Here is a 230,686-nt window from a genome sequence, read left to right as displayed (position 1 = left end):
TGCTTAATAGTTGCTTGCTTAATAAATAGGGCGATTCTTCTGGTCGGCAATGCCGCTTTTACGGTAGAAATACGTATTGATCCGATCCCGCCATTCTTTGGCATGCTCTGCCTGATGCTCCAGCCGCTCCAGCACCTGTACATACATGGCAGCATTCAGTTGCCCTCGTAGACTAACCCATGTGTCTCGGAGATGGGCCGCACGTTCTGCACCTTCAAAATGGGTATCATAAATGTGCTGTATGACAGTTTGGCCGGAGTGGAGCAAGTGTGTATAAGGAACATGGTGAAAGAATAAGAGCAGCTCATCCGGGCAGGTGTCCGTAGATTCGTAGATATCAGTATTGGGAGAAAAATATTGTCCTGCATAGCCCGTTCCGGTTGCGGTCGTGCGATCTACCCCGATCCCCCTGCAATCAGCAAAATGGTAGGTGCCCCACATGGAATATTCGTACCCGTCTACATCCGGCCCATAGTGGTGATCGGGACTGACCATCCAGCCGACCCCGAGAGGGGCGGTGTAGGATTCGTAGACATTCCATGAATCGAGCAGCATCTGCTTAAGGGTAGAAATTAAATCTGTGCCGCCGTCGCTATTCCCTTGTCTGCCAAACGTCAGCCGAACCCACTCATCAGCGATTTCGTCTGCGGACAGATCCGGGTCCCATGCCAGCCGACCATAGCCATAAAGATTGGATTGGGCGAGCAAATGTCCGGTCCAATTGGTGTCTGCACCAATATTGGATACAGCGGCTATTCCATAGTTGGTATGCTTGGGAGAATGCAGAGCGCCACTCACGATACGCTTGATGGTGGAGCCTTTTCCTTGGGCGTAGGTGTCAAAATCCAATACTTCCTTCCATTGGGGAACAAGGTAACATAGATGTTTCTGTTGCCCGGTGTACTCTTGCGCAATTTGAAATTCCAGCAGTATCTGAGTGGATTCCAGCGCACCGAACAGGGGGGAGACAGGCTCCCGCACCTGAAAATCCATGGGACCATTTTTGATCTGTAAAATGACATTTTCCCGAAATAATCCATCCAGCGGTTTAAAATGGTCAAAGGCTGCGCAGGCCCGATCCGTCTTGCGATCGCGCCAGTCCTGCTTGCAGTTGTAGACAAAGCAGCGCCAAATCACACGTCCGCCATAGGGCTGCAACGCATCTGCCAGCATATTGGCTCCATCGGCGTGATGGCGCCCGTAGCTGAACGGTCCAGGCCGATTTTCGGAATCGGCTTTGACCACAAAACCACCCAGATCAGGAACGGCGGCGTAAACTTCCTGGGCTTTGGTCTGCCACCATTCAGCTACAGCTGGTTCCAGGGGATCGGCGGTGGTTAACCCACCGAGCTGAATAGGACTGGCATAGTTAATGCTCAAGTAGATCTGTATGCCATAGGCGCGAAATACCGCAGCTACTTTAGCCACATCCGGTAGGAATTTATCTGTAATCAGCTCGGTCTCTACCTGATGGACATTCACGTTGTTAATGGATAGTGCTTGAATGCCTACAGAAGCGAGTAGACGGGCATAGTCTCGCAGGCGCTCCATATTTGTAGTAAAGGCATTATTATCATAGAAAATAGAGCCACCCGCATACCCGCGTTCAATACTACCATCCATGTTATCCCAGTGATTGATCATGCGGATGGAATTAGCAGGGTTGGATAATTGGTCTAGAATGGGGACGTGCACTGATTCGGTGGTGGGCTTCAACTTCCCGTCTAGTCCTCCCTGCAGGTAGCGCAGCAGATGAAAGACTCCGTACAATACGCCTTTGGAGGTCTGCCCCGCGATTGTAACGTACTGTCCCTTGATATCATCGTTACCGTGCGAAGCTGAATATGCCGGATCTGGCATCTCTATCCCGCGAATTCGGTAGCCTTCTGCGCTCACTTCTGCCTGTTCTTTTGCGCTGAATCGTTCTGCGACCAAAGGATGCTCTGGGAACGTACCCAGCGCAATGAATGGCGTATTCACAGGAACGGCGCTGATCTTCGGCTGCTGTCCAAACATAGAGGTCAATCCGTGCTGAAGCTCACTCGCAGCCGATTGAAGCACTTCATCTGTCCCATGGACCACGATGACCCTGCACCAAGCGGGCAGCTTTTCTACCTTACTATTGCGGCGGTAATGCAGCCAAGCCGCATAGCCGCTCTCTTTTGGCATATCCATAAGCTTGCTCATATTGGAGCCTCCTTTTGGGCAGGTGAAGATGATCCTCAGACATGCTGTTCCTGATCCTGACTCATATGCTCAGGGAGAGTCAGACGGTTGCCCTTGCCTTCATACAGCCACAAAATAGCGGTAACTCCGCGCGGATAATATTTACTACCGTGAGCAATACCGGAGAGTATCTGATCGCTCCAGCACCAATAGGATTCTTCAGGGTGAAGGAGCCATGAGGCATGGGCAGCGTCTGCGGCCTGCCCAGCTTCTTCCCAAGGCAGCTCCAGCAACTCGCGGGCAATAAACTGTGACAGATAGATTTTGCTCAGCCAGGAGTTGTTACTGGTCGAGGACAGCTTCCAGCCTCCGTCTTCAAACAGGCAAACTCCCGGTACCAGTACAGTTTCCAAATGACGCCGCAGTGCTTGGATATATCCACCGAACCGTCCATCAGGCTTAAGCGCAGCCTCACATCCTGTAAAATAAGGGAAGATCAGCCCCTCAATGGCAGGAATAATCTGCGAGTCATTGCCCTCCTTAATAACTGCAGGAATATAGCCTTTGTCTGTCATATGTGCTGTGATCGCTGCTGCGCATTTGTCCGCCTGTAAGCCAGCCTCCTGTGAGAGGGAGTTAAGCCCTTTTGAGGCAAATATCTTTTCCAGTGCAACATATACTGCCCAGCATTTGCTGCCTAGATAAATGTTGTTGCGAGACTGACCCAGAGATACGTCCAGACTGTCGTAGGTCGTAATTTCCGCGCCTCCCCGGGTTCTAGAGCTGTCCAAGCCCATCAAGCCGTTTCGTTGTGCCGGGTCGGGGTGATCCCGCCGCAGCATGCTTTCGAAGCAGTCACACAAGACAGGCAGCATACGTGTCGTAAATGACTGATCCTGTGTCTGCTCGATATATACCGTGGCACAGCAAAGCCAGTTCACCAGTTCCTCATGGCTCATGTAAGAGAAGCAGTCGTCAATCCCAGCCAGCTCATAACAGGAGTACCCCTGCCGGGAGAACACGTTTGCGACGCCCATATCATGCGTAAACGTGATACCACCGGTATAGGTCTGTTCCTCTCCTGGAAAGCGTACCTCATCCCGATAGCTGTACCTTTGGACAAACCACTCCAGCTCGTTGCGTACCGTCCATGGATTTAAAATCAATTCATAGTAGAGCTGATCTGCCGTCAAATCGAGTGTATTCATCATCCGATACTCGCCTTCGTTCACAACCCAGATCGGTTCTCCGTCCGCTTGGTGAATAAGCAGTTGGGTACTGCCATAGTAGCTGTGGATCGCCTGAGCGAGCATAAATTCCTGATCCGGGCTCAGGTCGGCCGACTCCATCCAGCGATTAGCCTGAACACAGGCTGCGGTCAGGTCTGAAAAATGCTTCAACGCATAGCTTCCCACGTCTTCAATATCCTTGAACAGCTGGGTATAGTAATACGACGCTTCGATGCCTGTTGTCACAATGCCGCCACGATAGAAGCATATGGCGAAGGAATATGTGCGCTTCTCACCTGCGGGAACGTCCATCAGAAGCGCACCCGTCGCGCCCAGGCCAAAGGATAAATTCTCGGCCATGGTCTCCCCAAGCAGCTTCTCCATTGCAAATCCGCTGGCAGGTACCGCTTCACTGCTGTTGGTCACAATGGCTGTGCTGCGTCCTTGGCCGATGCCTGTAAGTCTTTCTTCTAATTGGGTAGAATCAGTAGCGTCCCTGCGCGGATCTTCTCCTATAATGCGTATGCCGCTATACGGATCACTGCCCTGATATCCGAAAAAAGCTCTTCGCGCTGCAGTCCCCAGTGTGTTATCGACGGTTAGCTCGGCGAATACCGCCGGGACCAACGCTGCCCGCAGCTCATCCATACCCGCGGTTCCCGGCTCGGGCACTGGGCGAACAGGAGAGTACAGCCGGAACGTCAAATCGCCAGCCTGCCATGTATCCGTTCCTGCTTTTAGCTCACGGGTAATGTCTGAATCGGCAAAGGGCATAAGCTGCGGTTCAGTTCGTTTACCCTTTTTCTCCACGTCGTAGCGGGCACTTTCATCATGTGTGGATGTAAAAAAGGGAAGCGCCTCGTATACTCCGCCATCTCTGGATTGCAGCCCGATATATACATTTTCATCGGCAGGCTTGCCCAGCTCCAAACCAAGTCCGCCGCGATTGCCCTTAAACCCAAGCGTAAAGCTGGAAAAAGACCCGATAGGTGCATGCTGTGTGTTATAAAATATATTTTTCGACATATAATGAAACCCCTTTCATGATAAAGTTTAACTTTGAGTAACTTCACTTAGAGCCTAGCATGTCATGTGGTGGGGAACCATTGTCAAATCGCTCAACTATTTATCCAAATCGCGCTGAAAGCGATATACTGGAGTATATCCATGCAAGTAAGCCAGGAGGGAAAACATGTCGACATCACGTTTACCGAAGCGCCCCCATCATCCAGACCTTACAGTTGCCAGAGAGGAATTCTTTTTTCCCGATGTGCGAACCACAGTCAATTTGTTTGCTATTCATACACGAAGTGTCGGAAGAGAGTGGAGCTATCCGCTACACGAGCATCCTCAATATGAGATTAACATCGTGCTTGCGGGAGAACAGATCATGGTTGTGGATGGTCGCAGCTATACCCAGCGACAGGGTGATCTGGTGCTGCTGCGACCGGGGATTGTCCACTCCAGCCATAGTAACGGAGAGGGATTTACGTATTTTTGTATGCATTTCGATATTGATGATAAGCTGTTTCTCTCGCTCCTGAGTCGTCTGGAGCAGGTGCTGTTTCCAGCTGAAGGAACAGTGGCAGGGCAGATGGGACCAGCGCTGGGCAAGTTGCTCGATCTTTCAGCGCCGGAAGACATAGGAGTAGGTAGTGATTCGGTGGCAAAGCGAATGCGGATTCAATCTGCTGTGTTTGAACTGTTCGCAACGTTATGGGAGGCTGTATCCAGTGAAGCGGCCCATCTGCCGGGGCGTGGATATGTGCAGGCAGAGCTTGCCCATCAGATTGCCAGTCGTCTTCAGGGCAGAGTGAATCAGCCTTATGGACAGGCCGGCTCGGTGGAAAAGCAGGATGGGATCGAGGGGATTTCATCCGAGCTAGGTATTAGCGTGTCCCATTGTAATCGTGTATTCCGTAGCGTTTTCGGCGTATCTCCCCGTGTATATCTATCCGGGCTTGTGCTGCATGAGGCCAAGTTGCTGTTGGCTGATCCGCAATGGTCGGTGCAACAAATTGCCGATATGCTCGGCTATGGGGATATTGCGCATTTTAGCAGACAATTCAAGCGCTGGTCGGGCCAATCGCCGACATCCTATCGCAAAAGCACGGTGCAGGAAAGCCTATTCGAATAAAAATAAGTATGTCTTTAAAATAGTTATGATATAATCCTTATAAAGGAGCTGAGAATAATATGAATTTACATAATCAACGTGTCGTCGTGATTGGCGGCAGTGCAGGTATAGGGCTGGCAACAGCCATAGAAGCAGCAAAGCAAGGGGCAAGCATTGTGATCGCTGGGCGTTCCGCAGAAAAACTGGAGCAGGCGAAGAAGGTCATCCCTGCCGAATCGGTGGAAACCTTCCAACTGAATAATCAGATAGAGGAAGAGGTTCAAGCGTTTTTTGAAAAAGTTGGAGCATTCGACCATCTGTTTACACCGGGTGCCAGCTACACGCGTGGTCCGATCACGATAGATACGGAAAAGGCTAAAACCCCGTTCGAAGGGAAATTCTGGCCGCAATATTTTGCTGCCAAGCATGCGGTACCGCATATCTCCAAGGACGGCTCGATCGTCCTTATGTCCGGGGCTTTCAGTCAACGACCGATGGGGTTTGGTGCTACATATGGAGCGGCTAACGGCGCGATTGAAAGTTTGGGCAAGGCGTTGGCAGTAGAATTGGCCCCAGTACGGGTTAATGTCGTATCCCCTGGAACGATCAGGAGAGACGGCCCTGAGGGTGAGCAGCGGGCACAGGCTTTTGAGGAATACAAGGAAGTAACCTTGCTCCGTCGAGTGGGGTATAATGAGGAAATCGCACATACTGTGTTGTATCTGATGACGAACAAGTTTACCACCGGAAGCGTGCTGTTCCCAGATGGCGGTTATACGCTGATCTAATCCGACAGGCAGGAATCAATTTTTAAACAAAAACCGGTTCAACACCATACAAAGTGTTGAACCGGTTTTTTTATGATAACAGGCTTGCCTCTTGCAACTCTTTAGCTTTGCACATCTAACCCTTTATATTTTCGCAAAATACGTGGGTAAATCACTTTAGACCCGATGCATACCATCGCCAGCATGGCGAACAGCAAACCGCTCCACAGCGTCCCATGAATCCCCGCTCTGACCATAAACCACCCCCCTACCAGCGAGCCCAGTGAGACCCCTAGGTTAATAAACGAGATATAAAGACTGTTGGCAAACGCGGGAGCTTCTTTGGCCTCATCAATCACCCAAATCTGGGCGACAATCAGTCCGCTGGTATGAACGGCCCCCCACACGATAATGATGAAGAGCGTAGGGATAAATGAGGAACTGATCCCGTACAACAGCAAATAGGTGCCCCCCAAGGCTACTGGATGAAAAAGAGCGGTGCGTACCTTATGCAAGCCCATGAGCTTGCCAGCCAACAGATTGCCGAGCATTCCGCCGATGCCGAAAATAATAAGCAGAAAGCTGATAACATTGCTGCTCATCCCTGTATTTTGCCCCAAATATTCGGCAGAATAGCTATACACCGAGAACATGGCTGCAAAAATAAAAGTAGCCGCCCCGATATTGAGCCACAGCGATACCTTACGCAAAATGCCAAGCTGCTTCCGATAGGAGGACATTTCGGCTTGTCGTGTATCCGGCAGCATAAATAAAATACCGATCCCTGCAATCCCATTCGCTACCGCAGTAAACCAGAAGGAGGCCTCATATGAAAATTGATTGGCGATATAAGCCGTAATTGGAATACCGAGTACCATTCCCATGCTCGTGCCGAGGAAGGCTTTGGCGGAAGCTTGCGTTGCTTTTTCCGGGGGATACAACGCAGTGGCGGCGACAAAGGCAAGCGAGAAATACACCGGGTGAAACAGAGCCGGAATGATACGTAAAATTACTAGTAGATAAAAGTTGGATGTATAGGCTGACAGCAAGCTTGTTATGGCAAAAACAAACAACGACATTGTCATGATTCGCTTGCGGTTAAACCTGGACATCCATAGCACCATGAAGGGACCGAACAGCGCGATGATCAATGCAAATGAACTGACAAGAAACCCGGCCTGGGCTGCCGTAATATGAAAACGTTCAATGATGACTGGCAAAATGCCAACCACACCGAACTCGATCGTGTATACACCAAATAGGCCAAGCGCAATGAAAAGCAGGGGCTTACTATATTTCATTAGTTTCATTCCTTCTCCACTTCTTCCTGCTTTACGTCCTTGATTTTGCGTGCTAATATTTCATTAAATCATAAAATAATAAGGCGATATTCGGAATAATACATAATAATAATTGTGTTTTTGTAATATCACCTTGGACTTAAGGAGATGGATTTGATGGATCAAGTGGATCATAAAATTTTGTTGTGTCTACAAAACCAGGCGCGTATCTCCATGACCGAGCTGGGTAAGGAGGTTGGGCTTTCCCAGCCTGCCGTAACGGAAAGAGTGCGGCGCATGGAGGATAAAGGTATTATCGCCGGGTATCGTGCCATAGTTTCACATGAGAAAGTTGGAAAGCCGATCATGGCTCACGTGCTCGTGCATACGAATCAATGCAATTCATTTGTTGAGTTTTGCCAATCTGCACCCGAAGTCATTGAATGCCATAGAATCAGCGGTGAGCAAAATTACTTACTGAAAGTCATGGTTGAGTCTATGCTCCAGCTGGAGCAGTTCGGGGATGAGTGTGGAAAGCACGGGCACTCTACCACGTTAATTGTCCTGTCCTCGCCTGTAGACCATAAACATGTAACCCCCACTTTATTAGACCCTATTTGAGCTACCGTAAATGGCTTGGCAAAGCTCAGTTGTAAACGGACCTGACATCCCTTCGAATGCTGTATTGGTAAAGGCGACCACACTAAGTCTTAGTGTGGGATCAACGAACCACGAATGGCCGTAAGCTCCTCCGAGTCGCCACGTTCCGGGTGATTCTGCTGTTCCACTTTCGTCGGGATTTTGGAGTACGGTGAATCCTAGTCCAAAGCCCCGCCCCGGCCAGCCTGCCAAGGGAAGGTTCCCGGTCTGGATGGTGCCCATTTCACGGACCCATTCCTCTGAAAGTAACGGATTGCCGCCGTTTCGCAGTGTTTCCAGCAGCCGCAAGAAATCTTTTGCGCTGCCAATCATACCCGAGCCACCAGAGTGGAAAGCCGTGGAATCAAAGGCTCGTGCAGGCTGAAAACGAAGTCCTGCGGTGCCTTCAAAAACCTGCGCAACCTCAAGCTCACGCATCCGCCGGGGTTCTGATATATCGTTGACATAAGGAGCCGCAAGCCGTCCAGCATCCGCGACCGTGAAACTGGTGTCGTGCATACCGAGAGGTTCTGTAACGAGCTTTTTAACAGCTGCATCAAGGGTTGTGCCACATACACGGCTAATGATCGCGCCTAGCACATCAGTAGCAATCGAATATCCCCATGCTTTACCCGGTGCATATAACAGAGGCACAGAAGCCAAACGTTGCAAGTTCTCTTCCAGCGTAAGATTTGAAAAATCCATGCCATCTGATACGCCTGCACGATGATAGGGACCGCCGCCTTCTTCCTCTAAAAAGCCATAGGTCAACCCGGCAGTATGTGTCAGCAATTGGCGTACTGTAATGGAGGGCTGCTCACCACTGATTAATCGGGGGCGAAAGTCGGGCAACCAGCGTTCAATAGATTCATCGAGCTTAATCAATCCTTGGGCTGCCAAAACCAAAGCCGCAGTCGATACAATCGGTTTGGATACAGAAGAAAGCCGAAATAAAGCATCCTCATGCATAAGACGTTGTTCTTCTCGATCAGCCAGCCCCGCCGCTCGGACATACACGGGTGAACCATCCATATATATCATGACGACTGCGCCGACCAGGCGCTTCTCGGCAAGGGTTTGATCTATAACTGCATTTACACGTCCGTCCAGACCAGCTTGTATCGCAAAAACTCTATTATCCAAACTCATAAATATCTCATCCTCTCTATGATCCAGCGGTTATCGCTTGATGGAACTTAGTTTACAGGATGGGAAGGCGACATTACATAAGGTAACAAAGGTGTTCAGTGAGTATTAACGTTAAAATAAAATTATATTAAAAGAATGGCTTTGGATTTAAATGAATGGGGTTTTACAAAAAGTTATACCGCGTTTTACAGTGGCTTTTTAAGTTGAGATACGTTGAAAATAGGTGGTAAAATTTACAACAAAGGGGGTTTTATTTATTGAGGCTTGTATCGCGTAATAAGTTGGCTTGCTTGGTTGTCCTCGGAGGGATTTTGACTGTAATTGCTACAGGTTTTGGAGGGGATAAGGAACCTTATAAACTTCCCGATAAGCCCAAAGAGGCTGCTGTCTCGACATTTTCAGAATATATGAACGCTTCTATGAGTCGCGATTACGATAAGATGCTTTCACTGTCTGATGATTATCGCTTTAAAACAGAACAGGCACGGCTTAACTTTCTAAAAGCTCAGGGAACACCGATTGATTATCGTATCGTGTCTGTGGATGATTCTAACCCTTCCAAGATTGTTGTTTCGTCGGTAACGAAGTATGAGGATATGGAGTTACCTTCCATTAAACATGTTCTTGCTTTTGAGGAAGGAAAGTACAAGCTACAAATGAGAAATGTTGTGATCAATATGATTCCTTCATCACCTGACTACAGAACGATCGAGTACGAGCCTGAGAAGGTAGACAATATTTTGGAAGATAATTTCAAGTGATTTTAATTTTTCAATTTTCTAATCATACGGTCCAAAGCGTATCCAATGAGATACCAGAAAACTAGTGTAGTGAAGTAAACAATGGCTATGGGGATGTCTGCCTCTCGCACAAATCGAAATGATTCATACATCCAAACCAACGGACTAATAATAGCTAATAGTATATTATAGTCGTCGCACCTCGTAATATTTACAGTAATAACTAGACATGAGATTAGGACCAGCCAAAAACGAAAAGATTTCATTGCCTATACCTCCGCAAGAGTATTTGTTGTTATAGACGAATAAAAAAGCTGAAAGTAGCATTTATTCCAAATTTATTTATTAAAATGTATTAAAAAGAACGATATTTCGAACCTATTTACTTGTCACGATTTTTAGACGTACGGTATTCGTGTGGTTTTGAGTGACGCTGGATTCTTTCAGACTTTTCGATTTGTGATATACTCTCGATATATGAATTGTATGGGATGGTGATGACTGAATGAATCGTACACACGACCTAGGCAAGCTAATCAAACTAACTGGAGATAGAGCAAAACTGGACGCTAAAGCAAATGGCACATATATTGTCTACAAAACGCCGGATGGTCAATTTGTTAAAGAGTACAGTAATGGTCAAGTCGAACGAATTAAAGAACAGGATATTTTATCATGAGTGAGCCGTCAGCAGCTCAGATGGCGTGATTGTATTGGAATCAGATAGTGAAACGATAAAACACCATGTGGCGTTGTTACCGGATTGGGTTAAAATCATTGATAGTTACTTACAAAATAAAAATACTGATCAAGAATAAACCGACAACTGTATGATTCAGTGATCGGTTTATTCTATATTTACATCGTATTGTGTCCACAATGTCAATTCGATGTGTATTGCACCTCAAAATGGGACCCGTTAGTAATAGACTGTTATTATTTTTCAATAGACTTTAGCAAGACGATGAACAGCATCTGATCGTAGCGGCTTCTTCGGATTCTTTTTCTCTACACTTTTTTCACTGGACGTAACACTGCGTAGCCGTATCCTTCTGGGAAATGTCGCTGATAATCCTGCTTCGTTTCCTCATCCCATTCATACCCCAGGCTGCTAGGGTCAAAGTTCCAAGCCTTCTCCTCCACCATTCTCATAACGTCTCCATTGTTTTTTAAATAATTAAAGGGCGGGTGAAAAAACACCAGGTAATCTGATTCGGGGATGTCCCGGCACTTCATTCCTGCGGGAATCTCTCCGGCATAGTCAGCGGCGACCGGTATTCCATAGAGATAGCCCTTCTGACCATCCTGATAGAACCAGCCCGCAGTTTGGCCCAATTGTTCGGGAAGCTTGAGATGAGACATGCTTTCCAATGTTCCGCAAATTTCATCACAATTGTGACCGTTTCTCCAGAAATCACCGTAGTTTCGTGAAGAAGTATCCCAAATTCCAATAAATTTGTGTGCTGGTATACGCTCGATTTTGACTTCAGCTTCTTGCAAATGATCCTTAACCATCTTATCCCGCTCCTTCAAATGGTAATGATAAGGAGAGAACACCTCAACGCGAATGGCCAACGGGATAGGTCGGGGCTCCTTCTGGTATACAGCCGGAGTTACCTCAAACGCTTTTACAAATGCCCGTGTAAAAGCCTCCTGTGAAGAAAACCCATACTTTACTGCAACATCGAGGATGCGGACATTGCTATCCCGGAGTTCCAGTGCAGCACGGCTAATCCGGCGCATCCACACATAATCCCTTAACGTCATTCCTGTAAGAGAATGAAACTGTTTTGTACAGTAGTAAGGGGAGTAGCCTAACTGATTGGACATTCTCAACAACGAAGGTGCTGAAGTAAGATTATTATCAATCCAATCGATCATGAGCTGGACCATTTCGTTCCATTCGTACACGAGGGTTCCCTCCTTTCGACTCCATCTTAACAGCCGGAATACAGGAATATTTGACTTGAGTTGCATGCACTCTTTTGTATTCATGAAGCTTTAGTCAAGGGCTATGTTAGTCCTTGTTGTCTTGTTCTATTTTACTCCTCTACATAACGGATATATGGGCGTTGAAGGTACCTTTGATCAGACACGAAATAATATTGTTTGCCTATAACCAGAGGAGGGATCACAGACTTTGAGGAAATATATAATTCTTTATATTCACTTCCGTTAGAAGCATCTCTCTGTATGACCAAGTAATCATCTGTAGTTTTAACTAATTTAGCGGTTTCTGCTGAGTGATGACCTGAATAATAATAAATCCAGCTGAAAATCAGTGAAAAAAATATAATTCTTAAAATAGTTGCAGCCGTTTTATTCTTTGTAATCAACATTCGCGCAAACCTCCTATAATCCATTCTTTCATTTTATGTATGATTGGTTAATTAACCTGTTTATGTATATTGTAAGGTGTATGATCGGTTGACGAAAGTAACTTTCACACAAAAAGCCTATCTGCCAAAACAACGGCAGATAGGCTTTTATAACATAAACGTCCACTATACTTCGTGTTTATACGCAGTCTGTGCCTCTACATTACAATTGCACCGACCACATATTCCCTATTATCAGTTATCCCTACGCTGACGTGCGCGGGCTTCGCCGCCTTTACGGCCAGCTTCTTCCCTGCTCATTTTCCCGTCGCTATCACTCTGGTCTGAATTGCCACGGGCTTCACCGCCCTTGCGTCCGATTTCTTGATAGAAGTCCTTGCCATGATTTTTGGAAGTGGCTTCGCCACCTTTTTCGCCAATCTCCTGATAAAATTCTTTGTCGTGATTTTTAGCAGTAGCTTCTCCACCTAAACGTCCTGCTTCTTCGCGACTCAGTTTGCCATTTTGGTTGTTGTTAGCCATGTTCAATCACTCCTCATCGAATTTTAGTAAAGCGTGTTCGTGTATCTATTAACCTTCATGTCAGGAATTAAACATGTCTACTTTTTTATAGAAGCTGGTAAATAGCTGGATATATCCGCCTCGATCAGCGTTCCCATGCTTCTGTGTTCAATTGTTGCTGGCGGGTAAATAATGCCGGATAAATGAACAAGCTGAGCAGCACGCTGGTCAAAATAGCAGAGGTCATGGTAGTAAATACGATTAGCAATTGCAAACGCACGGCGGCAATCGGATTGGCACCTGCGATGATTTGTCCGGTCATCATGCCGGGAAGCTGGACAAGCCCCAGCGTTTTCTGCCCCTCAATGGTTGGAATCATACTGGAACGTATGCAATCCTTGAGTATAGGGAAGATGGCTTGTCTAGGCGTGCCGCCTAGCGCCAGAATGAGCATGATTTCAGGCTTGCGCAGCAGAACTTCCGACTTGAGCCGGGACACCAGCAGGCTGGACAAAATCATGGAGCTGCCAATGATCATGCCGCTAATCGGAATCATATATCGGGCTGTCGCCGGAATAATATGCAGGCCAATCAGGAACGCCTGCGTAACGATTTCCACACACAGCAGCGTCAGGAATGACTTCCACATGAGACCGGGGATAAATCGTCCTTTGCGCGCAACATTTTGTGAGGCTACGGTAATCATGAGCAGAATGAATAATACGATAAATCCGTAGCTTTGCATCCCAAAAATCAAATGCAATACATATCCAATCGCCAGCAGTTGAACCGATGCTCTGATCGTAGCGATGATAATGTCTCGGTCCAGACCGAGTTTGAAGGATTTGGACATGACGATGGCGATAAATACAAAACCGAGAGAGAGAATCAAGGCAACAATCGTCATACCCATTCTCCTGCTACAAACCTGCGGGTCTCACTATGCTGTGGAGTATTAAAAAATGTCTCCGTATCCGCTTGTTCTACCAGTCTTCCGTCGATCATCAGCCATGTCTCGTGGCCTACCCTGCGGGCTTGTTCCATATGATGCGTAATCCAGATCATCGTTGTTCCCTCTTCTTTGTTCATTTGCAGCAGCAGTTCCTCAACCTCTTTGACCGAGGAGGGGTCCAGTGCAGAAGTAATCTCATCCAGCAGTAAAATATCCGGGCGGTTCGCGAGCGTCCGCGCCAAGGCCAAGCGCTGTCTTTGTCCACCGGACAGTTCCTGCGCCTTTTGTTCCAACAGATCGTGGGTGAGTCCTACGCGTTCCAACAGGCCGGCAGGATCATCCAGCACTGTACCGTGCAGCCGTTCTACGGTTTGGAGATTGTACAGGACAGTTCCCTGAAGCATGGGGGCATCCTGAAAAACCAATGCTACTCTCCGTCTTAGTTCAGGGATCTCCCACTCCGATATCGGTTTGCCGAGGACACGGATGTCCCCTTCATCCGGTGTCATTAGGAGGTTGCACAGTGAAAGCAACGTGCTTTTACCAGACCCCGATGGACCGACCAACGTGGTGATTTTGCCGGGGGAAACTTTTGCCGTAATCCCGTTCAGAACAGCACGTTGCTGTCCAGACCCGGCGAAATATTTGATAATGTGATTGAATTCAATAGCTGGAAGTGGCTTGGATTCCATAGATATAGCTAGCTCCTTTGTAGGGGATCGAGAAAGGGATCAGATCCGTTCTATGATCTTATTTTTTTATTATATCAGTAATCACTGCTATGCTCTTCTATAAAGGTTCAATGCAGGCCGGCTGTTGTAAACGGCATCTTCTTTGTATAAACTAACAGGATTAGTTAAAATAGAATCTGGATCAATTCTGTATAGGTATAAGGAACCGGATTACATAGAAATTCGATGAAAGGAGACAGGATGATGTCACCTAGAAACGGAGTAAAGTTGCAAGATATCCTGCGGGCTGCCGAGGACATTGCCAATGAACAAGGGATGGGGGATGTCACGCTCACCACGCTGGCTCAAAAACTCCACATTCGCCCTCCGTCCTTGTATAACCACGTGAACGGATTGAACGGACTGCGCCAAGTACTGGCATTGCACAGCCTCGAACAGTTGGAGGAAGCTTTGATGAGCGCAGCGGTGGGTAGAGCGGGCGAAGATGCGCTGACCGCTATGGGGAAGGCGTATATGCGGTATGCTCGGGAGCGACCCGGTTTGTATGAAGCGATGCTGTATGCAACAGATCGAAATGATACCGAAATGAGGCAGGCTGCGGATCGCGTGGCCGAGCTGGTCATTACCGTCCTGTCCAGTGGTTATGGCTTCAAGGAAGAAGATTGCATTCATGCAGCGAGGGGATTCCGTAGTCTGCTTCATGGATTCGCCTCGCTTGAACAAAAGGGCGGCTTTGGTTTACCTGTGGAGGTGGACCGGAGTATTGAGGTGATGATGGCTACCTTTTTGGCAGGTCTGCGTGTGCGGCAAAAGCGAGATGTCGAGCTTACCAAAGAAGTCTGATTTCAACCTGATGCAGCTAACATGATTGCGTCGCAGACCCGAAGGGTAGAATACATCTGTATAATGTAGATGAGAGACTGCGAATACAGGAGGGGTATGAGTGAACGTACTGGTGATTGGTGCAAATGGAAAAGTAGGCAGACATCTTATCCGTCTATTGGGGCAAAATGAATCGCATCGCGTAAAGGCGTTGATCCGAAATTCGGATCAGGCCGAAGCGCTTGAACGTTTGGGAGCAGAAACGGTGGTAGCTGACCTCGAAGGGGCGGTTGGCGAAATTGCCGCAGCTATAAAAGGCAGCGATGCTGTCGTATTTACAGCAGGCTCCGGTGGGAAAACAGGTGCAGATAAAACGCTGCTTATCGACCTGGATGGAGCGGTCAAGGCGATGGAAGCCGCCGAACAAGCAGGTATCCAACGCTTCGTTATGGTCAGCGCCCTACATGCAGAGAATCGAAAGAAGTGGCCCGAATCCATTAAACCGTATTATGTGGCGAAGCATTACGCTGACCGCCTGTTGGAAGCGAGCAACCTAAACTACACGATTCTTCGCCCGGGTGGCCTGACGGATGATGTGGGCGCCGGCAAAGTTGCTACCGGTGAGGAGCTCACCAGCCAGACCATTTCCCGTGAAGATGTGGCGGCAGCGGTGGTAGCAGCGCTGGAGGAACAGCAGACGTATCATCGTGCAATTAATCTGGTGTCTGGCAGTACGCCTATTGCTGAGGCAATCAGGCTGTAATTACGGATGAAGTTGTTGCACAGAGGACGCTTATAAATGACAAAAAAGCGAGAAGACGGCCATCCATGGTCATCTTCTCGCTTTAATAATTTTACAGCTTGGTTGGATCAATTCCTTTTGGGAATGTTTCTTCAAAGCTATGCTTTTTCTCGTATAAGTTGTACCAAGCTTCTGCGATGATATCTGGATCTCCTGCCGTACCAGCTTGTATGAAAGTGCCGATTGAAAGGTGTCCTACAAAAACTCCTTTTTCTTTCAGTTCATTATGCAGGTTAGTCGCATAGTTTCGAAGGCCGGACATCACGATACCACCATTCCCAAGACTGGGCAAAGGGAACATGGCAGATATGCCCGTTGTAAATAGAATCGCGCCTGAACCATTGCTGATCATGTCAGGCAATACTTCATTGACGGATAGAACTGCAGGAAGCACAATGCTGTTGACTTGTTCCAAGACGCTTGCGGGCGTTGTTTCTAAAATATCTGTGAAATTACTCCATCCTGCATAAGGACTGAATTCGAGTACATCAATACTGCCTAAGTCTTTTTTAGCAGCCAGTAAGGCTTGTTTTAAAGCGTTCAAATCCGTAATATCCGCGACATAAGAGCGCGCTACAATATTCAGGCTTTTTAGTTCATTTGTGATGATTTCCAATTTTTCTGTATTACGAGAAACTAAAGCTACCTTAAACCCTTGCGCCCCGAATTTTTTCGCGATAGATAAACCTAACCCGAGTCCTGCACCAATTATTGCAATAGTTTTCATCTTATATGAACTCCTTATTTGTGGTATATTTTAAAGCAACATATGTTGTTTTAGTAAGTATAAGCCCGCTTAATATATGGAACAACCAACAATTAAATGAGAATGTTGTTATAGAAACAAAAATTGAAATGTGCCAAATAAGGAGGGCAGAACGTGGGGACAAAAGTAAAAAATATGCGAATGACACATACAAAGAGATCGTTGATTAACGCTTTTGTTAATTTAGTGAATGAAAAGGATTTTGAAAAGATAACAATAGCAGATCTAACAAAAGGGGCCCAAGTGAATCGTGCTACATTTTATGCACATTTTAATGATAAGTACGAAATGTTGGATTACATGATTGACGACTCTGCTTCGAACGTCATTGAAAAACGAACATTAGGAGTAGTAGAGTTCGATCAGGACACCATAAATCAACTCGTTCTAGCAGTATGTGACTTTCATCAACAACCGAAAATTCAATGTCGTCGTAGCTATTTAAGTCTTGCGCCTCTGTTGAAAGAAAAAATGTTAATTGAGCTGAAAAAATATTTAGTGAAAAGTTTAGATAACATATGTACAGACTCAGAGAAGAGTTTTTATGTACCTATTTATGCCAATATCATACATGAGGCTGGTTATTTATGGGCATCTGGAAATACTCCGTTTGATAAAGAGGAAATAGCCAAGAAGGCTTCGTTATTAATAACAGGAGGAAAAGGTTAATTCTTGTTGTGAGAGGCATCCCCGGGGGCAGAGTCCCGGGGATGCTTTTTGCTGTTTTCTCAGTATGATCGTCCCCGTAGCAGTTCCAGCTCCAACTCCGGCTGAATAGCAGCAAAAATATTTGCTTAAAACTAATTATATTATTTATAATACTAATATGATTAGTTTATAATTAAGACAAGGAGATGAGCTAAAATGCGTATTGTTCAGGTGCAGCATGTGTATCAATTGACGTTTATGCCCCGGCTGTTCCCAGTGAACTGTTATTTGGTGGAGGAGAAAGAGGGGCTCACCTTGGTAGATGCCGGATTGCCATACAGTACCCGTGGTATAGCGCAGGCTACGGCGCAGATCGGGCAGCCGATTATTCGAATTGTACTTACCCATGCCCATGGGGATCATGTGGGTGCGTTGGATAAGCTCAAGGCAAGGTATCCTGACGCGCAAGTGTTCATTTCAAGGCGGGACGCACCGCTGCTACAGGGCGATGTATCGTTGGAGGCAGGAGAACCGGATACTCCTATTCGAGGCGATGTACCGAAGCATATCCTTACCCAGCCTGACGTTTTACTGGAGGATGGGGATCATGTAGGTTCGCTGTTGGCGATCAGCGCACCAGGACATACGCCGGGCTCGATGGCATTTTTGGATACTCGTACCCGTGCGTTGATTGCAGGCGACGCCTTCCAGACCCGAGGTGGTATAGCGGTATCGGGAAGGCTTAAGCCGCTGTTTCCTTTTCCGGCACTGGCTACCTGGAACAAGGGAATTTCGCTGAAAAGCGCCAAAAAGCTGGTGAGTTTCAATCCATCTTTATTAGCTGTCGGTCACGGTAACATGCTGAAGCATCCACAATCTCAGCTGGAAAGGGCGATTATGGAGCTGGAACGACAAACTTCAGTGTGATGATTCGGTATTCAGCCAACATTCAGCCAGAACTCACAAAGTCCTAAGCTAAGGCAGATACAATATGGGAAAATAGAAACAGAGAGAGGTGCATCGGATTTGAACGTTTGGAAAGCGAACGGTCTGAAATATATACTTCTATTTAGTCTCATATTGTGTGCTGTCGCTAGTGTCGTTTCGTTATGGAGTTATTCAGGTAGTTCTGCGTCCCAGTCTGCGGCTGTTAGACAGGGCCCATCCGGCGGGTTCGGAGGAGGAAGCGGACCTGGTGGAGGTATGGGAGGACCGGGGCAACCTACCAACTCCTCCACTGAGGGAACATCGACATCGGGTGACAAAGGTACAACGGCCGGGAATGATACGTCTTCGGGCGGCAGTGGTGTTGCCAGAGACGGACAGCACAGAGGCCCCGGTGGCATGTCTGGTAACGGATCTGGTATGGGCGGTCCTGGCGGTGGTATGGGTGGTGGAAGAAGTGGCAACTCCTCATCTGCTTATGCTACTCCGCTGGCGATTTTCGCCGCTTTGTTCTTCGGTGCATTCGTGTTTATTGCATACCGTTTTCGGGCTCGTGAATGGAAGCTCGGGGAACGTAATCGGGGACTGATGCTGTGGACAGTGCTGGGTGTGGGGTTCTTTTTAAGAATGGCGATCGCCCCATGGATCTCGGGTCATATGGATTTAATGCTATTCCGGAACTGGGCTACGACAGCAGCGGATAGCTTATCGGGCTTTTACACGAACGGATCAAGTGATTATCCGCCGTTCTATATTTATATTTTATATGTGATCGGTCAAATCGGCTCTACGGATGCTTTCAGTCCCTACATGTCCGTACTGCTGCGGCTTCCCAATATATTAGCCGATATCGTGACAGCGTACATGCTGTACCGGTTGGCAAGCAAACGGGTCGGCTATGGAATAAGCCTTGGATTGGCTATATTCTACGTGTTTAACCCAGCTGTATTTATCAATTCGACCTTCTGGGGGCAGGTGGATTCTTTCTTTACTATGCTGATTGTGGGCATGATTGTGCTGCTTGTGGAAAACCGGGTCGGCTGGTCAGCCGTATTGTTTACGGTAGCCGTATTGATGAAGCCGCAGGGAATTATTTATGGGCCTGTTTTGTTCTTTGAGCTGCTGAGACAACGTAAAATACAGCCTTGGCTGTTGTCCATTGGCGGTGCTGTTGTGACGACCATTCTGGTCATATTACCATTTTCGTGGGGGCAGGAGCCGTTATGGCTACTTGACCTATACAAGGGAACGGTCGGCGAGTATCCGTATGCTTCGGTGAACGCATATAATTTCTTTGCACTGATCGGTGGCAATTATACGCAGGACACTACAACATTGTTCCTGTTCAGTTACCATACATGGGGTATGATCTGCATTGTGCTGGTGACTCTGTTTACGTGGTGGATGTATATCCGCAGTCGCAAACCACAATTTGCAGCGGCAGCTGCACTGGTGCTCATTGCAGGTGTATTTACCTTCGCTTCCAGCATGCATGAACGGTACTTGTTCCCTGCGGCCGCGTTAGCTGTACTAGCGTATCTGCATTTGCGGGATCGCAGATTTTTGTGGCTTGCGGGTGGATTCAGTCTTACGATTTTCCTAAACACCTTCGATATTTTCTATAGCTCCAATTCTCGGGATCAATACGGTATTATTTTGTGTGTGACATCATTGTTCAATGTGTTGTTGTTTGGGTATTTGGTCAAAGTAGTGTGGGATTGCTCCAAATCGACCACGATTGAGACTGCTCCTTCCACAGACAGAGTTTCGCCAGAACTTCCTTCAGCGCGGCCTGCATGGGGAGCGTCTTCCCAAAGTGTGAACACAACAATTGATAGTTAGTGGAGTATAAAATACGGTAAAAACCGCCCTTTAACGAAATGGAAGTGGTTGATAGATCAACTACAATCCATAAGTTAAAGAAGCGGTTTTTTGTTGTCCTCATGTTAGAGTAACATTGTATCTATGTGTCTCAATCCATATATTCGTTCAGTTTCTGTACATCGCAGATGGTAATCTCTCTTGTACCCTTGCTATGAATAATCCCCAGCTGTTCAAATTTTCCGAATTTGCGACTGATGGTTTCGCGGGTGACACCCACATAATTAGCCATTTCCTCGCGTGAAAGGGGAAGGTTTATTTTAATGTAGGAACCATCCGGCTTGCCGTATTTATGTCCAAGCTCAAGAATCATGTAGGCGATGCGGATTTCCGGGTCTTTGGTAGCTAGGCTTTGAGCCAGGTTTTCGGTATGTGCCAAGCGTTTAGTAATGGTTTTGAGCAGCTTCAAAGAGATATCGGGATTGTCGCGGATCAACTGCTCCATATCATCCTTGGTGAGCATACAAATATCAGTATCTTTTAAGGCATACGCACTAAAGTTACTCAGCTCATCGCTGTTAAAAATATTCAACTCGCCAAAAAAATCACCAGTTGTCAGAATGTGCAGAATTTGCTCCTTGCCCTGAGGCGTCATCTTCAGCAGCTTGACATGCCCGCTTTTAATAATGTACAGCGTATCGGAAGCCTGCTCCTCCACAATCAAGGCCTCGCCTTTCTGATATTTTCGGTGTCGGATCATGGAGCTGACCTTACACAAATCTTCGCAGGACAAAGAGGAAAAGATAGGCACTTTGCGGGCACAGGGCTCCTTTTCGCACTGGCAGGGGCAGGACATCTCATTCACATTCATTCACTCCATTCATAAACCGGAAACTACAGGTTATAGCGCATGGTTGTTATTCTGTATCATCTATTGGGGCAAAATGACTTTGATCCTCACCACAGACTGGACAAACCCAGTCTTCTGGAAGATCCTCAAACGCTGTACCGGGCATAACGTCTTCATCGGGGTCACCGATAGCAGGATCATAAATGTATCCACAGGGCTGACATACATATTTTTTCATCTCTAGTTCTCCTTGTCATTCAAAATTTTTGTAAACTCTGGTGCGTCCGGTTTGAGTCCCTGCATGATGGCTGTTTTGTATGTTAGTGAAGCAAGGGCATCTCCAAAGCCAATCACGCCGCAGATAGAGCCGTTTTGTATGAACATACGTGTATAAGAAGCTTGATTTTTAGTAATCAGGCTGGTGTCGCAGACTTGTTCATCTACTAGACCGATGGAAAAGAGAGGAGATTCATAGCAGTTCGAAAGGGTTACAGGGAGGGGACGCTGATAGCTGACGGATGCGCCCGCCATATTAGCGCCTGCTATTTTTCCCTGCTCCATTGCGCTTTCCCATAGCCCATCTACTCTACTCTGAAATTCGGCTGCATCACCTGCTGCATAGATATTGGCGGAGCTGGTCTCCATCTGCGCATTCACCAGAATGCCTTGTCCAATATCAAGGCCGATTTGGCGAGCAAGCTCCGTATTCGGTACAATTCCGATAGAGTACACGACATGCTCGCAGGGGATAACAGAGCCGTCCTGTAGTTCCACACCTTCTACGTGATCTGTGCCTTTAATACGTTTTACGCCTTGCCCAAGGAGTACTTGAGTACCCTGTTCGGTCATCCGATCGGTCAAAATAGCGGAGGCCTTTTCATCTAGCTGACGGGGGATAAGCCGATGCGAAGCTTCCAGTATGGTTACAGCATATCCTGCTTGCTGGAAGGACCAGGCGGTTTCCACGCCTTGAATACCGCCGCCGATGATACATATCCGGTCTCCCTGTCGCAATTCCGCTTTAAGGCGATCCGCATCTTGTCGAAAACGGATATTGTGAACGTTCCTTAGAGAAGCCCCATCTAGCACAAGCTTACGGTTGTGAGCTCCTGTACACAGCAGTAGCTTGTCATAAGCAACGGTTTGTCCATCTATTGTTTTGATAGTACAATCCTCTGGATGTATCTCGGTTATCTTGATGCCGGAATACACATGAATTCGTTGATTGGCAAACCATTTTTCCTTTTTGATCAGGATTTTGTCACTGTGCAAATCAGTGAATAGTCCCTTGGAAAGTTTGACTCTGTTATACGGAAAGGATGCTTCCTCCCCGTAAATAGAAATTTCGGCCAGCTCATCATGATCTCTAATCGCTTTTGCCGCGTTGACGGCGGCGACACTGCCTCCGATAATAACGTAATGTTGGTTACCCATTCAGTATCTCTCCTATTCGCTATACGCTACTGTGTTTTAAATAACACTAAGCAGTAGATCTGAGACAAATTCAGCGGCATTTTTAATTTTTTTCACTTTTTCAACTTCTGTAGGAGAGAAACGAATACGCACCGGGAATTCCACATGGGTCATACCCGTTGATTTGATTACATCTGAAGTGCTTTGGACCTTCATATTAGTACCATTCAAGTAATCCTGTACAACTTCAATGGCTTCCCCGCTCCAGCCGTAGGAACCAAAGGCAGCAGCCAGCTTGCCTTCCAGATTCATCTTTTGCATTTGTTGCAATAGGTCTTCCAATTTGCCTGTCATGTCGGCATATTTGGTAGAGCTACCGACGAAAACAGCATCTGCTGAGGCAATACTATTCAATATTTCCGTTCCATCCGCTTTATCCACGTCCCATAGCTCCACCTTGATTTGGTTCTCCAAAAAGCAGTCCTTCAGGATGTTTGCCATTTTTTTAGTGTTATTTTTCAGGGTGGCATAGACAATCGCTACTTTTTTATCCTCCTTGGTTTCGGTACTCATAGAGGCGTACAAATCAATAAACTTGGCAATATCATGTCGGATCGCGAAGCCGTGGGAAGGTGCAATCATCTCAATTTCCAGATCAGCAACAGCTTCGATTAATGTGCGGACATATCTGCGATGTGGATGAATAATAGCCTGGTAGTATCCGATAAAGTCCTCGGTGATATCAAAACCAGCCTCATCAGCAAATAGATGCTCTACAGCCACGTGTGTACTGAAAATATCGCAAGGGAACAAGATTTTATCTTCTATACAATACGTAATCATGGTTTCTTCTGTATGCAGATAAGGAGTTTCTTTGAATAGCAGCGTTTTGCCTCCAATGTCCAGTTGATCCCCATCCTTGATTACGAGGAAGTTGCGATGCTGAAGCTTGTACATTTGTTGAATTTCCGGAACGGCAATCTCAGTGCAGACAATCGTAGCGTTCGTTGCCTTGGAAGCAAGTGCCGCCAATCCGCCCGAGTGATCTGGTTCCGTGTGATTGACGATGATATATTGAATATCCAATGGATCGATCAATTCGGTTACAGCTTCGGCAAATTCTCTACCGAACGCCATATCTACGGTATCCACAATGGTTGGTTTTCCAGTTTTCAATAGATATGCATTATAGGTTGTACCCTTTGATAGTAGAAGACGATGAAAGGGAACCTCACGATTATCAATTTTTCCTACCCAATAAATATCCTTTGCCAGCTTGAATCCAGGCTTCATATGGAATAACCTCCTGCTTGTTTTGTTTATCTAACACAATTTGATTCTAGTTGGATGTGTCGATGAAAAAGATGATTGAAATCAAATTTTTAAATATTTTAAAAGTATTTTTACTTAAATTTAGTTTTGTGATTGCAATCACAAGGCGAGCGAAATAATCCAATACAATAAAGGTATTAATCCATCTTAAGCAAATTTAATTTCAAACAGGAGCGTGAACTAATATGAAAAAATCAAACCTCATTCAATTTCAGGAATATAAAGAAGCTGGGTTTACAAAACGAATTGTGCATAAGGAAGCCGACAATGTAATTTTTATTCTCAACTTTACTCCTAATGCCGAGCTACCAACACATAATCACCCAGGAGCGAATGTATATTTGCTTGTTCTTGAAGGCAGCGGGACTGTAACTGTGAACGGCGAAGCAACGGAAGTTGTCCAAGGGGATATCATTCATGTTACGGGAGATGAGCACTTTTCCTATCGTGGTGGTGCAGAGGTGAATTCCAGCCTGCATGTGGTGTTGACCAAAACGCCAAGTGAAAGCTATGCGCAAAACATATAAAAGAGGACACAGCAGCAACATGCTCATAAAAAAAAAAGAAAATAGTTATTTTTTTTCACTCGTATTGATAATGAATATCATTATCAAATTTTAAGGAGAGGTGTTAATAGCCAATGCAGACAGTAGATTACAAACAGGTGCCAGGGCACTGGATATTAGCAAGTCTCGGTAAGCGCGTGCTTAGGCCCGGAGGGTTAAAAACAACACGTTGGATGATAGAGGGACTTGACGTAACCGGGCAGGATGAGGTTATTGAGTTTGCCCCCGGATTGGGTATAACTGCCCAAATCACACTGCGGCTTAATCCCCGTCGTTATATTGCGATTGAACAGAATGAGAAGGCGGCTTCTATTGTAAAAACGTATGCAAGCGGAGCAAACCGGGAAGTTATTATTGCCGATGCTGAACAGGTTCCGTTGCCGGATGCCTCTGCGACGGTGGTATATGGGGAAGCCATGCTGACGATGCACACAAGAGCCAAGAAAGCGCAGATTATTTCGGAAGCCAGGCGGCTTTTGAAAACGGGCGGGAAGTATGCTATTCATGAGATGTGCCTTGCTTCTAACCATATTGAGCCTGCGCTCAGAAAACAAATTTACAAGGATTTGGCTACAGCCATGAGAGTTAATGCGACACCGTTGACGGTGTCAGAGTGGGAACAGCTGCTGAAAGAGGAAGGCTTTAAGGTCGTTAAAATCTATACGGTTCCCATGCACTTATTGCATCTGCCACGTATCATTCAGGACGAGGGCTGGTTGAGATTTGGAAAAATCGCCTTTAACCTTATGCGTAACCATGCTGCCCGGACAAGGGTTATGGGTATGCGCAAGCAGTTTGTAAAGTACGCCGACCATCTGCAAGCGGTCAGTATCATCGCTGAGCGATAGCCTGAATTCACGAATAAGAGAATAATAAAAGCTTTTTACGCAATAGCAAAAAAGGAGACGAACCCCTATTCAGGGATTCGTCTCCTTTTTGTATATTTACTGCTTTGGCTTGGCTGCTGGAGTGCGCATGCTTTGCACCCCTCTATTCGTCATATAATAGGTATAACGAAAATTTCCAATTTCTGATGTTTTACATTACCATATTGACTGAGATCATTGGAATAGTTAACTAAAATAATAAAATAGGCATACTTCAAAAGGAGGAAGCGTGTTATGAAGCTGCATCGAGCCATTGTGGTGGATGATGAAACCTTTACTCGCAAAGGGCTGCTTCAACTCATGGATTGGCAAGCCTGTGGTTTTGAAATCGTAGGAGAAGCTGATAACGGTGAGGATGCGCTGGAGCTAATCAGCCGTATTCACCCGGACCTGGTCATTACCGATATTCGTATGCCTGTGCTGGACGGATTAGAGCTGATCCGGTCTGTGCTCGAACAGAGTACAGAACATCCCGCGTTTATTATCTTAAGCGGTTATAGTGATTTTGCTTATGCGCAGCAGGCAATCCGCTATGGGGTTCATGATTTTATGCTTAAGCCGATTGATGAGGGTGACTTTTCGGCTACACTGCGCAAGCTGAGTGAAAGACTGCATCGTGAACAACAGAATGCACAACGATATCAGAATCACCATGCAGGTGGGCTGTTAGAGACTGTGATGATGAACCCAGTGGATGATGTAGTGGTGACACAGTGGGAGCAGCAGCTGCGGCTTGGGGAAGCCACGTATATGTACTATGTACTCGTCGAGCTGAATGACCAACATCCCTGGCGCTCCGGTGACGATGGTGTCATGCTATCACTTTTTCAGTTCAGGGAGCTTATAGAGCAAGCGCTTCATCGTTTAATGGATGGTAAGTACCCTCTCTATGTTCATGAGCATCGTAACCGGATTGGTCTTATCGTACCGGACTTCTTTTTGGGGTGTTTTGAAGGCAAGGTCGAAGTTTTTATGAAAGCGCTACAACGAGAGATAGAGGGGATGAAGACACTAAAAGGTCAGCTGGGAAGTCGGGTTTTCGTTTATGCAGGAAAGCCTGTGAATCGGTTGCAGGATATCCAGCAGTCCTACGCCTGTGCAAAGGAAGCAGTGCTCCATAAATACATTTATGACAATAGCGGTATTGTTGTATATCTACGGGAGGGAATGCCACCACTTCACTATAAGACCATCCCTCAGGACGTACTGGATCGCTTGACGGAACAAGTTGAGGAACTGCGGTTGGATGAGCTGCGTGTGGCCGTGGATTATTTATTTAGCAGTTTTCGGGAGGAGTGTTATGCACCTGAGGCTATGAAAATGAGTCTGCATCAATGCTTACTTAGTATCGTTCGGGTCATTCAAAACATGCAGGGAGATGAGCGCTCACTTCAGTCACTAGAACCGATGATGAACTGGCAGGACATGAACCTGTCCCTCGGTGAACTACAGCGATTGTTTACAGCTTTTGCAGAGGAAAGTGGAAGGTATATTGGGGTTCTGCGCAAGGATTGTCAGCAAGGAGGCATCCAGCACATCCGTGCTTACATTGAGCAGCATGCCGCCGAGAATATAAGCCTGAAAAGTATTGCGGCTCGCTTTTACATGAACCCGGTATACCTCGGTCAATTGTTCAGGAAAACGTATGGTGTGTACTTTAACGAATTTCTGCTGAAATTGCGTGTTCAGGAGGCGAAACGCTTGTTGCGGCAGACGGATCTGCGGATTTATGAAATTGCTGAGCGCGTGGGCTTCGGCAGTTCAGACTATTTTGTTACCCAGTTTGAAAAGATGGCGCATGCCACACCAAGCGAATACCGCAACAGCCTGATTGTTGGCAACGAGTCAGAGAGGGCCGGCGAATGAAGATGCTGAGAATGACTCTTGATCATGTACGACTGCGAGATAAAATGCTGCTGCTTTATTTTCTCTGTGTTTTTACGCCTGTAGTGCTGACCAATCTTATTTTTTACCATGTCACCTCGCAAAACGTGAAGGAACAGCGTATGCAGGATATTTCGCGCGCACTGGAACAGATTAAAATTGAATTTTACCGTGAATTTGAAGATGCGATGGAAATCTCGTCTATCTTTTATACTGATCATCAGCTCAATGAGGTATTGGAAGAAACATATCCCCACCCTGCTGACTATATCGCCGCTTATGACTCTTATTTACGTCATATCTTGAACAACACTTACAGTCCTGCATACCATTCCGTAGGTGGAATTACGATCTACACAAATAATTCAACGCTGCTGAATTCCGGGGGAATCAGCTTTATAGATGAGGGAGTCAGAAGTTTGCCCTGGTATACCAAAATCTCGCCTGGACGCCAGTCCAAGCCTATATTTGTACGTACCGATGACAGCACAGGTGAACAGATGTACCCTTTTAGCCTGATTCGGCGGATGAACTACTTTTATTCCCAAAATGGTCGTGAAAAAATACTGAAAATAGAACTGCGAATGTCGTCCATTCGGGAGATTTTCAATAACCTGAATTTGCAGGGAAGTCTCTTTCTGCTGAACGAACGAGGGGGAATCGAATATACAACGGACCCCAAAGTGGATATAAACCACAAACATGTAGCCTATAACACTCTCAAGCTGCCCGAGGACACGATGGAGTTCAAGACGAATTATGTGCTTACGAGCAATCTGAATGGCTGGAGCATTGTGGCTGCGGTATCGAGAGATGCAGTGCTGTATGAAATGCAGGAATCTCGCAATTTTGTGCTCTTGTTAACCTGTGTAAATATGCTGCTGCCTACATTAATCATTATTTGGATTACACGTTCGTTGAACGTGAGGATTCATCGTATTTTAAAGCACATGAAGAAGGTGAAAAACCAGCATTTTGAGCTGATTCGCGGTACAGAGTCGCGAGATGAAATCGGGCAATTAACAGGTGAGTTTAATCGGATGACGCTGAAAATAAAGCGACTGATTAACGATGTCTATATGGCCGATATACAGCGAAAAAATCTGGAAATTCAGCGCAGACATGCTCAGTTGAATGCACTTCACAGCCAGATCAACCCGCATTTCCTGTTCAATGCGCTGGAGACGATTCGCATGCGGAGCTTGATGAAGCATGAGGATGAGACAGCGCGCATTATTCATAACATGGCACGGATTTTCCGCAATTCGCTGGTGTGGAACAAGGATCGGGTTACTTTACGGGAGGAGCTGGAGCTGATCCGTTGTTTTCTGGAAATCCAGCAATATCGCTTTGGTGAGCGAATACAGTACGAAGTGCAAGCGCGCTCTGAAGACCTGGACAATCTGCTTCCCAAAATGGTCGCGCTGACACTGGTTGAAAATGCAAGCATCCACGGCATTGAGCCGCTAAAGCATGGGGGACGCATTGAGATACATTTTGAGCATGAGGAAGGACAACTGATTCTAACGGTTCGGGATGATGGGGTGGGCATGTCTGAGGAACAGGTACAACGCTTATATGGTTACATGCAAAGGCAGGAAGAAATGGGTGAGCGTATAGGTCTACAAAATGTCATCTATCGTCTTAAACTTTACTACGGGAGCCGCTTTGAGCTTGCTATTCGCAGTGCACCCAGCGAGGGTACAGAGATTCGAATTAGGATTCCTGCGGATCGGGAGTGAGGTGGAGAGCAGTACCTATTTTGCTTTGAAGGACCTTTACCTATAGTTTTCTAAGTAACACCTTTAGATTGACAGGTGAACGAAATGAACGGCATTTTATAAAATGAAAGTGCTTACAATTTAGGGCGTACGGGATTCTCAGTGCTTGAGGTACGTGCGCACGATATTCACACACAATCGACAAAAGAGGACGAAAGGGGAGGGTCTGGCATGACAAGCAAAAGGTTCGGAATCATCACTCTGGTAATGGTTATGATGGCGTCTATGATCGCTGCTTGCTCAGGGAGCTCGGGCAAGGAGCCGGCGTCAGGAGATAGCAAGGAGAAGGTCACATTCACGTATTTTAATGCCACTGCGGGGAGGGACATTAATACCAAAGAAACGCGGATCGGCAAAATCCTGGAGGATCAGACGGGGGTAAACTGGAAGCTGGAGCATTTGGTGGGTGATTCCAATACGAAGATCGGTACATTTATTGCCAGTAACGATTACCCGGATGTGATAGTACCGGATGGCACGATCGATAAGCTGCTGGATGCCGGGGCTTTTATTCCCCTGAATGATTTGATCGACAAGTATGGACCGAATATTAAGCGTGTATATGGACCGTACTACAACTTGATGAAGGCGGAGGATGGGAACATTTACTTTCTGCCGCTCAGTGCGGTGGTAGGCGATTATTTACCTGCACCTAACTTAGAGCAAGGAGCCTTTTGGGTGCAACGCAGGGTATTAAAAGAAGCGGGATATCCAAAAATCAAAACACTTGACGAGTATTTAGCCCTGATTCGTAACTATGCGAAAAAGCATGCAGATGAGGGATTGACTGGGTACCTGGCGTTAACCACGCAGGATAGGTTTTATGCTCTTACGAACGCACCGATGCATCTGGCAGGCTATCCGAATGATGGCGGCACGATTATTGATATGAAAACACACCGGGCCATGGATTATGGAGATATGGAAATCACAAAGCGGTATCTGAAAGAGCTAAATCAGCTCAATGTAGAAGGCCTATTTGATAAATCGTCCTTTGTGGACAATTACGATCAATATCTGGCGAAGCTGACTTCGGGTAAGGTGCTGGGCTTTTTCGACTACCGCTGGCAGGCGGGGCAGGCCCTGAATAATCTGCAGGAGGCTTCCAAGCAATCGGGCAATGATGATATGGAGTATATAGGGCTGCCTGTTGTATACGACCAGAATATAAAGGATCAGTACATTGATCCGTCGTCATTCGTTAATAACCGAGGCATAGGAATTACGGTCAGTGCCAAGGACCCGGTACGTATCATCAAATTTTTTGACAACCTGCTGACCGACGAAAACCAGGTGTTATCCAACTGGGGAATCAAGGGAGAAACCTATGATGTAGATAAAAAAGGACGCTTTTACCGGACTGAGGAGCAAATTAAGCAGACTGGTCAGGACGCGTTCCGCGAATCATTCGGGTTCAAATATTTTGAATACAGTTGGCCGCGATACGGTAGCGGTTCTACCCTGCCTGACGGCAACTCCGTTGGTGCCGGACGGCAGCCGGAGGTTGCGCGTATGTCCTACACCGAGGGAGATAAAAAGCTACTAAAAGTCTATGGTGTAGAGTCCTTCTCGCAAATGTTTTCCGCACCAGACGAGCGCCCATGGTATCCGGCCTGGAGTATCCCAATTGCTCAAGGTTCACCTGCGCAGCTCTTCCAGCAAAAGAAGGGGGACCTGCAGCGCAAATATTTCCCGCGTTTGGTGCTGTCTGCACCGGAGCAGTTTGATGCGATTTGGAGTGAATACACTACTGAATTTAACAAGCTGGATGTAAAGGCGTATGAGGAGCTGATCACGAAGGAGGTTGCCAAAAAAATCGAGAATCCCGGTAAAAAATAAAGGAGGAAGCAGCTATGGGCCACTCGTCACCACCAGCAGTCACGATCTCCCCGGATCAGTTGCCGCCCTCGCGGCGAACCGGCTTTAGGGGATTTATGCACAAGCTGAATCAGCAACGGGCACTGGTATGGATGTCCGTCCCTTTTTTAATCTGGCTGTTTATCTTCAAGTATTTGCCCATCTGGGGCTGGACAATTGCCTTTCAGGATTTTAAGCCTGCCCGCAAGTTGCTCGATCAGCAATGGGTCGGATTAAAACATTTCCATTTTCTATTTCAGGATGAACACTTTCTGCGGGTCATGCGCAATACGCTGGCGATGAGCTTTATTAATCTGGTGCTGGGCTTTGTCACCGCTATAACATTAGCGATTTTGCTGAATGAGCTTCGCCAGCTCGTATTTAAGCGGGTGGTACAGACGATCAGCTATCTACCGCATTTTATTTCGTGGGTGGTCGCGGCTAGCATCATCAGTACGGCGCTGTCTGCGGATGGCGGCATCATCAATGAGGTGCTGATGTGGCTGGGGTTGATTAAAGAGCCTATTCTGTGGCTGGGCGAGGGAAGCTATTTTTGGGGCATTCTCGGTGCATCGGAGGTATGGAAAAATGTCGGCTGGAACACCATCATTTATTTGGCCGCGATGACGATGATTGATCCCTCGCAGTATGAAGCGGCCGAGATGGATGGAGCAGGGCGTTTTCAGCGAATTTGGCATGTGACATTACCCGGATTGAAGCCTGTATTTATCATCCTGCTCATTATGAACATCGGCAATCTGCTGGAATCCGGCTTTGAGCCGCAATACTTACTGGGCAACGGTATGAACGTGGATTACTCGGAGAATCTGGATATTTTCGTGCTGAAATATGGGATCCAGATGGGTAATTTCTCGCTTTCCATTGCTGCGGGGATGTTCAAAACGGTGGTCAGCTTCATCTTACTGTTTAGCGCCAATCATATTGCGAAGCGGTTAGGGGAGGAGAGATTGTTCTGAGAAAAGAGTGAGTTATGGTGGGGGGACGGCCGCTTCGCGTGCGGATTGTTCTTCCGATCGCTGTTATCCCCGTATTCCTTTTTATCATAAAACATTAGAGGCTGGAATCCGGGGCTAGCTTATGCTTACGATGCGAGCTTTCCTCTGGAAAGCTTTTAGCCGAACGCTCCGCTTCTTCAGAACAATTCCGCCCGCTCCGCTGCTACCCGCCATAAAGTCACTTTTTTAAGAACTGAGGGTAGGGGCAGGGGAGAGCTTAAGGAAGGGGCGTGCTCATGCATACTACAGGTGCAAGTCAGTGGATTTTTAGCAGGCTGCTTCGCTGGCCTTACAACTTCTAATTGCCACTAATAATCAATAAGAGTCTGCTCAAATAGCTACTCAGATTTTTACTCGAATTCCTATCATTGTAGCCACTAATATAACCGTTTCAATTAATAGCACCAGCAGCTTCAACAATATTAATCGTATGAATTACAAGGCTGGGTGCTTAAGCTATTTTTTAGAAAGGAGCGGAAGTCATGGGCAAAGGGAAGGCCGTACACGGGCGATTTCGGGCCCCCTCGGATCGAATTTTTGATGCGTGCAATATCGTGTTTATGCTCTGCCTGATGGTGTTCACGCTGTATCCGTTTTTAAATACGCTGGCGGTTTCGTTGAATGAAGCGAATGATTCGATTCGGGGCGGGATCTATTTGTGGCCGCGTGAATTCACGTGGAGTAATTATGAATATGTGTTCAAGGAAGCGACGATTTTCCATGCTACGCTGATTTCTGTATTACGTACGGTTGCGGGTACGGTGACCTCTGTGTTTTGCTGCGCGATGGTGGCGTATACGATCAGCCGGCCGGAATATGTGCTGCGCAAATTTGTTTCGATTGCTTTTATTTTAACAATGTATTTTAGCGGTGGATTGATTCCGAACTTTCTCCTGATTCGTGAGCTTGGGATGCTGGGGACTTTCTGGGTGTATGTCGTGCCGGGATTGATCGGGGTGTTTAATGTGATTGTCATTCGCTCCTTTATTGAGGGATTGCCGGAAGGGATTTTGGAGTCGGCGCGTATTGACGGGGCTGGGGAGTTTGCCACTTTTATGCGCATCGTTTTGCCGCTGTGTGTTCCCGTACTGGCGACGGTGTCGCTGTTTACAGCGGTCGCGCAATGGAATTCCTGGTTCGATGTGTTTTTGTACAATTCGTCATATGAGCAATGGAGCACTCTTCAATATGAGCTGATGAAAATACTGCAAAATTCCAACACGTCTGTTAACACTCAGGACTATGCGAGCCAATTCGCTGGTTCGGAAAATCTGGCGAAGTCGGTCACGCCTACCTCGATTCGGGCCACGATGACGATTGTCGCTTCAGTGCCTATTATTTTAGTTTATCCTTTTTTGCAAAAATACTTTGTGAAGGGTATGACCTTGGGAGGTGTCAAAGGATAGTAACTGAAATCCAATGGTGCCCAATACGAATTCAAAAAATTTGAGTGCGGGAGGGATTGCTTTGCGGCCATGTTGGGTTAAGCCTTTTTGTCTGGTGCTGGCTGGAGCGCTGTTGTTATCGCCTGTTGGTTGGTGGGGAGCGTCTGTAGCGAAGGCAGCTACGTCTATAGAACATTCCCCGCCCGTTGCGGATACGGTGCTGTCAGCGGGTGATATCCATAAGACCATTGGAACGTATGGATTTGAGCAAGGAAACAGCGATGGCTGGAAGCCTCGGGGAACTTATACCCAAATTGCATCCGTCACGGAAGCAGCATATGGCGGCACGCACAGTCTGAAGGCAACCGCCCGCACAGCGGCTTGGAACGGGGCGGAGCTGGATGTGAAGTCGCTGTTGCAGCCGGATGTAGAGTATGAAATTAGTGGCTATGTGAAGCTAGATGGTCATTCTGCGGTTCCGAGCATGGTTAAACTTACAGTGGAGCAGCAGCCGACAGGTGGGACTACGACATGGAAGACGGTAGCGCAGACGGAGACGGCGGATACATCGTGGATCAAACTTCAGGGGAAATATACTTTTACCGGGGGGATGGATGCATTGAAGCTGTATGTGGAAAGCTCGAATCCCGCGCAGGCCTACTATGTGGATGAGGTAGAAATAACACAGGTATCGAAGACGCCAACGGAGCCGGCCAATGGTATCGTATCCGGGTTTGAAGATGGTACGGCTCAAGGATGGGTGTCCCGTATGGGAGCCGAGACCGTGCAGGTTTCGAATGCCGATGCACGAACCGGCTCATACAGTCTGCTGACAACAGGCAGACAAAAGACATATGCCGGCCCCAAGCTGGATGTGACTGCTACGATGCAAAAGGGCAGCCGATATACGGTCAGTGCCTGGGTGAAGCTGGCGCTGGGTGAGCAGCCTGCCAAGGTGAGGCTCAGCATACAGCGTGATCACCAAGGGGATAGTGCGTATGAAACTGTTGTAGGCGACACGGCTACTACGACAGGGGGATGGATGCATTTGTCTGGTACGTATACGCTTGCGCATGATGCAGACACCGTTTCTATGTATTTGGAAACGGCAGAAGGAACGTCTTCCTTTTATATGGATGATTTCGAGCTGTCACTTGTACCGCCGCTGGCTATTGAAAAGGACATTCCTTCTTTGCATGGATTATATGGGGGACAGTTTAGCATTGGCACGGCGATTGAAGCTTTCCAGACCGAAGGGGCTTACGGAGAGTTGGTACAGAAGCATTTTAACAGCGTCGTTGCAGGGAATGCGATGAAGCCAATCTCCTTACAACCGTCCGAGGGACAGTTCCATTGGGAGGAAGCAGAGCAAATTGTGCAGTTTGCTAGACAGCATGGACTAGAGATTCGCTTCCATACTTTGGTGTGGCATAACCAAACTGGAGATTGGATGTTCAAGGATAAGAATGGACAGCCGATGACGCCGACTGCTGAGAATAAAAAGCTTTTGCTGGATCGGCTGGAGACGCATATTCGCGCTGTTGCAGCCCGATATAAAAATGTCATCACCGATTGGGATGTGGTGAATGAGGTCATTGATCCTGATCAGCCGGATGGCATGCGCCGCAGCAAGTGGTATCAGATTACTGGTACTGATTATATTGAAAAAGCATTCCGTGTCACGAGGGGAGCGGCGGGCCCGAACGCACGACTATTCATTAACGATTACAACACACATGAGCCGAAGAAACGGGATTTTCTGTACAATTTGGTACGTGATCTGCTCGCTAAAGGCGTACCGATTGACGGGGTAGGCCACCAATCGCATATCCGCCTGGAGTTTCCCGCTATTAGCGAGATTGAGCAGTCCATAGAAAAGTTTGCTTCGCTTGGTCTGGATAATCAGATTACCGAGCTGGATATGGGTCTTTATTCCAATGACACAGATCGCTATGAAACGATTCCAGAATCTATGCTGATCCGGCAGGCTCACCGCTATCGGGCGCTGTTCGATATGTTTTCAAGGCAGCAGAATCATATCAGCAATGTGACGATTTGGGGTACGGATGATGGAAATACGTGGCTCAGCACGTTTCCGATAGCCCGGCTGGATAAGCCGCTACTATTCGACGAACGGTTAAAGGCCAAATATGCCTATTGGGCACTTGCTGATCCGTCCAAAGTCCCGCCGTTGCCAGCGGGGAATAACCAATGAATAGTTTGAATGAAACAGAGGAATAGAGCTGTTCAAAAGGAGAGCTGGAGCTATGGCTACCTTACGCTATACGAATCCGGTTGTCCCCGGATTTTATCCTGATCCGAGTGTGATACGCGTCGGAGAAGATTATTACATGGCGGCAAGCTCGTTTGAATACATGCCGGGCTTGCCCATTTTTCATAGCCGAAACCTGACCGATTGGCAGCAGATCGGGCATGCGTTGAACCGGCGCAGTCAGATTGATTTGTCCACTCGCAAAAGCTCGGAAGGCATATATGCGCCCACACTGCGCTATCATCAAGGTGTTTTTTATCTGATTACGACAGATGTGATGGGGATAGGTAATTTTTATATCACATCTGTGAACCCCGCTGGGCCTTGGTCAGACCCGATCTGTATTCCTTACGGGAATATAGATCCGTCTCTGCTATTGGATGACGATGGGAAAGTGTATGTGACCGTACAATCCGGGGCAGATGCCGAGTCGCATATTATCCAGTATGAGATTGATATCACTACAGGTCAGGCATTGACAGAGCCTATAGCGATTGCTCACGGGGATGGCGGCGTATGGACCGAAGGGCCGCATCTGTATCACATCGGCAGCCACTATTATTTGCTCTGCGCATGTGGCGGAACGGGGCGTGATCATCGAACACTCGTGTATCGTGCGGAGGGCCCTTACGGTCCGTTCGAGCGTATGACAGAGCCGATGCTCACGCATAACGCTCTCCCTGCACATCCGATTCAGAACACAGGTCATGCCGAATTGGTTGAGGACACTCGCGGGGACTGGTGGGCTTTTTTTCTCGGTGTCCGTCCGGTGGTGGACATCGAGCCTGTGGCTGACCGCTTGGAGGCTGTCGAGCCTCAGGCTGAGGTACCACCTTCGTATAGCGTGCTCGGACGCGAAACCTTTCTGGCCCCCGTCCGCTGGACAACGGACGGATGGCCTACGGCTGACAACAACGCAGGCACGGTGCAATTGCACATGTCTGTAGACCGTCAGCCATTCAGTCTGGCGGAGCAGGCTCGCCCGCCTGCTTCTGCGCCGCTCGCGCCTGCAAAGCGTCATAGCTGGCGCGATGACTTTGGTGGTCAGCGGCTGGACTTCCGTTGGGCTGCTCCGCGCAGGCTGTGTGAAGCCTGCATCAGCCTGGAAGCGCGCCCCGGATGGCTAACGCTCATCGGCAATCGCCACACGCTGCTGGACGAAGCGCCGAGCGTATTCCTCGGCACCCGGCTGCGGCATCATCAGATCGCCGTCCGTAGCCGGCTTTATTTTCAACCACAGCATGAGGGCGAGGAAGCCGGCCTTGCGGTACGACTTAATGAGCACGGTCACTTTACGCTGGGTATTCGTCGGGATGGAGAAGGCAACATGCTTACTGTAGTGGTCTCGGTCGCAGATCAGGGAAAACGAACCGAATGGGTCTCTGTACCGCTGGCGGCTCCTGATATACCAAGCGGTGAAGGTATGGAGCTTCGCATCCTATCCGATGCGTATCATTTCGCCTTATCTTATGCTGTGCGTCCAGGCAACTGGGTACCGCTCGCTACGGTTCCGGCTTTTGTAGTCTCATCTGAAAGCAATGGCGGTTTCACGGGAGCGCTGATTGGCATGTATGCTGTATCGACCGTCGCTGTAGATGAACCGGTATCTGTCGCCGCGACTCCCGCATACTTTCAATATTTCTCCTACGATGGCTTGGACTATATAAGCCATATAAGCCAAACCTGAAGAATAAACGTCCAAACGGTGTAGATAGGAAAGTCGCCTTATACAAGCATAAAAGCAGGCTGTCCTTCACATGTGACATGTAAAGGACAGCCTGCTTTGTTATCGTAAAGGAATTACATTTTTATTCCAAATTGGCGTGTTGGCCAAACATAGATTTGGAGGTCAGCTTGCGCAGCTCCATCGTTCTGAGTACCAATGCGTCACCGTATAACAGCAGGGTTTGCTCAAACAATGAGCCCATAGGCTGAATCGTTTGGTAGTCCTTGTTGGACGGGTCCTTGGCCGCACCAGGCAGCTTGACGATGATATCGGCCAGTTTGCCAATGGTGGAACCCGGGGAAGTGGTTAGAAGCGCCAGAGAGGCCCCAAGTTTCTTTGCTTTTTCTGCCATGGAGGTCAGGCTTTTGGTTTCACCAGAGCCTGAACCAATAATGAGTAGGTCGCCCTCGCCCAAACCAGGAGTTACGGTTTCCCCGACCACGTAAGCTTGAATCCCCATATGCATCAGCCGCATCGCCAGCGAGCGAATCATGAACCCTGAGCGGCCCGCACCTGCCACGAATACCTTATTCGCAGCGGCGATGGAGTGGATCAGCTGCTCCGATTCTGTATCACTGATCAATTGTGGAACCAATTGCAGCTCCTTGAGTACCTCGGATAAATATTGAGAGGTTTCCATTGGGATTAACCTTGTTTGATGAGCTGTTGCATTTGGGAAGCTACAGCCTTTTTGTCGTCCTCGCCAGTGATACCACCGCCGACGATAACCAGATCCGGTTGAGCCTTCACGACCTCAGCCAAGGTGCTCAGTTTAATACCGCCAGCCACGGCAGTTTTGGAGTTTTTCACGACTTTTTTGACGGTTTGCAGTGCTTCGAACGGGCTCTGTCCTTCAGCTTGCAGATCGTAGCCTGTATGCACACAAATGTAGTCAACGCCCAGAGCGTCGATTTCTTTCGCACGTTGCTCCAGGTTTTTAACACCGATCATGTCCACCAGGATTTTTTTGCCGCCTTGTTTTTTCGCTTCTTCTACTGCACCTTTAATTGTCGCATCTTCAGCTACAGCCAAAATCGTAACGATATCTGCACCAGCCTCGGAAGCTTTTAGCACTTCATAGCCCCCTGCATCCATAACCTTCAGGTCAGCCAGCACTTTCAGATTCGGGAATGCTTCTTTCATTGCTTTTACTGCATGAAGTCCTTCATTGATGACAATCGGCGTACCGATTTCTACGATATCAATATACGACTCTACTTCTTTTACCAATGCAATACCTTGCGGGATATCTACTAAGTCTAAAGCCAATTGAAGTTCCATGTTATTAACTTCACTCCTTAAGTGAATTTATATTTTGATGAACAGGTACATGCTCTGTTGAGTATTACTCTATACTTTGGTTTCATGTACAGGTTTGATTGTAAGGCCCCGATATCCGATTGAAAAGTACGCACTAATTCGTAACGTAGTTACCCCGACGATACTATAGCATCATAAAAACCATTCATGAGAGAGCCTGCATTTTGTCTTCTTTAGCATTATTTCTATAAGGGGAGTCGATTATTCGTAACCAAGGATTTTGCAAAAATCCCATAAGCGACTTCCAATGAACAAGATATAGATCGAAATGGTTTAGTTCGTCTATATCTTGCACTTCGGAGCGACTGGAATCGAATTTTGCAAAATCCATAACCATACACAGCAATGTAAGGTTGCAAAAAAAAGAAGGTAGCGATGATTAAATTGACTTCAAGTTAGGTTTTGACTATATTTGTAATATACTGGTATGCAAAAAATGGAGGCTAAGAGCATAACTACCCTGAAGAGTAGCCGCTGTGCTAAGGGGTAATCGCAATTTTCAGGATAGGGAGGCGGGTTTTAGTGGAAGAGGTCCTGAACCAAAGGGAAGCCATTTATTTGTTGTCGGACAGCCACGAACTCGATAAAGCTTGTGAGTTGTTTAGAATCAGCTACACACATAATGATTGGGATGAAGCGAACAAAGTAGCAGATTATCTGCATACGTTGGCTGAAAGCCTGTATCACACCCAACTGAGAAATGCTGCAGACGGCAAGTATGAGACATTGGACACCAAACACCCGCTAGTGTTTTATTATGCTTACAGTTATCTGGCGAAGTCTATTTACTATCAGAATATGGGAAAGTATGAGGAAGCCAGAAACTATATTATGAAGTATAGCGAAATGGGCTGGTTTATGGGGCTGGATCAGAGCGGTCACGAAGAAGTAGAGAGATTCCGTTTCCTCGCCAAGGCCAATTTATTTACGATTGAATTACTTTCGGGGAGAAGGGAACTTTTGCCTGAGTACGTTCAATTTCTTCACGACAATGAAGAGGAGCTACTTCCAGGATTGGTTGGTATTGCCGAAGCGGCTAACTTGAATAATTGGAATATAGACGACCTGCTGAACGATTTTGCTGATGATATTAAGATATTTGAAGGTTATGAAGATAGAGCAAACCGCGTATATTATTTAAAACTGGTCAACCAATTGGCCATTTACCATTTCAAGAAGAAGCAATACTCTGTTGCCTTAAATTATGTCCTTGATTCTCTGCAATTCTCTGCCAGTGTAGAAGCGGATGCCGATTTCAGGACATTGGTTGCTCTGTTTGAAACTTATCGAGATTTGGCAACACCATCACAGCAAGAGCAATACCAAACCATTTTATTAAGGGGGCTTCATAATGAAAAAGGCATTAATCTCGGTAACTATGGTCTTGGCGTTTCTTAGTATTGCTCTTCCAGTGGGAAATATTTTGGGAGGGTTAGACCCTGTGTTTCCTTCAAATCATGGTGTTTTTTCTTATACTGCTTGAGTTTCAGATTTAGACCATCAAGCCCGATAGGGCTTTTGTACATAAAGGGAGCACACTTTTACGCATTTTGCGATCAGTGTGCTCCCCTTTTTTATCCCAAGATTTATTTTATGGCATACGAAGTCAGGTCATTGGCCAGATGTTGCATCGTTTCACTCGCCTTTTGCATACGCTCCATCACTTCAGTGAAGGAGCCTACCAGAGTCGCCTGCTCCTGAGAAGAAGAAACAATTTGCTCAATTTCCTGCTCCATTTGACGAATGGAGTTTTGTACATCCTTAAGGGCTCCTTCAATATCGACCGTTGCCTTTTTGGATTCTACGGATAGCTTGCGCACCTCTTGAGCGACGATACCAAAGCCTGCTCCTGCTTCTCCTACACGTGCGGCTTCGATCGCTGCATTCAATCCAAGCAGGTTGGTCTGATCGGAAATTTCCTTGATGAACACAGCTACCTGATTGATTTTACCCGAGTTTTGTACGGCGATTTGAGTGTTTTTCAAAATCTGTTCACTGGTTGCCTGAAGCTCCTCGGAATGAGCCGCTACATGCTGTACCATATCAATGAGCTGCTCGGTGATGGAGCGATTCTCGGATACGATTTGATCCAGTTGATTTTTGTTAGTCAAATTATAAGAGGCCGCAAATGCTGCGATGACTTCACCTTTCTCGTCAAATACAGGGATACTGATCATATCAAGAGGAAACCCTAGAATTTCAGCAGGAATGTGGGTCAGGCTGGCCTCACGTCCATTTTTAAGCATGGCAAAATCTTTATAGTCCTCGAGCAGCTCCGAGCCTGTTTCAAAGCCGAGATCCATACCCTCCGATTGGGTATACATAAGGACATGAGTGCGGTCGAAGAGAGCAAGGGTCACTTTCTCACGCATAATCTGTTGTATGTAGGGAATGGCTGCAATTAATGCATCTATTGTATTCAAATAGATAACCTACCTTTCTTTACTAGATATATTTTTTATAGTCTCGTATATAGTTGTCGGTCTAAAGACGGATAAAAGTTATAAAGATATTGAAAATTTAAAGGGAAATGAAAGCTTCAGAAAAAAAGGCATACCGTTTCCATTACGGAACGATATGCCTTCTATTTAATCTTAACGTGTCAGTGCTGTGTATAGGTAGTTCACTTGCCGCGTTGCTCGAACAGTTGTGCGATTTCCACAATAACCTTGGTAGCAAGTACCATGTTGTCCACCGACACATATTCAAACTTACCGTGGTAGTTCTCCCCACCTGTAAAAATATTCGGTGTAGGCAGTCCCATGTAGGATAGCTGTGAACCGTCTGTACCGCCACGAATCGGCTTGATAATAGGTTCGATATTCAGCTTTGTCATTGCTTCATAAGCGACATCGACGATATGCTTGACTGGCTCTATTTTCTCTTTCATGTTGTAATACTGATCTCTCAGCTCCAGCGCAATACGGTTTTCTCCATAAGCGGCCTGCAGCTCTTTGACTACATTTGTTAAATAAGCTTTCCGGTTTTCAAAGCTCTCGCGGTCAAAATCACGGATAATATAGTATAGCTTAGCTTGTTCTGCCGTGCCTGTAGACTCCAAGAGATGATAGAAGCCATCATATCCGTCTGTATATTCCGGGGCTTCGTTTGCAGGTAACCGACTATGCAGCTCCATAGCGATTTTGGCAGCGTGGATCATTTTGTTTTTAGCCGTACCGGGATGCACATTCACACCGTGAATGGTAATATGGGCGGCTGCGGCGTTAAAGCTCTCATACTCCAGTTCTCCGAGCGGTCCGCCGTCTACCGTATAGGCATATTCAGCGCCAAAAGCGGCTACATCAAAGCGTTCCGGTCCTCTTCCAATCTCTTCGTCCGGTGTAAAAGCAACGCGAATTTTGCCATGTTGAATTTCTGGATGGTCAATCAGGTAGTGGATAGCTGTCATGATTTCTGCGATCCCGGCTTTGTTGTCTGCACCGAGCAGGGTGGTACCATCTGTTGTGATCAGGGTGTGGCCTTTATATTGAGTCAGTTCGGGAAACTCACGTGGAGAAAGAACCACACCAAGCGAAGCATTCAGCGTGATATCGCCCCCATCATAGTTTTCCGTCAATTGCGGCTTTACCCCTGCGCCAGTCAGCTCGGTAGCCGTATCGAGGTGAGCGAGGAAACCAATGACGGGAACCTCTTTATCCGTATTGGAGGGAAGGGTTGCCATCACATAACCATGATCATCAATGGTTACGTCTGTCATACCAATGGCTTTCAATTCGCCCACCAAAAGGTTGCCCAATGTGAGCTGTCCGGGTGTAGTGGGGCAAGTGTGGCTGCTTTCATCAGATTGGGTATCTACCTGAACATATGTAGTTAGGCGGTCAATCAGTTCCTGTTTCATGTGTGTATCCTCCTTGGTGTCATTTCTATTATGGTACGTATTTTATCATGATTAGGCTTATAATATGAAAAAAATGGTTGACCCTTTTCGGAATGACGGGTTGTGTTGCACAGGGGAGACGAGTAAGATAATAGTAAAATAAAAGTAAAAATAGAGTAAAACCATTAAAGGAGTCTGCAATGCCTACGTTAAAAGATATCGCCCAGGAGGCAGAGGTTTCGATATCCACGGTCTCCCGAGTGCTGAATTATGATGAAACACTGTCTGTATCAGAGGAAACGCGACGTAAAATTTTTGAGGTTGCCGAGCGCATGAAATATACGACGGTTAAACGTAAAAATGGCGGTATTGGTCGTCAGCCCCGCAAGAAGGCAGAGGGACCCATCCGGTTGGGTATGGTGCACTGGTTTAGCGCGTACGAGGAACTGGAAGACCCTTATTATCTGTCTATCCGGTTTGGCGTGGAAAAAGAGTGCCGCCAAAGCGGGGCGCAGCTGGAGCGTATTTTCAGAAGAGAGGACCTGACTGCGCTGAAGGCGTCATCCGAAGGGCTACATGGGCTGATCGTGCTGGGGCATTTTAGCAGCGAAGAGGTAGAACGTATGCTGGAACTGCCCATTCCTTGCGTCTTTCTGGATCATCCGGTAGAGCGAACAGGGGCAGACTATGTGGTCATTGACCTTGCTCACGCTGCGGCTGATGCACTGGATTATTTGATGGGCGCAGGCCATCGTCACATCGGATATGTAGGTATGGGCAAGGATGAGCAGTCCCATGATTCCGAACGAGTCGAGTTAGATGCCCGCTATGAGACGTTTTTGCGGTATCAGGAACAGCACAGGCTGTGCACGTCGGATGATATTCATGTGTGCGGCGGAACGGCGGCAGACGGCTTCCGTGCGATGGAAGCGGCTATTCTGGCAGGAACAGAAAGCCTGCCTACAGCCTTCTTTGTCGCGAGCGATTCGGTGGCTATTGGGGTGTTGAAGGCGCTGGAGCAGCATCACCTTGCGGTGCCGGAACGTATCTCAATTGTTGGCTTCAATGATATTCCGACAGCGGAATATTTGACCCCATCTCTGTCAACGGTCAAAACGCACACCGAACTGATGGGAGAAACGGGCGTTCAGCTCTTGCTGCATACAGTACGCAACGGTGCAAACGAGGTGGGGCGCAAGGTCATCATTCCGACCGAGCTAATGATTCGCAACAGCAGTGCACCGCTACATACCGATACCAAATAAAATCGGCGTTATTGTTTTGGACAGCCCCGGCTTACCGGGGTTGTTTTTTTGATATAAAAAGATACAAAAATGGATTGACAATTACCTTGTAAATGCTTACATTGAACATATATTTATTTTACTAAGTTTTACTCGTTATTTTTACTTAAATATTTTACTATGGTATAAGAGTGGAAAATAAAAGGTTGAGGTGACTGCCCATGCGTACCATTTTGCCGTTGAATGACCAATGGTTTTATCTTCCTGAATATGTCGAGAGAGAAGTAAGTGCAGGCATTGATGCAAGTCGGTATGAGCCAATTCAGCTGCCGCACACCAATGTAGAGCTTCCGTATAATTATTTTGACGACAAGGCATTTCAGTTTATTTCTACGTATAAAAGAGAGTTGAACATTCCGGCAGATGCCAAAGGTAAGCGAGTGTATGTTGATTTTGAAGGAGTCATGACCTATGCCCAGGTATTTCTAAACGGGGTAAAAGCGGGGGAGCATAAAGGTGGATATACACCGTTCAGCGTTGAATTGACCGAACTTGCCGAATATGGCGGCCCCAATGTGCTCACGGTCATTGTCGATTCCACGGAACGGGACGACATCCCTCCCTTTGGGGCAGTCATTGACTATCTGACCTACGGCGGTATTTACCGCGAAGTGCAGCTACGAATAGTGGAGCCTGTACACCTCGGAACGGTATTCATTCAGACACCAGAGCCGCTTGCGGCAAGCAAGACGGTGCACGTGGTCGTGGAGCTGGAGGGTATCGGCGATCAGGAGGACGACTTGACGGTCGCGCTGCAATTGCTGGACGGAGCGAGCGTGAAGGCGGAGACCGAGCTGGCAGCGATGACGGCGGCGGAAGTAACGCTGGAGCTGAAAGAGCTGGGCGGCCTGCAACTTTGGGATATAGATGATCCCAAGCTATATGAAGCGAAGCTGACGCTGCTACGAAGCGGAGAAGAGTTGGATCAGGTGACCGTGCGCTTTGGCTTCCGCGAGGCCGAATTTCAGCCGGACGGTTTTTACTTGAATGGGCGGAAGATCAAGCTGCTTGGCTTGAACCGTCACCAGTCCTATCCGTACGTTGGCTATGCTATGCCTAAAAGAGCGCAGCGTCGTGATGCAGATGTGCTCAAGGAGGAGCTGGGGCTGAATATGGTACGGACATCCCACTACCCTCAGTCCCGTCATTTTCTAGACCGTTGTGATGAGATCGGATTGCTCGTTTTCGAAGAGATTCCGGGTTGGCAGCACATTGGCGGTGAAGCGTGGAAGGAGCAGGCGGTGAGGGACGTAGAGGACATGATTGTCCGTGATCGTAATCATCCCTCCATTGTAATCTGGGGGGTACGAATTAATGAGTCGCAGGATGACCATGATCTGTACACGCGTACCAATGAGCTAGCACGAAAGCTAGATCCGACCCGTGCTACGGGTGGTGTGCGTTATATTGTAGGCAGTGAGCTATTGGAAGATGTATATACGATAAATGATTTTGTTCATGATGGTGGGCACAAAAAATATTTGGCTAAGGAAATCCGCAATTTTGATACGTATGACGATACAGAAGGCGTAGATGGCGAAACGACAGGCTTGCGCCAGCCGTCTCTCGTTACAAAGCTGGATCATCCGGTCCCTTATCTGGTAACGGAATATAACGGGCATATGTACCCGACCAAGCGCTTTGACCAGGAGGAACGGGTAATGGAGCATGCACTGCGCCATACGCGGGTCCAAAATGCTTCCTATGCCGATGAGGGCATTGCCGGGGCGATTGGTTGGTGTGCTTTTGACTATAACACGCATGCTGATTTTGGTTCCGGTGATAAAATCTGCTACCACGGTGTCATGGATATGTTCCGCCTGCCTAAATTTGCAGCGAGTGTGTACCGGAGCCAGAAGAACGTCGAACAGGAAATCGTTATGGAGCCGGTCACTTACTGGTCGCGTGGTGAGCGGAATATTGGAGGCATCGTGCCGCTGGTTGTGTTCACCAATTGTGATGAGGTGGAGTTCATCTACGGTCATGAGCGCAAAGGTGTTTATCGTCCGAACCGAGAGAAGTACCCGGCGCTTCCTCATCCCCCTGTCGTGATCGACGAGCTGACAGGCCACTGGGGCATGAAGTGGGAAGACGCTGTATTCATTGGATACGTAGATGGGCAAGAAGTGACCCGCAAATACTATTCACGTAATCCGGTGCCGACAGAGCTGCGGGTAGCTGCAGATGATATGGTGCTGGAAGTTGGCGATTGGGACGTAACCCGAGTAGTAGTGGATGCGCTGGACGAATACGGCAACGTCTTGCCGTTCTATGCAGATCCAGTTTCGGTGGAGGTCGAAGGGGTGGGTGAATTGATCGGTCCTTCAAGCTTATCCCTAATTGGTGGACGCATTGCATTCTGGATTCGTACGAAGGGGGAGGCTGGACAAATTCGTGTGAAGGTTTCTGCGCCTTCCCGTTTCGGTCCGCAGGAATTGAGCATTCACGTGCAATAAGGGAGCAAAGGCAACATATAATCCTACTAGCCGCTTGTATACCGTTTGAGACTTCCATTATTTAAAAAAGGAGTTGTCCGCAGATTCTGAAAGGGATCTGAGAGGGCAACTCCTTTTTGGCATAGCTTAGGGTATGTTAATCTATCAGTCTTTTAAATTGTGTCTTATTACTGAGTCACTTAACGTTACGCTCATAGATTGGAAGCATAGAATACACTATCAAACGCAAGGGAGGTGAGTTTTATGGCGATCCTTTTACCTTCGCAAATCTACAATCTCGCTGCGGGTGTGGGTAAATCCTTTTTTGAAAATTTGAAAGGCGGTAATAATGCTACAATTACCGTGAATAACACGGGTGCCAATCCGGTGGATCTGGTTGTTACACGTGTCAATGCTCCCGTGATCACGTATGTTATCCCGGCAGCCAATAGTCTGACGTTAGAAGTGGCTTTGTTGCTGGTAGCTGCTCTCCAAGCTACTCCAGCTGGAGCTGTGACAGGCACCATCCAAATTGCTACGGCTGATTTTTAACCTGTAACGACCTGACCCTCTAACTCTAGCTTTGCCGTATGGCAAGGTTAGAGTTTTTTTGTTTGAAATTTTCTGAAACTTTTTTCATATTGTGCCGATATATACATATAGCATAGCAAACAACAACATCGAAAAGGAGTACCCTGTATGAGCTTTAGCAATCCAGTTTTACGTGATGACATCTTTTTGCGCGAAGATGAAAGAGAAGCTAGTGAACAACGCATGACCATCGGAGGAACGGTGAACAAAACGTTGCTTCTGCTGGTTCTGCTCATCGTCTCTGGCAGCATTACCTGGTACATGACCTACGAGGGAACCGTAGAGGTGCTATCCTTGCTGACGGCAGGATTTATTGGTATGGCAGGCGTAGCACTTGCGATATCCTTTTTTCCAAAAACCGCTCCATTACTCTCTCCTGTATATGCGATTCTGAGTGGTTTTGCTTTGGGTGGCGTTTCAGCTTTTATGGAGTATGAGTACCCTGGAATTGTAGCCAATGCCATTTTGCTGACCGTGGGTATTTTGTTCTTAATGCTCTTTATGTACACACAGCGAATCATCAAGGTGACACGCGGCTTTATCTCATTCGTTGTCCTGTGTACGATGGCAATTTTTCTGGTGACGCTGGTTGATTTTATTTTGAACTTTTTCGGTATGAATGTTCCGTATATCCATGAAACGGGTTGGCTGGGTATTGGTATTAGTTTATTTATCGTGATCATTGCAGCTTTGAATCTGCTGGTTGATTTCAATTTTATTGAAGAGCAAGCAGATCAAGGTGCACCCAAATATATGGAATGGTATGGTGCTTTTGCATTGCTGGTGACTCTAGTATGGCTGTATGTACGGATTTTGGATCTGTTGGCCAAGTTCAGTAAGAGGGACTAAGTGCAGGGTGAGAAGAAAAGGATGGCTGAATGCCGTCCTTTTTTGTATTAAATAGACGGTTTAAAAATTGCATTTTACGTTAAATACATAGAAGTTGGGTAAAACATAAAGACAGACAGGAGAGGAGTGAGTGTATGTATCAAGTGGTGCTGGTTAGGCATGGAGAAAGCGTGTATAACCGACAAAACCTGTTTACGGGCTGGACGGACGTGGACCTGACTGAACAAGGGACTCATGAGGCCATTGAGGCGGGACGTATTCTCAAGGAGGCAGGATATACGTTTGATTTGGCATTTGCCTCTGTGCTAAAACGATCTATCCGCACGCTGTATCACATCTTGGATGAGCTGGATCATCTGTGGATACCTGTGCAGAAGTCATGGAAGCTGAATGAACGCCATTACGGTGCTCTTCAAGGGCTTAGCAAGCTGGATTCCGCCGTGCAATACGGCGAGGAGCAGGTTCATATCTGGCGGCGTAGCCTAACAGTGCGGCCACCCATGCTGGATGAGAAGGACGAGCGGAGTCCGCATCGGGAAGAGCGTTATCGCAATATTAAGCCAGAAGAGCTGCCGCTTGGGGAAAGTCTGGAGGACACAGTGCATCGGGTCGGTGAGTTTTGGAAGCAACGGATTGTACCTTTGATTCTCAAAAAGGATCGAGTTATCATTTCTGCACATGGTAACACTTTGCGGGCCTTAATCAAGTATATGGAGAATCTGGACGAAACCGCATTGCTGGATTTGAATATTCCCACAGGCATTCCCCTGGTGTACGAGCTGGATGAGCATATAGATCCCATACGGCGCTTTTATCTCGGTGATCCGAGTCATGTAGAGGCTAAGAAGCAGGCTGTGGCCAACCAAAGCAAGGTAACGGAGTGACTTTCCATACACAAAGAGGACAGGGCGATTCCTCGCATCCTGCCCTCTTTGTGTTGGGTATAGATTAAGCGTTCGCTTCTTCTTCTGTTTCCTGGCTGTCTTCCTCTGCGGGAAGTGCCCACACCGATACACTGCCGGCACGAACGGGAAATATGCCGTAGCCATCCTGCTCAATCTTTACGGTATGATCGTGACGCCCGGTCAAATCTATCCATTCTTCCGCTGCATGTTGTTTGCCTACGAACATGCGCTTTTCTCCGTCATTTGCGTTGGTGATCACCACAGCACATCCGGAGCCTTCCAGCTCAGGCACGCCTTGACGAACCCATCCAATCGTATGGGGATCATCGAAATAATCTTTTTGCTCACCATAAGCTTTATGGTATCGGGCATATAGAAGCGGGTCTAGCTCAGCCTGCTTGCCTTTGACGGGCGTTTGTCCCTGGATGCCGTAGTAATCGCCATAGAATACGCAGGGATAACCGTCCTTGCGCAGCAAGATAAGTGCATAGGCGCTGGGCTTGAACCAGTCCTCCACCCAGGATTCAAGCGCTTCATGCGGCTGGGAATCATGATTATCGACAAAAGTAACCGAGTTCAGGGGATGGGTATGAACAAGCGTATCCTCGAAAATGGTGCTTAAATCGAAATCCTTGCCACCCAAGGAAGCGCTATGTAGTTTGTAGTGGAGGGATACGTCAAATAGGTCGATTTTATAATCAATGGTATCCAGGAACTTTTGACACGATTCCAGATCCGGTTTCCAAAACTCGCCTACCATATAAAAATCCTGTCCGCGTTTTTTAATCATTTCTGTAGCAAACTCTCGTACAAATTCATGATTAATATGCTTGATTGCATCCAGACGGAATCCGTTGCATTGCAGAGTATCTACCAGCCATTTGCCCCAGCGGATCATCTCTTTGCGCACATCCTGATGATTATAATCAATATTGGCGAACATTAAATAATCATAATTGCCGAATTCATCATCTACATTTTCGCTCCAGCTTTTATTTTTACCTAAAATACGATAGATTCCTGTCCGGTCCTGGCTTGCATCGTAATCGGTTCCGTTAAAATGTTCAAAGTTCCATTGAAATGTGGAATACTGACCTTGACGGCCGGGGAACGTAAATTTAGTCCAGCCCTCGATATCAAAGGGCTCGGAAATGACCTCATTGCGGTTATCCGGATTGACCTCGACGACCTTGAACACTTCGGTTTCATCCGCGCCAGCCTTATGGTTCATAACCAGATCGACATAGACGGCCACACCGTGGCGAACGCAGGCGGCAACAGCCTCCAGCAGGTCTTCCCTGGTTCCGTATTTGGTGCGCACCGCACCTTTTTGGTCAAATTCGCCCAGATCATAAAGGTCATAGACGCCGTATCCCGTATCCTCGGGCGATTGGCCTTTGGTGACAGGTGGAATCCATATCGCGTCAATTCCTTTGGCTTTCAGTTCCGGCGCCAGGCGGGTAAGCTTCTTCCAGTGAGAACCGTCAGCTTCGACATTCCACTCGAAAAATTGCATCATCGTATGGTTCCTTTTCATGTGCGTCCCTCCTTCATATATAACAAGTTACCCACCAAGTGAGGGGGGCTAAACGTCAGACGGTCAATATGATGCTGAATGAAGAACAAGGATCGCTGTATAACGTATGCTAAATCATTAAAATTTGTTATACCTAAGTGTTCCCAACGACTCGGGTAGCTAGAAAAGGGAACGTGAAAACGGTAAAATGAATCTAACTTAACAATAGTTCGGGTTTTGGTGAAAACCGTAAAGCACGAGCAACAGAGGAAAGGAGGGGTGGACGTGACAGAACCGCAGCAGAACAAGGATGAAGCGAGCAAACCGCTGATTAAAAAATGTACGTATTGTCAGGAAATGAAACCTTTAACGGACTTTCAGCGCAGAACGGGTCGCCGGGCTGGTCCTTATTCACGGCGTGGTCCTTGCCGTTCCTGCCGAGGGTTGGCCCCGGCCCCGCAAGAACGTGCGGCTACGTCCGCTCCTTCCGGCGAGGAAACGAACCCCTCGGCTGCTCCCGTGACGCAGCATAGCCTTGAAGCAAATACGGCTGCGCACAGCCTGGAGGCGCCACTACCTATGGAGGCACAACGCCCCCGCAGGAAGCTGGTCACGGATAAAGCGCGTGAGCGCCACCGGCAACGGGTTCGGCATCTGCTTAGCAGGCTGAAGCCTGCGGATACCCGGGCATTGCGGCTCAATCGCAATGGCATGATTCGGCTAAGAGGCAAAACCGACCAGGGGAGACGCTGGCATCAAGAGATTGAGCTTGATCTGGCCATGACCCTGGTCAGAGAGCGTATGGCGGTGATTGTTAATCCATACACCGTGCGCAGACTGTATAGCAACAAGGAATTTCGTCAATATGTGCTTAAGCGTGACCGCTATACTTGCTTTTTTTGCGGAGACTACGGTGACACGATTGATCATTTACTGCCTCGGGCAAAAGGGGGGCACACGACGCCGGTCAATTGTGTATGTGCTTGCAATGAATGCAATCAAGTTAAGGCTGCCCGCGATGTAGATGAGTTCATTGAATCTGGTGTGCCGCAGCCGTCTCCTGATGATTTCGAAGCACCTGATAATCCTGATACTTCTGAAGACACCCTACGTACGTAGGGCGATTCTTGGAGCGTAGGTCCCTTAGTACAGTTCTACTTCAAAGCCGGATTCCTTCCAGGCTGTTGTTCCGCCTTCGATAAAAGCTACATTGGTAAAGCCCATCTGCTGGAGTGTATAAGCTGCCAATGCAGCTTGTCCGCCTGCCCCACAAGTGGTGATAATCGGGCGGTTGCGGTCACGTAGACGTTCGTCACGCAAATCCTGTGGAACCTCCAAGTCAGCGCGGATGGGCAGCATGCCCAATGAAATATTGGCGCTTCCGCGAATCAGACCGCAAGCGCCTGCATCATGGGAGTCCTGTACATCGATAACGAATGTATCAGGATTTGCCCCCATTCGCTGACGTGCCTCCTGTGAATCAATGCCTTGAACGTGCTGTCTCGCCTCTTGAACCATATCTCCAAATGTTTTAGCCATCGTTTTAAACCTCCGTATGAATATATTTTGTGTTATTTTCATATTATCGAACTGAAACGTACGCTCTCTATTACCCTCCTCTAGCATAAAATGACCCTTTTTTTAAGGGAAACTTGGACAAAAATCGAGCTTATTCTAATTTTTATCTAAAATAACAATAAAAATTTTGCAGAAATTTGTGCAAATTTAAAATTTCTTCGACGATTGTGTTGTGAAAGGTGTAATATAGAGGTATAGGGTTCCGTTTCGGCCTGTTGTAGTCACGAAGGAGCGCTTCGTGGGATATTCCGCAGCAGTAACAACAGAATACCGTCTAAGCAATATACAATTGGCATCTGCGATAAATCAGTCTTGCCCTTTAGGGTATAGGCCGGTTTTAGCTGTGCTTCTTGCATGTTTAAGGGCGTGAATTCAATGCACGTTTTATTGCTAGAGTTTATGGATACAGGTTACGAGAAAGGAATGGACTTCTATTTTCACAGTAAAGGAGGACGTTCACGCATGTCTGAAAACCAACAAGAGGTGGCAGTAACACAAGAAGCTACCAAAGAGTCTCGGGATGTATTGGACCAATTGATGAAACCGGAGGTTCAGCAATCGCTGACCGTGCTGGTAGAAAATCTGCCCAAGTTGACTGAGATGGTTACTTTGATGACCGACGCTTATGATGTAGCTCGTAGTCTGGCGACTGACCCTGTCTTTATCGGAGATATGAAAAGCTCCATGGGAGAGTTTGTGAAGCCTGTTACAGTTTCGGCTAAAGGATTGGCTTCTGCTGCAATTGAAGCAAATGACCGTGTACAAACTACGGACGGCAGCGTAGGTCTGTTTGGCCTGCTCAAAATGCTTAAAGATCCGAATGTACAAAAAACGCTGCGTTTCAGCCAGGCTTTCCTGGATATTCTGAATGAGCGCCAACGCGAAAGCAAATAATTACCTGATCAAGAACGGAGGATGGACATGTCGAAGCAAATTTTGATCTTGGGCGGCGGATACGGCGGATTGCTGGCCGCTCTTACAGCACGCCAGCATATGGACGCTAGCCAAGCAACCATTACAGTGGTTAACCGCTTTGCGTCGCACCAAATTATTACGGAACTGCACCGTTTGGCGGCAGGTACAATTGCTGAAAAAGCTGTTGCGCTTCCTTTGGAAAAACTGCTGCGTAACAAGGAAATTATCCTGAAAGTGGATACTGTTTCCGAAATCAAGCCTGACGATAAAAAAGTAACCTTGGCCAGTGGCGCTACGTTGAGCTATGACGCTCTCGTTATTTCCCTGGGCAGTGAAACGGCTTACTTCGGTATTCCAGGACTGCAAGAGCATAGCTTCACGCTGAAATCAGTGGCAGAAGCCAATCGCATTCGCGCACATGTGGAAGCTCGTCTGGATGCTTACAAGCAATCCGGTAACCAAGCGGACGCTACAATCGTTATCGGTGGTGGCGGTCTGACTGGCGTTGAGCTGGTGGGCGAATATGCTGACAAATTGCCTGCAATTTGTCGCGAAAAAGGTATTAACTACGAAGATATCAACTTGTATTGCGTAGAAGCTGGACCATCTATTTTGGCAGGCTTCCCTCAACCACTGGTTGATCGTGCAGTAACAAGCCTTGAAAAACGTGGCGTTCAAATCGTAGCGGGTGTTCCGATTACAGAAATGAAAGCTGACGAAGTTCTCTTGAAAGACGGACGTTCGATCAAAACGAACACACTGATCTGGACAGGCGGCGTACAAGGTAATGCACTGGTTGGCGCATCTGGTATTGAAGTAAACCGTGGTCGCGCAACTGTGAATGGTGCGCTGCAATCGACTTCTCACGAAGACATCTTCCTCGCTGGCGACAGTGCAGTGGTGTTCCCGAGTGAAGGCGAGCGTCCATACCCACCAACTGCACAGTTGGCTTGGCAAATGGGCGAATTAGTTGGTTACAACATCTTCGCTTATTTCAACGGAGCGAAAATGGAACGCTTTACACCAGTATTCTCCGGTACACTGGGCAGCTTGGGCAGAACAGACGCGATTGGTACTGTAGGCGCGAATGGCACCCAACTGAAAGGCGCTGTAGCCACTTTGATGAAGGAAGGCAGTAACATCCGTTACTTGTCCCACATCAAAGGACTTTTTGCATTGGCCTATTAATATTTCTTACATTTTATATGGTTCATTGGAAGAGAGCGCTATTCAGCGCTCTCTTTTTTGTAGCTTTTCTTTTCGACACTAGCGATACTCACGATTCATTAGTCTTAATTCACTTTCATCTTCGCTAACTCCGCCACCTGTGCAGGGGGGAGCGCACCTTCAAATATACTCAGCTCATCAATAGATCCTTTGAACGCAGGGTCCCACCAGTTGACACCTAAGCTGAATGATCCAGATTTAGAGGTAAAGACATCTGGAAATCCTGAGCCGGTAAATTGAATCTTTCCATTCACATACACGGCTAACATTCCACGATCTACAGTGAAGGCGAGATGTGTCCATTCATTTGTTTTGATCTTTAGGCCGGTACTGCCAGTATACCAAGATGAGCTGCCGGACCAGACCATTGTGTTATCCTTCTCAGGTCCTCTGGGCAAAAGGCTAATCCAGTGATTACTATCCATAGCTCCAAAGAAAGTTGGTGTATGCAGAGTCAATTCGCTTGGTTTTACCCACAGTGACACGGAATATGCTGAGCTGGATATGAGTCCTTCAGGCAGAGCAATGCCCGACTTTCCATCAAGGACTACAGCTTGGCCTCTTACGCCTTCAGCGTAGGACACACTCCCTCCCTGGCGATCGATTCGGTCACCGATAACTTCGCCATTAGCAAAAGCATCTTGCTGATCCTCCAGATTATTTTCAAACGTGTATGACGCAGTCAATGTTGCCTTCTCATAAGGGGATACCGTGATGTTAAAAATTTTGTCCCGACTACGTTCTCCCTTGGTAATGGTAGCTGTCAAAGTGGCAGATGCAGCCTTTTCTCCGATTCCTGGACGCTTGATTTCACCTGTATCCGTAATGACGCTTTGGTCTGAAGTTTTCCAGGTAATCCGGGATTGCCGACTGCCTTCCTTCGGAAGATTCAGGCTAGCCGTCACCCGACTTGTATCGCCAAGATCTAATTCACGATACACACTGTCCACTACTGTCGTATCGGTCATATCAGGGAGCTTGCTGCCCCAAGCCATCTCACCTTTATTCGATAAAACTGTAAACGCCAGGATGTATTGATTCGTAACCTGATCCCATTGTCTTAAGAACACCCCATCCAATACAGCACCATCCAGTGTTAATTGGATATTCGAATCCCCCGACTTGCGCCATGTTCCTTGCACATCGCCTTCAATGGTATGATCTGCTTTAAGCTGAATGAATTGCGTATTCTTGATCGTAGCCGAAGAATCACTGCCATGATTAATATATTGATAATCGCCAATGAATTGTTTCTCATCTGGCTTTGTAAGCGTCTCGCCACCGTAACGATAAGGAGCTACGACGGGCCAGTCCTCCTGATTCATGAACATTTGGTGTACACGCAGCTCATGTGTCTCCCCCTGATGAGGGAATCGGGTATGAAAGACGACAAACATTTGTCCAGTAGCAGGATCGGTGTATACAGAATTGTGTCCAGGGGAAACATAGCCGTAGCCAGTGCCTGTACCGAGGTCACCTATTTTACTATCGAACAAGAAATTACCTATTAACTTGTTGCCATAAGTTATATTTTTGGTGTTTGCCGGCAGAACAGCATTCTGCCCTTTGGCATCTTTATAAGGTCCTGTCGGACTCTTGGAACGGAATAACCTCATGTTATACCCTCCGTCCGCTGCAAGGCCACCGTAGGTTACATACAAATAGTAATAACCCGTCTCCTGGTTGTATTCAATATACGGACCTTCCCCTGACTCACCGTATCCACCTGCGATCTTGGTGCCAAAATAACGATCAATGAGCCGACCGTCTTCTGTAGTTCCATCTTTCCCTGGGTACATGGGTTTGCCAGTTGCTTTATCCAGCTCCAGTAAAAATATTCCCCCGGACCATGATCCATACGTCATCCACAAGCGACCGTTTGCATCGTAAAAGACGCTTGCATCGATTGCATTTGGGAACATCCGATTCGCATAAGAACCATCGGTATTAAACCATCCTGGTCTGGGCCCCTCAAGCTTGCCTTCCTTAATAAGTTGTTGAATCGGCGTATTTGTCCATTTTTTATCTACCTTGCTATCTTTATCGAAAGCAGTCTCCTTCGTAAAACCAGTGTGTATAATGGTATCCACATATTGATATGGACCCTCGATTTTGGGTGCAACTGCAATGCCGATCGCGGAACGAATGTAGGTGGAAGATGCACTATAATAAATCATATATGCCCCTTTTGTCCCATCCTCATTGACATAATGCTCATTCCAAAATACATCGGGCGCCCATACCGAGAATCCTCCCTTACTATCCGCATCATTCTCACCCGCCCAAGCGAAAGATCCGGCCAGATTCTTCGATAAATCCCCGTAAAGTGTGTTCCCAGGCGTGGTGTAACCGTTTGCAAAAGAAGTCCAGTTTGTAAGATCTTTTGACTTCGCCGCAGAGATATGTGACCCAAATACATAATAAGTGTCACCGTCTTTGACAATGGAAGGGTCATGAACCGATACATTAGAGAAGGTTGGCGCATCCTGCTTTTTGTTTTGGTCTGGCACTGTTGCCGCCGCGTCTATTGCACCTAATGGTGCGCTTGCGATTGCTAATAATAATGTTAGTGTTATTGCAATGCTTTTCCTGACTTTACGTTTAACAAAACTTCTCATCATACACATTTGCCCCTTTCTAAATTGGAATACAGTGATATATTCTGCTTTCATTGCTAAATACCTTTCTATTTATAAATATTATTAATGTATTTATGAATTATATGGCTATAAGGAAGGTTTTAGCATCCAACACCGAGATATACCTGTAAGGTGAATCCTCATTATTATAGAGTGAGCCAACTGGATGGTATGATCTTTATTTAGGTAAAAATTATAAATTATGGTTGACGTTATGTTTTTGTGAGGATAAGCTAGTTATGAAAAATAAGTCGTAAGAACTGTTACTTGAACAAATTTTTGTTTTAGCCTAAACGCTAACAAAGGAGAGCATTATGAAAATCAGACTGTTGGTCTGCCTTATGATTGTACTAAGTTTTGCTACTACAAACTCGAATTTGGCATCGGCTCAAGATCATACCCCCATACACTTGAAGGTCAATGATCATTACGTTTTATACACCTACCCTGCATCCCCCTTTGTGGATAAGAAGGGAAGGCTGCTTATACCGCTCCAAGTGGCTGAGGATATACTGGGCGGTAAAGTAACTTATAATGCAGCGAACAAAACCGCTTCTGTTGATCTGTTAGACCGTAATGTAACGGCAACGATTGGATCACCCGATATATCGGTTAACGGCGAACCCATGACAATGGACACAGTCCCTATCATGCTAAGTAATGCAATGTTTTTACCGGTATCCATTTTGTTGAAAGATACAGATGCGAAGATGGAGTGGGATTCCAAGCGTGGCTTATTGAAGCTAAGGCATGATAGCTTTACGGAAAGTCCAGTTCTTATGAGGTTTAAGGGACAAGACTTGGCCCAAGTCATTGATGCGAATGCATTTGATCTTACATCCTTTGATTGGGATCGAAAAAAAGGGGTATTAAATATTTATGCTATGTACGAGAGTGGCTTATCACCTGCTTCCAGGCAAATCGACTTTAATCCTCTGATTGTGTATAGCAAAGGAACCTATAGTGTAAATCCTTATTCTAAACCCAGTATGTTTTACAAAGTGAAAATCACCACTCCTGGTAATTTGGTTTATACAAGAAATATAGATACGACCAATGCGGATAAAGATTATGTAAAATATATTACTTCCGTAGGAAGGTTGATTAACTGATTGTTCGGATTTCTAAAAATTGCAGTTATGAAAAAGAAGACAGGGAAGCTATTTTCCTTGTCTTCTTTTCTGTCAAGAAAGTCTATTTTTAGACTTCCTCTTATTTCTAGTATTTATTCAACTTAGTAGTTGAATGTCGCTAGTGTGCTATTGTTTTCGTTCGAATGAACAACACCTTTTACACGTGATACATTTTTATTTCTAATGTCTGAAATAATATCTTCTTGGATTCTATTTTTTTGGTAGTAAGTTAGACTGTTCCAATCATCGGCTTTTACATAGGCATCCACAGTGACTTCACTGGAGTCGCCCTTTACACTAAAATCGATGGAAACATTATTGTATTTGCGATCAAAGTCGCTGAGCAAAACTCTTTTGATCTCACTGAGATCAATCTTTGTAGACAGTTTCTCCAGATCCACGTTTCCTTTGCTATCGGATTCAAAGGTTGCAAGTTTGCTTCCATTATTGGAGTTTTTAACGGTTCCTTCAATATCAGCATCTTTAAAGGTTTTCAAAATATCTTCCGAAATATCTTCAAGATAAGATTTTTGTCTGCTACTCGAAATATCGTTCCATCTACTTTCTGTCAACTCAATGGTCACAGTAATATCGTTTTTATCACCTTTCAGGGTGATGTCTGCATTGGCGTTATTTGTATCGCGATAGTCTCTATTCAGTTGACGCTCAAGGTCCTTCAAAGTATCGGTGCTACTTTTACTGGCTGTATCTTTTAGCGTCTGATTGTCTTTTTGCAGTTGAGCGATGGTAGCATCTTTCGTCGTGTTTGCTGCTTTTGCTGTGTTGAGCTCTTGAGTCAGCGTCGTAATCTGGTTGTTCAACGCCGTAACTGTAGATTGATCAATCGGAACGCCGTTGTCGGCAATGACTACGCGTTTGTTTGTACCATCCCATGTTACCTTTTTATCCAAAGCTGTACCTGCCAGCTTCAGTGGGATATACGTTACGCCATCCAGCAGGAACGGTTCTGTTTTGGCATCATAAGGAACCTCGGTTCCGTTGTAGATGATTTTGATATTGTTATATACTGCTTGGATCGGCTTAGTCACTTGTGCGGCATATGTGGATTGGCTGAAAAGAGCCCCGGATATGGCCAAGGCGGATACGGCAGTGATGATGACAGGTTTTTTGATAGATTTCAGTGATTTCATTCGTTGGTCTACCCCTTTATTTAAGAATTATAGCCTGGTTCATAGACTAGAGTAACATTAATGCCTACAAAATCCAACAGGTTGGAGAGTCATTATGGGTTGTGCTTATATTGGTTAGACGCAACAGCAACCGTAAAAGTTGCCCTGTTTGCGCAAAAGTTTTTCCAAAAGTATCCGAACAACACAAAACAAGCCCGCTGCACAAGACAGCGAGACTTGTTGGTAAAACAGTGCGTCGAGGTTATCCATTCAGGATTATTTGCCGTCCTTCAGTTTGCCTGCTGTTTCCTGAAGATGGCCTTTGGCCTTATCCAGTTTACCTTCGGCTTGAAGGGACTTATTATTGGTAGCGTTCCCGATTTGGTCCTTGATTTCACCTTTGGCTTTGTTCACATTACCTTTGATTTTATCGCTAATTCCGTTATCCTTCATGTTGTAGCCCTCCTTATGTGATCGAACTTTCATTCAGCATGCTGTAGTTAGTCATTACCCGAGTGAGGGTAATACGAAACCAGAGGCTGTATATCACAGACGGGGGTATAATGTTGGATACGGGTTAAATCAGAACGTGAAGTGGGGAGTGAGCGCATGCTCAAAATTTTATTGTTTATTCTCGTTATTCAAATTATTTACGTATCGGCGTATACACTGCGCATGATTCTGACGCTGAAAGGACAGAAGTACATTGCTGCGCTCATTAGCACCGTGGAAGTTACGGTCTATGTGTTGGGCTTGAATGTTGTGCTTAAGTACCTGGATCAAGTGGCAAGTCTTGCAGTATACGCCATTGGCTATGCATTGGGCATTCTTATTGGAGCATGGATTGAGGAAAAAATAGCGCTTGGTTATGTCACTGTTAAGGTGATCAGCAATGAGATCAATGGAGGAATTGCCAATGCGCTACGGGACAAAGGATACGGTGTTACAGCCTGGCTGGGCAGTGGACGTGATGGAGAGCGCCTGGTGATGGAAATTTTGGCTAAACGGAAAAACCAGAATAAGCTGTATCAGTCCATTCTGGAGCTGGATCCTAAGGCTTTTGTCATTACGGTAGAGCCGAAGCAATTTCATGGCGGCTTCTGGACCAAGGCTATCCGTAAATAAACATTTTGGTAAATTGCGCATATTTTTTGGACGTTAGAGCATATTAATACCCGGACAGGTGGAAATTAACAGTAAGCCGACAGGGGATATTACCCTATAAAAACCGAGGGGGGATATAGATGTACAGACGCCAGGCCCCGGAAATCATTCCAGAGGAAAATACGGCTATTTGGTCGTGTACAAACGAGGGTTGCAACGGTTGGATGCGAACGGATTTCACCTTTTTGAACGAGCCTGCTTGTCCGCTTTGCCAAGCCTCGATGGGGCAAGAAATGCGGATGCTGCCGATTCTCAATCGGGCGGGCAATTCCTTTGTCGCCCAGCGCTCCTAATCCAGGATTTTGCAAAATCTACAATTGAATGTGAGTACGATGATCACACTGCAGAATTTATGAACGTCAAAAGCCGCTCCAGCGACATGCTGAGCGGCTTTTGGTTGTGGAACATTGAGAATAGCGGTGACCTCTCCCCAAGTAAGGTATGCATTGATCATGGTCTCTCAATGGGCTGCACGGAATCACGATATACAATATGTCCCTGCACCAGGACTCGACCAAAGCGGCTGCCGGGATGGCTTATTTTTTTCATCATCGAATCAATCGCGGTACGTGCCATCTGCTCGATGTCTACTCCGACCGTGGTCAGTTGCGGAACAATAAGAGTGGCGTATACATCGTTGTCAAAGCCGACCACAGAGCAGTCTTCAGGTACGCGGTATCCCAGACCAATGAGCTTATGCACCAGATTGTGAGCGACCTGATCGCAGTTACATACAAAGGCAGTTGGTAGCGGCTGAGGAAGCTCCATTTCAACATAAGTACCTTCGTCGTCCCGGTCACTGAGCACCCACTCGTTACGGAGGGGCAACCTGTGCTCCAGCAAGGATTTATAGTAGCCGAGGAAACGATCCTGAATACTACTGGTGGAATAGATATTACCCACATATGCAATATCCCGGTGTCCCTGGGCGATCAAATAGTTGGTCAGCTCGTAGGCTCCGTAAAAATTATCCGTCACCACGGAGTCGATATCGGCATGCTCATCATAAAAATCGAGAAACATTTTGGGTAGGTCCATGGTTTGTACAAGCTCAATATATGGCTTGCTCACTTGGCCCAGGAGAATGAAGCCGTCCACCTTGCGGTCGTAATAGATACGTGGCAGATTAAGCTGTTCTTCGTCTTCGCGATGGAGGATGTGAAGGATGCCGTAGTAGCCGTATGGCTCCAGTGCCCGTGAAATTTGCTGGTAGATGTGCAGATAAAACGATTGGCCAGGGCCGGTAAAACGTTCAGGGATGACAACACCAATGTTATAGGTGAGGCCCTCCTTCATGGACTTGGCAACGGTATTGAAACGATAACCCATTTCTCCTGCGAGCGTCTTAATACGCTCTTTTAGCTCCTCGCTAACCCCATCCTTGTCATTGAGCGCCTTCGACACGGTCACGCTGCTTACTCCCAGCTTATCTGCAATATCCCGCATCGTTACGTTGCTCTTCATTCCTGTTCCGCCTTCCAATTTTAAAAAGATAAGCATTTTGCCTAAATCCAAAAGAATGGATGCAAAATGCTGGGGGAATATATCAGTAGCTTAGCCGCCTGTACAGATACAAAGACTTAGCAGCAAAGTTGTCTTGTAAAGATACAAAGACTGGCAGCATGGCTGCCCATAGACAACTGTTAGCCTGCGGGTAACAGTTGTTCTATGGATAGTATACATGGTTCCGCAAGCAGGATAAAGCCTGCGGCTTATGTCCGCTGGGAAGGACGGGAGTGTGCTTGCAATAGCGCTTCATTGTGATGAATTAGCTCACGACGAACAGCGGCGCTGCTGAGAGAGCGCAACGGGTCGGATGGTGTATTGAAGGTGTAGTCCTCCAGTCGAGCGATGGTGGTCGTCGCTACGTGGATACGGGTATCACTGGATGCGTAGTAAATAAAGACTTCATCTTGTTCGTTAACGACTGCCCCATTGCAAAAAATAACATTCGAAACGTCACCCACACGTTCCTCATCATAAGGAGCCAGAAAGTGCCCGCCGGGCTTGGCGATGACGCGCGTAGGGTCTTCCAGACTGGTGGCAAAGGTATACAGCACATACCGCAGCCCAGCGGCCGTATTGCGTACCCCGTGAGCGATATGAATCCAGCCGCGACTGGTTTTGATCGGGGCAGGGCCCTGACCATTCTTGGCTTCGTACACCGTATGATAACAGCGCTCATCAATGACGGTTTCGTGTTCAATCACGGGTTGTGTAATATCTTTGCACAGGCCGAAGGCGATGCCTCCGCCCGAGCCGGTGGAAATAAATCCGTCCTGGGGACGAGTATAGAAGGCGTATTGACCGTCCACAAATTCAGGGTGCAGGACAACGTTGCGCTGCTGTGGGGACTGGGTAGTGATGTTGGGAAGCCGGGTCCATGTACGAAGATCACGAGTACGGACCAGTCCGGCCTGAGCGACAGCACTGGAGGTATCGTGAGGTGGTGCGTCAGGGTCTTTTTTCTCTGAGCAATAAATACCGTAAATCCAGCCGTCCTCATGCTTCACCAGCCGCATATCGTACATATTTGTTTCTTCTGGGTCGATATCCTCCCATACTAGGGGGGCGTCAATGAATCGAAATTGATCAATGCCGTTATCGCTCTCTGCTAAAGCGAAAAATGATTTTCGATCCAGTCCCTCGGTACGCGAAACAAGAATGTATTTTCCTTCATGATAGATTGCCCCTGGATTCAATGCCGCATTTACACCCAGCCGCTCCATGAAAAAGGGATTAGTTTGCGCATCCAGATCAAACCGCCAGTGAAGTGGAACATGATGGCGTGTGAGCACTGGATAGAGGTAGCGTTCGTAGATACCACTATAAAAGGTAGTTTTAACCTCATTGGGGCGTGTAATCAGTTCCTCTTGCTGCAACCGCAGCTCATTGTATTTGCTATGGATCATTGGTTTTCCATCCTTTCTAGCATTTCTATGCAAAATCGGCTGTTGTGATAAGGGCACTTCCAGGGTCCTGCAATCTCTCTCGCATCAGGCTTACCATCCGCTTGAACTGACCAGAACCATTCGCCTCCGGGGCGCGGATCGATGATATATTGCCGGGTATAGGACCATAGATTTTTCACAATTTGCAAAAAACGTTCGTCTTTTGTACGTTGAAACGCATTGTAAAAACCAACCATCCCCTCGGCCTGTACCCACCAGATACGTGAGGTGTCTACTCGCTCTCCTTCCCGCTCATTGATGAGCGATCCGTCTGGCTGAACAGCGCGCTCTGCTACCGCATTGGCAATATCCATCACCATATCCACGTATTCTGACGGGTAATAACCCAGCACACTCATAGCGTCCTCAATCAACCAGCTGGCTTCGATGTCGTGACCATATGAGGTCAGGTCAAGCAGAGAGCGCCATTCACGGTCGAAGAATACCCCCAATCGTCGGGCAGAAGCATCGTAAACACGATGATATAAAATATCCAGTACGTTCGTCAGCGCATTTCGAACCTCTTCATTTGGCCAGACGCGCAGCAATTGGGTATACGCCTCCAAAACATGAATATGCGTATTCATGGTGATATGCGCGGTAACCCCATTTTCGCTGAGTAGCTCATTAGGCTGCGTGTTCCACAAGCGGTCATATTGTTCGCCGTATGCCTGTCGGGTGCGATCATATCCTTTTTGCTCCAGCAGATGGAACAGCTCCATAGCTAGTGGTAATGCATTCGGGTCGTCTGTGGCACGTGCATACTCTGCTATCGCATAGATCGCAAATGCCTGCGCGTATACATGCTTGCACGTGTCCACGGGTTGCCCGGTGTAGTCCACCATCCAGTACATTCCTCCATGTAATGGATCAAGCAGGTGATTCCGCAGGAATGTGAATGCATGTCGTGCGGCTTCTGCATAGGTATTTTCCCTTGTTACACGGGCAGCCGCCGAGAATGACCAGAGTAGCCGTGCAGTGGCAATCCCGCCTTTGTCGGCTTGGTTATGAGTGTGCAGATCCACGTCCACCTCGCCGTAAAACCCACCGTGTGTCTCATCCTTCAGTCCAAGCCAGAATGGGAGTATGTGCTCCTTCCATTCCTGTCTAATTTCGTCCAGTAATGTTTCCAAGAGACAAAGCCTCCTTCGGAAAATGAATTATTAGGTTATCGTTAACTTTACAGGATTATCATATCTAGCTGTTTGTAAACTGTCAACCATGCTAAATTGGTGTTTTTTTATAAGATGTGACCCATTCCACTTTACAAAAAGAATATTGCAATTGACATAGTAAGCGCTAACATAATAAAATGATTTTGTTACTTTAACGATAACCTTATTCGAAAACAACAGGAGGAGTCGTCTCATGAAGTTGTCCAAGGTTTTGATGTCATTACTATCCGTGGTTTTGTTAGCGGGGCTGTTTACTGGCTGTACCTCAAAGAAGGATGAGCCAGCTGCCAGCTCTGATCCGAAGGGTGTGGAAGGTGAAATTACGGTTATCACACAGCGGACTGATATTGTGGATACCGTATTTCAGGATTACGCCAAGGAATTTAACAAACTTTATCCGAACGTGAAGGTCAATTTTCAGGCATTGGCCGATTATGAGGGTCAAATTAAAATCCGTATGGGGACCAGGGATTATGGAGATGTTTTGCTGATTCCTGGCAGTATTCCAGTTGAAGAGCTGCCCAACTTTTTCGAGCCGCTGGGTACTTATGAGGAGATGAAAAACAAGTATACCGGCCTTGAAGAACGTACGGTGGATCATAACAGCTACGGTATTCCAATTGCGATGGTTTACTCTGGTGTGATTTATAACAAAAAGGTGTTCAAGGACGCAGGAATCACGCAGCTTCCCAAAACACCGGATCAATTCCTGACAGCGTTACAGCAGATTAAGGACAAAACCAAGGCAGTGCCGCTGTTTACGAACTATGCCTCTGGTTGGGCACTGACCCAGTGGGAGTCTAGTCTGGCAACATTGGCGGGTACGAAGGAATATGTGAATGTCACACAACCGAATACAGATGACAATTTCACGAAAGGCCAGCCCCACTATGAACTGTATAAGGTCCTGTACGATGCAGCTAAAAAAGGCCTGATTGAAAAAGATCCAACGACTACGGATTGGGAGACCTCCAAGGCGGATCTCGCTCAAGGCAAAATCGGTGCGATGGTACTTGGCTCTTGGGCGATTGACCAGATCAAAAGCACAGCTCCTAACAAGGAAGATATCGGTTTTATGCCTTTCCCGACGAATGCCTCGAAGGTACTTGTACCGCTAGCGGGTGATTTTAATCTCGGTATTAACGTAAACAGTGAAAATAAAGCGGCGGCCCGTGCTTGGGTGGACTGGTTTACCGAAAAGTCCAACTATGCTGTAGAGCAGGCAGGCAGTATTAGTCCGCTGAAGGGTGCCCCAATGCCTAGCATTTTGAAGCAATACGAAGATCAGGGAGTCGTTTTTGAAACGCTTACTCCGTCTCAAAAAGGACAGGAAGGAATTGTTGATAAAATAGACAAAATGGGCGAAATTGGTTTGTGGCAGCCTGATTTCAAGAAACGCATTATTGAGGCAGCGGTTGGTAACCGCCCGGAATCGTATGACGCCATTATGAAAGACCTGAACGATGCATGGGTGAAGGCGCGTGCTGAAGTGGCTGCAAAGTAAGCAAAATAGCCATCTGAACTGACGAAAAAAAGGATCGACGTAGCAGTCGATGGACGGATAGCCAGGAGGTGCAGCATGTTAAAATTTTCGAATCTCAGCTACTCCAAACAAAGATTGGCGATTATTGTTGCCTTTTCATTTATTCCGCTAGCGCTGCTGATCACTTTTGCGTACTTGCCGGTGATCAATATGTTTAAATACAGCTTTTCGGACTGGAACGGCTATAGTAAGCGTCTGGAATATGTGGGTTTTGAAAACTATATCAAAATCTTTACCGACCCCGAGTATTTCTCGGTGTTTAAGGTCAGTCTGTATTACTTTGTAGCCACGTTTGTACAGATGGGTCTGGCCCTTTATTTTGCAACCATTCTCAGCTTTCAGACCTGGTTTAAAAATTTCTTTAAAGGCGTTTTATTTTTTCCTTCCCTAATGAACGGGGTGGCCATTGGTTTTATTTTTCTTTTCTTTTTTAAGCCAGACGGCACGCTCGATACCCTGCTTCAGGCAGTGGGGCTGGGTTCGTATGTCAAGCTGTGGCTGGGCAACCCGGAGATTATCAATATTTCGCTGGCTGGCACGTCGATCTGGAGATACATGGGCTTTAACTTTATTGTGTTTCTGGGTGCGATTTCTTCCATATCCAGTGATTTGTATGAAGCAGCCGATATCGATGGAGCCAACCGCTGGCATCAGTTCCGCTCAATTATTTTGCCGAGCATCAAGCGGATTTTGCAGTTGAATCTCATCTTGGCAATTAGCGGTGCGGTCAGTGCATTCGATATTCCGTATATTATGACCGGTGGCTCCAACGGTAGCGAAACATTCGTCATTCAAACGCTTGATGTGGCATTCAAATACAGCAAGGTCGGTTTGGCCTCGGCGATGGCGGTTGTTCTGCTGCTGATCGTAATCGCTGTTACGCTGCTTCAACGGTTGCTAATTCGGGGAGAGGAGGACTAATCATGTATAAGCTGAAAATAATACTGGCTAGCAGCATCAAGTATGCGGCGCTACTACTAGGTGCGTTCATTGCACTGCTGCCGATTGTCGTCATTTTGTTTGCATCTTTGAAGACGAAGACTGAATATGCGGCAACCAGTCCTCTGACTCCCCCCGTTAACTGGCTGAATTGGGCTAACTATACCAAAGCCTTTATTAACGGAAATATGCTGACCGGATTTGTGAACACAGCTTTTATCCTGTTGATTTCGATCATCGGAGCCACGTTAACGGGTTCCATGATCGCGTATATTTTGAACCGTTTTAAATTTAAGGGCAAAAGTCTTATGCTCGGAGCGTTCCTGCTCGCGACCCTCATTCCGGGGGTAACGACACAGGTATCGACATTTCAAATTATCAACAAACTGGAGCTGTTTAACACGCCTTGGGCGGCGATCTTGCTGTATTTGGGAACGGATATTATTGCAGTGTATATTTTTCTGCAATTTCTGGATTCCATTGCGGTGGCGCTAGATGAATCAGCCATGCTGGATGGGGCCTCCTATCTGACGATCTACTGGCGCATTATCTTGCCCCTGCTGAAGCCTGCCATTGTGACGGTGATCATTATCAAAGGCGTTAATATTTACAACGACTTTTACACCCCGTTCCTGTATATGCCCAAAACAAGCCTTCAGGTTATATCGACGGCGCTGTTCAAGTTTAAAGGGCCATATGGCTCGCAATGGGAAGTTATTAGCGCGGGCATTATCATTGCCATTATTCCGACGCTGATTGCGTTTTTATCATTACAAAAATATATCTATAACGGATTCGCGCAGGGTTCAGTGAAATAGAATAACGGCGAAATAGAAAAATGATGAGATCAAGTATCTCGGTGAGAGGAGAATATACGTATGAGTAAATTGAATGTGGATTTGGATGTAGGTGACGTACGAATTGTGGGAGAAAGTCTGTCGAAAATGCCGTGGCAGGATAAGCCGGAAGGTAGCGAGGCTCCGGTGTGGAGGCATACTGATAACCCAGTCATTGGACGCAATCCGGTGCCGGGTATTGCCCGTATTTTCAACAGTGCAGTAGCTCCGTATGAGGGACGGTTTGTAGGGGTATTCCGGGCTGAAACGATTAATGGACGTCCGCATTTGCATCTAGGCTGGAGTGACGACGGGTTGGCTTGGGACATTGAGACAGAACGTCTGCATTTGGTCGATGAGGAAGGAAGCGATTACCAGCCTAATTATGCTTACGATCCGCGTCTGGTCCGCGTGGAGGATACGTATTATATCATCTGGTGTACAGATTTTTACGGTGCAGCGTTGGGGATAGCACAAACAAAGGATTTTAAAAGCTTTGTACGATTGGAAAATCCGTTCCTGCCGTTTAATCGCAATGGTGTGCTGTTGCCCCGCAAGCTAAACGGAAACTTTATGTTGCTATCCCGTCCGAGCGACAGCGGACATACACCGTTTGGCGACATTTTTCTAAGTGAAAGTCCTGACTTGGTCTATTGGGGCAAGCACCGTCATGTCATGAGCAAGGGCGGACAGGGCTGGTGGCAATCGGTAAAGATTGGCGGCGGACCGGCCCCGATTGAGACGACCGAGGGTTGGCTGATGTTCTACCACGGGGTGACGGGCACGTGCAATGGGCTGGTATACAGTATGGGCGTAGCCGTTCTTGACCTGGATGATCCGTCTAAAGTTAAATATCGTTCCTCGAATTTCGTGCTGACCCCGGAGGAATGGTACGAAGAACGGGGCTTTGTGCCGAATGTGGTGTTCCCGTGTGCTACGCTGCATGATGCGGACACCGGGCGGATTGCGATTTATTATGGAGCCGCTGACACGTATGTAGGTATCGCATACACGACAGTGTCTGACATTATGAAGTATGTTATCGCAACGGATGAAGTGGTCGCAGACGACCGTGAGTCGGGCCGGATGTAGGAGGAACTTGAATGCCAGAGGATATGTCTTTACAGCAATTGCAGTCATATATGGGGAGTAACCCGAAGCCGCCGGACTTTGACGCATACTGGGAACGGGCATTACAGGAGCTGGAGCGGCAGCCGCTTGATTATACACTGGAGCCTGCTGATTTTGTCTCTCCGATGGTGGAGTGTTACCATCTATATTTTACTGGAGTGGGCGGAGCGAAGGTTCATGGGAAGCTGGCTCGTCCTAAGCACCTTACGGAACAAGGTCCAGCGTTGGCCATGTTTCATGGATATTCCTGCGACAGTGGTGACTGGTTCGACAAGGTGAGCTATGCGGCACACGGATTCACCGTGCTGGCTATGGATTGCCGGGGGCAAGGAGGGCTATCAGAGGACAATTTGCAGGTTCAAGGAACGACGGTTCGCGGCCATATCATCCGGGGGATTGACGACCCGGACCCGGATCGGATGTATTACCGCAATGTATTTTTGGATACCGTGCAGACGGTACGCATTCTGATGTCTATGGAGCAGGTCGACCCTGAACGGATCGGCACATTTGGCTGCTCCCAGGGAGGGGCCTTAACGGTTGCCTGCGCTGCATTGGAGCCACGTGTCCGTATGGCAGTTCCGGTATATCCATTTCTGTCGGACTATAAAAGAGCTTGGGCGCTGGATGCCACTACATCTGCATATGAAGAACTGGTTTATTATTTTCGTTGGTTTGATCCGAATCATATGCGCGAGGAGGAGCACTTTCACCGACTAGGCTACATCGATATTCAACATTTGGCAGATCGTATTCGTGGTCGTGTGTTGTTTGTGACAGGGCTGTCGGACACCATCTGTCCACCCTCCACGCAGTTTGCGGTGTACAATAAAATCGTATCAGACAAGGAAATACTCCTGTATCACGAATACGGTCATGAGTATCTACCCTATCTGTCGGATCGTGCCATGAGCGAATTTTTGCGGCTGTAGGGGGTTGAACTTAGCCACAGGCTCCTTTATAGTAATAGCTATAACCTTCGTGAATGCGTAATAAATGAATGCCCCATTTGTATAACCTCAATAATATGGTTTGAGGGTCTCTACCAGGAACCGATAAATCCTGATTACAAAAAGTGTACGTCTTGTACATTTCTTGTGGTCAGGATTTTTTTGCGTAATACGAGGGAATTTACATGACAGCAAAGGAGCTAATGTAATGAACTTCAAAGTAGTTATTTTAACGATTGCGACCTTTACGGTGGGTTTGGTAGAGCTGATTATCGGTGGCGTGCTACCCCAAATTGCGCAGGATTTGAATGTCTCCGTAAGCACGGCAGGACAGCTTATCATGATCTATGCGCTCGTGTATGCTATTGCTGGGCCAACTTTGTTGGCGTTGACCGCCAAAATTGAACGAAAACGACTGTACCTGTGGTCGATGTTTATCTTTATTCTGGGAAGTCTGCTGGCCTTCTGGAGTCCGAATTATGCGGTCTTGTTTGTATCCCGTATCGTTACCGCTGCAAGCGGGTCGCTGATCGTGACATTGTCACTGACCATTGCAGTCAAAGTGGTGTCCAAGGCTTATCAGGCCCGTGTCCTTGGTGTCATCTCCATGGGGGTTAGCTCCTCCATCGTTCTAGGTATTCCAGCCGGGGTGCTGATTGGAAATGCGTTTGGCTGGCGGGTGCTTTTCCTGATCATTGCCTTGTTGACGGTCGTTGCTATGATCGTTATCAACTTGTTTATGGAGCGGATTCCGACGGAACATGTTGTGCCTATGCGCGATCAGCTGAAATCCTTAAAAAATGTTAAAGTCATCAGTGCTCATCTGGTGACCACGCTGACACTGGCGGGCCATTACACGTTATATGCGTATTTCACTCCATTTTTAGAAAATATGATGGGCTTAAACGCTTCGTGGATTAGTGTGGCCTATTTTGTCTTTGGGCTGGCGGCAGTGAGCGGCGGATTTATTGGCGGCTCTTTGGCAGATCGGTTCGGCACAGCGAAAAGTATTCTAGTCGTCGTAGGCGTGTTTATCGCCGTGATGTTCTTGCTGCCATTCTCAATCCACTCGATTTATGTATTTGCGCCACTACTGATCATCTGGGGCATACTGAGTTGGGCCTTGTCGCCCCCGATGCAAAGTTATCTTATTGAAAATGCACCCGAATCGGGTAGTATTCAGCAAAGCTTTAATTTCTCCGCACTCCAGGTCGGGATCGCTCTCGGTTCTGCCCTGGGAGGAGTAGTGATTGAGAATAGTGAATCTGTTGCCACGAACGCTTGGGTGGGTGGGGCATTTGTGATTGTTGCTTTTGTCTGCGGCGTATTTTCGATTACCAGAGCGGGGACATCGCAGGCTGTCAGAGGGCACCACTCTGTTTCATAATTCGCTGAACCATCGCCCTCTTTTATAATGCGAGCAAACATGTTATACTACACACAATTATGAAGAAGGAGGTGAGGTAGGTGAATCACGAGATGCTGAACAACCGTATTAGCCAGCTGCCGATTGCTATGGCTGGCATTGTTCATGCTTTTCCATACAACGGGAGAAGTCTGTCCAATTTTAATCATACGGTTGTAAACATCGCGAGAAGACGCCTACCTTAACTCGAACGGATTGCTGTATCTTCCGAAGAGTCGCGGGGTTGCTCCTGCGGCTCTTTTTGTGTTACCCAGGTAAGGGTCTTCCTAAATAAAGGAGAGCCTGAACATGTATATAGTAAACGGTCAACAATTGAAAAAATACCACGCTGCCAATCTGATTTTGGATGGTGCATCGTTTGATATCCATACAGGAGAAAAGGTGGGACTCATCGGCCGCAACGGAAGCGGTAAAACCACCCTATTACGCCTAATCGCACGTTTGTCCCGCCCGGATGAAGGGCAGCTCGTCATCGCCAAGGATACGAAAATCGGCTATTTACCGCAAATTCCGGCGGAGTTTGAGAGTTTTACTGTGTACGAAACGCTGGCTTACGCCTATCGTGAGCTGAAGGATTGCCGCAATCAGATGAGCACACTGGAACGGGAAATGTCAGATCCGGTTGTGGCAGCAGACGTAGGCCTTCTGGAGAAGCTGCTGCAATCGTATGCTGCCTTGCAGGAACGGTTTGAGCGCAACGGCGGCTATGAAATGGATGCAAATATTGATCAGGTAGCGGATGGTCTGCGTATTCCCAAAGGAATGTATACGCGCAGCTTCGGCTCGCTGTCAGGTGGAGAGAAAACAAAAATAGCGCTGGCATCACAGCTCATCGGGCGGCCGGATTTGTTGCTGCTGGATGAGCCGACCAACCATCTGGATTTGAAGGGGCTGGAATGGCTGGAGCAATTTTTGCAGGGCTACACAGGTACATGTGTGGTTGTGTCCCATGATCGTTATTTTCTGGATCGGGTCGCCGTTAAAATGATTGAGCTTGAGGATGGCGAGGCGTTTACGTATTATACGAACTACAGCGGCTATGTTAAGGAAAAGGAAGAACGATTGCTACTGCAATTTGAAGATTATAAGGAACAGCAAAAGCGGATCAAAAAGATGAAAGAGGCCATTCGGCGTTTTGAAGAGTGGGGGCGCAATGGCGACAACGAAAAGTTTTTCAAAAAAGCAGCCTCCATTCGTAAGGCGTTGGAGCGTATGGAGCTGGTGAAGCGGCCTGTATTGGACCCGCAGGGGGCGGAATTTCACTTAAAGCTGGAGGATCGTTCCGGTCGCCGGGTGCTACAGTTTGAAGAAATCGTTAAAGCCTATGGAGAGCATCAAATATTAAACGGGGCAACGGGCAGCCTGGAATTCGGTGAAAAGGTGGCCTTGCTGGGCGATAACGGTTCAGGCAAAACGACGCTGCTCAAGCTGCTGCTTGGTCAGGAAAGCGCGGATGCAGGCTCGGTCCAGTGGGGTGCGCGCGTGGAGTATGGATATTTGGCGCAGCAAGAGAGAGAACGGAATAGCCGGGCGACTGTGCTTGCTTACTTCAAGGAGGAAGCAGGGGTGGAAGAAGGTGAGGCACGCGAGCTGCTAGCGAAGTATTTGTTTTACGGTGCCGATGTGTTTAAGCCCGTGAGCATGCTGTCCGGTGGCGAATGGTCCCGCTTGCGGCTGGCGTTGCTGGTCATGAAAAAGCCAAATTTGTTGGTGCTGGATGAGCCGACGAACCATCTGGACATTGACTCACGCGAGGCGCTGGAGGAAGCGTTAGACACCTACACGGGAACGGTACTGGCGATTTCACATGACCGCTATTTTGTGAATAAGCTGGCAGGACGCGTGTGGGAGCTGGAGGCTGGAAAGCTGACCTTTTATCTGGGCAGCTTTGATGAGTACCGAGCGAAGAAGCGGGAGCTGGAAAACGCTCGTCTACAGAGCGAGGGGGGTACCGGGACGCGCCCGACATCTGCAAGCAGAGCCGCATCCGGTGGCGGCTCAGGCTCGGGCACAGCTGCACATTCCAGTGCAGCGAGCAATGGCACGGGGCCGGCTGCGCATACGGGAGCGACTGCGGGAGCCGATGCGAGCCGTGCACGCTCAAATCGCTTGGGCTCGCCCGCTGCCGGGTCTGGAGCCCGCGAAGCGAAGGCCGCGAAGCCATCACGCACGCCCGCTGCATCCAGCGAGCGGTTGGAGCGGGCCATCGCCGCCAAAGAAGCAGAATTGGCGGCGGCGGATGCCGAGCTGGAGCTGCTCGGCACAAGCGGCGATACGATCCACATGGCGGAGCTGTGGGATGCGCGTGAGCGGTTGCAAGCCGAGCTGGACACGTTGCTCGGCGAGTGGGTTGAGCTGGAGTAGGTGACAGGCTAGTAGTTACTGGCTAGAAAACAGTTTATTTTATATAGAGGGTAGCCCTGAGGTAGAACGTTTACTGAAGGGCTACCTTTTTTGCAGTGAAAAGACAAAGATATCATCACAAAAATTAATGACCATTAATTAAGATAAATGGTATTGATATATTATTATTATTATATTTTACATATAAAGAAAGTTGTTTGCATTTCGCAACATATGATACTTTTTAAATTGAATAAATAATATGATTCATTGTTAAATGAAGTTTGTGTTATCCATCATGATCTTACATATCAAATGCACGCGTTGGAACTATGTTGTGATTTGTTATGGATGGAGGGAATAGTATGTCGGACTCCTTACTAGAGGTCAGTCAGGTAACGAAAAAAATGGGAAAAAGGCACTTGTTAGACCGTGTTTCTTTTAAGCTTCAGAAAGGGAAGATCTATGGATTCATCGGACCTAATGGAGCTGGTAAAACTACAATGATGCGAATCATGACCGGATTAATGCAGCCAACCAGCGGTTCTGTAAAGATAGCCTCATATGATGTACAGACGGATCGGGAAAAGGCGCTGTCCAAGGTGGGGGCTATTATTGAATCTCCGGTTTTTTTTGATTATATGACAGGCAGGCAGGTTTTGCGCAATTTGTCACGGTTACACTTTGAGATTGCGTCCTCAGATCGGGAGACACATATTGAAGAGTTGCTTACAAAGGTGAGGCTGGAAACACGGGGAGATGACAAGGTGAAAACCTATTCGCTGGGAATGAAGCAAAGGCTAGGTATTGCGCAGTCCATGCTGGGGACTCCTGAGCTTTTATTGCTGGATGAACCGTCCAATGGGCTGGATCCTATGGGAATGCAGGAGCTGAAAGATATTGTGCTTCAGCTACGTGATTCAGCGAATTATGCCTTTTTTATCTCCAGTCATTTGTTGGATGAACTGCAACAGATGTGTGATGAACTCGTTGTTATCAAAGAGGGCAGGCTAGTTTGGCAGGGACCTACTGATCAATTAGTAGAGGACGGCCAACGGCTAGAGGATGCTTTTATGGGATTGATGGGACTATGAAATCATTAATATACAGCGAGTTCGAGCGATTGTGGAGACGGAAGTGGTTCTGGCTCATGGTATTATGTACACCGATTCTAGCCTGTTCGACAGGAGTATATTTTTTGCGCACGATGAAGGTTCCTGTAGAGGTATTATCCTTAAACTTTGTCGTTACTGGTCTGCGTGAGAATTTGTTTTTAGTATGCAACATAGCTGTGGCTGCTTTAGCTGCTGCTGTATACACAGAGGAATTTCGAAGCGGGCAACTGCGGTTGTTATTTATGCGCCGATTTACCCGCGGGCAGATTTTCTGGAGTAAACTGCTGGTTTTAAATGCTACTATTTTGTTTCTTCTCATTGTATTTGCAGTATCATCGCAGGTGATCGTTGAAGTATGGACTCTTTCCTATGATGTAAGTGATGCGGGGTTGTCCGGATCTCAAGGACTGCAGATGCTTAAATACTATGGTTGGGCGCTTGCCTCATTATTAGCAATAAGCTCCTTTTATTGTTTTATCGCTATGTATAGCAAAAGTGTAACGTATGCTATCGGTGTTTGTATGGTTTACAATCTGGGCTCTTTGTTGTTTGATTCATTGTATTTAAAATTGGTCTCTTTTGTTTCTCATATCCCATACCTATACAATGTGATCGCATTTATGATTATTCCATATATGCAGCATACAGGATTAGATAGATCCTTAATCGGGAATTCGTCTGTGGATAGGGCGATTATCACCGTGGTTAGTCTATATCTTATCTTTTTTACTTGGGGTGCATACCGCCGTTTTGTGACTGATGATTATCTGTATTAGGGGCATCCGTAGCCTGAACATCATAAAAGTAAAAGAAAGATCCAATCGACCGCTTGAGGGTCAGTTGGATCTTTTATCGTTTCTTTTCCATAAGGGACGGGTATTAATTGTCTAGTCCCGCATAGATTGACATAGGGGAAAAGGAGGTATGAGCATGTGGAGTTGGGTCAAAAAGCTGTCTACACTGGCGGCGATCCTTTTGTTGGCTGTTTTTGTAAGCGCATGCAACAAGGGCGATGCTTCAGGTAAGGTGAAAATTGAATTTTTTCAAAACAAGCCGGAGGCCAAGGGTTCATTCGATAAGCTAATCTCTCAATTCAATCAGGAACATCCCGGTATTGAAGTGACACAGGTCAACCCGCCGGAGGCAGAGACCGTGTTATTGACCCGGGTTGTCAAAAACGATGTACCTGACATTGTGGGGCTTGGGGCCACAGATACCTACTCCATTTTGGCACAAAGCGGTATTTTTACGGATCTGGCGAATACAGAATTGCCACGTACGATTGACCCGATTTACCTCAAAATGCTTAAGGATGTGACCGGGGTCGATCCCGTGTATGGAATTCCTTATGCTGCGAATGCGAATGGTGTGATGTATAACAAAACGCTTTTTAAGGAAATGGGATTACAGGTGCCTAAAACGTGGGATGAGCTGATTGCAACGGCGCAAAAGATCAAGGCTGCTGGGAAAATCCCGTTCTATTTTACATATAAAGATGATTGGCAAACGAACCTCCCCTTTAATGCGCTGGGCCCGAATCTGGTGGGCATTGATTTTTTCCTGCAACGGCGTGAAAATCAGGTCACCTTTCAGGACAAGTACCGCGAGGTTGCTGAAAAGCAGCTGGAGCTATTGAAATACGGACATGGTGATAATTTTGGCAAAAACTATGCCGACGGTAATCGTGCCTTCGCTAACGGGCAGGGATTGATGTACATTCAGGGCTCGTGGGCCATATCTGAAATTCGCAAAGCCAACCCGAAAGTGGAGCTTGGTTTTTTCCCATTACCGACAGGGAATGACGAAAAGGCGGTCAAACTGGTGTCCGGTATAGATACGCTCTTGGCCGTATCGGAGAGCACTCCGCATAAAAAGGAAGCCGAGGAGTTCATTGCCTTCTTGTTGAAGCCGGAGAACAGCAAGCAATACATTACAGAGCAAACGCTGTTTTCGGCGGTGAAGGGAGTTACGCAGGATGATCCGAGTGTGGCGGAGCTGTTGCCTTATTTTAAATCGGGCCGCGTCATTGATTTTGCCGATCACTATATTCCCAAAGCGGTCCAATTGAATTCTATTGTGCAGGCCTTCCTGCAAAACAGAGACATCGACGCTTATCTGGCCAAGCTAGACAGTGAGTGGAATAAGGTAGCTAACCGCCGATAGGAGAGGAGGAGGAGACATGAATAAGCGACTAACGACTTTTTACTGGATGACGGTGCCGGCGGTGCTATTGTTTTTTGTATTTTTGACCTTGCCTGCCTTGCAGGGCTTTTATTATTCGCTTACGAACTGGAACGGCTTTGGTCATCAGTATCACTTTGTCGGGTTTAAGAACTATATTAATTTGTTTCAGGACGACAATGTGGGGAACGCTTACTGGTTTACTTTTAAATTTGCGGTTGTGGTTACCATTGCGACTAATATCCTTAGTTTGCTGATTGCGCTAGGGCTGAATGCTAAAATACGGTTTCGTAACTTTTTCCGCGGTATTTATTTTCTGCCTAATATTTTGAGCGTGCTAATCGTGGGTTACATATTCAATTACTTGTTCTCGAACGTGTTTACGATTTGGGGGCAAAATTTAGGTATTACCTCATTGTCGACGAACATTTTGGGCAGTGAACAACTGGCTTGGGTGGGGGTTGTCATCGTAGCTGTATGGCAGGGGATTGCCTTTAATACGATTCTCTATCTGGCCGGGCTGCAAACCATTCCGACAAGTCTGTATGAGGCGTCCAACCTGGACGGTGCGGGTAAATGGCGCGAATTCTGGAGCATTACCTTTCCGTTAATTGCCCCGTTTTTCACGATTAATATGGTATTGGCGATGAAAAATTCCCTGATGGTGTTCGATCAGATCGTGGCTTTGACGAATGGCGGGCCGGGACGAGCCACCCAGTCGATTTCCCACCTGATATACACCGGGGGATTTAAAGGCGGAGAATTTGCTTATCAGTCGGCTAACTCTGTTATTTACTTTATTGTGATCGCGATCATTTCCATCTTACAGCTGCGATTCCTCCAGAGAAGGGAGATGGATAACTGATGAAAACAAGCAGACGTACCAACTGGCCTGTGCTGTTTCTGGTAGCGTTGGGGACAATATTTATCCTGTTTCCCCTCTATATGACGGTAACGATAGCACTTAAAAATCCCGAACAGATGGCGCACTCCGCCTTTGCCTTTCCGACCGAGCTGCATTGGGGAAATTTTAGTCGTGCAGTAGAAATGACCAACTTCTTCAGCGCTTTTCAGAACAGTGTGATGGTCACGACATCGACGGTCATATTGACTTTGCTAACCAATTCGATGGTCGCTTATGCGATTGCCCGTAATATGCAGCGACGCTTTTTTAAGGGATTATATTTTTACTTTGTGAGCGCCATGTTTATACCGTTCCCGATCATCATGCTGCCGATTGTAAAACTGGCCTCGGGCCTTCATATGACTAATCTGTTGGGTCTCATTATGCTGCATACGGTGTATGGTTTGGCGTTTAATGTTTTCGTGTATGTCGGTTATATTCGTTCCATTCCGGTGGCATTGGAAGAGGCAGCCACGGTAGATGGTGCGACGACATGGGGTACTTTTTGGCGCATTATATTCCCGCTGATGGCGCCGATTAGTGCTACGGTGGGAATTCTCACTTGTCTGTCCACATATAACGACTTCCTGCTGCCGCTCATTATTATTAGCGAAGCGGAGCAATATACGCTACCGCTCGTCCAGTATGTATTTCAGGGGCAGTTCAATACCGACTTTAATCTGGCCTTTGCCTCGTATCTAATGGCCTTGCTGCCGATGATTATCGTTTATCTGCTGGCACAAAAATGGATCATCAACGGCGTTACGCAAGGCTCTGTGAAGTAAGGTGGGGATACAACAGCTTCAGGCAGACTGTGCTTTACTAGACAAATAAAAAGGGGTTCCCTATACCACGGTTCACACAGGTATAGAGGACCCTCTTTTTATAGCATTGCTATTTGGATGCTTCGCTGTTGCTTGTCAGAGGCTGTAAGGGTACGGTTGTCTCTGCTTCCGGGTCGTCCGTTGTATAGTAGAACATATAGATAGAAGCTTCCTTCCCTTTGAAGTTCTTGTAGACATCCACTGCCTTGTTATTGCCATCTCCGGCGAAATTGGCTGTGATCGGCTTGCCGATAATCCGTTCTTTACCCAGGCCAATATGTGTCTGGTTAATCCCTCCAAAGTGAGCGTCCTCGCTTTCGGTTTCTACGAATAAGTCTGATCCCTGTTTGTAGTAGGTCCACTTCACAGGATAGCCACCGATTTGCGTCGTTAGCGTCTGCTTTTGCTCAGAAATATCAGTTAAACGCTGTGGCGTTTTGTCGTCCGAATGGGTCGTAACTTTGTATTTGCCTGTAAAAGTAATAGGACTATCCTTGGTAATCACAAGATTGGACGGCCGTTCAAAACGGATTGTGTTCAGATCGTGTTCCTGATCAGGTGATGACCAACGACTACCCTCTAACGTTGTGCCGTTCACAGAAAGTAAGTACTTTTGATAAGGTAACATGGCGAATTTCTCCTTGCTTCTGATCGTGACACGGATTTGCGTAGGTGTGACAATCATTTGTTCTAGCAAAACATTTGGATTGCCTTTCTCCAGTGGGATATTCAGCACACTTTTAATCGTCCCGCTTTCCATCTTCTTCTTGCTTAGCTGCAGATCAAAGTTTATGGGTTCATGTATACTTTTCTCAGTTTGTGCATATTGCAGTTTGAAAGCAGTCTGTCCTTCCGGTATATCTGCTTTAGTAAAATATTGCTGTGCGGTATACTCCCCGTTATCTCCGGGTTTGCCAAAAGCCCCTCCAGGCTGCGACATCACTGGCTCGCCGCCTCTGTAAGCAACAATTTGCGGATTATCCCATCTCTTGGGCATCGACGAATCGAAGGTAATTGCCGAGGACAGCATCAGCTTATCCTTCCCTTGTTCAAATACCTGCACTTTCATATCTTGTAAGCCATTACGATCCAGCTTGAACGTCTGCATCTGAGACGATGTGATATCGAGCGGCAATTCCAGTTCTTGAACGCTGGTGAGCTCAATATGATCTACGTTCAGCCGCACGTTCTCTGTTTCTTGCTGCGGTGTCCAGTCACTTTCAAAGTACCCGTTGTACCGTTGATTTTTCGGGTCCCATTGCTGAAAGTTATATTCCCCTGCACTGCTTTCCCCCGCAGCACTTTTTAGCGATACGCCTTTGACATTCCAAAACTCGTTCTCTGCTCGTTTTCCGACCTCCAAGCTGTACAGAATCACGGTCCGGTTCTCATCGACAATAGCGGTATGTAGCGTCAGCTTCACTCCGTCTCTGGTTACGGATTGCTCCAAGGGCTGTCCAAGGTCTTGATTTAGTGCCGTCTGAATGCCGCTTCTTCCGTGCAGTAGATCGCCCCAATTATAGTGGATGGCGGCATAGACGGGAACGGCAACGAGAAGTGCACTCAGAGAGGCGGCGATAGCTATTTTGCGCCAATTTCTGTGTCGGTGGGGAGTGAATGAATTGGAAGTGTCGGTTAGCGTAGGGGCAGTATGCCCTGTCTGTTCCATCCGGTTCCACATCTCATCGAAGTCAGGATAGGCCATTTCCGAATCATCATTTAACTTGCGCTTCAATGCCTTTTCTATGTTGTTCATAGTTCTCTCCTTCCATCTCGGGAATTTGTACACCTGCATCCCGCAGTATTTTCTCCATTAACTTTAGTCCTTTGTGAGTCCTCGATTTGACGGTTCCCAGCGGAATTTCCAGCAGTTTGGATATTTCCGCCAGCGTGAAATCATGCATATAGCGGAGTGTCAGCACAGCGCGGATTTTGGCTGGAAGACGATTCATATAAACGGCCCATTCCTCTGCCGATTCGCGTTCTTCCACCAGCCTGTCTACAGGCTTACCTTCCACCCCGCTAAATAGATAGGGATTAGCCGATACCTTCAAATGCAGGCTTTTCTGGCGTTTAAGGTAATTCAGACAATGATTGACCGTAATCTTCATAATCCAGGCTTTTAGTTGTTCGATCTGTTCACGATTGCTGCGAAACAGGATGATAAACACTTCCTGTGTTAAATCCTCTGCATCCGATGCATTATGTACCATGTAGTAGCAGGTTCGGTATACATCTCGTTGATACAAATCAAACAACTCTCGATTACTCTCCAATGATGTGCTCTCCTTTCTCGTGCAGTTTATCTATATAACAACTGAGGTCCTCAAAAGGTTCATTTGGTTGCGAAAAGTAAACCGTCTGCTTCAAATGTACCATGATGTATCTATGTTGTTTGCTCATCTATGGATAAGGAAGTAGCAATAAACGAAAAGAAGCCTGTAAATCTCAAAAAATGCAGATTTACAGGCTTCTTACATTTTCCGAAGCTAGAGCTTACGGAATGAACATTCCTTCACGCGAAACCGCGTTAACGGATTAGCTTGCGGACCTACTCGCTTAGTCAACCAGTCGTACTAGCGTTCTTCCTTGCGAGCGGGCTGCAAGGATGTCTTCGAGCGCGCTTGGCAGGTCAGCCAATCCGACTTCGCGCTCAACGAGCTGCTCCAGCCGCTCCGGCTTCCATTCGCTGCCGAGTCGCTTCCAGATCGCTACGCGGGTGTCGTATGGGCAGAAGACAGAGTCTATGCCCAGCAGACTTACGCCCCGCAAAATAAACGGCAGCACCGTCGTAGGCAGCTTGGTGCCTGCCGTCAGGCCGCTCACGGCTACAGAGCCGTTGTAGGCGATTTGGCTGAGCAGCGAAGCGAGCGGCTTTCCGCCTACAGGATCAACAGCCGCTTGCCAAAGCTGCTTGCTCAGCGGGCGGATGCTCTCCGCACCGTCGTAGACCTCCTCGCGGGAAATGACCTCGGCTGCTCCGAGCGCCTTGAGGTAATCGTGAGCATCAGCCTTGCCACTGCTGGCTACGACATGATAGCCTCTCTTGTTCAGCAGGGCAATGGCTGCCCCGCCTACGCCGCCCGTCGCTCCGGTGACGAGTACCTTGCCCTGCTCCGGAGTAACGCCGTTTTGCTCCAGCCGATATAACGACAGGGCTGCGGTGAATCCAGCTGTCCCGAATATCATCGCCTCTCTCGGCGTGAGTCCGTCTGGAAGTGGAACCACCCAGTCCGCAGGCACACGTGCATATTGGCTGAATCCCCCGAATTGAGACACACCCAGCCCGTATCCGGTAACGAGCACCGCTTGTCCTTCGCTAAAGCGGCTATCCTCCGAAGAGACGACGGTTCCCGAGCAATCTATGCCTGGTACGAACGGATAGGATTTGACAATATTTCCATCCTTGTGGGCAGCAAGCCCATCTTTATAATTGATGCTGGAATAAGCGACACGAATCAATACTTCTCCAGCAGGTAAACTGCTAGCTTCCAGAGAACGTACCTCTGCTTGAACTTCACCGTCCTGCGTCTGATCGACGACAAGAGCTTGAAATGATTGAGTCATCTGTAAAAGCCTCCTTTATTACCTTTTAACCCTATGAATGTCCTATATATTCCATCTTTAATTCACAAATTATGCTTAGGAAGCATACAACAATCTTCACAACCTGTCAGCGGCAATGCTCACAGGCTCGTATTCTATTATACTCTTTAGCTCATAATTACGTCGAAAAGACCAGATTCCTGGTATATTCTTGCAATATTCTGTTTCAATAAAGTTCGATAATCAATTATAAAGAGAGTGATAAATGAATTCTTACGCATTTTGCAAATCATTTTACGTAAACGGGATGTATTTTCAGAATGACTGTGCTAACATACCTTTTGATCGTTAAATAAATCTATGAAGAAAGGTGAATGAATGACAACCAGAGCACTAAAAAAAGGTTCGGTATTGTCCGAAGCTAAGGAACTGAATTTGTTCCGTTTAACATGGCCTATTTTCCTTGAATTGTTTCTGTTTATGCTAATGGGGAGCGTCGACACGTTCATGATCAGTTCTGTATCTGATAATGCAGTGTCGGGTGTGGGCGCGTCCAATCAAATTATTTCAATTGCCATCCTTGTACTGGAGGTTATCGGCAACGGCGCTGCTATCGTCGTAGCTCAATATATCGGTTCTAAGAAACTAGTCGAAGCGGCCCAGGTTACAGGTACGGCCATTACGTTGAATTTGATGGTAGGTCTTTTACTTAGCGTAATTTTTCTTGTATTTGGTACGCACATGTTGCAATGGCTGAATGTCCAGGGTGAGATTCTGGCTTACGCGGAGTCGTATATGAGCATCGTCGGGGGTGCCATTTTTCTTCAAGCATTGATTAATGCGCTGGCCGCGACCATTCGTACACATGGTTTTACCAAAGAAACGATGTATGTATCGGTTTTTATGAACGTGATCCACGTGGTCGGCAACTATGTTTTGATTTTTGGGCATTGGGGAATGCCTGCACTTGGAGTAGAGGGTGCTGCTATTTCTACAGTAGGTAGCCGCTTTATTTGTCTCTTGATCTTCTTCTGGCTGATGTACCGGGTCACTGAGGTTCGTGTCGAGTGGAAATATTACGTCCAACTGTCCAAAAAGTTCATCTCTAAAATATTGCGCATTGGTGTACCATCCGCGCTGGAGTCCATTATGTATCAGTCGTGTCAGCTCATCTTCACACTGTACGTGACTTATCTGGGCGCAGAAGCAATGGCGACACGTCAATATGCGAATAATATTTCAAGCTATATTTACTTGTTCAGTATGGCAGTCGGTATGGGTACGGCTATTGTGGTAGGAAGGCTCGTGGGAGCCAGACAGAAGGATACTGCCTATAAACGTGTACTGACCAGTGTGAAATGGGCGTTGCTCGTGACCGTGATTATTGATGCGGTGGTCATCTTTTTCCGTGTTCCCTTGCTTGGTTTGTTCACGGAAAATCCTGAAATTATTCGTTTGGGAGCACAGGTCATTTTACTTAGCATTCTGCTAGAAACTGGTCGGACAACGAATATCGTCATTATTAACTCGTTGCGTGCTGCTGGAGATGCGAAGTTCCCGGTCTTTATGGGCCTGATCTCCATGGTCTGCATGAGCTTGCCGCTTGGTTATCTGCTTGTGTTCAAGCTGGACATGGGGCTCGCCGGAGTGTGGCTGGCGATTGCTGCTGATGAATGGACTCGTGCTGTCATCATGTATGCCCGCTGGAAAAGCCGGTTATGGGAAAAACATGCGCTGGTCGAGCACGATACACCAGATCAGTCTGCAACGCCCGTTCCAGCACACTGATCCGAGCAGTATTTATGGTTACGTGGAGGCAGTTCAAGAGAACATCTTGAGCTGCCTCTTTTTGCTGCTGGAGAACCATACTTCTACACGGTGGCACGATAGGCAACTTTGAAGTTCGACTTATATCATAATGGCATTCATAAATAGAAGTATGGTAAATTTACTAAAAAAAAGATATACTTTTGTTGCACTAACGCAGTACATGAAAGACAAGGAGTGTACCGATGAAGAAGCCGACGATTGAAGATGTTGCCCAGAAGGCAGGAGTGTCTAAAAGCACTGTCTCGCAATTTCTGAACAAACGATATAAATATATGAGCGACCAGACCAGAGACCGGATTGCCGAGGTTATTCAAGAGCTGAACTATCAGCCTAACGGGCTGGCCCGCAGCTTGAAGCAAAACCGGACGTTTATGGTCGGGGTCATTGTAGCCAACATTGACTATACCCTTTCGATCCAGTCTATCCGTGCGATTGAGGAGGAATTGCAGCGTTTTGGCATTCAGGTGATCATTTGCAACGCCGATGAAAACCCGGACAAGGAGGGCCAATATATTGAGATGCTCAAGGCTCGGCAGGTGGACGGCCTGATCATCTTCCCGACAGGCAAGCATGCAGATATTTACAACCAGCTCATTCGTGAAAAGTATCCGTTAGTGTTTTTGGACCGTTTGGTAGACGGGGTGAATACGCGCAGCCTGCTGCTGGATAACGAAATGGCGATTAAGCTGGCGATTCAGGAACTTGTGGCTCACAAACATGAGCGAATTGCGCTGATTACTTTGCCCCTTGGCTTGAATCGGATTACTCCACGGGTGGAGCGGCTCAGCGGATACAAAAAGGCGCTGGAGGAGCATGGCTTGCCATTTCGAGAAGAGTATATGCGCAGTGTGCCGAGAGAAGAAATCCAGCAGACACTGAAGGAGTTGTTCCAGCTGCCAGAGCCGCCGACTGCGCTGTTGGCCGGGAATGATATTGTGCTAGCAGAAGCGCTGAAATATGTGAATGCCCGTCGTATACGCATTCCGGTGGAGTTGTCTATTATCGGGATTGACGATGCGGAGTTTGCCCATATTTACAATCCGCCGATTACGACTATTACACAACCGATTGCGGATATGGGGAAGCAAGCGGCAAAGACGCTGCTGTCCAGCATTGAGGAGGGCGGCGAATCGGTTCCGATTATCTACCGATTTGTACCGGATATTAATCGGGGAGAATCCGTCAAAACGCTGTAGACGAGCAATGTGTCATGTATTATAAAAATAGCCCGTATTCCTTTGTACGATCTGAGTATGCGTATGCTGCTCAGATCGTACAAACGCGAATACGGGCTATTGGAAGTTAAGGCTGACTTTGGATTCGGCCTTGTTGAGCTTGCGCTAATAGCGGTGAAGGCTATGCGGGGAATAAAACCGGATTAATTCGTGCTGGCGCTGAGCAAAAAGGATTCCAGCTCGGCTCGTGTCGGATAGCCGTCCATATCTCCAGCTGACATGACAGCCAGTGCGCCAAGGGCATTACCGCGTTTGACGGCCTCTGCCAGGGGCAAGCCCTCCAGTAGCGCGCTGATAACACCTGCGGCAAATCCGTCACCCGCGCCTACGGTATCAACAACATGCTCTACGCGAAAGCGTTTGACGTATCCCTCAGCATCTGCGGATTTGTAATATGCACCTTCGGTTCCCAACTTGATGATGACCAGCGAGGTACCTCGGTCAAGATAGAAGGAAGCGATATCCTCCGGTGAGGTGTAGCCTGTCAATATTTTACCTTCATGAATGCCGGGTAGAAGCCAGTCGCACCCCTCAGATGCTTCGTTAATCGCCTCCACCATCGTTTGCGTGTCAGGCCATAACTTGGGTCTGAGGTTCGGATCAAAGGATACGGTTTTGCCAGCCTTTTTCATAAATTGCCGCGCATGTCGTGCGAAATCACGGCACTCAGGGGAGAGGGCGACAGAAATACCTGTAAAATGCAGATGGCGAGCTCCGGAAAAGTAAGCCTCGTTAAAATCAGCGATGCTTAGTGTGGAGGCGGCGGAATGTTTGCGAAAGTATTCCACCTCTGGGTCCCCACTTGTAACTTTGGATTTAATCAGCATGCCGGTAGAGTGGTCTTTGGTAAACATGACGTTCTGGGTGTCGATCCCTTCTTGACGTAGCGCACTAGCAATGAACTTGCCGAACGTATCCTCGCCGAGTTTGGTCACGAGTCCCGCCCGTAGACCCAAACGCGCCAAACCGGCTGAAACATTCGTCTCTGCCCCGGCCAACGCTTTGGTGAATGAACGCACCTCATCCAGAGAGCCTGCTTCATTGGCATAAAACATGGCCATCGGTTCTCCGAAGGTAACAGCATCCAATGTTGCGGTCATTTGTATTCCTCCTTATGTTTAGTAAACTTAATCCGTAAGCGCATGCACCAACTGAATAAATTGAAATTATCACATAAATCGGTTTTTCACAATGATGAAGTTGATATATTTGCTAAAAACTTTTTGGGTAATATAGATAAAAAAATCGATTCTGTTTATCAAAAGGTGAAAATCGTGTAAAACTTCGTGTGTATTAAGGGTTTTTCTAGGAATAGTGAAGTTTTGGGTTGACACCCTCTTAGATAATTATTACAATTCTAGCTAAGAAGTAGAGTTAGAAACCGCTTTTATAACAATTCCGTTGATAAAAAAGTTTATCTAAACAGGAGGAATGTTTTTATGGAAATGCGTTATTCAACTCATCCCGAACATGCCAAGCATTTTACGACTGAAGAGTTGCGTCAGCACTATCTGATCCAGGAACTGTTTGTACCTGAGGAGGTAAAGTTGGTCTATACGCATGAAGATCGTGTCATTATCGGGGGCATTTATCCCGTGAATAAATCTGTTGCACTGGAAGGTAACGATCAAATCAAAGCGGAAACTTTCCTGGAGCGCCGCGAACTGGGTATTTTTAATGTCGGGGGCAGCGGTACGGTCAAGGTGGACGGTGAAACTTACGAGCTGGCCACAAAAGACTGTCTCTACGTAGGTAAAGGTGGCAAGGAGTTGATCTTTGAAAGCGATTCCAGTGAAAAGCCTGCAAAATTTTATATCGTTTCGGCCCTGGCTCATACCACATATCCGACGACAAAGCAGTCTTTTGCCGATGTACCGTCTGAAAGTCTGGGTTCGCAGGAAACAGCCAACAACCGTACGTTGCGTCGCTTTATCCATGATGAAGGCATTCAAAGTTGCCAATTGGTTATGGGGATGACGACGTTGGAGAACGGCAGTGTGTGGAACTCCATGCCGACACATGTTCATGACCGTCGTATGGAAGTGTATTTCTACTTTGAACTGGATGAGAATGCGAGAATGTTCCACCTGATGGGTGAACCGAACGAAACGCGCCATCTGGTGATGAAGAATGATGAAGCCGTTATTTCTCCACCTTGGTCTATCCACTGCGGTGCGGCTACGGGCAGCTATACCTTCATTTGGGGCATGGCCGGTGAAAATAAAACATACAAAGACATGGATCAGGTTGCCATGAGCGAGTTGCGTTAATCCGATCAGTGTGTTGGAGCGTATACCTGCAAGCGGCTGAGGGTACATGATCATCCCATTCGTGGAAAGGATCAGGAACATGACGAAAAAGAAAGTTTTGGAACATATCACTTCAGTAGGTGTCGTCGCAGTCATTCGGGGAAACACGGCGGAGGAAGCATATCTAATGTCTAAAGCCTGCATTGAAGGCGGCTTGGATAATATTGAGCTTACATTTACGACGCCGGATGCGGATCAGGTCATTCGAAGATTGAGAGACGAATTTAAAGATCGGGCAGTGATTGGTGCAGGAACGGTATTGGAGTCACTGACGGCGAGAATTGCTATTCTGGCCGGAGCAGAGTTTGTCGTGAGTCCTTCTTTTGAAGAAGAAACAGCGAAGCTGTGCAACTTGTATGCGATTCCTTATATGCCCGGCTGTATGACGCTAAATGAGATCAAGGAAGCCATGAAATTGGGTAGTGATGTCGTGAAGTTGTTCCCAGGAAGTGCGATGGGGGCGGACTTTGTTAAGGCCGTCAGAGGTCCAATGCCTCATGTACAGATTATGCCAACCGGTGGCGTTGATCTGGACAATATGGAAACCTGGCTGCGTAATGGATGTGTAGCCGTGGGAATTGGGGGTAATTTGACGGCTCCAGCCAAGGAAGGTCGCTACGACTTGATCACAGAAAATGCAGCACGTTATGTAGCTAAATATAAGGAAGTACGCGCAGCGCTGTAGGCTTCAGGAAATATAGGTTTTTATACTAATTTGTGATGGAGGCGTAGACATGGGTCTGGACAATTTTTCATTGGATTTTTTCAGTCTAAAAGGTAAAACGGCGATTGTAACAGGAGGCAACAGTGGTTTGGGTCAAGGGTATTCCGTAGCTTTGGCCAAAGCGGGTGCAGACCTGTTCATTGTAGCTAACAATGATGATTATGAAGAAACAAGACGTCTGCTCGAACCTACAGGTGTGAAGGTTGTCTTTCATGAGGCGGATCTGACGCAAAAAGAATCCATTAAAAAAATTGTAGAAGAATGCGTCAATGAATTCGGTAAAATTGATATCCTTGTAAACAATGCAGGTACGATTCGTCGCGCCCCTCTGCTCGAGTATAAAGATGAGGATTGGGACGCTGTTATGGAGATCAACCTGAATGCCGTATATCATCTGAGCCAGGGAGTGGCAAAGGTGATGGTAGAGCAAAAAAGCGGGAAGATTATCAATGTCGCTTCTATGCTTGCTTTTCAGGGTGGCAAATTCGTTCCGCCGTATACAGCGAGCAAGCATGCGGTAGCTGGTTTGACCAAGGCATTTGCGAACGAGCTGGCAGTTCATAACGTTCAGATTAATGCGATTGCGCCGGGTTATATTGCTACGGCAAATACAGCTCCAATCCGTGCGGATGAAAGTCGCAATCAAGAAATCTTGTCGCGTATTCCTGCGGGTCGTTGGGGCGATCCGTCTGATTTGATGGGAGTTGTGGTTTTCCTCGCCAGTCAGGGTTCCGACTACATGAACGGTCATATCTTGGCGGTGGACGGCGGCTGGTTGGTACGTTAAGCAGCGCTGGTCGCATCGAAGTTTATGAACTGAAAGCTGCCTCCAAAGGAAACTATCCTTTCAGGCAGCTTTTATTTTTTCAATGAAGCTATATGGTGAACTTGAAGACTTGGGGCGCTGTGTCGATCCGTCCTATGCATATGGCACGAATGCCTTTATAATTTAATGAGATAAAAATTGCTAGGCTCCAGCCGTACACTTGGTTGGAGCCTTTGAGCATAATACAGATGGATTGGAGAATGGAGAGATGAGTTCACAGCAACACCAACGAGCTTTGGTATACAAATCTTTGTGGCATGCCGGTCCTTGGGTGCTTGCCGTAGGGATCATTCTGGTAGGTGCCAATCTGCGCGCCTCGATTACCTCGGTAGGACCTCTTATCGGTTTGATTAAGGATTCTTTGCATATTTCGAATACACTGAGTGGCCTATTAACGACATTGCCGCTGCTGGCTTTTGCCCTGTTGTCGCCTTTTGTAGCCAAACTGTCGCGCCGCTTCGGGTCGTCTCTTGTTATTTTTGCAGCCTTGCTGTTGTTGACCGCAGGTATTGTGGTGCGCTCAACGCTGGGGGTGACCGCATTATTTGTCGGGACCGCCATGTTGGGACTGGCTATTGCCGTGTGTAATGTGTTACTGCCCAGTCTGATCAAAGAGGAGTTTCCTCGCAACAGCGGACTAATGACCGGCGTATACTCAGTATCCATGAATGTGGTCGCAGCAACCGCATCTGGCCTGAGTATACCGCTGGCTATAAATGGAGGTATGGGCTGGCGAGGTGCTTTGGGAATATGGGGGATTGTGGGTGTCGTAGGTATTTTACTCTGGGTGCCCCAGCTCCTTAAGGCACGCAAAACAGCCAATAAAGCGGCAGTGTCTGCCCGAACCGTGAATGTATATACATCGTCTTTGGCTTGGAAGGTGACGCTGTTTATGGGGCTGCAATCTGCTCTGTTCTATGTTCCTGCCGCCTGGTTTCCAGAAATGATGAGCGGACAGGGAATGGATTCAGAGACTGCGGGATGGATGCTGTCTGTGCTGCAGTTTTCGCAAATGCCATTTACCTTTATTGTGCCTATTTGGGCGGCACGGGTGAAGGATCAGCGGGTATTGGTTCTGATTATGGCTGTGCTGTATTTTATCGGTCTGGGTGGATTTCTGCTTGGAGCTACACAGTGGAGTGTGATTTGGGTCATTTGTATCGGTATAGCGGGTGGTTTTGCTTTCCCGTTAGTGATGATGTTCTTTAATTTGCGGACGCGGACACCACAGCAGGCAGCAGAGCTGTCTGGTATGGCGCAATCCTTTGGTTATTTGCTAGCAGCGACCGGGCCGACACTGTTCGGTTATTTGCATGATGCGACACAAGGCTGGACAATTCCGCTGCTGCTGCTCTTGTGCCTGAGTGTTCTGCTTATGTTTATAGGGCTGGGTGCAGCCAAGAAACGATATGTCGGAGGCGAGGTGGATGATCAGACTGCAATTTGATGCAGACGGTTACAGTGTGATCTGTAGTGCAGGTCGTGTTATGTTGTTGGCTAAAGAGTTTGCGCTGTTGCGCTTTCTGTACGATAACCGGAATCAGGTGTTCACCCGGGAACAACTGCTGGATCGTGTGTGGCCGCTGGAGTATCCGGTGGAGCGTACGGTGGATGATCATATCTACAGATTGCGCAAAAAACTTAAATCATGGGATGTGCTCCGTATTCATACGGTCAGAGGGTATGGCTACAGCTTGACCTTGACTGACGTGCAGCCACAGAATCATCCGTCCTTGCACGATCAGGAGGTGCAGGACGCCGTACATGGACTATTCCGGAAATACCAGCTGTTGGGGCAGGGGAACTCCATCGTAGCGTTGGCTGCCCAGCAGGAGCAGATGGGTTTTGAATTGTCTGTCTTTTATCAAATGTATACCCGTTTTGTACAGGCGGATGTTTCCTGGTTCTTGGAGCGGGAGGACTTTACACGCGCAGACCGATTGTATTGGATGCTGCTGCTATATATGTGCACAGCAGGGGTGACGGATGAGGGGCTTGCTCTATGTGAGTGTGCGCTTTCCAGCAGGCTGCTGTCCAGTGATCAGGAACGGGAATTACGCATTCTCAACATCCTGGAGGCTTATGTGGAAAATGGAAAACCTGAACGCGCACAGGAAGGTCTACCACTGACCTTGAGGGTCATGGAGCGGGATGATCTCGATAAATTTGTGATGCCTGTTGCACTGATGGAGATGTACATGCATCTGGCTTCCAATCATATGGAAAAGGCTGCGGAACTGTCTGATCGTCTGGAAGGCATGCTGTCGGAAGCTCCGTATTTGCGCGAACTGGGCCGTTATCGCATGATGCGCGGACTTATGCTTTTACGTACTGGAGATGTGGGCAACGCCGAGCGGCTCATGGATGAAGGGCTGGGCACCCTTGATATGGCTAAACAGGAATTGCTAAAAATCAAAGCGATCTGCCAAATCCGCAGTTTTTTGAAGCTTTGCGGCTCCTATCCCATGCTGGAAGAGAAATATGCGGCTCAATATGATCGGCTTGACCGGGATAACAGTTTAACACTGCATCGTCCAGCGCTAAGGCGCTGGTTGGAACAAACACTTTCTGTCGTCTGATGTTTTTAGCTGTCTGATTTTCCTCTGATATAGACCCGCTAGAATGTTCTTATTGCTAAAGAAGCTGAAAATGAGAGCAGGGTGAGTAGATAATGAAGGAAAAGAAAGAACTGCAATCCACGCCTAGCATTTGGCGCAATGGCCGTTTTCGGCGGATGTTTGCAGCGCACACGGCTGCTTCCTTTGGCGATTGGTTTGATGCTATCGCCATTCAGGTGCTTGTTGCCTATCGCTGGGAAGCCGACCCTATGATGATTGCACTGATTCCGGTAGTGATGGCCCTACCGGGTCTGCTGCTGGGTTCCATCGCGGGCACGTTAGCCGACCGGGTACACAAGGCCAGGCTGATGATCGTCTGCGATGCAGCTATTGCCTTATTGACGCTGGCCATCCTCGCCGTCCCGGGCCCGGCGTGGCTGCTGCCTTTGCTTGGTCTGCGCGCGGCGGCTGGCGTATTCCAAATGCCTTCACAGCAAGGCTTGACCCGCACGGTAGTCACCAGCGACGACCTATTTCGGGCAACCTCGCTGAATGGGTTGGTCAATCAGGCCTCCAAAGTGGCAGGGCCATTACTGGGTGCTATGACCTTGACTGTGTTGTCCCCCCAGGCATGCATTATTCTCAATGCATTGCTGCGTCTCTGTTCCGGCCTGCTGCTGTGGCCGCTGCGCGGAATCGGTCCGGCGCTGGTCAGCGCAGACCAACAAGCTGTTGCAGCCGAGCAGCAAGGAAAGTCGGCTGCGCATACAGCGCCTGAGGCTGATGAAGCTAAGATGCGGGAGGAGCATGTCCGCGCATCTCGTTTTTTCAACCAATGGCGTGAGGGCTGGGCGTTCTTATGGCGCAGTCGAATGCTTTTGCATACGCTCATATTCGGACTTTTCGGCTTAATCGCCATTCTCATGATCGACTACCAGTTCCCTACATTGCTGCGAGTGCTCGCTCCAGGTAATGAATCGCTGCTTGGCTGGCTGGTTTCAGCCATTGGGGCTGGCGCCGTCGGCTGCATGCTTGTGCTTAATCGCTTGAATCGCATAAGCGCAGGCTGGGGGCTCGGTGGTGGATATGTGCTGGTTGGCGGAGCTATTGCTGCTTTAGGCTGGGCGCAACCTGGAACTGGATTGCCTGTACTGCTTATGATCGGGGCTGTGCTGGGCGTGGGCAACGGCCTGTACATTATCACCCAGAACTATATATTACAAGCCAAAACCCCTGCTGATATGGTAGGACGCGTCTTTGGTATCCAAAGTACCGTGATTGGAGCAATCATGGTCGTTTCACCGCTTGCCGGAGGAGTATTGATCCGAATAGCAGGGGCGGGCACGGCTTTTGTCTGGATCGGAATGACTGTTGGAATCCTGGGTTTGACGGGACTGCTGCTTCAATCTGTAATTTGGCGCGAGTCCCTCGCCGATTCTAGCCTGACTACGGAGCAAAATGCAGACCTTGCGTAGTCGATCTTGCGCAATAATTTGCTTTGATTTTCGTCATTTATATTTTTAGCATGGGAGAGATCATGATGACTCAACAAACTTCATCCTCTGAGCCTGTGGCACGGTTACTTGAAGGATCACGGGTATACTTGCGTCCCGTTAACGTAGAGGACACCGAGCTATACTATAATACATTGTTCGATCAGGATGTGCGGCGGCTGACAGGCACACAACGCAGCTTTACCAAGGATCAAATTGCCCGTTATATTGAAGCTAAAGGACAGGATGCCTCAAGCCTGCTGCTGTTGATTGCGCTTCGCGAAGGTGATCGTGTCATTGGGGATATTGCCTTGCAGGATATGGACAGCCTGAACCGCAGTGCCAACATCCGTATTGCGATCAATGAGCAGGGAAATCAGGGGAAAGGCTACGGCACCGAAGCGCTTGTACTCATGCTGGGTTACGGATTTGGTATCTGTAATCTGCATCGGATTGAGCTGAATGTATTTGATTTTAATGAACGCGCCATTCGTTGCTATGAAAAAGTAGGCTTTCAGCGCGAAGGTGTGCAGCGGGATGCTTTATTCTATAATTATGAATACCATGATTCGATTCTGATGAGTATGCTGGACCACGAATACCGCGACCACTATGTGAAAAAAGCAGAAAATTGATTCAATACGTTTACACGGGTTTACAGAAGAGATATAATTAAAGGATAAAGTTGCTTGTTTGCGCAAGTATGACCGACAACATCAAATGAATATATGAATTACCGGAGGAGCCTGTCACCAAGGCTCCTTTATGTCTTTTTTAGGGGAACCTGTGCTGTATCTCGGGTTCCCCTTTTTATTTTGCGAGTTGTCCGTTAAGGTCAGACACATATTTTGCACGTTTGTTTAGCATTTTATGATTATTAGTTTTCTTCAATATCGTGAATTATGCGCAAATAAGTTCAAGGATTAAACCAAAGGAGGTTATCAGCCTATGCAATTTATATTGTATCTACTGCTGATTCTGTTGTTCACAAAAGTCGCGGGTCATGTGTCTGTCAGACTCGGTCAACCAGCGGTGTTGGGAAAGCTGATCGCAGGAATTGTCCTGGGTCCAGCCGTATTGGGATGGGTTCAGAATGATTCGCTGATTCATAATATGTCTGAAATCGGCGTGCTGCTGCTGATGTTCATTGCTGGACTGGAGACGGACCTGGATCAACTTCGACGTAACTGGAAGCCTGCGGTAGCTGTGGCGGTTGGAGGTATTATTTTACCGCTAATTTGCGGTTTTGGTGTAGGGGAAGCCTTTGGATTCTCGGTGCATGAAGGCTGGTTTCTAGGAATTATTCTGAGTGCTACCTCTGTAAGCATTACGGTACAGGTACTCAAGGATATGAATAAGCTGAATACCCGGGAAGGCTCGACCATTTTGGGTGCGGCAGTGCTGGATGATGTGCTTGTCGTGGTGCTACTAGCGGTAGTAATGAGTATATTCGGTATGGGTGGAGAAACTTCGCTGGGACTTCTTGTTGGCAAAAAGCTAGTTTTCTTCGTAGTAGCTATTCTGGGTGGCTGGTTCGTTGTTCCGTGGATTATGAAAATACTTGCTCCACTCAAGGTGACTGAAGCAGTCATCACGACTGTGTTGATTATTTGCTTTGGGTTTGCGTATTTTGCGGATATGTTGGGGATGGCAGGTATTATCGGGGCTTTTGCGGCCGGGATTGCCATTGCACAAACCAGCTTTAAGCACGTCGTAGAAGAAAAGGTGGAGCCCATCGCTTATTCCATCTTTGTTCCTGTATTTTTTGTCAGCATCGGATTAAATGTTTCCTTTGAGGGAGTAGGGCAGCAGCTCGGATTTGTTGTTGTTTTGACACTGATTGCGCTGGTGACAAAGCTAATCGGGGGAGGTCTCGGGGCGCGGCTGACGGGCTTCGATAACCGTTCTGCCCTTGCGATCGGCTCCGGGATGATATCTCGCGGCGAGGTCGCACTTATTATTGCAGCTACCGGTCTACAGACGGGTCTGTTGGCACAGCAATATTTTACATCGGTGATCATTGCCATCATTCTGACGACCTTGGCTTCGCCTCCGATTCTCAAGCTGTGTTTTAGCGATAAGAGGGAGACTTCCGCTCACGATATAGAAAAGAAGGTCAGCACTGACAATTCATAACGAGAGTATCAACAGGTCATAACAAAAAGACCCTTCGGGTTCAGCTTCTCATAGCGTGCAGCATGAGAGAATGGGCGAAGGGTCTTTTTTATGCTAAATGTGCTGCAAGAATAGGGAAATTAGGATTCGGACACCACTGTGAAACGTTGGTTCAGATGTTGCGGTTTTTCGATTTCGTCCACTACGGCAACTGCATAATCTTCATAGCTGACATAGCTTGCACCTTTGGAATTAACCAACAGAGTGTCTTTTCCCACTTGGTAAGAGCCTGTACGTTTGCCCAGTGCAAATTCAGCGGAAGGACTAATGAAAGTCCAGTTCAGGTCGCGGGTACCACGCAGAATTTCCAGGTTTTTTCCTTGGTTATTTGCTGTAGGGTATACGAAATCCGGGAAGCCAGGAGTATCTTTTACCAAAAGTGTTTGGGATTCGTCAGTGAACAAGCTGCCTGCACCACCTACGACAATTAGGCGAGTACCGGATACATTACGCAGGGCTTCAATCAGTACGTTACCTGCATCGACATGCAGATGCTCTTGTCCGAGTGGAGCGGCAAAAGCATTAACGACTACGTCAAAACCTTTCAGATCATCTGTTTTTAGATCAAAAACGTCTTTTTGTACTACAGTAGCACGGCTTTCCGTTACTTTAGCCAAGTCACGGACGATTGCGGTTACTTCATGTCCTCTGTCTAATGCTTCTTTTACGATATTACTTCCTGCTTTACCGGTTGCACCAATAACTGCAATTTTCATAATAGATAGCCTCCTATAAATATGATGTGGATGATTCATTAGTTTGATCGTAAGTGTACCTGGTACATTTACGAACTTTAACATGTAACTATTATAGTTACAATATAAAATAAAAGTCAAGCTCTTCTGTTGGGCAAACTAAAGTCCTCCGATTGGAAAGAGAGGAACTCGTTTAAATATATAAGGTGAAACTGAATGAGCAAACTTAAGCCATATTGGATATATGTAGAGCACAGATAAGAAAGGAAGAGTGAAACGATATGATTAAAAAAGTACAGCTTGAACCCGCAGCACAGAAATTTGCAGATGATAATGCCAAGCCTCCGTTTCTATATGATTTGGGTCCTGAAAAAGGACGTGAAACGGTCAATGAGGTCCAATCCGGTCCAGCAGACAAACCCGCCGCAGATGTAGAAGATCTAACTATTCCAGGTGGGCCTGGCGGCGAGGTGAAGGTCAGAATTGTTCGCCCACAACAAGTGACAAGCGATCTCCCGGTCATTGTATATATTCATGGAGCAGGCTGGGTATTCGGTAATGCCCATACGCATGATCGTCTGATTCGTGAATTGGCAGTCGGCTCACAGGCGGCAGTTGTATTCCCGGAATACAGCTTGTCACCTGAAGCTAAATATCCGACGGCAATTGAGGAAATTTACGCGGTCGTTCAATGGGTGGCGCAGCATGGGCGCGAGCATGGATTGAAGCCCGATACGCTGACGATAGCCGGAGACAGTGTCGGCGGTAACATGACCGCGGCCGTAACGCTGCTGGCCAAAGAACGCAGTGGTCCTTCCATCCGGCAGCAGTTGTTATTTTATCCGGTGACGGACGCTTCCTTTGACACGGAATCATACCAGGAGTTCGCCACAGGATATTTCCTGAGCCGCGAAGGAATGCAATGGTTTTGGGATCAATATACGACGGATCCCAACGAACGAGCGCAGATCACGGCGTCCCCGTTACGTGCCACCACAGAACAGCTCAAAGGGCTACCGCGTGCGCTGGTCATTACAGGCGAGGCCGATGTGCTACGCGATGAAGGTGAGGCCTATGCGAACAAGCTGCGTGAAGCGGGGATAGATGTGACCGCTGCACGCTTTCAAGGCATCATCCACGACTTTGTGATGCTGAACCCATTGTCGGAAACAGCGGCCAAGCGCGGTGCGATCACGCTCGCTACCTCATGGCTGCGCCAAGGGTTTGAGGGCTAGATTAGCTTCAGGCTGAGAGGATAGCAGCGATCGTGCTGGGTAAAGGGGTACAGTTAGAGCATAACAGTAAGGGCAGAAATAAATCGGATCTGCATGAAGCCAAACACGCTTTACAGACGAGCGAAGGAATACGAAGCGAGTATGTAAGGAAGCGCCTCCCAGTTCATGTCTGGAGGTGCTTCTTTTGGTTCTGTATATATAATTCTAGTTGCGTTTACCATATAGTGGTTTTCTATTCTTGCCTAACTTACCTAATTTTCCAGGTGATTTTATAAAGCTGAACTTCCCTAATTTAAAATTGGCCTTTCTTTTTTTCGCCACTAGAGTACGTCTTGACTTAGAGGCACCTTGGGTACTATCTACAAGGTTTAGTGTGTAGTTTTCGAAATTACCAACATTAATCTCATCGAACCCCACACTTCTACAGCCTTGACCTTGGCAACCTGCTATCCAGCATCTTGTGAAAGCCTCTCTAGGAACATCTGTGTAGAAACCACCACCCCACCAATTACCAAAACTGTCATGTCCATAGACATAAAAAAATTGGTTTGCTGCTGATCCAGCTACAAGAAGTGCGCGTCTACCGGGTTCTATACGGTACCACCCTCTCTTAGCATAGGTGATAGGACTACAACCAGAATCATAGTATCCAACAGCAACCGAAATAGGGTTAGGTGTACTGTTACGAACATAAAAACCCATTCTATTCACTCCATTCTTTGAAAGATTAATATTAATTTATGCGAGTTTTTCGAATATGAAATAGACATATGGATGATTAAAAAGCACAAAAAAGAAAGCAATATCTCAATGTTTTTGTGGTAGGGAAGTAAAAGAGGCGGGAGTAATCGAGCGCACAGTTGGGGATGATGGGGAGCTCCAACCACAATATCCCAGGAACCTGGCAGATGTGGCAGCCAATAGAGATGATCCATGGATGTTGTTTAGAAATAAAGGCACATATGGAGTATAAAGGGGTATTCTTTTGAAACCGCTTCACCTTCGTCGAACAGAGTGATAATATAAAATTTGAACGAGTTTGACCGACATTCAGCTTTAAGGGGGATATCCATGCCATTTCAGGGACAACGCATTTTACCTGCAGCTAAGCATATGAAGCAGCTGGAGGGTATTTTGGACAGCTCTTATGAGTATGCGGTTTTTCTGGATACGCATGTAGCGCAGCTGCGCAACCTGTACCAGATGGCTAGGAGTCGCAACAAGCAAATGCTTCTGCATGCCGACCTGGTGCAAGGCTTGAAGAATGACGAGTATGCGGCTGAATATTTATGTCAGGAAATTAAGCCGTTTGGGATTATTTCGACCCGATCCGGGGTGATTGCAACCGCTAAAAAGAAGGGGATTCTTGCTGTGCAGCGGGTGTTTCTGCTTGATACGATTGCGCTGGAAAAAAGCTACGCGCTGGTGGAAAAAACACGACCTGATTATATTGAGGTGCTGCCCGGTGTTGTTCCACCGATGATTAGGGAAGTCAGCGAACGCACGGGCATTCCTATTTTGGCGGGCGGACTTATTCGCACCCCAGAGGATGTGGAAGCGGCGTTGGCTGCGGGAGCTACAGCAGTTACGACCTCCAATAAACAACTGTTCGAGCATTATAAGCAATAGCTTTTATTTGAATCAAGTGGGTAACAATACATAAATATGCAAGGAGGCTGGGAAACGATGGAGCAATACATTCTTGCCTTGGATCAGGGCACAACCAGTTCGCGGGCCATCTTGTTTGATCGGCAGGGAAAAGTGGTATACAAGGCACAACGGGAGTTCCCACAGTATTTTCCCCAGCCGGGGTGGGTAGAGCAAAACGCAAATGAAATATGGAGCTCTATTTTGGCCGTCATCGCCTCCTGCTTGTCGGAATCAGGTGTGAAAGCCAGCCAAATTGCCGGGATTGGTATTACAAACCAACGGGAAACCGTAGTGGTGTGGGATAAACATACGGGTCTGCCTGTATATCATGCGCTGGTCTGGCAGTCACGGCAAACAGCCGGGATCTGCGAGGAATTGAAAAGCCGTGGATTTGATCATATTTTTCATAGCAAAACGGGACTACTCATTGATCCCTACTTTTCTGGCACCAAGGTCAAATGGATACTCGACAACGTCGAAGGGGCACGAGCTCAAGCGGAGCGTGGGGATTTGCTGTTTGGTACGATTGATACCTGGCTAATCTGGAGATTGTCCGGTGGTAAAGCACATGTAACGGACTACTCCAATGCGGCCCGCACACTCATGTACAACATATATGAGCTAAAATGGGATGAGGAGCTGCTGGATATTCTCGGCGTTCCTGCGTCTATGCTACCAGAGGTGAAATCATCTTCTGAGATATATGCGCATACGGTGGATTATCACTTTTTTGGGCAGGAAATCCCTATTGCCGGAGCGGCGGGCGATCAGCAAGCAGCTCTATTCGGTCAGGGATGCTTTGACAAGGGCATGATTAAAAATACATACGGTACGGGATGCTTTATGCTGATGAATACCGGAGATGAACCCTGTGACTCGGAACATGGACTGATTACGACCATTGCATGGGGGCTGAATGGTCAGGTAAAGTATGCGCTGGAGGGCAGCATTTTTGTAGCTGGGTCTGCTATTCAGTGGTTGCGTGATGGGCTGCGCATGTTCCGCGAGGCCAAAGATAGTGAAGCGTATGCGGCGCGTGTGACCTCGACGGAAGGGGTATATTTTGTCCCGGCCTTTGTAGGTCTAGGCAGCCCGTATTGGGACAGTGACGTGCGCGGCGCGACATTTGGTTTGACGCGGGGAACGACCAAGGAGCACTTTATACGAGCGGTACTGGAATCGCTGGCCTACCAGACTAAAGATGTCCTAACTGCCATGGCGAGCGATTCGGGTGTACCTGTGCGTTCATTGCGTGTAGATGGAGGCGCAGTGATGAACGAGTTCCTGATGCAGTTCCAGAGCGATATTCTCGATCTGCCTGTAGAACGACCTGCTGTGAACGAGACAACTGCACTCGGTGCGGCGTATTTAGCGGGACTGGCAGTCGGGTTTTGGAGCAGTCTGGATGAAGTCCGGGGATATGCGCAGAGTGATCATACCTTTACTCCGTCCATGAGTGAGGACATGCGGACTGAGCTTTATGGTGGCTGGAAAAAGGCAGTTCATGCCGCAATGGCGTTCAAGTAGAGACGGTTTTGCGATAGAAGGGAGCCATCTGGCAACAGGCAGATTTCCCTTTTCATAGCGTACCGTGTGTGCTACGATATAGATAAGTTAATACTCGTCAGGAGACTTGGAGAGACCATGAACCGCTCGGCATCCGCCGCAGCGATGTTCGTGGTCTTTTTTTGTACCTTATGATGATTCGGTTGGCAGATTGCATCGTGAATATATACAAAGCTGGAGGGATAAATGATGGGAGAACAGGGATTTGCTGCGCAGGAGAGAACCGCTGTTTTGGAACGTATGGGACATGAGCATTTGGATATTTTAATCATTGGCGGCGGCATTACAGGGGCGGGTATTGCGCTGGATGCGGCGGATCGTGGTTTGAAGACAGCATTGGTGGAGATGCAGGATTTCGCAGCGGGTACGTCCAGTCGCTCGACCAAGCTAGTGCATGGTGGTCTTCGTTATTTGAAGCAGTTTGAAGTTAAGATGGTAGCCGAGGTCGGGAAGGAGCGGGCAATCGTATTCGAAAATGGTCCACATGTGACCATACCCGAGCGTATGCTACTTCCTTTTCACAAGGGCGGCACGTTTAACGCATTCACCACCTCTGTCGGGCTGCTGGTATATGATTTCCTTGCTGGTGTTAAGCGTAGTGAGCGCCGCCGCATGCTGGACATCCAAGCTACACTAGAGCGCGAGCCTTTGCTGAAGCGTGATGGACTGAAGGGAAGCGGCAGCTATGTAGAGTACCGCACAGATGACGCTCGCCTGACGATTGAGGTCATGAAGGAAGCTGTTACACGAGGGGCGCTGGCGGTGAACTATGCCAAGGCTGACAAGCTGCTGTATGACGAAGGACGAATAAGCGGTGCAAGCGTAACGGACCGGGTAACGGGAAAACCATACGAAATTCAAGCTTCGCTGGTTATTAATGCAGCCGGACCATGGGTAGACACGTTACGGGAAATGGATCGCTCCAAAGAGGGCAAGGTGCTTCGCCTGACGAAAGGTATTCACCTGGTGTTCGATGCTGAGCGCTTTCCGCTCAAACAGGCAGTGTACTTCGATACACCGGATGGACGCATGGTATTTGCCATCCCACGTGATGGAAAAACCTATGCAGGTACGACCGACACGGTGTATGAGGGGGATACGGCGCATCCCCGGATGACCGCCGAAGATCGGGCCTATGTGCTTCAAGCGATCAACGGAATGTTTCCGGATGTAAAGCTGACTGTTACGGATGTAGAATCCAGTTGGGCAGGGGTACGGCCGCTCATTTATGAAGACGGTAAAAGCCCTTCGGAAATTTCACGCAAGGACGAAATTTGGGAATCCCGTTCAGGTCTGATCACGATTGCAGGCGGCAAGCTGACGGGCTACCGGAAAATGTCCGAACTCGTCGTGGATCGTGCGGTACAGGAGCTGGGGCGCTTGCATGGGCAGAGCTTCCGGGCATGCCGCACCAGACATATCCCGATTTCGGGTGGCAGCGTAGGAGGCTCAGCGGGCTGGGACGCGTACGTAGGTAAGCAAACCGCAGCAGGTGTTGCGCTCGGCCTGTCGCCGGATATAGCTAGAGCATGGGCTACCCGCTATGGCTCCAACACAGAGCGATTGTTTGCCATAGCGGCACAGAGCATGAAGGAGGCTAACGAGAAGGAAGCGGCGCTGCCTGTGGAAGTGCGTGTCCCGCTCCTGTATGCGATGGAACAGGAAATGACAGTGACACCGTCTGATTTTTTTATACGCCGAACTGGGGCTCTGTTCTTCCAGATTGACGAGGTGAAGCGCTGGAAACAGCCCGCCATCGCATGGATGTCCGAACATGCAGGCTGGGGCGCCGCGCAAGAACGACAATATACGGCTGAGCTGGATGCTTACCTGTATGAAGCTGTAACGCCTGTAGAGGTAGAGGTGAAACCCGGTGACGTTAAAGCTATTTGAGGCCGCGAGGGATATATATCCTTGAGCCATCCATTGCTTTGAGACATGGACTGAAAGCAAAGAAGCAGCGATTCTTCATAACAAGAGAATCGCTGCTTCTTTGTATACAGATGGCTTACAGCATCAAGTGGAACAGGAACGGGGCAGCCGCCAAGGTAAAGAGAGCGGCGAGCACCATCGAGATGCTGGATATCGTCCCCGTCAGCGAACTGAACTCGAATGCTTTGGAAGTGCCTGTACCATGAGCACCGGTACCGAGCAGCACCCCACGTGAGACTTCATTTTCGATACGGAACAGCTTTACAATCATCGGACCGATAATAAGACCGCTCAATCCGGTCAGAATAACGAATACAGCCGTGACCGTCGGATTGCCGCCAATCGTTTGCGATACATTCATCGCAATGGGCGTCGTAATGGAGCGAGGAATCAGGCTGCTAAGCAGCGAAGAATTCAGGTGCATCCACTTGGCAAGCGCCATGGAGGACAACACGGCTACAACAGACCCAGACAGCACGCTAAGCACGATTTGGGTCGCATGTTTTTTTAACACAGGGAAATATCGGTACAAAGGGACAGCAAATGCAATCGTAGCTGGCTGTAGCAGCATGGACAGCAAGTGAGCGCCCGAATTATAAGAACGGTAGTTCACACCCGTCAGCGTTAAAATCAAAATGATAACAATAGGTGTAATGAGCAATGGAGACAAATACACCTTGGGTAGTGTGCGGTACATGCGTTTGGCCATCCAGTAAATAGCGAGTGTCAATACAATACATAGAAGACCGGTCATGATGATTTATGCTCCTTTCGTTTACCAAGCAGACTAGCGACCATACCTGTGCAGGCCATCACCAGAAAGGTGCCGAGCAACACGACCAGCATAATGCTCATACCATCGTGTTCCAGCATCGGCCAATAATTCATAACGCCGACAGCGGAGGGGATAAAGAATAATAGCAGCTCGGCCAGCAACCAATTTGCACCAACTTCAATCCAGCTTAGCCGGACCAAGCCGGTTTGCAGCAGAATAAAAAGGATCAGCATACCAATGATACTACCGGGTACAGGCAGGTGGAGCCAAGAGACTACCGCGTTCAGGATGAGCGAAAAGGCCATCAGGACGGCGATCTGGAGGACACCGCGTATGAAGCTTTTCATATATAATGGCTCCTATCTTTGAGATCGGTTATTTTCAAACTGTAATGAAATTTTACATCACAAGCTTTCATGAGTAAAATGCATATAAAGAATGTAATCTATTCCGTTTGTCTATGGGAGAAGGTGTAGCTTTGGATATCCGACATTTACAATACTTTTTGGAAGTCGCGCGGTTGCGTAGCTTTACAAAGGCAGCCCAGAGCATGTTTATTACCCAGCCGACGATCAGTAAGACAATTAAAAGTCTGGAAGATGAATTGGGGGTCGCTTTGTTCGACCGAATTGGCAAAAGAATCGAACTGACGGACGCGGGAAAGGTAATTGAGCTTCAAGCACAAGCGATTGTAAAGTCCTTTCAAAGCCTGTCCTCGGAGCTGAGTGATTTGATGAACTTGAAAAAGGGACATATCCGTATTGGCCTGCCCCCTATGGTCGGATCAAGCTTTTTTCCGCGTGTCATTGGAGAATTCCATAAGGCATATCCTGATGTGACTATTCAATTATTTGAGGACGGAGCGAAGAAAGTGGAACAGGACGTAGAAGCCGGGGCATTGGATATCGGGGTGATTGTGCTGCCTGCGGTTGGAGATATGTTTGAGACATTTCTGTTTGTGGAGGAAAAGCTGAATTTGCTCGTTCATCCTACGCATGCATTGGCAGAGTGCAAGGAGGTACCGTTATCTGCGTTGGCGGAGGAGGCGTTTGTACTGTTCCGTGAGGATTTTACGCTGCATGACCGTATCATTGCGGAATGTGTTCGTGCTGGCTTTCAGCCGCGTGTAGTCTACGAAAGCTCACAATGGGATCTGATTAGCGAAATGGTTGCTGCAAACCTGGGAGTAGCGCTGTTGCCGGAGGCCATTTGCCGAGATCTGGATTCCGAGCGCTTGCGTGTTCTTCCATTGGTGGACCCCGTCATCCCTTGGCATTTGGGGATGATCTGGCGGAACGATCGTTATCTGTCCTTTGCCGCCAGAGAATGGATATCGTTCACACAACAATTGTTGCGGACGGAATATGGCGGGAAGTAGTCAGTCAGCGAGAAGGTGAGTACGATGCAGATGTGTACCGAAGAAGGACGAATACTGCTTACATCATAAAAAAGCTGCCCTAAGGGGCAGCGATGTAGCTTGCTTCTATGAGTGTGTTTGGTTTATTGCACGCTTGGTGTGAAGGTACTTGTCCATAATACGGTCAAGTCTGGAGGATTTGTCCAATACACGTTCATCTTTTAATCCGTGTAAGTCAGCCATGCGATTCAGTTCACGGCGTTCTTTTTCCATGAGTTTTTCCAATTGTTCGAGGTTCACAAAGCCCACCCCCCATGTCGATTGTAAGGCATGTCTCCACTAGCGGCAGAAGTTTTTTTGATAACGATGTTATTTCCATTTTACCACTTTTTATTAACAATAATCCAGCTTTCCTGACATTTAGCGACTAATATTTATGGTTTTGCCAGTTTCACCTGATTGCGTCCTGAACGCTTAGCTTCATATAATGCCTCATCTGACTTTTCCAGTAAGTGCCTCGATGCAATGACAGGTGAACTGCCTGCTCCAATGGATACGGTTAGAGAGATCGAGGTTCCGTCATTCAAAAGAAAACGTTCATTTTCCACAGCTTTCCGAATCTTTTCGGCAAAGCTTGCTGCTTTCTGACTATCGCAATTTCCAATCAGAATGGCAAATTCCTCTCCGCCTTTACGGGAGGGGTACGCCCTCGTTGTAGATTCCCGGATTAACAGCATTCCTAATTGGCTTAAGACGGTATCTCCGTTCAAATGACCATACGTATCATTAATATTTTTAAAGTGGTCAATATCCAGCATCACGAGTCCAAAGGGCTGTTTTGTAGTCTTGGAAGTATGAAAGACCTCTTCAAATAGCGCATCGAAAGCACGCGGACTGTAGAGTCCGGTTAAATGATCCCGATTTGCAGCTTCTTCCAACAGATGAACAGCCCGTTCTGTTTTTTTGATATGGGACATCATAAAATAAGTGAACAGGCCGCCAAGTAACTTAACGGTTGTGATTATTATCATAGATTCATTATCAGGAGGATTAACCACATAGAAAGTAGATAACAGCGACACTATAGCAGCTCCAAGCACGGCCGACATCCACTTGCGGAGTGTTAGGCTTTTTTCTCGAATAAAGATAAGTGAAATGCCCAGTGTCATGAAGCAATTGACGGTAGCAGTCAGAGAAACATCTGTCCAACCACCTGTGATGTAAATACGGTACAGGCTTATGATCAAGGTAGTCAGCAGACCGGATATCGATCCTCCCATATAAACAGAAATGATAATCGCCAATTGGCGCAGATCGACCACAAAGTGCCCACGGATCCATAAACCGGTCATCATTAACAGAATGCCAAACAGACCCAGCATTAAACCGTTCATTACCCGATAAATGAATACATGTTTTTTTAGGTAACGCTCATATTTCCGGAAAAATAAATTTCCAAAGAATAAGAAGCTTGTTAATAACGCAAAATTGTTAATTAATTCTTTTAACATATCCCTATCCTTTATGCTGAAATGAGAGTTGTAGTATCGTGGGGAATAAAGCAAAAGGCCTCGTTTCTATATTTCGGTAAAAAGTAGGCATGAGTGAATACCAATCGACCACAAACGATTCTTATGTCCCTTACGTTTCGTTTATCTACGTGGTACAGTGAAAGGACTATGACCGGAACGGGTGATCGTATGAAGGAACCAATTCACATATCGGTGCGTCCACTTGTGGAATATGTGCATCGGAGCGGCAGCATTCATAGCGGCTTTCGCTCGAATAGCAGTATGCTCGAAGGAACTCGCGTGCATCAGGTTATCCAGAAAGGTTACAAGGAGCATGACCGCAAAGAGGTACATTTACGTACAGAAATTTCGTATAAGGACGAATTGTTTATCATTGAAGGTCGCTGTGACGGACTGATTGAGCTGGATGGCGTATGGACGGTTGATGAAATTAAATCGATCTCTTTGCCCCTCGAAGATATTCAGGGTGACGGTCAACCCGTACACTGGGCACAAGCATTTCTGTATGCCTATATGATTGCTCATGAGGAACAACAGCATTCCATGCAGGTCCAGCTTACTTATGTACAGGCACACAGTGAAGACATTCGCCGATTTAGGCGCGAGCTATCCTTTGCTGAGCTGGAAGCTTTCGCACAAGAGATGATTGCTGGTTATGCACCGTATGCATTCCTGCTGAGAGCACATGCGGAAAAGCGGGATGCCAGCATTGCTATGTTGAACTTTCCCTTTGACACGTATCGTTCGGGTCAGCGAACTCTCGCGGGTTCGGTGTACAAGACGATTGCCGAAGGGGTTAACCTGTTTGCCAAAGCACCTACAGGTATTGGTAAAACGGTATCCACCTTGTTTCCTGCGATCAAGGCTATCGGTGAGGGGCAGGTTAGGCGAGTATATTATGTGACGGCTCGTACCACGACTCGGGCAGCAGCCGAAGAAGCTTACGCCAGAATGCAGGCCCAAGGGCTGCACATGCATGTGGTGACTTTGACTGCGAAGGATAAAATTTGCTTTAAGGATGAAAATGATTGTGATGCTGGATCATGCAGCATGTGCGAGGGCTATTACGACCGGATCAACGGTGCGGTATCCGATATTTTGGCGAATGAGACGTTAATGACCCGGGCGGTGATTGAGCATTATGCGCGCAAGCATAAGGTATGTCCCTTTGAATTTTCGCTGGATGTGGCGTATGCCTCGGATGGTATAATCAGTGATTATAATTATGTTTTCGATCCACGGATTTCTTTGAAAAGATTACTGGAGGAGCACAAGCGAAAAGGTGTCGTACTGGTGGATGAGGCGCATAATCTGGTAGAACGCGGTCGGGACATGTTTTCGGCGGAAATTTTGAAATCTTCTTTTTTGGAACTGAAACGAGAATTTAAGTTGCTAAGCCCAGAGATTGCTGCGGCTGCGAGTGCAGTGAACGCACATATGATTATGCTGCGCAAGCAATATGCAGATACAGGAAAAGCAGTGGAGACAGCAGCACCGCAAGAGGTGCTGGAGCTGTTGGCGCCTTTTGTGGAAGCAGCTGAACGTGAACTGGTGACGGGGGGCAGTACAAGCCACGCAAGCGGTGAGGGTACGGCTTATGCATTGCTTCTAGATACGTATTTTACCGCTCAGAATATGCTGCGCATTGCTGCTTTATACGATGAACGATACGTTACTTATGTGGAAGCGGGGCGCAGTGAAGTGAGGGTCAAGCTGTTCTGCCTCGATCCTTCTCACTTGCTGGGACAAGCTATTAAGGGCTACCGCTCAGCCATTTATTTTTCCGCAACGTTGACACCGCTTGCTTATTACCGGGACATGCTCGGAGCAAACGAGGAAGATTATACGTTACAGGTTCCTTCCCCCTTCCATCAGGAGCAATGGGATGTACGTCTGCTGCCGCTCTCCATCCGTTATCGGGATCGTGAGCGTTCCAAAGGGGCGATTGCGGATATGCTGGCTGCATTGGTTGTAGAACGGAAAGGAAATATCCTTGTATTTTTCCCGTCCTATCCATATCTGCGTGAGGTATATGAGGAGTTCATGCTTCGGGACGTGTCCGCAAATACGTTGGTACAAAGTCCGGGGATGACCGAACCAGAGCGGGATCGATTTCTAGAGGCTTTCCAGCCTGGGCAAGAGCACACCTTGCTTGGCTTTGCCGTACTGGGTGGTGTGTTTGCTGAAGGTGTCGATTTACCTGGGGATCGCTTAAATGGGGTAGTGATTGTCGGCGTCGGCTTGCCGCAAATTGGAGCAGAGCGGGATGTGCTGCGGGATTATTTTTCCGAACAGGGACGGAATGGTTTCAACTATGCGTATGTATATCCAGGGATGAACAAGGTTCTTCAGGCAGGTGGCAGACTTATTCGCACAGAGCACGACGAAGGATTGCTGGTTCTGGTAGATGATCGTTTTGCCAAGGAACCGTATGCTTCTTTGCTGCCAGACGAATGGAAAAGCTACCGTCTGACGGAACAAGCGGGATTAAGGAAGGAATGGATAGACTATGAACTTTAATTTTCATAATGACTCCATACGCGGGGTGCTGCGTAGCTTTGGACATGAAGATGCCGAAGTGGATAATATAGAGACTTTTGTGACATTTGCGCGCTTGGCTAACGGTATTTTCAGAGAAATGGATACCGATTTTAGCAAGTTGGGGGCTTCTCAGGGCCGGATTATTGTTCTTAGCCTGTTGCATTGCCATTCGCCGCATCGCATGACACCATCAGAGTTGGCGGAAAAAGCTGATGTGACGCGTGGAACCATGACGGGGCTGATCGACGGATTAGAGCGAGATGGCATGATTGAACGTGTGGCTCATGAGAGTGACGGGCGGATGGTGACTGTCGGATTAAAGGAGGCAGGACGAGAGCTGTTAAGTAAGATAGTCCCTTATTATACGAAGTTGATTCGGTCGTGTATGTCTGAGTTTACGCCGCAGGATCATAAGATGATGAAGGGTTTACTGGGAAAAATGAAAGGCGGTTTTGAGCGGTCCTTGCCGAAATGCTGAATTCCTAATATAAGGAATAAGGAATAGGAGAGAGAACATGTTCTTTTATACAGATGAGGTCTATGAAGCCCGTGATTTTGGATCAATGGATGCCAGAGAAGGCGAGTGGAGAAATTGCGAGTTTACCCGATGTCGCTTTCGGGGTGTGGAGATGAATGAGTCCCTCGTGGAGGGCTGTACTTTTGTGGACTGTGATTTTACCGGAGCCATTCTGAATGCATCTCACTACAAGGAGTCGGCTTTTACCAATTGTTTGTTCACCAGCGCCAATCTGTTTGTAGTCCGGTTTGATAACTGCAAGCTGGTAGGTTCAGATTTTGCAGGGGCGAATATGGATGGTATCACAATTACGGGCGGAGACTGGTCTTATACGAATTTGCGTCATGCAGATTTAAGAAAACAAGATTTGCGAAAAATACGATTCAAGGAAGCTGACTTATCCGAATGCAATTTGGAAAAAGCAGATTTGCGGGAGGCGGATCTTACCCGAGTAAGACTGCACAAAGCCCATCTTCAAGGAACAGACCTGCGCGGTGCGAAGATGGATGGCGTGAATTTTAAAGATCTGGACATCACTGGAGCCAAGCTGGATATCGAGCAGGCAGTAGCGGTAGCTCGCTCCTATGGAGCCAAGGTGGAAGGCTAAAAAGCACGGGATACAGGAGCTGTCTCGATCTGCAGTACCCCGTGTGGGTGAAATGGATGATTGACTTGAATTTGAAGGACTTAATCTTTAGTGGATGCTGGCAGTAGTGGAATTGCTGCTTCCGGGTCCCGGTTTGGCAAATGATCAACTCCCACAGGTTCCAGAGGCTGCTGTGGAACCGTCCAGTTGCGCGCGATATCTGCCGCAGTTCGCTGCTCCAGCAAGCGTTTGGCTACTTCATAACATTGATCGACATGCCGATTGCCAATGGTTCGCATAGCAGTAAAGCCAATTGCCGCGGCTAGCCCTTGCCCCAGAAGGGGGACAAACTTGCTAACCTGCTTGGTAGCGATGCGAATGCCCATTTTTTGCAAAATCTGCACGATGGCTTCACGAGTAATGAGTCGCCCGATCAGCTTGCTGCCAATTGAGGTGATGAAACCATACACCATGGATTTTGTTTCTGCGTCCAGACCTTCCAGCTGCTTCTCAGATAATCCGAATTTTCCATTAATGGCTGGCAGTAGCTGCATCAAAATGCCAACATCAGCAAGAACGTCAGCCCCTGGAACTGGAACTAATACCGCTCCACCTGAAGCCGCAGCCCTTTTCGTCACCATGGATTTACATTCTTTACGGATCTGCTCCAACTCTTCTATTGTTCGGGCTGTCATATGCATCTCTCCTTCATACGCTTCCGATTAGGACCCACGATTCTACCCTGTTATTACACACATTTCTACCTTTCTTAAGCATGGAGTAAGCAAAAAATCCCTGATTCACGCACTATCCCACATTTACTCCTGTGAAGCGATCAGGCATAATGAAGGATGGTTGCCGATAAGAACAAGCCTGTTTTACGGGGATAAAGGAAGGAAGAGACAGATGAGTCAGACAAACGTTTATTTTAATCATGATGGTGGAGTGGATGATCTAGTATCCCTGTTTATGCTGCTTCAGATGGAGCAGGTTCATTTGACCGGAGTATCGGTGATTCCAGCAGATGGTTACCTGGAGCCTGCGACGGATGCCAGCCGTAAAATTATTGATCGTTTTGGACAAAATAAAGGGCCTGTGGAAGTCGCAAAGTCTAATTCACGCGGTAAAAATCCGTTTCCTGCCGCTTGGCGTTTACATTCCTTCTATGTGGATGCATTACCCGTACTGAATGAATCGGGGCGTATGGAAGCACCGCTTTCATCCCTGCCAGCTCATCAGCATCTGATCGAAAAGGTACGCGGAGCTGAAGGTAAGACGCTGTTGCTATTCACTGGACCGCTAACCGATCTGGCGCGAGCGCTGGATGAAGCACCGGATATTGAAGCAAAGATTGAAAAGCTGGTATGGATGGGTGGCACCTTTGAAAAAGGGAATGTAGAAGAGCCGGAGCATGACGGCACAGCAGAGTGGAATGTGTTCTGGGACCCAGAAGCGGCATATCGGGTGTGGCAAAGCGGCATTACGATTGATCTGGTAGCGCTGGAAAGCACAAGCAAAGTGCCATTAACTCCAGCAGTACGCAATCGTTGGGCTGCGGAGCGCCGATATGAAGGCGTGGATTTCTTGGGCAATTGCTATGCAGGATGTCCTCCGCTTGTTTATAGCGAAACGAACTCAACCTATTACTTGTGGGATGTACTGACCACTGCATCCGTAGGACGCCCGGACATTGTCAAGAAAAAGACGGTGCATTGCAGCGTTATCGCAGAAGGCCCAAGTCAGGGCAGAACGGTGGAACAGGCAAGTGGACGTCCTGTGAACCTGGTATACGATACAGATCCAGAAGCCTTTTTTACGTATATGGCGGATTTGGCCAAGCTGGCTGCTCCCAAACGTTACTAAGTCTGGCTATGCACAAACGTGCGGCATAGAGTGATCATACTGCCTAGTGACACGTACCCATAACATAAAGCCCGTGACGTTATGCGTCACGGGCTTCTATTATAGGATATGCCATATCATCACAAGCTAATCTCTGTTTTAGGCAGACTCCTGGTATATTTTCAGGGTGAACTGGAGCGTTATCTCCGTCCCGCTACCAGGTTCACTGCTCCCTGTCATCTTACCGTTCATTCGTTTTAATAGATGTTTGGTAATCTGCCAACCCAAGCCTGGATTTCCATATGAGAGAGAGTACCCACGGTCATGTTCAAGCCACAATTTCAATTTATTTGGAGATATACCGATTCCGGTATCCTTCACCTTTAATTCCAGTTCAACCTCAGGTGCATCGGTCACGGATTGGGTGGTTGCAGATAAAGTGACAGCTCCTGTGCTTGTAAACTTCACTGCATTATCTACCAAATTAATCAGCATACGGCGAATTTTAGCTTCATCCCCGATAAAAATAGGCGAGCTGGTGAGATTCCAGTCGAGCTTCAACTCGAGATTCCGCTGCGCGGCTACCTCTGTATACAGGCTCAATACATTTTCCATCATCGTTCTCAGATCAAACGGATCTTCAATATCATCAATCTGCCTGGATTCCATAGTGCTGTAATCCAAAATATTACTCAATAACGTCATGAGCGAGCGACTGCTCGACTCCATGATGCTCATATATTGCTGTTGTTCCTCTGTTAACTCCGTCGTCAGCATGAGATCGGTGGCTCCCCATATTTCGGTTAGCGAAAACCGAATTTTATTACTCAGGGAAGATATCAAATCCAGCTTGCTCATAGAAGAGATTTCAGCATCTATCTTGTCTTTCTCCAGTTCTACCACATAACCCAGAAATACAGCCATAGCCTGAAGGGCCTTCAGTTCGGATTCTGTCAAATGTACAGATGGCGCGTCCAAGATACAAATGGTTCCGTAAGCCTGACCATTTTTCATGCGAATAGGGATTCCTGTAAATGAGTGGTTTCCAATGGTTTTAGTCACATCTAAATCACATGTGTGCGGGTGAATAGTTGTTTCTGAAATCGTGAGGTGATCGGCAGGATGGTCCAACACCAGACTACAATAGCTAAGCTCAAAAGGGAGCACATCCCCTTCCTTAATGAGCACCTCTTCCCGGTTAAATGAATCTACAATCACATTCGTAATGCCGTCATTAGCGGCAATAAAAATGGTGTTTACATATAAAATACCACTTAGCACATCAATGACATGCGCGGTAGCCTCTTGAATACTATTATAAAAACCTGTAGGTGAAGTAATCATGTATCTCCAATCCTGATGCAAAGTGGTGGTTATCCAAAACTCTAGCAGTTTGTGTATCCCATTCCCGATCCTCTGAATGTGTTTTTGGAGCGTATCATTAATTATACATGATTATTTCATTATAAACCGATCTTTCTACTTCCATTTACCTATTCGCTTGCGCAAACCTTCATTTCTTAGGTCTAATGCTAGCCTTTCTTGGAGAGTTTTTGTTTATATCATTACATATTCACGAAAAAATGTGATTATTTTCATTCTATTTTCATAAATTCATATGTAATCTCATGATATGAAAATTGTGTAATAAAATAGGAGGATAGAACCAATAATATCATGTAAATATTCTATATAATAGGTTCAGAGGTGGAATTATGAATAGACTGGAAGCCCTAGAACACTTCCATAAGACCTATGCGGAAGATGTATTGAACCAGAAATTACATCAAGCAGCGTATTTGTATGAACAAAGAAAAGATGAGCTCATTTTTTCTTTTATTCAATCCTTTCAATCGATCTGTCTGCAAGCCCATTCCGGAGAAGTGGCCAAGACAAGGATCGGATACATTACTTATTCTATGAGGCGCACGTATCTGATGGATCGCAACTATAACTATGTCGTCGAAGCCTATGATAAAAATTGGTTCTTTGATCCTCAACCTTGTTATGGAATCTATGATGCAGGCTGGGTATTCAGCTTTTTAGCAGAAGTGGAGGATGAATTGAATCGGCTTCGAAAACCCTATATGAATAAGATTTTTCAGCCTGATGTGGAGCGATTTGTACTCCAGGCTACAGGGGAATTCCATCAATATATTCTGAAATTAGCGAAAGATGCTATTCAGCAGGCTGTACATTTACCTGAATTCAAGGCGTTGAAATGTGAGGACGATTTGGAAGTAAGAATAGGGGAGTATAAAGGAATCAGTGAGGTGGTGTATTCAACAGCTTATGGAGTACTACATGATTCAACAGGATAATCGTATTACGGAGTATATGTATCCAGTAGAGACGAATCGCAGGCAGTTATTGGAATGGGCAGAAAGCTCATCATGTACTGATGAAGAATCTATTTTACAATTTTATGTATCAGGTGATGCGGATTATATTGATTTTATAGAGCATCCGGTATCCATCGTTTCTGAACAACTAAAGGAAATCTTTGATATATATCAATCCGGATTAAGCTGGAAGTTGGTTGTTTTTGCCGATATGCAGCGAATGCAGCAAACAAGGTATTGGCTGGCAAATCCACCTAGCCTGATGTGTTTATCACCACGTAGTGAATATCATAGGGACGGTACACTGAAGAAAATCATTCTAGATGAATATGCAGTGGAGAATCATAAAATATTCAGGGTTCAGGATGCCAATCATCATATCATTGTAGACCTCGATGTGGCTGAATGTATTTTGAAGTTCAATCTGGCAGGCTTGAAATTACAAAAGGTCGATACAGAGGGGCCATCTATACAAAGGAGAGTCTAAGAATGAGTGAGAGCTATGTAGTGGATGGGGCACAGATACATTGCAGCTATGGAAGTCATACGGGAAGATTTAGTGTTTCAGCTAACAGGGGGATTAGTATTGGCGACAAACTGCAAGGGAATATTCAGGATTTTCACCCGCAGACGCATATCCCTTCTTTCGGAATGTGCCGTAGTATGCATAATCCTACAGTCTCTTCTGCTAACAAAGGAAATTCCGGAAAAATCATTCCGCTGCCCTGCAAACCGAGCGTTTCTATGCCTTGGTTGAATGGGAAAAAGGATGTATACGTAGATCAATCTCCGGCTCTTATGAGCTGCTCCACGAACTTATGCATGTGGTGTGGAAAAATCTCGTTCACCACAGACGGGCAGGAATAGTTAACAGATTGTAGGATTTGCATCATATGAAAAGCAAACGGGGGGAGTAAGATGGGACTGGCAGGAACTATGCTGACTTATGGAAATATTAGAGTGAATGCACCGTATGAAATTATCAGGCTGCTTGATTTTGAATTGACACAGAAGATAAATGAGCACGGCAAGGTGTACATCACTGCTCTCATACCGGATGAGGATCATGCAAAGTATGATGGATTAGCTTACGATGAAGATGTGCTAGAGGTATATGAGACGGATAAAGAGCGAGGGACAGTTAGCATCTTTAAAGGAATTGTCACCAATATTAGAATTGCATTCAAAAATGGCGTATATCACATGTACATAGAGGCTGCCTCTTTTACATATCTGATGGATCAACAACGGAAAAATCGTTCGTTTCAAAATAGCAACTTGACGTATTATCAACTGTTCCGCAAACTCATGGATACCTATCCACACGGGGATTTTATTGACCTGACGGACAGCGATCAAAAGCTGGGCGGCTTTACTATCCAGTATGGGGAGAGTGATTGGGAGTTTCTAAAAAGAATGGCCTCTCGTCTGCAAGCTGGACTCATTGCCGAGATCACATCCGTGTTCCCGAGACTATGGTTAGGTACCTCGAAAGAACAGGTGAAAGGTGAACTGCGCAGCATTAACTTTTCCCTCCAAAAAACAAAGTCAGGTCCAGAATATACATATGCTGAAGTGGAGGATACGAAGCGTTTTGAACTTGGGGATGTCGCCGTGTTTCAACGAAAGCATTGGGTTATTGATCAGATTCATGCAGAGATGAAGCAAGGCATCATGACATATGGCTACGTTCTCGTTCCGGAAGCAGGTATTCCGAGGGAGGCTATACATAACCCGTTAATCAAAGGTACCTCTATTGAAGGGAAAGTCATTGAGTTAGATGGTGAAAACGAATCCGTTAAACTTCACTTGTCCGTGGATTCTATGCAGTCCAAAGTTGAGGGGTGCTGGTTTTCTTACCCCACCATGTATACCAGTGATGGAATCGGTTGGCATTGCATGCCCGAGCTAGGGGATCATGTTCATTTGTATTTTCCATCCAACAAAGAAAAGGAAGCTCGTGTGGTTCAATCCCTGCGTAAGAGAGACTTCAAAGGAGATGAAATCAGCAAGCCGTCAAGAAAGCTATTTCATACCAAAACTCAAAAAGTGGCGAGATTCGACGACAAAGAAGTGGCACTTTCCACCCAAAAAGAAAAGATACTTGTGCGCTTAAATCCAGCTTCCGGTATTCACGTGTATAGTCATCACGATCTTACCTTTCACGCTGATACAGACTTGGTGCTGCATGGCAAAAAGGTACAGATGACCGCTACTCGCGAAATATCTCTGACGTGCAAAAGCAGTTATATCCGAACTGATGGAACGCTTCATATCAAGGCTAGTAAGCTCATAAAAAATCAGGTGCCTGATGCAGAGCTGAAAGCCTATAAATCCCTAGTTCAAGAATTGAAAGGGAAGGGATATCCGCAATGGGTACAGGACTTGCTGCTTCAATATAAAACGGACTACTACAAGGCCGTGGCAGCCGGGGACAAAAAGGGGGCCAAGGAAGCAGCGGCCAAGGCCAAGCAATTGCGTCAGCAGGTGGCAGAAATAGATCGTATGCCTGCCTGGGCCAGAGCGCAAATGCATGAATACACGTCCCAGTGGTGGGAAGCGTACGGTGCAAATGACAAGGCCAAGCAAAAGCAGATGCATCTTCTCGCGAACCAGTTGCGTGACAATGTGCTAATCAACGAGCTGATTCGTGGTCATTCAGCCAAATCCTATCTAGATGCGAATCGGCTGGAGGAGCTGTCCGGACAATACGCAGATGCGGCCCATAAGCTGACCATCGCCGATCAAAAGGCTATTGCTAAGGAAGCTGCCGCCTTGCGGAGTAAGTATGGCGTGAACAGCCTGCTTGCCAGAGATAATTTGAACAAGCTTGCCAAGAAGTATCCAGACAGCTTCTCGTACAAGCTTCCAGCTACAGGCGATTGGGATAAGGAGCTTAACGCCGCTTTGCATGATTTTGCGAAAAAATACGGCCTGGAGAATAAGGGCTATGGTCGTGATGTGCTCGCAGTGTACCTGCATCAAGTAGCCAATGGTATCCTTCCATGGCCTAAGGTTAGCAAGGCTGCAACGCCAACAATTCCAGCAACGACAACAACGAAAACGGAACCGGGCAAGAAGCCGCCGACTACTCCTGAAAAGCAGCCGAAGGAGGAACCAAAGCCTACTCCATCCAAAAGTTCTGCCGAGGAAAAAAGGAAAGCAATTGTAGAATTCGCTAAGAAGTTTTTAGGCAAGATTCCTTACTGTATGGATACTAAAATTACAACGATGAAGCTGGACCCCAACAATCCACCTATTTATATGGACTGTTCTGATTTTAGTTCCTCGGTGTACTTTACCATATTAAATGTGCGTATAGGCGGTACTACAAGCGATCAAATCCATCGGGGAACAGAGGTTGACTACAAAGCTTTACGATCCAGTGGGGATTATAAAAATTTGAAGTTAGGTGATTTAATCTTATTTGATTGGGGGAGTGGGGGGAAAACCAAATTCAAAGTAGATCATGTAGGAATATATGTGGGAGATGGAAAGTTCATTCACGAGCATGGTAATGCACAGACTCTTGCTGAAATGAAAAAGGACCTCAAGCCATCTCATAATGTAACAATAGATAAATTAAACACAAATTGGGGAAAAGGTTATGGTCTTATATATTCAAACGTTATCGCAATTAGACGTATTATACAAGATGATGGCTCAATAATTAACAAATAAGAAAATAAGAAAATAAGTAATAGCTTAAAACATCATAATAATATTTGATTCCAAGGTATTCTCAGGAGAAAATAGTACTGCCCCGTTTAGCTAGGTAGGCTTTATTGAGAACGGAAGAGGGAGTGGTAAGAAAGTGAATTTTATAGAAATCATATTGATTGTTACTTTTGTAGCCATTATATCGGCATGTAGTGGGTTTAAAGGAGAGGAAGCTTTCCCGTCTCCTCACCCCCAAGAAATATCATCACACAGGGTCACACAAGATAATAGAAATGTTACTGAAAAAGAAGCACGGTGGCTTTTAAATGGAGAAGAAGACCCATATCCGACTCAATTTTTGACCAATTTAGATGATCCTACAGGGAAGACCTATATACGAATCGATGACTTGGTAGATGCGATGCAAACTAAAGAAGAGCGAATAAAATATCGCGGCTCCCAAGTAACTGTCAGTAGAGTATCAAATGATGGAAGTCGAATGGCGATCGTAAGGACAATCTCTGATGTGGAAGAAGGGGACGAAAAACACATTCTTGAGGTATATGATCTGAACTCAGGAAAAAAAGAGTCCGAGTTTGAACTGCCTTCAACGTCTTACCCTGTAGTCTCTCCTGATTTAAATAAATATCTTTATGAGTTGAATGGGCAAGTGTATTTATATGATGCAGTAAAGAGGAAAACGACAAAAATAGACATTGGGAAACGTAAAATAGATTTAGGTATCATTAGTTCAGGATTATTTTCTCCAGATGGCACTAGATTCTGTTTTGAGGAAAATGACCAACCAGGCATCATTATGCTGAATCTGTCCGGTATTAGTGGAGTAAAACGTTTACTTACAGGGTCTATGGTTTCGCTTTTGCAATGGGATCAAGAAGATAAATTAATTTATACAATTTCTGAAGAGGACGACAATTACACAAAAGATGTCTATTCATTTGATATAGAGAGCGGAGAAAAAAGGTGGATAACTAAAAGTACGGCACCATTTATACTATCCCCTGATCAAAAATTGGCGCTGTCCGCAGAATACGAAGCATCAAAAATGTATCTGGTTCATCTGAGCGATGGAAGAAAGGAGGATATATCCTCTTTTACTAAAAACCAAGGAATAAGCACGGCTCCAATACAGTGGATCGAAGCAAAAACCAATTATATGAAGTATAGCAACAAGGTTAAAGTGAAAAGAATTACTGCCTCTTCTACGCTACCTGATCAGGGTATTCGTTCTTTTAATGTGGACAATTTAACGGATGGAAATTATTCAACCTCTTGGTGTGAAGGAACCAAGGGGGGCGGAGTAGGGGAAACGGTAACTATAGATTTGGGTTCAACTCAAGAGGTGAGAGGTATAGATATAACCGATAACTTCATGTGGGTTAATAATAAGTATTTAGACGTAAGTAAAATCAAAAAAATGAAACTTGATTTTTCGAATGGGCAATCTGAAGTGTTTGAGGGCAGTGAGGCACGTTTCAAATTTGATGAACCTATACGGACTTCTTTCGTTAAGATTACCATCCTGGAAGTGAAAAAAGGCGCGGACTTCCCAAATACATGTATAGGTGAGCTGAAGTTATTGTGATGAACAGTAGAAAACGGAAAAAAACTGCAGTATGGATAAGTAAAATTACGTTATTGGTCATGATCTTTTCCATGCTATGCGGGTGTATACAATCGAATGAGGAGCAAAAAGTAGGACAGGAGCGGAATGAAACTTATGCTTCTGTCTCTCAGTCCAAGAAACCTCCTCCAACAAAAAGGGCTGTAAATTGGTTGCTCTTTGAAGCGGAAAATGAAAACATGCCTGTGGACTATCTCGTTGATATGGATGATCCTACAGGCAATACGTTTATTGATACAACTGATATTATTGATCGGTTGTACGCAAGTGAGAAAGAGGATTTCCCTAGAAGTGAGCTGGAAATAATGCGATTTTCTAGTGACGGCAGGACTATAGCAGTGAGCAGATATACACATATGATAGATTACAGTGCCATTTTTATTTATGACTTATCCACATATAAAAAGTTGTATGAATTTAATATACCTGATAGGGAATACGTCGTAATATCACCGGATTTAAGTAAATGTGTGTACACCGATAATGGAGATTTTTTCCAATACAATATTCAGGGACGAGTCACTCAAAAACTATCTATTTCCAACTATACTGGTTCGGAAGAATCTATTGGATATAGTGTGTTTTCTCCTGATAGTTCAAAATTATGTATTGAAGATAATGGTACTCTATATATTTTTGATCTGATGGCGAATAAAGAGGTTCAACGAATCACAGTGACCAAGGCAATGCAGGTTTATCAGTGGCTTTATAATAATAAGATAGTTTACCGTTCTTATGATGACGAAAAGTGGTACATGTTGAATTTAGATGACGGAAAGAAGAGGATGTTGGCAGAATTCTCTGAGAACCCTGTTTTAACTTTAGATAACCACAGGGTTGCTTATGTGAATTCGAAGGGTGAAATGCAACAACGAAACATCCAAACAGGTTTGCCTATAAAATACTCCAATCTATTTCACAGGATAGGCTATAACGTGTCCCCTACACAATGGATACAAACAACAACGGATTTAATGAAATATCGAAAAAGTATCCCGGCACGGAAAATCATTGCCTCTTCTACACTTCCAGACCAAGCAGGAAATTCCTATGCTGCCCAAAACATCATGGACGGAGATGCGAGTACAGCCTGGTGTGAAGGAGTTAAAGGAGACGGGATCGGGGAGTGGATCAAAATTGATTTCGGCTCTATGCAAGAACTGAAGGGGTTTGAACTTTTTAATGGTTTAGCCAAGTCATCCAAAGCTTTCCAATCAAATAATAGAGTTAAACGAATGAAACTGGAGTTTTCAAACGGGCAGACCAGGGTGATAGATAATGATTTTATAAGAAACGAATTTCTTGATAACCCCATTCATACCTCTTTCGTGAAAATAACGATTGAGGCCGTAGAGCGAGGAACTAAATATCACGATACCTGTATGTCGGAGATACGATTCTTCTAGCATTTCTAACAAAGGAGAAGACATATGAAATGGAAAGAACCAACGTTTGGTGCAACCCCTATGTTGAAAGCTTTAACAACCGCTAATGCGCACAGGAAGGCAAAGGCATTTGATCTTGCAACAGAACAGAAAAAACAAAAACTAAATTACCCCGACTGGGCCCAGACCTGGCTGCGTAAATACAAAGAAGATTGGTATATTGCTCAAGCCAATGGTGACGAGGTTGGTATGCGTAAAGCGCAAAAGCTGGCAGAGGGGCTGCGAAGCAAATTACGTGAAATAGCTACGTTTCCCAAATGGGCTCAAGAGCAAATGCAAAAAGAAACTGTTCGTTGGATGACTGCGGAGGCAAGCGGAGATATCAGGGAAAGACTGGCTGCTGAGAAAGCGGGACGAGCTATTCGCGAGAAGCTAGGTTTGATCGATACGAGTACTAAAGCACCACCGGAAGTACCCGTTACCACCGAATCGAAAGATGAACCTACAAAAACGAACGTAAAGACTCCGGCTGGAAAATGGATACCTGCTGAATTCCAGTATAACGGTAGTTCTGAAGCTGAGAAATATTTCAAAAAGCGTTCAAAAAAATTTATTAAACAAAAATGGAATCAGGAAAAGCTGCACAGTTTGTGGGAAGCTACAAAAAGCATACAAGAAACGTATCATATTCAGATTGATCCACGTCTTTTGTTAGCTATTATTATTCAGGAAGGGACGGGAAGCTTTAATACGAGTAGTACAAATCGAGCAGCCGATGGTCAGCATGGTGTCGAGACTAATTATGCAAAGGATTTGGTGAAGGCACATAATTTAATATTTGGTAAAATGTTGGGATACATTTACTATGGTGAGGAATTTAGACAAGTTGTAGTTAAAAACAACAACTTGGAGGGGATTAAAGGTAAAGGTGATATATATCAATACTGCAATTGGATAACTCCGATTGTAAGAATGAATTCGAAGAGAGTAGATTGTGGGCCGTATGCTGGTCATGGTACATGGGGTGAAGATGTAAAATCCATTTATAACAAACTAAGTAATAAAGAGGCCGATAATTATGACTTATATCTATCAAGTGTGAGTAAAAGCACAGCTCAAAATATTGCTAGCTCAGAAGGTATAAAACTTCCTGCTATTACCTTCAAGGCACTCCGAAATGCTCAAGATAGTGGTGGTAATGAGATTAAAAAGTGGACGGTAACGGGCGAACGATAAGCTAAAATTCGAAAAGAGGAAAAGAAGTGTACAAGCCAAGTTACGGTTATTTTATTATATTGATTTTTTTGGCTTTAGGAGTAACCGCATGTAGTCTTTCAGATATCAATACTTATAACAATGGGAAAACAGCTACTGCTAAAGCTAAGCAAGAAAGCTCTAGCTACTATCCAGAGAAAGGAACAAACAAAGCCAAAAATGTTGTATCTGCCGATCCAAAGCCCCTTCAGGATGAGGACTTCACAATATCATATCGGTCGCACAAAATTGATAGGAATACGGATATTAAAGAACTTATCCATAAGTGGGGTTACAGTGAGGGATACGATAGCTTCAATCGAGGATATATTAGTGGGAATGGAACCTACCGAAGATGGAACTTATCTTATCCTAACTATGAAGATTCAGAAATTCGATTTGTAGTTCTATCTAAGATCGAATTTGAAGGGGAGGAACTGGTGGATGGTGAAAGCTATTTAGTAGCCGTGAGTTTGGAGAATCCCAAGTTTAAAACAAAAAGAGGCTTGAAGATCGGTGATACCCTTGGCAAAGTACTACAGCTCTATGGCAAACCGAGTACTGTAACAAATGGGAGTCTGCTTTATTCCAAGAATGGCTTACATTTGAGGATTCAGTGGGATACTAAAACAGAGAAAGTAGATAATATTTTTATCGAATATAACATGGAGAAATCCGTAAAGCAGCAACGTAGTGCTGATTATGTAGAAGAGGATGCTCAGCCCGACCCTGATCTAGAACCATATACTATTCAAAGGGAACAATCATTTACCACCACTCTTAATGGATGGGGAGATGTAAAGTTTATATCCACTTTAAAAGATGAGGATACGAATGATCTGATACACGCAAAGTTTTTTTTGGAAGTTAACAGTGACAAAAATGTGGAAAACAAGATCTTGTACGAATTCCCCGAATTTTATGGTAACAAAGGTAGAATGATCGACAGGATCAAAGCAGTAAGTTTTAAGGATTTGAATCAGGATGGACGTACAGATATTGTTATTATTGCTGATTATATCACCGGAGTTAATGCACACGGAATAGAAACGCTACCTGTCGCGGGGATCTACTTTCAGAAAAAGGACAACACATACACTACCTTGCCTGAATTGGATAAGAGTATCAATCAAACAGGCCACAATCGGACGCTTCAAAATGTCATTCAATACGTAAGCAAACAACGAATAAACGTACAGTGATTAATACAAAAAGGGAGTTTTTTGAAATCAACTTTATAAAACAAAATAAAATACTATTTTTAATATTGTTATTTAGTCTGCTATTGAATGGATGTTCTGAAAAGCCTACGAATGAGAAGAAACAGGCAGTTGAGCCCATCAAACCTAGCACTCAAGTGATAGAGCAAAAAGCTGTGATTAAACCAGAGCCTGCTGCTCAAAAACAAGATCAAAAAAGCAATATTGTTACTCCAATGAATAAAAGAAGTAGTGCTAGGGTTACAGATTCTGACACATTGGATGAGTTTATAAAGAAGATTCAACCCAAGGATGAGCACCTTCAGAAAATATTAAAAGCAGATTTGGACCTTGATGGAAAGCTGGAATACGTACTCGCTTTTGGATTAGAAAAAGAGGAAAATGACAACATATTTGTAGTCCGTGAGGATGCTGGCTATCATATCATTGGTGAATTAGAGGACCCCATTATAGTTGCGCATCTTAATACAGACATAAAAATTATGGAATTAGATCAAACAGAACAAAAATTTATTGTAGTATATTCAACTAGCGAAGTGAATGAGGCAGAAGGTTTCTCTATTTATGCTTTGGATCATAATCGAATTAACAATCTGAATTACAATTATCCAGAAGCAACAGGGCAAGGAAGCAGGAAGCTAGAGGACATTAATAAAGATGGTGTTTTTGAAGATGTGAGTTACTACCGTTTTCAGGATACTCAACAACATACAATCATGACGTATCAGAAATTTGACAGGACTGGACCAGAAAGATCAGAAGTATTATATGGAAATAAAGATAAAAAATTTGTATACCCTACGGTTCCTAAAGATATTATCCAAAATTATTTGGAAGATCATTATCTTATGAATCGCTTTTTGATACACTTGCCTGAAATGGCGGAATTCACTGCGTTGTCAGCAAGCCCGAAAAATCATTTTGAAGATATCATAGATTTTTCCGCTATGGACTATACAGGATTAGACTTGAATGTAAAAGAGATTGCTTATGAGGCTAATCAGCGGGTGTTTTTGGTAAAGAGTAGCTCAGAAGAAGAGGAATCAAACCAAGGACTTCTATTTACGTTAGAAAAGCAGTCAGGCAAGTGGAAGATTATGAGTATAGAGATGAACGATAAATTGTAGAAAGTGTGATATGCAGCATGAATTACTTGAAGTACGGGCGAGCTTCTTGCATCCTATTACTACTCATTTCCTGTGTAGTGCTAAATGGATGCATGAAGGAACAGGATTCTCCAGCAACTGAAACAAATCATGCGCTTTCTCTCCAAAATGACGATAAAACGATTTCCTATTCGAAAAAGCTGGACACGTTAGTGAAAAAACTTCATATAGTCAACAATGAGAATATGGATTATGATGTCAGACAAAACAAGCTTGAGGAGTTCACACAGGAATTTAATTTGTTGTTAAACGAGCCAAAAAGTGTAGAGATGAAGGATGGAGAATTAGTAGAAAAGTTTGATAACAAACTTACTGTGATAACAAAATCGTTTCCGTTAAAAAGCGGGCAGCTAAACGTTAGGGTTATGAATTATAGAGCACCTAAAACGCTGACAGGTACGATCGGAGATAAATACACATTTATTCAGTGGTGGAGTATGAAGCAACTTGTGCACGCCCAGATGATTGAGGATGGCGGGCCAGAATTGGCTACAGATTTTGTGGTTCGAGATTCAGAGCACGGAATGCAGTTGTGGTTAGGGGGATATGTTTCCATATATCATCCAGATCCCGTATTCGTTGCTTTATGGGAGTTGTCTGGACAAAAGTGGACGCAGAAAAGCATAAATGTAGGTAAGATGAAGCTCCCAGATACGTGGGAACTGAACAAGGATATGAATGAGCCTATTATTATCGAGAGTCGACAACATGATAGCATGAGTATCGGAGTTTTAGACCACGATGATGGTTTCTTAATAAACAGTGATGATTCTGAACAGAACTTTATCATTGAGTTCTCCAAAAGCGGGGAAGTCCGTATTGATTCCGAATATAGCACCGCCTTGAATACTCATAGTGAACGGCAAAGCTATGAACTCATTCAAGAGGAATATTCAAAAAATGGGATCGTGATTAAATACCCTCAAATTATAAAACTCAAGGATATTGCAAAGCAGAAATCTTTAAACAAAATTCTTAAGGCTGATGCTTTAGAAGGATTACAAAACTATGCGGATTCCAATTCTGGAGTCCATGTCGAAATTGATTATGAGATCAAACGACAAAGTGAACGATTCTTGAGCGTTCAATATACGGGTATTCGTTATGTGAAGGACGCAGCCTATCCTAGTCATATGTTTTATACGACGAACCTGGATATGAAGCAGGCTTCAAGAATAAGGTTGAGGGATCTGGTAAAGGTCGAGAAACCTTTTATTGAGCTTATAAAAAGCGGGAAGATTACAGCTGTTCAGCCGGAGCAACAAGGATTAATCGGTGATTTCACAAAAGATGATTTGATTCAATTGTTAACAAATGCGGATGTAACCAAAGGTTCGCCTGTGGAAGCAGGAATAGAATCATTTAGTTACCTCACAAGTGATTCATTAGGAATTAGTATTCCTGTGGCTCATGCAGTAGGGGACCATGCAGAGTATGAGATTCGTCTTGCGCAAATTCCAGATAATATCAAGCAAAATAAGGAACTATGGAGTGAGTTAAGTTTAGTTGTGGATCAGTCTGTTTCCGATGTTGGTGGTGGGAAATTGGATACTGACCAATATGAAGTTGCAGAGTCGCAGTCTTTTCAAACTACTCTCGAAGGCTTTGGGAAAGTAAGGTTTGTATCCACATATGGGTATCCGGAAGGTCTTCGTAAATTTTTTTTCTTCCTATTGGATGACCAAGGACATATTCTATATCCATTCCCTGATTTCTACGGGAACCGTGAGTGGGTTGCACGTTACGGAGGAGTAGAAGCAGTGGCCTTCAAGGATGTGAATAAGGATGGATTGAAGGATGTTATCATCATTGCCAATGTTGACAACGGGATTCATGGACCTGGTAGAGTTGATGAGTTCCCTATGGCCAGCATATATTTTCAGAAAAAAAATAAAACCTTTACCACGCTCCCTGCATTAGATCAGGCTCTCAACGATCAGGGACATAATCAAACCATTAAAGATGTCATTCAATACGTAAGCAAACAACGGATAAACGTAAACTAACCGACATAGAGGAGCGGTAACATGGGATATCCAATCATCAAGTATAATGGAACGGTTTTATCTCTTAAAAATCCGAAAGTTAAAGTTGTACAGAAAATGAATGAGCATGTGAAAGTCTTTTTGACAGGTGTGTTAACGGGTGCCCAAATGGAAGAGTACACAGATCATATGGAGGCAGGGGCGAAGTTAGTCGTTTCTTATGTGAATGATGATCAAAAGCAGAGTGTATTATTTAGGGGATTAGTCACGCAGTTCAGAATCAAGTTGGTGTCCAATGTAGCCTATTTGGTTGTCGAGGCCCTCTCCTATACAAGCCAGCTGGATGAAGTGCTTCATAGACAATCCTTTCAAAATGTGAAGATGAAGGTGCAGGCATTACTTGAACATGTACTCAAATCCTATCCCAAAGCCAATTGTACGAGCCGCTTAAAAGATCAGCTTTTACAGGAATTTACGATGCAATTCGACGAAACGGACTGGTCGTTTCTAAAACGTATAGCGTCTCGGCTTGGTTGGGGACTAATACCTGATCCGATTGGAGAAAAACCTCAGTTTTATTTTGGATTACCGGATGGTGTCAATCAAGGGGAGCTAAAGCAATATAACTACTCGATGACCAGAAAAACCAAACCAGGAGCCAGCAAGGATGACAATCTTTTATATTATAAAGTGCAAACGACAGGGGCTAGAGATGTCCTGCTGCAAATTGGGGCGGAGGTTAAATTTAAAGGGAAAGCTTTATACGTCCTGCAGTCTGTTGCGTTTATACGACATAGTGCTTTGTGGCATGAATATGTGCTGACTACAGCGGATGGAATGAAACAGGATTTGATTGTAAATGAAAGCATTCGTGGTATCTCGTTAAAATCGAAGGTTATTGGAATCGAGCAGGATCATGTGAAGGTTTTCTTTTATGAAATGGATAAGGTCAAGCCGAATGTCAAGGAAACCTACGCTTTCCCAACGGCTACATTTTATACATCGGAAGGGAATACAGGATGGTACTGCATGCCGGAGCTATTTGATTTTGTAGACATTTACTTTCCGACCGCTAAAGAAAAGGACGCCATTGTAACTCACTCGATCCGCAAGAGATCCAAAGGGGGCGACTTTATTCAGGACCCGTCCACGAAGATCTTTATGACCAAGTACCGCAAAGCTATTATTTTTGAGAAAAATGAAATTTTAATCACGGGGAACGACGATGAAGTGGTGATTCGACTGTTGGATGACCACGGCATCGAATTGCGGAGTAAAAAGGACATCCGTGTTAAGGCTGATGGAAATTTGGTATTCAATGCGGGGAACACAATTCAGGTCACCGCGAAGGATGCTATCGGTTTAAAATGTAAAACGAGTTTGGTAGAAATGGATGGTAACATCAAAATGACTGGAGAAAAGATAAAGACGCAATAACTAATCCATCGTGAGAGGGTAAAGAATATGGCTAAAGTAACTACAGGAGCAATCGTGAATGAGAAACCGCCTACCCAAGAAGATATGATTCAAGAATGGAAACGTAAAATTAGCAAAGGAGAATATCCTTTTATTCATGTAACTAAGCATAGCACCAAAGGTGAAGAGCGCTAAATATGACTAACGACGACTGGAAGAGGCCCCTAAGGGGCCTTTTCTGCAATCATGGTTCAATATTCTAATTCTTTTTAGGATTCCTACTATCGATGAACCAAGCAGGTCCTAATACATCTAGGACTTCTTTTTTTTCAAAATCGTAAGCGATGGATATCGAGTGATCTTCATGTCCTTTTATATAGCCGATTAGATAAATCGTGTTATTAACATAGCTACCTATATAGTCATAACTCTTAAATATGAAATCTGCCCTATAGTATTCCTTAATGTACTCTTTTCCAATAGGTATGCCTGTCCGAACGATTTCTTCCTTTTTGGCATTCGATGCGTACTGCATGTAATAGAAAACTCCTACCAGAATGACAAGTAATATAAAGACAAAAAGCCATAATTGTTTCTTTTTCAAGTTGAATTAATCTCCTTAGAATTGGAGTGAATATGCTACACGCTTTCTTAGGAATAAGGAGCATCCTCATCTATAACCCTACTATTAATAAACCAATAACAAACCAACCCGGTCCAGAAACCTTGATCACTTCATTAGTTTAATAAGTGTAGTGAATGGTAATTTTGCTGTTCCCGTGACCTCTAATATAGCGTAGTTTGTAGTGGATAAGGTTGATGCCGATGGGAGTTGCGACATCTATAACTCTTTTTCTTGAGGTACTGAGAAACCGAATCCTGTCAGAATAAGCGGCGTCATAGAAATATTAGACACAACTTAAAAGGTATGTTCATTTACGTAATCTTCTCCTAACATACAGCTATAAAGTCCTAAACGTTATTAGGTAAGAACTATCACCAAAATACAATCCTCTCCGACTTTGTCCTCATTTCTGTTCCGATTGATACTCGAAATAAATATAATACATTATAATGATATTGCTTCCTGAGAATGGAAGAGTGAACTTATTTACTGAATAAAGCGAATCTTATTTTATGGAACAGATACGTCCTTCTTGGGATCCTGACTATCGATGAACCAATCCGGTCCAGTTACGTAGAGTACCTTTTTTTTCTTATAGTCGTAATTTAGTGAGATTATCTGACCCTCATGCCCTTTTATATAGCCACGGAGATAAACGGTAGAGTTAACGTAACTGCCAATAAACTCGTTATTTTGGTAAATAAAATCGGCATTATAATACTTCTTAATGTATTCTTTTCCGATGGGTATGCCAGATTGAACGTATGCTTCTTTTTCTGTATTTGCTGTATATTGCATGTAACAAAAGATTCCGACAAGGATGGAAAGTAATATAAGGATGCTTCCCCAAACCTTTTTCTTCTTCAAGTTGTATTCTTCTCCTTATTATCCCCTTTTATATACCCAGGAACATTATTGCTTTGTTTGTTAATAATAGAATAGATCATTATAGCCAATATAAGGATTAGCTCAATACAACCTCTAAAAATTATGTTCATATACGCAAATTTCTTCTAACATCCAGTTACAAAGTCCTAATCGTTATTAGGTATGAACCACGACCAGAAATGCAGTAACCAACGACTTTATACTTATTTTCACCTTCAACTATACCGCAAGTAAACAGGAAGTATTATAATGATTTCACTTCCTTAGATTGGAAAAATATATTCTTGAACTGGAATGAATCATATATGCTTTTTTTTGCATACAAATCTTGATTTTTAAAATGGTGGAACATTCTTTTTAGGGTATCGACTGTCAATGAACCAATCCGGTCCGGTTACACTAAGCACTTCTTTTTTTTCAAAATCGTAAGCAATAGATATCGATTGACCTTCATGCCCTTTTATATAGCCGATTAGATGAACCGTATTATTAACATAGCTCCCTATATAGTCATAACTCTTAAATATGAAATCAGCCCTATAGTATTTTTGGATGTACTCTTTTCCAATAGGTATACCTGCTCTAACGGCTTCTTCTTTTTTTACATTTGATGCGTACTGCATGTAATAGAGAGCTCCTACTAGGATGAAGAATAAGATAAGAGCAGTAACCCAAATTTTTTTCTTTTTCAATTTTTGATGCTCCTTTTTTGAAAGTATCAACTTTTTCTAACTTTATAATATATTAGGTGATTAGACAAGGTGGGGTAATAGTTGCAGTATATTAGCGAAAAAACATACTGGAAGATAGCAGATGAGGCTTACCTATTGGATATTGATCCAAAGACTTATAAAAATGAAGATATTCCCGGTTGGAAGGTTGTTGATTTAGACGAGAAACTATTACATGACACGAACGGTTCTGGATTTGATGCGACCGTTTTTCACAATGAGAATAGCAATCAGGTGATTATAGGATATAGGGGAACTGAACCAGGGGGAAGACCAATATGGAGTAGAGCGATGGACATAGGAACGGACATTAGCGATGTTGTGGGCGGACGAGCAAAAACTTTAAATCAAGTTCACGATTATTATGCCAATAATCAAGAAGAGATAAAAAAGCTCCCCCCACAGGTACAAAGCTCATTTCAACATTATGAAGCCCAGTATCAAGATAATCAGTTTACAAAAGCCCAAACACTGTATGACGAAGTGAAGAAGAAGTACCCCGCTTCCGAAATTTCTACGACAGGCCATTCTTTAGGCGGTGCAGAAGCAGAATATATTGCAGTGAAAAATGGTTTATCATCCGTGAGTTTTGCTGCTCCGGGTATTGTACATTTATTGCCTGAAGATCTTCAAAAGAGGGTGAAAGCAGGAGAATTCAAGAAGACTAATGTGGCTTTTGCCCATCCCGGAGATAGCGTTGGTGGGGGAGCTACTAAAGCTAATCAACATGTGGGGGAAACGTATCATATTGGGAGTGATTATAAGACTGCCAATGCGGCCAAGTTTACTATTCCTGTTTCAGTTCCACTTAAAAAAAATAATGAATTAAGAGATCTTATTTTTGGTCCTCAATGGTCCCCAATTGTTTTTGTCCCGGTTACGCTGCCTATGATGCAGCAAGATGCATTCACCAAATTCTATAATTCTGTATTAGGTGGAGAGAACACTCATAGCATGGGAAACTTTACGTTTGATGAAAATGGCAATATTAGCAATCCACTGTACACCATGGACGGTCAATTGGTGGAAGGCAATCCACGGGTGCAGGCGTACGAGCAAATGCTGGCTGCGCGAGCAGAACTCAAGGAAGTCATGGGCGACCTGGTTGAACGCTACGGTGGACAAATGGGTGCTTTCGGGCAGTTTGCTGCTACTACACTGGGAGTGAATCTGATGGGAGAAGGACAGCAAAATGGTCGCACCCATGGTGGGGCATATTTTGTGGGCAACAAAAATGGGGGCACAATTCAATTAACACCTGAGGAGCTAAAGCATGCGGCTAACCAGATGCGTTCCAGCCTGCAAGGGTTCTCTAGCGATACCCGAGCATCCATCCAGTTATTTCAGGCTCATATCGGGACAAGTGAAAGTCAGTCTTTGACCCCAATTGCGCATAGTGCAACGGCAACGCTAGATCGGATTAATCGCTGGTATCAGGAATCAATTACGGAGATAGCAGAATATATAGATCGCAAGGGTCAGGAATTCACGATGGTGGATCAGTAAAAGATCAGCTGTAAGAACACAATAGGGGGCAAAAGAGATGGGCAGAATATCTTTGAGTCTGGGGGATCTGCGAAGGGCTGTACAGCAATGCGAACAGCTAAAGCAAAGACTTCAGCATCAGGAGCAGCAGATGAGAAATATATATGGTCGTCTGCAAGACTGGAGGGGCGAATCGGCTGCTGAATTAACACGTAAAATGGAGACGTTTCTCCAAGGCACAACTGTACGAATACAGGAATTGGACGATCATAAAGAGCAGTTGAAACGTTATATTCGGAAAATGGAAGAAGCTGATCGGCGTGAGGAGAGACGCAAACGGGCTGCACAATGGTGATGTAGAGCTCAACCATTAAGTCAGCTACATAACATAAAAAACCGCACAACCGCTAGGGGACTCCCGCGGGGTATGGTTAAATGCGTTTAAATAAAACTACATATATAGTAGAAGAAAAAAATATTCTCCCAGAGTGGTAACGATAACGACTTTGTAGTCTACTTTAATTTTCCTGCGGGGAATATAGCAGTGTTCGGAAACTTAAGGGTTAGACGAAAAAGTGTAAAAATGTTGAAAAGCTACAAAGTTCGACATATTGTTCGCTTTTTCGCATCATATGTTATTAGATTAGGGATTTTTGTTTGCTATTTATCGTATATTTATGTATAATCTATCGTGTTGAAAGATTGATTGTACGTAATATGCTGATGAGGGTGGGTTCATTGACGCTGCTCGACAGTAACGAAAGCAAGAAGCGGATGTGCCAGATTTACAATGAAGTTTCAAAGGAACTGTTCGGCTTCGGGACCACGCTGCTGCGGGCCACCGTTGAGAACAACATTGTTACCTTTGTGGCGAAGCACCGGCGTTCTCCACGCTCGGCGGCATTGGAAGTGGAAGCCCCCGGCTTGAAGCTGGAAGTGGATTTCCGAATGTCCATGCTGTACAAGAAGAGACTTCGCGAGAAGCTGATTGAGGATATGGAGCTCGATATAGAAGCTTTACTGCGCGATTATGATGCAGCAACGCAGTGGGCAATTACGAACATCATACTGAAAGAATCCTAATAAAATTGGATATTCGGCTTTTCGCTTCGGATCTATCTGAGGGGAGAACCTGTTATAACGCGCAGCGGGATCAACTTATTCTTTGTTTACGAAGAAAAGTATTCTTGTTTTACAAGAGTACTTTTCTTTTTTGTGTCATAAGGTGTGCAGAATAAAAAAACAGGGGGAGTTTCATATGAAAAAATGGTTTAAAGGATTTATGGCTGTGACCTTGGCATCTGTGGTACTGGCAGGTTGCGGCAGCAATGCTACTGGCGGGCAGACAGATGGAAAAGATGGCTCAGCTGATGGGAAAAAGAAACTAGTTATTTCAACATGGGGCTTTTCCGAGGACTTTTTTAACAAAGAAGTGTACGAGCCTTTTGAAAAGGAACATAACGTTGACATCGTAGTCGAAATTGGAAATAACGCAGAACGGCTGAACAAAATCAGTCAAGGTAGTACAGACGTCGATCTGATTTATCTGTCTGATTATTATGCTCAACAGGGAATTCAACAGGGATTGTTTGAGAAGCTGGATCGCAGCAAGGTGCCGAACCTGAACCAAATTTATGACATTGCCAAAGCACCGCTGGGTGAGGAGTATGGTCCTGCTTATACAGTTGGGCGTCTCGGTATTGCCTATAATCCGGAGCTGGTGAAAAAGAATGTGACCTCTTGGGCTGACCTGTGGGGCAGTGAGTTCAAAGGAAACGTGACTCTGCCGAACATTACGGCGACTGCCGGACCAATGATGGTAGATGCAGCCTCCAAAGTAGCGGGTAGTAAGGAGTTTAATGAAGACCAAGCCTTCGGAAAACTGAAAGAGCTGAGTCCGAATATCGTTAAGTTTTATAGTAAAACGTCCGAGTTCGTGAACATGTTTAGTCAACAAGAAATTGCGGGCGGTCCGATCATGGAAATGTACTTCAAAGATTTGCAGGCGGCTGTGCCAGGAGCGAAATTTGTAGCTCCTAATGAAGGTGCTTACGCAGTAATGAACACGATTAATGTAGTGAAAGGCTCCGACCAGAAGGAGCTGGCTGAGGAATTTATCAACTGGCAGCTGAGCAAGGAAGTTCAAGAAAAATCCGCCAAGGCAAAGGTTGATTCCCCGGTGAATACGCAGGTGGTACTATCTGGTGCGGATACAGAGGGAATTACGTACGGTGCGGATGTAGTGAACAAGCTGACCAAGCTGGATATGAAGTTCGTTAACGATCATATCAAGGCATGGACAGATCGCTGGAACCGGGAAGTTGCACAATAATGAAAAAGGTCATACTAGATGTAGATACGGGTATTGATGATGCGTTGGGTATTTTACTAGCGGCCAAAAGTGGTCAGCTGGATATTCAAGCGATTACTACAGTATGCGGTAATGTTTCACTTAAACAAGCAACATTGAACACATGCAAAATCCTCGACCTTTTGGATAGACCGGATATTCCGGTTTATCGGGGGGCAGAGGCTCCCTTAATACGTAAAGGTCTGCACGAGCACCGTGTCCATGGAGAAGACGGCATTGGAGGTGCATTGAGTGGAGTAGTACCAGCCATGTCTGCGTCCGAAGGTTTTGCACCGGATATCATCATTGATACCGTGATGGCTCACCGGGGGGAAGTGACGCTCATTTGCACCGGGCCGCTCACCAATTTGGCACTGGCGCTGCTGAAGTGTCCCGAACTGACGGATCACGTCCATGAGGTCATTTTTATGGGCGGTGTTATTCACGGGTGCGGCAATATTACACCTGTAGCGGAGTACAACATGTATGCTGATCCTGAAGCCGCACGAATCGTATTTCATGCAGGATTTGGCCGGTTGATACAGGTGGGACTGGATGTAACACGGAAGGCTCTGCTGACTGCGGATCATATTGCTCGTCTGACCCGCCCAGCAATTCGTAATTATGTAGCTGAAAGCACGGCCGTTTATACCAAGCGTTATGAAGAACGCAACGGGGTAAAAGCGTGTGCGCTTCATGACCCGCTTGCCGTGGGTGTCGCGTTGAATTCGAGGTTAGTAAATACCTCGCTGTTGTATGTCGACGTGGAAACCTCGAGTCGCATATGTGATGGACAAACAGTGGGCGATGTACAGAACCGCCTCAATCATAGCCCTAATATGAATGTGTGCGAACAGGTGGACAGCGAAGCTTTTCTGGAGCTGTTTATCCAGGTGCTGAATAAGGAATAACATTTTGATAACCGCAAGGAGCTACCCATGAAGAAAACATACTTGTATTGGCTGCTGCTGCCAGGTCTGCTCTTTCTGGCGGTGTTCATGGTCATTCCGATTGTGTTGACGATCGGTTCGACCTTCGTACAGAACAGCTCATTCACCCTAGAAGGCTATCTCCATTTCTTCAAGGACCCTTATTTTCTGAAAATATTGCTGACTACGCTGGAAGTCAGTGTCGTAACGACACTTGTGTGCGTATTACTCGGCTTCCCGACGGCTTATTATATTTCGCAAAAGGCCCCGCGTCGTAAAGGGATTTTGCTAGCGCTGGCTATCTTCCCCTTGTTGACGAGTCCGGTGGTGCGGTCATTCAGTTGGATGGTCATTCTGGGTCGCAAGGGGCTGTTAAATAACGTGCTCATCGGTTTAGGACTCGTGGATGAGCCGCTGAATATTTTGTATACTCCGGCAGCGATGATTATTGGTCTGGTTCATTTGTTTTTACCGCTGATGATTATTTCACTGATTGGTGTACTCGAAAATATCGACGGTGATCTTGTTCATGCTGCTCAGAGCCTCGGGGCCTCCAGATTTAGCGCATTTCGTAAAATCGTATTTCCGCTGTCTGTGCCGGGCCTGATCATTGGAAGCATTCTCGTTTTCGTGGGCAGTCTGACTGCATATACGACACCAGCACTACTTGGAGGAAAACAGCGGGTTATCGCTACATTTTTGTATCAGAACGCGATGACGCTAAACGACTGGTTTTTAGCTTCTGTTATTGCAACAATTATGATTGTTATTACATTTATCGTGGTCGGTCTCTTAAATAAGGCGGCCCATAAACTCAATCCGAAGGGGTAGGTGGATATGCGGGAGAAACATTACGGACTAGGCTTCTTTAGCCTGCTGGTCTTCATCTTTCTGCTCGGTCCGCTGTTGATCATATCGGTCACTTCTTTCGAGCCGGGCACGGTGTTAAAATTTCCTCCGCAGGGCTTTTCTTTGCGCTGGTATGAAAATATTTTTGAAGTGGATTTGTTTATGTCCACGTTCAAAACGTCCATTGTCGTTTCTCTGCTAGGCAACATCTTGGCACTGTTGATCGGTATGCCTGCCGCCTATGCACTTAGTCGTTTTTCGTTTCGCGGGAAGGATGCGCTGAATGCTTTGTTCCTTTCCCCGTTGCTTATACCGGGTATTGTTCTTGGTTTTACACTGCTGCGCTATCTGATCATTGTTTACCATTTACCAGTATATGCTGGACTATTGATCGGACATACGGTGATTATGCTGCCGTTCATTATTAGAGTCATTGCATCCAGTTTGTCTAACTTTGATTTTGCGATTGAGGAAGCAGCGCTTAGTTTGGGGGCTGGACGGCTGGAAACCTTTTTCAAGGTGGTTCTGCCCAACATCCGCTCAGGTATTATTGCGGCTATCCTGATTGCCTTTCTGGAATCATTCAACAATGTCGACATTTCCGTCTTTATGACAGGACCGGGCTTCAGCACCCTGCCCATTCAAATGCTGACTTACGTCGAAAATTATTTTGACCCGACGATTGCGGCGATTTCGGTTATGCTGATGATTTTGACCGGTATCCTGATGTTCTTGATTGAACGACTGATGGGATTGTCTTACTTCACTAAAAGGTAATGGAGGCTTCAACCTTATGGCACTGCTTACTCTGGATCGCGTATCGGTCGCTTATGACAACCAACTGATCTTGCAGGATTTCGATTTGCAGCTCGAACGGGGGCAATTGCTCTCGCTGCTCGGACCGAGTGGTTGTGGCAAAACGACCACACTTCGTCTCATTGCAGGATTTCTCGAAGCTAAACAAGGAACATTTTTGTTTGGCGATAAGGATTATACTCGGGTTCCGGTAAATAAACGGAACTTCGGCTTTGTATTCCAAAGTTATGCACTCTTCCCGCATTTGTCCGTTTTTGATAATGTTGCATTTGGTCTGCGGTTACGCAAGGTAAAGGAAGATGATGTAAAGCGCCGCGTTATGACCATGCTGGATACGGTTAGCCTGGGGGGATTTGAAAAACGTTTCCCCGGTGAATTGTCAGGCGGACAGCGTCAACGTGTTGCGATTGCGCGAGCGCTTGTGATTGAACCCGATCTGCTGTTGTTTGATGAACCTCTGAGTAACTTGGATGCTAACCTGCGTGTAAATATGCGTGTGGAAATCCGCCGTATTCAACAGGAACTGGGCATCACTACCGTATATGTATCGCATGATCAGGAGGAATGTTTTTCGATTTCTGACCAGGTTGCGATTATGAATAAGGGGAACATCGAACAATTAGATGCTCCATCGACCATTTTTAAATATCCGACGACCGAATTTGTCGCCCGTTTTATTGGGTTTAATAATTTTCTGAGTTTTGACGAGCGTACTGAAGAAGGGGATTGTATTCGACTGAATACAGGCGATCTTTCGTTCGGCGTAGCGCGTAATCAGGGTACTGCTCAGCCGGGTGCTCGTCAGGGCGCTATTCGCCCGGATGATTTGGTCATTCGAACAGAAGGCAACGAGACAGGGGAAAATGAGCTTCCCGGTATTATTAAGGTAAGTACTTACCTGGGGCGTAGCTATCAGTATGTGGTAGAAACGGCGAAAGGCAACTTTACGGCTAATCAGGAAATGGATACGCCTTACCTGAGTGGTCAGCGGGTTACCCTGCATTTTCCGGCAGATAAAATGGTGCTGGTCCAATAATCAGCGGGTTCGATGAAGGAGATACATCATGCGTGCAGACAAAATGATTTTACAAGTTAAGGTGTATAACAGTTACTACAAGACGTTCGAAGAAGGTAATGTAGCTATACTTGGCGGTAAGTTTATGTATATCGGTCAGCGTGGTCTGGAGTCTTTTGAGGTGGCTGAGATTGTAGAGGGGCATGGGAAATATATGATTCCCGGCCTGATTGACATCCATTTGCATATCGAAAGCACAATGGTGACACCGGCAACCTTTTCCTATGGGCTGATTCGCAATGGGGTAACGACGATTGTACCGGAACCGCACGAAATGGCGAATGTTTTCGGATTGGAAGGCATTCAGGAAATGATGGAAGCCAGCAAAGATTGCGTGGCTGATATGTTCTACGGTATTCCAAGCTCTGTCCCGGCAACGCCGCTCGAAACCTCAGGAGGCGAGATCGGTATTCCCGAGATTGATGCGCTACTGCAAACCGGCGAAATGATCTGCCTGGGTGAAATTATGAACTATGTGGATGTCATTCGTGATCCGGAAAGCAAGACGAATCGCATCTTACGCCATGTTCGTGAGCATTACCCGGAGCTGATCATTGAAGGCCATACGCCGCAGCTGCTTGATCTGGACCTGCATCAGTTGATCTATGCGGGAATAGGCTCGGACCATACTCACCAAAGTATTGAAGGTATGAAGGCGCGAATGGCTGCCGGAATGTTTATTGAAATCCAGGAAAAATCGATGACCCCTGAAGTGATGGACTATCTTATTCAGGAAGATGTGGCACAACATTTTTGCTTCGTAACGGATGATGTGATGCCAGACTCTTTCGTAGAACGAGGGCATCTGAACCATATTGTAAGTAAAGCTATCGGAATGGGCATGAAGCCTGAGGATGCCATTTATGCAGCTACGTTTACTCCTGCTGCACGGATGCGAATGCATGACCGCGGAACAATTGCACCGGGAAAAATAGCTGACTTTGTACTGCTATCCGATCTTGGTCAGTTTGATGTGGAGCAAGTCTATAAGGACGGACTCAAGGTATTCGATAAGTTCGAGGAATACCATCAAGCACCGATAAAAAGCCGCTTCCCCGCCCATTTTTATCAAAGTGTGAAGCTCAATCCGCTCACGGAGCAGGATTTTACGGTAAAGATGGATGTAGCTGATGGCACACATCAATGTCGTATTATGATGGTCAAGGATGGCTCAACTTTTACGAGCGAACGGATTGCACCTGCACATGTGGAGCAGGGTGAACTGGTATGGGAACATGGTGAACATGGACTCATCGCTACGTTTGAACGGTATGGAAAGAATGGCAACCGTGCTTACGGTTTGATCGGGGGAGATACGATTAAACGTGGGGCAGTGGCAACCACCTATTCGCACGATAACCATAACTTGCTGGTCGTAGGGCATAACAAGCAAGATATGATATTGGCTGCGAATACGGTTTTATCCAGCCAAGGTGGCTTTTGCGTAGTTGAAAATGGCAAGGTGCTGTCCCATTTGCCGTTAACCGTAGGCGGGATTTTAACAGAAGGACCGCTGGAAATGGTTGCAGCCCATGTGAAGGAGCTGCGTTCAGCCTTGTTGTCGCTGGGTTACCGCCATTACAATCCAATCATGTCGCTGAGTACGCATTCTTTGCCGGTCAGCCCGGCCCTGAAAATTACCGATCATGGTCTGATTGATGTAAATGCTGGCAAGGTTGTATCCTTAATCGTGGAACCTTCAGAGATGCAAGAATAATAAAAGAGCCGACCCTCTTACGGGCCGGCTCTTTTTTGTCGTGGCTAGGTATGAGGTAGTAGGTTATGGACTTTGGACTTTGTCTACAATACAGATACTTTAGCAGACAAAATTAACATCTTCTTTACTCCTATTGATGTAACCTATGTATAAAAGATAAATAAGTCTTGATTGTGGATGTCCTATTGCATATAGAGTTTGATTTACAATCAATTCACGTAATCTTCATGATTAAAACCGAATAAAGACTTGAAAAACATCGACACAGTGTTATAATTAAAACAGGATTTAGATTAAGTCTAAATTAATTAATAAATATTTATTGGATTCACGCATGGGATTTTGAAGAAAATCAGACACTACTGTTAACGAGTATCCAAGCTTTACACCAACTATATTTTGAATGAAAACGAGAGGGGATTTTAACATGAGTACATTAAATCATACGAACGCACCTACACAAGAGGCCATTCAAGAATTGCACAAGGCATTGAATCGTCAGGTAGCTACCTGGTCTGTATTGTACACGAAATTGCATTATTTTCACTGGTATGTGAAAGGACCTAAATTCTTCACACTGCATGCTAAATTTGAAGAACTTTACAATGAAGCAACAGCTAATCTAGATACGATTGCTGAACGTTTGTTGGCTATTGGTGGCCGTCCGGCTGCGACCTTGAAGGAGCATTTGCAACTTTCAGCTATTCAGGAGTCCGCAGGTGAGCAGACAGCTGACGATATGGTGAAGTCCGTTGTTGCTGATTTTAAAACCATCACTGTTGAACTGGCTAATGGGATGGAAGCAGCGGAAGCAGCACAGGATAAAGCGACAGAGGATCTTCTTAACGGCTTGAGAGAAGCAATGGATAAACATATCTGGATGCTGAGTGCGTATTTGGGATAAGATATTGGGATATATTTCCACGTATATGGAGATCAGGTGAACAAGATACACATCCCGTTGGTTCCACTCTGCCACTGGAGTATAATAACGTGAAGGCGTGGAAGACCACAGGCTCTTGAGTCATAGAGTTGCCGGGATGGGGTGTGTGTTATGGAAGTGAAACAACAGCTTTTGCATGAAGCGGAGCAGTTTATATATACATGTTATGAGGAGCTGGGCCGAAGCCGCGATGAAGCGGAAGCCCGGCTTCTTCATATTCGTCACGACATAGAGACAACTGGAACGTATGATCATACGTACGAAGAGCTGGAGCACGGAGCACTCATGGCTTGGCGCAATAGCAATCGTTGCATCGGGCGCTTATTTTGGGACAAGCTTTTGGTCAGGGATGCGCGGGGCGCGTCAGATGCGACGGAGGTGGTCTGCGAGCTCCTGGAGCATATGCGCATAGGAACGAATGGCGGTAAAATTAAGCCAACGCTTACTGTATTTCGCGCCTCCAAGCCGGGGCGGCCGAATATCCGCATCTGGAACCATCAACTCATTCGTTACGCTGGATATGAAACCGATCAAGGGATCATCGGGGACCCGATCTCGGTGGATTTTACCAATGCTTGTAAAGATATGGGCTGGCAAGGAGCGATGACTCCTTTTGATATTTTGCCACTGGTTGTGGAAGCAGGCGGGCGGCCTCCCGAGCTATTTGATATTCCTGAGCATTTGGTGATGGAGGTAGCCATTGAGCATCCAGAACTTTCGGGTTTCGCTTCCTTGGGATTACGTTGGTATGCCGTGCCTATGATTTCGGACATGACGCTGGAGATTGGCGGTATCATCTATACGGCGGCTCCCTTTAACGGCTGGTATATGGGAACAGAAATCGGCGCCCGTAATTTTGCGGATACCTTCCGCTATAATATGTTGCCACAGGTGGCTAAGCTGATGGGGCTGGATACGACGAGTGAAACAACGCTTTGGCGTGATCGGGCGCTGGTGGAATTGAATATTGCTGTGCTGCATTCTTTTAAAAAAGCGGGAGTCAGCATTGTCGACCACCATACCGCAGCGGCACAATTCAAGCTGTTTGAGGAACGGGAGGCCAAGGCTGGGCGCGCACTGACAGGCAATTGGACATGGCTGATCCCTCCGCTATCCCCGGCGACAACGCATATTTTTCATAGTTCCTACGATAATCGGCTTGTGAAGCCGAATTTCGGAGTTCAAGAGAAGCCGTATATGTCGAGACAGGCTAATACAGCATCAGATGCAGTGCTTCAGCAGAAGCGCCAAGGTTGCCCTTTTCATTCCGGATAATGATGGGAATGACCTAATGGCTGGATTAGGATTCCAGCTTATCCCATGCAACGATAAAAAGGGTAGCCAGTGGCCCTATTAATAGGGAGAGCAGAAACCAGTTTAGCCCGCTCCGATTTTTGGACTGTGCCAAGCCGGCATTAATCAGGGCAAGCGTTCCCCAGCCTATATAATAATCTTCTGACATGGTATTCTCCTTTGTAAAAAGGTATAATATCGTACTGTGTATGGTATGAACACATCCATGATTTCATAAGTTTAAAGTAAATATAACTTTATATATCCTGGTTTGAGGAGCGAAGCTAAGTTGGAAAGATATCAGGCAGAGCGCGTTGTCGCTGAGCTTTTGGAACGGGCTGCTATAGGTGTGACAGTTAAGCTGGAGAAACGTTTTCCTGGTGGAAGGCTGATTGGGGGCAAATATGCCATGAATGCTCACGCTATTACCATGTATACGGACGTTATTGAAACACAGTGTTTACAAATGTTCGGCAGCGTTGATCGAGTTGAGGAGTATTTTACGGTTGTGCTTGCACATGAGATCGGGCACGCCGCCGATACGGAATTAGTGGACCTCTCCGATGCTTTGGAGCAAGAGAGCGGGATAGGGACCCGGCAACGACTTGCGCTGCAAATTGAAGAAAACGCATGGAATTATGCGCTTAGATTGGTGCCTGAAATAGAAGCAACGTTTATTTCTGCCGTAATAGACGAGTCCTTGCTGGCCTATCGAGTCCCGGTTATGGAGCATTCTGACATTGCGTAACGATGATGATCCGAGAGCCGTCAGGCTCTTTTTTTGTTGATAATAACAGACGGATCGGCAGGATTATCTAAAGGAGTAGCTTTTTAAGCTGTGACACGCGTCCCTGGGATAGTTCGAGCATTTCGGCTAATTCTTTTTGAGATACATTAGGATGCTCCTGCATGAGTTGTTTTAGTTTATTCAGGAGATCATTCTGATTTCTGTAACTCCTTCTTTTCTTGGGCTGGACAGGACGGGATTCACTCAAATGACTGGAAGGATTATCGCTCTTCAGATTTTCAATACAACTTTTACATATCAGATGATCCCTAAAATAGCTCAAATGATCTACGGCACCACAAAAATAGCAAGAAACCCCCGTATACTTGCGAATCATCAGTCCCTCTGGGGTAATAAAAAAATCGAGGGCATCTCCAATATTAATATTCATAGAATTGCGCAGCTCCTTGGGCAGCACAATGCGGCCTAAATGGTCTAATGGCCGTGTCATTCCTGTGTTCTTCATCATTTTTCCCCTTTCCTGAAATGCGCTTATAGTTGTAGGAATTGTATGTATATATGCTGGAAGTACAAAGCGCTTATATTACAGTTTGTTTTGGTATAGCTCTGCTGAAAAAAAAGCTCCGGCATGACGAACAATTACGTCTGCCGGAGCATTGTACAGCCAATGAATCTAAGATGTCGTGTCGAATTACTGTGGGTTGGTTGTCCAAATACCGGCTACTTTTAATTGAACCCGTGGAGGCAGTTTCAATGCGGCTAATGTCAGATCGGCCAAATCTTGCGGTTGAAGCATGCGATCTTCATCACCAATAGGCAATCCTGCATTTGCCGCCAGTTCTGTATTGACAGTGCTTGGAGTCAGCGCGGTAACGCGAATGTTAGATTTGCGAACTTCCTGCATCAGTGCTTCCGTGAAGCCCATCAAAGCAAATTTGGATGCGCAATATGCCGAGCCTGTTGCAAAACCTCGTTCTCCTGCCGTCGAGGAAATATTAATAATGTTTCCGCTTTTTTGTGCCAGCATGCTTGGAAGAGCAGCATGTGTGACATAGTAGGTTCCCATCAGGTTTACGCGAATAATACGTTCCCACTCTTCGGGGTCCATATCTGCGACTGTGCCAAAGGTAGCAATGCCTGCATTGTTGATCAAAATATCGACAGCGCCCAACTCGTGTTCCAGTGAAGCTACAGCGGCAGCGGCCTGTGCGCGATCCGATATATCTGCAACAGCACTCACCACTTTCACACCGTATGTACTCCCCAGCGAATCCTGCAGCTTTTGCAGGTCAGTCAATGTTCGTGAGATTAATCCCAGGTTAACGCCTTCCTTAGCTAAAGTTTCGGCAATTGCTTTACCGATTCCTTTGCTGGCTCCTGTAATAATGGCTGTTTTATTCTTAAGTTCCATCCAGTCTCCTCCTTTTCACTCCATAACGTGGTTGTGCATGTGAGCACATGGTTACATTATACAAGGTTAAACTCATTGAACCAAACTTCGCCTCTGATGAGGTATTCATCTAGAGGTCTCCTATTTGGAAATATTAATATCCCCTGAGGTGGTTTCTGCCTTTATCACGTTCACACTACCGGGAACAGATTCGGGAGTATCTATACTCCCAGAGTCAGAGTGGACATTATAAACACCTTTAAAATCGGGAGCTTGTTTAATCTTCACGTCACCAGAATCAGCATTCACTTCCAAGTTGGCTACGGCACGTTGCGTAATATTTGTCTCCCCTGAGGTTAGGGAAATAAGGCCATTACCGCTATAATCGCGGATGGTAACATCGCCAGAAGTAAGCTTCAACTCCATATCTGCTGCAAGCTGACTGGCTGTAAAATTGCCGGATGTTAAATTTGCGATCAGGTGGGTACTTTGGAGGTTTGTAATCTCGGCAGTGCCTGAAGTAGCGGTGATGGAAGTATTCTGCACGGAGGCATCTTGAAGTTTTACATTCCCTGAATGTGCATCTATCTGTAGGTCAGTTAGTGTTTCGCCGGAGGGCATCTCTACGGTAATCGTTTGATCCACATCAGGGGTGATCGAAAGGAATGACAAGGAAGGGGCCGGCTCCGATTGAATCGTAAGCTTACCGTTCTCAATTTGGGCATTATGAATCTGGTCGGCTACTTTTGTCTGAACTTCTCCACTAATGCGTATCGTACCTTGGTCGCCAGAGCCGGGAGTAAACAAAATAGAGACATCATCAGAACTGTCCACTTTCAGCTTCTGTAACTGACCACGTGTGAACGTCCATTTTTTGTTAATCGCAGTTGTTTCCTTCATGACTTGTTGACTCCATGGGGCACCGTAGGCCACCATTCCGGCTGCGCCGATGACAATGCACAGACCTGCTGCAATAAACCACTTTTTATTCATGTTGTTAGTAAGCTCCCCTCAGGGTAGTCTGATTCCATTTCCAGTATCGTACTGTGCCCTTGACCATAAGGAGTAGGAGATAACGTACTCCAGGCAGCAGCAATAGACCTATACCCGTCAACGTGATAGAGAAAAAGAATTTGGCCGGGTAAAAGGTGCTGTTTAGTGCATAATCAGTAACGGCGAGAAGGGGGGCTGCAATGAAGCTGACCGATAGCACGGTCAATGAAGCCCATACTGCCCATAGGGTAGCCATAATCGGGATGGAGATTAGCAAATTGAGAAACAGTAGCCCTAAGAAAGTAAAAAGATTGCGTGCGAAGCTTCCCTGACGAAGCGGAGGAGAAGCGTTCCAGGCTGCATTGGGATCATCCAACGCTTCTCGGGCAATATCCTCCGGGTTACCCAGTTCATTGGCAATCTCACTTTCGCTTTTGCCATTAACCAACCCGTAGTCAAAATGCTGGCTCAAATCACTAAGCAGCTCATTGCGTACCTCTGCAGGGAGAGGAGAAAGAAGCTGCTCTACCTCTGTAAGAAACTGTTTTCTATTCATCGGAATTCCCTTCCTCCAGTAGGCTTGCGACATGATGGACAAAATCATTCCATTCCCGCGTAAGTATTCTTGTATAATGGCTTCCAGTATCAGTCAGCCGATAATATTTGCGGGGAGGTCCCTCGGTCGATTCCTGTAAATACGTTGTGCAGTATCCTTCTGATACCAGACGGCGGAGCAATGGATATAGGGCTCCCTCAGCTACTTCAATATGACGGGAGACGGCTTGAGCCAACTCGTAGCCATAACGGTCTCTGCGTCCAATTAGAACTAGAACGCACAGTTCCAGTACCCCTTTTTTGAATTGGATGTTCACATTCACGAGCGGTGCTCCCTTCCTGGATGTTATCAATAATTCATAGGTGTCGTTCGGAATAAGGGGAAGAAACGTGTGTTTGTGCATAATTTGTCACGGGTACTAATTATAGAACAGTAGTCAGGTATAATTTAACATCATGTACTGATTAATGCAAGGTACTAAATTTTTAATAATAAAATATTTGTGCCAAAATGGGCAGATTTTCTTTCTTGGAGGCTTTATTGAATAGCGAATGTTGTAGAAAAAAGTATTTTTATTTGGAAATTACTCGAAATATGGCTGGGAGCACAAATAGGATGCTACTTTAATTTCATTCATTAAAATGATAGATTGTAAAGTATTCAATAGGGTTAAATATTACTTTTTATGAAGAGGTGGGTAAAGGGTGGATTGGAAACATTGGTATATGGAACTGGAACAGGATGATGAGTCTTGGGATGTATCTGAGGAGATTGTTCTGCGTGGTGTAGTACATCTTAATTTTTGCGGGCAGCCCTCGGAAGTAGAAGTCGAATTTATCGTGGGGGCTGACTCCGAAGAACAGGCACAGACTATAGAAGAACCTACACAGTTGCAAAAAAACACATGGGAGCAGTATATGGAATATTCGTCAGCTATTCATCCTCAAGTGTTGGAGTCCATACACCATCATTATGCTGGCATAGTGGAAAAGTACCGGAATGCTTACAGTATATGGGGAGAGGACCCAGATGAATATGCGCCTTATGTGGAGCGGCCGGAACAATTGCTGGATCGAATACAGCTTGTGTCTATACTGATTTCCGACTCATCGGCAAAGGATGAACTGTATTTGAATTTTAGTTGCTCCTGGGATCAAGAACATGGCTTAGGCGTACATATGAAGCAGATGAAAATGGAGCATATTCAAGGCGTTTATACATTATATGACCTAGAATAAATCCCCCTTCCCGGCTTTTACCAAAAAGGGCCGGAAAGGGGAATAGGATATGGTGAAATGATGGTGCGATTCGATACGATAAAAAGATTAGTTGGATACAGCCAATGCAGCCCGGGCTGCTTGAGCCGCTTGTACCATTAGTCGCAAGGCGGCGATAGATTCCTCCTTGGTGCGGGTTTTCAGACCACAGTCCGGATTAACCCAGAACAAATCTGATGGCAGTACGCGCAGAGCACGCTGGATCATGCTTAGCATTTCAGATACATCGGGGATGCGCGGACTGTGGATATCGTACACGCCCAGACCGATGCCCTTGTCGTATACCTGATCTTCAAAGCTGACAATCAGTTCTCCGTGACTTCGCGAAGTTTCAATAGATATGACGTCGGCATCCATATCGGAGATGGACTGAATCATATGCTGAAATTCGGAATAGCACATGTGCGTATGGATTTGGGTCGCAGGTTCAACGGTGGCCGTGGTCACAAGGAAGGCTTGAACCGCCCAGTCCAGATAGGCTTGCTGTTGTTCTTTTTTCAGTGGAAGCCCTTCACGAATTGCAGGCTCATCGACCTGAATCATGCCGATGCCCGCTTGTTCCAGTGCCTCTACCTCTGCCCGTAATGCCAGAGCCAACTGTAAAGCAACTTGACTACGAGGAATATCGTTACGTTCAAAAGACCAGTTCAAAATGGTCACAGGGCCTGTAAGCATTCCCTTAACAGGCTTGGAAGTTAACGATTGGGCGAATGCCGTTTCTTCCACGGTCATGGGCTGATCGAAGGAAACGTCTCCGTATATAATCGGCGGTTTAACACAGCGGGAGCCGTAGGACTGCACCCATCCGTTTTGCGTAAAAGCAAAGCCGTTCAGCTTTTCGCCAAAAAATTCAACCATATCGGTCCGCTCAAATTCTCCATGAACAAGCACGTCAATGCCAATGTCCTCTTGAATATCAATCCATTCCTTAATTTGCTGTTGGATGAACGCCCGGTATTGCTCGGCTGACCATTCTCCTTTGCGATAGTGCAGGCGGGCCTTGCGGATCTCGGCGGTTTGCGGGAAGCTACCAATGGTCGTCGTAGGCAGTGGAGGCAACTTCAGCTTATTTTGCTGAATCTCACGACGCTCGGCGAAAGGAACGCTGCGTGACAGAGGCTCTTTTGCCAACAGGTCGGCCAGATCGGCAGCTGTCTGTACGCGTGCCGCTGAACTGTTGAAACGGGCTACCGCATCCGCACTTTGCTCAAGCTTGGCGAGTGCGGAAGGATCGTGTTTGCCAAGTGCAGCCGTCAGGACGGCGATTTCCTCCAGCTTTTCATCGGCAAAGGCCAGCGCTTGCACCAGCTCCTTGTCCAGCTTGTGCTCTGCCTCCAGACTGACTGGCACATGCAGCAGACTGCATGATGGCTGTACGATAAGCTGTGCGGCAGTGGTTTGTTCTGCTAACTGACCCAGCAGGGCAGCCACAGCGTTCAGGTCGCTTCGCCATATATTGCGCCCGTCAATAACCCCAGCGCCCAGCGTTTTTCCTTTAGGGAAGCCATGCTGCAATATATGCTGAAGATTTTCGCCATCATCATACACAAAATCAAGACCCAATCCCTGTACCGGAAGTGCGGACAGACGCTCATAATGGTCCAGGCTGCCAAAGTAGGTTTGCAGCATTATATTCAAGGAGGGCGCAGCTTGAGTCAAAGCTTCATAGACTTCCTGAATAATGTCCAAATCCTCTGCCGGGAATGAGGTGGTTAGGACAGGTTCATCGATTTGGACCCACTGAACGCCTTCTGCCGCTAGTTCAGACAGGATACGGGTGTACAGTGGCAGGAAGCTTCGTACGATGGTGGCCAAATCCTTACGATCATAGCCTTTGGATAAGGTAACGAATGAATAGGGGCCGATGAGGACCGGTTTCCCATCAATGCCTAGTTCTTGTTTTGCTTCACGATAAGCCTGTAAGGGTTTATTTTCAGTGAACACCGGGACTGCGTTTGCCAATTCAGGAACGATGTAGTGATAATTGGTATTCATCCATTTGGTCATTTCACTGGCGGTTGCTCCCTTCTGTCCACGAGCGATCCCAAAATACACGGACAGAGGAACCGGACCTGCGGGACGATGGTTGAACCGTTCGGGTACCAGACCGAACATTACAGATGTATCCAGCATGTGATCGTAATAGGAGAAGTCTCCGACAGGAATGCGATCAATCCCCTTGTCACGCTGCTTGCTCAGATGCTCCAACCGTAATCTTTTCATCTCCGTCTGCAGTTCGCTTTCGTTAATGCTGCCGTTCCAGAAGCGTTCCAGTGCTTTCTTCCATTCCCGGTTTTCGCCGATACGCGGATATCCCAGATTACTGCTAATCAAGCCGGACAATTCAGGCCATTCAATAATGGACATGTACTTTTCCTCCTAGTGGGTAGCTGTTTTATTTTTACGTACCAAAAAAGGCATTCTTCCCCCAGAGTTAAAAATAAGTAGGGGAAAGAATGCCTCCGTGATTAAAAAATCAAAAATACGGCGACTGCTCTTAACACCTCCCTATCTTCCGTAGGTACTTGCGATGTTGTTAAAATAGGCAGGTCTCCTGACTTACGGATCATGACTCTCAGCATTCCTTCCCGGTCTGTGGACCAGTGGATATATGAACAGCTGAAAGTTCCCCGTTTACAGTGGCGGGACCGTGCCGGATTTGCACCGGCTTCCCTTTTAAGCCTGATCTGAATAGAACAGACACCTATCTCCAAGCTATGCGGTTAAGGTATGACGAATAATTATGCACTCGTATACTTGTTCACCATCATAAGTGAAACTTACAGGATGCGCAATAGAAACTCCAATGGAAACAGTTAGCTATATGAAAAAAAGACAAGCCTTACCCATGATGGGGACTTGTCTTAGATATATAGCATCTTGCCGGGTAAACTTCGCGTTAAGCCAATGAAACGGTATAGCCTGCCTGAATACTGGCTTTTACATCTACCAGACGCTGGTTGCGACTGCCCCGGAAGGGAAGGGTCAGGTCCTTTTGCTGTTCTACAAAACGACCATCCACAATCACATCGCACAAAAGCGCTAGCTCCTGTCGCTCCTGATCTGTGAGTAAATCTTCATAGACAAAGCCAGTATAAGCCCACACGGTTCGGTCGGGACAGGCCTCGCGGAAGTCACGCACAAATTGCGAGCATTCTGCTGCTGAGAAAAACGGATCTCCCCCGCAGAGAGTCAGTCCGTCCAACAACGGATTATCCATGATGTCACGAATGACTTCCTGTTGTCGTTGGGGTGTAAATGGCTCACCTGCACGGAAGCTCCACGACGCTGGATTAAAGCATCCGGGACAGGCATGACGGCAACCGCTAATAAACACGACAGTGCGCAGGCCGTATCCTTCGTTCAGAGATTCCGGAATGTAGCCACACAAATTCACTTATGTTTCACCCGGTCTCGAACTTCTGCCTGTTTTGCAGCATTAAAGCGAACGGTATAATCTCCTGTCAGATATCCGGTTACCCGACGTAAGCGCTGAAAGTGTGTATGCTCCTCATCTGTGCCGCATTGGGGGCAGCTTGTCCCGATAATCCCTTCATAACCACATTCCGTACAACGATCCACCGGGTGGTTGATAGAGAAATAGCCGATGTTCTGATGCAGCGCGTACTGAACAATTTTAAGAAACGCATCCGGGTTATTCCGCGCGTTACCATCCAGCTCGATGTATGAAATCGCACCAGCGTTGCAGAGGTTATGGAACGGAGCTTCCAAGCTGATTTTACGAGCAGCCGGGAGCGTATAATACACGGGAATATGAAAAGAATTCGTGTAATATTCTCGATCATTTACCTCAGGGATAATCCCGAAATCACGTTGATCCAGCAATGTGAACTTGCCCGACAGACCTTCGGCAGGCGTAGCGAACAATGTAATATTTAAATTGTGATATTCACTCATTCGATCGCAATACACGCGCATGGAAGTGATGATTCGCTGTGCCTCGCGGTATACGAAATCATCCTCCCCGTGGTGTTTCCCGTATAGTGCCTTCATGCACTCAGCCAGCCCGATGAACCCGATCGAAAGCGTACCGTGCTTTAGTACGCTTCCCACCTTATCATCTGGCGCCAGTTGTTCTCCACCTTCCCATACCCCTTCGCGCATCATAAAGTCCGAGGCTTTGGCCGGTTGGCTGGTCTGGATTTGATAGCGATGGATTAGGCCATCCACCGCAATGCGCATAACTTCTTCCAGTCTCGCATCAAAGCGATCACGGTCAGGTGTCAGGCGTTTGCCTGTGCAAATACCATACTCAATGCCAAGCCGCACCAGATTAATGGTATTGAAGGAGAGATTTCCCTTGCCACTCTGCCGGTTTCTACCGAAACGGTCAGAAATGGTGCGGGTACGGCAACCCATTGTCGCTATAATGGTATCCGGGTCATCAGCACGGTAAAAAGGCAAGTTGAAGGTGGCATCCACATTCACAAAATTGGGATACATCCGTCTGCTAGAGCATTCTACTGCCCGTAAGAACAAATCATAATTGATGTCGCCTTCTGCCTGGTTGATTCCCTCTTTGCATTGGAAAATATGCTGCGGAAAAATAGGAGTTTCCCCGCTGCCCAAGCCGCGAATAGTGGCCTCCAGCAGCGATTGAGTAACAAGCCGTCCTTCAGCAGACGTGCACATTCCGTAATTCAGTGAAGTGAATGGAATCTGTCCACCCGCCCGACTGCTCATGGTGTTCAGGTTATGAATGAGCGATTCAGCAGCCTGCCGGGTTTCCGTTTCCGTTTCTTCGCGTGCGAATGCGTATGAACGAGGGCAGACTTCTTGCAAATGGGGATTGGCCATATGTAGTTCGTCGTCAGACAGATGGGATTCTATCTCTTCCTCGAACAACCGAAGTCCTTTCCGCAGATGTTTGCGGAAGGACCGGGCAACGTATGGGGCAAGGTCCCAATCTATTTTGTTGGCGGAGACACCTCCGAATTGGCTGTTTTGCTGAGATTGGAAAATAATGGCGACCAGTGCCATAGCGGACATAATCGTTTGCGGTGTGCGCACAGAGCCGTTGCCTGTATTGAAGCCGTCTCGCAGTAAACGACCAAAAGGGATAAAGATACAATTCGTAGTTCCGAGCGCATATTGGTCCAAATCGTGAACATATACATATCCGTGGTCAATCGCGTTCGTCAGTTCAGGCGGAAGTACCCGCAGGCGCGCATACCATTTGGCATACTCGGACCCAAGCTTGCTCATTTTGCCGCTGAACGATTCTCCATTCAAATTTGCATTCTCCCGCAGCATGTCCAGATCTTGTGCCCCAATGACCCGCTCGCCGATGTCGTATAATTGATGTTCCTCCAGCACCTTCATCGTAAAACCCTCCATATAGTAAAATATATATATTTTTCACAAAAACAACATATTGATGATATCTTGTGTTAACCAATTGTTTCGATCTATATATTGTATATACGTATACATTGAGAGTATGTGACTATTGTCACATTGGTAGGAGCGGGCAGCATAAAAAAGCCAGATACAGAGTAAGGGACACATCCGCGGATATGCACCTTACTCTATATCTGGCCATCGTAGTTGCGATGAAAATGATAGGCTTGCGAGTACATAGTATATGATCTTGGGATATTGTTTTGGGAAGGTTTAGAGTAGCTTTTTCAACTGGGACACCCGGCCTTGGGAAATATCTAGCATTTCGGCATATACTTTTTGTGGCAGGTTCGGGTGTTCCTGAATCAGCTTGCGTAGCTTTTTTACCATTTCACCTTGCTGCACTCTAGATTGCTTGGGTTGCCAGGTTGTATTGGTTCGGGTCGGCTTAGAATCTTCTTGAGCCTGGATAGCATCGGTGCTTGTGGCATGCACATTTTCATCGGTCTTTAATACCTGGATGCACTCTGCGCAAATAAAGCTGTCGCGAAAATAAGTTAAATGATCCACTGCGCCGCAAAATTTGCAGGAGACACCGGTGTATTTTCTTAGTACAAACCCTTCTTCATCTACGAAAAATTCAAGTGAATCACCGATATTGATATCCATTGTAGTGCGCATTTCCTTAGGGAGTACAATCCGCCCCAATTGATCCAGAGGCCTTGTCATTCCGGTATTTTTCATTAGCGCTTCCTCCTTCAGTGATATATCCTGATTATACCAAAAAATATTATTTTTAGCTTTGTATATTGAAGGTAAAATACAACTTTTTTTGTCTTTATGCTGCGGTCTCTCTTTCAAACAGTATAGGATGTTTTCGGTATTGTTGCCGGGGTACCCCTTTTTAGCTATGATATATTAAAACGCTTTCATAAAAGTACTTTTTATCATCTTAATTAAGCTAAGGAGATGACGGATATGAGTCATGAAACAACGGGTATCGAATATTTATTTCAAGATCCGAAGATTCATCTGGATGAGCGTGTACGGGATCTCGTTTCGCGACTAACCTTGGAGGAAAAGGTTGAATCCATGTTGCAATACCAGCCGGCCATTGACCGGTTGGGAGTCGCAGCTTATAAGCACGGTACGGAAGCGGCACACGGGATAGCGTGGTTAGGTGAGGCGACTTCATTTCCTCAGCCTGTAGGATTGGCATGTACTTGGGATACGGAATTAATGCGCCTCATCGGCTCTGTTATCGCAGATGAGGCACGTGTTTACTATCGTCGTGATCCAAAATTAAACGGTCTGACCCTGTGGGCACCTACGGTGGATATGGAGCGTGACCCGAGATGGGGACGCAATGAGGAAGCTTACGGCGAAGATCCGTATTTGACGGGAGAGTTGTCAAAGGAGTTAGTCAAGGGGATACAGGGGGATCATCCGGTATATTTGAAAGCGGTTGCCACTTTAAAACATTTTCTGGGTAACAACAATGAAGTGGACCGGGGAATCGGCTCCTCCAGTATAGATCCACGAAACCTGCGAGAATATTACCTAAGAGCCTTTGAGAAGCCTTTTACGGAAGGCGGCGCACAGTCGATGATGACTTCTTACAACCTGATTAATGGAACGCCTGCTACGTTATATCATGGGGTTAACGATATTGTCAGGGACGAATGGGGGATGGACGGCTTTGTTGTAAGTGATGCGGGTGATGTCATGGGGATTGTCAACGATCATCAGTATTACGATTCCCATACGCCTGGCGTGGCCGAATCTATTCGGGCGGGAATTGACAGCATTACAGATGATGCAGAGCTCTCCAAGCAGGCGATTCGAGAAGCTTTGGCGCAAGGAACGCTACAAGAAGAAGACCTGGATCGGGCATTGTTCCATACGTTCCGTGTCCGTTTTCGTTTGGGGGAATTTGATCCGGCGGCAGACAATCCTTATGCCTCAATCGGAGAGGAAGCTCTCCTGACAGAGCAAGCCCGTGAATTGTCGTTGCGTGCGGCGAGGGAGCAGATCGTATTGCTTAAAAATGAGCATGAACTCTTGCCTTTGAACCCTGCCCGGTGCGGCAAAGTAGCGGTCATTGGTACGCATGGCAATGAGGTGTACCGCGACTGGTATTCCGGTACGCTGCCCTACCAGGTTACACCGCTGGAGGCGATTCGTGCCAAGCTGGAAGGCGAGGACGCAAAGGAACGCGTCGTGTACCGTGACGGTAAGAATCGTGTGACCTTGACGGCGGTGAATGACGGAGCGAAGCTCACAGTCGATTCTTCCGGTGAGATGCGCCTGTCCCAGGATGGAGAGCCCACAGTATTGACCATGACGGATTGGGGCTATGGCAGTGTGACGTTACATGATGAGCATCTGGGTACTTACGTGACGAGTGATGAGGAAACGCTCCGTGTTACAGCTGATGAAGCGTATGGCTGGTATGTCAAAGAGGTCTTTGGGCTGACTCCTGTTGGACAAGGAGAGCATCTGTGGACAACATGGAATGGCAAACCAGTGATTGCCAGAACGGAGGGCTCATTAAAGGTAGTGGAGGCTGAAAAATCTGCACTTAACGCTGTAGAGAGTAACGCCTCGACAGTTTTAGGACAGAGCCACACATTCCAGGTAGAGACGGTGTCAGATGGTTTAGCGGAAGCGATAGCCGCTGCGCAAGCGGCAGATACAGCAATTGTATTTGTTGGAAATCACCCGCTCATCAATGGAAAGGAAGAGAATGACCGTCCAGGCTTGGAACTGGCAGCTTCCCAGCAACGGCTTATCGAGGAAGTGTATCGCGTCAATCCGAATACGATTGTGGTTCTGACGGGCAGCTATCCATTTGCCATCCCTTGGGTTCAGGAGCATATTCCAGCGATCGTATACACGTCTCATGCGGGACAAGAGCATGGTACAGCAATAGCGGATGTGTTATTTGGAGATTACGCGCCAGCGGGGCGTTTGAACATGACCTGGGTTCAGAGCGAGGATCAATTGGGCGACATCAAAGATTACGATATTATTCGCGGCGGTCGTACCTATCAATATTTTGAAGGTGAATCCTTGTATCCGTTTGGCCATGGATTGACGTATTCGCCTTTTGAATATAATGACCTGCGTACGGATGCCCCAAAGGATAGCGTAAAATCTATTGCTGCACTGGATGCCGTGGATACGCTCCAGGTGTGGGTAGAGGTGACGAATCGGGGTGTAGCTGCTGGTGAAGAGGTTGTACAACTCTATGTACGGCCCGGTGCCTCACGAGTAAAGCGACCACTGAAGACATTGTGCGGTTTTCAACGTATTCGCTTAGACGCAGGTGAGACGCGAACGGTTTCCTTTACGATTCGGATGAAGGATTGGGCGATTTGGGATGTTACACGGGATTGCTATTGCGTTGAAACGGGGGAATATACACTGCTGGCAGGCGCTTCCTCAGCGGATATTCGGTTGGAGCACCCTGTGTACGTTCGTGGCGAAGTTATTCCACCACGCCAAGCCGGACGAAGTATTCGCGCTGAAAACTTTGATAATTGCTCCGACATCGTACTGGATGAAAGCAAGGAGCAAAGGGAGGCCTGTGTACGTCCGCGCACACCTCAACGTTCCGGTTGGATTGCCTTTCATGGCGTAGACATGGATACGGTGAGTGTGGTCGAGCTTCAGTGTCGCGTGTCAGGCAACAGTAGCGATGCCACAATTGAGCTGCGTTTGGATGCACCGGACAGCGAAGCTGTGGCACGTGTGAACGTGGGCAATACAGGAGGGGCGCAAGCATGGGTTACGCTTTCGGAAGCGGTACATTCAGTCTCTGGCACACGTGATGTATACCTGTTGTTGAGCGGGGAAGTGCGGCTAGCTCATTTTACTTTGGGCGCTAATGCTACAGAGGATTCCGGCTTTCAGGCTTGAACTTACTTCTGACATCACGTACAATGCATTCAACGAAGTTTCTACAGCTTAGGGGTGTCATCTCATTTGAATAGTGAAAAACGACTACGCACCGCAACGCCCAAATGGCTTGGGGTGGCGGTAAAGGCGCTTGTCTATTTGGAAAAGCACGGAGAACTCTGTGCCAGCGGTTCTATTGCCCGTTCCATTGACTGCGAAGTCACTTTGGTGCGCAGGGTGCTGACGCGACTTGTACAGGCAGATTTGATTGCAGCACGCGAAGGTCGTGAGGGAGGCTATGTGCTTACCCGTTCGGCCGACCATATTACACTTGCCGATATATACCACGCCATTGAAATATGTGATCCGATTTTCCCGGGTATGATGCATGAACCGGAAACCAATCCTTTTTGTGAGGAGTTGGCGATAGCCGTATCCGAAATTTTAGCCGAGAGCGAACGACGTATGCTGGAAGTATGGGGGTCCCATACGCTGGCTTCGCTTGCCAATCGTACATCACTCGTGGTGGGAAAATGCAATCATAATGAAGATTCAAAATGATAATAGCCGATACGACTCTCAAAAGAGGGTTGTATCGGCTATTTCTATGAAATGGTCATGCCTCAAATTATGTTTCATATGAGCAAACCCGGTTACGTCCTGCATTTTTAGCTTCGTATAGTGCTTTATCTGCCTGCTCCAACAGGGCTGCCCCGGACATATCTTCCCCGGTACCAGGAAATGTCGTCACACCGATGGACACCGTGACCTTAAGAACAAGACCATCCGCTAAAATAAACTCGTGCTGATTTACTCCACTAAGAATCTGATTAGCTATTCGCAACGCTTGCCGAAAAGCACAATTTGGCAAAAGCACGGTGAATTCTTCCCCCCCGCTGCGGGTGACTACATCATTAGGACGACATTTTTCCATTAGAATCTGCCCAAGCTGGCGCAGCACTGCATCTCCTGCCGCATGCCCATAGGTGTCGTTGACTTCCTTGAAGTGATCAATATCCAACACCAGTACAGATAAGTGCTCATGACGTTGACGAGCTTGAGGGAGCTTCTCTTCCAATGAAAACTCAAGCTGTCTTCTGTTGCTTAAATTAGTGAGATGGTCTGTGTAGGAGGTATGCTCCAGTCGAAGTAATAGCTCATTGGATGTGTTGATAGATTCAGCAATGAGGTACAGAAGACATCCGCCGATCATGGATATGAATAATTGGAGCGGATAAACATGCAGAACATCATCAAGATTCTTCAAATTAATCATAAGGGAACAGAATATAATGCCCATAGCAAAAACGTTCATAATCATCAGCTTGGGTAAACGTGACCAGGACAGATGTGACAATAAAGCGCACCCCAGCCCAACGAGCATCATAAAAATAGCGCCTACGATGGCTTGAGTGTTGATACCAAACAGCAATAATCTACCTACACATATAAATAGGGTAGCCATGAGCGTTGCTGGGGCGCCGATGTACGTTGCGGTAGCTACGATGGCCAAATGACGAAGATCGGCAATCGTATTAAATCCTACTGGAATTGAATAGTACATCATAACAATGCCATAGCACCCAAAAAGGCCGCCTCCGATCCAATGTATCTTACGCTTCAAGGTGTGCAGACGGATTTTATATCTTTGTGATATGAGGCCAGTTATGTACAAAAAGGTGACAAGGATACAGGTATTTACAAAAAACGTACTGAACAAGATGCTAACCCTCCCGAGAGGCATATTTCTTCATTTTATCAAAAAAACTGACATTAAGCTTGAAAATGAAGAATTTATTGAAATTTATTACGCTGATGCGCTTATAACGTTTCGTTCACGTGTTTGGTGCATAACTGGGAATAGATTGAGCATACTCCAAAGATACAAGAATAAGGAAAAATAGGCGGTATCTATTGCTGCCTTACTGGAGATGAGGTTTGCTCATGATTCGCTATCCCTATCGCAAACATAATAAAAAGTCGGGTGCGGACAAGAATAATGAAAATTCTTCACGTTCTTTAAAAATCGATACTTGTTTGGAAACCAACTTGCAGCAAATTAAGAAATTGACATCAGATAGCCCAGACTTTCTGATTCGCCGCTTTAAATTAGGGCTGAGGGCGGATGTTCCCGCCGCTATTGTGTTTCTGGATAGTATGGCTAAAACGGATACGGTGAATGAACTCATCATGAGATCCATGCTTAGCCGCCCATCTGCTGAAGTGGCTGCTGAGGCGAAGAATGCAGAAGCGCTGTACGCAAGAATACAGAGTCATGCGCTTGCACTAGGAGAAGTGAAGGACTGCGATGATTGGAATTCCATGATGGAACAACTGTTAGTGGGGGACACGATCATCCTATTGGAAGGCTGCGAAAAAGCCATTGCGTGCGGCACACGTGGGGGAGAGACACGCGCAGTCAGCGAGCCAACAACACAGACAGTCGTCAGAGGACCGAAAGAGGGATTTGTAGAATCCCTGTTCACGAATATTTCTCTCGTCCGGCGACGGATTAAAAGCTCCGATCTTACACTGGAGATGTTCCAAGTGGGAAGCACGTCCCTCACAAATGTGGCCATGCTCTACATGAAAAATATTGCAAATCCACGTGTCGTAGATGAGGTTCGTAAACGGGTAGAAAGCATCAATATTGACGCTGTATTTGAGTCCGGCATGGTTGAGGAGATGATACAGGAAAATCACTTTACACCATTCCCGACGATTTTTAACACGGAAAGACCGGACACCATTAGCAGCAATATTATGGAGGGTCGAGTGGCTCTCATTGTAGACGGGACTCCGTTTGTACTGGTGATGCCTACAATATTTGCCCAATTTTTTCAGAGTTCTTCGGATTATGAAGAGCGTTACGATATGGCGACTGTTGTTCGGCTCATTAGATATATCAGCTTCATTATTCTTATTCTGGGGCCTTCTCTCTACATTGCCTTAACAACATACCATTATGAAATGATACCGACTCCACTACTGATCAGCATATTGGCTCAGCGGGAATCCGTTCCTTTTCCGGCATTTCTAGAGGCGTTTATTTTGGAGATTACCTTTGAGATTTTGCGTGAGGCGGGTATTCGAATGCCGCGTGCGGGTGGTCAAACGGTATCCGTTATTGGTGCGCTTGTGTTGGGTCAAGCGGCCGTGGAAGCCGGAGTCGTCACCCCGCTGCTCACAATTATAGTAGCCCTGACAGGAATAGCCAGTTTCGCAATCCCAGCCTATAACATGGCAGTGGCCGGGAGATTGTGCCGGTTTATTTTCATGATACTGTCAGCGTTTATGGGGCTATACGGCATTACATTGGGGCTGATTGCGTTGATTGCTCATATGAACAGTCTAAGTTCCTTCGGGGTGCCCTACATGGCGCCTTTCAGTCCTTTTGTGCTGGAGAGTCAAAAGGATGCCGTATTGCGACTCCCATTTTGGATGATGAAGAAACGTCCTAAAAGCATAACGTCTAAGAACCAAAAACGAATGAAGGATGGAAGCGGGAATTCCCCTTCTGATAAAACCACACCGATGCAGGAGGGGGGCAATCAGGGTGTATCAGGGGAAGAGGAATGAACAAAGGGCAGTAACCTTTAAGGGGAGTATAGGGAGACTGTGTTTGGTCCTGTTACTGTTCGCTCCCTTGTTATCCGGTTGCTGGGATTCTGTGGAGTTAAACCAGAGAGCAGTAGTAGCGGGGATAGGAATTGATATGGTTGGGGAGTCAGATTACGAAGTTTCCCTACAGGTGATCGTGGCAGATGAAATCGCCGGAGCCAAAGCGAGAGGAGATACTCCTGTCGTTTTGTATCGGGAAAAGGGAAAAAATCTGTTTCAAGCGCTCCGCAGAGCCTCACAAAAGGTTCCGAGGATCATTTCTTTGGCGCACACCAAACTGGTCGTTATTGGTGAAAAGCTGGCACGGGCTGGAATCGGCGATATGATGGATTCTTTGGAAAGGTCTACAGAAATCCGGTTGCCGGTGAAAATGCTGGTGGCACGCGGTAATACTGGGAAGGATGTACTGGCAATCATGACCGCGATCGGCCGTATTCCGGCCAATGATATTTCAGGAAAGCTGGAAACATCGGAGCGTTTGTATGCCGGGGATTACGCGGTGACTATCGACGATGTCATTCGCAGCATGTCTCATAAGGGTGGCGGTCCTGTGCTGACGGGCATAGGGGTCAATGGGAATTTGGAGCAGGCTGCAAGCAAGAACAATGTGGACAATATTTTACCGAAAGCCATTGTTCATATTAACGGAATGGGGGTATTCCAAAAGGACCGGCTTGTCCACTGGTTGGACGATGACCAGGCCATTGGACTGTCTATGATCAACAACAAGGTGAAAGGTGCCCAAACAACACTGAGCTGCGGTAAGAATAGGGAAACCATTGGCATCGAAACCTTGTTTTCTGCAACCAAGATACACACTCGGATGGAGCAAGGAGAGCCTATTTTTGTGATTAACTTAAAACAGACCGGGGCAGTACAGGAAGCCGAGTGCTCGATTAACTTACAGAGTCCGGAGGCGATGAAAAGACTGCAGGAGCAATGGACAGAGGAGACGAAAAAAGTAATCGCTTCAACAGTCAGAGACATTCAGCGTACCCGCAGCGATGTAATAGGCTTTGGCCTTGCGCTGGAGAGGAGCCATCCCCAACAATGGAAGAGGCTCTCTCACGATTGGAGCCGTTATTTTGCGGAAAGTACCGTTCGTATTCAAGTGACTTCTATACTGAAACACACTCAGTCGCGGACTAACCCATATTCCAAGGGGGAATCAGACTAGTGAAAAATAGAACAAGGAGGGAAGGCCATGAAAAAAAGGGTACAGATAGGTGCAAAAGAGATGATCTCTCTTATGGTGTTGTTTGAGATGGGTACATCCATGATGTCTATTCCCGGAAGGAATGCGGGCAAGGATGCGTGGATCGCCATCCTCATTTCCACAGTTTTGGGGGCAATGCTTTTTGTATGCTATGGCAGCCTTCACCGACGCTTTCCCGACTTGCTCATGACACAGTACTGCAGAGCCCTTTTGGGCAAGAAAGCAGGGAGTGCGCTTGCTTTTATATATATCGTGTTTTTTCTTTACGGCGGAGCACGGGATCTTCGGGACACGGGGATCCTGATTGCCGACCGGACACTTCAGCATACGCCGTTGACAGTCATTTGTGCCTTAATGATTGGACTTGTAATGTATGTGGTGTATTTGGGAATCGAGGTTGCAGGCCGGACGGCCATCATCATGTTGATTTTGCTACTGTTGCTGGGCCTAGCCACGAATATATTAATTTTGTTGGCAGGCATTGTAGATGTGGGCAATATATTGCCCATAGCCGAGCATGGCTGGCAGCCGATATGGCAAGTTGTTTATTCGCAAGCCGTGATGCTACCGTACGGCGAGATGGTTACGTTTGCGATGATTCTTCCCACATTAAAAAAGGGCTATCGTGCCAATGGGGTAGGGGTCTCTGCTATATTGTTCGGAGGGCTGCTCCTATCTATTGTTACACTGTCCAATGTGCTTGCACTGGGAGAGGATGTGTTTAAACGGGCGACTTACCCGCTACTCTCGATGATCAGCAAGGTCGAAATATCTGATTTTATCGACAGAGTCGATGTCATCGGCGTTATGAGCGTTATTATCTTTGATTTTTTTAAAATTTTCATCTTCTATTATGCCGCGGTTAAAGCCGCAGAGGATGTATTGAGAATGTCATACCATAAACTGATCCTGCCATTTGGGATTATCATGTTAGTCTCTTGTGTATTGATGACACTGAGCTATCAAGATCACCTTCAAACAGGCGAGTTAGTGCTGAAATGGCTGTTTCCGATATTTGCCGTGTTTTTTCCTATCTTGCTGCTAATCGTGTCGTGGCTGAGAAAGACCCGGAATAAAAAAGGAGAGGAAAATGTCTCATGAGACATCGTCTTGCCGACAAAACATACATCAGTACCGGTAAAATGCTCATTTTGATGTTCGATTTTATTCTTGGAAATGCGGTCATTATTAATATGGATAATGAATATGAACGGAATACATGGATTGCCACTTTGAATTTGGACGAATGTCCCTCATCTATGTCCATCCATTATTTGCTTGCGTTTTCCCTTGTTTGTTCTTTCTGATGACTCTCTTGCGGAGAATCAGAGGAAGAAGTAGAAACTTTGAGGAAACGTGACCATTGTGAGAACAGGAAGCGAAATGCGTTTCCTATTGGCTTTTTGCCCACATTTATAAAGAACACTATAAGCATTCCTGCCAGGACGACATATTCCGATGGTCGCATAGTGCGAAAAGCCAATGAAATAGGCTCCCAAGGATGATGAGCGCCGAAAAGCCATTTTATCGATATACTTGTTCCGAGCGTAAGCATCATAAAGAGAATGAATATCCACAGTATTTTCATAAAATATTCCTCCAATGTGTATGGGCTGAGATGTACCATGTATACATTGTGTTGCAAAGCCGTTCAATTTATCCGATCCCATTGACTTGAAATAAATTAAGATTTATACTTATTCTAAGTTGATCTTTATTGTGATTGTAATTTTGTAATTAATATAATCTGCGTTGGTTAAGGGAGATGCGGTATGAGAACTTTAAATTTAACTTCGCAGCGCCAAGCGGTATATGATGTGGTTCGTGAAGCCCACGATCATCCTACTGCGGCTGATGTTATGAATCGGTTGATGGAGCGCGGATATAATCTGGCCTATGGAACAGTATATAATTCCCTACGTTATTTGACGGATAAGGAATTAATCCGTGAATTGAAGCTGGGGGAAGCTGCTAGTCGTTATGATGGACGGATGGACGATCATCAGCATATTATTTGTCAGGTATGCGGCCGAGTAGATGAAGTAATGAGTGAAGTCCCACATGATTGGATTGACACGGTTGCGCATGAAACGGGGTATAATATTGCCCATGCCCATGTCGTATTCGGAGGAGTGTGTAAGGAATGTCAAAGCAAGCGAATCAGATAACGAATCGTTTCAAAGTGGCTGACATGCCTAGACGGGTGAAGGGCAGTTGGACATCGATGTTAGCAGCTCCCTCTACACCTACGGTGCAGACCGTTCCCTCCAATGAGCCTTTGTATTGTCCGACTACACGTCGTATCATTCTGATCAGTTCGGTACCGGGTGTAGTTCATGGGTTGGTGCGTACGTTGTCAGATGCGTGTTTTGATGTGATGGTTTTTCATCGCTGGGAGCCTGAAGTGCAGCGTCATCTGGGAAGCGATTTGTTGATTTACGATTTGACCGCCACCGAACCACAGAGTGAATTACTGGATATCCGCAATCGTCTTGAGGTAGAACATATGAAAGACACACCGGTTATGTATGTGGTACAGGATCGGATGTCTGTACATGCGCATGAGCTGCTTCCTTCGGAAGAGGTGCTGGTGTGGCCGCTGGCTGCCAATCATATGGTGCATGACATTGAACGGATGATTGTACGCCATCCTGCCGCTTCCCGTCAGGTAGCGCAAGCCAGCCGTCGTACGGTATTCAAGGACATCTGGATTGACCGAGATAAAATGCTGGTATATAAAGAAGAGAGTCAATTGAATCTGACTAAAACAGAATACGATTTGCTGCTGAAGCTGATTGATGCTCAAGGCAAAGTGATCTCCCGCGAGCAAATGATGCACGATATCTGGGAGACGGATTTTGTAGGAGGCAGCAACGTTGTAGATGTGCATGTCAAAAGTTTGCGCAAGAAGCTGGATGATCGACCTGCAGAACCAGAATATATTGCAACCGTAAGAGGTGTAGGATACAGATTGGCAGATTGAACTAAAAGCTATGAATACCGATGAATTTCCGCCGGATGGAGACATTCGGCGGTTTGTATATGATTCCATGAAGAAACTGACATTAGGTGTGACGGTTGACTTTATCCGGATATATACACTACAATCGGTAGTGTGAGGTGCTTCTTATGAAACGACTGAATTTTAAAGCTGGCGAAACCGGGCTTAACCGATTTTTCGGACCTCTGGAAGCCAAAATTATGGATATTTTATGGTCCACTTCGGATCGGAGTATCAAAGAAGTGCAGACCGCGTTGGAGGGGGATCGGGACTTTAACTTCAATACGGTAATGACCGTGATGAACCGTTTAGTGGAAAAGGGAATACTGAGTAAGAGTATACGTGGGAGAACGTCTTTATATCGTCCAGTATTAAGCAGGGATGAGTTCATGGATGAGCAATCCAAGGGACTGAGTCACGAATTGGTTGATGAATTTGGTCCGCTTGCTGTCAATCATATGATTGATGCTCTGGAGGTGGCCGATCCGAAGTTGATCGAACGTCTGGAACAAAAAATTAAACAATGGAAAAAGGATATGTAGACGATGTGGAAAACACGTTCTAAATTACTGTTTACAGCAGGCGCCTTGATTTCGGGTTTCGCCCTTATACAGATGGGTATGTACGCCGGGCAGCATGTTTTCGGCTGGAAATTGAATTATAACGTGTTTCAAATATGCAGAAGCTTGTTGCAGCACTACGGAATCGGCTATATGGTGGATGCACTCAGCGGGCTGGTTCTCGTTACCTTCACTATCGCCGGAGGAGAAGCAGTCAGACAGTGTATGGCTACCAGGGCAGCTTTTCGCAGACTGCACCGAATGCGTGACCTGCCGCTGACTGAAGCACTGGGTGAGCGATATCGTGAACTCGGGACCGATCGGATATGGGTCATTGATTATCCTAAGCCAGCCGCCTTCACCATGGGATTATGGAAGCCACGTATTGTATTGTCCTCTGCACTATTGTCCGTACTGGACAAGCACGAGGAAGAAGCGGTCATATACCATGAAGCCTATCATATGAAACATTATGATCCGTTGAAGACCTGGTTGCTGCAAGTGTGTGCTAAACAGCTATTTTACTTGCCGGTTCTGCGTCACATTACCAATCATTATAAGACGGCCCGTGAAATTTTGGCTGATAACGAAGCGATTCATCGAGCCGGTTCACCAGTTGGGATTGGGAGCGCATTGCTCAAGCTTCTGAGTATGACGCCTGCCAATACTCGCCTGGTAAACTCCGCCGCTTGTTCCTCGTTTGCAGAAACGTCCATTAATTATCGTATTTCACGTATTTTAGACCCTCAGCAAGAACCTGTCATTCAAATGCCTTGGCGTTCGATTATGTTTTCCAGCTATGTGCTAGTGATGCTGACACTTATGTTCGCACTGGCGCTAATCTAGTTGGATAAGATGTTTCCTACGGGTGGCGCTTTTCGCGCTCCCGATTCTCGATGTACAATACACTACATTATGTAGTTTGTTACAGGATTTTTATACAACTTAAAAGGAGATGAGCAAATGAATCAAACGCTTATGAATATTGGATTGTTGTTGGTACGAATCTTTACAGGGGTTATTTTTATCGTTCACGGTGCACAAAAGTTTCAGGGATTAGACGGAACCTCTGGCTTCTTCCAAAGTATCGGACTCCCTGGTTGGATGGCCCCTGTGGTCGCTACGGTTGAGCTGGTTGGAGGAATTGCACTGGTTCTGGGTATCGGAACACGAGTGGCTGGAGCGGCATTGACCATTGTTATGATTGGTGTATTGCTAACCGCTAAAAAAGGACAGCCTTTTGGCTCGATTGAATTTGATCTGCTGATTCTGTTCACCAGCCTTCAGCAAGCGCTTGTCGGTGGACGTTTTCTGGCAGTGGATCAGTTATTTGGCCGTAAAAAGGCTGAAAACAGTAACGTACAGGTCTAAATGTTCATATAACCGCGTCCTTAGTCTCATAGGGCGCGGTTTTTGTTTTTCTCCTTTGTGAAATTTTATTGTAAATCATTTGTTACTTTCAACCGATATAACTAACACTGAATGTAATTCAAATATATCGTTTTATGAGCAAAGGGGAAAAAACATGGGAACAACGCGAAAGAGAAAAACTATATGGACACTCAGGAACAAGCTAAGTTTAGGCTTTTTGCTTGTTTTGCTGATTCCGAGCTTAAGTATTTCCATTGCGACCTATAAATCATCATATAATGCTATGGAAAAACAGCTCTACAGCAGTGCAAATCAGGGTGTAGCGACGGCTAACTCGATTATTGAATATGCAATCGCCAGTAAAATTAAAGATGCGAAGTATTTGGCGGAGCGTCTGGACGCCTCAATGATAGATGGTCGAAACAGCCCATTGATTCAGCCCAAACTGATTCAATACAAGGGCTTGCACGAAGATGCGACGGATATTTTTGTTGGAACACCGGACGGGCTGATGATTCGGGGGGTGCCCAAGGAGGACGAAGGGACATTTGATCCTCGCACACGGCCATGGTACATCGAAGCGATGAAGCAACCCGGTAAGGTAGCGATCACCCCTGTTATCATAAATTCATCGGGTATTCCTGTTGTGGTGGTATCTCAGACGCTTTCCGACCAGTCCGGGGTTATCGGGATTTCTCTAAATCTGGAAAGTGTACGCAAACTGGCCTCCATCAAAGTCGGCCAGGAGGGGTATATCATCATTTTGGATCATACGAAAAAATTTGTAGTCCACCCTACGGCTAAGCCGGGTACATCTCTTGATGCAAGCTTTATAAATGATATGTATGCTGCGCAGAGCGGGCAGTATACATATGTGTATGAAGGCCAAGAGAAGTACCTGAACTATGTAACGAATAAAGATACCGGCTGGAAAATAGCAGGTACCTTCTATCAATCCGAGATTAGCGATGCCACCGCTGCCATACGTTATGTAACCATTTTTGTGTTGGCTGCCTCATTGGTGATTGCGCTTATCGCGATTTTCCTGATCACCCGTTCTGTTCTGGTACCGATTCGTAAGCTGCAAAAATCAGCAGAACGAATCAGTGAAGGAGATTTGACGGGCGATTTGGAAACTGGAAAAACGGATGAGGTAGGCGAATTGTCTTCTCACTTCCAAACTATGGTCGATAGTTTGCGCACGATGATTCGAAGCGTACACGAAACGACAGATCGGGTAAGTTCTTCAGCGGAGGAGCTGGCTGCGGGTGCAGATCAGACGACCCAAGCGATTGAGCATGTCACCATTGCTATCCAGGAAGTAGCTGTGGGCAGCGAACGTCAGGTGCAGAGCGTCAAGCACGGCTCTGTACATATGGAGGAGCTTGCTCAGCAAGCAGCGAACGTATCCGAGCGTATGGTGGGCGTATCTGAACATGTGAAGATGAACGCCGAGTCGGCTCAGGAGGGTAGCAAGGCTGCTACGCAGGCTGTACAGAAGATGCATGACATCGACGAGACCGTTAACGATCTCGGACAAGCCATGGACTCCCTGAATGAGCGCTCCGGTGAAATCGTGAATATTATCAGCGTTATATCCGGTATCGCTAAACAGACCAATCTGTTAGCTCTGAATGCGTCCATTGAGGCCGCACGCGCTGGGGATCATGGTAAGGGATTTGCCGTGGTCGCTACGGAGGTGCGTAAGCTAGCTGAGGAATCAGCGAAATCGGCTACCTTGATCTCGGAGCGCATTGAAGCGATGCAGGTGGATATGAATCATGCTCTGGGTGCTATGCATCAAGCGCGGACACGGGTGACGGAAGGCATTGATTCGGTAACCACGTCTGAGCAATCCTTTGCGGAAATCAGCCAGGCCGTGGAACGAGCTATGGAGCATATCAATGACATTACCGGAGTGACTCAGGAAATGGCACGGGGGACTGTAGGTGTCGTAGATATTATGAGCGATATCTCCCACATTTCGGACGAGGCAGCGAGCAACACCGAGTCGATCTCAGCGGCAGCTGAGCAACAGCTCGCTTCTATCGAGGAAATTGCTTCATCTACAGCGGACCTGAGCCAAATGGCAGAGGAATTGCGCGAACTGGTTGGACGTTTTCAGGTTGAAGGAAAATCCTAAAATGATAAGAAGCGCCCGGATACAGGAGGCTATACTCCGTATCCAGGCGCTTTTTTTAATGTTTTTAGCAAATTTTTGGTTTGCAGGGTTAGAAGTTAACGTTGGAAGGACTTGCGGCGATCCAGACGGAAACGGACATCCCGTGAGCTGTCGGAAGGACGCAGCGAACTTCTCTGAAACATATTGTTCAGAATCAGTGCGAAAATGACTAACACTGTACCATATAGTTCAAAACGGCTAATAGCATAACCTTGGAAGTACATGAGTACCAGCGTGGTAATCGGTACAAAGTTAATAAATAGAATTCCGTTCAGTGGAGACAGCTTTCGGATTCCGGCATTCCAGCTAAGCAGGGCGGCTAGCCCTGGAAGCAGGATCATAAAGCTCATTTCGTATTTAACTGACCACACAGCCTGCCAGTCTGGTACCACAATCCAGTTGAAAGCAGAGGCAAATGTGACGACTACGAAGGAGACGAGAGTTCCGAGCAGGCAGGTTAGAGTTGAATACCGAAGAGTAGACCATCCTGCAAAATGGCTGCCTCCCATGGAATATACGACCCATCCGACGACGCCTACGAAAATAAGCAGCAGCGGTAGTAAATGTTGTCCGGCAAGCGTGAAAAAGGTCCATTTTCCGTTCGTGATCACTAGTAAAGCCCCAGCCAGCGCAATCACCATGCTGATTAGTGTATATTTCGGAGGCATTTTACGGGTCATGATCCACACCATCGCAATGGAAATCATCGGCATTAGAACTTCCATTATAGAGGCTACGAGAGTACCTGCTGCCCCCATCGCGTGCTGCCCCTGGAAAACGGCCATATTATAAATGGTGAATCCCATGGTCCCGAAGAATAACAACGTCTTACCCTTGCCCTCAAAGCGAAATGCAGTCCGTCCCTCTTTGAGCCACAATAGCACGACTAAAATGAGTGTAACCGATAAATAGCGCAAAAATGAAAAGTACAGTGGATTGATATGTTGTAATGCAATGTGCGAAACCGGAAACATCGCCCCCCAGGACATACTGGCGATTAGGCATAATAAAGATCCGGTCATGATTTGTCTGTTCATGGTGTACAAAAGCTCCTCCTTGCCGGTCTCAGCGGACATATCTTATGGACACATCATAAAGGATAGGAAGCTGTTGGTAAAATGATTGAAAATAAACATTATGATCATTTAAAATGATAATAAGTGACAAGGCGCGTCAATTTTGATGGCCCATTGTCCTTCACAATAAGGGGGAGCAGTAGTGGATCTGAACGATTTAAACATTTTCCAGACGGTGGCTGCGCATGGCAGTGTCAGCAAGGCTGCAGCCGAGCTTAGCTATGTCCAGTCCAATGTAACGGCCAGAATCAAGCTGCTCGAAAAGGAACTGCAAACGCCTTTATTTAATAGACATAAGCGGGGAATGATCCTCAATGCCGAGGGCAAGCGTCTGCTGCAATATACGAAAAGCATTTTATCGCAATTCGAGGAAATGAAACATGCGTTTCAGAATACCTCTGCACCTTCGGGGGTGCTGGAGATTGGCATTGTAGAGACTGTCATTGCCCTCCCGGCCATTTTACATGCTTACTATAGCAAGTACCCGGATGTCGAGTTGTCCCTCAAGGCCGGGGTTACAGAGTCTCTGGTGCAGGAGGTTGCAGAAATGCGGCTGGATGGAGCTTTTGTGACCGGGCCGGTGAAGCATCCGCTGATTGAACAGTTTGATGTATTTCAGGAAAAGCTGGTCCTCGTATCCCAAGGAGATGACTTTTCTGTTGAGGATCTTACAACCCGTCCACTCCTGCTGTATAAAAAAGGTTGCGGCTACCGGGGACGGCTGGAAACCTGGCTCAAGATGGAGGGGATTATTCCCAAGCAGATTATGGAGTTTGGGACATTTGAGACAATTATCGGCAGTGTGGCGGCTGGTATTGGAATGACCGTTTTTCCCGAATCTTCGATCAGCGGGCTGGTGGCTCAAGGCCTTGTCTGCGGTCATGCGATGCCTGAGCCGTACAATGAAGTAACAACGGTGTTTATCCGGCGTAAGGAAGCCTTTGTTACCAGTACTTTGCAGTCTTTTATAGACGAGATTATCACTCAGACAGAGGCGTAGCTTTATCGCTGGGGCTCGGTTACAATGAGAGGGATTTGATCTCATTTTTCTTCCTGAAGGAGGGCTATTATGTTTACAATATATCCGGCGGCTTCCCGATTCAGCTTCGATAAGGGCTGGCTGCGGGGGAGTCACAGCTTTTCATTCGCGGAGTATCAGGATGAGAACAATACAGAGTTTGGTCCTATGCGTGTCTGTAATGACGATGTCATCGCACCGGGACGGGGATTTGGGGCGCATCCGCACAGTGATATGGAGATTGTTTCGATTGTGCTGTATGGGGAATTGCGTCATGAAGACAACCGTGGACATGTAGCGGTGACCCGTTTTGGAGGCATTCAGCGAATGTCAGCGGGCCACGGCATCATTCATACGGAGCACAACGCTTCACAAACGGAGGATGTCAGTCTACTGCAATTGTGGTTTAGCCCGCATACGAGAGGCCTGAAACCGTCATATGAGGCTACAGCGTTCAATCCTGAGCGTCTTCACGGTCAGCTTCTGCCTGTCGTTGCCGGAAAGCGCGTACCAGGCACAGAGGGTGAAATAGCTGCAATCAATCAGGATTTAACGATTTATTTAAGCAAGCTTCAGCCTGGAGAGCAAGTAGAATTCACACAGGCCGAGGGTCGGCGCGTGTTCCTATTCGTCATCGAAGGCTCGCTGCGTGTGAACGGTGAACATATTCTGCAAGGACGCGATTCCGCTCGTATTGAGCAGGAGCCGAAGCTCTCACTGAAAGCAGAAGATTCTGTTTTTTATATGTTGATTGATTTGCCCTAAAAGGAGGTGCGCACAATGGCGCAGCAGGAAACATGGCTGATCAAGCATGCCGTCACGGGACGTAGCTTTGCTGACAGCCGCAAGCAGGTTTTCGATTGCCATTTGGAATCGGCGGACGGCGTGTTTCGCTTTACGCTTCAAGGACTGTCGCATGAGACGGCGGAGGCGATTGTGCGTTATAGCGGGGAGTTGAACGTATTTCGTTTTGTAACGCCGGTAGACGATGGACCCGTGGTGAAACATTGGTATTACGTCACCCCGGTAAGCGTGGAATATCATGATCAGACAGATGAGCTTACGTTCAAAGCTAGTTCTGAGATTGAATACCATCCCGAGGAGTATTGGGGAGATTAATCATTCCTTTATCATAAATTTTCAGATTTGTACTGGATTTCAGAAGGCCCTGCATCATTGCAGGGTCTTTTTGTTATCTGTTCAACATGTTGAGTTCATTGGATACATAATCCTTTGCAGGCTGGTACATCCTATATTTCATATTATCTGTTCGGCTCATTCGTAAAGGGGGAATAAGGATGAAGAAAGGGCGCTTTCCCAAGTTGCCGAAGCCGCCGTGGAGCCGGCGAGCGATTCCAGCCGCAGACCGCAAGACACGAAATTTCAATGTGCCTAAAGGACTGCCTGAGTCTTCATGGCTGGAACAGCCGCTGCGTAGCAGTGTGGAAGACAATTTGATTGCTTTGCGTGATATTTTCAAGGATTGCTCTGATATCGTCTATCGAGAGCTCATGATTTCCCCTGAACGCAAAGGGTTATTGGCTTATTTTGAAGGTACGGTAAAATCGGAGGATTTGCAGGACCATATTCTGCGGCCTGTCATTCTGGGCATGATGCTCAAGGACCCTGAAGTGAACGGCAAATTGGAGCCGCTGGATGAAACTCGTATCTCCATGTCCCAGACCAAAACGATGGACGAATGGAAGATGGTATCGGCAGCGATACTGGACGGCAATGCCGCCTTGTTTGTAGATGGCACGCCTCGTGCGTATATTTTTAGCGCCAAGGGGGGTGTCCGCCGTGGAGTGGAGGAACCGCAGACCGAATCGGTTATTCGTGGACCGCGTGAAGGATTCACAGAGACACTTCGCGTCAATACGGCACTGTTACGTTTCAAATTGAAAACCTCCAAGCTCAAGATGTACAGCATGACCATCGGAACAGAAACTCAAACGAGCGTCGTCCTTACTTATATTGAAGGGATCATAGATCCAAAACTGGTGGAGGATGTTAAAAAAAGGCTTAGCGATATTAAAATTGATGGTGTTCTGGAGACTGGATATATTGAGGAACTGATTGAGGATCACCCGTTTTCGCCGTTTCCGCAAATGGAATACACCGAACGCCCGGATACCGTCACTGCGCAATTATTGGAAGGACGTTTTGCTATTTTTGTAGACGGAACGCCCTTTGCCCTGATTGGGCCAGTCACGATGTGGCAGATGATGCAAGCGAGCGAAGACTATTACGAGCGCTTTTTTATCAGTAATATGGTGCGCTGGATTCGTTTTCTTTTTCTCATATTGGCTCTCTTTCTGCCTGCATTATATGTAGCGGTGACGACCTATCATCATGATATGCTGCCGACGACGCTTATTTTGAGTATTGCGGCAGCGCGTGAGTCTATCCCTTTCCCCGCTTTGGTGGAAGCACTAATGATGGAAATTTCCTTTGAAGCGTTACGAGAAGCGGGGATTCGTCTCCCCAAAACGGTCGGTCAGGCTGTCAGTATCCTTGGAGCGCTAGTCATCGGTCAGGCCTCTGTACAAGCAGGGATTGTATCGGCCCCGATGGTCATTATTGTGTCGCTCACAGGTATTGCGTCGTTTACCATCCCACGTTTTAACTTTGCCATCACAGTTCGTCTGCTACGATTTCCAATTATGCTGATGGCGGGATTATTCGGATTGTTTGGGATCATTATTGCGACAACGCTGATTGCTACGCATCTAACCAAGCTAACATCGTTTGGTGTTCCTTATATGAGCGGATATAGCCCATACAAACATATGGATCAAAAGGATATCGTCGTTCGTGCGCCTTGGTGGAAAATGACTAAACGTCCTTCCTGGATTGGTAAAGACAACAACAAACGAGCGAAGGAAAAGATGAATGGATCGCCTACAACCGAGGAGGGATGGTGATGAAGCCCAAATCCGATGCACAACAAATACGTAAAGCGGCTGTGCTCTGTTGTCTGCTGCTTTGTTCTGTTCTTTTGGGAGGATGCTGGGATCGCCGTGAAGTGAACGATGTGGCCTTTGTGATGGGTACGGGTCTGGATAAAGAAGGCGATCAATATCGGGTAACGATGCAAATCGCTTTGCCCGGACAACTTGGATCTTCGGGCAGTACAGGAGGAGGGGGAGGTACAAGTGGTACGAAATCCTACTACCTGGAGTCCAAAACAGGCCCAAGCTTCCGGGGAGCAAGCACCGAGGAACAGCGTGCGGTTTCGCGAACGCTGAATTACTCCCATCGACGGGTGCTGCTGTTCGGTGAGACGCTGGCGCGGGAAGGGATTAACAAAATGATGGATGTACTGGCGCGTATTCCGCAAAACCGTCTGTCTTCCCTGGTTGTTATTACGAAGGGATCAGCGATGGAAGTGCTTCAGGCAGATGCCCCGATTGAGCAATATCCGGCAGAAATGGTGCGTGAGCTCAACTATTCCTATATGAAAAAACCTCGTTCTGTTAAGCTGCTGATAAATTCCGTCCTGCTGGATGGTATTGACCCGGTGGTGCCGGTGATGTCTCTGGTGAAGAATGGCCCCTCTAATCTTAAAGACAAGAAGACAAATATTCAGGTCGATGGGCTAGCTGTATTTCGGAAAGACAGGTTAACAGGGATTATAGATAACCACCTCAGTCGATTCCTGCTTTTGGGTATGGAGCAAGCCAAGGAGACAGAAATATTTATCCACCCTCCCAAAGGTAGAGGCTACATATCTGTACACCTCATCGAAAATAATGTCCATATCAAGCCATATATTCGTGGGAACGATATTCGCATGACCGTTCATATGAACTGTAACGGGAATGTGAAGGAAAATGAGACGGATTTCGATATTTCCAACGAGGAAAATTTGAAGTGGCTGGAACAGCAGACAGCCGAGGAAATTAAGAGGGAGCTGGGAGAGGGTGTCAAGGTGATCCAGCAAAAATATCACTCAGACGTACTTGGTTTGGGCCGGGCTATTATTACGAGTCATCCGGATGAATGGGAATGGATTAAACCTCAATGGGATCAACTGTATCCCAAGGTGGAGGTCACTATAGATCCGGTCGTGCATATTGAAAATATCGGTGCGGTCACCAAACCATTCGGGGTCAAAAAGGAGCAAATCCAGAATGAATAAAGTATTTCTATTACCTTTATTGCTGGCTATGCTCTTCATGTATCTGATTGACCGCAAAAGTATTAGGGATGCACCTGCCGTCAATCGCTGGATCTCACGCGTATTGTATGTCATTAGCATTGGTGTCTGGATTTACGGAACATCAACGAAGAGCACTGTTTATGTGGCTACATGGCTGGCCCGTTTTATTGACATGTGGCTCCCCCCTACGTTGTAAATCGTGTAATGGATGCCTGCGGGCAAAAGGAGGATGTACCTGCATGAGACAGTTCACAACCAGACAAATCGTGCTGCTTGGTGTATTGATGGAGGTCGGTATTACCCTTGTACATGCTCCGGCGCAGGCAGCAGATTACGCGAATCAACATGCCTACTGGACCTGTGTAATTGCAGCTATCGTGCTATGCTTGCCGATCTGGGCCATGTTGAGACTCAAGCGGCGTTTTCCTGATCAGGACCTGATGCAGGCCATGGTGAGCTCTCACCCTGTGCTAGGACGTATGCTGCTTGCAGTCTACCTTATTTTATTTCTGATCATTTTTGCACGGGATTTGAGAGTTATCACGGATTTGGTGGAGGTTGTACTTTTGCCGCTGACTCCGATTGTTGTCGTATCTCTTATTTTGCTTTTGACTCTGGCGTTTATGGCCAAAGGCGGAATAAGCACCATCGTGAATATGACCGAGATTTTTGTACCTTTGTTGATTCTGACGCTGCTGACCATGCCGCTTTTTTTCGGGCGTAATATGGATTTTTCGGTATTGAGACCCTATTTACATCCGGAAGTAGATGGAGTGATCAAGGGCAGTTGGCGCATGCTGGGATATATGGCCGATATCATGATGGTTCCCTTTGTGATTTCTGGGAAGAGCTATAATGGGCGTAGTGCGTGGTATGGGCATTTGCTCGGAACCGCATTTCTGACCATGCTGATGTTGCTGTCGGAGTTGGTTATTGGTGTTCCTATCTTGTCCCGGCTATTTTATCCATCCTATGAACTAGTGCGTCAATTGCAGCTAACGGACTTTCTGGATCGGTTCGACTTGTTCGTGGCCGCACTGACTGTACCGACCTTTCTTACGAAGATTGGGGTTGACCTGTACGTTACCAGTTTGGCAGTAAAGCGTATGTTTGCCCATGCATGGGGAAGTCTGATGGTTTGGCCCGTAGGTTTGTTGGGTTACGTCTGTTCGTTTATGCTGTTCTCCAACATCGTGCAAATTTATGATTTCAGCCGGGAGTGGACCGCGGTGATGATCATTTTTTTTGTTATCATGCCCTTGTTGCTATGGATGTTGCTCCGACCCAAATCTAAAGGGAGAGGCGGAGATGATAAGGCATCTAACGGAGAGCGGGATAGCAGTAGTCAGAAAGAAAGCCAGCATGGAGGCAGAACAGGACACGACCACTTATAAGATTACTGTATTTATCGGAAAAGTAATTCTTATTTGTCTTTTACCCCTCTGATTGTATACTTGGTAGAAAGAAATACGACTTCTACAAGGGAGGCAACAGAATGGCACAACGCATGGCAGGTAAGAGAGTCGCTCTTGCTGGTCCCCGTAAAGCAGAAGAAATGGCGCTGCTAGTTGTGAAGATGGGGGGTGAGCCAGTACAGCGCCCGGCCCAGGGCACCGTTTTTTTGGATGATATCGAGCTGCGCAACGCTGTTGTATCGTGGGTGAAGCACCCTCCGGACTGGTACATCTTCACGACAGGTATGGGGCTGGATGCCCTGTTTGATATGGCAGAGGATATGGGCGTGGCCGAACAGATCATGGAGTTGCTGCAATCTTCCAACATTGCAGCGCGGGGCTACAAGACGGTCAATGGACTCAAAAAGCGTGGCTTTACGCCAGCAGTACGAGACGAGGACGGAAGTTTGATCGGATTGACAGGAGCTTTCGCCCCATACGATCTGAAGGGGAAGGAAGTACTGTTGCAACTGCATGGCGATCCAGCTCCACGGTTGGTAAAGTGGCTGGACGAGCAGGGGGCAGTGACCCGCCAGGTACTTCCTTATAAGCATATCCCACCTGAGGAAGCAAAATTGCAGGCGTTACTGGAGGATGTTATCCATCGTAATGTTGATGCTGTTACGTTTACAAGTGGTCCGCAAATCCGATTTTTGGCCCAATATGCCAGAGAGCAAAATCGAATCGAGGAGTTACTGGAAGCTTTTCGTGAGGATGTGATTGCTGTATCCGTAGGGAAGGTGACTGCACAGTCCATTGTGGAAGAAGGGATTGATCGAGTCGTGTTTCCAACCGAAGAGCGCATGGGCGCGATGATGGTGGAGCTGGGCAAATATTTTGAACATAACGATTCGGTGCATGGCTGTGGTCTGAAGATCGTGAATGGTCATTGAAATGAGATAGAAATTATAAATGCAGTATGCTAAAAAATGAACTTATATTTTGGGATACAGAGTAAAATAAAGATAAGGGCCTACGAGGTCTTTATCTTTTTTTGTTGGACATGCATCGACAAAGATTTTTGTTATAGCGAAAATGTTTATCTAATATAATGAATAAGTTTCGATGCATGATACTTAGGACAGGAGCTGAGACGTTAATGAATTCTATTTGCGTATTTGCCGGGTCCAGACCTGGACATTCATCGGTATATGTTGAGGCTGCAGGCAAGCTGGGGGAAGCCATGGCTCGCCATCATATCCGTCTGATCTATGGTGGCTCTAGCAGGGGGCTGATGGGAGAGGTGGCGGATGGAATGCTGGCGGGTGACGGTCAGGTCACTGGCATTATGCCCACCCTGTTATTTGATGCAGAGATCATTCATCGGGGAGTTACCGAATTTATTGAGGTAGCAAGCATGCATGAGCGTAAAGCGGCAATGAGCGAGATGGCCGATGCGTTTATCGCCCTTCCGGGTGGCTTGGGAACCTTCGAGGAGCTATTCGAGGTATTGTGCTGGGCGCAAATCGGGATTCATCGCAAGCCGATTGGGCTGCTGAATGTGAATGGATATTTTGACCCGTTAGTAGAAATGGTGCGTCATAGCGTGCAAGAAGGGTTTACCGGGGCTGAGCATCCAGCGTTATTAAGTATCTCTGCGGACCCGGACGAATTGCTACATATGTTAAAAAATAAAGCAGAGAACTTGAAATAAAGCGTTTTTCGTGCTTGCACAACTGATTGAGGCAAGGTTATGATAAGACCCATAATCAAATAGCGGACAGACAAGGTGCCTTTGCGGTTGAGCAAAGGGTAACAGGGAATCGGGTGCAAATCCCGAGCGGTCCCGCCACTGTAAGGAAGAGGATTTTTTAAAATGGTCACTCGTGAAAAACGGGGAAGACGAAAGAATCCGTTGATGCCAAGCCAGGAGACCTACCTTGATCTGTATGCACCGTTAACCTTCGCGGAGAGGATGGGTGTACGAAATCAGGAAATCAGGCACACGTTGCTTTTTCCATGTTGGCTAGAGGTTTGCGTGGATTTGAACGTGCAGCAGCGTTTGAAGCGTAAACAGTCAGATGGAAAACAACGGCAGGCTGGAGGAAGACAAATAGTGTCTTCTTACGCTGTTTGTTCGTCTGATGAGAGATGCGTACATAGAAACCCCATCCGGGCAGGATGGGGTTTTTTCGAGTTACACGATGTGCATAAATCATTGAAATAGATAGCATAGCTGCCCTGAAAAGGATGAATAGGAGGAGCACGATGAGCCCATTAGGAAAATTGCTGGTGATTGGATTTGGACCAGGAGATATGGAACATATCACAAAACGGGCGCTGGATGCGCTGGCCGAAAGTGAGGTCATTATCGGCTACAATACCTACGTTGATTTGATCCGTCCGTTGTTGAACGGACAGGAGATTGTACGCACAGGAATGACAGAGGAAGTGAGCCGTGCACAGGAGGCGGTTCGCCAAGCAGAGATGGGCAAGAAGGTAGCTGTCATTTCCAGTGGAGATGCGGGAGTCTATGGTATGGCAGGGCTGGTGTATGAGGTGCTGATGCAAAAAGGCTGGCGACGCGAGGACGGGGTTGAGGTAGAAGTCGTACCGGGGATCTCGGCTATTCAGTCCTGTGCATCACTGTTGGGGGCGCCAGTTATGCATGATGCGTGCACGATCAGTCTGAGTGATCATCTGACCCCATGGGAAACGATTGTGAAGCGCGTAGAAGCAGCGGCTTCGGCCGATTTTGTGATTGCATTATACAACCCGCGCAGTGGTCGGCGTACCCGCCAGATTGTGGAGACGCAGTCCATTTTGCTGCGTTACCGCGATCCGCAAACTCCAGTCGGGTTGGTGAAAAGTGCTTATCGTGAACGTCAGCAAGTTATTGTAACGACGCTGGAAGATATGCTGAACCATGACATTGGGATGCTGACGACTGTAATCATCGGCAATTCCTCGACGACAGTGTATGACGGCTTGATCGTGACTCCGCGCGGATATCAGCGCAAATACACATTAGATGCGACCGAGCAGGCACTCAAGCCGCACCAGCGTCTCCGCACGGAAGCGGAGCCGTGGTCGCTGGGCGCACAAGAGGATACACCGCAGGCAAGCGCAGCCCCGACTACGCCCGCTGGACCCTCCGCGAGCGGCGCTGCGGTTGCGACGCAGGCACGCCCGCAAGCGATGGCTGCCGTGCAGGCAACGAATGCTGTGCAAACCGGCGCAGCCCCAGCATCGCTGGCGGCAGAGGCACTAAGCCGCCTCGCTGTCGGCGGCAAGCTGCCTGGCGCAGCCAACGCTCGCTGGAGCGGGCAAGCGCCTACCGCCGAGAGCACCGCCGGAACGTCAGCGGTGGCCGGAGCGGGGGCTACGGCTGGAATGGCGACAGGCGGCTTTGGCAAGCCTGCGCTGTTTGAGGTGGGCGTTTCCCCGGGTGTGGGAAACAAGAAGTTCACCGCTCGTCAGATGGCGCTGCTCGCCGAGGTAGCGGGTGATGACGGCGAGCTGGAATACACGCCAGATCATCAGATCGTGCTGCGCGTGCCGTGTGCAGACCCCGAGGAACTGGTCGGACGGCTGCGGGATGAACGATTCATTGTCATGCCGATTGGCGATGTGTTTAAGGTGAAGGCGTGCGACTTCTGTAATATGGAGAAGGATGACGCTGTACCTGTGGCTGAGCATCTACAGGTTGTACTTGGCGGATTACAGGCACCCAAGGAAACGAGTATTGCATTGAACGGATGCGGTATGGCTTGCTATGGAGCGGTGCTGGAGGATATCGGAATCGTCTATCGCAAGGGAGGATACGATCTCTTCCTCGGCGGCAAAAAATTCGGCCGCAATGCTCATGCTGCTCAGCCTGTAGCGGAAGGAATTCCGGGTGATCAGATTACTGATATCGTGGAGAACGTCATTGCTGAATATAAGGAAAAAGGGCATCCGAATGAGCGTTTTCATAAATTTTTTAAACGTGTAGGTGTCGTTGCGGGTTTCCGGCATGAAGATGCACCAGCAACGGTAGAAGTGAATGCGGTTTGTGGTGATTAATGGAATGAAGGCCTGATGAACTGGATACAAGCATATATATAAAATAGGGCGTCATGCAGGTTATCCCTATTAAAGAGGAGGAAAAAACAGCAGTGGATGCAATATTGTTGGTTGGACATGGAAGTCGGGACCCGGAGGGGAACCAGGAGCTGCTGGAATTTGCACAGGCAGTGGCAGACCGGGTACCGGATATGTGCGTGGAAACCTGTTTCTTGGAGTTGGCACGTCCCAGCATTGCTGAAGGGATGCAAACATGTGTGGAGAAAGGGGCGACGCGTGTCGTTCTTATTCCGATTATCTTGTTCGCAGCGGTACATGCCAAAATTGATATTCCGATGGCTATTGACCGGGCAAAAGCAAAATATCCGCAGGTGGAATTTGTATACGGACGCCCGATTGGCGTTCACGAGAAAATCGTCAGCATTCTGCAAAGCCGCTTGAAAGAGGCCCGTCCGGTTGCGATTCCAGCGGGAATGAATAGCGCTGTAGAGGCATTTCCCGAGGTATCCGACGAAGAAACGGCGGTACTTGTGTTAGGACGCGGAAGTAGCGATCCAGATGCGAACAGTGACTTTTTCAAAATCACCCGTATGCTGTGGGAGCAGCTTTCTTATACGTGGGTAGAGAGCAGCTTTATCGGTGTGACGCAGCCTTCTTTTCCCGATGGATTGGAGCGTTGTGTACGATTGGGGGCCAAAAAGATTATCGTGCTTCCCTATTTTCTGTTCACGGGTGTGCTGATTAAGCGCATCGGAGAAATGACCCAGGAATTTGCCGAGGCTCACCCTACATTACAAGTGGAGATGGGCGGATATTTTGGTTTCCATCCCCAATTGATTGAACTGGTGCTGGAGCGAGCTAAGGAAGGCTTGTTTGGCAAGGTTACAGCCAATTGTGATAACTGCCAGTTCCGTCTGGAGGCGCAGGAGCACCACCATCATCACCACGATCACCATCACGATCATGATCACCATCATGAGCATGAGCACGACCATGAACATCATCATCATGCACATGAGCACGATCATCATGATCACCATACACACAGCCACGATCACACTCATGAGCATGTCCATGCTCACAGCCATGATGACCATGATCACCATCACGAGCATTCACATACGCCATCTGTAGTGAACGGAAGCGGGCAGGTGAAGGGCTCATGATATTCATGCTATGCGGAACGAGCGACGCTCGGGAATTGGCGCTGCAAATCCGTGACAATGGCTTCAACGTATTGACCTCGGTCGTAACCGAAAGCGCGGCAGCCAGCTTGTCCGAAGTGGGACTAGACGTACGTACAGGCCGAATGACAGCCGATGAAATGGCTGCAATGATTCGGGAGCAGGGAATACTGGCCGTCGTTGATGCCAGTCATCCTTTTGCAGAAGAAGCACATGCGAATGCGATGACAGCCGCTCGCGTATCCGGAGTTCCTTATATTCGCTACGAGCGAACGGGACTGGTATATGACAATCATCCGTTGCTCCACATCGTGTCTTCCTATGAAGAGGCCGCATTAGAAGCGAAGCAACTCAAAGGCTCTGTAATGCTTACGACAGGCAGTAAGACGCTCGGCACGTTCACCAAGCATTTACTCGGAGACCCGGAGATTCGTCTGGTTGCACGCATGCTGCCGCGCTTGGACAATATGGAGAAATGCAGCGAACTGGGCATGGAGCAAAAGAATATTATTGCCATGCAGGGACCCTTTTCCCGCGAGATGAATGAAGCATTGTACAAGCACTATGGCACGACCGTGATGGTCACCAAGGAAAGCGGACGCACGGGAGCAGTGGATGAAAAGGTTCAATCTGCATTGGAGCTGGGGATTCACGTACTTTTGATTTCCAGGCCGGAAGTGGAATTTGGCACAGTATTTGATCATTTCGACGGAGTCATCGACGCACTGCGTATAGACAAAGAGGAGTCTGTGCTTTAAGACATAAGCCTATGAAGTTGGTCGGTCCAGTCAATCCGATGAATTCAGAACGATTTCTGGCGTGTATTTAAAATATAGTCATCTTAAAATGTGCAGTTTTTGTGTAGAGGTGTTTGTAACTCCTTAACATGAATGTCATTTTCCCTATATAAGACGAACTTGAAAAATGAACATAAAACGGAGTAGTCGGAATGGTGCTGTACAAGCGTAGCGGTCGCTTTTGTCCCCGGATTTCTACGCTGATCATAGGTTTTATTCAAGGAATCCGGGGGCGGTGGCGATGGGAAGCACCATCCGACTGCGTAGTGGAACAATAGGTAACTTTAATGTTCTAAGCTAATTTAATTTTCTAATTTTCCATAAGGGAGTGGTCGATACGATGGATTTTAAAACAGATTTCAAACCGCTAACGGTACAGCCGCAGGAGATTGAAGGCAAAAGCTTCGAGATGATCACAGAAGAACTGGGAGAGCATCCTTTTACAGCAGAGCAATATCCCGTTGTACAGCGTGTCATTCATGCATCTGCTGATTTTGAGCTGGGCCGCAGCATGGTGTTTCATCCAAAAGCGATTGAAGCCGGGGTTGCAGCTATTCGCGCAGGACAGCAGGTAGTGGCGGATGTGCAAATGATTCAAGCTGGGCTGAGCAAGGATCGTATCCGTCAATTTGGTGGGGATGTGCATGTGTACATATCTGACCCTGACGTCATGGAAGAAGCGAAAAGGCTGAATACGACACGCGCCATTATTTCGATGCGCAAAGCGATTCAGGCGGGCGAAGGCGGTATCTATGCCATTGGTAATGCACCGACAGCGTTGTTGGAGTTAATTCGTCTGGTGAAAGAAGGAGCGGCTAAGCCCGGACTGGTAATTGGCATGCCCGTAGGCTTCGTCTCGGCGGCAGAATCCAAGGACGAGCTGCGCAAGCTGGATATTCCGTTCATTACGAATATTGGACGCAAGGGCGGCAGTACAATTGTCGTAGCAGCATTGAATGCGATCTCCTTAATGGCTGTCCGCTAGATGCGGTTGTCCGTTTGCTGTATCATGAAATGAATTGGAACATGATCAGCAGAAGAGGTTAAGGAGGAATTGGCATGGAAAAGGAAGCGGCGTCCGTCGACAGGCCCAAACGGATGAAAAGCGGTGAAGCTCCCGCACCGGACAAGCCAATGCGGTCAGGCTTTACGACTGGAGCTTGTGCGGCTGCAGTGGCCAAAGGAGCGGTACAACTACTTATCACGGGCATTCCGCCGAAGGAAGCAGTGATATCGCTGCCCGCGGGCTTTGATCATGCGTTTGAGCTGATTGAGCCTGTGTTGGACGCGGACGAAGCTTCCTGCACGACGATCAAGGACGGTGGCGATGACCCAGATGCCACGCATCAGGCGAGAATTAGCGCCTCTGTTAGCTGGCGCGAGGAGCCGGGCATTGAGTTGGACGGTGGCATCGGCGTGGGGCGGGTAACGAAGCCCGGTCTGCCTGTGCCTGTCGGGGAAGCAGCGATTAATCCGGTGCCGCGCCGGATGATTACGGAGGCTGTGACAGGCGTGCTTGAAGAGCACGGATCGGCCAAAGGTGTCCGTGTCGTCATCAGCGTACCGGACGGTGAAGAAATTGCCAAGAAAACGTTGAACGGGCGACTTGGCATTCTTGGCGGTATTTCCATACTAGGCACGCGTGGTGTGGTCGTTCCGTTTTCTACGTCAGCTTATAAAGCCAGTGTCGTGCAGGCCATATCGGTTGCGCAAGCGATGAACTGCCAGGAAATAGTCCTGACCACAGGTGGCAGCAGTGAAAAATATGCCATGCAAATGTACGATCAGCTGACGGAAGAAGCCTTTATTCAGATGGGGGATTTTGTCGGCTTTGCCATTAAGCACGGGAAACGGCTGGGAATGAAAAAGATTATTCTCGTCGGTATGCCCGGCAAGCTGTCGAAGGTAGCTCAAGGTGTCATGATGGTTCACTCCAAGAGCGCACCGGTGGACTTTGGCTTTTTGGCTGAGGTCGCGCGTGAAGCAGGTGTGGACGAGTCGCTTGCAGCGGCAGTGGCAGAGGCGAATACAGCTACGCAGGTGGCAGATATGATGACCGAAGCGAATGCGCTGAGCTTTTTTGAAAAGCTGTGTACCTATGGATGTCAGCATTGTCTGGACCATGCAGGTGGTGGAATTGTCGTGGAAATGGTACTGGTAACGATGAAAGGGAACGTGCTGGGGAGGGCGAGAGTCGGTGAGTAGAGTGATTCGTGTCATTGGTATCGGTGAAAATGGAGCGGCAGGTCTGTCGCAGGAGACGCTGGAGCACATTGAGCGTGCCGACCTGCTGGTTGGTGGAGAACGCCAGCTAGCCTTTTTCAAGGCATTCGCAGGGGAAAAACGAACATTAAAGAGCGGCTTATCTGCCGTGGTAGAAGAATTGGGACGGTTGCGAAATGACAAGGATATTGTCGTGCTTGCGTCAGGCGATCCGCTTTTTTTTGGAATTGCAGGTTATTTGTCTGCCAAGCTGGGGGCTGAACATCTGGATATTTTGCCGCATCTCAGCTCGGTTCAGCTGGCGTTTGCGCGTCTCGGTGAAAGCTGGCAGGATGCGGTGCTGGAAAGCGTACACGGCCGTCCGATGACCGGATTGGCGCAGCGGATCGACGGACAGAACAAGGTCGCGCTGCTGACGGATGACCGAAATCATCCCGCCACAGTCGCTGCCTATTTGCTGCATTATGGCATGACGGAATATGATGCCTTTGTCGGCGAGCATTTGGGCGGACCGGATGAGGCGTATCAGCATTATACGCTGGAAGAGATGGCACAGAGAACGTTCCAACCATTGAATGTGGTTATTTTACGCCGCCGTAAGGGCGAAGACGTGCCTGCAATTCGTCGGGGATTTGGCTTCGAGGATGCGGAATTTCACCAGCGCAAGCCGGAAAAAGGGCTGATCACGAAGCGTGAAGTACGCGTATTCAGCTTGTCCGAGCTGCGTCTGACCGAACGAAGCATCGTATGGGATATCGGCGCAGGCTCCGGCTCTGTAGCGGTGGAATGTGCGCGGCTGGCCAGGTATGGGCAAGTATTTGCCATTGAGAAGAATGAAGGCGATCTGGCTAATGTCGAAGCAAACAAAATCAAATTCCGTACCGATTTCCCGGTCATTCATGCCAAAGCGCCTGCCGGATTGGAAGATCTGCCAGACCCGGATGCGGTGTTTATCGGTGGGAGCGGGGGAGAATTGGCTGAGCTGATTCGTCTGTGTGCTTCCCGTCTACGTAAGGATGGACGAATTGTAGTGAATGCTGCAACGATTGAGACGTTGCATGACGGTATGAAGGCGATGCAAGCAGCAGGACTCGATACTTCGGTGACGTTACTGCAAACAGCGCGTAGCAAGCCGATTTTGAATATGACTCGTTTTGATGGACTCAATCCGATATATGTTATTACAGGACAGCCGGTGGTGGACGTGGCTGATGAAGTAGCAGGGGAGTAAGCTGGTAATTCAAGAGGGGGAGAGAGACAGCATGAATACAGCGGCAACAGGAACACTTTACGGCGTAGGCGTGGGGCCGGGTGATCCCGAGCTGATTACAGTCAAGGCGTATCGCATGATTCAGGAATGTGCAGTTGTGGCTTATCCGAAGAAACGCCGGGGAGGTAAGTCGTATGCTCACGAGATCGTGGAGTTGTACGTCAACCCGGAGGAAAAGGAGATGCTGGGACTCATTTTTCCAATGACCAAGGACCCGGTTGTACTGGAGCGTGAATGGAACAAAACGGTGGTTGCTTGCTGGGAGGCACTGAGTCAAGGCAAGGATGTAGCCTTTGTCACAGAGGGAGACCCTAATCTGTACAGTACCTTTATTCATTTGGCACGGCTCATGAAGGATCTCCATCCTGAGGTGCCGATTGTATCTATTCCGGGCATTTCGTCTGTGTTGGGGGCGGCGGCAGCGCTGGAATTGCCTTTGGCAGACGGAGATCAGCAGGTCGGTATTATTCCGGCTACGGATGATCGGGAAGCGATGAAGCGGGCGATTGAGAATCACGATACGGTCGTGTTTATCAAGGTTGCCAAGGTGCTGGATTTGATTTTGGATGTGCTGGATGAACTCCATCTTGGGGACCGTGCTTCTGTCATTACCAAGGTCACTTCTCCTTATGAAATGGTATGGCGCAACGCACGTGAGCTGCGCGGACAGGAACTTGAATATTTGAGTTTAATGGTGGTGAGCAAATGACGTTGGAGCCCAAAGTATATATTGTAGGAGCAGGTCCCGGCGACCCGGAGTTGATTACTGTCAAAGGCTCCCGGATTCTACGCACGGCCGATGTGGTATTGTACACGGATTCACTCGTGAACGACGAGTTGATTGCCACGGCCAAACCAGAGGCGCAGGTACTGCAAAGCTCAGGCATGGACCTGGAGCGGCAGGTCGAGATCATGAGCGAGGCTGTGCAGGCTGGACGCAGTGTAGCTCGCGTACATACAGGCGATCCGGCAGTGTACGGTGCCATTTTGGAGCAAATGGTGTTGCTGAAGCAGCGCGGAGTAGCATACGAAATCGTGCCGGGCGTCAGCTCGGTCTTTGCTTCTGCGGCCGTGTTGGGTGCAGAGCTAACTGTGCCTGACCTGACGCAGACCGTCATTCTGACGCGTGCCGAAGGCCGTACACCTGTACCAGATCGGGAAAAGCTGCGTGATTTGGCTTCCCATCACTGCACAGTGGCCTTATTCCTCAGCGCAACGCTGGCGAAGAAGGTAGTTGTTGAGTTTCTGGCGGCAGGCTGGAGCGAGGACACGCCTGTAGCGGTTGTACAGCGGGCGACCTGGCCGGATCAAAAGATCGTACGCACGACGCTTGCCCAATTGCCAGCTGATCTGCGTGCAGCAGGCATTACGATGCATGCCATGATTCTGGCAGGCTGGGCGCTGGACCCGGGACTGGTGGACAAGGATGCGCATCGTTCCAAGCTGTACGACAAGTCGTTCACCCATGGCTACCGGAAGGGAGTGAAGTCCGGTGAGTAATCCATTTGCCGCTGTGGCGATCACGAAGCATGGAGTGGAAATGGTTCGCAATTTGGGAGCCAGCTTTCCGGGCACGGATGTGTATTACATGTCCAAGTTTGAGCGTGGCGACGAGCAGGAGCGTGGCATTCAGTTGTTCGAAGGCTCGGTCAAGCTGATTTTGCCGGATTTATTTAAACAATATAACGGTATTATTTTGTTTATTTCTCTCGGTGCAGTAGTTCGTATGATTGCACCAATTTTGGTGGATAAAAAGGTAGACCCAGCGGTAGTTGTCATTGATGATCGAGGCGAGCATGTCATTAGCGTATTGTCTGGCCATTTGGGTGGCGCCAATGAATTGACCCGCCATGTAGCGACTGTACTAGGCGCACGTGCTGTAATCACGACTGCATCAGACGTGCAGGGCACGATTCCGGTGGACATGTTTGGTCGGGAATTGGGATGGGTGGTCGATAGCTTCGACAAGGCCACTCCTGTGAGCGCCGCTGTTGTGAACGAGGAGCCTGTTGCGCTCATACAAGAGACAGGCGAACGGAACTGGTGGCGTTATGACAAGCCTGTACCTGGACATATCAAGGTATATGCTTCGACGGCAGAAGCATTACAAGAACCATTTAACGCCGCGTTGGTCGTGAGTGACCGTTTATTGGAGCCGGAGGAAGAGGAGCAGCTTCTTTCTAATGGCGTGCTGTACCGTCCGAAAAGCTTGGTGCTTGGCATCGGCTGCAACCGTGGGACTGCATTAGAGGAGCTGGAGGCGGGTGTGCTGGACACCTTGCAAGAACTGCGTTTGTCCGTGAAAAGCGTACGGAATATTGCCACTATTGATCTGAAAAAGGACGAAGAGGGCTTACTTGCTCTTTGCGCCAAATACGGTTGGGAACTGGTGACGTATACTCCGTCAGAGCTGAATACGGTGCAGCTTCCCAATCCATCGGAAACCGTCTTCAAATACACTGGCGCATATGGGGTCAGCGAACCTTCAGCCTTGTTGTCTTCTGGTGCAGACCATTGGCTGCTGGAGAAGAAAAAAAGCGGCAATATGACGTTGTCTGTAGCGCGGGTTTCCTATGACTGACGTCATGAAGCAGGCTGCTGTACAGTCTGATCCATCTGCCGCTACGCGCAGAAGCCGTATTGTTGTTGCTGGCACAGGCAGCGGCGCAGGCAAAACGACGGTTACCCTCGGGCTGATGAAGGCGTTCGCCGATAGCGGCCTGCGAGTGCAGGGTTTTAAGTGCGGACCGGATTATATTGATCCGACCTATCATACTGCCGCGACCGGGACTTCTTCCCGTAATCTGGATTCATGGATGACCTCACCAGATACGGTGCGTGAAATCTTTATCCGTGCTTCTGAAGGCGCGGATATTTCCGTGATTGAAGGCGTCATGGGGCTGTATGACGGCAAGGACCCGCTCAGCAACACCGGCTCGACCGCTGAGATCGCCATGCTGACGGACAGCCCTGTATTGCTGGTGGTCGACGTGCGCAGTATGGCACGAAGCGCCGCCGCTATTGTGCTCGGCTTTCAGCGCTTGGAGCCCAAGCTGCGCATTGTGGGCGTAATTGTGAATCGCTGCGGTAGCCAAGGGCACTATGGCATCGTCAAAAAGGCGATTGAGCAGGAGTGCGGCATCCCCGTGCTCGGCTGGTTAAAGCGTGATGACGGGCTGGATATTCCCGAGCGTCATCTGGGTTTAGTACCTGCTGTGGAACGCGGCGAGCTGGAGCCGCTTTTCCAACGGGCGGCAGAGCTGATCCGCGTGGGTACGGATCTGGATGCACTGCGGGCATTGGCAGATTCGGCTCCGCCGCCCAGCCCGCCTGATCACCCATTATTTTCCCCAGATCGGCTTCCATCAGTAGGGCATGAAGCTGATACCGGGGGACGTCCCGTCATCGCCGTCGCCAGAGACGCGGCTTTCAATTTTTACTACTCGGAAAATATGGATTTGCTACGTCAGGCGGGAGCGGAGATTGTCTATTTCAGTCCTCTGGCGGGAGAACGCGTACCTGAGCAGGCAAGCGGCCTATATCTGGGCGGCGGTTTCCCCGAAGAGTTTGCCGCAGATATCGCTGCAAATACAGGCTTTTTGGAAGATATCCGCAACGCGGTGAGCCGGGATATGCCAGTATTCGCCGAATGCGGCGGTTATATGGTACTGGCACGGACACTTACGGATCGTATGGGTAATGCCCATCACATGGCCGGGGTTATTCCGTCGGACGTCCGCATGCAAGAGAAACGGGCCGCACTGGGATACCGGGAAGCAACCGCTTTGCAGGATTGCTTGCTGCTGGAGGCTGGAGAGACCATTCGGGGACATGAATTTCATTATTCTGTCATGCACTATGATGAATCATCCGTCCCCTACTCCTACGCCTATCAAACCAAGGGGATGCGTGGTCTCCAGAGCGAGGGCTATGCGAAAGGGAACCTTTTGGCAGCCTACACGCATGTTCATCTCGCTTCTCTTCCCAAAGCGGCAGCACGCTGGGTTGAACAATGCCGGGCTTACGGTCAATAGTTTTGCAAACGAGTCCACTACTTCATAAAAACGAAAAAAAGCCGATTCCCCTAAAGGGTCCGGCTTTTCTAAATATCAATAGACTTAAACCTTACATAGTTTGGAAGCGTATACATTACTTTTTTGGTGATTCGCTTACATGAGCTTTTTCAGTTGGGAAATCCTTCCCTGACTCACACCAAGCATGGAGGCGAGTTGTTTTTGTGAAGATGCTGGATGTTCTTCCATAAGCTCTCTCATTTTCTCCAAAATAACGTCCGTGCGCTGATAAATTTTTTTCATATGCATATTTTGCTTAAGTGGGGATGAATGGGTTTCAGTCGCTGTGACCGGAAGTAAATCTTCCGTTTTCATCGAGGCTGCACATTCATCGCAGATAAACTGATCTTTAAAGTAGGTGTTGGTATCAACCGCACCGCAAAAAATACAGTTGGTTGATTTGTACTTACGGAGCATGAGTGTCTGGTCTTCAATAAAAAACTCTAATGGATCGCCGATGTCAATCTCCATCGTCATGCGCAACTCTTTAGGTAGCACAATTCGCCCCAAGCTGTCCAAGGGCCGGGTCATTCCAGTCCTTTTCATTCATGCAACCTCCCCGGTTTTTTAAGATTTATAGAATGTATAAGGTTTGAGGCAATTCTTATCAATTCTATAACCGCAAGCATAAATTCTTACAAAAAGCGGCCCTTTATTGTTAATCAAGCATGGACGCACTTTTTTTCTTACGAGTATACCATAAACAGGCCGAATCGCCATCGTTCAGATTTATAAATTTTGAATAAGTTTATCCCGAGCGAACATATATGCTATAATCTTCTGCTAAAGGATTTAATAGGCCGTCTGTAGAATTATTTATATATGCCGTAGCTCGGACAATGATGGCGGTGTTATGGGAAATGGATGAGGGCCAAACGGAATTTTCTGAGCGTTTTGACCCCACAAACAAGAATAAATGACACGGGTCCCGCCTTTAAAGTCCTTATATACAAGTCAGGCAAGGAGGATTTATCATGGAAAAAAGAAAAGCATTGTTGTTAGGAGATTATTCATATCCGGAGTTTCACCCGCTGCAAGGGGTGGACGAAGAGATTAGCCATATTTTACAGGATTGGATGACCGTACAATGCAGTGAGAATCGTAAAATGCTGCTCAAGGAAAATCTAACCCCATTCGATCTATGTATCTCGTACTGTGATAGCCGCAAGGAGGTCCTGTCTCCTCAACAAACAGCAGGATTGCTGTCCTATGTTAGCGGCGGGGGTGGATTGCTTGTGCTGCATAACGGAATCACATTGCAAGGACGGTATGAAATTGCACAATTAATGGGGGCGCGTTTTTTGCGGCATCCGGCTGCCGGACCGCTTTCCTTCAAAGTAACGGCGCCGGATCATCCGATTATGGAAGGAATCGAGCCGTTTGAGATCCAAGAGGAACCGTATCGTTTTGACTTTGATCCATTCACTGAAAAAACACTACTGATGGAATATGAACACGAGGGCGAGTGGTGGCCGGCGGCATGGTCACTGTCCTATGGCTTGGGTCGGGTCGTCTATTTGATGCCTGGACATAATCAGCCAAGCTTCCAGCACGAGGGATACCGTAAGCTGCTGCTTCAGGCTGCCAAGTGGGCTGGACGCTTTCCAGGTTAAACATAGATCATTCCATTCATTGAGGAAGGGGAGTTGCGAGCTTTATGCGGCTCCCCTTTTCAGGTTATACTATAGGTAATCACAGGTAGGGGAGGATATATTATGAGCGATTTGTTCAAAAAAGCCATCTCATTGGGGTGGGGCCTCACCGTTGTCAGCAAAGAAAAGGTGGAGAAAGCCGTCGAGGATCTCGTAAACCGGGGAGAACTTGCGCCCTCGGAATCCAAAGCGCTGGTCGATCGTCTGATCGAACGAGGGGCAGAGGAACAGGGACAATTCAAAACAGTGATCCGCGAACAGGTTAGCCGCATTTTGCAGGAGCTGGAAGTACCTACCGAAAATGATGTTACAAGTTTGGAGCAACGTGTGGCATTGTTGGAAAAACAGGTAGCGGAGCTGGAAAAAGAAAAGGCGGCGCTTACGGGTTCGAGCGACGCTGAAGAAGCGAACCGGCTGGATTAAAATGGCGGTTCGTATGAAGCACGCCGGTCGTTACCGGGAAATTGCCATGGCGCTGGCGCGTCATGGCTTTGGCTATATGGTGGAAGAAATGGGACTGTTCCAGCTGCTGTCATTGCCTCGCAAGTGGCTGACGAGAGAAACTCCCGAGTCCAAAACGTTAGGTGAACGGATTCGACTTGTGCTGGAGGATCTGGGGCCTGCATTCATCAAGCTTGGACAGTTGGCAAGCACACGTGCTGACCTGCTGCCGGAGCCTATTATCCGTGAGCTGGTTAAGCTTCAGGATCAGGTACCGCCGTTTTCATCTGAAACGGCGCGTGGCATTCTAGAGCAGGAGCTGGACACGTCATTAGAGGACATACTGGTTCGTTTTGACGATGTTCCGCTGGCCGCTGCTTCGATCGGGCAAGTGCATTTGGGCAAGCTGCACAGCGGCGAAATGGTCGCCATTAAAATCCAGCGTCCTGGCGTTAATCGCATTATTCGGCGAGACTTGGACATTTTGCGGGAACTGACCGCTATGGCAGCCAAGCGCTGGGAATGGGTAGAGCGGTATCAGCTTCGCCAGATGGTAGAGGAGCTGGGGAGATCGCTCATTCAGGAGCTGGATTACAACCATGAAGCCCGTAACACAGAGAAGATTGCGCTCCAATTTGAGCAGGACCCACATATCTATATTCCGAAAATATACTGGGATCATACCTCTTCCCGTATACTGACCATGGAGTTTCTAGACGGAACTCACTTGGGTAGTCGTGAAGAGCTATTACGCCGTGGATATAACTTGAAAGAACTGGCGCAGCGGCTGGTGAACAGCATGCTGCATCAAATTTTTATGGAGGGTTTTTTTCATGCCGATCCCCATCCGGGGAATTTACTCGTTCTGAAAAATGGCAGTCTCGCTTATTTGGACTTTGGCATGACGGGAAGGCTGAGCGAAGAGATGAAGAATCATCTCGCTTCCCTCATTATTGCCCTGATGCGCAAAAATACCGATGCCATGGTTCGGTCTATCGAACGTTTGGGTCTGGTCGAACCGGACACCGACCTGAATGCGCTGCGTGCCGATCTGGACAAGATACGCGAAGATTACTCAGACGTTCCTTTCTCACAGGTCAGTATTGGTGATGCTTTGAACGACCTATTTGGCGCAGCGCAGCGCCATCGGATTGGTTTGCCGTCGGACGTCCTGTTGCTAGGCAAGGCGTTGCTGACACTGGAGGGGGTCGTGGAGCATCTGGACCCTGATCTCAGTATTATCGCTTTGGCTGAGCCCTTTGGTAACAAGCTGTTGAAGGAACGCTTCAGTGGTCGTCGTATCCGAGGCAAGCTGCTGGGTGGTGCAACCGAGCTGGTGGAGACGCTGATGGAACTGCCAGGACAGGCGAGACATTTGGCCTCGATTATCAGCAAGGGCAAGCTTAAGCTGGAGGTTACTGTGCCGGAGCTGGAAATGCTTCTGCGCAGGCTGGATCAGATCAGCAACCGCCTGTCATTCAGTATCGTGTTGTTAGCGTTCAGCATTATTATGGTCGGACTGATTATCGGTTCATCGCTGAATCATCAGGCGACCATGCTGTGGAATGTACCTGCCATTGAAATCGGCTTTGTTGTAGCTCTCTTAATGGTTGCCTTTTTACTGTATTCCATTTTTAAATCGGGAAGGTTTTAGATACCGACCAGGAAGGAGGGGTTATGGATACACATAAGATGAATAATCTCCTAATTGCAGATGTGCCATGGCACCGCCTGACTACTCCTTATGGTAGGGGCACGGAGTTGCCACAATTGATATCCAACGGGGAGTACGCAGCAATTGCTGATCTGATAGAGCATCAAGGCACACTGTGGCAGGTTACGCCATGGGTGTTACTTTTCTTATTGCGTAATATGCATACGAGAAATTCGGATGATATCACGCTGAGTGAGTTGGAACTGTACCATGCGGTTGTTGGAGCATTGGACATGGAAAATGCACAGGAGGATTCACAGAAGTCTGTGGAATCTCTAACCATGCTGCTGGACGAAAAATATCTATGGCCGGCAGACAGCGATCCAGAAGAAGATGAACTGGAGTGGGAAGAGGAAGAAGCACGCGGTTATGATCCGGTAGCTTTTTGGAGTTATTATGACTATAGCTATCGATTATTGAAGAAAGCACTGCCTGACTTTGAAAGCCTACTTCAGCACCATGCGGACTCGGAGATTGCTGAAACCCTATCGGAGCTTGTACAGAAATTGCGGGGATTTTAAAATAATAAAAAAACGAATCTATCGAGCTATGACTGGAAACTAATCTTTTGCTAAGGAGTGATTTTAGTGGCAAAAAAATTAGCTGATATACATCGAATACGTCTCCTAAGTCTCCTTCGTGATATTGGGTTTGAACCATCAAAAGTTACTATAGAAAATAAACAGGGGGAAACTGAGGTTATTGATTTAGAGTCCCCGTTACCGAAAGGGTTGCAAGCTGTTTTAAATTCCCGAGGCAGCCTAAGTAAGGAGCAATTACTTGAGATCGAAGAGAGTGTTAAACAATCCAGAGAGGATTGGGATTAGAGGGGGTATTTATTTGATACGAATGCAGCTATTGCCCTTCATAGGCTTGACTCATCTTTGGATAGAGTGATACGACAAGCTGAGGAAGATAAAGAAAATATTTTCTTTTCTGTTATAACTCAGTCCGAGTTTATAGCCGGGTTGCCCACTGATACTGACTTAGATTCGATACCTTTTCTTGGCGGGGAATTTATTGCAGTTAATTCAGAGATCGCAGTTAAAGCGGGGCGTATCAGAAGAGAACAAAAAGATAAGTTTGCAAGAAAGCTCAAGACCCCAGATGCATTGATTCTTGCGACAGCCATTATAAACCAATTGGTACTGGTTACTGCGGATCAAGATTTACAGTTCGCGGAGTCTGAGTATGAAGTTAAGGTGATAAACTTTAGCAGGTTAGCATCTTAGTAATTGCGAAAATTTTAATTATAAGAAAACGAATAAGATGAAGATAATGATCGATATTTCAAGGAAATAGATGATTTCTTTCTGTAAACAGCCTTTTAACTCATTCGTCTCTGCGAATTCCTTACGTTATAATGATGGACTGAATGTAACGGACCGGGTTCGTTTGAGAGAGACGAGCTGAATGATAGGAGAGCCTTGGCGATTGGCAGCTGGACGGATGCCCGAAACACACGGGTTGCGAGTCAACACGCTACTCTCTGTAAATATAGGAGGCTGGAACGAGACAGTATGAATCTTAGACAACAATGGTTCGGTAATATCCGGGCCGATATACTTGCGGGCATGACTGTGGCGCTAGCACTAATTCCTGAGGCGATTGCCTTCTCGATCATTGCGGGGGTCAATCCCATGGTCGGACTGTACGCCTCCATCTCGATGGCAATTGTCATCTCTTTTGCAGGTGGACGTCCGGCGATGATCTCGGCAGCGACCGGGGCCGTAGCTGTATTGGTCGTTGGCCTGGTGAAGGATCATGGCGTGGAATATCTGTTTGCAGCTACCATTTTGGCAGGAATCATTCAAGTGCTGCTGGGTGTTTTGAAAATAGGTCGCTTTATCAGCTTTATTTCGCAGCCAGTCATGACCGGATTTGTGAATGCGCTGGCCATCCTCGTCTTTATGGCGCAACTCACCCACTTTCATGGAGCTAATTGGATCATGTACGCGATGGTAGCGGGGACGCTACTTATTGTGTATATTTTACCGAGATTTGTGAAAAGCATTCCTGCCCCATTGACGGCAATCATCATCATGACGATCATTACGTATGTATTTGGATTGAATGTGAAAACAGTAGGAGATATCGGTACACTAACCAGCTCGCTGCCTTCATTCCATTTGCCGCAAATTGAGTGGTCGTGGCACACTTTGCGGATTTTGCTGCCGTATTCCTTTACGATGGCACTGGTTGGACTGCTGGAATCGCTGCTGACAGCCAGTATTTTGGATGAAATGACCGAAACGAAAAGCAATAAAAACCGGGAAGCCCGCGGACAAGGGATTGCCAACTTTGTAAATGGCTTTTTTGGTGGTATGGGTGGCTGTGCCATGATCGGACAATCCGTCATTAATGTCAGCTCAGGCGGAAGAGGGCGTTTGTCCACTTTTACGGCTGGGGTATTCTTGGCCTTTCTGCTGCTCGTGCTTGGCGGGGTTGTAAAGGAAGTGCCAATGGGCGCATTGGTGGGAGTCATGTTCATGGTGTGTATCGGAACCGTGGATTGGAAATCGCTGCGAAACATTGCCAAGGTTCCGAAAGCAGATACGTTAATTATGGTAGTCACGGTGATCATCGTGGTGGCTACGCATGATTTGTCCAAGGGCGTGATCGTGGGCGTACTGCTGAGTGCCCTGCATTTTGGCTGGAAAATGGCTAAAATCCGCATCAGCGCAACGGAGAACAACGATGAAAAGGTGTACCATGTCAGGGGGCCGATGTTTTTTGCTTCAACGACTCATTTTGTCGATCATTTCGAACCTTCGGATGATCCAGAACGTGTCGTTGTGGACTTTAGCCATTCTCATATTTGGGATCACTCCGCGGTTACTGCCATCGGCAAGGTGCTGCAAAAGTATACGAAATCCGGCAAATCTATTACCCTGCAAGGGTTAAATGAGGAAAGCCGTTTAATTATAGAGAAGCTCGGCGGTCCTGTAGTTACAGAGCCACTCGTGTGATGAATCGTATAGCATAAATCAAAGCTTGAAATGAAATTTATTCATTTCAAGCTTTTTTTATTTATTTCTGAAAGAAAACAACACTTTTCTTCCTAAATCATAGATAATTATGACAAATTTTCGTCAAAGTATTGACGTAATAATTGGGCAGGAATACAATCATTGTTATTAAGCAGAGCAAATACATAGGAATAATTGAAAATCGAAAGGTATGCACATATGAACTTAGACTGGGAGTTTATTGTAGAGAGCTTGCCGTTATATGGAGAAGCTATGTGGCTGACGTTGAAGATCGCCTTTTTTGCTATTCTATTTTCACTAGTCGTCGGTTTGCTGTGCAGCACAGTACTGTATTACAAGGTAAGGGGAATTAGCGGCATCATTGTTGCCTATATTGAGCTTTCCCGAAATACGCCGCTGCTTGTACAGTTATATTTTCTGTATTATGGGTTTACGAAAATAGGTCTGCATATGAGCGAAATGACGTGTGCCATTGTGGGCATGACCTTTTTGGGCGGGGGGTATATGGCTGAGGCGTTCCGTGGGGGAATGGAAGCAGTGAGTAAAACCCAGACGGAATCCGGGCTGAGTCTCGGGCTGTCCAAGATACAACTGGCGAGATATGTTATTTTGCCACAGGCTTTTGCCATCAGTGTTCCGTCTCTGGGAGCGAATGCGATTTTTTTGCTCAAGGAGACTTCCATTGTTGGCGCCATTGCTTTATTAGATCTGATGAATGTGGCAAAAGACCTGATCGGCATGTACTACAAAACAACAGAATCACTAATTCTGCTGGTATTGGCATATCTCGTCCTGCTTTTACCTTTGTCGATACTGCTGACGTGGGTGGAAAGGAAGGTGCGATATGCTGAATTCGGGGATTAATGTGCTCTTTGAAGGTTCCAATTTCGAGCGTCTATTAGGGGGATTACTCGTTACGCTGGAGATTGCGCTACTTTCCATTATTATCGGTACTCTATTAGGCATTTTGATGGGGTTGCTGCGCACCTTAAAATCAAGACCGATTCGGTTTGTGCTGAAATTATATTTGGAGACATTCCGCATTATTCCAATTCTGGTGTGGTTGTATGTCGTATATTTTGGATTTACTCCTTTGTTGAATGTGAATATCAGCGGGGAATTGACGGCAATTATCGTATTCAGCCTGTGGGGAGCGGCCGAGATTGGTGACATCGTTCGTGGTGCATTGGAATCACTGCCCAAGCATCAGGTGGAATCCGGGCAGGCACTGGGACTGACATATAGACAGTTATACCGCCATGTGCTCATTCCCCAGGCGGTGCGCCGAATGCTTCCCGGTTCTATTAATCTGGCGACACGGATGATCAAAACCACTTCATTAGTGGTGCTGATCGGTGTAGTGGAAGTGGTCAAGGTCGGACAGCAGATTATTGAGCTCGGTGTAATCAAAGCGCCCTCGGCATCCTTCTGGGTGTACGGCTTTATTTTCATATTGTATTTTCTCGTATGCTATCCGTTATCCAGACTTTCCAAAAGATTTGAACGCAGATGGCAAAATTAGCAGGATGGGGTGGGTGTCATGGGAGAGGCTGTGGAGGTTTTACTCGAAATTCGAGGGCTGCACAAAAGCTTCGAAGACCGAAAAGTACTGCAACAGATTAATCTGGATGTAACGAAGGGGGAAGTCGTGGTCGTTCTCGGTCCTTCGGGATGTGGAAAAAGCACACTCCTCCGATGTCTCAATGGTCTGGAACCAGTCCAGAGCGGAGCTATCCGTTATAGAGGGCAGGACCTGACAGATAAGAAAGTGAATTGGCGCGAGGTGCGGCAGCATATCGGAATGGTGTTCCAGAACTACGAATTGTTTCCGCATATGACGGTCTTAGAAAATATATTGCTCGGCCCGCTTAAAGTTCAGCGGAGAAACAAGCAGGAGGCACTTGAGCAAGCGGAGCAGCTATTGGAGCGAGTGGGTCTGCTGGATCGCAAAGATGCGTATCCGAGACAATTATCAGGCGGGCAAAAGCAACGGATTGCGATTGTGCGCGCCCTGTGTATGAACCCGGAAATTATGCTCTTTGATGAAGTCACCGCATCCTTGGACCCGGAAATGGTCAGAGAGGTGCTGGATGTCATGCGAGAGCTGGCACAGCAGGGCATGACCATGATTATCGTGACGCATGAAATGGGATTTGCCAAGTCGGTAGGAGATCGTATCGTTTTTATGGATCAAGGACAGATATGTGAAATGACTACACCGCAGCAATTTTTTACCCAACCGGAAACAGAGCGTGCCCAGCACTTTCTGGATATATTTCAGTACGAAACGATATAAACAGGGGGATGAATACAGATGAGAAAAGGAATGAAGTTCACGACGTTATTACTGGCTTTAAGCTTGCTGCTTGTTGGTTTGGCGGGATGTGCAGGAGGCGGAAATACCAACGGTAGTTCAGGCTCGGCTAAATTTGCTTCGATTGAGGACATTAAAAAGAATGGCAAGATTCGAATTGGTGTATTTGCAGATAAGCCGCCTTTTGGCTACGTGGATTCGGAAGGGAAGAATCAAGGCTTTGACGTTTACATTGCGAAGCGGTTTGCCAAAGATCTCTTGGGTGACGAGTCCAAGGTGGAATTTGTCCTGGTGGATGCTGCCAGCCGGGTCGCCTATTTGGAATCCAACAAGGTAGATATCATCATGGCTAACTTTACGGTGACGGATGAGCGTAAAGAAAAAGTCGATTTTGCCAATCCATATATGAAATTATCCTTTGGCATTGTGTCACCTGACAGCGCTCCAATCACCACGATTGACCAATTGAAGAATTCGGAACAAAAGCTGATTGTCGCAAAGGGAACGACGGCTGAAACCTATTTCACGAAAAATTATCCTGACATCAAGCTGCTTAAATTCGATCAATACACAGAGATTTTCTCAGCCCTCAAAGACAAACGCGGCGCCGCCATTGCCAACGATAATACAGAGCTGATCGCCTGGGCCAAGGCCAACCCCGGCTTTACCGTAACCATCCCGGCCTTTGGTGGTCAAGATACAATTGCACCCGCAGTAGCAAAGGGAAATAAGGAGTTGTTAGACTGGATCAACAATGAGCTGGCTACATTAGGCAAGGAAAACTTTGTGCATCAAGCCTACAAGGACACATTGACCTCTGTTTATGGAGAAGGCTTTACAGATCAATTGGTTGTAGAGGGCGGCAAAGTGGATTAATCATAGTATAAGTTGTTGTTTTACCATAAAGAAGCGTTGGGACAACAAGCCCAACGCTTCTTTAATATGGGGAAAAGAGGGCCTTAGCAACCTCTTATTTTGTCATGGAAATGCCCACTGGGCTAATAGTAATCCTCATTCTCATGTTACAGTCTCACTGTCTCTCAATTCCATCTTCAGGAATGTATTCTATAATATCAGCGAGAGTAATAGCCCTTGTAAATCTTCGTTGGCGGGCAAATCTATTCAAAGCATCAAGTATATGGACAAGTGTTTCTAATTCAAGTCTTTTGGTTTTGCCATTTACCATATCTATTACAGTAGCTGGACGTATTTTTGCTTCTACGGCCAGTTTATTTCGGGAAATATCAAGTTCTTCTAGAATATCGCCAAGTTTAAAATGATATCTATTTTGAATCTCCATAATTTAGATTCTCCTTTTGTTTCTTAGTACAAGAAAATCATAAAATCTATTGAAGTTTTACTTTAGAAGTAATAGAATAGAACTTCAGAAGTAAAACTTGTGGTATGAATTCCGGTTTTTCGAGTGAATAGTTGTTAGTTTTCTTGCTTTGAATAATTAAAATCATAAGAGGGAGCTAAATCTAAATGAACAAAAGTAATTTTGAAAAAGTAAGTGTCATTCTTGGTCCCTGTGATCTTCCGCATATGTATGAGCTTTTTAAAGGCTATCTGATCAAGGACCGTTACGTCATGATGATCGACAATAGCGTGCTTACTCTTCGACATGTAAAAAAGGAAAGAAATCATTCGCATCTATATGTTGATGGTGACACGGGAGGAGTTCACTCTTGCAAGGCATGTACAACGTGAAGACATAGATGTGATTACTGAGTTGGTCGAACGATTGCGCAACATGGATGCATTAAGTTTTCTTACAGATGAATTGTTATGGAATACATGTCGGGAAGATATAGACTTTGATTTAGTTCGGAATAAAGGACTATGAAAATGGCGAACGTAAATCTGATTCGAATTTTTGTTCTCGTTTTACTTATATAATGTAACACAGAAGCGTAAAAGGGTGAAATGAACACCGTCCTAATAAAGATACATACTCTACCCAAAAGCTCTTGCATGCTAGTAGATTTCATTATATAATCTTAAATGATAATGATAATGAGAATCATAATCATTACTAACAGTCTTTAGGTGCATGCTCCCAATATGAGCCTAAGTGAATAGGATGGTGATGTGCACATGGCTAAAGCAGATGTGGCAACTGCCAGAAGACAGCTTCGGAGTCCGAACAAGGTAACTCGCAGACGAGCTTTGAGAACGATCAAAGCTGCGAAACGGGCAAAGTAGCAGGTTCCAAGTTAACTGCAAATGGCAATACCAGTGTCAAATTTTTCAGTCTCCTCGTTTTGATATTGCACCTGCTTTCCTGATGGTGGTACACAGGAAGGCAGGTGCCTTTTTTTGAATGATATGAAAAAGCGCCAGACGGGTATCGAACCGTTCTGGCGCATTATTTTTTATAGATATGAAAAACAATTTTATTTCTTTTGTGCAAACAGCCATTCAATCATATCCTGATTTTGCAGAGCCGGAACCCAGGAGAAGTGTCCTGTAGGTTTGATAATCCCTGCTTCGTATTCAGTGAAGTGAATGAGGTTTCCGTTTTGTGCTTTAATGGCAGCGACCATTTCTTGCGAGTTTTTAGGACTTACTGTGGTGTCGTCTGCAGCATGGAAGGCCCAAATAGGAACGTTTTTCAATACCTCGACGTGTGTAGGTTCAACAGGCGCGTACATGTTAACGGCTTTTTCATAGTTGGTCAAACCGGCAATCGGCACACCTGCGGCGAACAAGTCAAGATTTTTCTCCAACAATCTCCACGTCCCCATGGCTCCTTGAGAAATACCAACAATATAGATTCGGTTGGTATCGATCGGGTATTTTAACGCCGTTTCACGTACCAAATCGGCTACAGCGCTGTTGCGTGGCTCATCCGCCCAAATGAATTTATGCTCCAGGTCAATCGGGCTTTGTGGAGCGATTACGAAGGATGGGTGTTTGGCTTGCTGCTCAGGAGAAGCCCAAGTAACAGCTCCGGCATTTGCCAGCAGGTTTACTCCGTTTCCGTCGCCACGTTCGCCGTTTCCGTGCAGAAACACAACCAGAGGGTAGGTTTTGCCGGGCTCTACTTTAGGCTCAAACGTAAAGTAGTTCAGCTTGAAGCCTTCTTTATTTTCAAAGGTGTTTTTTTGGAAATCGTCCACGATCGGTGTAATTTTATCCGTTGCTTTTACAATCTGTGCAGAGGCTGGGATAACTATTTTCTTTGAAGTTGCAATATCTTTCTTTTGACTAATCGTATAATTCAACGTGTTGATGCGGTTAACTGCGCTTGTTGCATCGTAAGTAAGGGTACTTGCATTTTTATCTTGCGTATCCAGCTCAATCACGACATATTTACCATGAGTACTGCGGTTGGTGATGGCTCCAGTATCATTGGTATATACACCGGTTACGGTTCTGTCTGTATATACATCATTGAGTACAGATTGAACCTGAAAGCTAGAAGTGGATAAGGATGCCCCGTCAATATGGGTGCTGTATTTCAGTACAACAGCAGAAACGACTTCGCCCAAAGGCTGTACCTGAGTAAGCAGGGTAGCCTGTGGCGCTGGAACATCAGTTGCTGCGGCAGAGCTGGAGGATGGGAAAAAGATCGTAAGCAGGAACACGAAAGATAATAAAACAAGGGCAAAACGTCTTCTTTGCATGAGATTAATCTCCTTTGGTGTCATTTTTTAAAGCGCTTACTACATATTCGGGATGGTTGACTGTTTGCTGTGGAATTCATACAAATCAAAAAAAAGGCAAACTCCGGGTACACAAGTGTACTCGGGTTTTGCCTTTTCAGTAACAATCCCACTTGAAGGATAGCACCTTCATTGGAATCTGACAAGTGAAAGCGCTACAATTTTGGATGTTTTTTATAAAAAATTCTACTTTCGCAACTTAGAATTTTGCAAAAATCCATTGAAGAGATTTGTAATCAGCAAATAGATAGATCGAAAAGATTGTATTCGTCTATGACAGGAAGATAAGAAACCGAGGCTTTTCAACGGGAATGTTGTGGTATATAATCTCCTTAACTTAACACCGTTAACTTATATAACGATGTTAATAAAGGAGATGAAATCATGAACCAATATGATGCTATTGTCATCGGTGCAGGACTGGGTGGCTTGTCCTGTGCAGCAAGACTCTCCGCGCTCGGTTACCGAACAGCTGTTTTTGAGAGCCACACTCTGCCTGGCGGTTTCGCAACTGAATTTACAAGAAAGGGCTACACTTTTGATGTCTCCTTGCATGGTGTCGGTGGACTCGGGGAAGGCAGCTTCGGTCGGATGTTAAAGGACTGTAATGCGGACCAGCGAATTGTTCCTCTCCGCAAAAAGCACCCTTACTCCATTCGTTGGGAAGGGCAGACCATTGATATTCCGTCCGATGTTCAGGAGTATGTGCAGCTCCTCAAAAACATGTTTCCTGCTGAGGTGGCAGCCATCGATAGTCTATTCGCGGGCATTCGCCGTTTTGAAACAGGCTTCTCTGCTTGTTCTTCCCTCACTTCCTGGCGCAAGGCGGCTGGCCTGCTCAAAGCAGGAACCTTCTTCCGCTGGACGCAGATGACTACCTGGGAAGCTGTAAGCCAATTCGGGTTGTCTGACCGATTCACGGAATTTTTCACCGCGCTGTGGGCCTATTATGGATTGCCTCCAAAACGGCTTGCTGCCGTGTATTTTTTCATTCCCTGGATCGGCTACCACATGGAGGGGACGTATTACATTGAGGGAGGCGCACAGGCTTTATCCAATGCACTGGTTGACGCTATTAAGTCAGCGGGAGGAGAAGTTCATCTGCGCAGTCAGGTATCTGAGATTATGCTCGAACGCGGTAAAGCAGCTGGTGTCCGTCTGAAAAAAGGGGATGTATATAAAGCCAACTGGATTGTGTCTGGTATCAGTCCCCATCATACCTATGGCCGCCTACTGGAAAACTATGATGCTGCCCGTCGTGAGCTGGAAGCTGTCAGCAGTTTGGAGACTGGCACGTCTCTCACCCAGCTATATCTGGGATTATCATGTGAACCCCATAAGCTTGGCATCACCGAAGAAGACTTAATCCTACGTAATGAGCCGGATTCGGAGACAGATTATGAAGTTATGATGAGCGGCCAGTACACTAAAGGCAACTGGATGCTCACGAATTATAACGCTATGGACCCTAAGCTCAATGAACCGGGGAAGGGTGTCATTGCAATTACATTTTTGGACAGATTGGAGAACTGGCCTGCCGCACGTCCCGAATATAAAGCCAAAAAAGAAGCCGTGACAGAGCAGATACTGGGATGCCTAGAACAGCTGTATCCTGGTTTTCGCAGCAAGGTAGTGGTGGCCGAGTTGGGCACACCGCGCACGATGCAGCGTTATACCGCTAATCCCGACGGGGCCGTTTATGGCTACGCACAAACGGTCCGCCAGTCCGGCATAAAAAGACTGAAGCACAAATCAGCAGTAGACCGTCTGTCATTGGTAGGGGCGTGGACACAGCCTGGGGGCGGGTTTCAAGGGGCTATGAACTCGGGTATAATGGAAGCTGATCGTATCGCCGCCAAATTGGGGTAGGCAGAAGGGGCAAGTACATCTACTCATGAAACATATCAAACGCCGAGAACGTGAAAGCAGTGAGATCCGCCGGAAAATCATTGAGGCCGCCCGGTCGCTTTTCCTGAATCAGGGGTATGCCGAAGTCTCCATGCGCAAAATTGCGGATCAGATCGAATATTCACCAACGACTATTTATCATTATTTTGCCAATAAGGAAGCCGTTGTCCGTGAACTGCTGCTAGAAGGAAATACCTTGTTCCTGCAGGCTCTTCTGCAGCGTGTGGATGAAGCACAGGCAGCGGGATTGAATACGCTGGACACATTGAAAACGGTATCTGATGCGTATGTTCGTTTTGGAACGACTAACCCGGAATATTACAACATCCTGTTTATCAGCAACCTGGAATCTGTAAGCTTGGTCAGTCTTATAGACAGTGGGAGTTTTAAAGGCTTTGAGCTGCTTGAAGCGGGGCTCAAAGCTGCTATGGAGGAGGGCTGCATCATTCAAGGAGATGAGCACCTGATCGCCAGATCCGTATGGAGCATGCTGCACGGATTGACTTCTTTGCTCCTGAATTTTGAACTTCCTATGGCAAAATCCAATGATGAATTGATCGCATTCACTATAGATACTTTCCTCAAGGGGTTAAGCCGCTGACGCAGCGGCTAACTTTCTTTACCTCACACCACTGTACATGCGAATCCGCATACAACCATTCCGAAAGATTAACGAAGTTCCAAATCTGAAAGCTGCTTAAGCACGGCTTCAATACGACGTTTATCTTTTTTGAGCATAACGAGCTGCAAAGAAGCAAGAAGCAGATCTGAGATATTGGCCCAAGCGTCTGCTTCCAGAGCGGGAAGAAGATCCCGATGAATCATAATATCCAGCGCCTCGGTTGCAATTTTTTGATGAAGCTCGCTATCGGATAGCCATTCAATCAACTGCTCAGCTGTAGGACGGGAGTGAGCGAAAAGTATTGCCCAGCCATCCACCGGATGATTGACCTTATCCCGCATCCAGTTAATGATCTGTGGTGAACGAAAATGTTGTAGCTGCCCATTAGCGGTGTATCCTTCTAATTTGTCTTCTGCGACCGAATGCTGTAGCAGGTGATTGCAAACACATACCAAGCCTTCCTGCTCGGGTAGGCAACGGGCGCTCAGATAAGCACGTGTGGACGCAAATGCACCCTTAGCATGTAGGGTATTGTTTTGCGCTAAAGATGTCCATGCTTGCGCGGTTTCCGGTTCCCACAAGGAGCGGACCCAATCAGCAGCCCCAATCCTCGCAGTCTCCCCTAACAAAACGGCCCAAGTAGAGAATGGAACCTGGCTATGTTGAATGTTCTGCCAGTGCTGCTCCCAGGCAAGAAAAATATCCTTTGGATCATAGGCTTGAAAAGCCTGCAACACAGCAGGATAATCTACGCCATGCATGGTGGTGTAATGGATTAGCGTCTCCAACGACTGTGCATCCTCCAGCTTCATCGTGCAAAACATGTTCAACCAGCGTTGCCACAGTTGCAGTGGTGGGCTGTTTAGCTGAATGCCATGCTCATCGGTCACTTTAAACCAATCCCATAGCCATAGCCCGTGCAAGGTGAGCATGGTGTCTATATAGGCGGGTAGATTTTCCGCGAGCAGCGTGAACTGATCCAGCTCGTGATGATAGCAGAAAACCGCTGGCTCTGTTGCGGATGTTGCCATATCAAGCAGTATCGGATCACCCGCACCATTATAATTAAGGATCAGATATCGTTGCTCGTCCGCTGCTGAGTCGGTATCTTCCCCATAGGATGTAAAATAGCCAATATACTCATGATTCCATCCAAACTCTCCTGTGATATCGTCTAGGATACACTGCTCTTGTTCAAGATCCTTGCTGTTTTTATATGAACACTCTGGTCCATCAGCTACAATACAGTGTTGGGGGAGACACCATAGCAAATTTAAGCTGCCACACCGCTTTATCAATTCAGACAGGGAGGCAGGCAAATGCATCTGCAGCCGTTCCTCCAGCTCAGTTAGTTCACCTGTAGAAATCCCTTCCGTCCATTGGTATACCACATCAGGCATCCCACTTTGTCTCAGACGATCAACGACTTGTTCCAGTTTTTCTAAGGTTTGTGTAAAATGTACTGTCATTCGTATTCGCCCTCCTCTTACTCTACAACCCGGCAATGCTCTTTTTGCAAGAATGATAAAATTTCATCACGAAGTGCTATCGCTTTGGATTCATAAATGATCGCCACTTCGCGTCCATATGCATAGTTAAAACGCACGTATCCGCCAAGAGTCTGAAGAAAAGCCATGCAGATATGCTCATTTTCAATCCATAGATTTGAGTTAAAATGCTGTTTAAATCGCTGAGCCAATGCTTGTAAGGATGCCGGAGCAAAATTCAGCGCCTGATCGCTCGGATTGGCTGGATTGTAGGCCTCGGCCGTATCCAGGGGACTAAACAGTAGGAATGTAGCGGTTTTGTCTTGGCTGACAGGTTCGAAATAACGGGGGAATGGCTCCATTCTTCCAAATTCATCCTGTAGTATATGTCCTAATGTCTCTGTGAATGGAACTTGAACATCTAAAGTCTTCGTAGTAATGATCTCCGAGTGTCGTGGCAGCCACATTAAGCCTTCAACCTGAGGGTGAATCGCTAGGAAGTCACCATCTATGGAACTGCCAATGACCACGCACTCGCCCAGCTGCTGTGCTGTAATTGGGCAGTTATCATCATGCGTCCACAGTTCGTAATCCGTATAGGATTGCAATAGTTGAGGATCAGGCATTTCAATTATCAGCAGGCCACAATAGGTGCCCGGCCCGTAGCGGGTGAGGAATGCTACATAGGGAGGTGGTAAAGTTATTCCATAGGTATGCTCAATATTTGTCAGTTCATCGGTAGCCACCGGTGTGTGCTGTGTGGAAACCCAATACATGTAGAATACACCTGCTTTCCGGCACTCTATCTATAGGGATAGAGCCCAAAAGTAAATGAGAGATATGCTATAATCAGGAAATAAAATAGTTATAGATTAGTCTATCTTAATTTCATAGGAACTACAATTTGTGAGGGGACGAAGGAGGAACACATCTTATGACATCAGGGGTACAAGCCTACATAGATCCAATTTTTGAGGCGATTGATGAGGCGTACGCTTCTGAGCAAAAGCGCATCGCCGAATTCCAAATCAAAAGTGTCCTTCACGAAGGGATTCATGAATACTTAAAAGTTACCTGTAAGAAGGATGGGCTGTGGGTGGATACCTACGAACCGTTTGATTGGGATCATCGTAGACCGGATACGAAAATTTCTGGGTTTACAGATGGGGTAACATTGCAGCAGGTACAGGACGAATGGATGCCTGTGTTTAGGGAACGGATAGAGGCTCTGTTTAAGTCGAAAGAATTTAGTTCCATGTTCTTTCGTTATCGGCTGGAATTTCATCTGGAAGTAGTCTTGGAGAATAAGGCTAGTCATTTTACATTCTCACTCCTGAACGAAGATAAGCGGCAGCAACTGTTAGCCACTATCCAACAGTTTGTAGAGCAGAAACTCAACCCCTCTAGTAAAGCTGTGCCGAAGGAAGAGGACGATTTTTTCTTAGTAAGGCACTTGCTTGATCCTCATTTGTACCCTGTAAACGCCCAGTGGATGAATGAGCTGCTGAATCGAATGGATGCCAAAGTGAAGGTCAGCCGCAAGCGTGAGGAAGCATGGAGGTATCAGCTCAGCAGTGGCTTGAAGCATTGGGCAGAGGATGAATTTTTGGCCAATTATACAGATCGGGAAAAAAGCTATGGGCTGGATTATAAAGTGAAGCCCGATATTCTCCCTTCGGAAATTCCTGCGCCAGCCATGGAGATGCTCCTGCTTACCGCGATGCGGGTGGGCTCGACCGATGCCGATGCACGGCAGAAGTATTTGGAGATTGCTGCACAGCTAGGCTCGGAGCAGGCTTCCGTGTGGCTTGAGAGCGGATCAGGAAGCATCCCAGCGTTATATACAAGTGAGCGAGTCATCTGCCAAGCCAATGATATTTTGCAAACGCTGGAGGTTCAGATTCGTTCAGAGGAAGAAGAGAGTTATAGAGAAGCACTCGTATATTTATGCGATATTTTAAGAAAGGGCTTTACCAAGGAATATCGGATGAAGTTCAAAAGCAAGGTGAAAAACTACCTGCCTGTACCCAAGTTGGCTAAATCTACGTTACATCGTTTCTTCGCCAATGCACTTGAATACCCTGCGCTGCATCCGTTGCTGGCTGAATATGCTGAGGTCGTGATGGAAGAGTTCAAGTGGTATAACGATGTAGAGCCCGGTGAAAAGTCGGCGATGCCGGGAACCTATGCGGTGATGGGACTGGGCCTAAAAGGAAAGAACTATTTCCCATTAGTGAATCGTTATATGAAGCTGGTGGACAGTGAACATCAGTCCGTACAGGACGGTTACGCCGCTGTATTTGCTGACGCACACGGACTGACACCGGACACGATCCCCGTTTGGACGAGGGTTCTACTGGCAGGCAACGAGTCTGCCAAACCACTGAAGTCATCCAGAATCGAAACTGTAGAGCAGGCACAGGTACTGGTGGAGGAGCTTGAGAAGCTGGAGGACTATGAACAAGAGGTGCTTGTTTATCGCATATGGGGTGGCGCGAAGAAACTAAAAAACAGCCTGAAGCAGGCTGCCCCTGAGGTAAAAGAGCTGCTGGAAACGCTTATTCCATAAAAGCATCATATTCATGATAATATCGCAGTCCCTGCGCAATGCGTTCAATATCCGGCTCGCTTCCGCTGTGGCGTAACACTTCAATGACATCCTGTACAGTCGCCACCTCCAACCAAGATTGCACGTGATGGTCTGGTAGAGATGCAGGTATACTTTCATCACGATGATTGGTGACGGTGAGACCGGCATCCTCCAGTTCCCACAATTCTTCCTCGGGGATGATGTAATAGGTAGAATTGAGCGGATTACTTTGAACACGTTCCAGATTGGCAAATACCCATTCATTGATCTCTGTTTGGCCAACGGCACGAATCAATGCTTCAAGGCTGTCAAAAGTTTGTATGCTCATGTATGGAGGCCCCTCCCTTAGTCGCTGGCTTATGCTGTAGCTTTTGTAATATTCTCAAGATGGCCTGTCGATTCTTCGCATCCTTAATGTACTTGGGAATGGAATGGGAAGCCGTACGCATCATACCGGATGTAGGCTTTTCTCGCAACTCGGCAGAGATATAGGAGAGCAGGTAATTCAGGTGTATCCGGTTAAGAGCCCAGACAGGTTTCCCCCGGTAGTAATCAAGGAAGTACAGCTGAAGCTGGAAAATAGGGTCTTTTCCGTTTTGGACCACGTCTGTATGCCATTCGTGTGATTGAACACGATGCACCGGAACCTGATTGCGTGTCTCACAGTGCGGACAGTTTATATTCGTATTTTTATGGAGTTTCGTTCGGTCATCATGGATTTCGATATTAAAATACCGCTCGCAATGGTTGCATACGCCGCGTGCATAGAATGTATAAGATTCTGGCTGCTGATACGTGTAGTAACAATGAGAACATCGAACGACGTAATGACAGTCTTCCTTTGAGTTGGAAATAAAAGCTTGGCCCTGACAACGGGGACAGTGAACAGCTACTTGTTCTCCTCTCCGGATCACGGCGCTAAAGTCATATTTATATCCATGTTCATCTTTGAAGCGCTTTTGCTCCATATTCGTTCCTCCTTTTTCGAAAAGAGCGTAAAAACGTACGTTTTACGAGTCTTATGTTATAATATTCCTCAACAACAGAATGGCTTAGATGGGCGGTCGGCTAGTCTCCTGTAAAGGAGGTGAGGCCTGTGGAGGTTAAAGACACCCTAATGTTGATGATTCAATTCGCAACGTTGGTGATCCTAATTCTTTCCTTCCATAAAAAGAAATAGACCGCCCTCGACAAAGGCAAGCGGTCTATTTCAATGATCATCCTTTGACACGGCTACCGCCCTTAAAAGCGGCTGTTGCCAAAGAGTGAGGATGTTGACGCATCTTCACTCTTTTTTTAGAATATACATCTTATTCCCATTTTAACACTTGAAAATGGCCTTTTCAATGCGCCGAAGGGTGAAAAGGTGAATAGGACGTGCAAAAGGAGAGGGCGAACATGAGCATTTTTACAGGGCTGCAACGTCCGCAGTTTCAGGCTTATTATGATGAGGTTTTTCTAATAGAGCATCGTTTTAAAAATGGTATGGGCTTTCCGCCTTCTTATATAGATTATGTCAAAACTCTTGGTTACGGGCGACTATGTGGCTTATGGAACATTCATATTCCTCTTGGCGATCACCCGGATTCATGGCTTCATCGTTATCATAACTGGCGGGCCTGGTTTGATGATTTACTGGAATCGGAAGAGGTTCTACAAGAAGCGGCGCTGGAGCCAGATGGTTTTCCGGAGCTTTTGGAGCATGCGGTTCCCTTCGCTTCCAGTGAAGGGAATGACCTGCTGATTTGGGATATTCAATCGCCTGATGAACGGGGAGAATTCCCAATCTATGCTTTGAATCTATGCACATGGGGCAATTTTCGGTATGCAGCCTCGGATTTATATAGCCTCGTCGAAGCGTTGGTGGATGGAGAGCGCGTGAAGTCGGTATTGGGGACAGAGCGAACACCATTCCCGTATACGTTCGAGCCCTTTTAGCAGCGCAAATAACCACCTTGGCATTCAAACTTCAAGGTGGTTATTTGCGCTGCTATTCTTCTGCTAGTGGTCTTCATATTGGGCTAAATATCGCTGTACCAACTCATATCCAGCCACGCCCATTACAGTATATTGATTATATTCTTCCAGTTCCAGATTGCGTATATATTCATCCCCGCAATACAGATGGCCCGCACAATTAAAATATTTTAGCTGCTGTTGTTCCTCGGATAGAGGGCGCTGATCGATAATAGGCCATACTCCCTTCGTCAGATTTTGGGTGGCGGTGAATATAACTTCAAATCGGCCGCGATAATTTGTGAACGGAAGATATGTCTTTTCACCCTTGTACGCTTGATTCTGGCCTATGGATAGAACCCCGAAGGAGAACGCTTTTTTGAATCTACCATACAGTGCGCAGATCACCTGACATACCGCAAATCGGCCGTCATGCATGGGGATAACAAAAATATCGCCTTCCCGATGCTTGATTCTTTTGAACACCATCGTCAGGCCAGCTCTTCCTGAATGATCTCTGTTTTTAGACCTTTAGCGTTGGTAATCGTAATGCTGATCGCATCATAGCCGTTCCGCTTCGCATCTTCAAAATCGCATCGTTCGCCGTTGATCAGCTCTAACTGTCCATTCTCATCCACATCGTCTGCAAACTCGTCATCCCAATCAACATTATAAAAAGCGGTCAAGCTTACCTCGAAAGTATCTTCACCATCTTCGTCCAGATAGGGCAGCAGGGGAGTACGATTGTTCTGCTGTTCCTTGGTATAAACTTCGCATAGCAGAGCATCGTAACCATGGCGGGTTCCGTCAAAAATCACGATCTGTTCACCTGTGACTGCCTCTTCTGCAATAATGAGTTGGGGGGCAAATTCAGTTCCAGTGATCAGCTCGTCCATAAGTTCTCCATAATAAAAAATGTGGAATTTCGTATGTCCTGCCTGTGAACGAAGCGTACCTGTCCACTCCTGCTCGACCCATGCCTCTGGGTTTTCGGGTACAACCCAACCTTCTAAATAAGCCGGTCCCCAATTAGGGTTATGTATTTCTGTCATCAGTAGGCCTCCCTTTCTGCTCGTTGAGTCGTTCAATTACCTGATTAAAAAACGTTGTAAAGTCTGTTGCCACCAGATACAAATGTCCACATTCGTCCTGCTCTGCAATATCATAGTTCAGTTTGTCATCATAAGCATGAAGATGTGTGCGGTCCCAGTAGTACACATACGGGGTGTATTCATTACATATTAGAACGTAAAAATTGTCGCCCGCATCTGCACCAATCAACAAAGCGTTCTGGACATGATTGATTTCATCCAGAAATTCATCATTAATCGCTAGAAGGTCATGATTTTTGTTGGATACCTCATATCCGAAAAAACAAGTCAAATCAATGTCTCCGTTATCCACGCGATCGAAGGGCACATTGCAATAAAAAGGGGCGGCTACATAAAAACCGTTATATTGTGAAAGAAAACGTGTATAGCCAGCGGGCAATATATGCTGTATCTGTTCCTCCAATGCCGCGATCTGGGCAGGCGAAAGCCCTGATTCAATTGCGAATGACATCAACAACCAGCCTCCTTGATCCTAGTAAACCATAGACCTCTTTTTGGAAATGAGAAGACGCAGCGGTGCATCGTTTGTGAGATCATGTCATGGATAGGGTGACGATTTTGTTGTCCTCATCCACATCTACCTTCACATTCACTCCCAGCTTGTCCTTAAACAGCTTACTGATATTGATATAGTCATCCTTTACCGCACGGCTTGATCTACCGGTCGTGCGAGTCATCCCAGCGGTGATGATGGAACGGACGTATGTTTTATCGAGCTTGGCTTTGGGATTATAGGTATAAATAATCTGTTCCTGCTGATTGTAATAATGGGTTAATTCCGTGTAGTCGTTAGCATTCTCATACTGCTTTTCCTCACGCACATACTCAGGATGGTCCATGGTGTAGTGGACTCCCCCGTCCAGAAAAGGATTTTCCTTGGAGGGTCGGAGTTCATATTGTCCATACGCCAGTTGAAACAGATACTCTATGCCTGAGCCCTCCGCCTGATAGTAGAGCTGACGATTGTCCCCTTTTTTATCTATAGCGGTATAGCTGCTGATTAAAGGCCAGGCATCATACTTTTTATCCTTTACCTCAATGGCAAGCTTGTAATGTACAAGCACCTTTTCATTTTGAAATAATCCAAAGCTACTCATAATAAAATAGGCAGGCACACATATAATCCCGATAATCAATATGAATATAAATATTCTTACACGCATAAGTAGAGTGATTCTCCTTTGGTTGTCGATTATGTGGACAGCTCCCGTTTGGCAGATGCACCGAATTCTCATGCTGCGATAATTGCTTCAGAGCATGTTGTGCGAAAGGCATGCTTTTATGTGCGCGAAGCAGTGCAGAAGCGGCCTCCTTGACTAAGATATATGTATCACTGCGGATCAACTCTCATGTCTGTAGTTCGATAAAGCTTCTTCCCGTCCGCCACCCTCCAGCAGCACCATAACCGCATAGGAGATCGTATCAATCCAATCGTCGAGGGTGTTGATCTGCTCTACGGTCAGTAGGTTGTTTCGCTGCAGCATACTATCAGGATACAATGCCCATGCCCGTGTATATTGGCAAATCCCCCACAGAGCGGCAATCAGCTCCCGTTCTACGGATGGTTTCTCCAACTCATCTGCGAGAACTTCAATGATGGTCATCAGTTCATGGAAGTTGTCCTCGATCAGTTCTCCCTGAAAGGGGCGGAGCATCCCTAGAAATCCGTTTTGCATTTTGGGATGCTCCAGATCATCGTGAATAAAAGAATGACAACGTAACAGCTCGCGAGCCTCCTGTTTATTCATTCAGCTCCTTAATCTCTGCGCGGATACCTCTGCACAGAAAGCTACCTGACAGTCCCGACAAGGCATCGATATCAACGACCATGTCTGCTTCTTCATAGCGGAAATCAAGCTGCAAGATGATGTTTTCTGTTTCTACAGGAGTTAATACATGCTCTTTGGTTTCCAGAAATGTAAAAGTCACTGCATAGCGTGGGACGTCTTTTACTGGAGCTTCAGGGATTACAGGTGCCTCAGCCGAAGGCTCCAGATCCGGTGATTTAGGGACAAGCACGCTAGCGTAGGATAGCTCAATCGTCAGCGTAATCTGGTCTTTCGTCATATTAGCAGCTGTAATTCGGTCATAATGAAAGGGAGGGAAATAGCCGAGCTTCTCGACAATGCTGTCTGCTCCTTGAATAGAAACGGTTGGAGAGAAAGCCAGTTCCAGTCCGATGGATCCTGCCAGTTGGTCTTCATATTCTGGATTGATACGTACAAGGGCTTGTTCCGGCTCTACTTTCAAAATCGTGCCTATAAAATACTGTTTGCCATGGATCAGAACAATATCATGCGGAACGAACGGCAACGCTCCCCCGGCTTGATAATGAATGAGATATTCGTTCTCTTTTTTTTCAACCTTTTGAACTTGAATTTGCATAAATTGCAGCCTCCTGGGGTTAATGGTATGACGGATTGTTTAAGTGTGTGGTAAAGGGAACGGAGTCCACGTTTGAAAAACATACTTCATATCCGGGGTATCCTGTTCGAGCATAAATGGAAGAATATCCATAATAGCGCGTGCTTTACTGCCAGCATAAAAGTTACGCGAGCTGTGTAGCAGCTTGTTTGCCTTTAACCACTGGCTCAGCTTCATCATAACGTCTTCGACGATTGCTTGGTCGATACTTTCATAAACGTCCTGACGGATTGAAACGAGCATGCCGCAATGATTAGAAGATTGGCACATGGGGTCATTGGACAAAAGAATGTACACTTCCGGCGTTGTCCCTTTGTTATAGGATGATTTGATACTGGGAGCCTCGATAGCTAGCATCAACGGAATCAATTCATCATCGGTAACAATACGAAGCAACTCCTGCTTGTCCCAGCGAATCTTACCGTGTTTGGCCTTTTTAGCCCCGGATTGATAGACTGACACACGGGTATTGCGGATTCCTGATATATTCAGGAGCGTTTCAAAACAATCGAACAGGTTAGTAAAGCACTCTTCGGCAAACAAAGTGTGCTTCTCCGACAAGGAACCGGTCATTATGAAATTATAATGCAGGTTGTTAACCACAAGCATCCATCCTTTATTCATGAATTACCAATTCATATACCATAATATATGACATGAAGATCGAATTCACCTTTTACATTGACTGTGGTACTGTTCATTAAAATCGTTTGGAAACCAGTTCAACTTCGCGTATACTAGGAAAGTCATAGATGGAACGGGCCTGAGCCGCATTGCGGTCGTATGTTGGTTACATGAACAGATTCAACGATAACGGATAAGCTCCCTTCCTGAAAAGGGGAGAATGAGAACCGATACAAAAATGGGAATTCTGAACTATGGAACGATAGATGTCATATGGCACATGAACCTATTTTACGTGACACATATTGAATACAGAAAAAGGAAGTGAATACCACTTGAAGAATTTTGCAGCATTAGGCGTAGAGCAGCATTGGGTAGAAGCCTTGAAAGAACAGGGAATTTCATCCCCAACTCCTGTACAGCAGGAGTCGATTCCACTGTTGATGGAAGGTCAGGATGTTATCGCCGAGGCACATACGGGAACAGGGAAGACGCTTGCGTTTTTACTGCCGATTCTACAAAAGCTGAATTTGGATAAGCGACACCCGCAGGCGCTCGTGATTGCACCTACGCGTGAATTGGCGCTCCAAATTACAGAGGAAGCCAACAGATTGGCTGCGACGGAGCCAAGTTTGTCTTTACTGGCTGTTTATGGAGGACAGGACGTAGAGCGTCAGCTTCGTAAACTGAAAGGCGGCGCACAACTGATTATTGGTACACCTGGGCGACTGCTGGATCACCTGAGACGTGGCACGCTGGATCTGGGTGGCATTAAAATGCTGGTCCTGGACGAAGCCGACCAAATGTTACACATGGGCTTTTTGAACGATGTGGAGACGATTCTTCAGGAGGTTCCTTACCGGAGACAGACGATGTTGTTTTCCGCTACGATGCCAGCTGGTATTCGCAAGCTGGCTCGTGTATATATGAACGAACCCGTGGATGTCAAAGTGAAATCCGCTTCTTCCGTTCCGGTGAGCCAAATCCGTCAGGTCGTTGTGCAAACAACAGACCGTGGTAAGCAACAGGCATTGGTGGATATGCTGAATACGGATCGTCCGTACTTGGCTGTTATTTTCTGCCGTACGAAGCGCCGGGCTGCCAAACTGAACGAAGAGCTGCAAGAGATGGGCTTTGAGAGCGGTGAGCTTCACGGAGATTTGTCCCAGAACAAGCGGGAGCAAGTGATGAAGGCGTTCCGGGAAGCGAAACTCCAATTGCTCGTAGCGACTGATGTAGCTGCGCGCGGCCTGGATGTAGAAGGCGTCACGCATGTCTTTAACTATGACATGCCGCAGGATGCCGAAAGCTACATCCACCGCATCGGGCGTACCGGCCGTGCCGGAGGCAAAGGCGTGGCAGTGACGCTCGCTACGCCAAGAGATGTTCCAGAGCTTCGGAACATCCAGAAAGTTGCTGGCGTCACATTCACCAGCAGTGAGGGCGGCGGACAGCGTAGACCTGCTTCCGATACGGCTGATCGACAGGATCGAGAACGCCGTTCGGGCAGAAACGACCGCCGTTCCTACGGCGGCAACGACTCCGGCGGCGGACGCCGGGGCAGCGGCCGCGAACAGGCGGGCCGTCGTGATGCCACAGGCGGCGAACGTCGTTCTAGCCGCGGCAGCAGCGAGCGTGGCGGATATGACCGCAGCAGCAGTGGTTCTGCACGCGGAGGCCAAGGCCGCTCGGCAGGACAAAGCAGCGAGCGTGGCGGATATGACCGCAGCAGCGGCGGCGGTTCCGCACGCGGAGGCCAAGGCCGCTCGGCAGGGCAAAGCAGCGAGCGTGGCGGATATGACCGCAGTAGCGGCGGTTCCGCACGCGGAGGCCAAGGCCGCTCGGTAGGGCAAAGCAGCGAGCGTGGTGGATATGACCGCAGCAGCGGCGGTTCTGCACGCGGAGGCCAAGGTCGCTCGGCAGGACAAAGCAGCGAGCGTGGTGGACAAGCCAAAGGCGGCCCGCGTGGTGGTCAAGGACAAGGCGGCCGTCGCGGACGGTCCAGATAGATAAAACAGGAGTATTCTCATAGAATACTCCACTATGGTTATCATAATAGCCCCGGGGAGGCTCATCTTCCGGGGCTATTGTAATCTTCACCCATAACGCTTGAAGGAGCAGCACCATAAGATGACATGATCAGCGGAGCTACCTTGAAATAAATGATCAGCGTTCAGGATACATTTTTCAAAAGATAAATTTGGAGGGGTTATACATCATGCAGGAACAGGATATGGGCAAGCGCGCCATGGTCTCAGCATGGATCAGCCTGATTAGCAACATCCTATTAACCGGCATTAAAATTATTACAGGACTTATGTTCAACAGCAAGGTGCTGGTGGCCGATGGTGTGCATAATGCCGGGGACGTGATTGCCTCTGCAACGGCACTGGGGGCGATGCGCATATCCAGCCAGCCGCCGGATGAGGATCATCCTTATGGTCACGGCAAAGCAGAAGTGATCGGTGCAAGCGTGGTGGCGGTCATATTGTTTGGAGCGGGCATATTTATCGGCTATCATTCGATTGCAGCACTGTTCGAACCGATGCCACAGGAGCATATACTGGCATTGGTGGTCGCCATTATTTCCTTGCTCTGGAAACAGTGGTTGTATATCTACACGATTCGTATCGGGAGAGCGGCCAATAGTCAGGGTCTTATTGCAACGGCAAAAGATCATCTCGCTGATGTGTACGCCTCTGGGGCTGCTGTACTGGGTATCGGTTTGGGGCTGATTGGGGAGCACTGGAGCATTTCAATCTTATCCTACGGCGACCCTATTGCGGGATTCGTAGTGGCATTGCTAGTTCTGAAATTGGCGTGGGAAATGGGCCGTGAATCCATAGATGTGCTTATGGAAAAAGCGATTGCCACGGAGGAAATTGAAAGCTACGCCGCAGCCGCACTGAGTGTAGCCGAGGTTCAACGTATTGACCGTATCCGTGCCCGTGAGCACGGACATTATATTATCGTGGATATCCGCGCTTCAGTGGATGCCTCTTTGACGATTCAGCAGGGACACGATATTATCCGACTGATTAAGGGGGCTGTCATGAAGCAGGAACCGCGGGTTTATGAGGTGCTTGTCCATTTGAATCCATGGTATCCAGACGACCACTAGAACAGACGACGCGAATTGACAGATAACTTGCAGGGAGGGTATGCTTTTAAAAGCCGAACGATGATGAATAAAAGCGAGGTTACCCGAAAATATGCGAAAATTTTTAAAATGGTTAGGCATTTCTGTGACTGCGGCTGTTCTTTTAGTGGGCGGATATTATACGTATTCTATATATCATTTTACGAACCAAATTTCGGTTGCTTCCGGACAGGATTCGAAATTCAAACCGCAGGCACAAACTCAAACCAATGTACAACCAGTAGAGGTATCGCTCCCACCAGAATGGGATGGGTCAGAAAGAGTGAATATTCTGCTGCTAGGCGGCGACTCCCGTGGAGAGGATTCAGGGCGTTCTGACTCCGTTATGGTTGCTTCTATTGATCCGGTTACGAAAAAGGCTACACTTATGTCGATTCTTCGTGATACGTACGTCAATATCCCAGGTCATGGGCAAAGTCGATTGAATGCTGCTTTTTCCTACGGTGGACCGGATTTGACCAGACAGACCGTGAGCGACCTGTTGGGGATACCGATTCAATATTATGTATATACTGATTTTAATGGCTTTATTGCGTTGGTTGATTCTGTGGGTGGTATTGACCTGGATGTCGAAAAAGATATGCACTATACCTCCAAGGCAGATAAACACCAGTTTGATATTGATTTGAAAAAGGGAATGCAGCACATGGACGGTAAAACAGCCTTGCAATATGTACGCTTCCGTCATGATGCGACTTCCGATTTTACGCGTACGGAGCGGCAACGCAAATTCATTACCGAGCTTGGCGGTAAAATTCAGTCAACCTCATCTCTAATCAAACTGCCAAGTATTTTAAATAGCATTTCTCCTTATATTGAGACGAATCTCAGTACTACGGAAATGCTGCAATTGGCTTCATTGGGCTTTAATATCGATGCAACAACAGTAGCGAAGCAGCAAATCCCACCAAATGAATTGGTACGCGGGGAAACCATTAAGGGTGCGCAGGTGTTGGGTGTGGACGAAAGAAAGCTCAAGCGCTTCATACAGAATCTTTTTGAACAGGAGAACAAACCTGTGACCACGACGGTGGATGCTGCAACCACGATAAATGATACTCCATAACCCTCGAAAGCAAGCGAAGTTCGTACGATGACGTACAACTTTGTTTGCTTTTGTGTTTATTTGGGTATAACCTTGTATATTTTGTTCCAAAAATATATCGTATCTATGAAGAACGTATACTCAATTGTGTAAAGAGAAGGGGAATGTGGTGTGGAAATAACTCCGGCATGGAAAGACCGATTCAAGAAGTTTTTTCTGAACAACAAGTTTGTGTTATTCCTGCTGGTACTGCTGCTGATCGGCTTGAATATCTTGGTGCTTACCAAAATTTCATACATATTCACACCTGTCATGGTGCTGCTGAAAACGATAATTCTCCCTGTCATTTTATCCGGCGTCTTGTACTATCTGTTCAATCCGTTGGTTGATGTACTGGAGCGTAATAAGGTGAAACGAATATACTCCATTATTGTACTGTTTTTGCTCATTATAGGGGTTATTGCGATTGTGGTTACATCGGTGGTACCTGTAATCCGCGATCAAATACAGGGGCTTATCCAGAATTTCCCTGCCTATAGCGAGCAAGTACAACGACAATTCGAGAAACTGATCGGCAGCGATTTTGTAAACCAGTTCCAGAACACCATTCAAATTAATCCATCTGAGCTGGCCTCCAAAGCTTCTGAAAAGTTATCTAGCTTTATTAATAATGCATGGACGGGCGTGGGCAGCTTCTTGGGCGTGGTTACAGAAACGGTACTTGCGATTGCCACGGTTCCATTTATTCTGTTCTACTTGCTAAAAGATGGACACAAGCTGCCACAGTTTATCCTGAAAATGCTCCCGCCTATGTTTCGTAAAGAAACAGATCGCATTATGACTGAAATGAACCATCAGGTCAGTTCCTATATTCGTGGGCAGATTATTGTCAGCTTCTGTATTGGGGCGCTGTTGTATATTGGTTATCTAATCATTGGATTAGACTACTCTCTGACGCTTGCAGTCATTGCATCCTTTACGAGCGTTGTCCCCTACTTAGGTCCCGTTATTGCCATTACACCTGCGTTAATTGTAGCCTTGGTCACCTCACCGATTATGCTGCTCAAGATGGTTATCGTATGGACAGTCGTACAGCTCATTGAGGGTAAATTTATTTCTCCACAAATTATGGGCAAATCTCTTCGAGTACATCCGATCACGATTATCTTCGTTATTCTGACCGCAGGCAATTTGTTTGGTGTGGTGGGAATTGTACTGGCGGTTCCGGGATATGCTGTCTTGAAAGTAATCGTTACACATCTGTATAGTTTCTTTAAAAAGCGTTCGCATCTCTATGAGGCGGATAAAGAGAATGCAAGTCTTTACGAAAAATAAACTTTTTCACTATAAAATTGATATGGGTCCCCCTTGGGTAACTGTGGCTACGCGTGCTATAATTAATGCCTATCCTTATTCCAAAATAGAAAGGTCAGACTTTTATGATAAAACTCAGCATTCTTGACCAATCTCCGGTATCGGAAGGCATGACGCATGCGCAGGCATTACAAAAGACCGCTGAGCTTGCTATAGAGGCGGAACGCTTGGGTTATCATCGCTTTTGGGTATCAGAGCATCATTCTGCCGCAAATCTTGCAGGGTCCAGTCCGGAGGTACTGATTTCACATCTGGCCGCCCGGACTTCAACCATTCGAGTGGGGTCGGGTGGTGTGATGCTGCCTCATTACAGCGCTTATAAAGTAGCGGAAAACTTTCGTGTGCTGGAGGGGTTGTATCCGGGACGCATTGATCTGGGTCTGGGACGAGCGCCTGGAGGAATGCCCATTGCTACCAGAGCTCTGCAAGAAGGCAAAATGCGAGGTGGCGTAGATCTATACCCTGAGCAGTTGGATGACCTGTTAGCTTATTTACATGACAGCACAGGCAATGATCACCGTTTCGGTTCGCTACAGGCGATGCCGCTCATAGAAACTGTACCGGAAATGTGGTTGCTCGGCTCCAGCGGTGATAGCGCAGATCTGGCAGCCGAGCGTGGCGTGGGCTTTGCGTTTGCGCAGTTCATTAACGGTGAAGGTGGCACAGGGGCTATGAAGGAATACCAGGAAAGCTTCCAGCCTTCCCAGCATAGTGACCAACCGCGTTCGCTTGTTGCCGTATTTGCGATCTGTGCGGACACCGAAGAGGAGGCGAATCGGTTGGCTTCCAGTATGGACTTGTCTCTTGTACTATTAGAGCAGGGAATGCGCTCCGCTGGAACACCTTCCGTCGAAAAGGCACTGGCGTATCCGTATACGCCGTTTGACCGGATGCGTATTCGTGAGAATCGCAAACGTATGGTGGTCGGTTCGCCCGAACAGGTGAAGCGTCAGATTGAGCAATTAAGTAAGGACTATAATGCACAGGAGATCATGGTTGCGAGCATTATTCACGACTTTGATGCCAAAATGAAATCTATACGTCTCATGGCTGAAGCATTTGGACTGTCTTCTGTATAGTCATAATGCGATTCGCCGGATTTAAAAGATCACAGCTTCGAGGAGCTGTGATCTTTTTTTGAATTTTTTGAGGGAATATTGGATGATATGCACTGTATGATATAGGAAATAAACCAGTTAACACTTGATAATGATTATCAATATCTTTATTATATAAAGATAGAATGAAGTTTTGATGAAAGTCGTGCGTTAAGCCCGTGACTATATATATTGGATAAGGGAAAGGGATGATTCCAAATGTTTCGTCTGAAAACGGCAAATCTGGATATTGCTTATGAAGATCGATTGATTGTAGAAGATCTGAACGTAGAAATACCGCAAGGGAAAATCACAGCCTTGGTGGGCGCAAATGGTTCTGGCAAGTCCACCATTCTGAAGACGATGGCTCGCATCATGAATCCTAAGGGCGGCAGTGTTCTGCTTGACGGTAAATCCATTCATAAGCAATCCACCCGGGAAGTAGCTAAACAGCTGGCTATTTTGCCACAAAATCCGACTGCACCGGAAGGATTAACCGTGACGGAACTGGTATCTTACGGACGTTTTCCCTATCAAAAAGGCTTTGGTTCCATGAAAGCGGAAGATCGCAAAATGGTAGAGTGGGCCATTCAAGTAACGGGAATGAGTGAGTTCCACGATCGTCCGATTGATCAGCTTTCTGGCGGTCAGCGTCAGCGTGCTTGGATTGCTATGGCGCTTGCGCAGGATACGGATATTTTGTTTCTGGATGAGCCGACGACATTTTTAGATATGGCGCATCAACTGGAAGTGCTGCATTTGCTAGAGTATCTGAATACTTCGGCGGAGCGCACCATTGTTATGGTCGTACATGATTTGAACCATGCGGCCCGGTATGCTCAGCATATGATTGCGATCAAAAAAGGGAAGGCCGAGGCGGTAGGAACTCCAACTGAGGTTATGTCTCCTGATGTGCTGCGCGAGGTGTTCGGGATTGAGGCGGATATTGTAACAGATCCTCGTACGGGTGTACCGCTCTGTCTTCCATATGCTTTGGCTGGACAGCCAGCGGTAAGCCAAGCAGTAAAGGAAATGAATGTGGAAGAGAAGCAACCCGTGGGTTCTGTTGCCGAGCGACGTGATGCCAGACCACAAGTAGCGGCAAGAGGTTAAAGGGGACATACCATGAGACCACTGGATTACAATCAGCTTGAGCAATTAGCGAAAATAGTGAGAGTCACGCCGGAGGATGCAGTATATTCCGGCCCAGTGGCGGAATGGCTTGAACCAGAGAAGCTCCGCTCTGTAATGGAGTACTATAGCGATCTTCTGCGTGCTGAAGACGATTTGACCGCAGCTGTTTATTTTGTGAACCAGTTGCGTGGCCTCGTGTTTGCGCAGCATTTTATGGTGTCTCTGTGTGAACGCCGTCTGGACCTGTCCGTTTCCAATCTCAGATTTCATATTTGTTATGAAGGTCAATATCCCTCTATTAGCCTCCAGGTCATCGACCTAACAGAGCTGGACAATACGCGGAACAATGGGGATGACCATTCTTCCGGACAGGCTCAGCAAGCGTTACGTGACTTTTACAGTTTGCAGATGCGGCCCATATTGGAGGCAATAGCTGCAGTGGGGAGCGCATCTATTGGGCAAATGTGGGGACAGTTTCCGTTGACATTGCTGTATTTTAAGGATAGAGTACAGCCATCGTTGACTGATCCTCAGGATGTGGAGCGCTTTGAACAAGATTATATGTATGTGACACGTGAGCTGGAGGGAGAGGTATTCGGGCGTAAAAGAAATCCGTTTACGGTTCGTCTCATTGAATTAGACAATCCTTACCGCCCCGGTGAAAATACCTACATGAAACCGTCCTGTTGCCAATATTACAAGACAGGTGGAGGCCAGCGGTATTGTTATGCTTGCCCAAAAATGTCCGCTTCCGAACGCGAAGAACGCAGACTCGAAGTGATGGCATCACGGTAAAGTCACTGTGGATGTTGGCATGTCCGTCACGTTTTGGTTAAAATAGGTTATGTAACCTAAACCAAGCGACACGAAGGAGGATGCTGTATGTCTGTCTATTCACATAATGCCGTAACACCAGCGAATCAGGAGGTTTCTCTGGATACTTACACCGGTAAGGTGCTGGTTATTGCGAATACCGCCAGTAAATGTGGACTTACCCCGCAATATGGGGATTTGCAAAAGCTTTATGACGAATATAAGGATCGGGGATTAGTTGTATTAGGATTTCCTTGCAACCAATTTGGCGGTCAGGAGCCGGGCAGCAGCGAGGAAGCGGCTGAATTTTGCCAATTGAATTATGGGGTTAGTTTCCCGATATTCGCCAAAGTGGACGTCAACGGACCGGATACAGCGCCTCTGTTTGAATATTTAAAAAAGCAACAACCTGGAGAACAGGAAGATGGGACAATTCAGTGGAATTTCACGAAATTCATTGTGAATCGTGAAGGTGTACCTGTGGGTCGTTTTGAACCGAAGGAGTCACCAGAAGCGATGAAAGCAGCTATTGAGCAATTGCTATAGTAGCTTCGCTTTAATTCCAACGTATATGTTTAAAAAGGGTCTGATTTCCGGAATGTCTCCGGGAAACGGACCTTTTTTGTTCTCTACATATGCATTTGTCTAAGGTGTGTTGCGTTATGTGAAGGTCGATTCCAAGGGCATAATCAGGAGGCTTACAGGGAAAACTGGATGGAGCAAAGAAACATTTCAGCAAACGACTGAACTCGTATATCCTTTCTTTTTTAAATGTGGACAAATTGTGAATATCTTAAAAAGCTATTGTAATGTGAAAAATATCACACTATAATAAGCACATGAAGTGAAATAAATCACAAACGCTAACGAGCTGTTTACGTGAAACTATTCACAATTATTATACATTTTATGCCCACACACCAAGGAGGAATTTAACATGAAAGTAGCAGTTATCGGATGTACACACGCAGGCACGGCAGCTATCGTCAACACAGCTAAATGTTATCCAGATGCCGAAATTACCGTTTATGAGCGTAATGATAATATTTCATTCTTATCTTGTGGTATTGCTCTGTACGTAGGTGGTGTCGTCAAAGATCCGCACGGACTGTTTTATTCGTCTCCAGATCAACTGGCTGACTTGGGTGTAGAGACCAAGATGCTTCATGAGGTAACGAGTGTGGATACGGCAGGCAAGACGCTGCATGCACGTAATCTCCAAACAGGTGAAGAATTTACAGACACATTTGATAAATTAATTGTGACTACAGGATCATGGCCCATTATTCCGAAGCTGGAAGGCATTGAACTTGATCATATTTTGCTCTGTAAAAACTATAATCATTCGAATGATATCATTGAGAAAGCCCAGCACGTACAGAACATTACAGTCGTCGGAGCAGGATACATTGGTGTTGAACTGGTAGAAGCGTTCCAAATGAACGGTAAAAATGTAACATTGATCGACAGTGCTGATCGTATATTGAATAAGTATTTGGACCATGAGTATACAGACCGGATTGAAAGTTCCCTGAAGGAGCACGGCATTAAGCTGGTACTTGGCGAGACGGTGAGTCGTTTTGAGGGTACGAACGGTAAGGTAAGTAAAGTCGTGACCTCTAAAGGAGAATATGAAACAGAGCTTGTTATTCTCTGTATCGGTTTCCGACCTCAAACGGATCTGCTCAAAGGTCAGGTAGATATGTTGCCTAACGGTGCGATCATTGTGGATAACTATATGCAAAGTAGCTGCCCGGACGTGTTTGCAGCAGGTGACAGTTGTGCAATCCGCTATAATCCGACAGGCAAAACGGCTTATATCCCTTTGGCAACCAACGCAGTTCGTATGGGTACGCTGGTAGCACGTAATCTGGTACAACCAACCATTGCCTACATGGGAACCCAAGGAACTTCGGGTATCAAAATTTACGAAGACAATATTGCAGGAACAGGCATGACGGAAGCGGCGGCAACGGACGAAGGCATGACTGTAGAAGCTGTAACCATTGAGGACAGCTACCGGCCTGAATTTATGCCAACCTCCGAAAAGGTATTACTGAAAGTGGTATATGAGCAGGAGACACGGAGAATTTTGGGGGCACAAATTATGTCGAAGGTGGATTTGACGCAATCCATTAACACGCTATCCGTAGCCATTCAAAATCATATGACCATTGACCAGTTGGCCTTTGTCGATTTCTTCTTCCAGCCACATTATAACAAGCCTTGGAATTTCCTGAACGCAGCAGGTTTACAAGCATTGCCTACAATATCCGAACGGAACCCAGTTACTGTATAATTCGGTTTGTCTGTGACATTGTTCATAAGTTTGTCAACAATCTGAGACGTATGGACGAATCCTTATAGTACAATATAGAGTAGCATAAGGATTAGGGGGTAAGTAGCTTATGGATTTGTTTTATATCCTTTTTCTTGTAGTCGTAGCGCTGGTAGGCCTCGGTGGAGTTATTTGGTTCTTGAGAGCAGTTGAAAAGGAAGAATACAACTAAATGCAAAGCGCGTAGTAGCGCAGTAGATGTAATAATACAGAAAAGACAGTCCTTTTTCCAAGGGCTGTTTTTTTAATGCTTGATAAAGTGATTTTTTTCACAAACATAATCACTGATTTTAAATAAAATATGAAAGAAGAACATTTTAGTGAAAAGATATTAAAGGAGCGGGGACATATGGCGAGCTATAAACCGGGGCAAATTGCCGAAAAGACGGTGGAAACAGGAGTGGCCAAGGCGAACAACCCGTGGACTGTGGCGGTGGTACTGGGATTTTTGGCAGGTGCATTTATTGCACTCGGGTTTTTGCTGGATATACGTGTTATTGCAAGTGCGCCTAAAGAATGGGGAAGCATTGCCACCTTTATTGGAGCTGCGGTGTTCCCTGTAGGTCTGGTATTAGTTTTGATCGCCGGCGGAGAATTGCTGACCGGCAATATGATGGCGGTTCCTTTGGCGAGATGGGCAGGACGGATTAAGACAGGGGCCATGCTTCGTAATTTGGCGATTATTACGCTCAGTAATTTTGCGGGTGCGTTATTCGTTGCTTTTTTCTTTGGCCATGTGCTGGGTTTGACAGAAACGGGTCCTTACCTGGACAAAGTGGTGGATATGGCAGGACATAAGCTACATGAAAGCTTTTTGCAGTCTTTTATATCGGGTATAGGATGTAACTGGCTCGTAGCACTGGCTGTATGGCTGGCTTATAGCACAGACTCAATTGGCGGCAAAATTATGGGGATTTGGTTCCCGACCATGGCCTTTGTCGCTATTGGATTTCAGCACGTTGTTGCCAATATGTTTCTCATTCCGGCGGCTATCTTTGCAGGCCACTTTTCATGGGCAGATTATGTTATGAACTTCATTCCGGTCTGGCTGGGGAATTTGGTAGGAGGTAGCCTGTTTGTGGCTGGAGCCTACTGGTTGGCCTATTTGAAAAAGCCTCAAGCCAACGCACATCCAGTGAATGAATCTCCAACTACTTCTTCGGTTGCACATCAAATCCGTTGAGTGATCCTGCTTAATTACGGCACTTTAAACAGCAATAAACAAAGCAAATCCGCCATGACAGGCCCGGGGGAACGAAACCTGTCATGGCGGATTTTTTTTGGGAGTGGTCCATGATTTGGCATGGAGGATGAGTGTGCTCTCGTCCCATAATGCCTTGATCTCTTTTACCCTCGGTAAGATATGATGAAACAGGATGTCGAAAAAAATTATGATTCTTAAAAAAATCCGTTTTGCTCTATGCAGCAGACGGATTTTTTTAATATTTTGGAGAGCGGCTGTGTGGGAAAATCCTTCTCTTGCCATAGGTCAAAGCTGTGGATATGATAAGAGCAGTGTAATTTTTGGAAACGGTAACGGAAAGGAGCATCAACACTATGGATCATCGCAATAGCGCGCCTCCTGAGGCCACGCTTCAACAAGACTTACAAAGGGGACAGCGGATGACGGAGCAGCAGGACGGTATTTTTCCAGCTGTATGCCCGTTAGATTGCCCGGATACGTGTGGGCTCCTGCTTCACAAGGAAAATGGAAAGATAGTCAAGGTCACTGGGAACCCGGATCATCCTATTACCAAAGGCGCTATTTGTAACAAAGTTCGCAATATGACGGAGCGGGTATATGATCCTGATCGGGTGCTCTATCCGTTGAAACGTATAGGCCCCAAAGGAGAAGGGAAGTTTGAACGAATTAGCTGGGAGGAAGCGGTCGATACCATTACAGGTCGATTCAAGGAGCTGATACGTACGGACGGATCGGAATCTATTCTCCCCTACAGCTTTTATGGCAATATGGGCGTATTGAGTGTGGATGGAATGGATCGCCGATTTTTTAATGCGCTGGGTTCAAGCCAACTGGATCAGACGATTTGCAGCGTGGCTGGGAATGAAGGCTGGGCATCCGTTATGGGCTTTAAGGGCGGCACCAGCCCGGAGGACACGGAGGATGCAGACCTCATTATTGTGTGGGGTGGAAATGTCATTAGCACCAACATGCATCAGGTCGTTTTGGCTGAGAAGGCACGTAAAAAGGGTGCTAAGGTGGTCGTTATTGACGTTCATCGCAACCGGACGGCGCAATGGGCGGATTGGTTCATTCCGTTATATCCGGGGACGGATACGGCGCTCGCGCTGGGTGTTATGAATGTGCTGTTCGCTCAGGGACTGACGGACGCCGAATTTTTACATCGCTACACGGTAGGCCATGAGGAACTGCGCGAGCATGTTAAGACATATACACCAGAGCGAGTTTCGCGGATTACCGGCGTGCCGGAAGCAGATATTATCCGTTTAGCGGAAATGTACGGAACTGCGCGAGCAGCGTATATCAATATAGGTAATGGGCTTCAGCATCATGATAATGGCGGTATGAACGTACGTGCGGTTACATGCTTGCCTGCGCTCACTGGACAATGGCTAAAGCACGGCGGGGGAGCGTCACGCTCTAATGGCGCTTATGGCAAATTTAACGGCGCCAATCTGGCGCGTCCTGATCTGCGACAGAACCCGGATGCCCGGGTGATCAACATGAACCGGATCGGAGAAGCGCTGCTACAGAAGGAACAGCCGATTAAGGCGTTATTTGTATACTGCAGTAACCCGGTAGTTGTAGCTCCCGATTCGGAACGGGTGACTGAAGGATTTGAACGAGAGGATTTGTTCACAGTCGTACATGACCTGTTTCTTACGGATACGGCCCGTTATGCCGATATTGTGCTGCCTGCAGCGTCTTCCTTTGAGGGTACAGACCTATATAAATCCTACTGGCATCACTATGTCCAGATGCAGGAACCCGTCATTGCTCCACTCGGGGAAAGCAAAAGCAATTATGAGCTGTTTAGCCTGCTCGGACGGGCTATGGGCTTTGACGAAGCTGCCTTTACGGAAAGTGAAGCGGACATGATCGCAGGCGCGCTGGATAATCCAACGAACCCTTATCTCAACGGTGTAACCTTGGAAGCCTTAAAGAAGTCACCTTTTGTAAAGCTTGATATGTCGCCAAAGGCCACTTATTTGGATCGTCTAACCACGCCTTCAGGCAAGATTGAGCTATATTCGAAAAAAATGAAACAAGCAGGTCTGCCCGCGATGCCTTCATATGTGCCGCTGATTGAAGGGTATGATGGAGAGCATCGACCGCAAGCGGACGAGCGGTTTCCATTAATGTTTATTTCACCGCCAAACCATAATTTTCTGAATTCTACTTTCGCTAACTTACCCAAGCATCAGCGGCTGGAGCGGGAGCCCTTGCTACAAATTCACCCGGAGGATGCTCAGACAAGAGGCATCGCGGATGGGGAACCGGTTACCGTATGGAATGATCGGGGGACGTATGAGCTGAAAGCCAAAGTCACCGATCTGATGCTGCCCGGTACAGTGATTAGCCAGGGATTATGGTGGGAAGGCAAAGGACGCAGACAGCGTGCCAATGTGTTAACCTCTGATCGGCTGTCGGATATGGGACAGGGGGCTACTTTCTTCTCAACGGTGGTGAATGTGAAGCGCCAATGAGATAATGCCATTTATGGCGTCAGATGCAAAAGGAGAAACAAAAGATATGAAATGGTTGGAGTCTTATCCGAAAGAAGTGAAAGTGTTTCTCGTTGCTAGCCTGATTAATTCCGCTGGAAGTTCATTGATGTGGCCGTTGGTCAGCATGTATGTGTTTGACGAACTGAACCGTAGTATGGGAGATGCAGGGATTGCGATTTTAGTGCAGTCTCTGGGCGGAATTTTTGGTCAAGTGCTGGGCGGAGCCCTCTATCATCGTATTGGAGCCAAAAAATTGATTGTTGGCTCACTGGCGATGAACGCGCTGGGACTTCTCACGCTTCCATTTACCAGTGGTCATTGGGTAGCGTTTGTCATCATGATGGGCTTTATCGGCTTTTTTAATGTCGTATCTGTGCCTGCGATTCAGGCCTTTGTAGGTTTTCGTTTCGCTGACCGTCGTGGAGAGCTGTTTAATATTATTTATGTCGCTAACAATATTGGGGTTGCAGTGGGTACGGGATTGAGTGGCGTTCTGGCTGACCTTTCCTATCAGCTCAGCTTTGTGATGAACGGGGTGACTTCTGCGGTATTTGCCGGGTTCTTCTGGTCTTATCTAAGCAGGGTAGATCGGGAAGAGGGAGAAGTACAGCTCAGCAAGTCCGTGAAGAAAAGAGAGGAAATACCAGCTCGTTTGCTGTTTCGTGATACCAGATTGTATCTCTTTGTGGGGGTAGGCTCGCTTTTTTTATGGTTCGGCAATTCGATCTGGAATACAGGAGTGTCTCCCCATATTATTGAGCAGGGCTTGCCTAAAACGATGTATGGGTTACTATGGACGCTGAATGGTATCCTTATATTTGCCGCACAACCCATTATTTTTTGGATAAAACGACTGTACGCTCATCACGCTTCAGCGCAAATGACATGGGCCGGAGGATTTTATTTGGCGGCTTATATTGTCATGCTGGGCACACAGAACTATACTGGGATGATATTCGCTATGGTTCTGGCGACCCTGGGAGAAATGCTGATTGCACCTGCGGTTCCAGCATTCCTGTCTGATCATGGAGGTCGGGGTGCACCCTTTTACATTGGGCTTGTGGGGGGTATTGGCGCAGCCGGACGGGTAATGGGGCCTTATATTATGGGGAAGTTGTATGATGGCGGTGGGTTACCGCCTACACTTTGGCTGGCATCAGGCGTAGCGGTGTTGTCGATCCTGTTTTTCGTCCTGCATAGCTGGTTGAACCGTTTCCGGCATCATTCGGATACTTTGGATACTACGACACCCAAGGTAGATGTTCCCAGTTCTTAAGTCCTAATAAAAGTGCAGTAATATGCTGTAATTATGGTACAATAAGTGACGAATGGTTGTAGTTATTGCTTCAGGAAAGCCTTCACAGGAAGGATTGAAAGGAATTGTTTACAAGTCAACCCTTGACAATACGTCATTCGGAGATGAAGGATGCTCCTGATCTGATTGCGCTGGATGAATTGGTATGGAATGAACGCACGGCTCCCGCTTCGCTGTCCTGGAAGTCGCGCGGAGAGTTTCTGCGCAATACGCCTCCAGGCTCTCAACTGGTCGCCATCGAACAGGAAGTACTCTGCGGGTATATTGGATTTCGTTCTCCAACGCTGTTGGCTAGTAATTGTCATGTACTCGAAATAAATATAGCTGTACATCCAGCTTATCATCGTAAAGGTATTGGGACGGCGCTCATGAACTCCATGAAGGACATTGCAGCTGCCGAGGGCATACGCAAGTTGAGTTTGCGTGTACTCTCATGCAACACGGAAGCCCTTATGTTTTATGAAAAAAGCGGTTTCGCGATTGAAGGACGTTTGCATGAGGAGTTTTACATAGCAGGCCAATTCGTGGATGATGTGTTAATGGCCTATTTCTTAAAATAGGCGGGAGGCTACAGACAGTAATATTCGGTTTTATGCCCGGCCTAAACAAACAACGCCGCAGACCTGATCAGGTCTGCGGCGTTGTTGTACATCAATATTACCGAAGTTGCTTCCATTCATTTTGGAGCATACCATACACTGCGTGGTTCATGTAGCCGTCGGGAAGCAATTCCGCTTCGCGTACAATGCCTTCGAGCACAAAGCCCAAACGTTCTGGAATACCGCGGCTGCGGCGGTTCGTAGTTGCGCAACGGATTTCGACCCGATGCAAGTCCAGCTCCATCAAAGCATATTCA

At 46.8% G+C, this 230,686-nt stretch carries 217 protein-coding genes, 1 pseudogene and 3 riboswitches (1 of these 221 only partly in view); of the genes and pseudogenes, 149 read left to right on the top strand and 69 right to left on the bottom strand.

The window, feature by feature from the left end; all coding sequences use genetic code 11:
• Positions 1-18: 18 nt before the first annotated feature.
• A complete protein-coding gene (locus tag ACM1ND_RS25970; protein ID WP_418026872.1) occupies positions 19-2,187 on the bottom strand; it encodes an alpha-glucuronidase family glycosyl hydrolase in 2,169 nt (722 codons plus the stop codon).
• Positions 2,188-2,222: 35 nt separating this feature from the next.
• Positions 2,223-4,421, bottom strand: a complete 2,199-nt coding sequence (locus ACM1ND_RS25965; RefSeq protein ID WP_418026871.1) for a glycoside hydrolase family 52 protein — start codon at positions 4,419-4,421, stop codon at positions 2,223-2,225.
• Positions 4,422-4,587: 166 nt separating this feature from the next.
• Here ACM1ND_RS25965 and ACM1ND_RS25960 point away from each other — a divergent pair, with 166 nt between their 5' ends.
• Both ACM1ND_RS25960 and ACM1ND_RS25955 read left to right on the top strand, forming a co-directional pair.
• Positions 4,588-5,532: an AraC family transcriptional regulator gene (locus ACM1ND_RS25960; protein ID WP_069081058.1), complete on the top strand. Its 945-nt coding sequence runs from the start codon at positions 4,588-4,590 to the stop codon at positions 5,530-5,532.
• 59 nt (positions 5,533-5,591) lie between these two features.
• A complete protein-coding gene (locus ACM1ND_RS25955) occupies positions 5,592-6,299 on the top strand; it encodes an SDR family oxidoreductase (protein ID WP_069081059.1) in 708 nt (235 codons plus the stop codon).
• Between the two features lie 101 nt (positions 6,300-6,400).
• On the opposite strand, the gene ACM1ND_RS25950 is transcribed toward ACM1ND_RS25955, so the two are convergent.
• On the bottom strand, positions 6,401-7,579 hold the full coding sequence (locus ACM1ND_RS25950) for an MFS transporter (protein WP_341056918.1): 1,179 nt from the start codon (positions 7,577-7,579) through the stop codon (positions 6,401-6,403).
• A gap of 156 nt (positions 7,580-7,735) precedes the next feature.
• On the opposite strand from ACM1ND_RS25950, the gene ACM1ND_RS25945 reads away from it, so the two are divergent.
• Positions 7,736-8,179, top strand: coding sequence for an Lrp/AsnC family transcriptional regulator (locus ACM1ND_RS25945; RefSeq protein ID WP_069081060.1), 444 nt, complete (start codon positions 7,736-7,738; stop codon positions 8,177-8,179).
• Here the strand turns inward: ACM1ND_RS25945 and ACM1ND_RS25940 are convergent.
• Positions 8,165-9,346 (bottom strand): serine hydrolase domain-containing protein, encoded by a 1,182-nt coding sequence (locus ACM1ND_RS25940; protein ID WP_418026870.1) that lies wholly within the window; start codon positions 9,344-9,346, stop codon positions 8,165-8,167. The genes ACM1ND_RS25945 and ACM1ND_RS25940 overlap by 15 nt on opposite strands.
• A 257-nt stretch (positions 9,347-9,603) precedes the next feature.
• Here ACM1ND_RS25940 and ACM1ND_RS25935 point away from each other — a divergent pair, with 257 nt between their 5' ends.
• Both ACM1ND_RS25935 and ACM1ND_RS25930 read left to right on the top strand, forming a co-directional pair.
• Entirely contained in the window at positions 9,604-10,107 is a 504-nt protein-coding gene (locus ACM1ND_RS25935) for a hypothetical protein (RefSeq protein ID WP_418026869.1), read from the top strand.
• A gap of 484 nt (positions 10,108-10,591) precedes the next feature.
• Positions 10,592-10,765, top strand: coding sequence for a hypothetical protein (locus ACM1ND_RS25930; protein WP_023990932.1), 174 nt, complete (start codon positions 10,592-10,594; stop codon positions 10,763-10,765).
• 329 nt (positions 10,766-11,094) lie between these two features.
• Here the strand turns inward: ACM1ND_RS25930 and ACM1ND_RS25925 are convergent, their stop codons facing one another.
• The 5 genes from ACM1ND_RS25925 to ACM1ND_RS25905 form a co-directional block, all read right to left on the bottom strand.
• Positions 11,095-11,997 carry an AraC family transcriptional regulator gene (locus ACM1ND_RS25925; RefSeq protein ID WP_069081064.1) on the bottom strand — a complete coding sequence of 301 codons (903 nt, stop codon included), beginning with the start codon at positions 11,995-11,997 and terminating at the stop codon, positions 11,095-11,097.
• 131 nt (positions 11,998-12,128) lie between these two features.
• Positions 12,129-12,425 carry a hypothetical protein gene (locus ACM1ND_RS25920; protein WP_071558062.1) on the bottom strand — a complete coding sequence of 99 codons (297 nt, stop codon included), beginning with the start codon at positions 12,423-12,425 and terminating at the stop codon, positions 12,129-12,131.
• A 234-nt stretch (positions 12,426-12,659) separates the two neighbouring features.
• Complete coding sequence (locus ACM1ND_RS25915) at positions 12,660-12,947, bottom strand: KGG domain-containing protein (RefSeq protein WP_209940642.1); 288 nt, start codon at positions 12,945-12,947, stop codon at positions 12,660-12,662.
• Positions 12,948-13,071: 124 nt separating this feature from the next.
• Positions 13,072-13,833 carry an ABC transporter permease gene (locus ACM1ND_RS25910; RefSeq protein WP_025724094.1) on the bottom strand — a complete coding sequence of 254 codons (762 nt, stop codon included), beginning with the start codon at positions 13,831-13,833 and terminating at the stop codon, positions 13,072-13,074.
• The gene (locus tag ACM1ND_RS25905) at positions 13,830-14,570 is read right to left on the bottom strand and encodes an ABC transporter ATP-binding protein (protein WP_418026868.1); all 741 of its coding nucleotides are present in this window, start codon (positions 14,568-14,570) and stop codon (positions 13,830-13,832) included. Before ACM1ND_RS25905 ends, ACM1ND_RS25910 begins: the two co-directional genes overlap by 4 nt.
• Before the next feature lie 243 nt (positions 14,571-14,813).
• Here ACM1ND_RS25905 and ACM1ND_RS25900 point away from each other — a divergent pair, with 243 nt between their 5' ends.
• Positions 14,814-15,413 carry a TetR/AcrR family transcriptional regulator gene (locus tag ACM1ND_RS25900; RefSeq protein WP_053326378.1) on the top strand — a complete coding sequence of 200 codons (600 nt, stop codon included), beginning with the start codon at positions 14,814-14,816 and terminating at the stop codon, positions 15,411-15,413.
• Between the two features lie 100 nt (positions 15,414-15,513).
• Entirely contained in the window at positions 15,514-16,155 is a 642-nt protein-coding gene (locus ACM1ND_RS25895) for an SDR family oxidoreductase (RefSeq protein ID WP_418026867.1), read from the top strand.
• A gap of 91 nt (positions 16,156-16,246) precedes the next feature.
• On the opposite strand, the gene ACM1ND_RS25890 is transcribed toward ACM1ND_RS25895, so the two are convergent.
• A complete protein-coding gene (locus ACM1ND_RS25890; protein WP_023990923.1) occupies positions 16,247-16,921 on the bottom strand; it encodes an SDR family NAD(P)-dependent oxidoreductase in 675 nt (224 codons plus the stop codon).
• Positions 16,922-17,074: 153 nt separating this feature from the next.
• On the opposite strand from ACM1ND_RS25890, the gene ACM1ND_RS25885 reads away from it, so the two are divergent.
• From ACM1ND_RS25885 to ACM1ND_RS25875, 3 genes are all read left to right on the top strand, one after another.
• Positions 17,075-17,629, top strand: coding sequence for a TetR/AcrR family transcriptional regulator (locus ACM1ND_RS25885; protein WP_023990922.1), 555 nt, complete (start codon positions 17,075-17,077; stop codon positions 17,627-17,629).
• Between the two features lie 195 nt (positions 17,630-17,824).
• On the top strand, positions 17,825-18,535 hold the full coding sequence (locus tag ACM1ND_RS25880; protein ID WP_418026865.1) for an MBL fold metallo-hydrolase: 711 nt from the start codon (positions 17,825-17,827) through the stop codon (positions 18,533-18,535).
• Positions 18,536-18,634: 99 nt separating this feature from the next.
• Positions 18,635-20,395, top strand: a complete 1,761-nt coding sequence (locus ACM1ND_RS25875) for a glycosyltransferase 87 family protein (RefSeq protein ID WP_418026863.1) — start codon at positions 18,635-18,637, stop codon at positions 20,393-20,395.
• 130 nt (positions 20,396-20,525) lie between these two features.
• Here the strand turns inward: ACM1ND_RS25875 and ACM1ND_RS25870 are convergent, their stop codons facing one another.
• From ACM1ND_RS25870 to ACM1ND_RS25855, 4 genes are all read right to left on the bottom strand, one after another.
• Positions 20,526-21,230 (bottom strand): Crp/Fnr family transcriptional regulator, encoded by a 705-nt coding sequence (locus ACM1ND_RS25870; RefSeq protein WP_028540837.1) that lies wholly within the window; start codon positions 21,228-21,230, stop codon positions 20,526-20,528.
• A gap of 61 nt (positions 21,231-21,291) precedes the next feature.
• Positions 21,292-21,462 (bottom strand): rubredoxin, encoded by a 171-nt coding sequence (rd, locus tag ACM1ND_RS25865; RefSeq protein ID WP_007432984.1) that lies wholly within the window; start codon positions 21,460-21,462, stop codon positions 21,292-21,294.
• A 2-nt stretch (positions 21,463-21,464) separates the two neighbouring features.
• Complete coding sequence (locus ACM1ND_RS25860; protein ID WP_076264551.1) at positions 21,465-22,658, bottom strand: NAD(P)/FAD-dependent oxidoreductase; 1,194 nt, start codon at positions 22,656-22,658, stop codon at positions 21,465-21,467.
• A gap of 36 nt (positions 22,659-22,694) precedes the next feature.
• A complete protein-coding gene (locus ACM1ND_RS25855; RefSeq protein WP_076264550.1) occupies positions 22,695-23,930 on the bottom strand; it encodes an FprA family A-type flavoprotein in 1,236 nt (411 codons plus the stop codon).
• Between the two features lie 224 nt (positions 23,931-24,154).
• Here ACM1ND_RS25855 and ACM1ND_RS25850 point away from each other — a divergent pair, with 224 nt between their 5' ends.
• The 9 genes from ACM1ND_RS25850 (at position 24,155) to ACM1ND_RS25810 (ending at position 37,304) form a co-directional block, all read left to right on the top strand.
• On the top strand, positions 24,155-24,496 hold the full coding sequence (locus ACM1ND_RS25850) for a cupin domain-containing protein (protein WP_076264549.1): 342 nt from the start codon (positions 24,155-24,157) through the stop codon (positions 24,494-24,496).
• A 113-nt stretch (positions 24,497-24,609) separates the two neighbouring features.
• On the top strand, positions 24,610-25,383 hold the full coding sequence (locus tag ACM1ND_RS25845; protein ID WP_028540834.1) for a class I SAM-dependent methyltransferase: 774 nt from the start codon (positions 24,610-24,612) through the stop codon (positions 25,381-25,383).
• A 273-nt stretch (positions 25,384-25,656) separates the two neighbouring features.
• Positions 25,657-27,288: a response regulator transcription factor gene (locus ACM1ND_RS25840; RefSeq protein ID WP_076264548.1), complete on the top strand. Its 1,632-nt coding sequence runs from the start codon at positions 25,657-25,659 to the stop codon at positions 27,286-27,288.
• Positions 27,285-29,048 (top strand): sensor histidine kinase, encoded by a 1,764-nt coding sequence (locus tag ACM1ND_RS25835; protein WP_076264547.1) that lies wholly within the window; start codon positions 27,285-27,287, stop codon positions 29,046-29,048. The genes ACM1ND_RS25840 and ACM1ND_RS25835 overlap by 4 nt, the downstream gene beginning before the upstream one ends.
• Positions 29,049-29,258: 210 nt before the next feature.
• Positions 29,259-30,926, top strand: coding sequence for an ABC transporter substrate-binding protein (locus tag ACM1ND_RS25830; protein ID WP_076264546.1), 1,668 nt, complete (start codon positions 29,259-29,261; stop codon positions 30,924-30,926).
• A 14-nt stretch (positions 30,927-30,940) separates the two neighbouring features.
• Positions 30,941-31,921 (top strand): ABC transporter permease, encoded by a 981-nt coding sequence (locus ACM1ND_RS25825; RefSeq protein WP_023990911.1) that lies wholly within the window; start codon positions 30,941-30,943, stop codon positions 31,919-31,921.
• Positions 31,922-32,442: 521 nt separating this feature from the next.
• Positions 32,443-33,366 carry a carbohydrate ABC transporter permease gene (locus ACM1ND_RS25820; protein WP_028540826.1) on the top strand — a complete coding sequence of 308 codons (924 nt, stop codon included), beginning with the start codon at positions 32,443-32,445 and terminating at the stop codon, positions 33,364-33,366.
• Between the two features lie 61 nt (positions 33,367-33,427).
• Positions 33,428-35,560: an endo-1,4-beta-xylanase gene (locus tag ACM1ND_RS25815; RefSeq protein ID WP_418026859.1), complete on the top strand. Its 2,133-nt coding sequence runs from the start codon at positions 33,428-33,430 to the stop codon at positions 35,558-35,560.
• Between the two features lie 52 nt (positions 35,561-35,612).
• Positions 35,613-37,304: a glycoside hydrolase family 43 protein gene (locus ACM1ND_RS25810; protein WP_076295214.1), complete on the top strand. Its 1,692-nt coding sequence runs from the start codon at positions 35,613-35,615 to the stop codon at positions 37,302-37,304.
• A gap of 121 nt (positions 37,305-37,425) precedes the next feature.
• Here the strand turns inward: ACM1ND_RS25810 and hxlB are convergent, their stop codons facing one another.
• Positions 37,426-37,983, bottom strand: a complete 558-nt coding sequence (hxlB, locus tag ACM1ND_RS25805) for a 6-phospho-3-hexuloisomerase (RefSeq protein ID WP_023990908.1) — start codon at positions 37,981-37,983, stop codon at positions 37,426-37,428.
• 5 nt (positions 37,984-37,988) lie between these two features.
• Positions 37,989-38,624 (bottom strand): 3-hexulose-6-phosphate synthase, encoded by a 636-nt coding sequence (gene hxlA / locus ACM1ND_RS25800; RefSeq protein WP_013312540.1) that lies wholly within the window; start codon positions 38,622-38,624, stop codon positions 37,989-37,991.
• 561 nt (positions 38,625-39,185) lie between these two features.
• Between hxlA and ACM1ND_RS25795 the strand changes: the two genes are divergently transcribed.
• The gene (locus ACM1ND_RS25795) at positions 39,186-40,061 is read left to right on the top strand and encodes a hypothetical protein (RefSeq protein WP_023990907.1); all 876 of its coding nucleotides are present in this window, start codon (positions 39,186-39,188) and stop codon (positions 40,059-40,061) included.
• A 188-nt stretch (positions 40,062-40,249) separates the two neighbouring features.
• On the opposite strand, the gene ACM1ND_RS25790 is transcribed toward ACM1ND_RS25795, so the two are convergent.
• Together ACM1ND_RS25790 and pepT are read right to left on the bottom strand one after the other, a co-directional pair.
• Positions 40,250-41,086, bottom strand: a complete 837-nt coding sequence (locus ACM1ND_RS25790) for a methyl-accepting chemotaxis protein (RefSeq protein WP_023990905.1) — start codon at positions 41,084-41,086, stop codon at positions 40,250-40,252.
• 200 nt (positions 41,087-41,286) lie between these two features.
• On the bottom strand, positions 41,287-42,522 hold the full coding sequence (gene pepT, locus ACM1ND_RS25785) for a peptidase T (RefSeq protein ID WP_023990904.1): 1,236 nt from the start codon (positions 42,520-42,522) through the stop codon (positions 41,287-41,289).
• A gap of 179 nt (positions 42,523-42,701) precedes the next feature.
• Between pepT and ACM1ND_RS25780 the strand changes: the two genes are divergently transcribed.
• From ACM1ND_RS25780 to gpmA, 5 genes are all read left to right on the top strand, one after another.
• Complete coding sequence (locus ACM1ND_RS25780) at positions 42,702-43,766, top strand: LacI family DNA-binding transcriptional regulator (RefSeq protein WP_028540823.1); 1,065 nt, start codon at positions 42,702-42,704, stop codon at positions 43,764-43,766.
• 200 nt (positions 43,767-43,966) lie between these two features.
• On the top strand, positions 43,967-46,261 hold the full coding sequence (locus ACM1ND_RS25775) for a glycoside hydrolase family 2 protein (protein WP_053326367.1): 2,295 nt from the start codon (positions 43,967-43,969) through the stop codon (positions 46,259-46,261).
• Between the two features lie 243 nt (positions 46,262-46,504).
• A complete protein-coding gene (locus ACM1ND_RS25770) occupies positions 46,505-46,792 on the top strand; it encodes a hypothetical protein (RefSeq protein ID WP_023990901.1) in 288 nt (95 codons plus the stop codon).
• A gap of 147 nt (positions 46,793-46,939) precedes the next feature.
• Positions 46,940-47,680: a Bax inhibitor-1/YccA family membrane protein gene (locus ACM1ND_RS25765; RefSeq protein WP_023990900.1), complete on the top strand. Its 741-nt coding sequence runs from the start codon at positions 46,940-46,942 to the stop codon at positions 47,678-47,680.
• Between the two features lie 134 nt (positions 47,681-47,814).
• Positions 47,815-48,564: a 2,3-diphosphoglycerate-dependent phosphoglycerate mutase gene (gene gpmA, locus ACM1ND_RS25760; RefSeq protein ID WP_025721385.1), complete on the top strand. Its 750-nt coding sequence runs from the start codon at positions 47,815-47,817 to the stop codon at positions 48,562-48,564.
• Between the two features lie 64 nt (positions 48,565-48,628).
• Here gpmA and ACM1ND_RS25755 read toward each other — a convergent pair whose 3' ends face one another.
• Positions 48,629-50,122, bottom strand: a complete 1,494-nt coding sequence (locus ACM1ND_RS25755; protein WP_023990898.1) for an alpha-amylase — start codon at positions 50,120-50,122, stop codon at positions 48,629-48,631.
• A 264-nt stretch (positions 50,123-50,386) separates the two neighbouring features.
• On the opposite strand from ACM1ND_RS25755, the gene ACM1ND_RS25750 reads away from it, so the two are divergent.
• Entirely contained in the window at positions 50,387-51,220 is an 834-nt protein-coding gene (locus ACM1ND_RS25750) for an HNH endonuclease (RefSeq protein WP_068939086.1), read from the top strand.
• A gap of 24 nt (positions 51,221-51,244) precedes the next feature.
• Here ACM1ND_RS25750 and ACM1ND_RS25745 read toward each other — a convergent pair whose 3' ends face one another.
• Positions 51,245-51,640: a rhodanese-like domain-containing protein gene (locus ACM1ND_RS25745; RefSeq protein WP_418026855.1), complete on the bottom strand. Its 396-nt coding sequence runs from the start codon at positions 51,638-51,640 to the stop codon at positions 51,245-51,247.
• Positions 51,641-52,141: 501 nt separating this feature from the next.
• Here ACM1ND_RS25745 and ACM1ND_RS25740 point away from each other — a divergent pair.
• Together ACM1ND_RS25740 and ACM1ND_RS25735 are read left to right on the top strand one after the other, a co-directional pair.
• Positions 52,142-52,573, top strand: a complete 432-nt coding sequence (locus tag ACM1ND_RS25740; RefSeq protein ID WP_418026853.1) for a DUF1641 domain-containing protein — start codon at positions 52,142-52,144, stop codon at positions 52,571-52,573.
• A 27-nt stretch (positions 52,574-52,600) separates the two neighbouring features.
• A complete protein-coding gene (locus ACM1ND_RS25735; protein ID WP_023990895.1) occupies positions 52,601-53,782 on the top strand; it encodes an NAD(P)/FAD-dependent oxidoreductase in 1,182 nt (393 codons plus the stop codon).
• A 104-nt stretch (positions 53,783-53,886) separates the two neighbouring features.
• On the opposite strand, the gene ACM1ND_RS25730 is transcribed toward ACM1ND_RS25735, so the two are convergent.
• Positions 53,887-56,442 carry a LamG-like jellyroll fold domain-containing protein gene (locus ACM1ND_RS25730; protein WP_418026851.1) on the bottom strand — a complete coding sequence of 852 codons (2,556 nt, stop codon included), beginning with the start codon at positions 56,440-56,442 and terminating at the stop codon, positions 53,887-53,889.
• A 332-nt stretch (positions 56,443-56,774) separates the two neighbouring features.
• Between ACM1ND_RS25730 and ACM1ND_RS25725 the strand changes: the two genes are divergently transcribed.
• The gene (locus ACM1ND_RS25725; protein WP_418026849.1) at positions 56,775-57,572 is read left to right on the top strand and encodes a copper amine oxidase N-terminal domain-containing protein; all 798 of its coding nucleotides are present in this window, start codon (positions 56,775-56,777) and stop codon (positions 57,570-57,572) included.
• 122 nt (positions 57,573-57,694) lie between these two features.
• Here the strand turns inward: ACM1ND_RS25725 and ACM1ND_RS25720 are convergent, their stop codons facing one another.
• Complete coding sequence (locus ACM1ND_RS25720) at positions 57,695-58,744, bottom strand: stalk domain-containing protein (RefSeq protein ID WP_418026847.1); 1,050 nt, start codon at positions 58,742-58,744, stop codon at positions 57,695-57,697.
• A 255-nt stretch (positions 58,745-58,999) separates the two neighbouring features.
• Positions 59,000-59,176, bottom strand: coding sequence for a CsbD family protein (locus ACM1ND_RS25715; protein WP_023990891.1), 177 nt, complete (start codon positions 59,174-59,176; stop codon positions 59,000-59,002).
• Positions 59,177-59,332: 156 nt separating this feature from the next.
• Here ACM1ND_RS25715 and ACM1ND_RS25710 point away from each other — a divergent pair, with 156 nt between their 5' ends.
• Positions 59,333-59,848 carry a DUF2179 domain-containing protein gene (locus tag ACM1ND_RS25710; protein ID WP_023990890.1) on the top strand — a complete coding sequence of 172 codons (516 nt, stop codon included), beginning with the start codon at positions 59,333-59,335 and terminating at the stop codon, positions 59,846-59,848.
• 119 nt (positions 59,849-59,967) lie between these two features.
• The gene (locus ACM1ND_RS25705; RefSeq protein WP_023990889.1) at positions 59,968-60,180 is read left to right on the top strand and encodes a cold-shock protein; all 213 of its coding nucleotides are present in this window, start codon (positions 59,968-59,970) and stop codon (positions 60,178-60,180) included.
• Positions 60,181-60,337: 157 nt separating this feature from the next.
• Here ACM1ND_RS25705 and ACM1ND_RS25700 read toward each other — a convergent pair whose 3' ends face one another.
• The 3 genes from ACM1ND_RS25700 to ACM1ND_RS25690 all read right to left on the bottom strand — a co-directional run bounded on the left by ACM1ND_RS25700 (position 60,338) and on the right by ACM1ND_RS25690 (position 63,971).
• Positions 60,338-61,351 carry a substrate-binding domain-containing protein gene (locus ACM1ND_RS25700; protein ID WP_418026845.1) on the bottom strand — a complete coding sequence of 338 codons (1,014 nt, stop codon included), beginning with the start codon at positions 61,349-61,351 and terminating at the stop codon, positions 60,338-60,340.
• Between the two features lie 248 nt (positions 61,352-61,599).
• On the bottom strand, positions 61,600-62,799 hold the full coding sequence (locus tag ACM1ND_RS25695; protein WP_418026844.1) for a glycosidase: 1,200 nt from the start codon (positions 62,797-62,799) through the stop codon (positions 61,600-61,602).
• Positions 62,796-63,971, bottom strand: coding sequence for an AGE family epimerase/isomerase (locus tag ACM1ND_RS25690; protein ID WP_418026842.1), 1,176 nt, complete (start codon positions 63,969-63,971; stop codon positions 62,796-62,798). Before ACM1ND_RS25690 ends, ACM1ND_RS25695 begins: the two co-directional genes overlap by 4 nt.
• 235 nt (positions 63,972-64,206) lie before the next feature.
• Between ACM1ND_RS25690 and ACM1ND_RS25685 the strand changes: the two genes are divergently transcribed.
• The 13 genes from ACM1ND_RS25685 to ACM1ND_RS25625 all read left to right on the top strand — a co-directional run bounded on the left by ACM1ND_RS25685 (position 64,207) and on the right by ACM1ND_RS25625 (position 78,166).
• Entirely contained in the window at positions 64,207-65,517 is a 1,311-nt protein-coding gene (locus ACM1ND_RS25685; RefSeq protein WP_418026841.1) for an ABC transporter substrate-binding protein, read from the top strand.
• 75 nt (positions 65,518-65,592) lie between these two features.
• On the top strand, positions 65,593-66,477 hold the full coding sequence (locus ACM1ND_RS25680) for a carbohydrate ABC transporter permease (protein ID WP_053326360.1): 885 nt from the start codon (positions 65,593-65,595) through the stop codon (positions 66,475-66,477).
• A 2-nt stretch (positions 66,478-66,479) separates the two neighbouring features.
• Positions 66,480-67,313 (top strand): carbohydrate ABC transporter permease, encoded by an 834-nt coding sequence (locus ACM1ND_RS25675; RefSeq protein ID WP_028540810.1) that lies wholly within the window; start codon positions 66,480-66,482, stop codon positions 67,311-67,313.
• A 60-nt stretch (positions 67,314-67,373) separates the two neighbouring features.
• The gene (locus ACM1ND_RS25670; protein WP_418026839.1) at positions 67,374-68,423 is read left to right on the top strand and encodes a glycosylase; all 1,050 of its coding nucleotides are present in this window, start codon (positions 67,374-67,376) and stop codon (positions 68,421-68,423) included.
• Between the two features lie 11 nt (positions 68,424-68,434).
• Entirely contained in the window at positions 68,435-69,394 is a 960-nt protein-coding gene (locus ACM1ND_RS25665; protein WP_418026837.1) for an acetylxylan esterase, read from the top strand.
• Positions 69,395-69,451: 57 nt separating this feature from the next.
• Positions 69,452-69,551: riboswitch (purine riboswitch) on the top strand.
• Positions 69,552-69,620: 69 nt separating this feature from the next.
• Entirely contained in the window at positions 69,621-70,799 is a 1,179-nt protein-coding gene (locus ACM1ND_RS25660; protein WP_023990880.1) for an MFS transporter, read from the top strand.
• Positions 70,800-70,879: 80 nt separating this feature from the next.
• A complete protein-coding gene (locus ACM1ND_RS25655; protein ID WP_016822706.1) occupies positions 70,880-71,023 on the top strand; it encodes an RAxF-45 family protein in 144 nt (47 codons plus the stop codon).
• Positions 71,024-71,126: 103 nt separating this feature from the next.
• The gene (gene abc-f / locus ACM1ND_RS25650) at positions 71,127-73,202 is read left to right on the top strand and encodes a ribosomal protection-like ABC-F family protein (protein WP_418026835.1); all 2,076 of its coding nucleotides are present in this window, start codon (positions 71,127-71,129) and stop codon (positions 73,200-73,202) included.
• Between the two features lie 344 nt (positions 73,203-73,546).
• Positions 73,547-74,275: an ABC transporter ATP-binding protein gene (locus ACM1ND_RS25645; RefSeq protein WP_023990878.1), complete on the top strand. Its 729-nt coding sequence runs from the start codon at positions 73,547-73,549 to the stop codon at positions 74,273-74,275.
• Positions 74,272-75,072 (top strand): ABC transporter permease, encoded by an 801-nt coding sequence (locus tag ACM1ND_RS25640; RefSeq protein WP_341056902.1) that lies wholly within the window; start codon positions 74,272-74,274, stop codon positions 75,070-75,072. Before ACM1ND_RS25645 ends, ACM1ND_RS25640 begins: the two co-directional genes overlap by 4 nt.
• A 154-nt stretch (positions 75,073-75,226) precedes the next feature.
• A complete protein-coding gene (locus ACM1ND_RS25635; RefSeq protein WP_023990876.1) occupies positions 75,227-76,459 on the top strand; it encodes an ABC transporter substrate-binding protein in 1,233 nt (410 codons plus the stop codon).
• 16 nt (positions 76,460-76,475) lie between these two features.
• The gene (locus tag ACM1ND_RS25630) at positions 76,476-77,342 is read left to right on the top strand and encodes a carbohydrate ABC transporter permease (RefSeq protein WP_068939062.1); all 867 of its coding nucleotides are present in this window, start codon (positions 76,476-76,478) and stop codon (positions 77,340-77,342) included.
• Positions 77,342-78,166, top strand: a complete 825-nt coding sequence (locus ACM1ND_RS25625; protein WP_418026832.1) for a carbohydrate ABC transporter permease — start codon at positions 77,342-77,344, stop codon at positions 78,164-78,166. The genes ACM1ND_RS25630 and ACM1ND_RS25625 overlap by 1 nt, the downstream gene beginning before the upstream one ends.
• Positions 78,167-78,275: 109 nt before the next feature.
• Here the strand turns inward: ACM1ND_RS25625 and ACM1ND_RS25620 are convergent, their stop codons facing one another.
• From ACM1ND_RS25620 to ACM1ND_RS25610, 3 genes are all read right to left on the bottom strand, one after another.
• Positions 78,276-79,961, bottom strand: coding sequence for a DUF4179 domain-containing protein (locus tag ACM1ND_RS25620; RefSeq protein ID WP_418026831.1), 1,686 nt, complete (start codon positions 79,959-79,961; stop codon positions 78,276-78,278).
• The gene (locus ACM1ND_RS25615; protein ID WP_418026829.1) at positions 79,921-80,481 is read right to left on the bottom strand and encodes an RNA polymerase sigma factor; all 561 of its coding nucleotides are present in this window, start codon (positions 80,479-80,481) and stop codon (positions 79,921-79,923) included. The genes ACM1ND_RS25620 and ACM1ND_RS25615 overlap by 41 nt, the downstream gene beginning before the upstream one ends.
• A 283-nt stretch (positions 80,482-80,764) precedes the next feature.
• Positions 80,765-81,772, bottom strand: a complete 1,008-nt coding sequence (locus tag ACM1ND_RS25610; protein ID WP_264454415.1) for an acryloyl-CoA reductase — start codon at positions 81,770-81,772, stop codon at positions 80,765-80,767.
• A gap of 357 nt (positions 81,773-82,129) precedes the next feature.
• On the opposite strand from ACM1ND_RS25610, the gene ACM1ND_RS25605 reads away from it, so the two are divergent.
• Positions 82,130-83,539 carry an MATE family efflux transporter gene (locus ACM1ND_RS25605; protein WP_023990870.1) on the top strand — a complete coding sequence of 470 codons (1,410 nt, stop codon included), beginning with the start codon at positions 82,130-82,132 and terminating at the stop codon, positions 83,537-83,539.
• Positions 83,540-83,763: 224 nt separating this feature from the next.
• Positions 83,764-84,777, top strand: coding sequence for a LacI family DNA-binding transcriptional regulator (locus ACM1ND_RS25600; RefSeq protein WP_023990869.1), 1,014 nt, complete (start codon positions 83,764-83,766; stop codon positions 84,775-84,777).
• A 182-nt stretch (positions 84,778-84,959) separates the two neighbouring features.
• Here ACM1ND_RS25600 and ACM1ND_RS25595 read toward each other — a convergent pair whose 3' ends face one another.
• Entirely contained in the window at positions 84,960-85,916 is a 957-nt protein-coding gene (locus ACM1ND_RS25595) for a sugar kinase (RefSeq protein WP_034095119.1), read from the bottom strand.
• Positions 85,917-86,255: 339 nt separating this feature from the next.
• Between ACM1ND_RS25595 and kduI the strand changes: the two genes are divergently transcribed.
• The 8 genes from kduI (at position 86,256) to ACM1ND_RS25555 (ending at position 94,862) form a co-directional block, all read left to right on the top strand.
• The gene (gene kduI, locus ACM1ND_RS25590) at positions 86,256-87,086 is read left to right on the top strand and encodes a 5-dehydro-4-deoxy-D-glucuronate isomerase (RefSeq protein WP_023990866.1); all 831 of its coding nucleotides are present in this window, start codon (positions 86,256-86,258) and stop codon (positions 87,084-87,086) included.
• A 79-nt stretch (positions 87,087-87,165) separates the two neighbouring features.
• The gene (locus tag ACM1ND_RS25585) at positions 87,166-87,810 is read left to right on the top strand and encodes a bifunctional 2-keto-4-hydroxyglutarate aldolase/2-keto-3-deoxy-6-phosphogluconate aldolase (protein WP_025683172.1); all 645 of its coding nucleotides are present in this window, start codon (positions 87,166-87,168) and stop codon (positions 87,808-87,810) included.
• Positions 87,811-87,859: 49 nt separating this feature from the next.
• A complete protein-coding gene (gene kduD / locus ACM1ND_RS25580; RefSeq protein ID WP_023990864.1) occupies positions 87,860-88,636 on the top strand; it encodes a 2-dehydro-3-deoxy-D-gluconate 5-dehydrogenase KduD in 777 nt (258 codons plus the stop codon).
• A gap of 247 nt (positions 88,637-88,883) precedes the next feature.
• Complete coding sequence (locus ACM1ND_RS25575) at positions 88,884-90,122, top strand: CynX/NimT family MFS transporter (RefSeq protein WP_418026826.1); 1,239 nt, start codon at positions 88,884-88,886, stop codon at positions 90,120-90,122.
• The gene (locus ACM1ND_RS25570; protein ID WP_418026825.1) at positions 90,103-91,254 is read left to right on the top strand and encodes a winged helix-turn-helix domain-containing protein; all 1,152 of its coding nucleotides are present in this window, start codon (positions 90,103-90,105) and stop codon (positions 91,252-91,254) included. Before ACM1ND_RS25575 ends, ACM1ND_RS25570 begins: the two co-directional genes overlap by 20 nt.
• 92 nt (positions 91,255-91,346) lie before the next feature.
• On the top strand, positions 91,347-92,708 hold the full coding sequence (locus ACM1ND_RS25565; RefSeq protein WP_209940618.1) for an MFS transporter: 1,362 nt from the start codon (positions 91,347-91,349) through the stop codon (positions 92,706-92,708).
• Positions 92,709-92,770: 62 nt separating this feature from the next.
• Positions 92,771-93,361 (top strand): GNAT family N-acetyltransferase, encoded by a 591-nt coding sequence (locus ACM1ND_RS25560; protein ID WP_413630609.1) that lies wholly within the window; start codon positions 92,771-92,773, stop codon positions 93,359-93,361.
• A gap of 313 nt (positions 93,362-93,674) precedes the next feature.
• A complete protein-coding gene (locus ACM1ND_RS25555; RefSeq protein WP_418026823.1) occupies positions 93,675-94,862 on the top strand; it encodes a cation:proton antiporter in 1,188 nt (395 codons plus the stop codon).
• A gap of 119 nt (positions 94,863-94,981) precedes the next feature.
• On the opposite strand, the gene ACM1ND_RS25550 is transcribed toward ACM1ND_RS25555, so the two are convergent.
• A complete protein-coding gene (locus ACM1ND_RS25550; protein WP_023990858.1) occupies positions 94,982-95,617 on the bottom strand; it encodes an NAD(P)-dependent oxidoreductase in 636 nt (211 codons plus the stop codon).
• Positions 95,618-95,877: 260 nt separating this feature from the next.
• On the opposite strand from ACM1ND_RS25550, the gene ACM1ND_RS25545 reads away from it, so the two are divergent.
• On the top strand, positions 95,878-96,831 hold the full coding sequence (locus ACM1ND_RS25545; protein WP_418026821.1) for an alpha/beta hydrolase: 954 nt from the start codon (positions 95,878-95,880) through the stop codon (positions 96,829-96,831).
• Positions 96,832-97,035: 204 nt separating this feature from the next.
• On the opposite strand, the gene ACM1ND_RS25540 is transcribed toward ACM1ND_RS25545, so the two are convergent.
• Positions 97,036-97,533, bottom strand: a complete 498-nt coding sequence (locus ACM1ND_RS25540; RefSeq protein ID WP_025721808.1) for a DUF1036 domain-containing protein — start codon at positions 97,531-97,533, stop codon at positions 97,036-97,038.
• Between the two features lie 369 nt (positions 97,534-97,902).
• Here ACM1ND_RS25540 and ACM1ND_RS25535 point away from each other — a divergent pair, with 369 nt between their 5' ends.
• The 3 genes from ACM1ND_RS25535 (at position 97,903) to ACM1ND_RS25525 (ending at position 101,940) form a co-directional block, all read left to right on the top strand.
• Entirely contained in the window at positions 97,903-98,460 is a 558-nt protein-coding gene (locus ACM1ND_RS25535; protein WP_272639411.1) for a glycerol-3-phosphate responsive antiterminator, read from the top strand.
• A 57-nt stretch (positions 98,461-98,517) separates the two neighbouring features.
• Complete coding sequence (glpK, locus tag ACM1ND_RS25530; RefSeq protein ID WP_103047288.1) at positions 98,518-100,008, top strand: glycerol kinase GlpK; 1,491 nt, start codon at positions 98,518-98,520, stop codon at positions 100,006-100,008.
• A gap of 228 nt (positions 100,009-100,236) precedes the next feature.
• Positions 100,237-101,940, top strand: coding sequence for a glycerol-3-phosphate dehydrogenase/oxidase (locus ACM1ND_RS25525; RefSeq protein ID WP_418028045.1), 1,704 nt, complete (start codon positions 100,237-100,239; stop codon positions 101,938-101,940).
• A gap of 115 nt (positions 101,941-102,055) precedes the next feature.
• Here the strand turns inward: ACM1ND_RS25525 and ACM1ND_RS25520 are convergent, their stop codons facing one another.
• Both ACM1ND_RS25520 and ACM1ND_RS25515 read right to left on the bottom strand, forming a co-directional pair.
• Positions 102,056-102,733 carry a CidB/LrgB family autolysis modulator gene (locus tag ACM1ND_RS25520; protein ID WP_013312486.1) on the bottom strand — a complete coding sequence of 226 codons (678 nt, stop codon included), beginning with the start codon at positions 102,731-102,733 and terminating at the stop codon, positions 102,056-102,058.
• Positions 102,730-103,101, bottom strand: coding sequence for a CidA/LrgA family protein (locus ACM1ND_RS25515; protein ID WP_013312485.1), 372 nt, complete (start codon positions 103,099-103,101; stop codon positions 102,730-102,732). Before ACM1ND_RS25515 ends, ACM1ND_RS25520 begins: the two co-directional genes overlap by 4 nt.
• A gap of 131 nt (positions 103,102-103,232) precedes the next feature.
• On the opposite strand from ACM1ND_RS25515, the gene cidR reads away from it, so the two are divergent.
• The gene (gene cidR, locus ACM1ND_RS25510; protein WP_023990853.1) at positions 103,233-104,132 is read left to right on the top strand and encodes a cidABC operon transcriptional activator CidR; all 900 of its coding nucleotides are present in this window, start codon (positions 103,233-103,235) and stop codon (positions 104,130-104,132) included.
• 105 nt (positions 104,133-104,237) lie between these two features.
• On the opposite strand, the gene ACM1ND_RS25505 is transcribed toward cidR, so the two are convergent.
• Positions 104,238-104,411, bottom strand: a complete 174-nt coding sequence (locus ACM1ND_RS25505) for an aspartyl-phosphate phosphatase Spo0E family protein (protein WP_013312483.1) — start codon at positions 104,409-104,411, stop codon at positions 104,238-104,240.
• 134 nt (positions 104,412-104,545) lie between these two features.
• Complete coding sequence (locus ACM1ND_RS25500) at positions 104,546-105,622, bottom strand: diguanylate cyclase (RefSeq protein WP_418026818.1); 1,077 nt, start codon at positions 105,620-105,622, stop codon at positions 104,546-104,548.
• Positions 105,623-105,790: 168 nt separating this feature from the next.
• Between ACM1ND_RS25500 and ACM1ND_RS25495 the strand changes: the two genes are divergently transcribed.
• The 3 genes from ACM1ND_RS25495 to ACM1ND_RS25485 are packed head-to-tail and all read left to right on the top strand — an operon-like array spanning position 105,791 to position 109,308.
• Complete coding sequence (locus tag ACM1ND_RS25495; RefSeq protein WP_028540786.1) at positions 105,791-108,163, top strand: ATP-dependent DNA helicase; 2,373 nt, start codon at positions 105,791-105,793, stop codon at positions 108,161-108,163.
• Positions 108,153-108,662 (top strand): MarR family winged helix-turn-helix transcriptional regulator, encoded by a 510-nt coding sequence (locus ACM1ND_RS25490; protein WP_013312480.1) that lies wholly within the window; start codon positions 108,153-108,155, stop codon positions 108,660-108,662. Before ACM1ND_RS25495 ends, ACM1ND_RS25490 begins: the two co-directional genes overlap by 11 nt.
• Before the next feature lie 37 nt (positions 108,663-108,699).
• Entirely contained in the window at positions 108,700-109,308 is a 609-nt protein-coding gene (locus ACM1ND_RS25485; RefSeq protein ID WP_028540785.1) for a pentapeptide repeat-containing protein, read from the top strand.
• A gap of 80 nt (positions 109,309-109,388) precedes the next feature.
• Here the strand turns inward: ACM1ND_RS25485 and ACM1ND_RS25480 are convergent, their stop codons facing one another.
• A complete protein-coding gene (locus ACM1ND_RS25480; RefSeq protein ID WP_053326339.1) occupies positions 109,389-109,982 on the bottom strand; it encodes a hypothetical protein in 594 nt (197 codons plus the stop codon).
• 211 nt (positions 109,983-110,193) lie between these two features.
• Here ACM1ND_RS25480 and ACM1ND_RS25475 point away from each other — a divergent pair, with 211 nt between their 5' ends.
• On the top strand, positions 110,194-111,150 hold the full coding sequence (locus ACM1ND_RS25475) for a nucleoside hydrolase (protein ID WP_053326338.1): 957 nt from the start codon (positions 110,194-110,196) through the stop codon (positions 111,148-111,150).
• 138 nt (positions 111,151-111,288) lie between these two features.
• Here ACM1ND_RS25475 and ACM1ND_RS25470 read toward each other — a convergent pair whose 3' ends face one another.
• Complete coding sequence (locus tag ACM1ND_RS25470; RefSeq protein WP_053326337.1) at positions 111,289-112,473, bottom strand: sensor histidine kinase; 1,185 nt, start codon at positions 112,471-112,473, stop codon at positions 111,289-111,291.
• 371 nt (positions 112,474-112,844) lie between these two features.
• Here ACM1ND_RS25470 and ACM1ND_RS25465 point away from each other — a divergent pair, with 371 nt between their 5' ends.
• The 12 genes from ACM1ND_RS25465 to ACM1ND_RS25410 all read left to right on the top strand — a co-directional run bounded on the left by ACM1ND_RS25465 (position 112,845) and on the right by ACM1ND_RS25410 (position 127,397).
• Entirely contained in the window at positions 112,845-113,450 is a 606-nt protein-coding gene (locus ACM1ND_RS25465; protein WP_053326336.1) for a hypothetical protein, read from the top strand.
• Positions 113,434-113,958, top strand: a complete 525-nt coding sequence (locus ACM1ND_RS25460) for a hypothetical protein (RefSeq protein ID WP_053326335.1) — start codon at positions 113,434-113,436, stop codon at positions 113,956-113,958. The genes ACM1ND_RS25465 and ACM1ND_RS25460 overlap by 17 nt, the downstream gene beginning before the upstream one ends.
• A 2-nt stretch (positions 113,959-113,960) precedes the next feature.
• A complete protein-coding gene (locus ACM1ND_RS25455; RefSeq protein WP_028540779.1) occupies positions 113,961-114,338 on the top strand; it encodes a DUF4280 domain-containing protein in 378 nt (125 codons plus the stop codon).
• Between the two features lie 51 nt (positions 114,339-114,389).
• Positions 114,390-117,152 carry an NlpC/P60 family protein gene (locus tag ACM1ND_RS25450; protein ID WP_418026815.1) on the top strand — a complete coding sequence of 921 codons (2,763 nt, stop codon included), beginning with the start codon at positions 114,390-114,392 and terminating at the stop codon, positions 117,150-117,152.
• Between the two features lie 133 nt (positions 117,153-117,285).
• Positions 117,286-118,737, top strand: a complete 1,452-nt coding sequence (locus ACM1ND_RS25445) for an NADase-type glycan-binding domain-containing protein (protein ID WP_418026814.1) — start codon at positions 117,286-117,288, stop codon at positions 118,735-118,737.
• Complete coding sequence (locus ACM1ND_RS25440; protein ID WP_418026812.1) at positions 118,737-120,182, top strand: NADase-type glycan-binding domain-containing protein; 1,446 nt, start codon at positions 118,737-118,739, stop codon at positions 120,180-120,182. The genes ACM1ND_RS25445 and ACM1ND_RS25440 overlap by 1 nt, the downstream gene beginning before the upstream one ends.
• A 24-nt stretch (positions 120,183-120,206) precedes the next feature.
• On the top strand, positions 120,207-121,397 hold the full coding sequence (locus ACM1ND_RS25435; RefSeq protein WP_418026810.1) for a hypothetical protein: 1,191 nt from the start codon (positions 120,207-120,209) through the stop codon (positions 121,395-121,397).
• 26 nt (positions 121,398-121,423) lie between these two features.
• Positions 121,424-122,617 carry a hypothetical protein gene (locus ACM1ND_RS25430; RefSeq protein WP_418026808.1) on the top strand — a complete coding sequence of 398 codons (1,194 nt, stop codon included), beginning with the start codon at positions 121,424-121,426 and terminating at the stop codon, positions 122,615-122,617.
• The gene (locus ACM1ND_RS25425; protein WP_418026806.1) at positions 122,614-123,762 is read left to right on the top strand and encodes a hypothetical protein; all 1,149 of its coding nucleotides are present in this window, start codon (positions 122,614-122,616) and stop codon (positions 123,760-123,762) included. The genes ACM1ND_RS25430 and ACM1ND_RS25425 overlap by 4 nt, the downstream gene beginning before the upstream one ends.
• A 17-nt stretch (positions 123,763-123,779) precedes the next feature.
• Positions 123,780-125,807 carry a DUF4163 domain-containing protein gene (locus tag ACM1ND_RS25420; protein WP_418026804.1) on the top strand — a complete coding sequence of 676 codons (2,028 nt, stop codon included), beginning with the start codon at positions 123,780-123,782 and terminating at the stop codon, positions 125,805-125,807.
• Between the two features lie 21 nt (positions 125,808-125,828).
• Entirely contained in the window at positions 125,829-127,223 is a 1,395-nt protein-coding gene (locus tag ACM1ND_RS25415) for a hypothetical protein (protein WP_023990840.1), read from the top strand.
• A 27-nt stretch (positions 127,224-127,250) separates the two neighbouring features.
• Entirely contained in the window at positions 127,251-127,397 is a 147-nt protein-coding gene (locus ACM1ND_RS25410; RefSeq protein WP_023990839.1) for a hypothetical protein, read from the top strand.
• A 64-nt stretch (positions 127,398-127,461) separates the two neighbouring features.
• Here ACM1ND_RS25410 and ACM1ND_RS25405 read toward each other — a convergent pair whose 3' ends face one another.
• From ACM1ND_RS25405 to ACM1ND_RS25395, 3 genes are all read right to left on the bottom strand, one after another.
• Positions 127,462-127,806 carry a hypothetical protein gene (locus ACM1ND_RS25405; protein ID WP_418026802.1) on the bottom strand — a complete coding sequence of 115 codons (345 nt, stop codon included), beginning with the start codon at positions 127,804-127,806 and terminating at the stop codon, positions 127,462-127,464.
• A 531-nt stretch (positions 127,807-128,337) separates the two neighbouring features.
• Entirely contained in the window at positions 128,338-128,694 is a 357-nt protein-coding gene (locus ACM1ND_RS25400) for a hypothetical protein (RefSeq protein ID WP_053326330.1), read from the bottom strand.
• A 356-nt stretch (positions 128,695-129,050) separates the two neighbouring features.
• Positions 129,051-129,407 carry a hypothetical protein gene (locus ACM1ND_RS25395; RefSeq protein ID WP_053326329.1) on the bottom strand — a complete coding sequence of 119 codons (357 nt, stop codon included), beginning with the start codon at positions 129,405-129,407 and terminating at the stop codon, positions 129,051-129,053.
• Between the two features lie 81 nt (positions 129,408-129,488).
• On the opposite strand from ACM1ND_RS25395, the gene ACM1ND_RS25390 reads away from it, so the two are divergent.
• The 11 genes from ACM1ND_RS25390 (at position 129,489) to ACM1ND_RS25340 (ending at position 140,885) form a co-directional block, all read left to right on the top strand.
• On the top strand, positions 129,489-130,952 hold the full coding sequence (locus tag ACM1ND_RS25390; RefSeq protein WP_069080083.1) for a hypothetical protein: 1,464 nt from the start codon (positions 129,489-129,491) through the stop codon (positions 130,950-130,952).
• A 37-nt stretch (positions 130,953-130,989) separates the two neighbouring features.
• On the top strand, positions 130,990-131,286 hold the full coding sequence (locus tag ACM1ND_RS25385; protein ID WP_028540769.1) for a WXG100 family type VII secretion target: 297 nt from the start codon (positions 130,990-130,992) through the stop codon (positions 131,284-131,286).
• A 383-nt stretch (positions 131,287-131,669) separates the two neighbouring features.
• A complete protein-coding gene (locus tag ACM1ND_RS25380; RefSeq protein WP_023990832.1) occupies positions 131,670-132,014 on the top strand; it encodes a hypothetical protein in 345 nt (114 codons plus the stop codon).
• Between the two features lie 175 nt (positions 132,015-132,189).
• The gene (locus ACM1ND_RS25375) at positions 132,190-133,263 is read left to right on the top strand and encodes an ABC transporter substrate-binding protein (protein ID WP_069080084.1); all 1,074 of its coding nucleotides are present in this window, start codon (positions 132,190-132,192) and stop codon (positions 133,261-133,263) included.
• On the top strand, positions 133,263-134,192 hold the full coding sequence (locus ACM1ND_RS25370; RefSeq protein WP_069080085.1) for a nucleoside hydrolase: 930 nt from the start codon (positions 133,263-133,265) through the stop codon (positions 134,190-134,192). The genes ACM1ND_RS25375 and ACM1ND_RS25370 overlap by 1 nt, the downstream gene beginning before the upstream one ends.
• Positions 134,193-134,219: 27 nt before the next feature.
• Positions 134,220-135,041, top strand: a complete 822-nt coding sequence (locus ACM1ND_RS25365; RefSeq protein WP_013312457.1) for an ABC transporter permease — start codon at positions 134,220-134,222, stop codon at positions 135,039-135,041.
• 6 nt (positions 135,042-135,047) lie between these two features.
• Positions 135,048-135,836 (top strand): ABC transporter permease, encoded by a 789-nt coding sequence (locus tag ACM1ND_RS25360; RefSeq protein ID WP_013312456.1) that lies wholly within the window; start codon positions 135,048-135,050, stop codon positions 135,834-135,836.
• Positions 135,837-135,852: 16 nt separating this feature from the next.
• Positions 135,853-136,911: an ABC transporter ATP-binding protein gene (locus ACM1ND_RS25355; RefSeq protein ID WP_069080086.1), complete on the top strand. Its 1,059-nt coding sequence runs from the start codon at positions 135,853-135,855 to the stop codon at positions 136,909-136,911.
• A 28-nt stretch (positions 136,912-136,939) separates the two neighbouring features.
• Positions 136,940-138,667 (top strand): adenine deaminase C-terminal domain-containing protein, encoded by a 1,728-nt coding sequence (locus ACM1ND_RS25350; protein ID WP_322171963.1) that lies wholly within the window; start codon positions 136,940-136,942, stop codon positions 138,665-138,667.
• Between the two features lie 427 nt (positions 138,668-139,094).
• Complete coding sequence (locus ACM1ND_RS25345) at positions 139,095-139,571, top strand: Dps family protein (RefSeq protein WP_023990827.1); 477 nt, start codon at positions 139,095-139,097, stop codon at positions 139,569-139,571.
• Positions 139,572-139,721: 150 nt separating this feature from the next.
• Entirely contained in the window at positions 139,722-140,885 is a 1,164-nt protein-coding gene (locus ACM1ND_RS25340) for a nitric oxide synthase oxygenase (RefSeq protein WP_316244374.1), read from the top strand.
• 25 nt (positions 140,886-140,910) lie between these two features.
• On the opposite strand, the gene ACM1ND_RS25335 is transcribed toward ACM1ND_RS25340, so the two are convergent.
• Complete coding sequence (locus ACM1ND_RS25335; protein ID WP_013312451.1) at positions 140,911-141,072, bottom strand: hypothetical protein; 162 nt, start codon at positions 141,070-141,072, stop codon at positions 140,911-140,913.
• A 120-nt stretch (positions 141,073-141,192) separates the two neighbouring features.
• Between ACM1ND_RS25335 and ACM1ND_RS25330 the strand changes: the two genes are divergently transcribed.
• On the top strand, positions 141,193-141,651 hold the full coding sequence (locus tag ACM1ND_RS25330) for a hypothetical protein (protein WP_053326325.1): 459 nt from the start codon (positions 141,193-141,195) through the stop codon (positions 141,649-141,651).
• Positions 141,652-141,718: 67 nt separating this feature from the next.
• Here ACM1ND_RS25330 and ACM1ND_RS25325 read toward each other — a convergent pair whose 3' ends face one another.
• From ACM1ND_RS25325 to ACM1ND_RS25305, 5 genes are all read right to left on the bottom strand, one after another.
• Complete coding sequence (locus ACM1ND_RS25325) at positions 141,719-142,156, bottom strand: AbrB/MazE/SpoVT family DNA-binding domain-containing protein (RefSeq protein WP_013312449.1); 438 nt, start codon at positions 142,154-142,156, stop codon at positions 141,719-141,721.
• Positions 142,157-142,342: 186 nt separating this feature from the next.
• The gene (locus tag ACM1ND_RS25320) at positions 142,343-143,062 is read right to left on the bottom strand and encodes a 3-ketoacyl-ACP reductase (RefSeq protein ID WP_076264523.1); all 720 of its coding nucleotides are present in this window, start codon (positions 143,060-143,062) and stop codon (positions 142,343-142,345) included.
• Between the two features lie 120 nt (positions 143,063-143,182).
• Complete coding sequence (locus ACM1ND_RS25315; RefSeq protein ID WP_053326324.1) at positions 143,183-144,034, bottom strand: DUF4097 family beta strand repeat-containing protein; 852 nt, start codon at positions 144,032-144,034, stop codon at positions 143,183-143,185.
• 4 nt (positions 144,035-144,038) lie between these two features.
• Entirely contained in the window at positions 144,039-144,590 is a 552-nt protein-coding gene (locus ACM1ND_RS25310; RefSeq protein ID WP_028540761.1) for a DUF1700 domain-containing protein, read from the bottom strand.
• The gene (locus ACM1ND_RS25305; protein ID WP_023990821.1) at positions 144,583-144,912 is read right to left on the bottom strand and encodes a PadR family transcriptional regulator; all 330 of its coding nucleotides are present in this window, start codon (positions 144,910-144,912) and stop codon (positions 144,583-144,585) included. The genes ACM1ND_RS25310 and ACM1ND_RS25305 overlap by 8 nt, the downstream gene beginning before the upstream one ends.
• 382 nt (positions 144,913-145,294) lie before the next feature.
• Between ACM1ND_RS25305 and ACM1ND_RS25300 the strand changes: the two genes are divergently transcribed.
• Positions 145,295-145,828 carry a DUF6985 domain-containing protein gene (locus tag ACM1ND_RS25300; protein ID WP_418026797.1) on the top strand — a complete coding sequence of 178 codons (534 nt, stop codon included), beginning with the start codon at positions 145,295-145,297 and terminating at the stop codon, positions 145,826-145,828.
• A gap of 87 nt (positions 145,829-145,915) precedes the next feature.
• On the opposite strand, the gene metE is transcribed toward ACM1ND_RS25300, so the two are convergent.
• From metE to ACM1ND_RS25280, 4 genes are all read right to left on the bottom strand, one after another.
• Entirely contained in the window at positions 145,916-148,234 is a 2,319-nt protein-coding gene (gene metE, locus ACM1ND_RS25295) for a 5-methyltetrahydropteroyltriglutamate--homocysteine S-methyltransferase (RefSeq protein WP_023990819.1), read from the bottom strand.
• 159 nt (positions 148,235-148,393) lie between these two features.
• Positions 148,394-148,590: riboswitch (cobalamin riboswitch) on the bottom strand.
• A 176-nt stretch (positions 148,591-148,766) separates the two neighbouring features.
• Positions 148,767-149,264 (bottom strand): anaerobic ribonucleoside-triphosphate reductase activating protein, encoded by a 498-nt coding sequence (gene nrdG, locus ACM1ND_RS25290; RefSeq protein ID WP_023990818.1) that lies wholly within the window; start codon positions 149,262-149,264, stop codon positions 148,767-148,769.
• Positions 149,261-151,210 (bottom strand): anaerobic ribonucleoside triphosphate reductase, encoded by a 1,950-nt coding sequence (locus ACM1ND_RS25285; protein WP_023990817.1) that lies wholly within the window; start codon positions 151,208-151,210, stop codon positions 149,261-149,263. The genes nrdG and ACM1ND_RS25285 overlap by 4 nt, the downstream gene beginning before the upstream one ends.
• Before the next feature lie 291 nt (positions 151,211-151,501).
• Positions 151,502-151,972, bottom strand: a complete 471-nt coding sequence (locus ACM1ND_RS25280; RefSeq protein ID WP_023990816.1) for an AbrB/MazE/SpoVT family DNA-binding domain-containing protein — start codon at positions 151,970-151,972, stop codon at positions 151,502-151,504.
• Positions 151,973-152,206: 234 nt separating this feature from the next.
• Between ACM1ND_RS25280 and ACM1ND_RS25275 the strand changes: the two genes are divergently transcribed.
• Complete coding sequence (locus ACM1ND_RS25275; protein ID WP_418026795.1) at positions 152,207-155,149, top strand: glycoside hydrolase family 3 C-terminal domain-containing protein; 2,943 nt, start codon at positions 152,207-152,209, stop codon at positions 155,147-155,149.
• 66 nt (positions 155,150-155,215) lie between these two features.
• Entirely contained in the window at positions 155,216-155,689 is a 474-nt protein-coding gene (locus ACM1ND_RS25270) for an Rrf2 family transcriptional regulator (protein WP_013312437.1), read from the top strand.
• Positions 155,690-155,756: 67 nt separating this feature from the next.
• Here the strand turns inward: ACM1ND_RS25270 and ACM1ND_RS25265 are convergent, their stop codons facing one another.
• Entirely contained in the window at positions 155,757-156,848 is a 1,092-nt protein-coding gene (locus tag ACM1ND_RS25265) for a GGDEF domain-containing protein (protein ID WP_023990814.1), read from the bottom strand.
• A 224-nt stretch (positions 156,849-157,072) separates the two neighbouring features.
• On the opposite strand from ACM1ND_RS25265, the gene ACM1ND_RS25260 reads away from it, so the two are divergent.
• Genes ACM1ND_RS25260 through ACM1ND_RS25250 form a run of 3 tightly spaced genes read left to right on the top strand, consistent with a single transcriptional unit; the run spans position 157,073 to position 161,066 of the window.
• The gene (locus tag ACM1ND_RS25260; RefSeq protein ID WP_418026793.1) at positions 157,073-158,707 is read left to right on the top strand and encodes a spore germination protein; all 1,635 of its coding nucleotides are present in this window, start codon (positions 157,073-157,075) and stop codon (positions 158,705-158,707) included.
• A 43-nt stretch (positions 158,708-158,750) separates the two neighbouring features.
• Positions 158,751-159,926 carry a Ger(x)C family spore germination protein gene (locus tag ACM1ND_RS25255; RefSeq protein ID WP_418026791.1) on the top strand — a complete coding sequence of 392 codons (1,176 nt, stop codon included), beginning with the start codon at positions 158,751-158,753 and terminating at the stop codon, positions 159,924-159,926.
• A 27-nt stretch (positions 159,927-159,953) separates the two neighbouring features.
• A complete protein-coding gene (locus ACM1ND_RS25250) occupies positions 159,954-161,066 on the top strand; it encodes a GerAB/ArcD/ProY family transporter (protein ID WP_023990811.1) in 1,113 nt (370 codons plus the stop codon).
• Positions 161,067-161,235: 169 nt separating this feature from the next.
• Here the strand turns inward: ACM1ND_RS25250 and ACM1ND_RS25245 are convergent, their stop codons facing one another.
• Positions 161,236-161,553: a hypothetical protein gene (locus ACM1ND_RS25245; protein WP_080751662.1), complete on the bottom strand. Its 318-nt coding sequence runs from the start codon at positions 161,551-161,553 to the stop codon at positions 161,236-161,238.
• 184 nt (positions 161,554-161,737) lie between these two features.
• Between ACM1ND_RS25245 and ACM1ND_RS25240 the strand changes: the two genes are divergently transcribed.
• The 6 genes from ACM1ND_RS25240 (at position 161,738) to ACM1ND_RS25215 (ending at position 167,040) form a co-directional block, all read left to right on the top strand.
• On the top strand, positions 161,738-162,133 hold the full coding sequence (locus ACM1ND_RS25240; protein ID WP_023990809.1) for a Fur family transcriptional regulator: 396 nt from the start codon (positions 161,738-161,740) through the stop codon (positions 162,131-162,133).
• A complete protein-coding gene (locus tag ACM1ND_RS25235; RefSeq protein WP_028540753.1) occupies positions 162,109-162,948 on the top strand; it encodes a winged helix-turn-helix domain-containing protein in 840 nt (279 codons plus the stop codon). Before ACM1ND_RS25240 ends, ACM1ND_RS25235 begins: the two co-directional genes overlap by 25 nt.
• A 146-nt stretch (positions 162,949-163,094) precedes the next feature.
• A complete protein-coding gene (locus tag ACM1ND_RS25230; protein ID WP_023990807.1) occupies positions 163,095-163,508 on the top strand; it encodes a BlaI/MecI/CopY family transcriptional regulator in 414 nt (137 codons plus the stop codon).
• 3 nt (positions 163,509-163,511) lie between these two features.
• Positions 163,512-164,372 (top strand): M56 family metallopeptidase, encoded by an 861-nt coding sequence (locus ACM1ND_RS25225; protein ID WP_023990806.1) that lies wholly within the window; start codon positions 163,512-163,514, stop codon positions 164,370-164,372.
• A gap of 117 nt (positions 164,373-164,489) precedes the next feature.
• The gene (locus tag ACM1ND_RS25220) at positions 164,490-164,897 is read left to right on the top strand and encodes a DoxX family protein (protein ID WP_023990805.1); all 408 of its coding nucleotides are present in this window, start codon (positions 164,490-164,492) and stop codon (positions 164,895-164,897) included.
• Between the two features lie 154 nt (positions 164,898-165,051).
• A complete protein-coding gene (locus ACM1ND_RS25215) occupies positions 165,052-167,040 on the top strand; it encodes a methyl-accepting chemotaxis protein (protein WP_053326316.1) in 1,989 nt (662 codons plus the stop codon).
• Positions 167,041-167,135: 95 nt separating this feature from the next.
• On the opposite strand, the gene ACM1ND_RS25210 is transcribed toward ACM1ND_RS25215, so the two are convergent.
• Positions 167,136-168,116: a DMT family transporter gene (locus tag ACM1ND_RS25210; RefSeq protein WP_226887718.1), complete on the bottom strand. Its 981-nt coding sequence runs from the start codon at positions 168,114-168,116 to the stop codon at positions 167,136-167,138.
• A gap of 181 nt (positions 168,117-168,297) precedes the next feature.
• Here ACM1ND_RS25210 and ACM1ND_RS25205 point away from each other — a divergent pair, with 181 nt between their 5' ends.
• The 19 genes from ACM1ND_RS25205 (at position 168,298) to ACM1ND_RS25115 (ending at position 188,302) form a co-directional block, all read left to right on the top strand.
• Positions 168,298-169,155 carry a LysR family transcriptional regulator gene (locus tag ACM1ND_RS25205; protein WP_023990802.1) on the top strand — a complete coding sequence of 286 codons (858 nt, stop codon included), beginning with the start codon at positions 168,298-168,300 and terminating at the stop codon, positions 169,153-169,155.
• A 69-nt stretch (positions 169,156-169,224) separates the two neighbouring features.
• The gene (locus ACM1ND_RS25200) at positions 169,225-169,938 is read left to right on the top strand and encodes a pirin family protein (RefSeq protein ID WP_418026787.1); all 714 of its coding nucleotides are present in this window, start codon (positions 169,225-169,227) and stop codon (positions 169,936-169,938) included.
• Positions 169,939-169,953: 15 nt separating this feature from the next.
• Positions 169,954-170,292, top strand: a complete 339-nt coding sequence (locus tag ACM1ND_RS25195) for a hypothetical protein (protein ID WP_418026785.1) — start codon at positions 169,954-169,956, stop codon at positions 170,290-170,292.
• A 179-nt stretch (positions 170,293-170,471) separates the two neighbouring features.
• Positions 170,472-172,097, top strand: a complete 1,626-nt coding sequence (locus ACM1ND_RS25190; protein ID WP_023990799.1) for a spore germination protein — start codon at positions 170,472-170,474, stop codon at positions 172,095-172,097.
• Positions 172,097-173,314 (top strand): Ger(x)C family spore germination protein, encoded by a 1,218-nt coding sequence (locus ACM1ND_RS25185; RefSeq protein ID WP_418026783.1) that lies wholly within the window; start codon positions 172,097-172,099, stop codon positions 173,312-173,314. The genes ACM1ND_RS25190 and ACM1ND_RS25185 overlap by 1 nt, the downstream gene beginning before the upstream one ends.
• Positions 173,307-173,531 (top strand): hypothetical protein, encoded by a 225-nt coding sequence (locus ACM1ND_RS25180; protein WP_023990797.1) that lies wholly within the window; start codon positions 173,307-173,309, stop codon positions 173,529-173,531. The genes ACM1ND_RS25185 and ACM1ND_RS25180 overlap by 8 nt, the downstream gene beginning before the upstream one ends.
• A 43-nt stretch (positions 173,532-173,574) precedes the next feature.
• Positions 173,575-174,729 carry a GerAB/ArcD/ProY family transporter gene (locus ACM1ND_RS25175; protein ID WP_418026781.1) on the top strand — a complete coding sequence of 385 codons (1,155 nt, stop codon included), beginning with the start codon at positions 173,575-173,577 and terminating at the stop codon, positions 174,727-174,729.
• A gap of 101 nt (positions 174,730-174,830) precedes the next feature.
• Positions 174,831-175,682 (top strand): uroporphyrinogen-III synthase, encoded by an 852-nt coding sequence (locus ACM1ND_RS25170; protein ID WP_068938986.1) that lies wholly within the window; start codon positions 174,831-174,833, stop codon positions 175,680-175,682.
• 206 nt (positions 175,683-175,888) lie between these two features.
• Positions 175,889-176,443, top strand: coding sequence for a TIGR00730 family Rossman fold protein (locus tag ACM1ND_RS25165; protein WP_023990794.1), 555 nt, complete (start codon positions 175,889-175,891; stop codon positions 176,441-176,443).
• Positions 176,444-176,499: 56 nt separating this feature from the next.
• Positions 176,500-176,687: riboswitch (cobalamin riboswitch) on the top strand.
• Between the two features lie 310 nt (positions 176,688-176,997).
• The gene (cobJ, locus tag ACM1ND_RS25160) at positions 176,998-178,794 is read left to right on the top strand and encodes a precorrin-3B C(17)-methyltransferase (RefSeq protein ID WP_053326311.1); all 1,797 of its coding nucleotides are present in this window, start codon (positions 176,998-177,000) and stop codon (positions 178,792-178,794) included.
• Between the two features lie 92 nt (positions 178,795-178,886).
• A complete protein-coding gene (locus tag ACM1ND_RS25155; RefSeq protein ID WP_279833572.1) occupies positions 178,887-179,960 on the top strand; it encodes a sirohydrochlorin chelatase in 1,074 nt (357 codons plus the stop codon).
• Positions 179,957-180,736: a precorrin-6A reductase gene (gene cobK / locus ACM1ND_RS25150; protein ID WP_053326309.1), complete on the top strand. Its 780-nt coding sequence runs from the start codon at positions 179,957-179,959 to the stop codon at positions 180,734-180,736. The genes ACM1ND_RS25155 and cobK overlap by 4 nt, the downstream gene beginning before the upstream one ends.
• A gap of 379 nt (positions 180,737-181,115) precedes the next feature.
• Positions 181,116-181,760 carry a precorrin-8X methylmutase gene (locus ACM1ND_RS25145; protein WP_013312413.1) on the top strand — a complete coding sequence of 215 codons (645 nt, stop codon included), beginning with the start codon at positions 181,116-181,118 and terminating at the stop codon, positions 181,758-181,760.
• 74 nt (positions 181,761-181,834) lie between these two features.
• Positions 181,835-182,980, top strand: a complete 1,146-nt coding sequence (locus ACM1ND_RS25140) for a cobalt-precorrin-5B (C(1))-methyltransferase (protein ID WP_023990789.1) — start codon at positions 181,835-181,837, stop codon at positions 182,978-182,980.
• Positions 182,973-184,229 (top strand): bifunctional cobalt-precorrin-7 (C(5))-methyltransferase/cobalt-precorrin-6B (C(15))-methyltransferase, encoded by a 1,257-nt coding sequence (locus ACM1ND_RS25135; RefSeq protein WP_028540742.1) that lies wholly within the window; start codon positions 182,973-182,975, stop codon positions 184,227-184,229. Before ACM1ND_RS25140 ends, ACM1ND_RS25135 begins: the two co-directional genes overlap by 8 nt.
• Positions 184,230-184,260: 31 nt before the next feature.
• Positions 184,261-184,977, top strand: a complete 717-nt coding sequence (cobI, locus tag ACM1ND_RS25130; protein WP_023990787.1) for a precorrin-2 C(20)-methyltransferase — start codon at positions 184,261-184,263, stop codon at positions 184,975-184,977.
• Complete coding sequence (gene cobM, locus ACM1ND_RS25125) at positions 184,974-185,768, top strand: precorrin-4 C(11)-methyltransferase (RefSeq protein ID WP_053326306.1); 795 nt, start codon at positions 184,974-184,976, stop codon at positions 185,766-185,768. The genes cobI and cobM overlap by 4 nt, the downstream gene beginning before the upstream one ends.
• Positions 185,761-186,849, top strand: a complete 1,089-nt coding sequence (locus ACM1ND_RS25120; RefSeq protein WP_075154872.1) for a cobalt-precorrin 5A hydrolase — start codon at positions 185,761-185,763, stop codon at positions 186,847-186,849. The genes cobM and ACM1ND_RS25120 overlap by 8 nt, the downstream gene beginning before the upstream one ends.
• On the top strand, positions 186,842-188,302 hold the full coding sequence (locus ACM1ND_RS25115; RefSeq protein WP_418026777.1) for a cobyrinate a,c-diamide synthase: 1,461 nt from the start codon (positions 186,842-186,844) through the stop codon (positions 188,300-188,302). Before ACM1ND_RS25120 ends, ACM1ND_RS25115 begins: the two co-directional genes overlap by 8 nt.
• A 135-nt stretch (positions 188,303-188,437) precedes the next feature.
• On the opposite strand, the gene ACM1ND_RS25110 is transcribed toward ACM1ND_RS25115, so the two are convergent.
• Positions 188,438-188,887, bottom strand: a complete 450-nt coding sequence (locus ACM1ND_RS25110; protein WP_071558108.1) for an AbrB/MazE/SpoVT family DNA-binding domain-containing protein — start codon at positions 188,885-188,887, stop codon at positions 188,438-188,440.
• Between the two features lie 428 nt (positions 188,888-189,315).
• Here ACM1ND_RS25110 and ACM1ND_RS25105 point away from each other — a divergent pair, with 428 nt between their 5' ends.
• From ACM1ND_RS25105 to ACM1ND_RS25055, 11 genes and pseudogenes are all read left to right on the top strand, one after another.
• Positions 189,316-189,954, top strand: coding sequence for a ThuA domain-containing protein (locus ACM1ND_RS25105; RefSeq protein ID WP_023990782.1), 639 nt, complete (start codon positions 189,316-189,318; stop codon positions 189,952-189,954).
• Positions 189,955-190,056: 102 nt separating this feature from the next.
• Positions 190,057-190,416: a phasin family protein gene (locus ACM1ND_RS25100; RefSeq protein WP_013312404.1), complete on the top strand. Its 360-nt coding sequence runs from the start codon at positions 190,057-190,059 to the stop codon at positions 190,414-190,416.
• Between the two features lies 1 nt (position 190,417).
• A complete protein-coding gene (locus ACM1ND_RS25095) occupies positions 190,418-192,088 on the top strand; it encodes an ABC1 kinase family protein (RefSeq protein WP_023990781.1) in 1,671 nt (556 codons plus the stop codon).
• A 23-nt stretch (positions 192,089-192,111) separates the two neighbouring features.
• Positions 192,112-192,669 carry a hypothetical protein gene (locus tag ACM1ND_RS25090; RefSeq protein WP_339201083.1) on the top strand — a complete coding sequence of 186 codons (558 nt, stop codon included), beginning with the start codon at positions 192,112-192,114 and terminating at the stop codon, positions 192,667-192,669.
• Positions 192,670-192,735: 66 nt separating this feature from the next.
• Positions 192,736-192,975 carry a hypothetical protein gene (locus ACM1ND_RS25085; RefSeq protein ID WP_339201081.1) on the top strand — a complete coding sequence of 80 codons (240 nt, stop codon included), beginning with the start codon at positions 192,736-192,738 and terminating at the stop codon, positions 192,973-192,975.
• 18 nt (positions 192,976-192,993) lie between these two features.
• Positions 192,994-193,380: pseudogene (locus ACM1ND_RS25080) on the top strand (PIN domain-containing protein); the annotation flags it as partial.
• Positions 193,381-193,668: 288 nt separating this feature from the next.
• On the top strand, positions 193,669-195,117 hold the full coding sequence (locus ACM1ND_RS25075; protein WP_028540738.1) for a SulP family inorganic anion transporter: 1,449 nt from the start codon (positions 193,669-193,671) through the stop codon (positions 195,115-195,117).
• 219 nt (positions 195,118-195,336) lie between these two features.
• Positions 195,337-196,002, top strand: a complete 666-nt coding sequence (locus ACM1ND_RS25070; RefSeq protein WP_023990776.1) for an amino acid ABC transporter permease — start codon at positions 195,337-195,339, stop codon at positions 196,000-196,002.
• Positions 195,983-196,660 carry an amino acid ABC transporter permease gene (locus tag ACM1ND_RS25065; RefSeq protein WP_023990775.1) on the top strand — a complete coding sequence of 226 codons (678 nt, stop codon included), beginning with the start codon at positions 195,983-195,985 and terminating at the stop codon, positions 196,658-196,660. Before ACM1ND_RS25070 ends, ACM1ND_RS25065 begins: the two co-directional genes overlap by 20 nt.
• Before the next feature lie 18 nt (positions 196,661-196,678).
• Entirely contained in the window at positions 196,679-197,434 is a 756-nt protein-coding gene (locus tag ACM1ND_RS25060) for an amino acid ABC transporter ATP-binding protein (protein WP_025721631.1), read from the top strand.
• An 18-nt stretch (positions 197,435-197,452) separates the two neighbouring features.
• Complete coding sequence (locus ACM1ND_RS25055; protein WP_023990773.1) at positions 197,453-198,328, top strand: cysteine ABC transporter substrate-binding protein; 876 nt, start codon at positions 197,453-197,455, stop codon at positions 198,326-198,328.
• 154 nt (positions 198,329-198,482) lie between these two features.
• On the opposite strand, the gene ACM1ND_RS25050 is transcribed toward ACM1ND_RS25055, so the two are convergent.
• The gene (locus ACM1ND_RS25050; protein ID WP_418026774.1) at positions 198,483-198,752 is read right to left on the bottom strand and encodes a helix-turn-helix domain-containing protein; all 270 of its coding nucleotides are present in this window, start codon (positions 198,750-198,752) and stop codon (positions 198,483-198,485) included.
• Between the two features lie 185 nt (positions 198,753-198,937).
• Between ACM1ND_RS25050 and ACM1ND_RS25045 the strand changes: the two genes are divergently transcribed.
• Positions 198,938-199,162 (top strand): hypothetical protein, encoded by a 225-nt coding sequence (locus tag ACM1ND_RS25045; protein ID WP_418026772.1) that lies wholly within the window; start codon positions 198,938-198,940, stop codon positions 199,160-199,162.
• A 387-nt stretch (positions 199,163-199,549) separates the two neighbouring features.
• Positions 199,550-199,657: a putative metal homeostasis protein gene (locus ACM1ND_RS25040; RefSeq protein WP_158451783.1), complete on the top strand. Its 108-nt coding sequence runs from the start codon at positions 199,550-199,552 to the stop codon at positions 199,655-199,657.
• A 191-nt stretch (positions 199,658-199,848) separates the two neighbouring features.
• Here the strand turns inward: ACM1ND_RS25040 and ACM1ND_RS25035 are convergent, their stop codons facing one another.
• Positions 199,849-201,081 (bottom strand): peptidase, encoded by a 1,233-nt coding sequence (locus ACM1ND_RS25035; protein WP_418026770.1) that lies wholly within the window; start codon positions 201,079-201,081, stop codon positions 199,849-199,851.
• Positions 201,082-201,504: 423 nt separating this feature from the next.
• Between ACM1ND_RS25035 and ACM1ND_RS25030 the strand changes: the two genes are divergently transcribed.
• Positions 201,505-202,989, top strand: coding sequence for a phytoene desaturase family protein (locus ACM1ND_RS25030; protein WP_076295248.1), 1,485 nt, complete (start codon positions 201,505-201,507; stop codon positions 202,987-202,989).
• 25 nt (positions 202,990-203,014) lie between these two features.
• Positions 203,015-203,629 carry a TetR/AcrR family transcriptional regulator gene (locus tag ACM1ND_RS25025; protein WP_023990768.1) on the top strand — a complete coding sequence of 205 codons (615 nt, stop codon included), beginning with the start codon at positions 203,015-203,017 and terminating at the stop codon, positions 203,627-203,629.
• A gap of 68 nt (positions 203,630-203,697) precedes the next feature.
• On the opposite strand, the gene ACM1ND_RS25020 is transcribed toward ACM1ND_RS25025, so the two are convergent.
• Both ACM1ND_RS25020 and ACM1ND_RS25015 read right to left on the bottom strand, forming a co-directional pair.
• A complete protein-coding gene (locus ACM1ND_RS25020) occupies positions 203,698-205,119 on the bottom strand; it encodes an SMI1/KNR4 family protein (RefSeq protein ID WP_418026769.1) in 1,422 nt (473 codons plus the stop codon).
• A gap of 17 nt (positions 205,120-205,136) precedes the next feature.
• Complete coding sequence (locus ACM1ND_RS25015) at positions 205,137-205,913, bottom strand: SMI1/KNR4 family protein (RefSeq protein WP_023990766.1); 777 nt, start codon at positions 205,911-205,913, stop codon at positions 205,137-205,139.
• A 158-nt stretch (positions 205,914-206,071) separates the two neighbouring features.
• Between ACM1ND_RS25015 and ACM1ND_RS25010 the strand changes: the two genes are divergently transcribed.
• Positions 206,072-207,706, top strand: coding sequence for a DUF6138 family protein (locus ACM1ND_RS25010; protein WP_418026767.1), 1,635 nt, complete (start codon positions 206,072-206,074; stop codon positions 207,704-207,706).
• Here the strand turns inward: ACM1ND_RS25010 and ACM1ND_RS25005 are convergent.
• Together ACM1ND_RS25005 and ACM1ND_RS25000 are read right to left on the bottom strand one after the other, a co-directional pair.
• The gene (locus tag ACM1ND_RS25005) at positions 207,696-208,055 is read right to left on the bottom strand and encodes a DUF7716 domain-containing protein (RefSeq protein WP_023990764.1); all 360 of its coding nucleotides are present in this window, start codon (positions 208,053-208,055) and stop codon (positions 207,696-207,698) included. The two genes, ACM1ND_RS25010 and ACM1ND_RS25005, sit on opposite strands and share 11 nt — an antisense overlap.
• Positions 208,036-208,695 carry a hypothetical protein gene (locus ACM1ND_RS25000; RefSeq protein WP_023990763.1) on the bottom strand — a complete coding sequence of 220 codons (660 nt, stop codon included), beginning with the start codon at positions 208,693-208,695 and terminating at the stop codon, positions 208,036-208,038. Before ACM1ND_RS25000 ends, ACM1ND_RS25005 begins: the two co-directional genes overlap by 20 nt.
• A gap of 119 nt (positions 208,696-208,814) precedes the next feature.
• On the opposite strand from ACM1ND_RS25000, the gene ACM1ND_RS24995 reads away from it, so the two are divergent.
• Both ACM1ND_RS24995 and ACM1ND_RS24990 read left to right on the top strand, forming a co-directional pair.
• Complete coding sequence (locus tag ACM1ND_RS24995) at positions 208,815-208,907, top strand: putative holin-like toxin (protein WP_219727865.1); 93 nt, start codon at positions 208,815-208,817, stop codon at positions 208,905-208,907.
• 218 nt (positions 208,908-209,125) lie between these two features.
• A complete protein-coding gene (locus ACM1ND_RS24990) occupies positions 209,126-209,665 on the top strand; it encodes a hypothetical protein (RefSeq protein ID WP_418026765.1) in 540 nt (179 codons plus the stop codon).
• A 63-nt stretch (positions 209,666-209,728) separates the two neighbouring features.
• Here ACM1ND_RS24990 and ACM1ND_RS24985 read toward each other — a convergent pair whose 3' ends face one another.
• From ACM1ND_RS24985 to ACM1ND_RS24955, 7 genes are all read right to left on the bottom strand, one after another.
• Positions 209,729-210,172 (bottom strand): immunity 26/phosphotriesterase HocA family protein, encoded by a 444-nt coding sequence (locus ACM1ND_RS24985; protein ID WP_068938959.1) that lies wholly within the window; start codon positions 210,170-210,172, stop codon positions 209,729-209,731.
• Positions 210,173-210,174: 2 nt separating this feature from the next.
• Entirely contained in the window at positions 210,175-210,735 is a 561-nt protein-coding gene (locus ACM1ND_RS24980) for a hypothetical protein (protein WP_023990760.1), read from the bottom strand.
• The gene (locus ACM1ND_RS24975; protein WP_049828352.1) at positions 210,719-211,246 is read right to left on the bottom strand and encodes an SMI1/KNR4 family protein; all 528 of its coding nucleotides are present in this window, start codon (positions 211,244-211,246) and stop codon (positions 210,719-210,721) included. The genes ACM1ND_RS24980 and ACM1ND_RS24975 overlap by 17 nt, the downstream gene beginning before the upstream one ends.
• Before the next feature lie 82 nt (positions 211,247-211,328).
• Positions 211,329-211,958, bottom strand: a complete 630-nt coding sequence (locus tag ACM1ND_RS24970; RefSeq protein WP_023990758.1) for a hypothetical protein — start codon at positions 211,956-211,958, stop codon at positions 211,329-211,331.
• A gap of 177 nt (positions 211,959-212,135) precedes the next feature.
• Positions 212,136-212,543: a hypothetical protein gene (locus tag ACM1ND_RS24965; protein ID WP_053326289.1), complete on the bottom strand. Its 408-nt coding sequence runs from the start codon at positions 212,541-212,543 to the stop codon at positions 212,136-212,138.
• Positions 212,536-213,180, bottom strand: coding sequence for an immunity 50 family protein (locus ACM1ND_RS24960; protein ID WP_023990756.1), 645 nt, complete (start codon positions 213,178-213,180; stop codon positions 212,536-212,538). The genes ACM1ND_RS24965 and ACM1ND_RS24960 overlap by 8 nt, the downstream gene beginning before the upstream one ends.
• Positions 213,181-213,219: 39 nt before the next feature.
• Entirely contained in the window at positions 213,220-213,828 is a 609-nt protein-coding gene (locus tag ACM1ND_RS24955; RefSeq protein WP_254348603.1) for a hypothetical protein, read from the bottom strand.
• A 350-nt stretch (positions 213,829-214,178) separates the two neighbouring features.
• On the opposite strand from ACM1ND_RS24955, the gene ACM1ND_RS24950 reads away from it, so the two are divergent.
• The 13 genes from ACM1ND_RS24950 (at position 214,179) to ACM1ND_RS24890 (ending at position 230,390) form a co-directional block, all read left to right on the top strand.
• On the top strand, positions 214,179-215,852 hold the full coding sequence (locus ACM1ND_RS24950) for a DEAD/DEAH box helicase (RefSeq protein WP_418026763.1): 1,674 nt from the start codon (positions 214,179-214,181) through the stop codon (positions 215,850-215,852).
• A 209-nt stretch (positions 215,853-216,061) separates the two neighbouring features.
• Positions 216,062-216,964, top strand: a complete 903-nt coding sequence (locus tag ACM1ND_RS24945; protein WP_418026761.1) for a cation diffusion facilitator family transporter — start codon at positions 216,062-216,064, stop codon at positions 216,962-216,964.
• A gap of 91 nt (positions 216,965-217,055) precedes the next feature.
• Complete coding sequence (locus ACM1ND_RS24940) at positions 217,056-218,069, top strand: LCP family protein (protein WP_418026759.1); 1,014 nt, start codon at positions 217,056-217,058, stop codon at positions 218,067-218,069.
• Positions 218,070-218,219: 150 nt separating this feature from the next.
• Positions 218,220-219,383, top strand: coding sequence for an AI-2E family transporter (locus tag ACM1ND_RS24935; protein WP_023990752.1), 1,164 nt, complete (start codon positions 218,220-218,222; stop codon positions 219,381-219,383).
• Positions 219,384-219,487: 104 nt separating this feature from the next.
• Positions 219,488-220,501 carry an LLM class flavin-dependent oxidoreductase gene (locus ACM1ND_RS24930; RefSeq protein ID WP_418026757.1) on the top strand — a complete coding sequence of 338 codons (1,014 nt, stop codon included), beginning with the start codon at positions 219,488-219,490 and terminating at the stop codon, positions 220,499-220,501.
• 237 nt (positions 220,502-220,738) lie between these two features.
• Entirely contained in the window at positions 220,739-221,632 is an 894-nt protein-coding gene (locus ACM1ND_RS24925) for an ABC transporter ATP-binding protein (protein WP_023990751.1), read from the top strand.
• A 12-nt stretch (positions 221,633-221,644) separates the two neighbouring features.
• Positions 221,645-222,448 carry a hypothetical protein gene (locus ACM1ND_RS24920; RefSeq protein WP_028540725.1) on the top strand — a complete coding sequence of 268 codons (804 nt, stop codon included), beginning with the start codon at positions 221,645-221,647 and terminating at the stop codon, positions 222,446-222,448.
• Positions 222,449-222,535: 87 nt separating this feature from the next.
• On the top strand, positions 222,536-223,012 hold the full coding sequence (locus tag ACM1ND_RS24915) for a glutathione peroxidase (protein WP_023990749.1): 477 nt from the start codon (positions 222,536-222,538) through the stop codon (positions 223,010-223,012).
• A 391-nt stretch (positions 223,013-223,403) separates the two neighbouring features.
• Complete coding sequence (locus tag ACM1ND_RS24910) at positions 223,404-224,765, top strand: FAD-dependent oxidoreductase (RefSeq protein ID WP_013312369.1); 1,362 nt, start codon at positions 223,404-223,406, stop codon at positions 224,763-224,765.
• A gap of 388 nt (positions 224,766-225,153) precedes the next feature.
• Positions 225,154-225,987 (top strand): formate/nitrite transporter family protein, encoded by an 834-nt coding sequence (locus ACM1ND_RS24905; protein ID WP_023990747.1) that lies wholly within the window; start codon positions 225,154-225,156, stop codon positions 225,985-225,987.
• Positions 225,988-226,361: 374 nt separating this feature from the next.
• Positions 226,362-228,494, top strand: coding sequence for a molybdopterin-containing oxidoreductase family protein (locus ACM1ND_RS24900; RefSeq protein ID WP_418026754.1), 2,133 nt, complete (start codon positions 226,362-226,364; stop codon positions 228,492-228,494).
• A gap of 46 nt (positions 228,495-228,540) precedes the next feature.
• Positions 228,541-229,791 carry an MFS transporter gene (locus ACM1ND_RS24895; protein ID WP_322155110.1) on the top strand — a complete coding sequence of 417 codons (1,251 nt, stop codon included), beginning with the start codon at positions 228,541-228,543 and terminating at the stop codon, positions 229,789-229,791.
• A 104-nt stretch (positions 229,792-229,895) separates the two neighbouring features.
• Positions 229,896-230,390, top strand: a complete 495-nt coding sequence (locus ACM1ND_RS24890; protein WP_023990744.1) for a GNAT family N-acetyltransferase — start codon at positions 229,896-229,898, stop codon at positions 230,388-230,390.
• Positions 230,391-230,487: 97 nt separating this feature from the next.
• Here the strand turns inward: ACM1ND_RS24890 and ACM1ND_RS24885 are convergent, their stop codons facing one another.
• Positions 230,488-230,686 carry the end of a GNAT family N-acetyltransferase gene (locus ACM1ND_RS24885; RefSeq protein ID WP_028540721.1) on the bottom strand. 350 nt of this gene lie beyond the right edge of the window, so 199 of the gene's 549 nt are visible here — the last part of the coding sequence; its start codon lies beyond the right edge, outside the window — the gene reads right to left on this strand; its stop codon occupies positions 230,488-230,490.

The sequence above is a fragment of the Paenibacillus sp. JJ1722 genome (assembly GCF_048282685.1).
Taxonomy (GTDB): Bacteria; Bacillota; Bacilli; order Paenibacillales; family Paenibacillaceae; genus Paenibacillus; species Paenibacillus polymyxa_B.
The sequence above is the reverse complement of the archived record's forward strand: the minus strand, read 5'-3'. Positions and strand labels throughout refer to the sequence as shown.

Bases quoted from the DNA above. Each gene is read 5' to 3' on its own strand.
- ACM1ND_RS25970 (WP_418026872.1), bottom strand. From the start codon at position 2,187: ATGAGCAAGCTTATGGATATGCCAAAAGAGAGCGGCTATGCGGCTTGG.
- ACM1ND_RS25965 (WP_418026871.1), bottom strand. From the start codon at position 4,421: ATGTCGAAAAATATATTTTATAACACACAGCATGCACCTATCGGGTCT.
- ACM1ND_RS25960 (WP_069081058.1), top strand. From the start codon at position 4,588: ATGTCGACATCACGTTTACCGAAGCGCCCCCATCATCCAGACCTTACA.
- ACM1ND_RS25955 (WP_069081059.1), top strand. From the start codon at position 5,592: ATGAATTTACATAATCAACGTGTCGTCGTGATTGGCGGCAGTGCAGGT.
- ACM1ND_RS25950 (WP_341056918.1), bottom strand. From the start codon at position 7,579: ATGAAATATAGTAAGCCCCTGCTTTTCATTGCGCTTGGCCTATTTGGT.
- ACM1ND_RS25945 (WP_069081060.1), top strand. From the start codon at position 7,736: ATGGATCAAGTGGATCATAAAATTTTGTTGTGTCTACAAAACCAGGCG.
- ACM1ND_RS25940 (WP_418026870.1), bottom strand. From the start codon at position 9,346: ATGAGTTTGGATAATAGAGTTTTTGCGATACAAGCTGGTCTGGACGGA.
- ACM1ND_RS25930 (WP_023990932.1), top strand. From the start codon at position 10,592: ATGAATCGTACACACGACCTAGGCAAGCTAATCAAACTAACTGGAGAT.
- ACM1ND_RS25920 (WP_071558062.1), bottom strand. From the start codon at position 12,425: ATGTTGATTACAAAGAATAAAACGGCTGCAACTATTTTAAGAATTATA.
- ACM1ND_RS25915 (WP_209940642.1), bottom strand. From the start codon at position 12,947: ATGGCTAACAACAACCAAAATGGCAAACTGAGTCGCGAAGAAGCAGGA.
- ACM1ND_RS25910 (WP_025724094.1), bottom strand. From the start codon at position 13,833: ATGACGATTGTTGCCTTGATTCTCTCTCTCGGTTTTGTATTTATCGCC.
- ACM1ND_RS25905 (WP_418026868.1), bottom strand. From the start codon at position 14,570: ATGGAATCCAAGCCACTTCCAGCTATTGAATTCAATCACATTATCAAA.
- ACM1ND_RS25900 (WP_053326378.1), top strand. From the start codon at position 14,814: ATGTCACCTAGAAACGGAGTAAAGTTGCAAGATATCCTGCGGGCTGCC.
- ACM1ND_RS25890 (WP_023990923.1), bottom strand. From the start codon at position 16,921: ATGAAAACTATTGCAATAATTGGTGCAGGACTCGGGTTAGGTTTATCT.
- ACM1ND_RS25880 (WP_418026865.1), top strand. From the start codon at position 17,825: ATGCGTATTGTTCAGGTGCAGCATGTGTATCAATTGACGTTTATGCCC.
- ACM1ND_RS25870 (WP_028540837.1), bottom strand. From the start codon at position 21,230: ATGTCCTGCCCCTGCCAGTGCGAAAAGGAGCCCTGTGCCCGCAAAGTG.
- rd (WP_007432984.1), bottom strand. From the start codon at position 21,462: ATGAAAAAATATGTATGTCAGCCCTGTGGATACATTTATGATCCTGCT.
- ACM1ND_RS25860 (WP_076264551.1), bottom strand. From the start codon at position 22,658: ATGGGTAACCAACATTACGTTATTATCGGAGGCAGTGTCGCCGCCGTC.
- ACM1ND_RS25855 (WP_076264550.1), bottom strand. From the start codon at position 23,930: ATGAAGCCTGGATTCAAGCTGGCAAAGGATATTTATTGGGTAGGAAAA.
- ACM1ND_RS25850 (WP_076264549.1), top strand. From the start codon at position 24,155: ATGAAAAAATCAAACCTCATTCAATTTCAGGAATATAAAGAAGCTGGG.
- ACM1ND_RS25845 (WP_028540834.1), top strand. From the start codon at position 24,610: ATGCAGACAGTAGATTACAAACAGGTGCCAGGGCACTGGATATTAGCA.
- ACM1ND_RS25840 (WP_076264548.1), top strand. From the start codon at position 25,657: ATGAAGCTGCATCGAGCCATTGTGGTGGATGATGAAACCTTTACTCGC.
- ACM1ND_RS25835 (WP_076264547.1), top strand. From the start codon at position 27,285: ATGAAGATGCTGAGAATGACTCTTGATCATGTACGACTGCGAGATAAA.
- ACM1ND_RS25830 (WP_076264546.1), top strand. From the start codon at position 29,259: ATGACAAGCAAAAGGTTCGGAATCATCACTCTGGTAATGGTTATGATG.
- ACM1ND_RS25825 (WP_023990911.1), top strand. From the start codon at position 30,941: ATGGGCCACTCGTCACCACCAGCAGTCACGATCTCCCCGGATCAGTTG.
- ACM1ND_RS25820 (WP_028540826.1), top strand. From the start codon at position 32,443: ATGGGCAAAGGGAAGGCCGTACACGGGCGATTTCGGGCCCCCTCGGAT.
- ACM1ND_RS25810 (WP_076295214.1), top strand. From the start codon at position 35,613: ATGGCTACCTTACGCTATACGAATCCGGTTGTCCCCGGATTTTATCCT.
- hxlB (WP_023990908.1), bottom strand. From the start codon at position 37,983: ATGGAAACCTCTCAATATTTATCCGAGGTACTCAAGGAGCTGCAATTG.
- hxlA (WP_013312540.1), bottom strand. From the start codon at position 38,624: ATGGAACTTCAATTGGCTTTAGACTTAGTAGATATCCCGCAAGGTATT.
- pepT (WP_023990904.1), bottom strand. From the start codon at position 42,522: ATGAAACAGGAACTGATTGACCGCCTAACTACATATGTTCAGGTAGAT.
- ACM1ND_RS25780 (WP_028540823.1), top strand. From the start codon at position 42,702: ATGCCTACGTTAAAAGATATCGCCCAGGAGGCAGAGGTTTCGATATCC.
- ACM1ND_RS25775 (WP_053326367.1), top strand. From the start codon at position 43,967: ATGCGTACCATTTTGCCGTTGAATGACCAATGGTTTTATCTTCCTGAA.
- ACM1ND_RS25770 (WP_023990901.1), top strand. From the start codon at position 46,505: ATGGCGATCCTTTTACCTTCGCAAATCTACAATCTCGCTGCGGGTGTG.
- ACM1ND_RS25765 (WP_023990900.1), top strand. From the start codon at position 46,940: ATGAGCTTTAGCAATCCAGTTTTACGTGATGACATCTTTTTGCGCGAA.
- gpmA (WP_025721385.1), top strand. From the start codon at position 47,815: ATGTATCAAGTGGTGCTGGTTAGGCATGGAGAAAGCGTGTATAACCGA.
- ACM1ND_RS25755 (WP_023990898.1), bottom strand. From the start codon at position 50,122: ATGAAAAGGAACCATACGATGATGCAATTTTTCGAGTGGAATGTCGAA.
- ACM1ND_RS25745 (WP_418026855.1), bottom strand. From the start codon at position 51,640: ATGGCTAAAACATTTGGAGATATGGTTCAAGAGGCGAGACAGCACGTT.
- ACM1ND_RS25740 (WP_418026853.1), top strand. From the start codon at position 52,142: ATGTCTGAAAACCAACAAGAGGTGGCAGTAACACAAGAAGCTACCAAA.
- ACM1ND_RS25735 (WP_023990895.1), top strand. From the start codon at position 52,601: ATGTCGAAGCAAATTTTGATCTTGGGCGGCGGATACGGCGGATTGCTG.
- ACM1ND_RS25730 (WP_418026851.1), bottom strand. From the start codon at position 56,442: ATGATGAGAAGTTTTGTTAAACGTAAAGTCAGGAAAAGCATTGCAATA.
- ACM1ND_RS25725 (WP_418026849.1), top strand. From the start codon at position 56,775: ATGAAAATCAGACTGTTGGTCTGCCTTATGATTGTACTAAGTTTTGCT.
- ACM1ND_RS25720 (WP_418026847.1), bottom strand. From the start codon at position 58,744: ATGAAATCACTGAAATCTATCAAAAAACCTGTCATCATCACTGCCGTA.
- ACM1ND_RS25715 (WP_023990891.1), bottom strand. From the start codon at position 59,176: ATGAAGGATAACGGAATTAGCGATAAAATCAAAGGTAATGTGAACAAA.
- ACM1ND_RS25710 (WP_023990890.1), top strand. From the start codon at position 59,333: ATGCTCAAAATTTTATTGTTTATTCTCGTTATTCAAATTATTTACGTA.
- ACM1ND_RS25705 (WP_023990889.1), top strand. From the start codon at position 59,968: ATGTACAGACGCCAGGCCCCGGAAATCATTCCAGAGGAAAATACGGCT.
- ACM1ND_RS25700 (WP_418026845.1), bottom strand. From the start codon at position 61,351: ATGAAGAGCAACGTAACGATGCGGGATATTGCAGATAAGCTGGGAGTA.
- ACM1ND_RS25695 (WP_418026844.1), bottom strand. From the start codon at position 62,799: ATGATCCATAGCAAATACAATGAGCTGCGGTTGCAGCAAGAGGAACTG.
- ACM1ND_RS25685 (WP_418026841.1), top strand. From the start codon at position 64,207: ATGAAGTTGTCCAAGGTTTTGATGTCATTACTATCCGTGGTTTTGTTA.
- ACM1ND_RS25680 (WP_053326360.1), top strand. From the start codon at position 65,593: ATGTTAAAATTTTCGAATCTCAGCTACTCCAAACAAAGATTGGCGATT.
- ACM1ND_RS25675 (WP_028540810.1), top strand. From the start codon at position 66,480: ATGTATAAGCTGAAAATAATACTGGCTAGCAGCATCAAGTATGCGGCG.
- ACM1ND_RS25670 (WP_418026839.1), top strand. From the start codon at position 67,374: ATGAGTAAATTGAATGTGGATTTGGATGTAGGTGACGTACGAATTGTG.
- ACM1ND_RS25665 (WP_418026837.1), top strand. From the start codon at position 68,435: ATGCCAGAGGATATGTCTTTACAGCAATTGCAGTCATATATGGGGAGT.
- ACM1ND_RS25660 (WP_023990880.1), top strand. From the start codon at position 69,621: ATGAACTTCAAAGTAGTTATTTTAACGATTGCGACCTTTACGGTGGGT.
- abc-f (WP_418026835.1), top strand. From the start codon at position 71,127: ATGTATATAGTAAACGGTCAACAATTGAAAAAATACCACGCTGCCAAT.
- ACM1ND_RS25645 (WP_023990878.1), top strand. From the start codon at position 73,547: ATGTCGGACTCCTTACTAGAGGTCAGTCAGGTAACGAAAAAAATGGGA.
- ACM1ND_RS25640 (WP_341056902.1), top strand. From the start codon at position 74,272: ATGAAATCATTAATATACAGCGAGTTCGAGCGATTGTGGAGACGGAAG.
- ACM1ND_RS25635 (WP_023990876.1), top strand. From the start codon at position 75,227: ATGTGGAGTTGGGTCAAAAAGCTGTCTACACTGGCGGCGATCCTTTTG.
- ACM1ND_RS25630 (WP_068939062.1), top strand. From the start codon at position 76,476: ATGAATAAGCGACTAACGACTTTTTACTGGATGACGGTGCCGGCGGTG.
- ACM1ND_RS25625 (WP_418026832.1), top strand. From the start codon at position 77,342: ATGAAAACAAGCAGACGTACCAACTGGCCTGTGCTGTTTCTGGTAGCG.
- ACM1ND_RS25620 (WP_418026831.1), bottom strand. From the start codon at position 79,961: ATGAACAACATAGAAAAGGCATTGAAGCGCAAGTTAAATGATGATTCG.
- ACM1ND_RS25610 (WP_264454415.1), bottom strand. From the start codon at position 81,772: ATGACTCAATCATTTCAAGCTCTTGTCGTCGATCAGACGCAGGACGGT.
- ACM1ND_RS25605 (WP_023990870.1), top strand. From the start codon at position 82,130: ATGACAACCAGAGCACTAAAAAAAGGTTCGGTATTGTCCGAAGCTAAG.
- ACM1ND_RS25600 (WP_023990869.1), top strand. From the start codon at position 83,764: ATGAAGAAGCCGACGATTGAAGATGTTGCCCAGAAGGCAGGAGTGTCT.
- ACM1ND_RS25595 (WP_034095119.1), bottom strand. From the start codon at position 85,916: ATGACCGCAACATTGGATGCTGTTACCTTCGGAGAACCGATGGCCATG.
- kduI (WP_023990866.1), top strand. From the start codon at position 86,256: ATGGAAATGCGTTATTCAACTCATCCCGAACATGCCAAGCATTTTACG.
- ACM1ND_RS25585 (WP_025683172.1), top strand. From the start codon at position 87,166: ATGACGAAAAAGAAAGTTTTGGAACATATCACTTCAGTAGGTGTCGTC.
- kduD (WP_023990864.1), top strand. From the start codon at position 87,860: ATGGGTCTGGACAATTTTTCATTGGATTTTTTCAGTCTAAAAGGTAAA.
- ACM1ND_RS25575 (WP_418026826.1), top strand. From the start codon at position 88,884: ATGAGTTCACAGCAACACCAACGAGCTTTGGTATACAAATCTTTGTGG.
- ACM1ND_RS25570 (WP_418026825.1), top strand. From the start codon at position 90,103: ATGATCAGACTGCAATTTGATGCAGACGGTTACAGTGTGATCTGTAGT.
- ACM1ND_RS25565 (WP_209940618.1), top strand. From the start codon at position 91,347: ATGAAGGAAAAGAAAGAACTGCAATCCACGCCTAGCATTTGGCGCAAT.
- ACM1ND_RS25560 (WP_413630609.1), top strand. From the start codon at position 92,771: ATGATGACTCAACAAACTTCATCCTCTGAGCCTGTGGCACGGTTACTT.
- ACM1ND_RS25555 (WP_418026823.1), top strand. From the start codon at position 93,675: ATGCAATTTATATTGTATCTACTGCTGATTCTGTTGTTCACAAAAGTC.
- ACM1ND_RS25550 (WP_023990858.1), bottom strand. From the start codon at position 95,617: ATGAAAATTGCAGTTATTGGTGCAACCGGTAAAGCAGGAAGTAATATC.
- ACM1ND_RS25545 (WP_418026821.1), top strand. From the start codon at position 95,878: ATGATTAAAAAAGTACAGCTTGAACCCGCAGCACAGAAATTTGCAGAT.
- ACM1ND_RS25540 (WP_025721808.1), bottom strand. From the start codon at position 97,533: ATGGGTTTTTATGTTCGTAACAGTACACCTAACCCTATTTCGGTTGCT.
- ACM1ND_RS25535 (WP_272639411.1), top strand. From the start codon at position 97,903: ATGCCATTTCAGGGACAACGCATTTTACCTGCAGCTAAGCATATGAAG.
- glpK (WP_103047288.1), top strand. From the start codon at position 98,518: ATGGAGCAATACATTCTTGCCTTGGATCAGGGCACAACCAGTTCGCGG.
- ACM1ND_RS25525 (WP_418028045.1), top strand. From the start codon at position 100,237: ATGGGAGAACAGGGATTTGCTGCGCAGGAGAGAACCGCTGTTTTGGAA.
- ACM1ND_RS25520 (WP_013312486.1), bottom strand. From the start codon at position 102,733: ATGACCGGTCTTCTATGTATTGTATTGACACTCGCTATTTACTGGATG.
- ACM1ND_RS25515 (WP_013312485.1), bottom strand. From the start codon at position 103,101: ATGAAAAGCTTCATACGCGGTGTCCTCCAGATCGCCGTCCTGATGGCC.
- ACM1ND_RS25500 (WP_418026818.1), bottom strand. From the start codon at position 105,622: ATGTTAAAAGAATTAATTAACAATTTTGCGTTATTAACAAGCTTCTTA.
- ACM1ND_RS25495 (WP_028540786.1), top strand. From the start codon at position 105,791: ATGACCGGAACGGGTGATCGTATGAAGGAACCAATTCACATATCGGTG.
- ACM1ND_RS25490 (WP_013312480.1), top strand. From the start codon at position 108,153: ATGAACTTTAATTTTCATAATGACTCCATACGCGGGGTGCTGCGTAGC.
- ACM1ND_RS25485 (WP_028540785.1), top strand. From the start codon at position 108,700: ATGTTCTTTTATACAGATGAGGTCTATGAAGCCCGTGATTTTGGATCA.
- ACM1ND_RS25480 (WP_053326339.1), bottom strand. From the start codon at position 109,982: ATGACAGCCCGAACAATAGAAGAGTTGGAGCAGATCCGTAAAGAATGT.
- ACM1ND_RS25475 (WP_053326338.1), top strand. From the start codon at position 110,194: ATGAGTCAGACAAACGTTTATTTTAATCATGATGGTGGAGTGGATGAT.
- ACM1ND_RS25470 (WP_053326337.1), bottom strand. From the start codon at position 112,473: ATGATTACTTCACCTACAGGTTTTTATAATAGTATTCAAGAGGCTACC.
- ACM1ND_RS25465 (WP_053326336.1), top strand. From the start codon at position 112,845: ATGAATAGACTGGAAGCCCTAGAACACTTCCATAAGACCTATGCGGAA.
- ACM1ND_RS25460 (WP_053326335.1), top strand. From the start codon at position 113,434: ATGATTCAACAGGATAATCGTATTACGGAGTATATGTATCCAGTAGAG.
- ACM1ND_RS25455 (WP_028540779.1), top strand. From the start codon at position 113,961: ATGAGTGAGAGCTATGTAGTGGATGGGGCACAGATACATTGCAGCTAT.
- ACM1ND_RS25450 (WP_418026815.1), top strand. From the start codon at position 114,390: ATGGGACTGGCAGGAACTATGCTGACTTATGGAAATATTAGAGTGAAT.
- ACM1ND_RS25440 (WP_418026812.1), top strand. From the start codon at position 118,737: ATGAACAGTAGAAAACGGAAAAAAACTGCAGTATGGATAAGTAAAATT.
- ACM1ND_RS25435 (WP_418026810.1), top strand. From the start codon at position 120,207: ATGAAATGGAAAGAACCAACGTTTGGTGCAACCCCTATGTTGAAAGCT.
- ACM1ND_RS25420 (WP_418026804.1), top strand. From the start codon at position 123,780: ATGAATTACTTGAAGTACGGGCGAGCTTCTTGCATCCTATTACTACTC.
- ACM1ND_RS25415 (WP_023990840.1), top strand. From the start codon at position 125,829: ATGGGATATCCAATCATCAAGTATAATGGAACGGTTTTATCTCTTAAA.
- ACM1ND_RS25410 (WP_023990839.1), top strand. From the start codon at position 127,251: ATGGCTAAAGTAACTACAGGAGCAATCGTGAATGAGAAACCGCCTACC.
- ACM1ND_RS25385 (WP_028540769.1), top strand. From the start codon at position 130,990: ATGGGCAGAATATCTTTGAGTCTGGGGGATCTGCGAAGGGCTGTACAG.
- ACM1ND_RS25375 (WP_069080084.1), top strand. From the start codon at position 132,190: ATGAAAAAATGGTTTAAAGGATTTATGGCTGTGACCTTGGCATCTGTG.
- ACM1ND_RS25370 (WP_069080085.1), top strand. From the start codon at position 133,263: ATGAAAAAGGTCATACTAGATGTAGATACGGGTATTGATGATGCGTTG.
- ACM1ND_RS25365 (WP_013312457.1), top strand. From the start codon at position 134,220: ATGAAGAAAACATACTTGTATTGGCTGCTGCTGCCAGGTCTGCTCTTT.
- ACM1ND_RS25360 (WP_013312456.1), top strand. From the start codon at position 135,048: ATGCGGGAGAAACATTACGGACTAGGCTTCTTTAGCCTGCTGGTCTTC.
- ACM1ND_RS25355 (WP_069080086.1), top strand. From the start codon at position 135,853: ATGGCACTGCTTACTCTGGATCGCGTATCGGTCGCTTATGACAACCAA.
- ACM1ND_RS25350 (WP_322171963.1), top strand. From the start codon at position 136,940: ATGCGTGCAGACAAAATGATTTTACAAGTTAAGGTGTATAACAGTTAC.
- ACM1ND_RS25345 (WP_023990827.1), top strand. From the start codon at position 139,095: ATGAGTACATTAAATCATACGAACGCACCTACACAAGAGGCCATTCAA.
- ACM1ND_RS25340 (WP_316244374.1), top strand. From the start codon at position 139,722: ATGGAAGTGAAACAACAGCTTTTGCATGAAGCGGAGCAGTTTATATAT.
- ACM1ND_RS25335 (WP_013312451.1), bottom strand. From the start codon at position 141,072: ATGTCAGAAGATTATTATATAGGCTGGGGAACGCTTGCCCTGATTAAT.
- ACM1ND_RS25325 (WP_013312449.1), bottom strand. From the start codon at position 142,156: ATGAAGAACACAGGAATGACACGGCCATTAGACCATTTAGGCCGCATT.
- ACM1ND_RS25320 (WP_076264523.1), bottom strand. From the start codon at position 143,062: ATGGAACTTAAGAATAAAACAGCCATTATTACAGGAGCCAGCAAAGGA.
- ACM1ND_RS25315 (WP_053326324.1), bottom strand. From the start codon at position 144,034: ATGAATAAAAAGTGGTTTATTGCAGCAGGTCTGTGCATTGTCATCGGC.
- ACM1ND_RS25310 (WP_028540761.1), bottom strand. From the start codon at position 144,590: ATGAATAGAAAACAGTTTCTTACAGAGGTAGAGCAGCTTCTTTCTCCT.
- metE (WP_023990819.1), bottom strand. From the start codon at position 148,234: ATGTCCATTATTGAATGGCCTGAATTGTCCGGCTTGATTAGCAGTAAT.
- ACM1ND_RS25285 (WP_023990817.1), bottom strand. From the start codon at position 151,210: ATGAAGGTGCTGGAGGAACATCAATTATACGACATCGGCGAGCGGGTC.
- ACM1ND_RS25280 (WP_023990816.1), bottom strand. From the start codon at position 151,972: ATGAAAAATACCGGAATGACAAGGCCTCTGGATCAATTGGGGCGGATT.
- ACM1ND_RS25275 (WP_418026795.1), top strand. From the start codon at position 152,207: ATGAGTCATGAAACAACGGGTATCGAATATTTATTTCAAGATCCGAAG.
- ACM1ND_RS25260 (WP_418026793.1), top strand. From the start codon at position 157,073: ATGATTCGCTATCCCTATCGCAAACATAATAAAAAGTCGGGTGCGGAC.
- ACM1ND_RS25250 (WP_023990811.1), top strand. From the start codon at position 159,954: ATGAAAAAAAGGGTACAGATAGGTGCAAAAGAGATGATCTCTCTTATG.
- ACM1ND_RS25245 (WP_080751662.1), bottom strand. From the start codon at position 161,553: ATGAAAATACTGTGGATATTCATTCTCTTTATGATGCTTACGCTCGGA.
- ACM1ND_RS25240 (WP_023990809.1), top strand. From the start codon at position 161,738: ATGAGAACTTTAAATTTAACTTCGCAGCGCCAAGCGGTATATGATGTG.
- ACM1ND_RS25235 (WP_028540753.1), top strand. From the start codon at position 162,109: ATGTCAAAGCAAGCGAATCAGATAACGAATCGTTTCAAAGTGGCTGAC.
- ACM1ND_RS25230 (WP_023990807.1), top strand. From the start codon at position 163,095: ATGAAACGACTGAATTTTAAAGCTGGCGAAACCGGGCTTAACCGATTT.
- ACM1ND_RS25225 (WP_023990806.1), top strand. From the start codon at position 163,512: ATGTGGAAAACACGTTCTAAATTACTGTTTACAGCAGGCGCCTTGATT.
- ACM1ND_RS25220 (WP_023990805.1), top strand. From the start codon at position 164,490: ATGAATCAAACGCTTATGAATATTGGATTGTTGTTGGTACGAATCTTT.
- ACM1ND_RS25215 (WP_053326316.1), top strand. From the start codon at position 165,052: ATGGGAACAACGCGAAAGAGAAAAACTATATGGACACTCAGGAACAAG.
- ACM1ND_RS25210 (WP_226887718.1), bottom strand. From the start codon at position 168,116: ATGAACAGACAAATCATGACCGGATCTTTATTATGCCTAATCGCCAGT.
- ACM1ND_RS25200 (WP_418026787.1), top strand. From the start codon at position 169,225: ATGTTTACAATATATCCGGCGGCTTCCCGATTCAGCTTCGATAAGGGC.
- ACM1ND_RS25195 (WP_418026785.1), top strand. From the start codon at position 169,954: ATGGCGCAGCAGGAAACATGGCTGATCAAGCATGCCGTCACGGGACGT.
- ACM1ND_RS25190 (WP_023990799.1), top strand. From the start codon at position 170,472: ATGAAGAAAGGGCGCTTTCCCAAGTTGCCGAAGCCGCCGTGGAGCCGG.
- ACM1ND_RS25185 (WP_418026783.1), top strand. From the start codon at position 172,097: ATGAAGCCCAAATCCGATGCACAACAAATACGTAAAGCGGCTGTGCTC.
- ACM1ND_RS25180 (WP_023990797.1), top strand. From the start codon at position 173,307: ATGAATAAAGTATTTCTATTACCTTTATTGCTGGCTATGCTCTTCATG.
- ACM1ND_RS25175 (WP_418026781.1), top strand. From the start codon at position 173,575: ATGAGACAGTTCACAACCAGACAAATCGTGCTGCTTGGTGTATTGATG.
- ACM1ND_RS25170 (WP_068938986.1), top strand. From the start codon at position 174,831: ATGGCACAACGCATGGCAGGTAAGAGAGTCGCTCTTGCTGGTCCCCGT.
- ACM1ND_RS25165 (WP_023990794.1), top strand. From the start codon at position 175,889: ATGAATTCTATTTGCGTATTTGCCGGGTCCAGACCTGGACATTCATCG.
- cobJ (WP_053326311.1), top strand. From the start codon at position 176,998: ATGAGCCCATTAGGAAAATTGCTGGTGATTGGATTTGGACCAGGAGAT.
- cobK (WP_053326309.1), top strand. From the start codon at position 179,957: ATGATATTCATGCTATGCGGAACGAGCGACGCTCGGGAATTGGCGCTG.
- ACM1ND_RS25145 (WP_013312413.1), top strand. From the start codon at position 181,116: ATGGATTTTAAAACAGATTTCAAACCGCTAACGGTACAGCCGCAGGAG.
- ACM1ND_RS25140 (WP_023990789.1), top strand. From the start codon at position 181,835: ATGGAAAAGGAAGCGGCGTCCGTCGACAGGCCCAAACGGATGAAAAGC.
- cobI (WP_023990787.1), top strand. From the start codon at position 184,261: ATGAATACAGCGGCAACAGGAACACTTTACGGCGTAGGCGTGGGGCCG.
- cobM (WP_053326306.1), top strand. From the start codon at position 184,974: ATGACGTTGGAGCCCAAAGTATATATTGTAGGAGCAGGTCCCGGCGAC.
- ACM1ND_RS25115 (WP_418026777.1), top strand. From the start codon at position 186,842: ATGACTGACGTCATGAAGCAGGCTGCTGTACAGTCTGATCCATCTGCC.
- ACM1ND_RS25110 (WP_071558108.1), bottom strand. From the start codon at position 188,887: ATGAAAAGGACTGGAATGACCCGGCCCTTGGACAGCTTGGGGCGAATT.
- ACM1ND_RS25105 (WP_023990782.1), top strand. From the start codon at position 189,316: ATGGAAAAAAGAAAAGCATTGTTGTTAGGAGATTATTCATATCCGGAG.
- ACM1ND_RS25100 (WP_013312404.1), top strand. From the start codon at position 190,057: ATGAGCGATTTGTTCAAAAAAGCCATCTCATTGGGGTGGGGCCTCACC.
- ACM1ND_RS25095 (WP_023990781.1), top strand. From the start codon at position 190,418: ATGGCGGTTCGTATGAAGCACGCCGGTCGTTACCGGGAAATTGCCATG.
- ACM1ND_RS25090 (WP_339201083.1), top strand. From the start codon at position 192,112: ATGGATACACATAAGATGAATAATCTCCTAATTGCAGATGTGCCATGG.
- ACM1ND_RS25075 (WP_028540738.1), top strand. From the start codon at position 193,669: ATGAATCTTAGACAACAATGGTTCGGTAATATCCGGGCCGATATACTT.
- ACM1ND_RS25070 (WP_023990776.1), top strand. From the start codon at position 195,337: ATGAACTTAGACTGGGAGTTTATTGTAGAGAGCTTGCCGTTATATGGA.
- ACM1ND_RS25065 (WP_023990775.1), top strand. From the start codon at position 195,983: ATGCTGAATTCGGGGATTAATGTGCTCTTTGAAGGTTCCAATTTCGAG.
- ACM1ND_RS25060 (WP_025721631.1), top strand. From the start codon at position 196,679: ATGGGAGAGGCTGTGGAGGTTTTACTCGAAATTCGAGGGCTGCACAAA.
- ACM1ND_RS25055 (WP_023990773.1), top strand. From the start codon at position 197,453: ATGAGAAAAGGAATGAAGTTCACGACGTTATTACTGGCTTTAAGCTTG.
- ACM1ND_RS25050 (WP_418026774.1), bottom strand. From the start codon at position 198,752: ATGGAGATTCAAAATAGATATCATTTTAAACTTGGCGATATTCTAGAA.
- ACM1ND_RS25045 (WP_418026772.1), top strand. From the start codon at position 198,938: ATGAACAAAAGTAATTTTGAAAAAGTAAGTGTCATTCTTGGTCCCTGT.
- ACM1ND_RS25040 (WP_158451783.1), top strand. From the start codon at position 199,550: ATGGCTAAAGCAGATGTGGCAACTGCCAGAAGACAGCTTCGGAGTCCG.
- ACM1ND_RS25035 (WP_418026770.1), bottom strand. From the start codon at position 201,081: ATGCAAAGAAGACGTTTTGCCCTTGTTTTATTATCTTTCGTGTTCCTG.
- ACM1ND_RS25030 (WP_076295248.1), top strand. From the start codon at position 201,505: ATGAACCAATATGATGCTATTGTCATCGGTGCAGGACTGGGTGGCTTG.
- ACM1ND_RS25025 (WP_023990768.1), top strand. From the start codon at position 203,015: ATGAAACATATCAAACGCCGAGAACGTGAAAGCAGTGAGATCCGCCGG.
- ACM1ND_RS25020 (WP_418026769.1), bottom strand. From the start codon at position 205,119: ATGACAGTACATTTTACACAAACCTTAGAAAAACTGGAACAAGTCGTT.
- ACM1ND_RS25015 (WP_023990766.1), bottom strand. From the start codon at position 205,913: ATGTATTGGGTTTCCACACAGCACACACCGGTGGCTACCGATGAACTG.
- ACM1ND_RS25010 (WP_418026767.1), top strand. From the start codon at position 206,072: ATGACATCAGGGGTACAAGCCTACATAGATCCAATTTTTGAGGCGATT.
- ACM1ND_RS25005 (WP_023990764.1), bottom strand. From the start codon at position 208,055: ATGAGCATACAAACTTTTGACAGCCTTGAAGCATTGATTCGTGCCGTT.
- ACM1ND_RS25000 (WP_023990763.1), bottom strand. From the start codon at position 208,695: ATGGAGCAAAAGCGCTTCAAAGATGAACATGGATATAAATATGACTTT.
- ACM1ND_RS24990 (WP_418026765.1), top strand. From the start codon at position 209,126: ATGAGCATTTTTACAGGGCTGCAACGTCCGCAGTTTCAGGCTTATTAT.
- ACM1ND_RS24985 (WP_068938959.1), bottom strand. From the start codon at position 210,172: ATGGTGTTCAAAAGAATCAAGCATCGGGAAGGCGATATTTTTGTTATC.
- ACM1ND_RS24980 (WP_023990760.1), bottom strand. From the start codon at position 210,735: ATGACAGAAATACATAACCCTAATTGGGGACCGGCTTATTTAGAAGGT.
- ACM1ND_RS24975 (WP_049828352.1), bottom strand. From the start codon at position 211,246: ATGTCATTCGCAATTGAATCAGGGCTTTCGCCTGCCCAGATCGCGGCA.
- ACM1ND_RS24970 (WP_023990758.1), bottom strand. From the start codon at position 211,958: ATGCGTGTAAGAATATTTATATTCATATTGATTATCGGGATTATATGT.
- ACM1ND_RS24965 (WP_053326289.1), bottom strand. From the start codon at position 212,543: ATGAATAAACAGGAGGCTCGCGAGCTGTTACGTTGTCATTCTTTTATT.
- ACM1ND_RS24960 (WP_023990756.1), bottom strand. From the start codon at position 213,180: ATGCAAATTCAAGTTCAAAAGGTTGAAAAAAAAGAGAACGAATATCTC.
- ACM1ND_RS24955 (WP_254348603.1), bottom strand. From the start codon at position 213,828: ATGCTTGTGGTTAACAACCTGCATTATAATTTCATAATGACCGGTTCC.
- ACM1ND_RS24945 (WP_418026761.1), top strand. From the start codon at position 216,062: ATGCAGGAACAGGATATGGGCAAGCGCGCCATGGTCTCAGCATGGATC.
- ACM1ND_RS24940 (WP_418026759.1), top strand. From the start codon at position 217,056: ATGCGAAAATTTTTAAAATGGTTAGGCATTTCTGTGACTGCGGCTGTT.
- ACM1ND_RS24930 (WP_418026757.1), top strand. From the start codon at position 219,488: ATGATAAAACTCAGCATTCTTGACCAATCTCCGGTATCGGAAGGCATG.
- ACM1ND_RS24925 (WP_023990751.1), top strand. From the start codon at position 220,739: ATGTTTCGTCTGAAAACGGCAAATCTGGATATTGCTTATGAAGATCGA.
- ACM1ND_RS24920 (WP_028540725.1), top strand. From the start codon at position 221,645: ATGAGACCACTGGATTACAATCAGCTTGAGCAATTAGCGAAAATAGTG.
- ACM1ND_RS24915 (WP_023990749.1), top strand. From the start codon at position 222,536: ATGTCTGTCTATTCACATAATGCCGTAACACCAGCGAATCAGGAGGTT.
- ACM1ND_RS24910 (WP_013312369.1), top strand. From the start codon at position 223,404: ATGAAAGTAGCAGTTATCGGATGTACACACGCAGGCACGGCAGCTATC.
- ACM1ND_RS24905 (WP_023990747.1), top strand. From the start codon at position 225,154: ATGGCGAGCTATAAACCGGGGCAAATTGCCGAAAAGACGGTGGAAACA.
- ACM1ND_RS24900 (WP_418026754.1), top strand. From the start codon at position 226,362: ATGGATCATCGCAATAGCGCGCCTCCTGAGGCCACGCTTCAACAAGAC.
- ACM1ND_RS24895 (WP_322155110.1), top strand. From the start codon at position 228,541: ATGAAATGGTTGGAGTCTTATCCGAAAGAAGTGAAAGTGTTTCTCGTT.